We start from the raw sequence: 230,686 nt of genomic DNA on the forward strand, positions 1-230,686 counted from the left end.
GGAAAATAATCTAAAGGAAGTTTTAGAAAAGTTACCGGGTATTGATATTAATGATCAGGGAAAAGTTACTGCTTTTGGGAAAAAGGTAGGGAAGTTATTGATTGATGGGGAGGATGTTTTTAAAGAGCAACATCAGTTTGCTACAGAAAATATTACTGCAGATATGATTGCGGGTGTTACCTTCTTTCAAAAATATAAGGGGTTTGCCAATATCGATGGATTTGACAATGATCAAACTACTGCGGTAAACATAAGTATTAAAGATAAATTTAAGCAACGAATAACAGGAAATATAGAAGTTAAAGGAGGTATGTTAAATAAATACTTACTGCATACTAATCTTTTTCGTTTGGGAAAGAGGTTAAAGGTAACCTTACTTGGTGATATTAATAATATTGGTAAGGAATCCATATCATTTAATGACTATATTAATTTAAATACAACCGTAAAATCTACTGATTTTGGGAATAGTACTTATTATGATGATAATGATATTCCCACTTTTTTAAGCTCTACAAGAGATGTAGCCAATCGGGAAATTGGTTTTGGAGCTCTAAATTTTGTGTATAGTCCTAAGGAAAATTTAAAAATAAGTGGTTACAGCATTTTTAATACTACTTCTCAGAGCCAGTTTTTTTTAAATAGGCGTAGGTTTTTCGAAACACTTCCTGACCAAAGAGAAAGTAAAAATATTTTTGGGGATTTTATTTTTAACACTACCCAAATAAAAACTGCTTATAAGGCTGGTAAATCTACTTTCATACAATACACTATTACCAATAATCCAGAAACAGATGAAGAACAATTTGATTTAGCTAATGATTTTAATAATGATATTAATATCTTTAATCAAAGGATTAAAAATGTAAATAAAAATATAGGTCAAGAGGTAAAAATCACTACTAAAATATCTAACTCTAGTTTGTTAGAATTTAGTGGTTATTCTCAATATAAGGAATCAAATAATAGTACGAATATTGAAGGGAATAACACATTTTTAGGGTTTGCTACATTTGATGATTTATTTAACATCGATCAAGAAAATAGTTTTGTTAATAGAACTTATGGGTATAACCTTATTAATAAAAATAAGTCTAAAGTAGGAACTTATAATCTTGTAAATGGATTTATTCATAGAAATCAAGATTTTAATTCTCGACTTATTGGAATACCAGAGGAACCAACCAATAATTTGTCCTTAGGATTTACAGATGCTTACATTGGAGGTAAGTATATTTCTAAAAATTTTGGAGTGTTTTCTTATCAATTGGGACTAGAATATCATTATTTTTTTTATGATTTGAACAAAACTGAAACCAATAATAGATTCAGTTTTTTTCCATCTATGGGTATAAATTTTAGGTTTAGGAATAATCTCCTATTTTCATTGAATTATTCCTATCAAAACGAGTATCCTTCATTAACTACTCAAATATCAAATGATTTAGTATTTAACTATTTAAGCAAACAAATTGGTGGATTAGTAGATTTTAATGAAATATTACCTACCCAGCGAATTGGGTCAACAGTTAGTTGGACTGATTTTAAAAAAGGAGATAATATTTTATTCACGCTACAATATACTGACAAATCAAAATCGTTGACTCAAAATGTAAATTATCGATCGGATAATTTTACGGAAAATGAATATCGTTTTACAGATACTAATTCTAATCTCTTTGCTACATTAAGTTTTGATAAAAATTTTAGTAAATCTAAATTAAAGTTTAGTTCTGTTACATTATCCATTATAAATGAAATGGGTAGTTTTATTAACGAAGAAGAAAATATTTCGGATAGTTTTTTAGTTGAACAAAATTTTAAAGTTTCTTCGAACTTTAAGAAATCTATAAACTTCAAAACAGGGGTGAATTTTACATACTTAAAAGTTAATAATAGTTTTAATGATATTGAATTTACTTCTTCTTCTATTGACCCGTTTGTAGGAATACGAGCCTCTTTATTGGATAAAAAAATGAGTTTTAATTTAGATTTTATTAGTAAAAATTTAAAAGCAGGTGATGTCACCAGATCTTTCTTTATTTTAAATCCTTCTATCAAATATGCAAAACCTAAAAGTCATTGGGAATTTTCTTTAACAGGTAATAATATACTTAATTTAGAGAGCCCTGAGATAGTAGATAATGTAAACAATAATGTTTTCTTCGAAGAGCGGATTAGTCGTTCTTTAGAAGGATATTTGATCTTAGGTGCCAATTACAAGTTTTAATCAATCTTATTACTTTTATTACCTCAAGTCTTAAAGTTTAATAGATTGTATTACATCTCCATTAGAAACTGAGAATTTGGCATCCTCCCAACTTGGTGGACCAAAGCTTCCTTTCGCATTATTGCTAGTTCCGTAAGGTTCTTTTGGAATTTTAAAAAAGTTTGTATCCAGTTTTTTGTTATCATTTTCGTCATGAAATAATGAGATGGCATAGGTGCCCGCAGGAATATTTTCTAAAGTAACGGTAAGCGCTCCTTCTTTACTTTTTACTTTGGTAGATTTGAATATCTTTTTATAAAAGTTTTCTTCGCTATTATACAACCCAATTCTGATGGTGCCTTCAGAAGATTTGATATTTGAAATATCAATTTGGATGGTGTTTTGATCGTTTTGTGCATAAGTAGTAAAAGAGCTTACTAGACAAATAATAATAAAAGTGAAATAAGAAGTGGTTTTCATGACTTAGTTTTATTTATAAAATTAAACATATGTTTTTGCAAGTATTTGACTTGCAGTGTATTTTAGGATTACTTTTGGTTGTGTTTATGAAATTAAAGAAGTTGTTAAGTTTTTAGAGTCACACTGAGCTTGTCGAAGTGTTCTTGAAATTCGAAGTTTTTTGGTCTTCGACAAGCTCAGACTGACAAAAAGAATTTATTAGTTTAATGACATTTATTTTATAGATTATCTAGTTGATTATCGGTTTTATTATCGCTAATGGTCCAGAAGAAACCAATGATAAAAAAACGATCAGCAGTAGGTCTAATAGCTCGTCTGGCAAAGTTTCCACTCACATTAGGAGTGTTGGCATATTGGTAATTAAATACATTATCAAACCCTAATACATTGGATACAGAAACAAACAAGATCTTCTGTTGACTTATTAAATAAGCCCAACTCATATTTAAAGAATTAAATGTTTTGGTTTTTGAGCCTAGAAAATCAGGAGTGTTTGGGTCGGTATACGGCCGTCCCGAAGCAAAATTATAGGTGGTACTAATTAATGATTTCCAATCTTGTACCCAATATTTACCTACTAATGATAAATTATGCTTGGCTGCAAAATTTGGAGTGGCGCGTTCTGGATAATTCCTGTAATCTCTTTTGGTATCTAGATAAGAGTAACTTGCCCAATATTCAAAGTTTTTAAACGATTTATTATCTCTCCAGTATAGATCTAACCCAGCTGCATATCCATCTCCGTTATTAGAATAGTTACTCCCAAATTCAGGAAGTTCTGTATCGAATTTAACTAAACGATCATAGCCTTTATAATATGCTTCAGCTCTTAATGTTCTACCATCATTCTGATACAAATAGTTAAGGATAAAATGTGATGACTTTTCTGGATCTAAGGAACTATTGTATTTTAAAACGTCTTGTTGAGGTGCTTGATAAAAATCTCCATAAGCTAAAGAAACTTGTGATTTCTCTGCAATTTTATACGCTAGCGATGCTCTTGGCGATATTCTGGTAATATCCAATAAGGAATTATGCGTACCTCTTAGTCCAACTTGCATGGCTAGCTTTTTGTTGAAAAAGATATTTGCTTCACCAAAAGCCGCTGTACTATTGTTATTGAAACTACTTTGAAAATTTCCGAAGGTAGTAGCATTAACATCTTCTTTAAAATCTCCTATAAATTGCTCTATACCAAAGTTTAGTTTAAATCGATTACTAAACCTTTTTCTAAGTTTTACTTTTATGTGAGCACTGTTGTCATCTGAATCGATATTTGTATCTTCAATTTTAATGTCATTGTGATCGTTGGCAAAGCTAACACCTGTTGCTAAGGTCCAGTCATTACCTAATTCACCTTTATAGGAAGCATTGAGGTATAAGTTTCTATTGGTTAAACCAAAGTTAACCCCTTCAGGGATATTTATATCTTCTTGAATTAATTCGAAATCAGCATAATTCAATCCTCCATATAATTTAAACAAACCATTGTTAAATTGATGTCTATATACAGCTTCTCCAGATAGCGATTCAAAAGGTTTTATCCAATCTACTCGTTGAGAAATAACTTCTTGATAAGGTTTTAGGTTTAAGTAAAAAGCATTGATACTTAATGAATTTTTCTCCCATTTTTGAGTATTCCCTACACCAAGGCCTACTGAAATAAAGGAAAGATCTGTTTTTTCTTGTTCAGGTTGATCAATGGTGTTGAGAAGAAGTACACTTGATAACGCGTCTCCATATTCTGCAGAATATCCACCAGTTGAAAAATTAGTTCCTTTGAATAGGAAAGGAGAGAAACGACCACGCGTAGGAATGTTGTTTGCAGTTGCAGAAAAGGGTTGAAAAACTCGCAATCCATCTATATATACATTAGCTTCATTAGCATCTCCACCTCGAACAAACAGTCTACCATCTTCGGCAACGGTAGAAGTCCCTGGTAGTGTTTGAAAAGCACCAATGTAGTCTCCTGCAGCTCCAGCAGTAGTAACAATATCCAAAGGGGTTAACACAGATGCTTTGCTATTGTCTCCAGCAGAAAATGTACCTGCATTCAGAATTACGCTACCGAGAGAGTTAACATCTTCTTTCAGAGTAATTTTTAGGTCTTGCATTTGGTTTACAGTTCCATTTAAAGTAAAGGTTTCAAAAGAGAGAAATGATACTACTAGGATTTGCTGTCCTGTTTCTGAAGTCGTAAAAGAAAAGCTCCCTGTATCCGTGGAAGATGCACCATCATAGGTACCTTCTAGGTAGATGTTTGCGCCAGGAATTGGTACACCAGATGGGTCAGTTACAGTACCCGAAACAGTGGTTTGAGCGGTTAAAAATAGAGAGGTAAGGAGTGAAATGGTAAATAATAAATGTTTCATTTGTTATACTGTTGTTTTTTGATTGACAGTTCAAAAGTGTAGTAAAATGAAGATTCTAAAAATTGATTTTTACTGAATTGTAGAAAATGTAGGATGGATTGTTAATCAGGAAAAAAGTTTATGATAAAAAATAAACTAAAAAATTAGTTGAATCTTTCAACTAATTTTTTAGTTTTACATTTCTTAATCAATGGGCTATGAAAAAAGTATTCTTTTTATCAATTATTCTTATTACAATAGGAGGGAAATCTCAGGAGATGACAGTCTTTTATAAAGAACAGCGTAGAGCAGATTATTATCAATTAAGGTCTTTTGTTTTTGAAAGAGGAATGGATAAACAAGATCTCGATCTTATTAAAGACAAAGCAAAAGATCATCGAGAAGAACTTTCACATTATGGTTATACAAGTGTACTTAGAATTGATCATAAGAAGTCAATTTATTATCCTTTAGAGCGGCAATTTAATGATACAATTAATAGTATTGTTTCTTATGGAAAGGATGGGGAACAAACTTTTATTAGTAGAGAGACCTCTGAAAAGAAGTATAAAATTGTTTATATAAATGAAGATACCAAACAAAAATCAAGTGTAGAATATGCTTATGGTAAGGAATATCTCATCGATGAAGAGCTAGATGATCTGGAATGGAAGTTTACTAATCAAACAAAAATGATCTCTGGATATTTGTGTAAGAAAGCACTAGTTTTTAAAAGAGAAAAGAAGGAATATACAGGTTATGGCTATGGAAATTATCAGATAAAAGGTCGTAAACCTGTTGAGGTTTGGTACGCGGAAGAAATCGGATCCTCATTCGGACCTTTAGGATATTGGGGACTACCAGGTCTAGTAGTAAAGGTAGTTGAAGAAGATGCTACCATAATTTTAGATAAAATTCTTTATACTTTGGATGACTTTGAAGTAAAACCACCAACTCATGGTGAAAAAATTACTAGAGAAGGATTAGAAGAAATACCAGCCTTACTTTTTCATGAACATTAATTTTTTAATAAACCCATGATATGAGGTAACATTTTTAGACGAAATGACACATACCTATATAATCTAAATTTATTATGAACGGATCCAGTTCCTTAGACGAATCATCATTAACCAAAATCTTTACATGAAAATTAAATTATTGATCATATTTTTCTTTATTTCCTTTTTAGGGAAATGTCAGGAAATTACTGTGTTTTATAAAGAAAAGCGTAAGCCAGCTCAAGTATCTACAAAACAATCTTTTGATACTGATGAAATTTCAGATCATTACAGAAAACAGTTTTCTAAAATTAAGGAAGCTATCAAATCAGGAATGAGTAAGGATTCTATTTTATTGATGAGAGAAGAACTAGAGAAAGAAGGGGAACGTATTTCTGCACGAATTAACGAAAGAGAGAGAAATAAAAAACCACTCACTATACCTTATTATGATTATATCACTGTCTTAAAAATAAATAAGGAAAAAACTTTGTACTATCCCCAGAACGAAGTTAGCAATGATACGGTGTCACGTAGCCGTAGAAATAAAAAAGGGCGGGAATTGGTAGATGAGCGAATTAATTATAACGACTCCGAAATTATTTATCTAGATACCTCTAAAAAGAAAAGGGTAACTGCTCTAAAAGTACATAAATTCGATTTTAGAGGAAGGGAATTTCTGATAGATGAAACTTTAGAAGATCAAGAATGGCTTCTTACTAAAGAGACCAAGAAAATAGATCAATATCTTTGTTATAAAGCAATACTGAATAATTCTAAAAAAATTGTAGAGGCTTGGTATACTAATAAAATTAAAGCTCCATATGGACCAAAAGGATATTATGGGCTTCCTGGTCTCATATTAGAACTAAAAGAAGGTGAAAAGAAAGTAAGTTTTGATAAGGTTTACCTATATTCTTCAGAGCCAGTTGTTATAAACCCACCTACCGAAGGTGAAAAAATTACCAGAGAAGAATTAGAAGGTTTAGCCCAGAAACTATTTGATCAGTATTAATTATACCCTTTCAATTGCATTTTCTTCTTTGTTTTTAAATGGTCTTACGATTAATCTAGCAGCTTTGTCATAGTTGATATAATTGTAAGTCCAATTAAAAAAAGTAACAAAACGGTTTCTAAAACCTACTAAAAACCAAAGATGTATAAACATCCATATAAACCAGGCAAAGAATCCTCCAAAACGAAATTTACCTATATCAACAACGGCTTTGTTTCTTCCGATTGTTGCCATAGATCCTTTGTCGAAATATGAAAAAGGAATCATAGGTTTGCCTTGTAATTTACGCTTTAGATTTTTTACAAGATGACTGCCTTGTTGTATCGCTGGTTGTGCAACCATAGGATGCCCTTTAGGATATGCTTCTGTTTGCATTAATGCAATGTCGCCAATGGCAAAAACATCCTCGTAGCCTTCAATTTGATTAAATTCGTTGACCTTATAGCGATTTGCTCTAGGAATAAGAGCATCCGCTTTTAACCCTTCTACGGGAGCACCAGTAACACCTGCAGACCAAATGAAGGTAGCACTTTGTAATGATAACTCCGTATTGGTAGAAACTAAATTGTTCTCATAATTGGTTACTTGAGTATTCGTATGGATATGCACTCCCATTTTTTGTAAAAACTTAGAAGCTTTTTCGGAGGCATTCTGACTCATAGGTGGTAACACTCTATCTGCTCCTTCAATAAGATGGATCTCCATTTCACTGAAATCCATATCAGGATAATCTCTGGGAAGTACGTTTAATTGTAACTCTGCAATTCCACCAGCTAACTCAACACCTGTAGGACCAGCTCCGGCCAGCACAAAGCGAAGCAGTTCCTTTCGTTTTTTTGGATCAGTGGTAATTACCGCTTGTTCCAGATTTTCTAACATTAAACTTCGCAAATTTAAGGCTTGCGGAAGGTTTTTCATTCGCATCGAATTTTGTTCGATAGCCTGATTCCCAAAAAAATTGGTACGTGCTCCAGTGGCGATAACCAGATAGTCGTATGTAATGCTGCCAATAGAGGTATGAACTTCTTTATTTCCTGAATCTATAGAGGTAACCTCTGTCATTCTAAAATAGGTGTTCTTACCTCTTTTTACGATTTTTCGTAATGGATAGGCAATAGAATCTGGTTCTAATGATGAGGTTGAAACTTGATATAATAAAGGCTGAAATGTGTGATAATTGTGTCTGTCTAATAGCACGAGTTGTACATCTTCTTTTACCATTTTTCTGGCTAAAGCTACTCCTGCAAAACCACCTCCGATAATCACTAATCTTGGTAAATTAGTATAAGGAATGTTCATAAATAAAGTGTTGTTTTACAAAGATAAACTGATAATGTCATATAGACTACAGAATATTTATTTTTGTTTATTGCTTCGGTAAAACTGATTGAAAATCAGTTGCTAAAATATTTTTGTTCAAAAAATAGTATCATCAAAAAATAAATTTTAGTTCAGAATGTGTAACGTATTTGTTTTATTATCTACTTATAAGATGTAACTAACTAAAGTGAAGAAAGAATTAGAACATAGTTTTGTAACCAATCTTGAGCAAAATCAAAATATAGTGCACAAGGTCTGTAGGATATATACCAATGACCCAGAATCGCACAATGATTTGTTTCAGGAAATTACTATCCAGTTATGGAAAGCGTATCCAAAATTTAGAGGAGAATCTAAATTTAGTACCTGGATGTATAGAGTTTCATTAAATACAGCTATTACACTATATAGAAAGTCAAAACGAAGTATTAAAACTTCTGATTTTGATGCGATGGATTTTAAAATCACCGCAGAAGAATATGACGATGGAGTGGAGCAGCAATTAAAACTTATGTACGCAGCAGTAAAACAATTAAATGATATCGAGAAGGCGTTAGTTTTCTTGTATCTGGAAGACAAATCATATAAAGAAATTGCAGAGACTATGGGAATCTCTGAAGTAAATGCACGAGTAAAAATGAATCGAGTGAAGACGAAGTTGAAAAAAATATTAAACCCATAACGATGGATGAATTAGAATTATTAAAAAAAGACTGGAAAAACCGAGATTCGGAACTTCCAAAACTATCATATAATGAGATCTATAAGATGATTTTAAAGAAATCATCATCAATAGTGAAATGGATCTTTTTGATAAGCGTCATAGAGTTTGTTTTATGGTCTTCGATAGACATTATGGTGAGGCTATCTGGTGAGTATGATGATCTTGAGATTTTAGGATTAGAAAACTTTTCAGTGATATCTACGATTCTATCGTATGGAATATTAATCTACTTTATTGTCCGTTTTTATATCAATTATAAAAATATAAAAACTACAGATTCGGCATCAGTGTTGATGAAAAATATCCTGAATACAAGGAAAACTGTAAAACAATATGTTTGGGTAAATATTAGCTTTTTGTCTTTAACAACGTTGGTTGTTATTATGTACATGACTTTTTATACAGATACGTATGAAGCTCAATCCGCTGATCAGAATATTCCATTATATGTAGTAATCATTACCTCAGTATTAGTGTTAGCAGTTTTCATTGGATTATTAGCATTGCTGTATCGAGTGGTATATGGAATATTAACCAGAAGGCTTAAAAAGAATTATCAAGAACTTCAGAAACTTGAAGTATAAGCAAAAAATCCCTGTTCACTTCAGGGATTTTTTTATTTATTTTCATTAAACGCCGAAGGTAAAAGCTGAGGTATAAATTTTACCAACAATGGTAAAAGGAGACTTCCTCCAGGCAATATAAAAATAGCTAATGACGGAATGGTTTTACAAACGTCTAATAGCTGCTGTTTCATTTGTTGTTTTTCTTCCTTAGAAAGGTCTCTTACTGCAGACTGTCCTAATAATATCATTAAATCTTTACTTTCAGAGATTTCTTTAATAAGTCGCTTTTTATTTCTAAGAATAAGAATACTAACAGTTCTTGAAGTCTGTTTGTAAAAATGAAGTGCTGGATTCGAATAATTGAAAAAAGAAATTTCATCTTTATGATCATTTACAAACCTAAGTACAGAATCTAATGATTCCTGAACCCATCTGTTTGATAGGGCTAACTCTGCTCCCAAAGCACGCATAAAATCCTGTTCTCCAAGATCAATTTCTTTATCATTCCAAACGGCTAAACTTGTAAGATCAAGAATATATCTTTTCTCTAAGTCATCGGTATAAGTATCTAAATCTACTTGATCAAAACTGGCATCTTCCTCTGTACTAATCGTGGTATATCGCACCGAAGAAGCGAAAAGTTTTACTAACAATTCATAATAATCATCTTTCTGTATTTTAGAATTTAATGCCAGAAATACAATATTTGTTAAGGTTTCTTCCAGCGATGCTGCATATGCTATCGGGTTGATATCATGAATCAGAAAATGCTCAAAAGCGAGTACATCAATAAAGAGTAATGCATTTGTAAGCAAATGACTAAAGTTCTTTTTAAATATAGATTCATTCGTTTGGATACGAGTGTTTATAATCTTTTCAAGTTTTTCACTCTTGTTAGAAGTCAATGAATTGATAAAAGAAAAGAAAGACTTTTTCGTATCTAAATATTCATAAAACTCAACTAATGCATTGATACAATCTTTAGAACTTCCATTGTCGATAGTTTCATAATAGGTGACTACTAGTGCAGAGAAAAGGTTAATTTTTGTTTTCTCTTCTTCTGAGTAGGTTATTTCGGAGTCTAATGATATGGCTAATGAAATCGAAGTACCATAAAGAAAACCAGCTTCTCTAAGTTTTGGGTACAATTCATCTAGGGATGATACTGGAAGAGCGTCTAAGTCAAAGTCTCTTAAAAACTTATCTATCCAACCAGAAGTTGATGGGTTCATGAGTCTATTGGTTTATGGCAAAGTTAAATTTATTTTTCTTCTAAAGACAAACTCACAGGATTAGTATATGCAAATTTAATACTTAACTAATTTTTAACATTTTTAGAAAAACCGTCTTCTTCATCAGCTCGTAAGTAAAAGTGTAAACATTTAAAATTAAATAAAAATGAACAAGATTAGAAAAACAAATTTATGCATCCTTGGCGGGCTTTTAAGTTTAGGGATTGTTTTTATGGCTGCAGACCACATTGATGCGCCAGCTGTTGTAGGAAGCACAGCAGACATTACGGATCTTTATGCATTTGAAGGAGCCAACCCGGATAATACGGTATTCGTAGCGAATGTTCAAGGATTACTAGCTCCTGGAAGCTCGGCGAGTTTTGACGAAAATGTCTTAGTAGAGATCAATATCGATAATGATGGAGATCTTGTAGAGGATTTGGTAATACAAGCAATACCAAGAGATGGTATCATGTACTTTTTTGGACCTTATCAACCCGCTCAAACAGGCTTGAATAGCACTATCAATGAAGATACTCAGTATTTAGGACAAGTAGCTATTAGTACAGGATCCAATGCTACAACTTCTGAAGCAAATGGGATCTCCTATTTCGCTGGTTTAAGAGAAGACCCTTTCTTTTTTGACTCCAATCAATTTAATGCAATCATAGGAGGAATGGCACCAGGTGGATTTAATAATCCTGGGAATGATGATTTTGACGGAACTAATGTATTATCTATCGTAGTAGAAGTTCCTAATTCACTATTAGGAGGAACCTTCAGTCATCCTGCCGGAACTGGTGTTGAAGTATTTAATACTTGGGCAGAAGCTAAAAGAAAACAATAATCAAAAATTTAATAATACATAATTATGAAACTTAATAATTTTAAAAATATATCAGCAATATTTATATTAACTCTAGGATATATTAGTTGTAGTAGTGATGATGATACTATAATAATTGATCCACCAGTAGTGGTAGATTTTTCAGGAATATTTTCTCAGGAAGACCAGATGGGACGACCAGGAATCAATACGGTTTTTAGTGCAACACCAGATATCGAAAACGATTTTAATGTTACCATTCCTTCTCAACAGGGTGCAGCTTTTCAATCTTTATTCGAAACGCAATTGGCCAATCTTCATGGAGCATTTGGTGTTACCTATGAAAACAATATTTTAGGATTAGACATTACAACTTTAACAACAGTTCTTGCTTCTGATGTATTACAAGTTGCTCCAGATGCACCTACAACATATTTTGATGGAACTAATGTTTTAACCGGTAGAACGTTGACGGATGATGTGATTGACGTTTCTTTAATATTACTTTTCGGAGGTCAAAATGGAGATCGTTTTAATGGGCAAGATATTGATGGAGATGGAACTCCAGACTTGCCAATCCTGGTAACAGATGGTGTTAGTAATGCTGGAGAAACTCCCTCTAATACTTTTCCGTATTTAGAAGCACCACACGGTTCTTAATATTATAAACAACATAATTTACTGTCAAACTGAGTCTGCCTTTTAGCATAAAAAGTCTGCCCTCAAATGACTTTGTATACCCTATAATGAAGGGGAAAGTAGACTCAGTATGGGCAGTAATCTTTAACAAACAAAATCAAAAAACAATACTTATGAGAATTCTAATAAATATAATTGTCTTACTTATTAGTGTATTCGTACTGTCCTGTGGGAATAAAGAACAACTAATTACTAATTCAGAAGAGTACGCTCAATATCTTAGCATTACAGAAAATCAGGCATCTAATGAAGCCAAATTACAACTAGATTTTTGGAATAAAAGAATCAAAAAAGATAGTTTACAACTTACGGCTCTAGGGCCAGTGGCTTCTGCCTATACTCAACTTTTTGAATCTACTGGAGAGATTAAATATCTAAAATTAGCAGAAAAAGCATTAACCAAATCTTCAGCAATAGCTACGATTGGAAAATCAGATCATCTTTTAGCACTTGCTCATAACTATATCTCTCAGCATCGCTTTATAGAAGCTAAAGAAGCTGCAATGGGAGCATACTTATTAGGTACGAATACTAAAGCTACGGAAATGGTACTTTTTGATGTGTCTATGGAATTAGGAGAGTATGATAATGCTCATGGGTATTTAGAGAAATTTGCCAATCAAAATGATTATAACTTTTTAATTCGCTTGGCAAAATGGAATGATTATAAAGGAAATCTAGATGCTACTATACGAAATATGGAGAAAGCGTTGAAAATAGCACTAAGTAGTAAAAATGATGACTTATTACTTTGGTCATATACTAATTTAGCTGATTATTATGGTCATGCCGGACGAATTAAGGAATCATACGAATACTATATAAAAGCCTTAGAAATAGATCCTGCAAATGCTTATGCAAAAAAAGGAATCGCTTGGATCACATATTCTTATGAAGATAGACCAGAAGAAGCTTTGAAAATATTAGACGCAATAACGGATACCCATCAAAGTCCAGACTATTTTCTATTAAAAGCAGAAGTAGAAGAATACCTTACTAATGAAATAGCCAAAAAGATAAACTTAATCAAGTACAGCAACGCTATAAAAGATAAATCATATGGCGATATGTATAATGTACATACAGCATTATTGTTAGCCGAGGAGTATGAAGTATTTGATAAAGCACTGGAAATAGCTGATTTGGAAATAGAGAATCGGCCAACTCCACAATCGTATGATCTAAAAGCATATATATTACTTCTAAAAGGAGAGCATAAAAAAGCACTAAAAATAGCTGAAGAATTTGTTGTCAATAAAACTTTTGAACCTGTCGCTAATCTTCATATTGCCCAAATCTATAAGGCAAATAATCTATTAGGAAAAGCAGATCCAATTTTTGAGGATTTAAGGGAAAGCTCTTATGAATTAGGTCCAGTTACCTCTGGTAAAATAACTAACCTATAATTATTTAAAAGGTCTAAATAAAATACCATGCAAAATATTCTAGTAATACTTTCACTGATATTCGGTGTGTACGGCTACGCCCAAAACCAAACCGTAAAAGGAAAAGTTGTTGATACGTTTGATGTTCCACTTGGTGAAGTATATATCTATAGTAATGAAACTAAAAACCATACACATACCTTAGAAAATGGAACTTTTGTCCTAGAAGATATTAAGGTAGGAGATACATTAACCGCGCGATTGCTAGGTTTTGAAACGAAAAACATCGTTCTGAAAAAAATGGACATTGAAAACGGAATTACACTTGTATTAGAAAATAAAATCTTCCAGTTAGATGAGTTGATTCTAAAACAAGAAATTAACCCTTTGCAATTGATTAATAAGTTAGATATGAAAGTTAATCCTGTAAACTCTTCACAGGAGCTATTGCAAAAAGTACCAGGTTTGTTTATCGGTCAGCATGCTGGAGGAGGAAAAGCAGAGCAGATTTTTCTAAGAGGTTTTGATGTAGATCATGGAACTGATGTTTCAATTTCGGTAGATGGAATACCTGTGAATATGGTATCTCATGCACATGGACAAGGGTACGCAGATTTGCATTTTATCATTCCCGAAACAATAGAAAACATACGTTTTGGAAAAGGTGCATATACAGCTGATCAAGGAAACTTTAATACTGCAGGATATGTGGCTTTTAATACTAAAGACAGTTTTGAGAATAATCAAATTAAAGTAGAAGCAGGTCAATTTAATACATTAAGAACCGTAGGTTTATTCAATTTTTTAGGAGCTTCTAATCAAGGAAGAGGAACGGTAGCACTAGAATATTTAGAAAGTGATGGTCCATTTGATTCTCCTCAAAACTTTAATAGAATTAATTTTGTGGGAAAGTATACAACCCAATTACAGGATACGCAAAAGATAACTTTTTCTGCCTCACATTTTACCAGTAGATGGGATGCTTCTGGTCAAATACCGAATAGAGCTATAGTTCAGGGATTAATTTCACGATTTGGTGCTATAGATGATACCGAAGGTGGTAATACATCCAGAACTAATTTCAATTTTACCTATAACAAGTATTTAGGAGACTATAGCTCTTTTAGAACGAATGTGTTTTATTCACTTTATGATTTTGAACTATATTCTAATTTTACATTCTTTTTAAATGATCCTATAAACGGAGATCAGATTAGACAAAAGGAGCAGAGAAATTTATTCGGTTTTAATAGTGTTTTTAATACGAAAAAATATTGGGATCAGGTAGAAGCAGTTTTTAATACTGGAATAGGACTTAGAAATGACGCTGTTAAAGGCAACGAATTATCCAGAACTGTAAATAGAAATGAAACTTTAGAAAACGTAAGTTTAGGAACAGTAAATGAAACCAATGCCTATGCCTTTGCGGATGCAACTATAGACTTTGGGAAATTAAAAATAACACCAGCAGTTCGTCTGGACTATTTTAAATATACGTACGAAGATGCTTTATTAACTCCTTTTCAAATACAATCAGAATCCAAAGCTATCGTTGCTCCCAAATTACGGATTGAATATGATCCAATCGATAACTTACAACTTTTTGCCAAGTCCGGAATTGGATTTCATAGTAATGATACCAGAGTAGTAGTCACCCAAAGGGGAGAAGATGTTTTGCCAAAATCTTATGGAGTCGATGCAGGGATTAATTGGAAGCCATTTTCAAGAGTATTTTTAAATACGACATTTTGGTATTTAGGTTTAGAACAAGAGTTTGTCTATGTAGGTGATGAAGGTATTGTAGAACCAAGTGGGGAAACAAGAAGGTTTGGAATAGATTTTAGTGGACGATATCAGGTTAATGATTGGTTGTTTTTAGATACAGATCTTACTTATACTCATGCTAGAAGTGTAGATGCTTCGGATGGAGAGGATTTTATTCCGCTAGCACCAAAGGTTACAGCGGCAGGAGGAATTAGTATAGAAAGTTTTAATAATTTTTCTGGAAGTCTACGATACCGTTATTTAGGAGATCGTCCAGCAACCGAAACGAATAGTATTGTTGCAAAGGGATATACAGTTGTCGATATGTCTTTAAATTACCGATGGAAACACTTTGACTTCTCCCTTAGTCTCGAAAACTTATTGGATACAGAGTGGAATGAAACACAATTTGCTACCGAATCTAGGCTCGCAAACGAAACCGAAGCGGTAGAAGAAATTCATTTTACACCAGGAACTCCTTTTTTTGCAAAAGCTGGTATAACCTATAGATTTTAGAAATTAATTGTAATGAGAAAAGTGAATAAGTAAGTTAATTGGTTTTGTTTTTTGATGTTGTTAGAAGAAGCTTGTTTGTTGAGGTACAAACAGGCTTTTTCTTGATATATACAGAAATAATATTTCACCGAAAACTGGTATTCTAAAATAATTTCTGTTGTATATCTTTGGTTATCATTTGTAATATGCTAATCAATGATTAATTCAAAGTACTTTTTATTCGGTTTTATCTTTTTTTGTGTTATTTCTTTTTCTTGTAATTCTTCAAAAACTTCCAAAGAAGAAGATACGAGGCCATATTTTGAAGGGGAAATTAGATTATCCGAAGCCAGAGGGTTGTATGGTGCTTTAACCAAGGTACACACCACCTATTTTATTTCAGAAAATCGAATAAAGAGAGAGCAAAGATGGGGAGGAGTCTATAGTGTTCTCGATAATTATGCAGGTATTATTATCGATATGGAAAAGGATAGTGTAACGATGTATTATGCGGATAAGTTTAGTAAGGTAAAAAATAAGCATACACTAAGTATCAAAAAGTATAAAACGTATTTAGAAACCAAAACAATTCCTAATGGTATCCCATCTCCAGTAGATCATACGTTCGAGCTTCTACCAGAGTATAAGCTAATACATCATGTTAAAGATTCTGCGGTAATCCATGGTTTTACTTCAGATTTTTCGAGATATCATGATGATTCCGATTTTTTAAAACAGGATATTTTTGATTCTAAAGAAATAAAAGTGAAAAGGGATTTTTTAGAAATGATCTTTATAAATATTCCCAAAGAAATTAATTTTCCACTAACGTCAGAATCAAAGCTTACATTTTCTGAGATTAGTAATGATTCCATTATCAAAGGAAAACAAACTAGAGCTTTAGATCAATTTGCTAGGAAATTACTACGTAAAAAAGACTCAACGATTAACAAAGAAAGTGATTTGGAAAAACTAGTTAGCAATAAATGGTTGAATCTTGGCCTTAAAATATTAAAAAAAGGAGTAGATCTTAATATTCACGTAACTACCGAAGTTTCTGAATTTTCTGCTAGAGAACTTTTAGATATCGATATATCTTTGCCCTCAGGAGATTTTACAAATGTTTTAGAATTTGATGATTTTCTAGAAGATCTCCCAACTGGTGGTGGAGGAGATTTTGATGATTAAATAGACTTTTTTATTTAAGATGCTACCGTTCCCAAGGTGTACAGCTGCTCTAGTGTAGGAGACTCACTTCCACCTTCAGGTTCTAAAGTAATACCAAAAGCTTCAGATTCATTGGCATTTTTTAGAGAGAATATTTTGTTTTCATCTTCCGTAAACGTATCTAAAATTCCTAAACTTGTTGGAGTAAGCGGATTAAGTTGTAAAGACCATACTTGGTATACTTTTCCTGGAGGAGGTGTAGGCAATCCAGCTACATCGATATATGCGGTTTGTTTTTCCTTATCCCAATAAACTGTAGCATAGGCATTAGGATCCACTTTTTGAGCTTCTAAAGGAATTTGTAATATATCTTTATTTCGAAGGACACTTAACAATGATTTGGTATTGGATAAATCACTTTCTAATACATTCAATTTTCCTTCTAATACGTTTTGTTCTATCTGGGATTGAACCACTTGCTGTCGTAATTCTTTATTCTTCGTAAATTGAATAAATAATCCAACCAGCAATGCAATAGATGCTGCCCATCCTAGGTATGCAGTCCATTTGGTTCTCTTAGTATGTATAGGAATAGTCTTTACGTCTATATCTCGAGAACTTAATTTGTTTTTGATAGAATTAAAAACAGTTTCAGGATTATAAGGAGCAGTAGTCGCAGAAAGTTGTAGTAGTGATTTTTCAATCGCTCTTACTTCTTCTTCGATTTCAGGATATTCTTTTAAAGCCTTATATACTTCAGCGTTTTCTTTTTCAGAAAGTGCTCCATATACATAAAGCTCTAATATTCCAGATGATATGTATTTTTCAATATCCATTTTTATTCTGCTAAGACTTCTCTTAATTTATTAATACAAATTCTGTTCCGAGTTTTAATCGTTCCAATTGGAATGTCTAATTCTTCTGAAGCCTCCTTTTGTGTATATCCTTTAAAAAATAGTAAGTCAATGACTTTTTTACAAATTGGTTCAAGTATATCAATATACTTTTTAATACCAATTGCATCCATTTTATTAGAAAAATTACTTTTTTGTTCTAATATATCTACGAAATTATCAGTGGTTTGGTTTTGCTTAGTATTTTTAAAAGCAGTAGATCTTGTTTTATCAATGGCAGCATTTCTTGCAATATTTAGTATCCAAGTAAAAAATCGTCCTTTCTTCTCTGAATAGGAACTTGAATTATTCCATATTTTTACGAATACATCTTGCAACACTTCTTCTGCAAGAGTTTCATCTTTTAGAATGGTGTATATAATTCCAAAAACATTTTCAGAATACATTTCGTAAATACGTTCAAAAGCCTTTTCGTTCTTTTGTTGTAATTGCAAAATTAATTCAGAAAGCTGCATAAAGATGATATCATGTAGTACGAATGTACTGTTTTTCTATAAAAAACAAAAGAGTCTAGTAGAGAAGACTATTAGACCCTTTTGACATATTATTTTGTAGTTAATTTATTTGATAATTCCTCCACAACTCACTCTGCTTCCAGCAGCGCCAGAAGGTTGCGATTTAAAATCATCAATACCCTGATGTACAATAATTGCTTTTCCGACAATATCTTTTTTATCATCTCCACAACCGATACACCATTCGTTAGTAGCAAAAGTAATGGAACCATTTCCATCAGCAGTAGCATTGAAATTACCAATATCTCCTTTATGATATCCTTCGATTGCGCCCCATTTTCCATGAGGTTCCATGGTAGGGTTCCAGTGCCCTCCTGTAGACTTTCCGTCATCTGATGAACAATCCGCTTTTTCATGGATATGGATAGCATGCTCTCCTTCTGCTAGTCCATTTAAATAGGCTACCATGGTAACTACACCACTATCTTCGGTAAAAGTAATATTACCAGATACTTTACTATCACTTTTTGGAGATAACGAAATCGCTAATGTTTTTACATTTTGAATTTCTTCTTTTTCCTCGTTAGTTTCCTTCGAAATTTCTTCATTTACCTGTTTGTCATATGCTTTTCCTTCTTTCTTTTCACCATTGCAACTAACAAGAATGATGGATAAAAAGGCAATTATCGCAAAACTGAGCGTTTTCATATTTCATGGGGGTTCTTTCGTTAAGTGCTAACTAAGATAGGGTTGTTTTCGCTTATAGCAAAGGATTTAAGAGGTTTTTACAGTTTGTTATATAGAAATTGTACTTAATTGTGTGATACTAATTCCTGTATTATTGTCAGTAGCGAGTCTATATTGATACAAACCTGTCTCTCCGATAGCAATTAAAAGATCTCCAGAAATAATCACGTCAAAAGCTTGTCTATTTACAGAAGTAACCAAATTAGATTCTGTAGGATTCGAGATGTCGAACACTTTGATTTCGTCATCACAAACTATTAAGAAATCCCGATATAACCCCAACCCTCTTGGGAAAGTCAAATTTCTGGAGCTTACCAATATAGGTTCTGTTACCGTTGTAATGTCATATATTTCTAAAAGGTTTATATTGTTACCACAAAAGGTGTCTGAGTGTAAGGTAACGTAGGCATGCGTGTCATTTGCAATAACAGGATCACACGCTGTAAAATGTGCTACTTCAGATAATTTTTGAGGAAATTCTGGATTAGTCAATCCATAGATAAACATTCCGTTTCTAGAACCTATGTACAAGTAATTCTTGTAACTAAAAAGAGTTTCGATATCAAAACCAATAGGAATAGTATTTACCTGGACAGGATCTTTTATATCGGTAATATTAAAAACAGTGAGGTCGGTGTTATCCACGGTATATAGATAATCTCCTACTAGCGTAAAAGTAGCTAATGATCCTCCCTGACCGTCGGAAGAAATAGGAGCTGAAGTATCAGAAGAATCAGAATCGCAACTAAATATTATAAAGGAAGTGAGAATCATATAGATATATTTTTTCATAATGTTTTCTTTTAATTAATTAGAGTCCAACCTACAACGACGTTATCCGTGGGAATTTCAAATGGTAAAAATCCATCTGGTGAGCGTAATTCTGGAAATACATTTACTACTCGTTTTGTGAGTGTAATTCCATTTGCAGTATCATATTCTACTGCGATGAGGTCAGTAGCTTGATTGATATAAATCATATTATCTCTAATAGCCAAATCTGTAGATCCCGGGGCTTCTAAAAATTTAATGGGAGTAGGAGAAGATGGATCACTATTATCATAAACATGAAAACCTTTATGTACTTCATTGATAAAAAGTAGATCATCTTTTATATAGATCTTTCCAGAAGTAGTAATAGAGATTGGATCTTTTAATGAAACCGAATTTTCAAAATCATTTCGATTTAGTAAAACTGGTTCATATTGAGAATCAATAATGATAAAATCATCATCATTGTCTTCACAGTCTGTAAAAAAAGGACAGCAGCTTTGTAGTAAAATAAGGAAGGTTCCTAATAGAAGTAATTTCGTTTTTTTCATCTTTTGATTGTTTGCTTAAAAGATGAAATGATTCAAAAAAGGTTGCGTATAGGTTCTCTATTTTGGTGAATTTTCAAATGGTATTCCTTTGAAATCGCTACTTTTTTTAAAGTATTTTTTTTGATTACAACTTCTTGATTATTTGTTTTTTATCTCGAATTCCAAGTTTTATGTTTTCAGTGATAATAAGTGATTTATCTATTCTGGTTTGCGAGTTTTTGTATTGCAATACATAGTAAATAAGACTCCTTTTCATTCCATCAGTAAAAGATTCAAAAACTTCAGAAGCCTCAGGGTCACTTTGCAATACAGCTTCTAATTCTTCGGGCATTTCTACCCCATATTTTGAAGTGTCTTCTAATAATTGTACCTGAAAATAATCATTAGGAAAGACACTTACTACTTTTTGATTTTTTTTACTAAACATGAAATAATACTGATCCTTTCGCTTTAATAATGCAGCATGAAATTTAACTAAAAATTCCCCAAAAATTATTTTCACAATAACTCTTTTATGATTTTGAAGAATGAACGGTGCCACGATGTCTTTTGGGATCAATACAGTATGTGTAGATAGAAGCGTAGTCTCGAAAATGGTACTTTTCATTGATATCAGTTAGATGTTTAGTGAGTTATAGTGTCTTTCACTTTTTAACATGATAAAACTATAGCTAAAAGTACTCAAAAATATATAAATATTTGAGTGTAAAGATCTAATACCAGAATAAGTTGTTTAATGTTTTTTTGACTTTGTTAGTCAAATTGATAAAAAATAATTAGCAAAAGCGATTTTTTGTTCAAAAAGAGAAAAAAATATCTACAGGTATACCGTAATTAGAGAATGGTATAGTTATTATTCTGTTTCTTAGTGATTTTGATTTAACCTAATGTTAATATTTTCTAAACTCTAGTGTTTATATAGGTTAACTAACAAATGATAGTTTGATAAAAAGCACTCTTTTTTTTAATGAAGAAAAATCAATGAAAATGTAAAATTGTTAAACTTCTTTCAGAGTTGTGATATATATGCAGGAAACATTTGGGTTTTTGTTAACTTTATTTAACACAAATTCAAATTTATACATATGAGAAAAATGTACTCGTTTGTCTTACTAACATTACTAGTAGGGCAGGCAATGTTTGCACAAAGCATTATGGATGGTATTGTTAAAAACCATCTTAACGGAAAGACTGCAAAGTCGGCACTCACAGTGGACGATGTTTCTGAGTGGAGAGTAACGGATATAGTTCCTTCTTTAAACCCTGCGATTCAACACGTTTATGTCGAGCAGCTTCACAACAACATTCCTATTCAGTATGCAACGTATAAACTTACTGTAAAGAATGGACAAGAAGTAACTTGGGAAATAGACCAATTTGTAAAGGATGTTAAGACCAAAGTAAATTCTGCAAAAGCGTCTTTATCTCCGGAGGCAGCAATTATGAATGTGGCTAAAGCTCATAACCTTAGTACTCCTAGATTAACCAAATCTAATAGGAAAGTTAAAGGAGATTGGGTGTATGAAAATTCTGGAATTTCATTAGAGCCTATTAAAGCTAAGCAAGTTTACGTTAAAAAGGATGATCAATTGATACTTACTTGGAAAGTTAGTCTGTATGAAAAAGATGGTCAACATTGGTGGAATGAAAATGTAGATGCTACTACAGGTGAAGTTATACACAGAGAAGATTGGGTAATCTCTTGTAATTTTGGAGATTCAAATCATGCGGCTCATGATCATGACAGCCATAATCATGGAAAATCTGTACTTTTCGGGGCAGATATTCCAACTGCACCTACAGAAGCTGAAGCAAAGGCTATGGCTTCGTTTGCACCAGATTCCTATAACGTTTATCCGCTTCCTGTAGAATCTCCAATTCATGGAGGTCGTTCTATTATAACTGATCCTGCGGATGCAACGGCTTCTCCTTTTGGATGGCATGATACAAACGGTAGTGCGGGAGCGGAGTTTACGATTACTCGAGGTAACAACGTTTGGGCACAAGATGATAGTAACGGGAATAATGGAACTGGGTTTGCTCCAGATGCAGGAGCTAGTTTAGATTTTGATTACCCAGTAAATTTGAGTCAGCAACCAAGTACGTATAGAGAAGCTGCAATAACCAATCTGTTCTATTGGAACAATGTTATTCATGATATTTTCTATCAGTATGGTTTTGACGAAGCTAGTGGTAATTTCCAAGAGAATAACTACGGACGTGGAGGAGCAGGAGGAGATTCTGTAAATGCAGATGCTCAAGATGGTAGTGGAACAAACAATGCTAATTTCTCTACGCCTGGAGATGGAGGAAATCCACGTATGCAAATGTTCTTATGGAATCAAACGAATCCAGGAAGAGATGGAGATTTTGATAATGTAATAATAGTACACGAGTACGGACATGGAATTTCTATCAGATTAGTAGGAGGACCAAGTTCTAATGTACTTGGAGGTTCTGAACAAATGGGAGAAGGATGGTCTGATTACTTTGGATTAATGCTTACCATGAAAGCAGGAGACGTTGGTACAGATGGAAGAGGTGTAGGTTCTTATGTATTAGGTCAGGCACCAGATGGAGCTGGAATTCGACCAACAAGATATTCCATAGATAGATCGATAAATAATACAGATTATGCTGATATAGGTGGGCTAGCTAGACCGCATGGAGTAGGATATGCATTTGCTACGATTTTATGGGATATGACATGGTTACTAATAGACGCGGAAGGATTTGATCCAGATTTCTATAATGGAACTGGAGGAAATAACATAGCATTAGCTTTAGTAACGGAAGGATTAAAAAATACGGCTAATAACCCTGGTTTCGTTTCTGGTAGAGATGGAATTCTTCAGGCAGATCAAGATTTATACGGAGGTCAGTATGAGTGTTTAATTTGGAAAGCATTCGCAGAGCGTGGTGTTGGTCAAGGAGCTAATGAAAATAATAATGGAGGAACCAATGGTCAAACGGATCAAACAGTTTCTTTCGACAATCCTTGTGATGGTGGTGGACCTGGACCTGGTGGAGACGAGTGTTCTGGAGATATCGCTTCGTTCCCATATAGCGAAAGTTTCGAAGGATCAATAGGAGATTGGTCACAAGTAACAACAGATGACTTAGACTGGACTGTAGATTCTAATGGAACTCCTTCTAATGGAACTGGACCTAGTAGCGCTGCAGATGGAAATTCTTATATCTATGTAGAAGCTTCAGGTAACGGAACAGGATATCCTAATAAGAGAGCTATTCTAAATTCACCTTGTTTGAATTTCAGTGGATTAACTTCACCAACATTAAGCTTCCAGTACCACATGGTTGGTAGTGCAATCGGAACTTTTGCTGTTGAAGCTAGAACTGATAATACAGGAGAGTGGACTAGCGTATTTAGTAGAACAGGAGCTCAGGGAACTGACTGGAATACGGCAAATGTAGATTTATCTGCTTATGCAGGTGAAGCAAGTGTACAACTTCGTCTAAATACGGTAACTGGATCAAGCTGGCAAGGTGATGTTACGATTGATGATTTAAGCATAACGGATGGAACTACTCCTCCAGATCCAACTTGTGATTCAATAGACTTTAACGCTTTCACGATTACTTCATTCTCTAATCAGGATGCAGCAGGTAATTTCTCTATAGTAAGTGGAGGGGCTGGTTTATCATTAAGCGATAACACTTGGAAGTTTATCGCATTGAACTATACGGTTACTGCCAATACAGTAATAGAGTTTGACTTTAGTAGTACTTCGCAAGGAGAAATTCATGCAGTTGGTTTTGAAAATGATAACTCTTTAACTTCTACTAGATATTTCAAAGTACATGGTACACAGAACTATGGAGTAACAAACTTTGATAATTACTCTGGTGGAACAACTACGTATACCATTCCTGTAGGTAATTTCTATACAGGAAGTATGGATCGATTAGTATTCATTAATGATAATGATGCAGGATCTGGTAATACCTCAGTTTTCTCTAATGTGAAAATTTATGAAGGATCTTGTGGTAGTTCAGCAGTAGTAGCAGACTTCGGACCAACTACTCCGATTTTAGGAGATGAGGATGAAGAAAGTGTATCTATATTCACAATTGCTCCGAACCCATTAAAAAGAGGTGGAGTATTACAACTTTCTATGAATAATGCTAAGAGTACAAATACTACTTACTCAATCATGAATATGATAGGTCAAGTAGTTGGACAAGGAAAAGTAAGTGGTAGTCAAACTATCAATGTAGGAAACCTTGATGCAGGTATGTACTTATTAAAAGTTCAAGGAGAAACAAAGAGATTCGTAATCAAGTAGATTAGATTAATATCTTAAGTTAGTTAGAAGGCCGTTTTACTTATAAAACGGCCTTCTTCGTTTTAAACAAGGTATCGTAAGAGATTGTTTTACTATATAGAATAACTAATAAAGGCGTTAACCCATGAGGAATTCTGAATACTACTTCGTGTATATTTTGATGAATAGATTGTAATGGAAAATCCAAATAGAAATTTGCCGCAATTCGGGCTATTGCTGTTAGTAACCCCCAAATAACAGCATACCATAAAGCGTATAACTGAAGCTTAGGAATAAAAATAAGGATAGCAAGAATAAAATCAATAATACCTGCTATGTATAAAAATATAATCGCGTTTTCTTCGGAAAATCCAAGAATTTGAATAACCATATCTACAAATTTTCCTGGGATTGGATAAAAACCAAAAGCGTATAATCCATGACAGAAGAAGGTAAAAGCGATAAGAAGTTTAAGTACAAAGATGAACTTTTCTAAGTTAAATTTTTCTGAGAAACTATACAGTAGAACAAAAGGTAATCCAAATTGAATACTATGCTCAAAAAACTGTGCGGTATGATAAAATTTTTCTTTAGCCATTAATATTGTAAGTACTATTAAACTAAATCCTCCAATGAATACCGGAATTCGAAACCATTTTCTATTGGTATTTTTTATCAGAATAACAGAAATAGCAGCTATCAGATACAGTACTCCGTTGAGTTTAATAATAGCCTGTATTACACTATCGGTTTTAGCACTTGTTACGTATTCTTGCCAAGGAGTTTTAAATAGCCCTTCGATGATTGGTTTTAGGGTGGATTCATCCCAAAAAAAAGTACGATAGGGTGCATCCCAAAATAAATGTTGGTAGGCTCTACCAATAAAAATTAGAAATACACAGGTCTTAAGGAGTAGTTGAGTTTGATTACTTTTCATTTTGCAAAGTAACATAGCAGTATGTTAATAGATTGTGAAGTGATGGTTATATTTTTTCTAGGTTGAAGGTATAAAATTTAAGTATGAATTAAATATCAAGAATTATTGAGGATTTACAAATTGATACACTAAATTTGAGTAACTAACTTAATCATATTACCAAAATGAAACAACTTATTACGCTACTTTTAGTGGTTTGTGGGCTGCAACTCCATGCCTCGAATGATAAATATCGTCTAACTCTAAGAGGAAATCCGTCTACCTCAATTGTGATAGGATGGAATCAATATTCTGGCAATAATGTAAGAGTATATTATGGAACTACAGATTATGGAACTAATTATAATAGTTATCCATTTACTAAAACTCCAGATAGAACGGTTTCTTACAAAGGAATGAATAATACATTTGCCAGATTGACCGGATTACAGCCTGATACAGCATATTATTTTGTGATAAGAGATAGCCAGGGAACAAGCGAGCGTTTCTGGTTTAAAACAGCCCCAGCGGATAAAAGTAGATTGTCTTTTATTGCAGGAGGTGATTCCAGAAACAACAGAACACCAAGACAAAATGCTAATAGATTAGTGGCTAAACTAAAACCTCATGCAGTATTATTTGGAGGCGATATGACTGATGATGATACGAATAGTCAATGGAGAGATTGGTTTAACGATTGGCAGTTAACAATTGCATCTGATGGCAGAATGTTTCCTATTGTAGCGACCAGAGGAAATCATGAGGATAGTAATAATAGTGTTTATAATTTATTCGATACTCCATCATCAAGTGTGTATTATGCACTAACGTTTGGAGATAATCTCGTAAGAACGTATACGCTGAATACGGAGATTTCTATATCTGGTAATCAAACTACTTGGTTACGAAATGATCTGAATGCAAGTACGAATGTTACTTGGAAAATTGCACAATATCACAAACCAATGCGTCCTCATGTCTCTTACAAATCAGAAGGGTATAGCCAATATAATAACTGGGCGCAATTATTTTATGATAAAGGAGTAAGGTTAGTGGTAGAATGTGATGCACATACCGTAAAGACCACTTGGCCAGTAAGACCATCTACAGGATCAGGGAGTGATGAAGGTTTTATAAGAGATAACCAAAATGGAACAGTGTATGCCGGAGAAGGATGTTGGGGAGCTCCATTACGATCTAATAATGACAATAAAAATTGGACTAGAAATTCTGCTAGATTTAATCAATTTAAATGGATTTTTGTTGATGAAAATAAAATCGAAACGAGAACGATAAGAGTAGATAATGCTTCACAAGTTGGTTCTGTGTCTAATAATAATGTTTTTCAGATTCCTTCAAATTTAGATATATGGAACCCTTCTAATGGTAGTGTAGTTACTATCAATAAAGGAACTACTACAGATCCTGATACAGGTCGTATAGAAGTAGCGATAAGTAGCGGAAGTGACGATGTAGAAGAACGACAAAATGGAGATATGTATACCAACAGTAGTGATTTAGAACTGGTATATGATAGTCATAGTAATGCTGGGAATCAGGTGATTGGCCTTCGGTTTAGATCTTTAGCATTACCAAAAGATGTAACCATTACAAACGCCTATTTGCAATTTACAGCAGATGAGAGTAATAGTGCTAATGCAGAATTAGAAATTGCTCTACATGATAGCAGTAATTCTTCAGCATTCAGTACAAGTGATTATAATGTTTCGAATAGAGCTTTATTTTCAAGTAAAGTAGTTTGGAATCCAAGTTCTTGGTCTAGCAACCAGAGTGGTTCTGGACAGCGAACTCCGAACTTGAAAAATATGGTGCAGCAATTGGTTAATAAAAACAACTGGTCTTCGGGGAACAATGCTACTTTTATTATCAGGGGAATAGGAGTAAGTTTAACTAATACTTCTGCAAAAAGAGTTGCGGATTCTTACGAAGGAGGAGCCAGCAAAGCCGCAAGATTAGTTGTAGAATATAGTACGGATGGAGGAACAGATCCAGTAGATATTTGTTTAGGAATTGCTCCTTGGCAAAGTGGAATTAGCTATTCTGTTGGTGATAAAGTGACTTATCTAGGATATTTGTATGAAAGGACTGCATCGGGTTGGACAAACCTTGGTGCCTGTGGTACGACAAGAAGTGCTACTGAGACTTCTAAACTTATATTTCCTCCGCTAGAAGATGATATGACTTTTAATATACATCCTAATCCTTTCCAGGATGAGATTTATATTACGACGTCTAAAAAAATAGATCATAAATATCAAATTAAGGTATATGATTTGGGAGGAAAAGTCATGTATAATAAGGAATTAAATAGTAATTCCGGAGATACGATGATTATAAATAATATACAACAATCTGGAATCTATATACTATCCATAAGTGATGATCATGGAAAAATCATAAGAACACAACGATTGGTAAAAAAGTAGTGTTTATCAATACATCGAAGATGTTTACAAACCACTAACCTATATGGATTAGTGGTTTTTGTTTTTCCGTTGAGAAATCTTAGCCATATTATTACTAATTATATTATATAACATTTTGATAATCATTAGATAATCGATATTGAAACTTTAATAAAGAACTTTGTAGGAAACTCTTAAACCAAAACTACCATGAAACTACTAAAGTACATTACATTGATATTTATAGGTTGCTTTTTTGTGTCCTGTGAAACTGAGCAGGTAATAGATCAGACCATAGCAATTGAAGAAAAAAGTGATGTTCGTTTTGATGTGATTATAAAATTGGTAGATGAATGGTCTGGGCAAGAAATTCCTGCAAGTACCTTACCTGGTTATGGTGCTACCAATCTTGAAACAGGAGCAATTTATTTTGATTCCAGATATGAAGTTGGACTGTTCGAAAGTCTTCCTGTAGGAACCTATCGATTCGATGCACGTGATGGGTATTTTGATGGAGCCTCTTCAGCGATTGTAGAAGTAAGTGGAGAAAATGAAACTCCAGAAGGTTGGATCGAAGTAACACTACGATATTGGTCAGAATAAAGACCTAAAGATTTTTTATACTTTTCATAATGGAAAAAGGGAAGCGTGAGTCCTGTATAGCTTCCCTTTTTGTTTTTAAGTTTATGATAAATTAGGTGCTGGAATCTATAACAATCCTTTTTCAATAGCTTTTTTGATGATACCAACACTGTTTTTTGCTCCTAGTTTGCTCATGATATTCATGCGATGGGTTTCGATTGTCTTTACACTTACAAATAGTTTTTCAGAAATCTCTTGTGTAGTTAATTCTTCGGCAATCGCTTCCAATACTTCTTTTTCTCGTCTGGTCAGTTTTACTAAAAAGCCTTTGTTTGTCTGCATGCCCAAAGATTCATTGAGTAATTTTTTCTCTATATCTCTTTGAATGTATTTTCCGTTTTCCAAGACAACTTTAAATGCAGATAAAAGCTCTAATTTATCTGTGTTTTTTAATAAATACCCATCTGCGCCATTACTGAGCATTCGTTTTATAAAAGAAACTTCATCGTAATTAGAAATAGCAATGATCTTTAATTTGGTATGTAGTTGCTTTAATTTTTTGCAAAGTTGTATGCCATTAATGTCAGGTAAATTAATATCCAGTAATAAGATGTCTGGTTGGTCAGTTCCAATAGATTCTAGGGTCTGAGCGCCGTTATTGTAAAGTCCAACAATAGTAACTTCGTTTACACCTTCGAGCATTGTTTGAATACCTTGTAATACAATTTGATGATCATCTGTTATGGCGATTTTGGTGGTCATGCTAATTTTTTGGTATTAATATCAATTACATAAGATGTTCCTTGTTCATCAGAAGTGACATCCAGTTTTCCATTTAAATAGGTTATTCTAGAGTTAATGTTTTGAAGTCCTATTCCTTCTATATTGGTTTCGGAAGTGTCAAACCCTATTCCATTATCTTCAACCGTAAGTTGTATAGTGTTATTTTCCTGATAACTTAATTGTACGTGTATTTCTGATCCTTGAGAATGTTTCAAGCTATTATTTACTAATTCTTGTACAATCCTAAAGATATTAACTTCAGCTTTCTTTGGAATCTCTATTACAGAACCTACTGTCTGAAAAGAAACTTCTATATCCTGAATGCTATTAGTAGTACTGCAATAATCCTGTAAGGTTTCTACCAAACTAAAGTTTTGCAGGGCAGGAGGAACTAGATTATGGGAAATGGCTCTTACTTGTTCGCAGGATTTATCTATCATGGCCACAGCTTCATGAATGACTTTGTTATTTCTTTCCAGTAATGAAGTGAGTTTATATTTTATAGCAGATAAATCTACGTTTACTCCATCATGTAATTCTTTTGCCAATCGTAAGCGTTCTTTTTCTTCACCTTCTATCAATGATTCTAGAGTTTTTACCTGTTGTTCTCTTTTAAGGGTTAAAATCTCTTGATCTTTTCGTTTTTGGCGTTGTTGATATACAAACCAGATTAAAATTGAAGTCAATAGTAGAAAAATAGCTAATCCTGCCATTATTAAGTTTTGGGATTGTTGTTTTTGAATCTTAGCTTCCTGGGATTTTAATTCTAATTGTTGCTTTGTGATTTCTTTGTCCTTTTTTTCGGTTTCATATTTAACATCTAGGTCATTGAGTTTTTCTTTTAACTCAAGACTTTCTAAACTATCTTTTCTGGTATAATATTGATGTAATAATTCATTTGCTTTTTGATGGTTTCCACGCTTAGTTTCAATGGTACTTAGATAGAAATACATTAAATTCTCGTTAGAAACTGTTTTATTTTCTCTAAATATCTCAAGAGCTTCCTTTATATATCTTTCTGCTTTATCTAATTTGTTGGTTTCTATATAAACATTTCCTAAGTCGGATAATGAACCACCAATAGCAGATTTATTATTCATTTTCCTTCTTAAAACTAGTGCTTTTTTCAGGTATTCTTCTGCTTTTGTGAAATCTTTATTTTTAGAATAAATCATGCCAATGTTTCTATATTGGTATGATTTTACTCTGGTGTTATTTGTTTTTTCTGCAATACCCAAAGATTTTTTAAAATAGCCTAACGCTTTCGAAGTACTATCCTGTTTCATAGAAACCAAACCCAAACCGTTGTATACAATAGATAATAAGGTAGAATCTTTTTCTGCTATCGCAATATTTGCAGCACTTATATGATATTCTTTGGCTTTGTTATACTGACTCGTATTCTTATAAATAACTCCAATAGCGTTTAGTATTTTTGCTTTTTGGAGTTGCATGTCTTTCATATTCTCTATATACGATATAGCTTTGAGGTATGTAGATAAGGCTTGCTCTTTTTTATCCTGATACACTTGAACCGTTGCTAATTGATAAATAGATTTTACAAATTCAACACTGTCCTTTGTTTTATTGGTGTATGCCAAGTATTTTTCAATAAAGTTTTCAGCTTTACTATAATCTCCTTTCATTCTATTTAGAACCCCGTTATTATACACGGCGTTCATCTTCATTTTTTCATCATTTTCTTTATTACTTAAAGCGAATAAGGAATCATTATACTTCTCAGAGGTCACAATATCTATATTAACCAGAGCGCGTGATAATTGGTTATAGAATTTCATTTTAACTGTAGTGGTGGGATTCATCCTTAATTCATTCTGAATACTGTCTATGATTTTATTTTGAGAAAATCCAGAAGAAAGAAATAGGAATAATAGTATTCGTAGTGTGCCTTTCATAAATGATAAGATGTAATTCAATAAAGATAATTTATAAATCATTTATAAATGAGTTAATTACATTTTAAATTTAATCGATAATATCTTGTGTTATCTAAATAAGTACCACCATCTTCGCCATAAGTAACATGATAGTATCTGGACTCTCCATTATTGTAGTGCAAATACAAAAATACTTTTCCTGCTTCATCCTTAAATTCCCATTCGCCCTGATTATCTTGAGTGCCTCCGCTATATCCATGTGCATTTTCGCTTTCTACAGAAACATTAGAACCTCCATAATACATAAATGTACCAGATGCACATAAGTCTATAATTCTGGTAACGCTATAACTGCCGCTCAAACCACCAACACCACCAGGAGAGAATGTATTCTTTTCATGCTTCAGTCTTTTTCCACTTAACTCACGTTTACATATGGATGCATTGAAGCTTTCGTTTACTTTGGGTTTGGTAAGCTTTAAACTATTTTTTATTTTCAAAAGAGTGCTTTTATGCACATCCGAAAAATCATTTGTTCTTGTCATGATCATGGCTGTTACACCATAACCATTAGGATTAAGACAACCATACGCCAATACTTTTACAGCTTGTCCATCAGCAGTTCCGGTATAATAGCGTTTTACATAATTGGTTTTTACTTCGATGTTATTTTCTGGGGTAAGAGAAATTCCTTCTTCTACTATGTTTTTAGAAAATTCCTCTTTAAGCGAATTAATTGTTTTTAGTTCGTTTACAATAAGCATAACGAGTCCGGTTTCGGTTTGAGATTGCATGGCATATCCATCATTCATCTCTTTGCCAAACCATCCATTAGGAATCGTAAACTGTACTCCATATTCTGGATATTGAACAATTCCCGTTTGTAATTGCTGAGCGTTTAAAATATTGATCATTATTATTAAAAATAAAGAAGTTATGAATCTAGTTTTCATTAGTAGTTAGTTTTAGTTATTGGCAGACCACATAGGAGTCGAAGTTGATAACAGTTCCATTTTGTGTTTCTAAATCACAAACACTTTGAGGAATAGTTGTAATTTGATTATCGGTGATGTCCAGATTTTCAAGTTGTTGTAAATATTTCCATTGCGAAGGAATTGAAGTTAGCTTGTTACTGTTCAGTCTTAGTTCTTTTAAGGTTTTTCGCTTTCCTAAATATTGATTAGAACTTGTGCTGATAATCTGGTTTCTATCTAAAAACAGTTTTTTAAGTTGTTTTAAACCAGAAATGTTTACGGGAATAGTTGTGATTTGATTCCTAGCAAGATTTAACTCTTCAAGTTTTTCTAATTTGTAAATGTTATCAGGAATGGTATTGATCTCATTCCAAAAAAAGTTAAGTCCTACTAAATTTTCTATCTCTAATACTGCTTCTGGTATGTTTTGAAATTCATTAAATGAAAGTGATAACCATCTTAGATGCTCCAATTTGTTGAAGTTCGATGGTAAAGTAGATAATTGATTAAAGCTAACATCTAAGTGTTGTAAATTGGTAAGTTTCCCTATTGCATTGGGCAAAGTATCAATATTATTACTTCCAATAAATAATTGGGTTAAAGACGTTAAGTAATGTATTTGAGAAGGTAAAATGTCTAAATTCTTGTCTTGAAGATTTAGAATTATAATTTGACCTGCTGGATTTGTAATTACTCCAGAAAAATTATTGATATCCGTTGCGTAAAAATCAGTTTCGTTAAATACCCAACTCAAAGAATTAGTTGGATTTTGTTTATCTATTGTATATAATACTTTAAGCTGAATTTTAAGATAATCATCATTATCTGATTTTAAATCATTATTGTAAACACTGTTGGATGGTAAATCTTCTTGTTCGGAACAACTAATAAGTAGTAAAGACATTAGAAAAACGAATCTAAATATGGATGTTTTCATAATCATTATTATTTGTTGTGATTTTGTTTTTAAAGTTTGGTCAGATGTAGAATTTCTGGTGGGTTATTACTCACACGTTCTTCAAATTCTATAGTAGTTCCATTATCCTTAATAGCAGTAACGATCCATTCTTCTATAAGATCTGTAAGTAGATTGTTTACTATTGTTGATGAACTATCTTCTCTAAAAGAGATATCAACTATAGTATATGTTTGACCGTTAATTTCGTCACTAAATAAGTCGTATTCTCCATCGATATTTAAATCTTCTACTTCTGCTTCTACATCATCAATCGCGTTAAATAGAAAGCGGAATTCTTCATAATCCGAGGTTTTATCTATTTGGTTTTCGAAATAACTGATTACCCAGGTTCCGCTAAGTTGTTCTTTGGTTAGTGTTGGAGGAGGAGTATTAGAATTTATAATGTCATCATCATTACTGCAACTTAAAACCAAGATAATTACTAATGTAGCAGTGATTCTTTTAAAAATGTTTTTCATCTTTTTGTGTTTTATTTTTCTTCAATTGTAAGATGAAATTCGCCAATAATTATTTTGCCGGGTATCACCTTATTGTTATGGTCCATTTTATGATATAAAGTTTGTTTTTGGATTACTCATTGATATTGGTAATTCTTTCAAGATGTAATACTTCTAGATCAAATTGTGGATTGAGTGCTTTTTCAAATTCTATTTTTGAAGCATCTAAGAACACTTGTTTTACAGTCCAGTTGCCACGTATGTTTTCTAAAACTTCATGGGCATCATCAGTAATGTCTAATCCAATCTGTAGTTGCCAAACTCTCTCGGAATCTATTTCGAATGGATCTACTTCATAGCTACCAAGTGTAGTAGCCTCCTCATTGAATGCTCGTAGCGCCGCTGATTCTCCATCAAATTCTAATAAAATATCAATTCCGTCATAGCTTATATTCCGAACTTGATTTTGATATAAGCTGATACGCCATACACCTTGTAATTGTTCTGGTGAGAATGGAATAATTTCTTCGTCATCATCACTGCTACAGCTGCATAGCAATACAAATAGATAGATGCTTAAAATTTTCGTCAGTGTTTTCATTGTTTTCTAATTATAAAATTTGATTGTTTTGTAAAGATGTGGGTAGTTGATTGCTTATTCTTGGTAAACCCATTTAGGGAAAAGGGATATATCGTTTACCGAATATTTTGCAGAAATAGGATAACCAGATTCGTTGTATTCGTACGCTATATTGAATTCGATATTTAGGTCTCCATTTCTATAATCTTGTAAATTGATTATATTATGATTTCCTCTCACAAATTGAATTCCATATCCATCGATATTAAAAGTACCAACTCGAAAAGACCTATACTCTCTCGGGACAGAAAATAGGGTTGGGATGTTAAATTGAAACTGCTCTTTGATGATGGGTGTCCAGGGATTTTTTTTGTTGTCATAGGCATAAACCTGTCTACGTGATGTTTCATAGGTGATACCTTCGTTATCACTAGTTTGAAATGTGCGCTCCACTAAATTTCCAACATTATCATAGGATAATAACCATCTGTAAAAAGTCAATTGAACTCCATCTGTATTATCGGAGGTATGTCTCCTTTCAAAGTGTAGCACGGTAAGATTTCCTGAAGTGTCATAGGTGTAATTCATTTTGGATACACCGACATAATTATTATCTCCGGTTCTGAGGATGTTAAGTTCGCGTATACGATCTTGATCATCATAAAGAAATTTTAAATCTCCTTTGCCAGTTCCATCACTAACTTTGGTGAGTAGTCCATTAAAATTATATGTATATGTGGTATTACCTATTGATGATAAACGACCCTTATCGTCATAAACCATTGTATTAGTAACACTTTGAAAACTTTGTACTGATTGTACTAATACATTATTACTATCATATTCGTATAGAAAATTATTATCCGAACCATTATCAGATTCAAAAAATAATAGTTTCATATAATCGGTCTTGAAGGTAAATGGTACTTCTATTTCATTTCCGTTACCATCATTGGCAATGATGCTACCTTGATACTCTCGATCGTATAAAAGGTCATCTATGATAAAACTGGTTGTATTTTGTGAAATGATTGGAGTGTTTTCCAACAGTACAGTATATTCTATAGTATCATTTTCTGGATCTTCCGCATTTGTCCAGTTTAACTGGGCTGTGTTTTTATCAATTGCTATATTGATCGTAAATGCCGTTGGCGGTTGATTTTCGATAGAAACCCCTTCGGTTGAGTCATCATTACTGCAGCTTAGTATAAACAGTAGTAGAATAAATAAGTTGGAAATTTTAATGCTATTCCTCATCGTTACATAGTTTATTATTTACTTCTGCAAGCTATAATGATAGCATCTAAAAAAGGTAAGGGCATACCTTGATTTATAAAAATCAGGGTATACCCTTAGATGTATAAAGTACTAGAATATCGGATTATTCCATGTTACGATATCAGTTTAGTAATTACTCGTGTTTCTGTATGTAAGGTTTTGTGTACTGGACATTTATCAGCTATCTGAAGAATTCTAGCGATTTGTTTTTCATCTAAATCACCCTCCAATTTAATTTCTCGATCAAACGTATCAATTTTGGCCGTTGGATCCTCACAATTCTCACAATCGTCTATATGCCTTCTATCATAACTGGTGTGGACTTCTACATTTTTTAGGTCCCATCCTTTTCGCGAAACGTACATCTTAATGGTCATTGCCGTACAGGCGGATAATCCTGCAGAAACTAATTCATATGGAGAAGGTCCAAAATCATTACCACCGACACTTTCTGGTTCATCAGCTACCATATAGTGATTCCCTACTTTCATCTGAGTAGTATATCCTTTATCATTTCCGAGGCTGACTACTACCTGATGTGTACTCTTTAGTTTAGGTTCTTCAGGAATGTCAATGTATCTAGATGACCAACCTGCAATTACATTTCCTACATATATAGAATCTTCTTTACGCATTAGTAAATGATCGGCACCGTCTAGGGTAACGAAGCTTTTAGGATGTTTTGCAGCGTGATATATCTCTTCTGCATTTTTGATACCTACCGTAGTGTCTTGTGGAGAATGCAACACCAGTAAAGCTTTATTTAGGTTTTTTGCTACTGTGGCCAATGATTTTGTTTCTAAATCATCTAAGAACTGTTTTTTAATGGTGAAATCTCTTCCACTCAAATTGATGACAGCTTTTCCATTGGCTTCAATTTCGTCTAATCCACTGCGTAATAAATGCTGTACGTGTGTGGGATCTGATGGAGCACCAATGGTAGCCACCGCTTTGATAGCATTAAGTTTGGAAGCAGCGAATATTGCTGCAGCTCCTCCTAAAGAATGACCAATAAGTAAGGAAGGAGCTTGATAATTTTCTGTGAGAAAGTCTGCAGCAGCTACTAGATCTTCTACATTTCCAGAAAAATTAGTATCTGCAAAGTCACCTTCACTTTCTCCTAATCCAGTAAAGTCAAATCTAAGAACACCAAAACCTTGAGAGGTTAACGCCCTACTGATATTACGAACGGCACCTAAGTTTTTATTACAAGTAAAACAATGTGCAAAAAGTGCAAAATTATGTGGATGTTGATCTGCAGGAAGTTCTAAACGACCAGAAAGGACCTGCCCTTCAGTGTTAGTAAAAGAAATTTTAGAAAGACTCATTGAAATGTTGTTTTTCTAAATGTCGAAATTTTTGGTTGTTTCTAACTTTTTCGGCGGGTTAAAAATGTGTTAACGTTTATTTTTGGGTGATCAATACAAGTAAATTTTCAATTGACTATAAATATATAATTATTCTTGTTCATTCAGACTCCAATCATATTCCAGATAAGCTATTTTAGATGATTTTTGAATTTTCTCCTTAGCATATTGGTTTACATAATTTTTTATATCTCCGTTATTAAAGTCCTTGGCATACCATTCAAATACTTTTGATAGTTTAACATCATCATTAGCTACCAAATTCTTAGAAGGATCATTTATATATTCGATGGTTTTCTCTTCTAGTGCTTGAGTAATATTTCTACTCGTGTAGGCTCTATTCCATAGTTTTGGAGATGAGGTGGCAGCGCAATTAAGAAGAAAATGAATTCTTGGTTCATCCATTTTTCTTAGCACTTTATGTTCTATATCATCTAAACTATATTCTTTATTATTAATTGTTATGGATTTTTTCTTCCAAGGATTTTCTAGATCATTAATGGATTTAATAGGATAATGATCTATGACCATTTTCATAACTACAGCATTATATAGGTTTACCCAATAAGCAAGTTTTTCTGTAGTTTCTGCGCTTTCCGCTGGATAGTTAGTAGATAGAGATTTAAAGTATTTATCGAATAAAAACTTATCTCTAATAAAACCCTTGTAATCGACTTTGCCTTCGTTGGATACATTAAGCAACAAAAGCTGATCCCATACCATATGATCGATATGATTTTTTTGAGCCTGTACATCAGTAATAAAACTGAATAAAGTTAAGACAGCGAATATTAGAAATTTTTTCATAACAAAACTGTATTAGATTTAGGGGAATTTATAACTTAAATTGTTTTAATTACGGTTATACCGTAAAATTATAAAATTATATCGATAAAAAGCAAAATTTAACGATAAAAATACAAAAATTTATGATTTTAACATTTTAAACGATTGCCGCATATAGATGTTTGGTGGGAAATAGATGTATTTTTGATGTAGAAAAATCACCTTTTTTATCCAGAGTTTACGCATGAATAAATGAATCACTGTTTTATAACTCTTTTAAGTATCTGGTATATTATTTTTTCAGTTTAGTATTAATATTTAAATAAAAGATAAACTAGGAAAATATAAAATTAACTTAAAAAACTTAATCAAAAGTAGTTAGTAAATTCTCTGTCTTTAGTACCGTTGCAAATTCATCTTTTAGATTTGCAATTTCAATATCATGAACCATTTGAGCACTATACCTTTCTCCATTAAAACCTATTTTGTCAAAAGCAGCAACACCATCTTCAATAAGGAATACTTTAAAACCAAAGTTAGAAGCCATTCTTGTACTTGTAGACACGCAATGCTCTGTAGTAAGTCCAACAATTACTAATGTATCAATCTTGTTATTGGTTAATTGTGCTCTAAGGTCTGTTCTTATAAAGGCACTGTTTACATCTTTTTCTATGATTGGTTCATGAGCAAAAGGCTGGATAAAATCTTGAAAATCATTCCCGGATTTACCTTTTGCCAGAGGAGAGTCAGGGTTTGTAGAACAATGTTTTACGTGATATATCGGAAGTTCTTCAGATCTCCATTTATGTAATAATGCTTCAATATTTTTTTCTGCATTAGGATTATTTCTTTCTGTACCGTAATATCCAGGACTATTAATCCCTTTTTGAACATCTATTAATAATAGTGCTGGATTATCTTTTTTTGTAATTGTCATGATTTCTATTGCTTACTTCTAAAATCAGTATTATAGATAATACCTAGTTGTACTCTGTCAAAATTAATTCCTGTAAAGTGATTTTTTAAATATCCTACCTGAATGCTAAAGTTGGACTTTATGTTATATCCAATAGCTCCATAAAGTCTATTTTGACCAAAAATTGGCTCTTGTAAATTGATAAAAACTTCATCATAGACATTCAGAAACCATTTATCATTAAAAGGGTAGGTGAGTTGCAAACGATACCTAGCTCGATGTTCTGTAAAATCATCTGTTTGTGTACTGATAAAACGTTGTTCTAATCGGTATCTATGTTCGAATGCTACTTTTCCAACTTTATTTTTGAGAATAAATTGTTCAAAAATTCGATGTTCATTACTGTTTTCTTCACCAGGAATATCGGCAAAGGTTCCATCTGTATTAATGTATCCATATCCAATTGTAGCAATTGCATTGTCAGTAAGATGATAATTAAGTCCAGTTCGTAATAGCAATTGGTTAAAAGTGTTTGCTACTTCATAAAATCGAAACTGTGCCTCGGAATGAATACTAAGGTTATCAGTTATTCGATTTGTACCAAAATACATATACCAAGCGCCTAATTCATCTTCACCGGTATTTTGCGCATTAACTTGAGTGATACAGGCTAACAATGCAATTACTAAAATTGTTTTCTTCATAAAAATATGCTTATGCTTTTAAGAATCAGATTCTACTGTTTTTATTTCTTTTTTTCCATCATTAATGACATCTGATCCAGATCCTTTAAGGTAAGTGTTCAGAAATTTTAAAACTTTCCCGTATGCTTCAATTTGATTTTCTTTTTTTACAAAACCATGACCTTCGTCTTCAAATAAAACATACTCTACAGGTACTCCATTTTTTCTTACGCCTTCCACAATCTCATCTGATTCTACTTTCAATACTCGTGGATCTTTAGCACCTTGTAATACAATCAGTGGTTTAGTCACTTTTTCCGTATGAAACAAAGGAGAAATTTTACGTAGTCTTACAGAATCAGCCGTATTGGGATCTCCCATTTCTGTATATAAAGCATCTTTGAAAGATTCCCACCATGGCGGAATACTTTTTAAAGTTCTTAACCAATTGGTTACACCAAATATATTTACACCAACCTTAAATTCTTCGGGAGTATACGTTAACGCAGCCATTGTCATATAACCTCCATAAGAACCACCGATAATTCCAATTTTGTTAGGGTCAATGATATCTTGTTGTGCTAACCAATCTTTTCCGGCTACACAATCTTTTAGGTCTTTATCTCCATGATTTTGGTCATCCATCTTATAAAATGTCTTCCCATAACCACTACTTCCTCTATTGTTAACAGCCAAAATAGCATATCCATGATTTACCAAATACTGAATAATTGAGCTAAATCCTTGTCTTGATTGTCCTCCAGGTCCTCCATGAACCCATACCAAAGCAGGAACTTTATTGGTAGCTGATGCTTGCTTAGGTTTATAATATATTGCTGGAATTTCTAACCCATCAAAAGATTTAAAACGCACAACTTCAGATGCTACTAAATGATCTGCATTAATATCTTTATTTAATACATCCGTAAGCTGATGATATTCTTTTGTAGCTATATCATAAGAATATACATTTCTTGGTGTGCTAGAACCTGCAACATTTAGAAAAGCCATCGTTTCATCTCTAGAAAAACTAGCACTAGAGATTTCTTTATCTTTAAAGGTGGGGAAATCCATTGGTTTTCCAGTAGCCACATCTTCTACAGCCATAACTGTTTTAGCATCCTCATTGGTGAACATTACTTTGTATTTTCCGTTTCTGGTAAAGTAAAAAGAAGTGATGTCCCAATCTTTCTGAGCTACTTTTTCCTTAGTTCCGTCCTCGAGATTATACTTCATTAAATAACTAAATTCTGCACCATCATCACTGGTGTAATACAAAAATTTGTTATCTGGAGAAAAATCTTCCGGAGAGTTACCACTTAGGTTCTCATTAATCTTAGTTTTCTTACCGGTTTCAGTATTTAATACAAATAAGTCAGTGTCGTTTGTATTTACTGGTTTTAATAAAGCGATATATTTTCTATCATTAGACATACCAGCAAAATCAAATCCATCTTTATTTTCATAAATCACCTTAGACGAGAAGTCAGAAATATTCATTTCATAATGATCCATAAACTTCGGATTTCTTTCGTTACTTCCGTAAAAGAAACTTTTTCCATCTTTGGACCACCCTCTAAACAAGGCACGTACATTCTTTTCTGGAGTTAGTCTTTTAATTCCAGCGCTGTCTTTCATAAAGATTTTAAAAATTTCATCTCCATTACCATCCATTCTGAATAAAATCCTATCATCTTCTGGGAAATATGATATTCCGTATATAGACGAACTATCGGATTTAGTAACTGGGATCAATTCACCTCCTTTTACCGAGGTAGTATACATATTATAGATTCCAGAACGATTGCTGGTCATTAGCACTTTGGATTTGTCTTTTGAAAACCCATTGGCAAATGCATTTTCATTGTCCATAAACTGTTCTATAGAATACTCTTCTATTTTTAAAGATTGTGCAACATCTTGCGTTTCTTCTTTAGCTTCTTTTTTGCAGGAATAGAATAAGAGAAGTCCCATTCCCAGGGTAACGAGTTTTTTCATTGGTGAACGTTTTAATTGATTGTGAAAGTCTTTATTTCCTTAAAAGGAGAAGTGTCTAATTTTTCAATTGCCTGTTGGTATGGTAACCATTCATCTTTAAAGAAGGTGTTGGTTTTATTAACCGCATCAGTAAGAGCATCTTTTGCATGCTTCATCAGTGTTTTTTCGGTTGTTGTCAATCCATTTTGTCTACTGCCTGTGTACCATCCTGCGGTACCCATTCGCTGCATTACAGTTACTTCTGGATTTCGAGTAATTCCTTGTCTTTTATCTTCTTTACCTAAATAAATAGCAATCACAGAATCTATTTTCTTCGTGATTTCTTTGGAAGATTTTATTTGATCTTTAAACTTCTCTTTATCTAGTTTTTTAAGTTCTTTCTGATATTTTGTAGCAATTTCTTTACTTTCTACTAATTGCTTTACGGCATCTGCAGCTGTTTTTTGCATACTTTCTAGTTCTTTTGAAGCTGCATATATTTCATTAATATTCTTTTGAGAAACTTGTAATCTTGGATCAGATTTTACCGTGATATTGGTTTCAGATTTTTGATCACCATATTCCATAACCAATTTGTAAATTCCTGGTTTTACACCAACACCTCCTGGCTCTCTTTTTTGTTTTTGGATTTTTCTAGAAGGGCGTTGTACACCTTTTTCATCCATAAACCATCTCATTTTGTGAATACCGGTAGAGTCTGGAGTCTTTCTTTTAAGCGTTCGAATAAGCTTATCTCCGTTATAAATTTTTAAATGTACAGAATCCCATTTCACTTTATTCTCTTCTTTTTCGTCCTCTTCTTCTTTCTCATCCTCTTTCTCATCTTCTTTTTTATCCTTAGACGCTTTCTTTTGTTCTACGGTTACAAAAAATGAAATATGAGCTCCACCATCACGATTTTCACCATTAAATAATGCATCCCCACCGAAACGACTTCCTGTTGGTTGCTGATATGCCGCTTGGTATGCTGTTGGTGGTTCGAATAATTGTAATTTTTGGGTAAGGATGTTTTTGTTTTTAGCAATGGTTCTTAATGGCCTAATATCATCTAACACCCATGCAGCTCTACCAAAAGTTCCTATTACTAAATCATGTTCTCTAGGTTGAATTACTAAATCTTTTACCGATACAGTAGGGAATCCAGACGTCCATTTTGTCCATTTATTTCCAGCATCTACCGAAATATATAATCCGTCATCTGTTCCTAAGAAAAGTAAATTTTTCTCTACAGGATCTTCTACAATACATAGTGCATAACTTTTTACGTCATTACTATCAACAATTCGTTGCCATGTTTTACCATAATCAACCGTTCTATAGGCATACGGAGTATAATTAAATCTTCGGTAGTCATTAGCGACTAATAGCGCTTCTCCTTTTTTCTTGTTAGATGCTTTGATCTGTACGATCCAGCTTCCAGTAGGCAATCCTTTGATATTACTAGAAATATCTGTCCAATTTGTTCCTCCATTTCTAGTTATATGTACTCTACCATCATCGGTAGCAGCCCACAGCATATTTTGTTCTAGCGGAGAAGGTTCTATAACCAAAACGGTACAATGGTTCTCTGCTCCGGTAGCATCCATGGTTAGTCCACCGCTTTCTGCTTGTTTTAGTTTTTCAGGATTGTTGGTCGATAGATCAGGAGATATAACTTCCCAAGTAAGCCCTTTGTCAGTACTTTTGTGTACAAATTGACTCCCAAAATAGATAGTACTATTATCAAACGGATCAATATTGATAGCAGAATTCCAATTAAATCGTAACTTAACTTCTGGATCTGGGTGTGTAGGTTTCACAGTATAATTATTTCCTGTTATCCAATCATAGCGACTTACAAATCCTTGTTGACTCATGGACCATCCGTATCTAGAATCGTCTTTATCTGGTACTACATCAAATCCATCACCAAATGATATTTCTTGCCAATAAGAATTTCTTATTCCTTGTGCTTTCCATACATAAGCTGGTCCTCTCCAACTTCCATTGTCTTGCATTCCACCATAAACATTGTAAGGATATTCATTATCTACATTGATATGGTAAAATTGAGCAACAGGAAGATTGCCAATAAATCTCCAGTTTTTTCCACCATCTTTTGTAATATTTAAACCTCCATCATTTCCATCAATCATAAAATTACCATCTTCAGGATGAATCCACCAAGCATGATGATCTGGATGTACTCCATTATCAACACCATAAGCAGGCATTAATTGAGTGAAATTCTTTCCTCCATCTTCTGATACATTTACATACGTAAAAATAGAATACACTCTATTTTCGTTTTGTGGATCTACATATATTTCAGAATAATAAAATGGTCTATTACCTATATCGTTTTTATCATTTACCTTTTTCCAATTAAAACCTCCGTTTTCAGATTTGTACAGGGCATTTTTCTTTGCTTCGATTAATGCATAAATAATATTTGGTTTGTTTCTAGCAATTGCTATCCCCATTCTTCCTAAATCTCCTTTTGGCAAACCATCTTTGTCAGTTCGTTCTTTCCATGTTTTTCCACCATCATGGGTAATGTATAAACCAGAACCTTCTCCTCCAGATTTAAAAAACCAAGGGTCTCTTTTGTGTTCCCATAAAGCCGCGATAAGTTTATTTGGATTCGTTGGATCCATTACCAAATCTGCGGCACCAGTTTTATTATTTGCAAAAAGGATTTTTTTCCAGCTTAGTCCACCATCCATAGTTTTAAAAATGCCTCTTTCAGGATGTTCTCCCCAAGGAGAACCTATAGCTGCTACATAAACGGTATTAGGATCGGTAGGATCAACAATAACTCTATGAATATGTCGAGTTTTTTCTAATCCCATTAATTTCCAATTTTTTCCACCATCTAATGATTTATAGATTCCATACCCACCATTAAGACTGTTTCTAGGATTTCCTTCACCAGTTCCTACCCAAACTACAGATGGATTAGATTGCTGGATTGCAATAGCACCTATGGAGGCAGTAGCCTCGTTATCAAAAATTGGATCCCATTTAATTCCACCAGATGTAGATTTCCATAAACCACCAGAAGCGGTACCAGCATAAATAATATCAGGATCCGAAACAACTACATCTATAGAGGTAACCCGACCACTCATTCCACCAGGACCTATGTTTCTAGGATGAACTTTTTTAACATAATCCATCGAAAAATCTTGGGCATACATCCCGGAAACCAGAATTATAGATAGTAGAAATAGTAATTTTTTCATTTTAGTGTAGAGAGTTAATTAAATTGAAATTGTTTTAAAATTCTATGCGTTATGTTAATAGAAGAATATTTCCATTAGATCGGACAATCTTTCTATTAGAATGATTAGAGCTGTCGTATTTTGGGAGCGTTAAAAGAAAATATCTTTTTAACATTTTTGATTGATTATAAAATTGAAAAGCTAAAGTTAAGAAAATGACAATGCGAAATTCTTAAAGGGGTGTTAAGGTGAAAAAGCGATACCTTTGGAGTATAAAATGTATTTATGAAATTTATTGAACTTACTTTACATAATCATATCATTGTACACGGATTTGATGCAAGAAATCAAGAAATCACAGAAGAAGTAACAGTAGAGATTCCATCCCAAAAAATAGTTTCTGTAGATAGAATATTATCCGTTAGCGAAAAATATATCCTCATCAAGTATGCTTTTGATAGAATAATTTATTGGGAATATATAGAAGATTACAACAGTGTAAAGGAAATGCTTATGTAATTATTACGGTATCATAATTTTAGCTTTCTTGCTATTCCGAGCAGATATCAATTCAAAATCCCTGTTTACTTTAACAATGATAATGTTTCCTGTATGTAGATTTATCATTTTCCATCGAAATCCATAGGAGGTTTCAAAAATTGCTGATCTTGCCATCTTACGCAAATCAACCTCTTCAATTTTTTCGATAACTTCTGTAGCTAATACATCTAATCCACGCTGTTTTACTTCTTCATCAGAAAGTTTTCTGTCTTTCTGAACTTCTGTTAAAAAGGAACAATCCAATCTATTTAAAAAATCATTTGGATATATAAATGTGCAAGAAAATAAAAAGAAGAATAGTATATGTTTTTTCATATGTAATGAGTTTTAAGAATCATATACTATAATAATAGTATGTGATTACTGGATTATAAAATGTGTAACCATACTGTTGTTGTTATTTTGTACTTATGTGTTGACGTTCTTAACGTAAGGGTGATTATAAATTTAACTCTTTTATGTTCGATTAAATATATAATTTTGTTAAAAAATGATTGTAAAATCTTAAAAAATATCATTTATGACAAATAATTAATTCTTTTTTTGAATAATTGTCAAAAAAGATAAGGATGTTGTATTACTTTTTTCTTTCTAATTCTAGTGTATATATTTTTCTACCCAATTCTGCTAAGAATGGAATTCCAATTTCATCGTATTCGTATTGATCATCATTGAAAATTTCATTTTCATTCACATGAATGGTAGCAGATAATAAAAATTCTATATTGTTTTTTGAATCCTTAATGTAGGCGCAATCTGTTAGATATCCATACGCATATCCTACTTTATTATAGATCTCAATATGCTGCGGAATGTCATCTTTGGTATCTCCAAACATAAAAAACTTCACATAACCGTCATAATATTTGGTTTTATCATAACCAGATTCATAAGGTAATAGTTTCATCGTTTTTAGAAGGAAACGATGATCAGTTTCGGAAATATTAAATGATTTTTTTTTGTCATACACTTCGGGAAACTGAACTCTTTTCATTAGCTCGTGTAAAGACTTTATCGGAAGATAGTTCTTCTTAGAAAAATCTTTGGGTTGTTTTATAAGAGAGTCGTTTTCATAATAACCTTTTCCTTTGGAGATGTTTATTAAATCCAATTTTGAAGGTGTACTATTAAATATAATTTCTTGACTATAAATAGTCAGACTATCTGTGATACGTTTTTTGAAAATAATCGGTTGCGTCTTGGAAGCATCTGCGTTGCTCGTAGATAATCTGTGAGAAATTCTCCCGGATATTTCTTTTGAGACTAAGTTTTGATTAATGTAGTCTTGTCCTAAAAACTCAAATAAACGATTATAAGCAGCATTATCACTCACAGAAAAAATTTGAATAATATCATTTTCAATAGATGAATATAAGTTTCCTTGATTCGCACTATACTTTGTTTTTCTATCAATAGGAATCCCATTATCCTTTAACTTGTTTAGCTTTTCTAATGCCATTACGGCTATTGGAAATTTAACGGAACTTGCCGGATAAAAATAGGTGCTGTCCGAAACATTAAACTCATATTCGGTAAAGGAAACTTCGTTTTTTGAATTTCGATCAATCTGAGTATATAAAATTTGAACTTCATGTTTTTCGAGCTTATTGATCACACTTGATATCTTGGGAGATTCAGATTGTAAAATAGTGTCTAAAGGGTTTTCTGAAGCACAAGAACACATTAAAATACCAAGAAGAATAAGTAGTTTTAACTTCATAAACATGTTTTAAATAAGGTGAATGAATAAATAATTTGTGTTTTTTAAATTAAAATCTTAGATCTAAGAATTAGCCGTCATTCATCATACTAAGTTAAATATAAGAATTGTTTTGATAGCCTGTTCAAATAAAAAAAGGGTACCCAATAGAAACAATTCCAAAACATTTGTTAATTCTGTGTGATTCCATACTAGTTGGGGCGGTATCTTTTGTAAAATATACTAAATTTATATAATGAAAGAGAAAAAGGGAATTTTTAAAAAAGGTTTTGCTTTTAGACATTATGAAGCTCCAGAACAGTCTCCATTCGAAAAACTTTTCGACATTTTTCAGGAAATAATAACTCATACTTCGGGTGATCTTGATGAAGCGCTAGACTGGATGAAAGAATTAGATAAAGAGTATCAACTTACTAGTGAGGATTATACTTTAGATGATTTTGTAGAAGACCTTAAGAAAAAAGGTTATATCAGAGAAGAAATTAAGCCAGATGGAAAAGGAGGAATGTCCATTACGGCAAAAACGGAACGTGCAATTCGAAAAAGAGCATTAGATCAAATTTTTGGTAATTTAAAACGTAGTGGATCCGGAAATCATCGAACTAAATATACGGGAAGAGGTGATGAGCATGCTGGTGAGTATAGAAATTATCAATATGGAGATGCACTAGAAAGGATCTCTATTACTGAGAGTTTAAAAAATGCCCAAATTAATCATGGTATTGGTGATTTACATCTTACCGAAGATGATTTGGTAGTTGAAGAAACTCAGTTTAAAGCTCAGATGAGTACCGTATTGATGATTGATATTAGCCATAGTATGATTTTGTATGGAGAAGATAGAATTACTCCTGCTAAAAAAGTAGCAATGGCTTTAGCAGAACTAATAACAACGAGGTATCCTAAAGATACCTTAGATATTCTTGTTTTTGGAAATGATGCCTGGCCAATAGCGATTAAAGATTTGCCATATCTACAAGTTGGTCCTTATCACACCAATACCGTTGCAGGTCTTCAATTGGCAATGGATATGCTGAGACGAAAGCGAAACACCAATAAACAGATTTTTATGATCACCGACGGTAAACCTAGTTGTTTAAGGCTTCCGGATGGTCAGTATTACAAAAATAGTAATGGTTTAGACCGAAATATTGTCAATAAATGTTATGTGATGGCGCAGCAAGCAAGAAAATTACACATACCAATCACTACTTTTATGATTGCCCAAGATCCTTATTTAATGCAATTCGTAAGAGAGTTTACCTATGCAAACCAAGGAAAAGCTTTTTATACCGGTTTAAAGGGGTTAGGAGAGATGATTTTTGAGGACTACGAAACGAATAGAAAAAAAAGAATTAAAGGATAAAAAAATATAGAGTTTATAATACTTCCGAAAAAGAAAATATGGACATTAAAAGCGTAAAGACTTTAGAACAATTAGAAGCATCAGGATATAAAAGTAAAAGTATAAAAGACGAATTACGAGATAATCTTAGAGAAAAAATTAGTAACAATCAAACTACATTTACCGGAATTCATGGTTATGAAAATACCGTAATTCCAGAATTGGAAAGAGCTATATTATCTCGACATAATATCAATCTATTAGGATTGCGTGGACAGGCTAAAACACGTTTAGCTAGGCAAATGGTGAACTTATTAGATGAGTGGATTCCTATTGTAGAAGGATCAGAAATTAACGATGATCCTTTACATCCAATATCTAGATATGCGATTAACCTTATTAAAGAAAAAGCAGGGGATACTCCAATATCTTGGATTCATAGAGATGATCGTTTTGCTGAAAAATTAGCTACTCCAGATGTAACAGTAGCAGATATTATTGGAGATGTGGATCCTATAAAAGCGGCGAATTTAAAATTGAGCTATGCAGATGATAGGGTGATACATTTTGGGATGATTCCAAGGGCGAATCGCTGTATTTTTGTGATTAATGAATTACCAGATTTACAAGCTCGTATACAGGTAGCTTTATTTAATATTTTACAAGAAGGCGATATCCAAATAAGAGGTTTTAAGTTACGTCTTCCGCTAGATATGCAATTTGTATTTACCGCAAATCCAGAAGATTATACTAATAGAGGAAGTATCGTTACTCCGCTAAAAGATAGAATAGGTTCTCAAATTCTTACACATTATCCAGAGTCTGTAGCGATTGCAAAGACTATTACACAGCAAGAAGCTCAGTTAGATTCTAGACAAAGTAGTTTAGTTCATGTTCCTGAGCTAGCTAAAGATTTATTAGAACAGATTAGTTTTGAGGCGAGAGAAAGCGAGTTTATTGACGCCAAAAGTGGTGTTAGTGCCAGAATGAGTATTACTGCTTTTGAGAATTTATTGAGTACGGCAGAGTATAGAGCACTAAAATCTGGTGATGATCAAACATTATTACGATTAAGCGATTTTATGGGAGTAGTTCCCGCTATTACTGGTAAAGTAGAATTGGTATATGAAGGAGAACAAGAAGGTGCTGCTTCTGTAGCACTTACGCTAATTTCGGATGCAATTAAATCATTGTTCCCAGATTATTTTCCTAAAATAGAACGTCTTGAAAAAGAAAGTGAAACAAGTCCTTATCAGGAATTAATTGACTGGTTTTTTGAGGAAAGTGGCTTTGAACTGTTGGATGAAATACCAGAGGCAGAATATATCGAAAAGTTAGATGCTATAAAACCACTTAATGATCTTCTGAATAAGTATCAGGAAGATATCGATAAAAAAGACAGCTATTTTATGAAGGAGTTCCTATTATGGGGACTGGTAGAGCATAAAAAATTGAGTAAATATAGATTGTCCGAAGGTTTTAGATTCAGAGACTTGTACGGAAGTTATATAAATGATCTTTAGATCTTCTTTTACCACCAAACAATAAAACATTTGTCATAAGAATCTTCATTACTTTTTATCCAAAGTAATGGAGATTTTTTTTTCGAGAGTTGTACTTCTAAAGACTCGTGAATTGTATTGTAGGAATGCCAAATTCTATGATCTTTTGGGTTTGTAACCCAATCTTTTTTTGAAGGAATATAGTATAGATAATGGTGATATTTTTCTGAATTGAAATCATGCCAATGTATCCAGAAACCAGAAATACAATCATTATTAATTTCGGGTAAAATTTTGTTTTGAAAGGATAAAGGAATAAATAACTGACCAAAAAAAGAGACTCTTTGTTTTATTGTATCCGTAGAAATGTCTAGTTTTTGTAAGGCTTTAATCGTTTCAGACTGGTAGAGTAGAGGAAATTGTTTATGCTTTAATTTTGTGATTTTTTCTAATAGGCTGTCTTTTTGATTAGGACCAATCCATCGTTCTAATTCATTTTCGCTTCTTTGAGGATCATAGAGATAGAACTTATATACTAATTCTATATGCAAAAGACATTTTTTAGAAAAGTCTTCAATAACAAAGTCTAGTTCTCCAATGGTAATTTTATCCTTAAATATTTGTAGGTTTTTTACGAGTAGTTGATAGTCTTTAGATGAGTTTATATAGTATTCAAAGAAATGTTCGATTCTTTTTCCTAAAACTTCATTATCTCTAATTTTAATGTCTGTTGATTTTTTTATAACACATTCGAAATTTTTTAAATCTAATTGAGATAATCCAAAAAGAGAATCACCGTTCCATAGTGGTTTACTACTAATAAATCCATTGTATTGATGGTCGATAGAAGTCATTAAGAGTTCTATTTCTTAAAAATGGAAATGTATTTATCCAAAATAGGACGTAATATTTTTCGATCTACGGGTTTAGCTAAAAAATCATCACATCCTGCGGCTAATGCTCTCTCAATATCTTCTTCAGTGGAATAGGCAGTTTGTGCGATAACTGGTAATTCTGGTCTTAATTTTTTGATCTGTTTGGTAGCATCATATCCATCCATAATGGGCATTTTTATATCCATTAACACCAAATCAATTTTGTCGTTTTTTTCGCAGATCTCTACTGCTTCCTGACCATTTTTGGCTCTATAAATAACGAATTCAAAATCAATCATTTTGGTTAAAATAGTTCTCAAAAATAGGAAATTGATTTCTCCATCTTCTGCAATAAGTACTACATGTTTTTGCAATGTTCTTTCTTGTGAATTAGTAGTTGTCGGTTCTAAATTGTTCAGCATTGAATCTGGGGTAAATGGTATTTTTAATATAAAGGAACTACCTTCATTTTCTTTGCTAGAAAACGAAATTTTCCCTCCAATTAAATCTGTATATTCTTTTGCTATTGCCAGGCCTAAGCCTAAACCTCCAAAATTTTTAGAAATTTCCTTTTCGGATTGAGAGAAACTCTTAAAAATAATGTCTTGGTCTTTTTGTTTAATTCCGATGCCGGTATCTTTAATCGATATGGTAACAAAATTTTCTACAATATAAGAAAATATTGTTATGGATCCGGTACTGGTAAATTTAATGCTGTTATCTACTAGATTACTTATGATCTTATATAACTTTGGTTGGTCTGTAAGAATGATATTTTCCCCTGGATTTATTTCATTTTTGAAATAAATCTCTAGATTTTTTTCTTTAGCCTTATCTGTGTATTCAGCAATTATCCGTTCTAATAATTCTTTTAAATCTGTTTTCGAGAACTTTACTTTGCTTTGTTTTGTTTCTAAGACTGAAATTTCCAATATGTCATCCACTGAAGCAATTAGATCTTTTCCACTTTCTATAATAATATCGGTATACTCTCTTCTTTCTTCTTCGGTTAATGTATCTGATTTTAGTAATTCAGAGAATCCCATGATACCATTCATCGGTGTTCTAATTTCATGTGAGATGTTTTGAATAAAATTAGTTTTTATTCGATTACTCTCTTCTGCTTCCTCTTTTGCAATTCTAAGTTCTTTTGTCTTTTGTTTTATTTTAAATTGTAAATAAAAATATATTGAAACGACACCTAATAGCACTAATGTGAAAATTAGTGAAAAAATAATCCAAAATTTTGGCTTTTTGTAAAATGGTTTAACCATATCAAATAGCCAATTATCTAATATTGCCTGCTTTTCTTCGTTGGAAATAGCTTTTGAAGCTTTTGAGATGATGCTGTTGAGAATTTTTTCTTCTTTACGCACAGCAATACTAGGTATATAACTAAAATCTATTTTATTAACAACTTTTAGGTCATTAAGTCCTTCAGATTTAATAAGATAATTTACTACCGCTCTTCCTCCAATATATGCATCTGACATTCCTGTTTGAACACTACGTAGGCATTCAATATCATCAGAATAATTATTAATCATTAGATTTGGGTAGTTTTCCTTTAGATAATCGTCAATAGAATACCCTTTTGGGACAGCAACTTTTTTGTTGAGAAACTCTGAGAAATGTAGCCCGCTATCCACTTCTTTTCTAGTCACCAAAACAAAGGGAGTTTCAAAAAACTTAGTGTAAAAGTTTAAGTATTCTTCTCTTGTTTCAGTTTCTTGCATTTCGAGAATAACATCAATTTTTTTTGTTTTAACGTCGTTCAATAAAAGACTCCAATTGGAGTAATATTTTTTTTGAAATTTATAATTGATTTTATTTTCAATCAGATTAAAATAGTCGACTAAAATACCATCAATACTATCTTTTTTGTTTATAAATTGATAAGGCGGGTAGTATGGGTATACTGCCACATTTACAGAAGTTTGTTCGGCAAGCCATTCTTTTTCCGACGTACTAAGTATTTCCTGTTTAGAACAAGAAAAAGTGATACATACAAAGCATACTAAAATGGAAATATAAAATATTTTATTTGGCATAGTTTGTCGATTTAAGAAGCTTTGTTTCTTTTATTGAGTACAGAAAAATATTTATTTAGAATGGGCTTTAAAATTTTTCTGTCTACAGGTTTGGACACAAAATCATCGCATCCTGCATCCAGAGCTTTTTGAATATCTTCTTCTATAGAGTAAGCGGTCTGCGCAATTACGGGTAAATTGGGTCTCATTTTTTTTATATAAGCAGTAGCATCATATCCATCCATAACTGGCATTTTGATATCCATTAGTACTAAGTCAATATTTTTATTTTCCTGGCAAATTGAAACCGCTTCTTTTCCGTTTTTAGCACGATATATCGTAAAGTCGTAATCGTTCATTTTAGTAAGAATGGTTTTTAGAAATAGAAAATTGGTTTCTCCATCTTCAGCAATTAATATAATGTTCTTTTCTGGCTTGGCAGCAGGTTTGGATGTTTGTGTTGTCTTAGCACTTATTTTTTTTAATGGATTATAAGGCACTTTTAAGGTAAAGGAAGTACCCTTATTTTTTTCACTAGTTACCCGTAGTTGTCCTCCAATAAAATCTGTATTCTTTTTTGCAATGGTTAGTCCTAGTCCCATTCCACTATAATCACCAATTGTTTTATCTGTACTAGATGGTATTGATAAACTTTCTATTATTTTATTTTTAGTAGTTTCACTAATACCGATACCTGTATCCACAACTGAAATTGTTAAAAATTCTTCTTCTACATTGCAGGAAAGTTTAATAGATCCGCCCTCCGTATATCTAATAGCATTATCGATAAGAACATTTAAGATTTTGTTTAATTTCGGGCGATCCATCAATACTATGTTTTCTTGATCTTTTAACTTATTTTCTATAAGGAATTCAATGTTTTTTTCTTCTGCTTTTATTTTATAATTAGAAATTAGGTTTTGAAATACATTCTGAAGATTAACTTCGATGAGTCTTAGTGTAAATCTATTTGTTTGTAATTGAGAGATTTCTAAAATATTATCTATAATAGAGAGTAATTCTTTACTATTTCCGATAATCATTTGAGTATATTTTTTCCTGTCTTCAAGACTTAGATCTTCATTATTAAGAAACTCGGATAACCCTATGATTCCATTCATTGGAGTTCTAATTTCTTGAGGGATATTATAAATAAAGTTTGTTTTTAATCGATTACTTTCTTCAGCAATATCCTTGGCAATCATCAATTCATCAGTTCTTTGTTTGATTTTATACTTTAGATACGAATTAAATGACATACCAAATAATAACGACAATAACGCTACCAATGCGATAATGGTCCAAAATTTAGAAGTTCTGTAAAATGGAATGACATTGCTATAAAACCAGTTGTTTACGATGGCTTGTTTTTCTTCTTTGGTGATTTTGGAAATTGTTTTTGAAATAATACCGTCTAAAACAGTATTAGTTTGATTAATAGCAAAACCAGGTTCATAATATAAGTCAGTCCCAGACTTTATTTTTAGATTATCCATTTTTTTTGATCGGATATAGTAGTTAGCTACTGCTTTAGGACTAATAGTAGCATCATAATCACCTGCGTTCACTTTGGACAAGCAAGTAAGTTCATCATATAGTGTTATAATATTAAAATTAGGATATTTCTTTCTTAGATTTTCAGTGATAGCATAGCCTTGGGGTAAGACAATAGATTTTCCTGCAAGACTTTCTACATCATTTCCGAAATCTACATTGTCTCTAGTAACAATTACATTTTGAGATTCGAAAAGAGGTTCATAAAACTTTAAATAGTATTCTTTTTCATCAGATTGTTGTATTTCTAATATTAGGCTGGCATCATTATTTTTAACACCTTCTAATAGCTTGGGCCAATCATCATATCTTTTTCTTTTGAATTTATAGTTGATTTTTTGTTCAACGAGTTCTAGATATTCGATAAAAATACCATCGATTTGATTCTGTTCATTAATAAATTGATAAGGCGGATAGTATGGATATATAGCAACTGTTATACTATCATTTTGAGCTAACCATTTTTTTTCGTTTTCATCTAATAATGAAGGTTTTGAACAAGATTGGATTATAAAAAATATAGGGAGTAATGGAAGTAAACAAAGTATTTTTTTTGGCATAAGCTTTCATTATTTAAATACTTAACTTTTTTGATTCCATTAATAAAGATAGTACTTTAATCATAGTTTTAAAAGGAGAATCTTTTGAAAACTATGAATATAGTATGTGAAATGTTGTTATTTTAAAGCTTTAACTAGGTTTAATAATTTCTGTTCCATCAGGATATAGAGCAAAACGGCCTTTTGATTTTTCATGTACATGGTCATGACTTGGCCAAGGCCAACCACCAAATTCGGTTTGTTGATATTCTAAAATAGCATCCATTATTTCATTATGATTATTCATCACAAAAGGCCCTTGTTGAACAACAGGTTCATTTATAGGTTTTCCTTGTAGCAATAGAAAATGTGCTTCGGTATTTCCATTGGTAATGGTTAGTTCTTTATCGGCATGGACTCTAATTTCATGATTAACCGAGATTTTATATCCATCAACAATGATCTCATCTCCTTTGAAGAAATAGAGAGAACGATTAGCATCTTTAGAAGCGTTTGGAAAGGTGTAAGTAGCGTTAGGAGCCATTTTAATTGTCCAAATAGCAATTTCATTATTAGTATCAGCTGCCCAAGAATCTGGAGCAGGATCAATTGCATGAGTTGTATCAAGACTACCAGCAATTAATGTAATTTCTGTAGAAAGATTATTATCATCTACTTTGGTAAGCTTTGGGATTTCTTCATTCCATAACATTTTAAAATGCGGGGCTACCATTTTATTTGCCTTTGGAAGATTTAGCCAAATCTGAAATAGTAAGAATGGATTTTCCTGATCTGTATTAAGAAGCGGAAACATTTCAGAATGTTGCACTCCTTTTCCTGCCGTCATCCATTGCACGTCACCATTACTAAAACGCCCAGCAGCTCCCAAAGAATCTGAGTGATCCACCAGTCCTTTTTGTACAATCGTTACTGTTTCAAACCCACGATGCGGATGTGCAGGAAAGCCTGGTACGGTCTGACCATGATACATTCTCCATCCATCTTTTCCTTGGAAATCTTGCCCTATATTTCTTCCTTCTAAAGAAGCATCTGGCCCTAATAGGTGATTACCTTTTGGATATAGATCTTCATGATAAGCGCAGAATAAAAAAGGATCCTGAGTTTGCCAGGTAAACCCGAGAGGTTTTATAGAGATAATTGCAGCCATGTATATCGAGTGTTATAACTTTTGGTAATTGGTAGCATCTTCTGAAGTAAACTTACTTTTAAAAGAAAAAGCATAAGGCGTTTCGCCGTGTTCTTGTAGGTAATATAATCGCTCTTTCGCTTCTGATGGGCTAGGTTCATGGCCATTTTCTACGTACCAAAAAGCCATATGCATTCGAGGCATTTTATGAAACCATTCTTTCTTACGTTTTAGAATTTCTACGTGTGCAGATTGATATGTGAAATTAAATAGGTCTTGCATACTTTCCCAGACAGACATGTTGATGATTAAGAATAAATTGTCAAAAACTGTAAGAGCAGTTGCATTTCCTTCATCTCCTTTTAACCTCCATACGAAACCATCACTTTTTTCACCTAATTCATTAATACGATCTAGATTATTTACAAAATCAGCCATGATAGGATCATCTATAGGAGCTAGCATTTCTGCTATATTTACTTGTGCTAGTTGCATTTGTTTGGTTGTTTTAATTCTAAAATAAAGATAAAGAAATCAAAATGTCTTAAAGTGTTGTTAAGTAAGAATGTCAATATTTCTCTTTTTATTTATCTTCCTTGATCTCTAGCTTTGATATTAGCTTTACAAAGCCTGATGATTTCTTTTATTCTTTTATCTCTTGTTTCGGGTCGTTTTGCCTGATAAAGCCAATACAAATAATTTTTTCTATAGCTTTTAGAAAATCCTTGGTAGTTATTAAATGCTACTGGTGATTGGTCGAAAGCTGTTTGTAGGTCTTGTGGTATAATGCCATTTTCTACATTGTCAAGTGCAATCCAAGATCCATTTTCTTTAGCGATTTTAATGGATTTTAGTCCACTTTCATGCATTAAATTTTCTTTTATTAAATCTATGATGTAGGTTTTATTTACTTTACTCCAAACACTTTTAGGTTTTCTCGGGCAGAAATATTGCCTTCTTTTTTCGTGATCAATTTTTTTAACCGTAGAATCTATCCAACCATAACAAAGAGCTACTTTTACAGCTTCTTCCCAGCGCATACTAGGATGATCACTTTCTACTTTATAAAAAATTAAATAGATACCATCACTTGCTGCATGATTTTGATGTAACCAATTTCTCCATTCCTTATCATTTTTAAAATACAGTTCTGGTTTGGGTTTCATATAGGTTTCTTATTTTTTGTTTGTAAAGGCATGATAATAATTGATACTTAACCATAATCTATTTTTAGTAGGTGAATTAAGAAATTGACTAATTCTATAATCCGGACCTATTTCAATTTTACTTTTATCATTCATATTATAACCTAGAAAAGGAATTAATCGTAGTTCTAAATCTGAATTGGAAGCTTGATACGATCCAAGATATTCGTTATTAATTTTTAAGTAAAATTCTTTGGGATCAACTCTATATCCATTAAAAGGGATTTCTACAGTAAATCTATATCGTAGTCTGAATTCTGGAGATTCTTTTTCATTGAATGTTTGATCAGTTACAAAACGATGAGCTATTCGAATAGCTTCTAATTGTTGGGCTATGGAATACTGAAATATAGAACGATGCACAAGTTCATCTTTTTCAATGCGCAACAGATAGCCAACATTAAAAACATGATCAGATGATAGTTTGTAAGAGAGAATGTTGGTTATATCAGTTAAGAGGTATTTGTACGAAAACTCTTCTGAAGGACTATGTTCCCAAAGTTGTTGACGAGATTCGATACTATTAATTAATTTGAAACGATCCGAAATTTTATGAGAGATTACGATTTTAGGTAATAGTCCAGTAGTAAATGATGTTTGGGCATTCGTATAGCTATTTAAGCAACACATACAGAAAACGATAAGCAAATAAAGTCTTTTCTTCATCACTAATATAGCAGATTATCAGTGTTATCATTTACTACTCGTAACATCTTTAATAAAACTCCATCATTAGAATAAAGTAATTCATAATAATGAGAATGTTTCTCTTTTTTACCTTTTACAATTAGTTCATAGTTTGTTGCGTAAGCTGCTTTGACGTTTTTCTTATTTATCAATGAAATTAAGGTAGCGCGATCACTTACCCATTGTACTTGGGTTTTTTTGATTTTTGATTTTGCGAAAATACTATCTAAAGAAGATTGAATTGTTTTTTTTAAATCGATGGATAGTTCTGAGAAAGGAATTTTTATCTCTATATCTTCGGGCTCGCCTTCGCTCGTAAACTCGATACTATATTTTCTTTTTTGATAAAAAGTTTTGGCTTCGATACTTTTCCCATTTTGACTTTCTTCGATATACCATTTAATTTTTTTCTTGAAAGGACATTTTTTAATAAAATCCAATGCTTCTTTTGGTACCTGTGAAGGTTTAATACGATATTCTTTTTCTATTTTATTCTGAGCATTTACCGAAAGGGTAGAACCCATCATGAAACAGCAAATCCATATCCATAAATAACGTGCAAACATAAGCTTTGAATTCTTTTATGGAATGTACAAAAAATAGATAAATTTCATAAAAGAACCCATACTATAATTAGTATAGCATGGGTTGAATAATTTTGTGTAATACATTAATCTAGTAGAACCTCGTATATGCTCTAAAGTTTCCAGTATTATATGGTCTTGTACGTTTTACTTGTCGTTCTGTATTTGTAGATGTGTAGTAGTAGTAATACCAGTACCCATTTGGTAAATCTACCTGATATTTTAGCACCCATTTCCAGTCACTAAATGGCCAGGAAGCTGTATTTTCCCAAGCGTAAAATTGCAATCTTGTTAAACCACATACCACATTCGTTCTAGTATAGGTGTCGTCTAATTCTTTCCAATCACCACCGTAAAAAGAACTACGAGTTAGCGAATTCCATAGTCCATTATCGCAAAATCTAATATCAGTTGGTGTAGAAGTTACAGGAACACCACCACAGTAAGAATTCATAAATGTGGTTGCTCCTATATCATAACAAGACTTTTGATCAATATTCGTATAATTAGGGTCATTGATTTCTAATAATGCTGCATTGTTTTCTATTTGTCTGCCAGACGATTGCAATTCTGATGTCGAAGCTGTCTTAGCTATACGATCAGGAATAGATACGGATGTCTTTGTCAAAGAAATAAATAAATTAAAAGGCGATTGATCAATACTATGTAAGCTTTCTTCTTTATTATTAGCGGCTTCACCATAAAGCGTTTCTGCAACAATCATCTCATCATCGTCTCCTAGCGCAATAAAATGATATTCATGACCATCTTTTTGGATTTTGGCTACTTCAAAGGATGTTTGAGTTAATTCATTGATATATTTTGCATCTTTCGTTGGACTATCTTGTAGTTCTTGTACAGAATCATCGTATAATTCTTCTTCTTTGTTTTCACAAGATAAAAGTGAAATACTAAGTATTCCAACAAGGATAAACGGTTTAAAAATTGATTTTTTCATTTTTTTAAGTTTTAAAAGTATTTAACTAATTGATTAAGGTGTTCCGGAAATACCATGTTGTAGACAAAATTATTTATTAACTAGTTGTTAGTCAATGAGTAAATAACGGTTTTTGTATAGGTGTATCACCAGTTTTAGATGGGGCTTTTTCCCGAAAGCTTTAATGTTGTTAAGGTTTCCATAGATATGAAGTAATTCTATGACAATGATTTTCGTTGATCTCAACCTTTTTTATAGTTTTGCATTTTTAAAAATGAAAACATATGATTTCTGTAGATGGATTAGCGGTAGAGTTTAGTGGAACAACCTTGTTTAACAATGTTTCTTTTGTTATCAACGAAAACGACAAGATCGCTTTAATGGGTAAAAATGGGGCCGGAAAGTCCACTATGATGAAAATCATTGCAGGTGCTCAAAAAGCAACCAGAGGTAATGTTAGATGTCCTAAAGAAACTGTGATTGCTTACTTACCACAGCATTTACTTACAGATGATAATTGTTCAGTATTCGAAGAAGCTTCTAAAGCTTTTAGTGAGATTCATGAAATGCAGCAGGAAATAGATCGGTTAAATAAGGAATTAGAAACTCGAACAGATTATGATTCTGAGGAATATATGGGAATCATCCAAAAGGTAACTGATTTAGGAGAAAAGTTTTATGCAATTGAAGAGGTGAATTATGATGCTGAAGTAGAAAAAGCATTGCAAGGATTAGGTTTTAAAAGAGAGGATTTTACCAGACCAACCAGTGAGTTCAGTGGTGGATGGAGAATGAGGATTGAACTTGCTAAAATTCTATTACAAAAACCTGATTTAATTTTGTTAGATGAGCCAACCAATCATGTAGATATTGAATCTGTAATATGGTTGGAAGATTTTTTAAAAAATAAAGCTAAAGCTGTTATAGTAATTTCCCATGATAAAGCTTTTATAGATAATATTACGAATAGAACTATAGAAGTTACAATGGGTAGAATTTATGATTATAAGGCTAATTACTCTCATTATTTACAATTAAGAGAAGAGCGAAGATCTCATCAGATTAAAGCTTATCAAGAGCAACAAAAGTTTATAGCAGATACCAAACAGTTTATCGAAAGGTTTAAAGGAACTTATTCGAAAACAAATCAGGTGAATTCTAGGGAGCGAATGTTGGAAAAATTAGAGTTAATAGAAATTGATGAAGTGGACAACTCATCTTTAAAACTTCGATTTCCTCCTTCTGCCAGATCTGGGGATTATCCTGTGATTGCAAAAGAATTGTCTAAAAAGTATGGAGATCATGTTGTTTTTAAAGAGGCAAGTATGTCGATTGCTAGAGGAGAGAAAGTATCTTTTGTAGGTCGTAACGGAGAAGGGAAGTCAACAATGATAAAAGCTATTATGGGAGAAATTGATTTTGAAGGTGAATGTGCTTTAGGGCATAATGCCAAAGTAGGATATTTTGCTCAAAACCAAGCCTCATTGTTAGATCCAAATCTCACAGTTTTTCAGACAGTTGATGAAGTTGCTAAAGGAGATGTGAGGACTCAAATCAAGAATATTTTGGGACAATTTATGTTTAGTGGTGACAATATTGATAAAAAAGTGGGTGTTCTTTCTGGAGGAGAAAGAACTAGATTGGCGATGGTTAAATTACTTTTGGAACCCGTGAATGTACTGATCCTAGATGAGCCTACAAATCACCTAGATATTAGATCTAAAGATGTATTAAAAGAAGCTCTAATGGCTTTCGATGGAACATTAATTCTAGTATCGCACGATAGAGATTTTCTTTCAGGATTATCTAATAAAGTATTTGAGTTTAAAGAGAAAAGAGTAATTGAACATTTTGAGACAATTGATGCATTTTTAGAGCGTAACAGAATGGAAAACTTGCGAGAAATACAATTAAAAAATTAGATTAAATCTATTCTAACACGATTTTGTCGATTTCTAATCTAAAATTTTCTTGTTTTTTGTTGCCAATTAAAAATGCTATTTCTTCCATTTGTATAGAAGGGTAGTTTTGCATATCCAACGATACACCTCTAAAAGCTGGATACATTTCGGATAATGGTATTTCAATAGTTTGCCATTCTCCTGAAGTTTCGAAATGAGTTATGTATGAATGACGATCATAGGTATTCGTTTTAACTCTAAATTGATATCTCTTTTGATCACCTTTTAACGTAATCAAGGCTTTTGTATACCCTTTTACTTTTTTGGTTGAGAATCGATACCGCACCATCGAAAATCCACCATTGTTTTCTAAAGAAACGGTACCAGAGAAAATAGCATTTCCTTTATCATTCAGCGTTATTTTACCTTTAGATAAGCCTCCCATTACGCCGTCGTTAACAACAATCCAATCGGAAAGTTTATTAGTTTTTTTAAAATCAAAGATGGTGAGAGAAGGAGTCGTCAATCCAATAAAAATTAAAAATAGATATGTATTCACAGAATTAATGATTATTTATCTACTCAGGTAATTTTTCTATCTGTTCTAAGATCTCAGCGGCTTCGGCTTGTTTTTCGTCACTAGCCTTTCGATTGGTATGAGACAACTTATACGATTCTTCCATCAACGTTTTATACTTTTTTTGTAAACGCTCTTTCTCAGTTTTCTTCTTAAATATAGCAAACATAGTTTTTGTTTTATCTAAAGATAAAGGGTAAGCTTTTAAACAGATGAGAAAGTTATCTTAAATAACTTTTTTATAAGAGTCTTTATATTAATTCTAGATAATATGTACTTGTAAATATTAGTTTGTAAGGTAGGTCTTTAGCAACTCTAAAGCTTTGATATTTGATTTTTCTTTCGCTAAAGATAAAGCAGTATCTCCACTAAAGCCTTCTTTAGCATTAATATCAGCACCATGTTCTAAGAGATATTTAGCAATAGAAAGATTACCAAATCGTATACTTTCTATTAGCGGTGTGGTCATCGCCTCAGGATGTTGATAATTAATATCTATACCATTAGTAACGTAATATTTTACCAACTCTAGATCTCCAGTTTGTGATGCTAATAGCATATCTTTCCAATTACCTCCAGACATAAAAATTACAAATTAATAAAGACCTAAATTAGACTAAAAAGTTAATGATTTTTTTGATAGGAGTTAATTCGGAAATTTCTGTTGTAACAGATTCCAAGACACTACTTCCTACAATGGTGAAATGTTCTTCTAACGTCTGAATATAATTTTCAGCCTCAAGAATTTTTACACCTTCAGAAACTTGATAATATGTTTTGTCATAATCATTGGGTTCTAAACAATCAAAGTCGAAGTGAAGATAAAGATGTGTGATTTTTTTAGATTGTAAAGTACTTACAAGATCTAGAATGTTTACTTTTTCAGGGGCATAAATATTACCATCTTCAATTCTAGTTTGTTCTGTACTATCTATATCTCTAACTCCAATATAATGAATTTGAGAAGCGGTAATAGTAGAAAAAAGTAACGGGTTCATATGCTCTGAACCTTCACCTAGTAAGGTTCTAAGCGGCATGCCATGAAAATTACAGCTAGGAGAATCGCAAGGGCGGTTAATATCGGCATGTGCATCAAACCAGATAACTCCCATATTTGGATAGAGTGTATTTAGATACGAAACAGGAACAATCTCTAATCCACAATCTCCTCCAATGGTAGTAATAGTTTTAGGTTGTTCTGCATCAACTTTATTTTTAAGACGTGTTAGTTGTTCGAAAATCGCATCATAGTTATTAATGTCGTGCTTTTTCTCTCCATTTGGACCTGCTTCAATACTAGATAATGGAATTTTAATAAATCCTGGATCTTCTACATATTCTAAAATAGTTTGTGCACCATATTCGATGGTTTTACCAGTGCCAGATCCTTGCCATTGAGGGAAATATATTTTCACAGATTTAAAGTTTTAGAGATGAATGTGTATTTGATTATATAGATTTTCCTTTTACATAAAAATTAGGGTCTATATCTATTTTGCTAGCTTTTACCTGAAGAGTTTGCCAAGAAGCTTTTGGCTGTATCCATTTGTCTTTCCCATCTATTTTTAATCGCACGGGCATATCAAAACCTTTAACAATATCGATATATCGATATTTAAGCTCTTTAGTATCTCTACGATATTCCAAAGTAGGAATTCTAGTATCTCGTAAATATTGATTAAAAAATTCAGTGAGGTCAATTTTTGATTGCTCACTTATATAATCTTCAATTTCTTTTGTAGTTACTGTTTTATGATAAAACTTTTTGTTTAATCCACGTAATATAGATCTCCATTTCTCATCATCTTCTATAAGTTGGCGTAATGTATGTAGCATATTAGCACCTTTATAATACATATCTCCTGATCCTTCACTATTCACATCATAATGACCTATAATGGGCTTATCATTGCTAATTCTTTTACGAGTACCTATAACATATGCAGCTGAAGCTTCTTTACCATAATAATAGTCTAGAAATAAATTTTCTGAATATGCGGTGAAACTTTCATGTATCCACATATCAGCAATATCTTTATTGGTAATATTATTAGCAAACCATTCATGACCTGATTCATGAATAATGATAAAATCAAATTTTAATCCCCAACCAGTATCAGATAGATCCTTACCAAGGTATCCATTTTTATATTGATTGCCATAAGTCACAGAACTTTGATGCTCCATCCCTAAATAGGGAACTTCTACCAGTTTAAAGCTATCCTCATAAAAAGGGTAGGGGCCAAACCAATGTTCGAAAGCTTTCATCATTTTTGGCGCATCTTTAAATTGTTTCTTAGCAGCCTCTAGATTATCTCTTAACACATAATAATCCATATCAAGCAGACCTTTTTCTCCATCATATTTTTCTCCAAAATGTACGTAATCCCCAATATTAATGTTTACGCCATAATTGTTTATTGGATTATTAACAAACCAATTATATGTCTTTGTATTTGGGTTTCGCTCTTCAATCTTACGGAGTCTTCCATTAGATATATTCATTAAATCTTTTGGCACAGTAACACTCACCAACATACTATCTACTTCATCGTACATATGATCTTTATTGGGCCACCAAACACTTGCCCCTAATCCTTGACATGAGGATGCTACGAAGTGTTTACCATTTGTATCTTTTTTCCAGGAAATACCGCCATCCCAAGGAGCTCTTATGGCTTCTCTTGGTTTTCCACTGTAGTGAACAATTATCGAATTAATACTTCCTTTTTTCTGTTTCTTGATCAATTCTATAAAGTGAGCATTTTTTTCAGAACGAACTTTTAAAGGTTTTCCGTCTTGTTCTACTTTTTCTATGATTAATGGAGGCTGTAAATCTACTTGTAATGTGCTTTGATTTTCCAATACTTTGTATTGAATTGTATTTTTACCTTTAATCGTTTTTTCTTCGGGATCAACAGTGATGTCTAGATGATAATAGGTAAGATCCCACCATGATCTTTCTGGCGTAATAGAACCTCTTAAAGTGTCTTGTCTTGTAAACTTTTGATGCGAATCAAAAAGAGATGTCTGTCCAATAATTGAAAGACTTGAGCACATAAGACATACTACTAAAAAAAACTTATTCATCTTCAATTTAATTTATTGTAAAAGGAACTCTAATGGGATATGTACGCGTTCATTCCAACTTTTCTCATTATGACCATCTCCTTCAAATTTTTTGGTGATCCAGTTCTTGCCTTCTTCATACCCTTTATCTTTCATCATTTGATCCACTTGTTTCTGAAAAGGCTCATATTGAGCATCTAAACCTTCGGTTCCAAAATCAAAATATATTTTATGTGTTTTAGGATCGGGTAGAGTAGACGGTAGGGTTTTGATATAGGCTTCGCCCAAAATAGGAACTGGCCAATGAGTAGAAACACATCCAGCAGCTCCAAAAACTTCTGGATATTTGCATATTCCGTATAACGATATTAATCCACCCATTGAAGATCCCATAATTGAAGTATCTTCCATTTTAGTGGATACATTATAGGTTTTATCAATAAAGGGTTTTAATTCTTCAACCAGAAATTTCAAATATTCATCAGAATATAAAGAATCGAATCCTGTATTTTGTTTTAAAGCTGCTTTTGCTTCGGGATTGTTTGTAGCTTCTGCTGGAGCTTCTGGCATGTATTCTGAAAAGCGCTTTCTTTCTGTATTCCAAGGGGCAACAACAATAGTATTTTTGATGCTTCCTGTTTTTATTAAGCTATCTATTGTTTCATCTACTCCCCAATCGATACCTGTATAAGAAGTTTTAGGGTTAAAAACATTCTGTCCATCATGCATGTACAGTACTTTGTATTTCTTATTTGAAGTATCATAGCCACTAGGTAAGAACACTTCTACGTTTCTTGGGATTACATTTTTAGATTTGAAATTCTCATGAATAACAACTTTTCCCTTGGTTTCAATGGATAATTTTTCTGCTATATCAACATTTACGGATGATTTTTCTTTTACATTTTCTTGTTTACAAGAAAATGTACATAATAGCGAGATGATGAAGAAGATGTTTAAGAATTTCACACGTTTACATTTAAGTTGTTACACATTAATAATTTAATTTAGAACATACTCTATTTACTTTCTAAAAATAGCAGTTGGAAACACAACGGGACTTTCAAATCCATTTTTCCCTACGGTTGCTATGCCAAAAAAGTAATTATCAATAACAATACCTTCGAGTACAAAGTTATCTACATTACCAACAAATCTACTATAATCCCAGGTAGGTGATGTAGTGTCTCTCCAGTAAATTTTATACCCTTGGATATTAGGGTCATTAGATTTTTTCCATTTAAATTTCACAGAAGGTTCTACTATTCCACCAATTTTAACTTCTGTTGGAGTTGGTGGTGCCCATGCAATGGATGCAAGATTGATCGCATTAACCGCAGTTAGTTTAGCTGCATATTCAAAGTTTACATGTTCTACTACATCTCCATATGCAATCCCATCTTCTTTTCTAATATCTTGGTGTTGTTGCGTATAGTTTTCGTGAGCTTCCATAATTCTAATTCCTGCGAATCCAGCATCATTAAACGGCCGATGATGACCACCACGACCAAATCTATCTAGTCGATAGATCATCATAGGATTCATTTCTGGCATGTAGGTTTTAGTAGTTTTATAAATATATCTAGCCAACTGACGTGATATCCCATCGACTTCGCCTCCATAAAAACGTCTGTTCTTAACTGTTCTTTCATTGTCAGTTAGATTGGTTGGTTCAGAGAAAATTCTAAATGTTCTATTATCGATAACACCATCTACGCCTTCGATATTACCAATCATATCATTATTCATAACTCCAACAATATTCCAATTGTTCTTTTTAGCATAGTTGGCTAATCCTTTTCCTCCAAACAGTCCTTGTTCTTCTCCAGAAAGGCCTACATAAATAATACTACTTTCAAATTTGTATTTGGACAGTACTCTTGCCGCTTCAATCGCTCCAGCCATTCCTGTTGCATTATCATTAGCACCAGGAGCATCATCAGTAAAGTTATTTGGATCAGAAATGCGGGAATCGATATCTCCACTCATAATGATGAAGCGATTAGGGTACTTAGTTCCTCGTTGTATGGCTACTACATTTACAACCATTACATCTTTGGTAATACGTTGATTTGTTCCCTTTTTAACAAGGTCTTTTTGATAAAAAACTTCCAAACAATTATTACATGTTTTAGATATGCTTTCGAATTCAGATTTGATCCATCTTCTGGCGGCACCAATTCCTCTAGTACTGGAAACTGTATCACTTAGCGTATGTCTGGTACCAAAACCAGCCAATGTTTTAATATCTGCTTCTATTCTTTCGCTAGAAACGGCATTGATAATGTCATAGATTTTTGGATTCGTTTGTGCGCTAGTTATTATTGAAAATAAAAAAAGTGTAGAGGTAAAAAAAATCTTCATTTGTGTTAATTTGATCGCGTAATTTAAGTAAAAGGAATCATTGGAAATGATTCCTTAACAAATTTATAAGACCAATTTGTAGGAAACACATATGGAATTGATTTATGATAATTACTTTGTGAAACGTACATATCCGGATTTTGGAACTTGTATTTCTATGATGCCTTTTTCACATGCAACCTCTTGTTCATATATAAGAGTACCATAGCAATCTGATACTATCATTTTTCCATTGAATTGAGTTTCGGTTTTAAGAAAAATTTCATTTGTGGATTTGGCGTTAATGATATCCAATCGTTCAATATTATCATCTAATAAAACAGGAGTGTCTTCATATAAAGTGGTGATTTGAACTCCATTTTTTATAGAGGTAAGGTGGGGATAGTTAGATGCAGGATTAGAAGGGATAAAATTTCCATCAAGTAATACTTCTCGATTTTCATTCCAGTAGGAAAACCAATGTCTTATCATTGTAAGATGCTCTTCTGGAACTTCATTTAACTTTACAGATAATTGTGGAACACTATATAATATATTCAGAATTTGCAAAGCTGCTATTTCTGGAGTTTCTTCATTTCTCCAAATAAACATGTCACTATGCACTGCAGTGTTTTGGGATAGTATTCTAAGATTTGTTACTTCTAATCGATTAGCAATTGCATTGTTAGGAGCGTCAACTCCTCTAAACATATTCCCATATTTTCTCATGATGGGTCCAATATATGGTTGCCTAAACTCGATTAAAATGTTTGGTTTTAATGAGGACAATCTAGCCGTAATATCGGTCATGAGTTTTTCGGTGGCATTACTTACACTTGCAAAATCACGTCCATCTTCTTTGGTTAGTTTTGTATCTTCTTTAGCAACAAACCAACCTATAAAATCTAATTTAAAACCATCTATATTCCATTCTTTTAAGGCTTTCTCGTAAGTATTGATAATGTATTCTCTCGTTTCTGGATAACGAGGATCTAGTACATAGGTGCCTTGACTTTCCCAATAGCGTAGATATTTTCCTTTAAAACGAGAGAATGTTTTAGATTTCTCACCAACAAATGGAAGCGAATACCAAAGTATAAATTTCATGTCCTCATTATGAACAGCTTCTACAAATTCTTTCATTTCAGGAATTCTATCTGGAGTCCAATCTCCTGTATAAGCATATCCGCGATTATTATCATTAGTTTGCCATCCGTCATCAATAATGACAGCTTCGCATCCCAAGGATTTTGCAATTTTACACTCACTTATAATAGCGTTTGCAGAAATGTTTTGATGATAACTATACCAAGTAGAATACATTGGTTTTTTAGAATCTTCAGGTACAAACATTGGTTTGTAATCAGGGTTTTGTGCCCACCAACTTGCAACATCATCAATAGTTTTATGGTAAGGAAGCTTTCTAGTATCTATCCTTAAGGTTACGCTGTAAGATGTGGTTTTGGGCATCTTGTCTTCAAATAAACGTATTGTTGGATAGAAATGTACATCTTCCTCTTTTAAATAGGATTGAATAGTGGATTTATTTAAAGCATCGGAGAGCGCAATGGTGATTCGATTATCTAATTGATTATTATAAAAACATAGTATTGGTGCATTACTGGATATTCGTGAAGAGACTTTACTATTATAATAATTCACTTTATCGACAGCAGTGGTTGTATTCCAATATCCATTAATGTCGATTGATGGAAAGTTAAATTTGATATCCACGGGTTGTAAGGTGGATAGTTTATCAGAAGAAAAAGTAAAGGTTATGAGATTAACTCCTGTTATTTCGGAAGATATTTTTTTGCTAACCGAAAAAGCTCCTAGTTCCCCATCTATTTTAATACTATCTAAATTGATAGCTAACGGGACTTTTGGTTTTTCTTTTGGAATCTCATACACCAATGTTGTATCTTTTTTATTACACGATAAAAAATTAAAGACTAAGCAAAATATTGTGGTTCTTACAACAATGTGAATATTCATTTTTGATGATTTATTGAGATGTGAATAGGAATTAAATATAGTTATTTATAACGTTGATAAATAAATAATTATGTAAACGATTTGATGAGATCTTCGAATCTGTGATGAAGAGGGTTATTTTGTAAAGCTAAATATTATTGTTTTCTTTTTTTTAATTGAAAAAACAATGAAATAATAATGAATTTAAAGAAAAATAAAAAAATAGGGTAACATATGCTTTACAAGTGTCATAAACAAAAGAGAGTTCATTTTAGAGAGATTAAAAACGTAATTTTAAATATCATTTAATAATCAAATTGTATGGGGAAAAGTATAAAAAGCACGATCATTTTTTTATTCTTACCATTTGTTTTTTTTAGTCAGGTTAATAAAGAAAGCCTTTATTATGATTGGTTTGACAAAGCTATAGGTCAAAACCATACTTCGTTATATAATGGAAAACAATATTTTGATAAAGAGAAAAGTGTTCTGTTTGAGGGGAAACATGTCTATTTTAAAACAGATAAATTTCTAAAAGGCAATGTAGTTTACGATAATCAGAGTTACTATAATTTGGATTTACAGTATAATCTTGAATTTGATGATATTATTGTTAGTTTGAAATCTAAAGGTGTTGTTTCCTTATTTAAGTTAATAAAGGATAAAGTTTCAGAGTTTACTATAAATGAACATCGTTTTTTACGTTTGGAAGATTTTATTAAGTCTGAAACAGATGTGAAAGGTTTTGTTGAACTTTTGTATAACAACAAGAGCATTTTTTTAGTAAAAAAGTATAAGAAAGTAAGAAGGAATAAAGTAAAACAATTAGGACGGAAGCGACATTTGTATTATTACTTCGTGGGATCTCATAAGTATGGAGTATTAAAAGATGAGATCTATTATTCTGTAAACTCAAAGTCAGATGTTGTGAAATTGTTTCCAAATCTAAAGAAGCAGATTAGTAATTATTACTATGAAAATTGGAGATTAAGGAAAAATAAGCCTGACTCTTTTATGAAAGGATTATTCGAAAATGTAATTAATTCGTCAATTTCTAACTAGTTCTGATCCGATATGAAAAGAATTATACCTTTATTATTGTTTTTTGTTTATACATTAAGTTATTCACAAGAAAAGAAGATATCATTAAATTATCAAGATGAGGATGTTGCAAACGTACTTTCTCTAATCGAAAATCAAACAGATTTTAGATTTTTTTACATGGATTCTTGGCTGGCAGATCAGGATAAGATATCAGGGAATTATCAAGATGTAGAAATAAAAGATATCCTTATTGAAATTTTTAAGGATACAGTACTTAATTTTTACATTCTAGATAACAGAATTATTCTTACCAAAAATGAAAGTGTTTATGATTATCTTCCAGATCAGTTTTTTGGTTTGCAACGCGACACTGTCATCACAAAAACGATTCGAAAGACTAAAAAGAAAGTCGATTTGCCAGTTTTGTCAAGTAATAGAAATAATTCTTTAAGTCAGAAAATAGAAACAATCAGAATCGGTAAGAGAGTACAAAATGATAATAAATCAGAGTATGAAATCTCGGGAAAATTAACTAATAAAGTTAATAATCAACCGATAAAGGAGGCGTTGATTCTTATTAATGGTACCAATAAAAACATTAAATCTGATGGTAATGGTTTTTATCGATTAACGCTACCGCCAGGTAGTTATAATTTTGAGATCAATGCTTTGGGAATGGAACGTTACCAAAAAAAGATTATACTTTATGGAGATGGGACATTAAATGCAACAATAAGCGAAAAAATCGAACAATTGGATGCTATTTTTCTTGAAAAGAAAAAGGATAATAATGTAGAAGAGGTTATAACAAAAACAGAGATAAATGTTAAGGAATCTAAAAATATTCCTTTAGCTTTAGGTGAACGTGATGTACTACGAGTTGCTACTACTTTACCAGGTATAAGTACTACAGGAGAAGGAGGAATAGGGTATAATGTAAGAGGAGGTAAATCAGATCAAAATCTTATTTTACTGGATAATGCCGTTGTATATAGTCCACAACATTTTTTTGGTATTTTCTCTGCACTAAATCCTTTTGTATTAGATGAAGCGAATATTTTTAAGAATAATATACCCGCACAATATGGTGGTAGATTATCGTCCGTTTTTGATTTAAAAACTAAAGACGCCAGTGTGACAAAGTTTAAAGGAGAGGCTTCTATTGGACCGGTCACAGGGAATATTTTATTAGAAACTCCAATTGTAAAGGATAAGTCCGGTTTTTTAATTGGAGGAAGAGGAGCGTATGCAAACTATATATTAGAATCATTGGATGATGAAGCATTACAAAATAGTGAAGCGTCCTTTTATGATATAGTGGCTAAGTACAATCATAAAATTGGAGATAAATCTAAAATTGAAATCACTGGATATACAAGTAGAGATGATTTTAGTATTACCTCTGATTCTCTCTTTATTTATAATAATAGAGCATTTTCGTTACAATGGGATTATAAGTTTGATGCCAAAAACAGAGGAGAACTAATAGTTTCTAATAGTCAGTATAAGTTCAATATTGAGTTTGATGGACAATCAAATGATGATTTTGAATTGGGATATGACATAAATGAATCTCATCTTAAACTAAATTTTGATTATACATATTCGGATAAAATTAAGTTTAATTACGGTTTATCGAATAAACTATATAACGTTAATCCAGGTAATATAGAACCTTTAAATGGTGATTCGTCGGTTGCTCCTCTTCAGATCGAAAAAGAAAAAGCTCTAGAAACCGCTGGTTACATAGGTGCAAAAATAGACATTACTAAAGAGATAAAAGTTGATGCAGGTTTACGATATTCGCTTTATAATGCATTAGGAGCAGGAACACAAAATGTATATGCCCCCGGAGCACCGCGCACAGAAGCAAGTATTACCGAAGTTAGGAACTTTGAAAATAATGAGATTATGAAAACTTACAATGGCGCAGAATATCGAATCGCAGGAAGATATTTATTTACACCGGATTTTTCATTAAAAGCTTCTTATAATAAATCATTTCAGTTTATTCATTCATTATCTAATAATACAACAGCGTCTCCAATAGACACTTGGAAATTATCAGATCTGAACATAAAACCGCAAAATTCTCATCAATTTTCTTTAGGACTTTATAAAAATCTTAAGGATGATATGTATGAGATTAGTTTAGAAGGTTTTTATAAGCGATTAAATAATATTGTGGATTTTAAAACAGGAGCCGAGGTATTACTCAATGAAAATATAGAGACTGAAGTTTTACAAGGAAAAGGAAAGGCTTATGGCGTAGAGTTGTTGGTAAAAAAACAGAAAGGAAAACTATATGGTTGGCTGGGATATACCTATTCCAGATCTTTTAATAAATTTCAGAGTCCTTTTTCCGAAGAAGAAATTAACAATGGTAATTTCTTTCCTTCTAATTTTGATAAGCCTCATGATTTTAGTTTAGTCCTTAATTATAAATTCACAAAAAGATATAGCCTTTCTACTAATTTTGTTTATCAAACGGGAAGACCAATAACCTACCCCGTAGGACAGTTTAATTTTAATGGTGCCGAGTTTACCGTATTTAGTGATAGAAATGAATTTAGAATCCCAGACTTTTATAGATTGGATATTGGGTTTAATATAGAAGGAAACCACAAAAAGAAAAAGCTCTTTCATAGTTTTTGGACAGTTTCGGTATATAATGTTTTAGGAAGAAATAATCCTTATTCAGTGTTTTTTGTTACCGAAGATGGAGAGGTTAAAGGATTACAATCTTCAATATTTTCAATTCCAGTTCCATCCATTACATATAATTTCAGATTTTAACTCAAATGAAAAAGAGGTATAACATAGCTGAATTTTTTAAAGCCAATAGATTAGTTTATATACTGTTTGTTTTCTTGGGTTTATATGGATGTACTGAGCCATTTATTGCTGATGATTTATTCACTGAAGATTTACTAGTGGTAAATGCTACAATATCAGATCAAGTCAGAAAACAAGAAGTGATATTATCCAGGACAATAGGTTTTGAGGCAGATACACCAGTTTTTGAAACTGGAGCTACTATACTTATTAAAGAAGATTCTTTGACCGAATATACCTTCGAGGAGATAGAACCAGGAGTATATAAGTCAATACAGGATTTTGGAGTAAATGAAGGAAAAGAATATGAGCTTTCTATCACTACTCAAAATGGAATGATATATAAATCCGAAAAAGTTATTGCTCCAGGACCAACATCAATTGAAAATGTGTATGCTAAACGAACTATAAATGATGAAGGTGTAGAAGGCATAGGTATATTTTTGAATAGTTTTGATCCACTTGGTAATTCTATGTATTACAGATATGATTTTGAAGAGACATATCAAATAATAACACCTCTATGGATTGCTACTGACCTCATTGCGACAGTTCAGGGAAATGAGGTGATCTTCGATACTGCTTCAAGACCAGAAGAAGAGCAAGTTTGTTACAAAACACAAAGATCGAATAGGATAAGTCTTGTAAATACTTCTGGCTTAATTGAAGATCGAATAGAGGATCAAATGGTCAATTTTATTCCAGCAGATGATATAAGAGTAGAAAATAGATATTCTATTTTGGTTAAACAATATGTACAGACACTTTCAAGTCACTCATTTTATAATACGTTGAATGAATTTTCTAGTTCTGAAAATATTTTTTCACAGATACAACCAGGATTTATAACTGGTAATATTAAATCGGTAAATAATCCAGATGAAAAGGTAGTAGGCTTTTTTGATGTATCTTCTTTAGCCGAAGAGCGTATTTTTTTCAATAGAAAAGATTTTCTCGAAGGCTTACCGAAGTTTGAATATGATTGTGAGGAATTTATTCCAGAAAGAGGAAGACTAGAGTCAGTAAATGAATTTAGAATAAGAATAGCAACCTTAATAAGGAATAATCGGTTAAGGGTTTTAAGATTTACACCTATAATAAACCCAGATGGAGAGCCAAATATTGTATTTGTACCAAGACTTTGTGGCGATTGCACGATTTTAGGAAAGCCGGAACCGCCTGATTTTTGGATAGAATAAAATTTTAGTATGATAGAGAAAGGATTTTTTTTGTTTCAAAGTAATTTTGAAACATTTTCTAGAAGAGTTGTTTTAGGTTTTCTAGTTTTATTTGGTTTAAATGCATGTACGGAACCTTTTGATTTATCTAATGAGAACATAGAAGATTTTCTGGTAGTGAATGCACGAATAACAGATGAACTAACGAATCATAGAATAGTACTTTCTAGAACCATAGGTTTTGGTAATAATGTGAGACCTATTTATGAATCAGGAGCCACTATAGTAGTAACCGAAAATAACGCTACCAATTATTCTTTTAGCGAAATTGAATCAGGGATATATGAATCTGATCAAGAGTTTAGAGCAGTTAGCGGTCAGGAATATCAATTGAGTATTAGAACACAGAACGGATTAAGTTATCGATCTGATAAAGTTATAGCACCACAACAAGGATCACTCGATGAAGTATATGTAAAAAGAATGCGGAATGAAGACGGAGTTGATGGCGTCGGAATTTTTGTAAATAGTTTTGATCCATCAGGTAATTCAAAGTTTTATCGTTTTGGTTATGAAGAAACCTTTAGAGTGTCAGCTCCATTATGGATTTCCGTAGATGTTGAGCCAAAATTAACTCCAGATGGCATTGGTTTTAGACTAGTAGAAAGACCAGAGAGTCAAAAAGTTTGTTATCAAACTCAACTATCAAACAATATAAACCTTGTAAATACTAGTGGGTTTGCAGAGGATAGAATTCAGGATTTACCAATTAGATTTATTCCTGCAGATGATATCGTGGTAGCAGAACGATATAGTATCCTTGTAAATCAGTTTATACAAACTCAGGAAGCACAGTCTTTTTATAGAGTGTTAGATGATTTTTCGGGTTCGGATAATCTTTTTGCACAAATACAACCAGGATTTATAGGTGGTAACATATTTTTAGAGAATGATCCAGATACTAAAGCTTTAGGTTTTTTTGATGTTTCGTCTTTATCTCAGAAGAGAGTATTTTTTGACCATGATGATTTTTTAGGTGATTTACCTCCTTTCGAATTAGATTGTGAAGAAGTAGTTCCTCCGCAACCAGCTAATAGCAACATTTCAATTGAAGAGAGATTGGAAATTTTAAGAGGTTTTATTATTGCAAATAAGGCAAGACTCAAAGTTCCTCCTTATATACCGCCTCCTGGAGAGTTTCCAACTTTTGTTTTTATACCTCGTGAATGTGGAGATTGTACGGCTTTAGGTAAAGCGGAGGCTCCAGAATTTTGGATAGAATAATATTTATTAATACGATGATAGGAAAAAGATGTTTTATAGGGTTTCTATTTTTCTTTGGTTTAAATGCGTGCACTGAACCTTTTGATTTAGCTAATGAGAATATAGAAGATTTTTTGGTAGTGAATGCACGAATAACAGATCAATTAACAAAGCATAACATATTTCTTTCACGGACAATAGGTTTTGATGATGATACACCAATTTTTGAAACTGGTGCAACGGTAGTAGTAATTGAAAATGGGATAACTAATTATACTTTTAATGAAATTGAACCAGGAACCTACGAGGCTGATCAAGAGTTTAGAGCAGTTAGTGGCCAGGAATATCAATTGAGTATTAGAACACAGAACGGATTAAGTTATCGATCTGATAAAGTTATAGCACCACAAGAAGGAACACTAGATGAAGTATATGTAAAAAGAATGCTGAATGACGATGGAGTTGATGGTATTGGAATTTTTGTAAATAGTTTTGATCCATCAGGTAATTCAAAGTTTTATCGTTTTGCCTATGATGAGACATATAGAGTTACAGCTCCATTATGGATCTCGGTAGATGTTGAGTCTTTTGTAACTGCCGGTGGTATTGGTTTTAGACTAGTAGAAAGACCAGAGAGTCAAAAAGTTTGTTATAAAACCCAAAGATCCAATAATATAAATCTAGTAAATACTACTGGTCTTACCGAAGATCGAATTCAGGATTTACAGATCCGATTCATTCCTGCCGATGATATTGAGGTCGCAGAACGTTATAGTATAGTGGTAAATCAGTTTACACAAACACAGGAAGCACAATCATTTTATAGAGTATTAAGTGACTTCTCGGGATCAGATAATATTTTTGCACAGATACAACCAGGGTTTATTGGTGGAAATATTTTTGTAGAGACAGATCCGAGTAACAAGGCATTAGGCTTTTTTGATGTTTCGTCATTATCACAAAAAAGAATATTTTTTGATCATGATGATTTTTTAGGAGATTTACCTCCTTTCGAATTAGATTGTGAAGAAGTAACTCCTCCTCAACCAGCGAATCCTGATATTACACTTGAAGAAAGATTACAAATTTTAAGAGGTTTTATAACAAATAAAGTGAGACTCAAAGTTCGTCCTTTTATACCTCCGCCAGGAGAGTTTCCCACTTTTATTTTTATACCTCGTGAATGTGGAGATTGTACGGCTTTAGGTAATGCGGAGGCTCCAGAATTTTGGATAGAATAACTAATAAAAAACAATTACATGAAAAATATAACATTTCTCCTATTATTTATAGTATCAACTATAACTAGTCAGCAGAAAAAGAAGTTACAAAATGATGATGAGGTTTTAAAATATAAATTGATTCCTCAAGAGACTTTATTTTTGCATTATAACAACACGCTACTATTTTCAGGAGAGAATTTACATTACAAAATTTATTGTTTTAATTCAGAAGATAATGCTTATACAAATATTAGTAAAGTAGCTTATGTAGTGTTGTTAAATGAAGATGAACAATACATTTTTAAACATAGAATACAATTAAATGATGGAATAGGATATGGAGATTTTTTTATACCTGTATCTGTTCCTTCTGGAAATTATAAAATTGTAGCCTATACACAATGGATGCTTAACGCCAAGAATCATTTTTATCAAGGCGAGCTTAGTATAATTAACCCTTATCAGGTAAATGAAAATATTATTGCAAAAAATGGGATTTTACCTAATACAAATACTGGTGAGCAAGGAGATACTAAGGTTTATACATCAGACGATAAGATTCGATTGTCCTTTGATAAAACTGCATATGCATGTCGAGAAAAAGTAACACTGACGCTAGAAAATCAATTTGAAGATTATGAAGGCTCATACTCAATCTCTGTAATTAGGAAAGACACTTTTGTAAAATCAACTGATTTATCAGCAATTGATTTTGTAAAAAATAAAGATGAACAAATTGTTTTGAAAAAAGATGTAAATGTGAACTCGAGTGTTTTTTTACCAGAAATGAGAGGCGAATTGGTTTATGGAAAGATTAAAGCTAAGGAAGATAAAAAAGTTTCATTGAAAAAAGACTTAGGATTATCTCTTCCTAAAGAAAAAAATGAAGTTTATTTTGTTTCTACAGATGATGCTGGTGAATTTGTCTTGAATTTACCGAACAGAAATACTGATAACGATAAATTATTAGTTGAAGTATTAGGAGAAGATAGGAGTGATTATACGGTTAGTTTATACGATATTCCTAAGATAGATTTTAATAATCTTAACTTTTATCAGTTTAAAATTACTTCTGGATTAAAGGATAAGATCATTCAAAGAAGTGTTTATAATCAAATAGAAAACAACTATTACGGGGCAAAACCAGATACCTTAATTACAAAAGAGCAGAGTGCTCCTTTTTATGGCAAATATGATATATATACTTATAAATTAGATGAATATACTCGTTTCCCAACTATAAAAGAGACATTGGTAGAAGTTGTAGAAGGTATGTGGTCCACAAAAGACGAAAATGGGAAATATATTTTTGGTATTCGTGATTATTATCCTGATCAAGAAGAAATTGGTTATAAACCTTTATTGTTAATTGATGGTGTCGTTGAACAAGATCAGGATAAAATTATAAATTCAGCGGCTAAGGATTTTGTTAGTATTTCCTATATCAGAGATCGATATTATTTAGGATCGAAGATATTTGGAGGAATAGTATTGATGGAGACCAAGAATAATGATTACGCCGAAACTAGAGTTGCAGAATATATTGCTACTGCTGATTTGCCAGAAATTAAGGTTCAGAATAAGAAATATTTTAAACAAAAATATAATGGTGAAAAACTATATGATCGAATTCCAGATTATAGAAATCAACTATTATGGGAACCAGAGATAACTTTTGAAACTAAGAAGAAGATTATTCGATTCTTTACTTCTGATATTAAGGGAGAGTTTGAGGTTCGGTTAGAAGGGTTTAACTCTTTGGGTGTTCCAGTATCTGTAAAAAAGAGCTTTCTGGTTGATTAGAAAGCTCTCATACATGTTTATTTTAATATGAGTCTTTATTAAAAAAAGACATTTTATATTTTCTAAATCACATGGGTAAAAATCTTGTTTACGATTTTCCAGTCTTCATTGATTTTTGTGAGAGATAAATAATCATAATAATTATAACCTAACATGGGTACATGAAGTTTAATCATGGCTATATTTCCGAGAATATCAATACCTATGGTCTCCATTTTAAAATCCTCATTTAGCTCACTTGGACTTTGTCTGTTTTTAACTCCCTCTATATATTCTTTCCTGCTTTTTTTATAAGGAACCCCGTTTATATCGCCATAAATAATAGCATTGTTTGTAAAACATGATTCTAATTTATTTGCATCTCCGTAGAAAATGCCTTCAAAGTAATTTGTAATTACGTTTTGTATGTCTTTAATATTGTCGTTATACATAACTCTATAATTTTAAATAGTGTGTCCAACGGTATGACCTCCAGCAACATTTATGGTTTCACCCGTGATGAAATCAGAAGATGCCAAATAATAGGCCGCTTCAGCAATTTCATCAGCCTCTCCAATACGATTCAGTAAGTGTAATCCAGCTAAACTGTCCGCATTTGCGATCCCCATTTTTCCTTGTAAAGGACTCCTAATAATACCTGGAGCAATGGTATTTACTTTAATATTATCTTTTCCAAATTCTGCAGCGAGTTGTCTGGTTAGCGAATGTATTGCACCTTTACTAGTAATAGGAGCTGTAGCAGGAAAACCACCGATAGCATGTTCTACCAAAACAGTTCCTATATTTATAATGGAACCATTTTGTTGTGTCACCATTTCACTAATTGCAGCTTGCGTAGTAAAATAAGTTCCTTTGAGATTAATAGTCTAATACCTTTCTAAATCTTCTTCTATAACCTCTAAAAAAGGCTTTGGAGCAAAAACTCCTGCATTATTGATAAGCACATCTACGGAACCGAATGTTTCTTTTGCTAATCGAACAAGTTCTTTTCCTGTATTTTGATTGCTGATATCACCGACAAAATAGATTGCATTTACAGGAGAACCAAGTTCGTGATATGCATTTTTTAAATTATTCTCATTAGCGGAATTCATGACTACATTACTTTCTCTTTCGATAAAATAAGCGGCAACGGCTTTTCCTATACCGGTAGAAGCACCGGTAATAATTACTGTTTTGTTTTTCATGATTTGAATTTTTTTGAATTTGAATATTGTTTTGCGTCGTATCCCCAATTATCAATAGGGATTTCGTCTATAACCACGTGAGTGGTTTTAAGACTTTTGTCTAATACGTCTACAACCAATTGGGTAGCACCTTCGATTAGTTGACGCTTTTGCTCTTTGGTTACCTGTTCATCGGTAACTTTAATATTGATGTAAGGCATCTGTTATACTTTTAAGATTATGCTACAAAGTTCAGATGAAAGGGAAGAATTTATAAGGACCTAAGTCACTACTTTAAAGTGATGTATATCACTTTCTTTTCTATTAGTTTTTATAGGAAGTTAGTTTGGTACTAAGAGTCAAGCCTACTCAAAGTTTCTCTAGAAACACCAAGGTAAGAAGCTATGAGTTTTTTAGGAACTCTTTGAAATAGTTGAGGGTATTGTTCTAGGAGTAGATCATATCGTTCTTTGGTAGAATTTTTTAAAAGAGATAAGATTCTTTGCTGAAGGGCAATTCGACCAAACTTACTCTTTTTGGCCCAAAAACGTTCCATTTTATGCATTTGACTGGTAAGTTTATCTCTATTTTCGAAAGTTATATATAAGAGCTCACAATCTTCAAGACAATCAATATTGATTTTGGAAGGCGTTTGTTTTACAAAAGATTCATAATCCGTAATCCACCAATGTTCCATGGCAAAGCGAAGAATATGTTCTTTACCATTCTCATTTAGAAAATAACTTTTAACGCAACCTTTGGTGATCCAATATTCTTTTTTTACAATTTCTCCTTCCTGTACTAGATATTGATGTTTTCTTTTTTTAGTAGTTTCAAAATGGCTCAACACAAAATCAAACTCCTTATCCGTTAATGGAACTATTTCTTCAATATGTTGTCGTAGTGGATGGTTTGTTTTATTGTTATCTAGCATTTTGAATATTGTTATCTAAAATATCTAAAAAAAGGTAACCTTCGCTATTTTACCATTTTCCACTTCATAGATTGCTACAGCTTTTATCTTTTCACCATTCATGAGTACTAGTTCTTCGTCAATGACTTTGTTACCGTAAACAATTCTATTTTTGATTTCACAGTGTAGATCTGGTGTGTTCTCAAAAAAGGATGCGTACCCTTTTTTTAGATTATCTATTCCCTCATAACTTAATTTATTAGGATAGTAATACACTTTTACATTTTTTGAGTATGTAGCAGCAAAGGCATCAATGTTTCTAGCATTATAGGCATCTAATTGCTGCTGAACAATGCGCTCTGGTGATACGTCAGAAACTACAGACAATAAAGAGCTAATGGAATTCGTAGAGATTCTTGTGATATTTCCAAGTCCTAGGTCTATAGAAGTATAAAACAAGCTCCAATTTTTATCTGTTTTTGGATTAAATTTATAAATGATATTTCCTTTAGGCATTAAAATGGTTCCATTTAATAACCAACACATGTCTTCGGCTCCTGGAATAGTATTTATAATTTTTTTTGTCTCTCCAGAGATGGGATCTAATGATTTTATTTCCCATTGCTCATTTTCTTTGCTTATGTAACTGATGAACTTAGAATTTGGAATCTTGTGTAATGATCTTCCTATTTTCTTTTGGAGAGTTGTATTCGTCTTATTTTTTAAATCAGAAACCACCAGTGACAAACTCTGATCTTCTAATACAGAAGAAATAATAATATTTTTATCATACCAACAGTGATATCCAACTACAAGATTTTCTAATAATACCTTAGGTTTTCCAGTTTCAAAATCATACGAATATAATAGTTGCTTACCTGTGGTATCCAACCTGATAGCCGAAATAGCCTTTTGATTGGGGATTTTAGTAGGTGAATATTCACTTCCTTCCAAAGTATTAGAAATCCAATCAATTTTATTGTCTCTAATATTATACGCAGCTATATCAGTTTGTCCATTTCTGGTCGAAGAAAACAAAACAATATTATCATTATAAAAATAAGGCTGATTATCATAGCCTGGATTGTTTGAAATATTTCTTTGATTGGTAAGCTTTAGTTCATTATTCTCTGTTGAAATATCGAATAAATAAACTTCTGTATCTGTTTGAGCCGAACTTAAAAAAAAATGGGATAGTATTACAAAAAAAAGAATGTTTCTCATGGGTTTTGTTTTCTAAAATACAGGTAAATATCAAGTATTTTCTTAAGTATTTGTTAAGAGTTATTTCTGATAATTAAGAGTTGATAAATATCAACTTTAAAATCAAGTTTACTGTTTTCGAGAAGCATAAAGACCAATTAGTGGACCAATTCCTAAAAAAAGGAATATATACATCGAATCCATATGGTTGACTAGATAAGAAAGTAATTGAATGCTAATAATCGTAATTGCAAAACCGATACAATTTACAATGGTAAGTCCAGTTCCTCTAAGTTCTGGAGGTGCAGCACCAGCTACCATTGTCGAAAACTGAGGAGAATCTGATATCACCACCATACCCCAGAAACATAATAAGCCTAAGAATATTTCTACTGGTAATTGGAATAGGAGAGGAGAGATTAAGCAAAAAAGCCCAGAAATAATTAGTGAATACCGTGCTACTTTTCTACTTCCAGTTTTCAATGAGATATAACCACCCAAAACACAAGATAAGAAACCAATAGCAATGATGGTAAACGACCATAGAGATATTGGAATCCCTATTCTATGCTTTTCGACATAAGTTTTTAATAGCACTGGAACAAAGCCCCAAAACGCATAAAGTTCCCACATATGACCGAAGTATCCGAAAGCAGCTTTTCTAAAACTAATAATTCCAAAAAGTTCGGTGATTACTCCTAATTGTAATTTAGAAACCGGTTTTCTATAAGGACCATTAGGAATACAAAAATAAATTAATAACCCGCCAAGTAAGGCTAGTAAACTAGTAGATTGGATTACGATTTTGTAATTGCTATTCCACGACAGTTCTTTTAATAAATGAGGAAGCGCAGTACCCAAAACTAAAGCACCTACCAAATACCCTAATGCTTTCCCTAAACCATCTTTGTAGTAATCGGAGGCTATTTTCATTCCAACAGGATAAATTCCAGCTAGGAAAAAACCAGTTCCAAATCGTGCTGTTAGCACATTAAGAACAGTAATATTGGGTATTAATAGCACGATATTACAAAGCGCTCCCAAGATTGCTGAAATCATAAATACTTTTGATGGAGAAAATCGATCTACCAATGTAAAAAGGGCAAAAGTGAGCGTACCGATAATAAAACCAAATTGAACCGTTGATAAAAGATACCCTAGTATATTAAAGCCTACATTAAACTGAGCTGCAAAGTCATCTATAACAGCATTTCCTGCAAACCACAAAGACGTACAGAAAAACTGAGCAATAATAATAACAGGAAGTATATGGATCTTTGGTTTCAGAATATTTATATTATTGGTTATTTAAGTTCTTGTAATAATTGATGAACCTGATTTGTATCTTCTACGTAAAATTTGGCAATCGTTTTTTTCAATCCTACTTTAATAGTATATGAAGAAGATGGCAATTCTTTGAACATATATTCATCTGTCCAATCATCACCTATGGCAAAAATAAAATCATAGTCTTTTTCTACAAGCATTTTGCAAGCTGATTTTCCTTTGTTAATACCACTTACTTTTATTTCTAATACCTTATCACCTTCTAAAATTTCGAGATTATGGTTAGCGATGAGGTGTTGTATTGTGGTTTTTAATTCCATAGATCTTAGTTTACCAAGATCAGGATCTACATTTCTAAAATGCCAAGCCAACGAATAATTTTTTTCTTCGATAAGAGAACCTGGTGTTCTGTCGGTAAACGATTCTAGTACAGGAGCAATGGACTCAAACCAATCATTATTTACTCTTTCTAATAATTCCCAATCTTTATCAACGTCTTTTAACCAGGCTCCATGTTCGGTAATTAAAGTATAATCTTTATGACCGAACCATTTATTGAAAGTAAATTTATCTCTACCAGTTATCAATATGACTTTGTTTCTTTTATCTTTTTGTAGGCTGTCTAAAATATCAAATATTTTTTGAGTGGGTTTGGCATTTTCAGGAATTTTCTCAAAAGGAGCTAAAGTTCCATCATAATCAATAAATAGAATACGATTTTTTGCAGCTCCGAAATCTGATAATAAATCTTTCTTTAGTTCGGGAGTTAATTTCTTTAATGAGTACTTTTTAGCTGTGGTTTTAGTGTTTTCCAGAGATTCCATGAAATCTTTGGCCCATTTCTCTACATTATATCTTTTCAATCTCTTTTGTAGCGCAGTATTTCTTTTTATCTGTTCTTCTTCAGGCATCTCTAAAGCAAACTTTAGCGTGTCCGCTATTTCTTCAAAATTATTTGGATTGATAATGAGTGCTTCGCTCATTTCTTTTGAAGCACCTGTCATTTCACTTAAGATAAGAACCCCCTTTTTATCAACTCTAGAAGCTATGTATTCTTTGGCAACCAGATTCATTCCATCTCTTATCGGAGTCAACAAAGCGACTTCACTAGAAGTATATAAATCAATTAAATTCTCAAAAGGCATCGAACGATAAAAATACCAAATAGGAGTCCAGCTTACTTCCGAGAATTTGCCATTAATTCTACCTACCAGTTGATCAATTTCATTTTTTAGTAGTTGATATTGCGGAACGTTAGATCTAGAAGGTACCGCAAGCATTACTAATCTTGCTTTTCCTCTAAATTGAGGGTATTTATCTAAGAAATATTCAAAGGCTCTTAATCTGTTGGCAATCCCTTTTGTGTAATCAAGTCTATCTATGGATAAAATGAGTTTTGCACGATCTCCATCTGCAAGGTGCTCATCTATTTTTTGTTGTATTTCTGTCTGGTCCTGTTTTTCCTTTTCATTATGTAAGGTAGCGGCATCATGAAACTTTTGATAATCAATACCCATAGGGAAAGAATCTACTTTAACAATTCTGTTATCAAGCTGTACATTGTTAAAGTTAATTTCTAATCCTAAAATTCTCTGAGCAGAACTTAGAAAATGTCGTTCATAATCATACGTATGAAACCCAACTAAATCGGCTCCTAATAATCCTTTTAGTATTTCTTTTCTGCAAGGAATTGTTCTAAATACTTCATATGAAGGAAAAGGAATATGCAAAAAGAATCCTATAGTTACATTCGGTTTCTTTTTTCGGATCATTTCGGGTAACAATAGTAGTTGATAATCGTGTACCCAAATAGTATCATTTTCATCAAGATTTTCGATGACAATATCCGCAAATTTTTGATTTACAGATTGATATATATTCCAACTATCTTTCTCAAACTCGGTATATTCCATGAAATAATGAAATAATGGCCATAAAGTATTATTACTAAAACCATAATAAAATCCATCGATTTCTTCAGAAGTTAATGGAACTCCAACACATTGATGTTTTGTCAATGCATTTTTTACCAAAATTCTTTTATTATCGTCTAATTGTTCTTCAGTAAGACCACTCCAACCGATCCAAATACTATCACTTCCAGAATGAACAGATTTCATTCCTGTTGCTAATCCTCCAACACTTGGTATCGTATTAATGGAATTATTGTCAATTTCTAATTGTAAAGGCAGTCGATTTGAGATTATGATAGTTTTACTCATAAAGCTTGGTGAAAGTTGGTTGACTAATTTTGATTGATTAAATTTCGGTTCAGCGAATAAAGGTACGTTTATTTAAAAGAACTTGAAATTATATGAATAATTTGGACTACGGAATTATTGGAAATTGTAAGAGCGCAGCGTTAATTTCAAAAAAGGGAGCTATTGATTGGTGTTGTCTTCCTAATTTTGATTCGTCATCAGTTTTTGCAAAAATTCTGGATGAAGATAAAGGAGGAACTTTCGAAATTTTAGTGAGTGATGATTATAAGATTTCTCAGAAATATATCATTAAAACAAATATTCTGGTAACGGAATATAATAATGGAACGGATGTTTTTGAAAGTATCGATTTTATGCCGCGATATCAGAATGAAGATGGTTCTTATCATGCCCCTGCGGATATCATTAGGTATATTAAGTTAATTTCAGGAAAGCCAACTTTTAGAATAAAATATGACCCAAAGTTGGAATATGCAAAAGAGGATACCTATTCAAAAGTAACGGAAAATTATATTAAAAGTATCACAGATAAAGATAAGTATGACACCTTATATCTATACTCTGATCTTGATTTAGAAACCATTCTGAATTCTGAAGAAATTACATTGACTGATAACGCTTATTTTTTGATAAGCTATCACGAAAAGATTTTGAAACAATCATTAGAACTTTGTTATCTTAAACTACAAAGGACACGAGTTTATTGGATGGATTGGAGCGAAAAAACGACCTCTTATAATTTGTATAATCAGGAAATCTTAAGAAGTGCTTTAGTGCTTAAATTATTGAGTTATGAAAAGTCAGGAGCTGTATTAGCGGCTGCAACTACTTCGTTACCAGAAACTATAGGAGAGGTACGAAATTGGGATTATCGTTTCTGTTGGATTAGGGATGCCTCTATGGTGATAAAAGTGATTTCAGATCTTGGGCATAAACAAGTAGCACAACGCTTTCTAAGATTTATAATTGATATCATACCTGATAAGGACGAAAAGATTCAGATTATGTATGGAATTAATGGAGAGAAGGATCTTACGGAAAAAACACTTGATCATCTTAGCGGTTATAAAAATTCTAGTCCAGTTCGAATCGGAAATGCAGCTTTTCACCAAAAACAAAATGATATCTATGGTATCTTAATGAATGTAATTTATCAACAGTTTGTAAAGTTTGATGCTGCTGTAGATGATAGCGAAAGTTTATGGACTATTAGTAAAAGTATTGTACATATTGTAAATGTAAACTGGGAAAAGCCTGATAAAGGTATTTGGGAATTTAGAACAGAAGAACGACATTTTACATTTTCCAAACTACTTTGTTGGGTAGCTGTGGATAGAGCTATCAAAATAGGAGAATTAATAGGTAAAACTAACAATAATGAAAGGTGGAAAGAACTGAGAGATCGAATTTATAATGATATATATGAGAATGCTTGGAATGAAGAGGTGCAAGCGTATACACAATCTTATGGGTCGCCTGACCTAGATGCTTCTACTTTATTAATGGAGTCCTATGGATTTATAGAAGCAAAAGATCCGAGATTTGTGAATACAGTAAAAGCTACGGAACGAGAATTATGTAATGATGGATTACTATATAGATATAAGAATAAAGATGATTTTGGATTGCCTTCCTCTTCATTTACAATCTGTAGTTTTTGGTTTATAAATAGTTTAAACAAAATAGGAGAGAAGGAAAAGGCCCGTAAAATGTTTGACCAATTATTATCCTACAGTAACCATTTAGGGTTGTTTAGTGAGGATATAGATTTTAAATCTAAAAGATTACTTGGTAATTTTCCACAAGCATACTCTCATCTAGCATTAATAGAAACTGCAGTGAATTTTTCGGAAAGCTAAAAAATAGAATAGAAATACTACAAATACAAGATCTCAAATAGCATCTTGTATTTGTAGTTTATAAAAAATGTTATTCTACTAAAACAATAGTGCCAAAGATATCTGCATTGATCCAACCTTGGTTTTTATCTTCTCCTGGTACAAAAACAGAACCCATAAAGTTTTCTCTTTCTTTACTCGCATCGTTATCATTGTATGCAATGGCAAAACCTAGTTTTTGATCTTTAGATAATACAACAGGATCATTAGCTTTCCCTTCTTCATAGGTATCATCAAATACAATCATTTCGAATTCCCAAACAGTAACATCACCATCTGTCTTACGCTTCATTTTTACATGATTGTTGTATAAAAGAGGTTTTTTACTGGCATCTAAATCTACCACATTACCATCTAATGCTACATGATATGCAAATGCATTATTATTATATTGGTGTTCACCTCCAGAATTATCAGCATCTATAAAAATTTCTACACAATCATCATCCCACCAAAGTTTTAAAGGATCTTTATATTGATCATATAATACATCATCTTTTATTTCTACTAAAATATAGAGTGCTTCTGGTGTCCATGTCATTTTATAGCGTCCAAAGAAATCGTTGACATCTGGAAATTCTCCTATCCAATTTTGATCCATAGGATACCATTTGGTTTCGTTCCAAATAGGATCATTCATATCGCCGTCTATAGTAGGAGTAATTTCTGCCTTCTTTATATTTCTTAGCTGATGGTCTTTTTTTTCTTTTTTAGCAATTTCTGCAGGTTGTTCTGTACTATCAGCAATTGTTTTATCTGAATTATTGTTTTCCTTTTTTTTGCAAGAAATGATTAAGATTAATGAAAGTAAGAAGACTATTTTTTTCACAAGATTATTATTTATAGTTATTGAATTTAAACTTAACAGGATCGGAAAGATATTAAAAACATTCACTCGTTTTCGAGGAATCTATAAAAGTTAAGATTTTGTAAAGTCGATAATCAATATTTAAATGCTCTAAGATTTGAACCGAGGATAATTAACTTAAAGGAAAAGGGTGAATTCTAATCATAAAAAAGCGGTCGTTTACTTCAAACGACCGCTTTTTGACTGACATATCGATATATGATATGATGGTAAGTAATTAGGACAAAAAAAATTATTGTTTTACAATTTTAATTCTTTTCAGTTTCGTTCCATTAAGAGTTACCGTACAGAAATATATTCCAGATTCACGCATATCATTAGCGTTTATCTCAATAGTTTGATTTCCTTTTAAGGTACTTTGGCTATAAATTGTTTTCGTCTGACCTAAAATATTCGAAATGGATACACTTAAGACACCGTTTTCTTGAGTATTAACACTTAGGGTTCCTCTTTCTCTCACAGGATTTGGCCACAGCGTAACGTCTGTTTCTATTATCGAACTATTTCCTTTATCAGCTTCACCTGCTAATTCTAGTGCTCTTGTAGAAGGACAGTTATTCGGACAATTTGCAGACCAAGTCCCTGTTCTTTGTCCGCTACTACTTCCGGTAACGGTAAACCATCCATCTGTGCCTCTGGTTAGGTCTACAGTTTGTTGACCATTTCCATTATTGAATACAACTCCTATATCATTTGCGGATACTCCATTGGGTATCGTAAATGTTTTTCTTGCCCAAGAAGTTCCACTTAAATTTGTCATTGTATCTCCTGGCCATCCCGGCGTTCCGGCTAATGTTTGGTTTGTGGCTCTGTTGAACAGATATAAGTTAGCGTTAGTACCCCATCCACTACTAGGTTTTTGGAAGTTTAATGTAACATCATTAGATCCTCCTCCAGATGAGCTACAGTCAGATGGGCAAGTATCTGACCAAGTACCATTGGTATACCAACCGTCTGTACTTCTGGATAAATCTCCAGTTTGATTACTTCCATCGTTAAAGATTACTCTGATGTTACCAGCAGATACTCCAGCCGGTGGTGTTAATGTATAAGAATACCAAGGAGTACCAGAGATGTTGGTCATCTGTTGTCCTGGCCAACCAGCAGTTCCAGGAATTGTTGCATTAGCTGAAGCATCAAAGAAATAAGCATTGATGTTGTTTCCCCAATTAGACGGTTTTTTGAAATTAACAGTAAAAGGAGCTACAGTATCTCCACCACCTGTATTATCTCCACCACCTTGTGTCCAAACAGCATAATCGCTTCCAGAAGTTCTTAGAGTCCATCCACTTCCATTAGGAGACCAATTACCACTTCCTAATTTCATGGCGATAGTTCCATTTCGTCCATCGATATAAGCTGCATATAGGTCATTTCTTGCTTCCGCAATGTTAATAGAAGATCCCGCAAATACTCTTACATCTTTTCTAATAGCAATTAAATCTCTAATTGCATTTTGTACTCCAGCTCCAGCATCAAAGAAGTGTGTCCAGAATACCATTGGATTCCCTGGGTGTGTTAAAATGTAGGCATATCCTTTTCTTAAATTGGTTTCTCCTCCAGGAAATACAAAATTAGATCCACAACATTGTTGCGCTTCTCCAGTGTCATGATTATCTAAAAAAGTTACGGATTTTGTTGGGTTGATTCCGATCATTCCAGATGGATTACCAGAAAAGTCTCTTAGGTAAGATAAATTATTATCTCTTAGCGCATTTTGAAGACTTACCTTAGTGTTAAAGTCAAATGCGGATGAAGATCCTTGCGTCCAGTTTACAAAGTTATTGGTTTGTACTCTGCTACTTTCTAGTAATTCTCCCACAGCAAAATAAGGATTTGTAGCATCGTTATATTCTTTGTTGTATATTGGATTATATCCATGTACGAAATCATATCTCCAACCATCGAAACCTAAATCATTTCTTAGGAAATTCATCCAGGCGATGATTTCTTGTCGTACTTCTGGATTTTCATGATCTAAATCCCTTGCAGCTGCAAATCCACCACCAGATCCATCTGCTTTTAGAGCATTACCAGGTACGAAATCACCATTGATACTAAAATTAACAGGAAAGTTTACAAAATTTCTACCTTCATCATCGGCGGTAATAAAATACGTTGGCCAAGCAGGATTGGTAAAAGTAACAGCGTCATTGCTACCAACTCTATGATTAATTACAATATCACTAATTACTCTTACATCCTGAGAGTGATACTGGTTGATTAGATTTCTCAATTGTGCTTCTGTACCGTAGGCACTATTAAAATTATAAAGTTCTCTTGGAAGATATCCTTGTGGAGCTGCAGAGTTACTTGGTGGAGGCATCCATATCAAATCAATACCAGCATCGCTAATCGTGCTACTTACACTTGTTACTACATCATACCAAGTTTGACCAGCAGGTTGATTTTGAACATTCCAATCAAAAGCTTGGAACATTACGTCTTCATCTTGTGCTTGCATCTGCATAAGCGGGAAGCAACATAAGAAGCTTACTAAAATTTTAAAAAGGGTTTTTCTTTTCATTTCATAAGATTTTTTGTGTTCTTTAATGAGAACGGAGGTTTTAAATACGTAAGTAAATTTGTGTTTTTCTCAAATTTTCGCTGTCGGAAAAAAGAGCCTGAAGAGATTAATAATGTGCTAGTGATATCTATTTGAAATAGTAATAACTGTAACACTTTAAGCTACGCTGCTTTAAAGAAATTTCAAATTAATAGTCTTTTTGGTAATTATTCGACTGATGACATATTAGTTATAAAGACAAGTAGTAAGTAATTTTTTCTCGGCAATCTTAATTTTAGAAATTAATTCTTGTTTTCCTGACTGAATATTTAAAAGAAAAGTTTGTTTAATTAGAGTAGCTCAAACAATTTAGAAATTTTCGGAGGAGGTGAAATTGTTTTCATAATTCGTAAATTTTAGTTTGTAAAAGTGTTTCTTGTGTTAAATTTCCACTAAGTTATTACGAAATATTCAATTTTTGAGTTTCGAAAAGTTACTACAACGTTTTCGTGTTGATAAATTCTTACTATTTCACATAATATATTGAGAAACAAGCCATAATTAACAATTTTTTATAGTATTTCGGTAATTTTTAGGATTTTACCAGTACGTACTGCTTTTTGCTGCATCCTTCGTATCTTCTAGAAATCATAGGTTTAGAAGCTTTAGGTCTAAAATTAAAGATTGTCTATACGTTATAATAGATTAATGTTTTCATAATATTTTCTTTGTACTCAAAGGATTTTACTAGGGTATCTTTAAGGAACCAACTTAAATATATTTTATTATGAAAATTCATTTTAGATTTTACGGATTATGTTTTTCGTTTTTATTAGTACTATTTTCCTGTGATAAACAAGAAGATATACAAACAAAAGAAGTACTTGGTCTAGAAGTACACCAAGAAGATCATTTAGAAGGGAATAAAGAACTAAATGGCTTTCAGATTGGTTATAAGGTAACCAGTAAAGATTTAAATTATTATCAGGTTAAAGTTTCTATTAATGATGTAAGAATTACAGCTTCAATAGATTACAGTAATGAGTTTATTGAAATTGATGGAAAAAATGTAATGCTTTCTACCAAAGAAAAAGAGACGCTATTGATGTTAGGAGAAGAGTTATCAATGTATTTATTTAAAGATGGTTCTGTAGATAATTTTACAATGGCGGAGTTTACCTTATTACGATTATTAGAGTATTGGGCGAAATCCCCGAATAATTATCGTTACGAGAAAATCGTAATAAAAGGTTCTCAAACAAACTTGTCGAAAGGTAATGATGAAGGTATTACCTGTATTAGAAAGAACACCTATGTTACAGCCGAATATGATGATAACAATGGACAATCCTTTAGTGATCGAAAACTAGTTAATGGGGAACGTTGCTTGGGACGTTGTGGATCTGGATGCCCTGGAATTTTTACTATTGCCAGTGCTTGGACTAAAGATTGTTTAGATCATGATCAATGTGGAAGAGTGCTTGGAGGAAGTACGAATCCTTTTGATAGAAATTGTGGAGATGAGTATGGACAAGCTGCTGATGACTTCCTTTTTGGTGTGATCCGTGGTTGTAGAGGATAATTATATAATTATAACCAATAAAAAACCGCCTTTCCCCAACAGAAAGGCGGTCTATTAAATCAAAATTAAACAACTTTCCTAGTTTTAATCCTTAGGATAGGATATATTAAAGTTATTATTAGAAGCAGTATCCGTTTTCTGCGGCTACTTTATCTGCAATTTTAGTTCTTAATGCAACCACATTAGGTTGGTTTGCATATTTAGTAAAACGCTTAAGTCCCATAAGCATCATACGCTGCTCATCACCTTCAGCAAAAGAAACGATCGCTTCTTTTCCTTTCTTGATAATAATATCTACCGCATTGTATAAGTATAATTGAGACATAGCGATCTGGATTTCCTGAGAATCTTCTCCAAAACGCTTAGCATTTTTCTCTGTACGTAAGATGGTAGATTCAGCCATATATATTTCGATAAGAATATCTGAAGCAGCCATCAATAATTGTTGGTGCTCTTCTAATTGTGGACCGAATTTCTGAACAGCAGAACCAGCTACCATTAAGAATACTTTCTTAAGTTTAGCAATGATCTCTTTTTCTTCAGAAAATAATACAGAATAATCTGGAGTATCGAAAGAAGGAATTCCTGTTAGTTCATCAGCAACTTTCATTGCTGGCCCTAATAGATCCACATGTCCTTTCATTGCTTTCTTTACTAACATTCCAACAGCTAACATTCTGTTGATTTCGTTAGTACCTTCATAGATACGAGAAATACGAGCATCTCTCCAAGCAGATTCCATAGGAGTATCTGCAGAGAATCCCATTCCACCAAAAATCTGGATACCTTCATCAGTAGTATTCTGAACGTCTTCAGAAACTGCAACTTTTAAAATAGAACACTCAATCGCGTATTCTTCAACTCCTTTTAATTCAGCTTCTTGGTGTGTATTTCCTTCCGCTTGACGGATAGCAATTCTATCTTCGATATTTTTAGCAGCTCTATAAGAAGCAGATTCATCTGCATAGGTATTGGTAGCCATTTCAGCAATTTTAGCTTTGATCGCTCCAAAGTTCATAATTGGAGTCTTAAACTGAATACGCTCATTAGCATATTTTGTAGCTTCACCAATTACTCTACGTTGTGCATCTAAACAAGCTGCTGCTAATTTGATACGCCCAACATTTAATGCATTCATTGCAATTTTAAATCCGTTTCCTCTTTCGGATAACATATTTTCTACAGGAACTTTAGTGTCGCTAAAGAATACCTGACGAGTAGAAGAGGAGTGGATTCCTAATTTCTTCTCTTCATCACCTAATGAAATTCCATTAGAAGGATCATTTTCTACGATAAATCCGGTGATGTTTTTATCATCTCCGATACGAGCAAATACGATAAATACATTACAGAATCCTGCATTAGAGATCCACATTTTTTGACCAGAAATTAGGTAGTGTGATCCATCTTCTGATAATACAGCTTTTGTTTTACCAGAGTTTGCATCAGAACCAGCACCTGGCTCCGTAAGACAGTACGCTCCAAACCACTCACCAGAAGCTAATTTAGGAACATATTTTTGTTTTTGTTCTTCATTACCATATAATGTAATTGGCATAGTACCAATACCAGTATGTGCTCCAAATGCAGTACTAAACGATCCTGTAGCACCAGAAATGTAATCACATACTAACATCGTAGAAACAAATCCCATTCCCAGTCCACCATACGCTTCAGGAACTGCTACACCAAGAAGACCAAGCTCACCAGCTTTCTTCATACATTCCTCTGTAAAAGCATAATCTTTTGATTCAAATCTTTCCCAGTGTGCCCAAAGTTCGCGATCAACGAATTCTTTAGTACTATCACGCATCATCTTTTGCTCTTCAGAAAAATCTTCTGGAGTAAATACATCTTCAGCTTTCGTTTCTTTAACAAGGAATTGTCCTCCTCTAAGAATGTCTTTATTTAAAGTTTCTGTACTCATTTTATTAGTGTTATTTCTTTATTCTAGTTTTTTTAATTCAAAAATTCAAAAATACCTGCAGCACCTTGTCCAGTTCCAACACACATGGTTACCATTCCGTATTTTCCTTTCATATCACGTTTACGCATTTCATCAAATAGCTGAACAGAAAGTTTAGCTCCTGTACATCCAAGAGGATGTCCTAAAGCGATGGCTCCTCCGTTTACGTTTACTATATCCTGATTAATATTAAGTTCGCGCATAACCGCTAAGGATTGTGATGCAAATGCTTCGTTAAGTTCAATAAGTTCTATATCGTCTTGCTTAAGACCTGCTTGTTTTAATGCTTTAGGAATAGCTTTTACAGGACCAATACCCATAATTCTTGGTTCTACACCTGCAGCAGCATAGTTTACTAATCTAGCAATTGGTTCTAGATTAAGTTCTTTTACCATGTCTTCGCTCATTACCATTACAAAAGCAGCACCATCACTCATCTGTGAAGAGTTTCCAGCGGTAACACTACCACCAGCAGCAAATACAGGACGTAGTTTTCCTAATACTTCTTTGCTTGTTCCAGCACGTGGTCCTTCGTCTTTAGTTACGGTATATGATTTAGATGCTTTTTTACCATTTTCGTCAACGTAAATTTGCTCTACATTGATTGGAACGATTTGATCTTGGAAACGATTTTCTGCCTGTGCTTTTAAAGCTTTCATATGAGAATTGTAAGCGAACTCATCTTGATCCTCTCTAGAAACCTTAAACTGATTCGCAACAGCTTCGGCAGTATTTCCCATTCCCCAATAATAATCTTCATGACCAGATTTTGCTAAATCATAGTTTAATTCAGTCTTATATCCTGTCATGGGAACAGAACTCATACTTTCTGCACCTCCTGCAATAATACAGTCTGCCATTCCAGCTTGTATTTTTGCAGTAGCCATACCAATAGTTTCTATTCCTGAAGAACAAAATCTATTAACAGTTACTCCTGGTACATCTATCGATTCTAATCCCATTAATGAAATTAAACGTGCCATGTTTAATCCTTGTGATCCTTCTGGCATCGCATTTCCTACGATCACATCGTCGATACGACTCTTATCTAGTTGAGGAAGTTCTTTCATCATGTGCTGAATTGTCTCAGCAGCTAACTCATCAGTTCTTTTAAATCTGAACACTCCGCGAGGTGCTTTTCCTACGGCTGTTCTATATGCTTTTACTATATATGCGGTTTTCATTTCTTTATGGATTTTTAGATTATTTGATTTTTAGATTGATAGGATAGTTGATAACCTTGCAATCTTGTAATCTAATTACTTAATGCTAGTTTCTTAAAGGTTTACCTTTTTTAAGCATGTGTTCTATACGCTCTAACGTTTTGCGTTCTGTACATAATGATAAGAAAGCTTCGCGTTCTAGATCTAACAAATATTGTTCTGTCACGAAAGTTGGTTCGGATAAATCTCCACCAGCCATTACGTATCCTAGTTTATTTGCTATTTTATGATCATGTTCTGAGATGTATTTACTAGCTTCCATAGAATCTGTACCTACTAAGAACATTCCTAGTGCTTGTTTACCAAGGACTTTTACATCTTTTCTTTTCACTGGCTGTGTATATCCTTGCTCAGCCATTAATTTAGCATATGCTTTAGCAGTAGCAATCTGACGATCTTTATTAACTACTACGATATCTTTTCCTTTTTGAAGAAGATTCGTATCAAATGCTTCGTAAGCAGAAGTCGATACTTTTGCCATTCCGATAGTTAAGAAGTGCTCCTGAAGAACATTTAGCTCTACATCATCTTTTCTAAAAAGATCCGATGCTCTTAGTGCCATCTCCTTGGATCCACCACCACCAGGAATTACACCAACTCCGAATTCTACTAATCCCATATAGGTTTCTGCTGCAGCTACAACTTTATCGGCATGAAGTGAAATTTCACATCCACCACCTAATGCCATTCCGTGAGGAGCAACTACTGTTGGGATAGCTGAGTAACGCATACGCATCATAGAATCTTGGAAGTATTTTACTGCCATATTCAATTCGTCATATTCTTGCTCAACAGCCATCATAAAGATCATTCCAATGTTAGCTCCTACAGAGAAATTAGCTGCTTGATTACCAACTACTAATCCTTGGAAATCCTTTTCGGCAATATCGATAGCTTTATTTAATCCTGCAAGCACATCTCCACCGATAGTGTTCATCTTACTTTGGAATTCTACGTTTAGGATTCCATCTCCAAGATCTTCAACTACAACACCACTGTTTTTGAAAACTTCTGTGGATTTACGGATATTATCTAAGATGATAAATGCATCTTGTCCTGGAACTTTTACTTGTTCTTTTTTAGGAATATCATAGTAATAAGTAGCACCTTCTTTTACAGTATAGAAAGAAGTACTTCCTGAAGCGATCATATCATTTACCCAAGCAGCTGGCTCATATCCTTCTGCCTTCATCATTTCGATTCCTTTTTCAACGCCTACGGCATCCCAGATCTGGAAAGGTCCATGTTCCCAACCAAAACCAGCTTTCATAGCGTCATCAATCTTATAAAGGTCATCTGTGATTTCAGGAATACGATTAGATACGTAAGCAAAAAGAGCAGCTAAGTTTTTACGATAAAACTCTCCAGCTTTATCCTTTCCTGCTACTAATACTTTAAAACGATCTACTACTTTGTCAATAGTTTTTGTCATTTCTAAAGTAGCAAAGGAAGCTCTTTTCTTTTCTCTATATTCTAAAGTGTCAAGATCTAAAGAAAGGATATCCTTTTTTCCTTCTGGAGAAACGTGTTTTTTATAGAATCCTTGTTTTGTTTTGCTTCCTAACCATTTATTTTCCATCATGGTATTGATGAAATCAGGAAGTTTAAATAATTCATGGCGTTCATCATCCGGGCAGTTATCAGCAATACCATTTGCCACGTGAACTAAGGTGTCAAGACCAACCACATCTACAGTTCTGAACGTTGCAGATTTTGGGCGTCCTATTACTGGACCAGTTAATTTGTCTACTTCTTCTATAGTTAATCCCATCTCTTTTACCATATGGAATAAACTCATGATACTAAAGATACCAATACGGTTACCGATAAAAGCAGGTGTATCTTTTGCTACAACTGAAGTTTTACCCAAGTATTGCTCTCCATATCCATTTAAGAACTCAAGTACTTCAGATGAAGTGTTTGGTCCAGGAATGATTTCGAATAATTTTAGGTATCTAGCAGGGTTAAAGAAGTGCGTTCCACAAAAATGCTTTTGGAAATCTTCACTTCTTCCTTCATTCATAAATTTAATTGGAATACCAGAAGTATTAGAAGTAATTAAGGTTCCTGGTGTTCTATACTTTTCTAAATTTTCAAAAACTTGTTTCTTAATATCAAGTCTTTCTACGACAACCTCTATAATCCAGTCTACATCAGCAACTTTTGCGATATCATCTTCCAGGTTTCCGGTAGTGATACGAGCAGCAAATTTTTGACTGTATATTGGTGAAGGTTTGGATTTAAGAGCGGCAGTTAGTGAATCATTTACTAACCTGTTACGAACCACTTTACTTTCTAGTGTAAGGCCTTTTGCCTTTTCTTTGTCGTTTAATTCTCTTGGTACGATATCTAATAATAGTACTTCGACACCGATATTGGCGAAATGACACGCAATACCTGAGCCCATTATTCCTGAACCAACGACTGCAACTTTTTTAATGACTCTTTTCATTTTTTTAACTTCTGGTTGTTAAGATGTTATAGATTCTTTATTCGTGTAAATTTTCTTTGTAGCTATGAGATCATTAATCATTTGAAAAACCTCTAAGAAAGTATCAAGTTTCTCTTTAGGAACATGCTTTCGTACAGCATGATCGAAAGTAAATACTACGTCTTTAGAAAAGTTTCTCATTTCTAACCCAAAAGGAGTTAGATAGATTAATACTCCACGTCCATCTTGAGGATTTTTCTTTCTGAAGATCAATCCTTTTTCTTCCATGGTTTTCAAAGTTCTTGATAGACTAGTGGCTTCCATACCCATTTTTGGGCCTAAAGAAGTAGATGGTGTTCCATTTTCGGGATCAATGCTTATTAAAGCAAATCCGGTTGCCATAGTACTTCCTTTTTTACTTGCTTCCTCGTTGTACATCTTGGCTACAGCCATCCATGTAGCGCGGAGTGCATAATCAATTGTTTTTTCTCTCATTCAGAAAATTTGTTATGCTGTAAAGGTAAGAAAAATTTATTATGCACGCATAATAAATTGGGTAAAAAATTACAAAAAGAGCAAGTAATTTACATTTTTCTGATGAATTAATAAAAAAACTCCCCATAAAATGAGGAGTTTACTGATTTAAAGTTAAAGTTTTACACCATACATTTGTAATCAGTGAATTGAATTAGCCATAAATCTTAGCGTATAAATCTTGGTATTTTGCCTTGATTACACGTCTTTTTAATTTCATAGTAGGAGTAAGGTGTCCAGCATCGATACTCCACTCATCTGCAGTTAGTTCAAACTTTTTGATGCGTTCCCATTTTCCGAATTTTTCGTTATGTTCGTCTACTTCTTCTTGGAAACGGTCAATTACTGTTTGGTTGGAAACAATTTCTTCATGAGTAGCACCAATCGAAATTCCTTTTCTCGTGGCCCAATCCTTTACAAATTCAAAATTAGGTTGAACGAAAGCAGCCGGCATTTTTTCTCCATCTCCAATGACCATAATTTGCTCTATAAAACGAGATTGTTTCATAGCATTTTCGATTACTTGAGGAGCAACATATTTTCCTCCAGAAGTTTTGAACATCTCTTTTTTACGATCTGTAATTCGTAAGAAACCTTCACCATCTATTTCTCCAATATCTCCAGTATGGAAATATCCGTTTTGTAACACTTCTTTACTTTTTTCTTCATCCTTATAATATCCCATCATCACTTGAGGACCTTTTACAAGAATTTCTCCGTCTTCTGCAATTTTAACTTCAGTTTCGGGAATCATTTTTCCTACAGTACCTATTTTAAAACCTCTATCGCGTACATCGTTTACAGATACTACAGGAGATGTTTCGGTTAATCCATAGCCTTCCATCACACTGATTCCAGCAGCGTTAAATACTCTGGCAAGTCGAGATTGTAATGCAGCACTACCAGAAGCAATTACTTTTAGATTCCCTCCTAAAGCTTCTTGCCATTTACTGAATATAAGTTTTCTCGCTATTCCTAGTTTCTTTTCATACCACCAACCGTTGGCTTCGTATGGCTCATATTTAAGACCTAATTCAACAGCCCAGAAAAATAATTTCTTTTTGATTCCAGTAAGATCTGTTCCTTTAGCAATAATCTTATCATATACTTTTTCTAATAATCTAGGAACCGCAGTCATTACATCTGGTTTTACTTCTTTTAAATTATCACTAATTGTTTCTAGTGATTCTGCGAAGTAAATACCAACTCCTCTGTATTGATATAAATACATCAACATTCTTTCATATATATGACATACAGGTAAGAAACTTAATGCTTTTGTTTCTCCGTCTACAATTGGGAATCTTGTAGAACTATGCAATGCATTGCTTACTACGTTTTTATGGCTTAGCATTACACCTTTTGGTCTTCCGGTAGTTCCGGAAGTATAAATCAAAGTTGCTAGATCGTCTTCTTTTACAGACGCCATTATTTTTTCTACCTCTTCTTGATTGCTGTCGTCTTTTCCAAGTTCTAAAACTTTATTCCAACTATCACAACCGTCAAGGTCAGTAAAAGAATATACTCCTTTTAGCGAAGGAACATTTCCTTTGATGTTATTTACTTTTTGTAAAACCTCGTCATCAGACACGAAGCAATACATAGATTCAGAGTGATTTAATACATATTCGTAATCTTCTTGAGAGATAGTAGGGTAGATAGGTACATCCTGAGCTCCAATTTGTAATACACCGATATCTACAATATTCCATTCGGTTCTATTATTTGAAGAAATAATAGCAACCTTATCATTTGGTTTTACACCTAATCGTAAAAGACCACGACTGATCTGATTTGCTTTTTCTACATATTCTTTCGTTGAAGTAGCCACCCATTCGCCATTGTATTTGGTGATTAGGGCTTTGTCTAGGTTATATTTCTCTAATTGATAATGTGGAAAATCAAATAATCTAGTAATTGTATTCATACGTTTTTCAGATAGTTTTACTCTGTTTTAAAGAACTTCGATCACTTGGTACGTTCTTATAAACATAACTGTAACCGTTATTATAAAGTTGCACAAAATTTTTGGTTTATTACTTAAAATTCTCTTACTTTTTAAATACAATAGAATTTTAAAAACTACTATGCGTGCATAGTTTCGCAAATTATAAAAAATATAACAATACACAACCCTAATATATAAAAAAAGGAGCTATCTTTTGATAACTCCTTAATTTTTATGGGTTTTAATTGAATTTTTATTGTTTTATAATTTTAAAAGTTTTTACACTTTCTCCTAGTTCAATCGTTAAAAAGTATAATCCTGCGTTTAATTTTGAAAGATCAAATTCTTGATTTCCAGAAGCTTGTTTTTTTGTCATTACTTCTTTGCCTACTACATCTTTCAATTGAATATTAAAATTACTTGTAGCGTTAGGTGTAATAGTTAGTATGTCTTTTAGAGGATTAGGGAATACTGTAAATTCAGACAATACGTTTTCTTCAATATCTAATGTGTTTTGATTTAAGGTATTTATAACGAGATCATCAAAGTAAAAACCGTCTCGTTCTACTTGATCATCTGATACGAATTGAAACCTAACTTTTATAGTTTCTCCAAGATAATCGCTCAGACTAATTTCTTCCAATACCCACTCAGTTTGGGTGCCATCGTATAAAGGTTCTCCAGTAGGTTGTCCTGCATTACTACTTCCAGAATTAGTAAATTTACCACATTGTGGAATCCAAGAAGCTCCATTATCTATAGATACTTCAAACTGAGTATAATCCCAATTATTTTCAATATCCCATTTGGCATAAAATTGAATAGTTGCAGCAATAACGTTGGTAAGATCAATACTCTGATCAAGTTCGATTATTTTGTTTTGGTTAGAACCATAATTACCACTTGGCGATTCGGTAATAGAGGATGAAGCAGATACAAATGTGGTATTGGTAGTGTCCCATCCAGTTCCTGTGAAATCATTTAGAGTATCGGCATTATTGTCAACCAATGCCTGAAAAGAACCAAATTTTTGAGTTACCCTTGTTGTATGCTTGATGATGCCTCCATTCACTTCTATATCATAAACGATTTCATCTCCCGCATCAATAGTGTTGTTTAAATTGATGGTTATTTGATCATTGATAGGATTTCCTATGGTAAGATTAGTGTAGCTTTTAGAAGCTCCAACGCTTTGGATATTGCCACTTATAGGAACGATGCTTACAGTAAAATTACCGTTGCCATTAAGTCCTAAACGATTTATAGTATAATCTGCATTAAAAGTTGTGTTATCACCTATGAATTCTGTCTGATTACTCTGCGCTTTTGCAAAATTATGAGTCATTTTAGCTGCAGTAATATTTAGATACATCATCTCTTTACAAATACCATCGATTAGATTAGATGTAGGCCAAAATGAAGTTCCTATTTCTGGTGCAAATCCAAAAATTCTATTATGAGGTCTTACGGTACCGCCGTACATATAATCAACACTTCCACCAGCAGCAACAGTTAAATCAGTGATAAGAATGTTGCTATAATTATTCTGTGATACTAATTCTTCTGAAATTGTTTGGTAGATATCTCCTTCTGGTGTCGGGTTATTGGGTTCATAACCATATGGCATTAATAGTAATTCGCCAGAAGTATGATTATCCATAGATATTGTAAAATTATGCTGTTCTATAAACCATTTCATAGCTTGCGTTTCTACTTCCGAAAATGCACTAGCACCTGCATAAATATTAGATGAGGTATCATTAGACGTTCCAACAGTGTTCCAGGTGGATGTAGCTGCTGTTCCATCTGTGTAGTGATCATAATTTCGGTTATTATCTACACCATGGGTGTTAAACCTATTTTTTCTCCATAAGCCTCCACCATTTGGGTTTGTAAGCTCATTATACAGATATCCATCTGGGTTTACCACAGGTATAAAGTACAATTGCGTATTATCCACGATTGCTTTGATTTCTGAATCAGTTTCATAGTTTTCTAGTAAATACCACATAAAGTAAATCAACTGTGATAAACTTGCAGGTTCTCTAGCGTGATGTATTGAATTGTATAATATTTCTGGTTCAGAAGGCTCATCTGTATCGGGGTTGTCCGAAATTCGAACCCATTGCAAAGCATTTCCCCCAATTGATGGTGAGACGCTATTATTGGGAGTTCCATTAGTTAAAAAAGTACCTACATCAGCTCTAGCGGTTATCAGATTCGGGTATTTGGTTTGCATTTCGTCCAGATTATCTAACATTTCCTGATATGTCAGATATCCTCCCATAGACCCTAAACTAAAATTTGAAGGTGTAGGGTATGTGATGATAGGGTTGTTATCTGTTGGACAAGAAAGGTTTTTAGTTGCGTTTTGAATTTTAGCAACTTTATTTTTTTTAAGAAAATCTGATGTGACATCTTCAATTAAAATGTCAAAATCTATACCAAGACGTTTAACAATTTCTATTTCTCTTTCAGAATAATCTGAAATGATAAAAACTCCTTGTTTATGAATTCCATGATCCATAGGAATCCCTTCTTTTTCTAAAAGTCTGTAATTGTAAACGTTGTTATATTTAATTTTAACTTTTTTATAAACGGAAGATTCCTGAGCTATTGCAAAACAACAAACAAAGGACATCAATATGAAAAGTACTGTTTTCATTGATTTTAGAATTTTGTTTAATGAGATTAGGGTTTCTTTTGGTAATCAAAAGGATAAATGGATAATCTGAAGTTGATACCAAGTTTTATTATTGTTTGATAATTTTAACGGTTTTTGTGTTTCCAGAAACTTCAATATTTAAAAAATATAGTCCAGATCTAAGGTTCGAAATATTAAACTCTTGTGTTCCTGTCATTTGATTCCTACTCATCACTTCTTGCCCCAATATATTTCTTATATAAATATTGTAATCTCCTGCATTAGCAGGTGTAATGGTTAGCATGTCTTTTGCAGGATTTGGGAAGACTTTGAATGCTGACAATAAATTTTCTTCAACATCCAAAACATTTGGATTTAAAATATTGACTATTAGATCATCAAAATAGAATCCATCTTGTTCAATTTGGTCGTCTGATACGAATTGAAATCTAACTCTTATGGTTTCGCCCAAGTAATCACTAAGACTAATCTCTTCTAGTATCCAGTTATTTTGTACGCCGTCATACAAAGGCTCGTCTGTTGGTTGTCCCGCATTTGTACTTCCAGAATTGGTGAATTTACCACATTGGGGAATCCAAGAAGCCCCATCATCTATAGATACTTCAAACTGAGCGTAATCCCAATTATTTTCAATATTCCATTTCGCATAGAATTGAACATTTGCGGCAGTAGCATCTGTGAGATCAATCATTTGTGAAAGTTCTATAGATTTATTTTGATTAGATCCATAGTTTCCTGTAGGTGATTCTGTTATAGAACTGTTAGATGAAACAAATGTAGTTGTAGTTGTAGACCAGCCAGATTGGGTGTAGTCATTTATATCACTGGCATCATTATTAACTACTTGTTGTAATGCTCCAAATTTTTTGGTAACCCGAATGGATTCGGTTAATAAACCTCCATCTACATGAATTATATATTCTATGTCATCATTTGTATTAACAGAATTGTCTAGGACAATCTCTATGCTATCTGATATATCTGTACCTATCTGAGTGTTTGTGTAATTTTTTGGATTTCCTACACTAGCAATGTTTGATGATATGGGAGTAATTGTTACAGTGAAATTTCCATTTCCAGTAATTCCTAATCTTTTTAATGTAAAATCAGCGTTAACAATTAAATTGTCTCCTACAAAAATGCTCCCATTACTTTCTATCTGTGCGTAGTTGTTAGTCATTTTTGCAGCGGTAAGATTGAGATGCATCATTTCTTTACAAATTCCATCTATCTGATTAGATGCGGGCCAAAATGAAGTTCCAACCTCTGGTGTGAAAGAAAATATCTTATTATGAGGTTGTGTAGTTCCTCCGTACATAAAATCATCACTATCTCCAGAAAAAGGAGCGTCTCTTAGTGGACTATATCCATTTTGAGAAGTAAGTTCAGCACCAATTGCGATAAATATATCTTCATCGGGAGTAGGGGTATTATCAGCATAAGAATAAGGAAAGTATAATAGTTCGCCAAATGTATGGTTATTTAATGCAATCACAAACTCATGTTGCTCTGTAAACCATTTCATTGCTTGGTTTTCTACTTCAGAAAAGGCACTCGTCCCATGATATGTCTGAGCACTGGTACTACTAGAAGATCCGGGACCTCCCCATGTAGCATTAGCAGCATTTCCATTTGGATAATGGTCATAGTTTCTATTGTTGTCAACACCATGTGTATTAAACCTATTTTTTCTCCAAAGACCACCTCCATTAGGATTAGTTACTTGATTATAAAGATATCCATCAGGGTTTATGACTGGAACGAAATATAATTCGGTGTTATCAACAATTTGCTTCACTTCTGGATCAGAGTCATAATTTTCTAGAAGATACCACATATAATAAATCAATTGAGAGAGACTTGCAGGCTCTCTGGCATGATGAATAGCATCATATAAAATTTCTGATTCGTTTTCATCAACATCCGGATTATCAGATATGCGAACCCATTGGATGGTATTACCGCCTATCGAAGGAGTTACTGAATTATCTGGAGTTCCATTGGTAACGAATGTGCCGATATCTGCTCTTGCAGAAATTAGATTGGGATACTGGTTTCTCATCGCATCTAGATTATCTAGCATCTCTTGGTAAGTAAGGTATCCACCCATAGATCCTAATGCAAAATTTGAAGGAGTGGGATAATTATTTATTGTCTCATTTCCTGAAGGGCAAGTAGGATTTTGAACTGCTTTTTTATATTTAGCTCTTTCGTTTCTCTCAAGAAAATCTGCTTCGGCATCTTTGATTAGGATTTCTACTTTATATCCTAGATTTCGTGCGATATCAAGTTCTTCTTTAGAAAAATCTGAAATAATGAAGATTCCTTCTTTGTGCTGGCCATGATCCATAGGAATTCCTGCATCCATAAGGATTTTATAATTAGCCTTAGAATTATAGGTGATTTTAGCTCTGCTATAGGTTGGTTTTGTTTGAGTAATAGATAGGGCTGAAACCAAAAAAAATAAAGTATGTAGTAATTTTTTCACGGTTTACGTTTTTAGGTTTTAAAAATAGTTATTTATACTTTGGTAAAGTATATAACAATTAAGGAGCTCGTGTGAAGATCCAAAGAACTGTTATATGTTAATAACAGTTATATTAAAATAAACCCTAACTTTTTTAAACAATTAATTATAGCAAGCTAAACTATAGTTTTTATTGTTTTGCAATCCATTCTCTAGCATTTACAAACGCTTCTATCCAAGGCGATACTTCATCTGCTCTTCCATCTGGATAATTAGCCCAGTTCCATTGAAATGTGGAACGTTCTATATGTGGCATCATTACCAGGTGTCTCCCGGTTTTATCACACATCATAGCTGTATTATAGTCTGATCCATTTGGATTTGCAGGATAGGAATCATAACCATATTTAGCAACAATATTATACTGATCTTCAGAAAGAGGGAGGTGGAATTTACCTTCTCCATGAGAAATCCAAACACCTAGTGTACTTCCAGCTAATGATGATAACATAACCGAATTATTCTCTTGTATTTTTACAGAAGTAAAATTACTCTCATGCTTATGAGAATCATTATGATGCATTTTTCCATGCTCACTATGATCAGGGTTAATAACTTCTAGTTCCATAAATAACTGGCAACCATTGCATATACCTACAGATAGTGTATCTTTTCTTTCGAAGAATTTTTTTAATGTGTTGTTTGCTTTTTCATTATAAAGAAAAGCTCCCGCCCATCCTTTTGCTGATCCTAAGACATCACTATTAGAAAATCCTCCTACAGCTCCAATGAATTGTATATCCTCTAATGTTTCACGTCCAGAGATGAGATCGGTCATATGTACATCTTTTACATCAAAACCAGCTAAATACATGGCATTGGCCATTTCACGCTCCGAATTACTTCCTTTTTCTCTAATCACAGCTGCTTTCGGTCTTGGTTTATAAGCATCAATTACAGGTAGTTTTCCAGTAAAATGTTTTGGAAATTCGTATTGTAATGGCTGATTCGAGAAATTCGTGTAGCGATCTTCCGATAGATTATTTGCAGTTTGCTTTTGATCTAAAAGATAAGAGGTCTTATACCAGGTTTTTCGTAAACTTTCTATTTCAAGTGTATGTGTATCATCCCCATTTGTAATTCTTAAGGAAGCCTTATTTGTAACATTACCAATCTTGAAGAATTCGATATTATTTTGAGATAAAACGGTTTCTATATCCGCATTAGTAGTACTCTGGAAAACAATACCAGCATTTTCTGCAAAAAGTACCTTTATAGAATCTTGTTCTCCTAGTTTAGATAGGTCAATATTCGCTCCTAAGTTGATATCTGCAAAACATAGCTCTAATAATGTAGTAATCAATCCTCCAGAAGCTACATCATGACCGGCAACAATCTTTCCGTCTCGTATTAATCCTTGAATTGTATTAAATACATTCTTGAAATTCTCCGGGTTTTTTATACTAGGAGCTTCAGTACCTATTTTATTAACGATTTGAGAAAAAGAAGATCCTCCAAGTTTAAAAGTATCTTGAGATAGATTTATATAATAGATGTTCCCTTCATTTTTCTTAAAAACAGGTTCTACTACTTTGGAAATGTCATTACAGTTAGCAGCAGCCGATATAATTACTGTTCCAGGAGAGATTACTTCTTCATTAGGATATTTTTGTTTCATAGAAAGAGAATCCTTTCCGGTAGGTACATTAATTCCTAAATCGATAGCAAAGTCAGAAATAGCTTTTACGGCTTTATAAAGTCTGGCATCTTCTCCTTCGTTTTTACAAGGCCACATCCAGTTAGCAGATAGTGATACCGATTGTAATCCATCTTTAAGTGGTGCCCAAACAATATTTGTTAGTGCTTCAGCAATAGAGTTTTTACTACCAGCCTCTGGATCTATTAATCCTGAAATAGGGGAGTGACCTATAGAAGTGGCAATACCTTCTTTAGATGTATAGTCCAATGCCATGACTCCACAATTATTTAGCGGTAACTGAAGAGGACCTGTACACTGTTGCTTGGCTACTTTTCCGCCTACACAACGATCTACTTTATTTGTTAACCAATCTTTACAAGCAACTGCTTCCAGTTGTAATACCTGTTCGAGATAGTTTACTATATTTTCGTTTTGATATGTAATACTGCTGTAGTTACGATCAATAGTTTTATCAGTCATGATCGTTTTAGGAGAACTACCAAACATATCACTTAGTTCCAAATCCATAGGAGTATCTCCTTTGGTTTTTGACTGAAATGTAAAACGATCATCACCAGTAACGTCACCAACTTGATACATTGGAGAACGTTCTCTTTCTGCAATACGTTCTAAAGTTTCAATATCTTTTTGTCCGATAACAAGCCCCATTCTTTCCTGAGATTCATTACCAATGATTTCTTTTGCAGAGAGTGTTGGATCTCCAACGGGTAATTTATCTAAATCAATATGACCACCTGTTTCTTCTACTAATTCTGATAAACAATTAAGATGTCCACCAGCACCATGATCATGAATAGAAACGATGGTGTTAACATCACTTTCTACCATTCCTCTAATAGCATTGGCAGCACGTTTTTGCATTTCGGGATTAGAACGCTGAATAGCATTTAATTCGATACCGCTACTAAATTCACCTGTATCAGCAGAGGATACTGCCGCACCTCCCATACCAATTCGATAGTTCTCTCCACCCAGAATAACAATTTTATCTCCAGTAGCCGGTTGATCTTTTAATGCTTGTTCATTTTTTCCGTATCCTATACCACCGGCTTGCATGATTACTTTATCAAATCCTAATTTTCGTGCATCTTCTTCATGCTCAAAAGTAAGTACCGAACCCGTAATCAAAGGTTGTCCAAATTTGTTTCCAAAATCTGAAGCTCCATTGGAAGCTTTAATTAAAATATCTACAGGTGTTTGGTATAACCATTTTCTTTCGTCCATAGCCTGTTCCCAAGGGCGATTCTCTTCTAATCTAGAATAAGAAGTCATATAAACAGCAGTTCCTGCAAGTGGTAAAGATCCTTTTCCACCCGCTAGACGATCTCTGATTTCTCCTCCAGAACCTGTAGCAGCACCATTAAAAGGCTCAACAGTGGTTGGGAAATTATGGGTTTCTGCTTTTAATGAAATGACACTATCAAACTTTTTTTCTTCGTAAAAATCTGGCTTGTCAGCACTTTTTGGTGCAAACTGCGTTACGCTTGGTCCTTTAATAAAGGCAACATTATCCTTATAAGCAGAGATAATATCGTTAGGATTGGTCTCTGAAGTTTTCTTAATTAATTTAAATAGAGATGTAGGTTTTTCTTCTCCATCTATAACAAAAGTTCCATTGAATATTTTATGTCTGCAGTGTTCAGAATTCACTTGAGAAAAACCAAACACTTCAGAATCGGTAAGTTTTCTTCCAATTTTTTTAGCAACTTCTTCAAGGTATTCAACTTCATCTGGACTTAATGCTAACCCTTCGGCTTTGTTATAAGCATCAATATCCTCGATCTCTAAAATTTCTTCTGGCTTAATATCTATAGTATAAATATCTTGATCTAGACGATTATACTTTTGAGAAAGCATAGGATCAAAATCAGAAAAATTGGAATCAACCGCTTTGAACTCTTCTATTCTAATGATTCCTGAGATCCCCATATTTTGGGTAATCTCAACCGCATTTGTACTCCATGGAGTAATCATAGCGGCTCTAGGACCAACAAAAAAAGCGTCAATAGACGCCGTAGATATCTTAGGTTGGTTTCCAAATAACCAGCTTAACTTTTTATTATTTTCTGTTGAGATTTCATCAGTAGTTTGTACTGCAAATACTTTCTCATTTTGGTTTCCGAAGAAATGGATCATGCTCCCAGACTTTGAGTTGTTTTTAATAAGCTGCAAATTTACTACTTTTCTATAGAAAGTGTTATATAAAACTTCAGTTGAATTATGGAGTTATTCACTAAATTTTAAACAATCCTTAAAGAAATAAAAAAGCGGCTTTCTTTAGCCGCTTTTCTTATTATCGTATCAGTACTTTTTTAGTAATACTCCGTTTGGAAGAAATTATTTCTACCAATAACATTCCTTGTGGAAGATCGGATATTTGGGTGTTTCCTAATAAATTTTTCTTTGAAAATAACAACTTCCCGGTAATGTCATAAACATTTATTTCAGTACCAGTAATATTTGCTGTATTTATTGTTATACTTCTGTCCGAAGATGGATTTGGATATACTGTAACAAGTTTTTCCAAGTTAAGATCATCAGTACCCAGTGTAGGGTCATAACAACTCCAAGATAAATCATCAATAATTACTCTATCACTTGTTGTGGCTTTATCTGTAAAAGAAACTATAATATTTCCAGTAACATCAATGTTATTTATAGTGGTCGTTTCTTGGACATCGCCATAAGGTATTGTTCCTACTACTGTTCCGTTAACTCTAAGATTAAATGTTCCCGAGCCACCACTAAAAGCTCTTAGCGTAGTTACGGTTAAGGATCCGATTCCTCCAGAAATAGAAGAAGATGTTAGTTCACCATTTCTAATAGTAATTGCGTTTCCTGTTAATGTTTGATCTGTTCTGGCATCTGTAGCAGTCCATTCTCCACCGTCATCACCAGTCCACATACGTTCAGCATATGAACTAGAAGCAGCTCCGATATTACTAAATGTTTCTGTTGCACAATCAGTTCCGCCAGTTCCACCTACTAATGTAGTTCCATTTACAGAAGTACTTTGGGAAGATTCATTTCCTGCAGCATCTTTTGCCAAAACGGTAAAAGCATATGTGGTTTCTGAGTTTAAACCGCTAACTGTCGTGGTTGTAGAGGAGACAGATTTATTAAAAACACTATTTACATATACATCATACTCCGTTACCGCTATATTATCTGTAGATGCTGTCCAGGACAAATCAATACTATTAGACGTCTCATTAGAAACCATCACATTAGTCGGTACCGATGGTGCTTCTGAATCAATTGTAGAACTCCAGATCATTTCCACGTATTCAGGATGATCAATAAATGGATTTCTATTATTTTGTCTACCAAAAATCGCATTATTTCTGTCCATCTCTCTAGTAGATACAGGATCTTGATTGTGCCAAGTGATAAGGATGTTTAAAAATGTTTGATCAAAAACTTGATCACTAGTTCCATTAAACATACTATATGAATAACTAGCTACATCATCTTCATAACGAGTTGCAAAATAAAAATGCATTCTTGCAATATCGCCTTTAAATTCATCTATAGGTTCAAAAACAGTGGCTGTATATCCTGCGGAATAACCAGAGTTTAGATTATTACCTCTTTTAGAACCATTTGTTGTAGTTAAGTTAGCTGTTTCGACTCTTCCGAAAGGAAAACTACCACGAGCTCCATTAACAAATTTGTCTGATGGAACGACAAAATGGGCATCCGAGCGTTGCGGAGTAACCTGATTAAAAACAGATTGCGGAATGATATGCTCTCTATTATAAAATTCTCCTTCTGAAGTTCCTCCAGTTCCAGGGTCTTGATCTGTAAAGTGAGTATATTCGTAATCATCAGCACCTGTAGGGTTTTCTGAATACATGTCTAGTACACTTCCATTGTTTTCATAATACGAATCCGAATCTGATGCCACATAAGTAGTGTACAATCCACTATATCCAGGATCTGTTGATTGAAACTCAGGAGATAATCCATCATTATCACTATCAATAATATTTTTTAACTGCGTTTTTAATGTATATCCAGATCCTGTAGCTGAATTGTAATATCCAGTGGGAACCTGACTAAACCCTATACAAAATGTACAAAGCGCAATAAGAAGTAGTTTTGTTTTCATTGTTTGTTACGTAAGTTGAGTTATTTTCTTTCTAGCAATGCCATATAGAATCCATCAAAACCTGATTCAGATGAAAGTACTTTTTTGTCTTTTACAAAGGTAAATTCTTTTCCTATTTCTTTGGTTAAGAAAGTTTTAACTTGTTCTTGGTTCTCAGAAGGTAAGATAGAGCAAGTAGCGTACACTAGTTTTCCTCCTGGTTTTACCATTTTAGCATAACTCTCTAATATTTCAGATTGTGTTTGCTTTATTTTTTGTAGAAACTCTGGTTGCAATTTCCATTTGGCATCAGGATTTCGACTTAATACTCCTAATCCACTGCAAGGAGCATCAATGAGCACACGATCAGCTTTGTTATGAAGTTTTTTGATATCCTTAGAACTTTCTATTATTCTAGTCTCTATATTATGAGCACTTGCTCTTCTGGCTCTTCTTTTAAGTTCCTTTAGTTTATTACCATAGATATCCATGGCAATTACCTGACCTTTATTTTCCATTAGTGCAGCAAGGTGCAATGTCTTTCCGCCAGCTCCAGCACAAGTATCTACAATTCTCTGTCCTGGTTGTACATCTAAGAAATTAGCGACTAGCTGAGAAGAAGCATCCTGAACTTCAAACAATCCTTTTTTGAAAGCTTCTGTAGAAAATACATTGGCTCTTTCTGTAAGTTGTAATGCAAATGGGTAACCTTTGATAAACGTTGTGTCGATATTTTCATCTTCTAAAATGCCTCTAAGCTTATCTCTAGAAATTTTTAATGTATTTGTTCTTAGTACAACAGGGGCTTGTTCATTAAGTGCTGCTATTTCTTTTTCCCAAATAGATCCAAGTTCTTTTTCACCCAATGCATCCATCCAATCAGGAATGGATTCTCTAAACTTTCTAATTTTACTGAGTTCATCAAATCGTCCTTTGATACGTCTTGTTGGTGTTGGACCAATTTGTTTCCAATCAGGTAATGTGATTCCACGTAAGGTGGCCCAAACAGCAAATATTCGCCAAAGATTTTCTCTAGTAAAAGGTTCAGAAACATTTGCTATCTCAGCATATAAGCGTTTCCAACGTACAATGTCATAGGTAGTTTCAGCAACGAAACTCCTGTCTCGAGATCCCCATCTCTTATCACGCTTTAATAATTTTTGAACTACCTTATCAGCATAAGCATCCTCGTTAAAAATTTCATTGAGTCCATCAATTACAGCAAATACCAAATTCCTATGTAAACGCATCCTTTCTTTTTTTAAGGGATGCAAAGGTAACTCTTTGCTTTAGAATAGTATTATATTTGATCAAAAATATTGGGTATGAGATTTTTACTGTCGATATCAGTTATATTCTTTTTTATAAGCTGTAAACCTAAAGAATCTGAAGTGGTTGCTCACAATTTTTCTGAGATTGTAGTCACACCTTTTTATACAGATTCTGTTAGTATTCGGGCAGTAACAGTTTTAAATGATGAGGTTTTCTTTGCTGGTAGTAATAGTATGTATGGAATATTTCAAATAGAAGAAAACTTTGATATAAGAAAGAAAAAAGTGAGTACGTTAGAATTTGAAGGGGAAAAGATTCAATTCAGAGCAGTTGCAAGTACAAATACTCATTATTTTTTGCTCAGTATTGCTTCTCCAGCACTTTTGTACAAAATGAATAAAGTAACTGGCGAAACGAAACTAGTTTACAAAGAAGAACATGAAAAAGTTTTTTATGATGCTATTGCCTTTTGGAATGATAATGAAGGTATCGCGATGGGCGATCCTACAGAAAATTGCTTATCGATAATTATTACTAGAGATGGAGGAGAAAACTGGACTAAAATTTCATGTGATCAATTACCAAAAGCAGTAAAAGGGGAAGCGGCCTTTGCTGCAAGTAATGGAAATATTAAGATCTTAGCGAATAAGGCTTGGATTGTTTCTGGTGGAATGGCTTCTAGAGTGTTTTATTCTAGTGATAAAGGAAATACTTGGATTGTATACGATACTCCTATAATACAAGGAAAAGAAACAACAGGAGCGTATTCTATGGATTGTTATAATGAAACCACAGGAATTATTTATGGAGGCGATTACACAAAACCAGAAGACAACTCGCAAAATAAAGCTATTACAAATGATGGAGGTATAAGCTGGAAACTTATTGCAGATGGAGTAGGAGCAGGGTATAAAAGTTGTATAAGGTATATTCCTAATAGTGGTGGTAAAGAAATGGTAGCTGTTGGTTTTACCGGAATCTCAATTTCTAATGATGCTGGAAATACTTGGAAAGAAGTGAGTAAAGAAAGTTTTTATACCATTCGTTTTATAAATGATAGTATCGCTATCGCTGCAGGTAAAAATAGAATAGCAAAAGTATCTTTTAAATAAAAAAGGTAAATGAAATAAAGTTTCCATTTACCTATTCGTATATGTTATTGTAAAATCATTTACTGATTTGCTCTTCTTCTATCTCGTAATTGTTTTAAAAGTCGTTTGTTAAAATCCATTTCAGCTTTTACCAGTTTTAGAATCTTTTTATTTGGGATTACATTACTTAGATTTTTAATTAACTGCTTACGTGCTAAGAATTTTTTCTCTTCGGTGGATACATAATTAGTCAAAAAATCTTCAGCTTCTTGTTCACTGATATTTTCTAGACCATTAGCTTCTTTTATGGCGCGTATGGATTTACGTTCATTTCTCTTTAGATTTTCCATAGCTTCTTCGTGCTCATTATAGATGGGCCAAAATTGCTGAGCTTCTTTAGTACTTAAATCTAACTGTTCTGTAATGTATGCGATTTTTAATGCTTTTACTTTTCCTCTTGGTCCTCTTTGACCAAATGAGAAATTAACGGTAAAAATAACTAAGCATAATAGTAATATCTTTTTCATGTTTTAATATCTTGTTTTAGAGATTACATGGAAACGACGGTTCATTTCCTTTTCGTAAATCCAAATATTTTTTATTGTTTGTTTCATGCTTTCTCTTATTCTGTGTATATGATATCATCCGACAATTCTTCATCAGAAAGATAAGATTCTAATTCTTCTTCACTAATCTCTTCATCTACGAAGGTATCAGTTAAACTAATTTCTTCATCTAATAATTCCGCTATTTCCGAGTCACTAAACTCTGCGTTACCATCATCAAAATACTGTTGGATGTCTGCAATTGCTACACTCCCGAAAGCATCTTCAATTTTTTTATCTGAAGGAAGCACCACTGAAATTAAAATTGCAATCATAGCTGCTATACTTGTTACATATACTATATTCTTACGAGATACCAATGATATCACCTTTGGTTCTGCATTGGCTTTGGTAACAGTCTTTTCTAAAATATTTTTTTCTACTGTTTCAAAATAGTTACCAGGAGTAGTGAAACTATTTTTCGAAATTAGATCTAGAGAAGGAGAATCTTCCTTATGTATTGCTAGTGTATCTAATAACTGTTCTTCTAAGTTGTTTAGATAACCTTCTGGTGCTGTAAAGCCTGATTTTAAATCATCTGAAAGAATAGAAGATGCTTCTTTATCCTTAGCAATTTTATCAAAAAGCTTCCCTTCGAAAGTATCGAAATAGTCTTTCGGGATTTTAAATCCTTGTTTGTCGTTATGTAGATTATTCTTTTTCACTATATATAAGACGATGTAAAAGTAAAAAGGTTTAATTGGTTTTTAAGAATTCTTCTATTTTTTTAGAAGCCAAATGGTAAGAAGCTTTTAATGCTCCTTCGCTGGTTTCTAAAATATCAGACATTTCTTTGTATTTCAATTCCTGAAAATATTTCATATTAAACACCTGTTGCTGCTTTTGAGGTAATTGTGCAATTGCTTTTTGTAACTTAAGCTGTATAGCATTACCTTCAAAATAGACATCAGCTTCTAAGTTTTGAATTAGTTGCTGTTGTAACTCTTCATTACTGATATTATATTTCTTTGCTTTCTGGTTTAAAAACGTAATGGATTCGTTTGTAGCGATACGATACATCCATGAGTATAATTTACTTTCTCCCTTGAATTTACTAATGTTTTTATACACTTTAATGAATACATTCTGAAGGACGTCATCAGTATCATCATGACTTTTTACCATATTTCGGATATGCCAATATAGTCGTTCCTTATATAATGAAACGAGTTTTGCAAAAGCTTGATTGATATCCTTATCAGTTTGTAATGCTGTAAGTAGGTTTTCTTCTTCTATACTATTCAAAAGCAAATTATAGTTTTAAACGGTTAGTGGTAACATACGTTAATTTACTCTTAGACTAAATTACGTAAAAAAGGTTTAATGTGTATTTAAATTTATTTTTTGTAGGAAAATGTAGGAATATTGTTGTGTTAGATGGATAAAATACGTTAAAATTAGATAAAAAACGTTTTTTGTTTGGAAATTAAAAAATAACTCTTATCTTTGTCATGTAATTATGAGTTAAAGTTTTCATTTCCCCCAAAATGAAAAAGTTTTTTAAAAGTTGAGTTTTTATTTTATAAAATGCCCCCTAGATTAAAGATGATTTGTTTCGAAAAAGAGTGCTATTAGGCACTCTTTTTTGTTTTATTGATGTTTATTTAAATTTACGCATCAATCTAATGATTATAAAAAAGTAAGAAAAATACTACTTAATTATAATTTTTGGTTTTTAAACAAAGATAAAAAGCCTTTTTTTTAGATAAAATGCTTATAAAATTTGTTTAAATGAAAAATAGTAGTATCTTTACAGTGTAATTAAGAGTTAGTACTTTCATTAAACCCCAAGATGAAAGTTTTTAATAAAAGTGAGTTTTAATTTTAGATTAAGCCCCTAAATTAAGATGATTTGTGTGAAGAAAAAGAGCGTGGAGACGCTCTTTTTTATTTTGGTCTATTGAGATGCATACTTGTATTTATTTACTCATGTTGTAGGAAATAAATTACAAAATAAACTTTTTAGATATTTATAAATGTTAAAATGCATTTTTTTTAGATAAAATACACAAAAAAGTTTGTGTATTCGAATTTGAGTTGTATCTTTACAAAGTGAAAATGAGTTAGTGCTTTCATTTCCCCCAAAGTGAAAGTTTTTATAAAAGTGAGTTTTAATTTTAGATTAAGCCCCTAAATTAAGATGATTTGTGTGAAGAAAAAGAGCGTGGAGACGCTCTTTTTTGTTTTTATATACTTGATAATCAGTTTGTTTAACTGTCGAAAGATTGCATGGTTACCAATTTTTGGTAAGCACCGTTTTTGGCAATCAGCTCCGCATGAGTACCTTGTTCTACAATTTTTCCTTTTTGCATTACAACGATTAAATCCGAATTTTGTATTGTAGATAGTCTATGCGCAATTACAATACTTGTTCGATTCTTCATCATATTTTCTAATGCCGATTGTACTAATCGTTCACTTTCTGTATCCAGCGCAGAGGTAGCTTCATCTAAGATCATGATCGGAGGGTTTTTTAATACAGCTCTGGCTATTGATAGTCTTTGTTGTTGGCCACCACTTAGTTTATCACCACTATCTCCAACTATTGAATTAATTCCCTGAGGTTTGTTTTTAACAAACTCCCATGCATTTGCTACTTTTAGGGCTTCAATCATTTCCTCTTCAGTTGCGTCTGGTTTTCCTATTAAAAGGTTATTCTTTATTGTATCATGAAAAAGTATTGATTTTTGAGTAACCAAACCCATCAATCCTCGTAAAGAATTTTTACTAAGATCTCTGATGTCTATATCATCTATTTTTATAACACCTTTATTTACATCATAAAATCTGGTGACTAGATTAGCAATGGTAGATTTACCACTTCCTGATTGCCCAACAAGAGCGACAGACTTCCCTTTTGGAACTTTTAGTGTAAAATCATTCAGTACATATTCATCTTCATATTTGAAAGATATATTTTCTAAGACAATATCAGAGGTGAAATCATCTTTCTGTTTTGCAGTCGGCTTGTCCTCTAGTGGAGATGTGGTATTAAGGATTTCCAATACACGTTCTGCAGCTGCGTTTCCTCTTTTTACACCATAACTTGCTTTAGATATAGCCTTAGCAGGTGTGAGTATGTTATATGCAAGTCCCATATAAACTATAAAAAGACTTGGATCAAGGGTTTTTTCAACGAGTACCATTTGCCCTCCAAACCATAATAATATTGCTATGACCGCAATTCCTAAAAATTCACTAGTGGGAGAGGCTAGATTTTGCCTATTTAATAAAGTATTGGAATAATTGTAAAACCTTGATGTAGAATCTCCAAATTTCTTTCCAAAAATCTTCTCTGCATTAAACCCTTTAATTACTTTAAGACCGCCAAGTGTTTCTTCAACAATCGAAAGAAAAAAACCTTGTTCCTGTTGTACTTGATCAGAATGTTTTTTTAACTTCTTACCAATAAGAGATATTAGAAAACCTGAAATTGGAATAAAGACAAAAACAAAAATAGTAAGCTTAACACTTATTAATAACATAGCAAAAATTGTAAAAAGAATCATTAAGGGTTCTCTAACAATTAGTTCCAGTATGGAAAGAAAGGAATGTTGAATTTCTAAAACATCTGTAGAAATTCTTGCAATGGTATCACCTTTTCGTTTTTCGGAAAAGTAAGATAGTGGTAGGTCAACGGTTTTCTCATATAGTTCATTCCTAATATCTTTTAGAACACCGTTTCTTAAAAATGTTATGAAATACATGGCTAAGTAACTAAAGATGTTTTTGAGAAAGAACATACTTATTACCAATATTACCATAAAAATTAATACATCTTCATTTCCTTGTTCTGCTTTTTGAGTGACAAAATAGTTCAAATAGCTTTCAGAATATTCTCTAACCTTAAAAATTCCTAACCATTCTGGTTTTTCATGTACTCTTTTGGTTTTATCAAATAAAACACTTAGCATCGGGAATAATGAAACCATTGCTAAAGTTCCGAATAATGCGTAAAAAATATTAGAAATTATATTTAAAACAGCATAGATTCTATAAGGCTTCGCAAAGCGAAGAATTTGTTTAAAGTAATCCATTCAATGTTTAGAGACGGTAAAAACCGTCGTTAATTTATTTGTAAATCTTTTTTGATGGTTGCTATTTTAGTATTCAGTTTTTGTTCCACAGTATCAAAAGCTGACAAATCGTCAAGCGTTTCTTGTACACTCATATAAAACTTAATCTTCGGTTCGGTACCACTTGGTCTTGCTGCTATCTTACTTCCAGCTTCTGTATAAAAAATTAATACATTGGATTTTGGAATGTCGATTGCCTTTTCTGTTCTATCCAAAACATTCGTTGCAATACTTGTCTGGTAATCTTCAATAAGAACGATTTTCTCATTGTTTACATGAGTAGGAGGATTGTTTCTAAGATCAATCATGGTCTGCTTAATCTCTTCAGCTCCTTTAATTCCTTTTTTGACTAGTGAAACCAGATTTTCTTTATAAAAACCATGCTCCACATATAGATTTAACAGTTCTTCATAGAAAGAACTACCATTAGCTTTTGTGTATGCTACAATTTCACAAGCTAATAGAGTAGAGGTAACTGCGTCTTTATCACGCACAAAATCCCCAACCATATATCCAAAACTTTCTTCTCCACCACCAATAAAATGCTTTTCAGGAAAATCTTTGATCAATTTTGCGATCCATTTAAATCCTGTAAGTACTTCCATATATGATACATCGTAGGCCGTAGCTAGATTTTTCATCATAGGTGTAGATACAATAGTAGAGGCAATAAATTCATTGCCTTTTAGCAATCCTTTTTCTTTATAATGCTTTAATAAAAACCAAGTCATTACAATCATGGTTTGATTTCCATTGAGTAATTGCAATTCTCCAGCAGTATTTCTAACGGCAATCCCTAAACGATCACAATCAGGATCTGTACCGATAACAATGTCTGCGCCTACTTTATTCGCTAATTCCATAGCCATGGCTAATGCTTCTGGTTCTTCGGGATTCGGAGATTTTACTGTCGGAAAATTTCCATCAGGCACCTCTTGTTCTTTTACAATATGTACATTTTTATATCCAGCTTTTTTCAAAGTGTCTGGAACAGCAGTAATAGATGTGCCGTGCAAAGAAGTAAATACAATAGTGGTATTGTCTTTGGCCTTTTGATCAGCAGCAAAACTTCCGTTTTTTACACTGTTTTCTATAAAAGGAACATCAATTTCTGTATCGATCTTTTGAATAAGATCTGAATTTGTATCAAACTGAATGTTAGCATAATTCAGAGAATTAATCTCTGCAATGATTTCACCATCTTGTGGAGGTACCAATTGACCACCATCTTGCCAATATACTTTATATCCATTATACTCTGGTGGATTATGGCTAGCCGTTAATACAATACCACAATGACATCCTAATTCTTTTACGGCATACGAAAGTTCTGGAGTAGGTCGTAAGCTAGAGAATAGATATACTTTAATGCCATTGGCAGAAAATACATTGGCCACCACTTCTGCAAGAGTATCACTATTATTACGACAATCATAAGCAATTACTGTTTTAATTTCTTCGCCAGCAAATACTTTTTTTAGGTAATTACTTAATCCTTGTGTGCTTTTTCCTAACGTATATTTATTAATGCGATTGGTTCCCACACCCATCACACCACGCATACCACCGGTTCCAAATTCCAGATCTTTATAAAAGCTTTCTTTTAATCCTTCTGCATCTTGCTTTTGTAAGTTGGTGATTTCTTCTTGAGTTTGCTGGTCAAAAACTGGTGATAACCACTCTTCAATTCTGGTTTGTAGTGAGGTGTCTGATATTTGCATGTTTCTAGGTTTTAGTAACAAAAATACTATTTAATTTTCGTTTGTGGGGTACTTAGAAAAGGTCGTATTTGGTTAAACTTTGGTTATATATTAGTATATTAAAAAATCCTCAATTTGTCACCTTTAATTTTAATGATACCAGTATTTTTATACGGTTCTAAAGGTGAATTTTTTCGGAAATATGATATCGCTCTTTGGTTCTTTTACTGGTAAGCATAATTTCTCCCAGAAAACCAGCTAAGAAAAACTGAGTTCCCAAAATCATTGCTGTTAGGGCGATATAAAATTCTGGTCGTTGGGCAATGAGCCTTCCTTTTTTAGCAATAAATAATTTGTCGATTCCTAAGTATAATGAGAAACAGAAACCAATGATGAACAATATAGTTCCTATTAATCCAAAGAAATGCATCGGTCTTTTGCCAAAACGTGACATAAACCAGATCGTTATGAGATCTAAAAATCCATTGACAAAACGATTCATCCCGAATTTTGTTTTGCCATATTTTCTGGCTTGGTGTAAAACTACTTTTTCACCAATTTTATTAAAACCAGCATTCTTTGCTAATACAGGAATATAACGATGCATTTCACCATGAACATCAACATGTTTTACAACGTCTTTTTTGTAGGCTTTTAGTCCACAGTTAAAATCGTGTAGTTTTAATCCCGATGTTTTTCTGGCAGCAGCATTAAACAGTTTAGAAGGCAGATTTTTGGCAATGACAGAATCGTAACGTTTCTTTTTCCAACCAGAGATTAGATCATATCCGTCTTTTGTAATTAAATCATATAATTCTGGGATTTCTTCTGGATTATCTTGTAAATCTGCATCCATGGTAATGACTACTTCTCCATTGGCGGCTTCAAAACCAGCATGAAGGGCCTGAGACTTCCCATAGTTTCGTAAAAACTGTATTCCTTTTACATTAGAATCTTCTTTTGATAAGGTTTGTATAGTATTCCAAGAACCATCGGTACTACCATCATCAATAAATAAAATCTCGTAGGAATAGGAATGCGTACGCATTACTTTTACAATCCACTGATATAGTTCTGTAAGAGATTCTTGTTCGTTTAATAAAGGTATTACTACAGAAATATCCATTTATTTTGATGCTTCTTTTGTTTTGTAAACTGATCCAACAATTAAAGAGATCACCGTGCCTAAAAATACAAACCAGATGGTATACATAATTACTCCAAAATACGATTTACTACGATCCTGATTAGCAAGATTCTGTTTTGTTTGTTCTAACTGATCAGGACTAAATTGCTCGGTAAATCGTAATGTCATATTGGTCTGAAAATCTGGATCTATATACATATCATATATATATGCCATTGTACAATACAAAAGTCCAATCACTCCCATTATGATAATACCTGTTTTAAGTGCATCAACAATCGTTAATGGATTTTTAAGCTTTTTGTACTTTTTGATTACAAAAACAATAATATATATCTCTAATATAAATGCTAGAATAAAAGTAAGATAGTAAGCAATAGGAGAGAGTTCTAGTATTCTGAATAGATAATCTAAAGCAACTCTGGCAATTCCTGATATAAGAGCTACACCAAAAATATATGAGAGAAAATTTTTCTGAGAAATCTCCATAAATCGTATTAAAATGATTTGGTTGACAAATATAGGTATTCCATCTTAAGAACATTGCATAAAAAAAGACTATCTAAAAAGTTGCTTTTCGGTTTCAAACTGAGCTTGTTAAGGTTTTAGTATCTAGACTTTTGATTTGTCTTCGACAAGCTCAGACTGACAACACAAGCTTTTTACTACTTTTTAGACAGCCTTTATAAAGAATATTATTTTTTTAATAAAGAGGTTCTTTCTTTTTAACAGCAAGACATGCTAATAAACCTATGATGATATAAATCAGGATTCCATAGAACCAACCTTTTAATTGAGTAATCAAACCAAACTGGTTTTCCTCTTCCATTTTAGCTACTGCTTTTTCTATTTCAGATTCTGGTGTTCCGAATTTTTCCATAAATCCTACTGTAGATTCTATGATTTGTTCGTTGATTGCTGTAGCCGCATCTGGATCTATTACTACATATACTAGGATGTTTACTACCATACTGATTAGTGTACCGATTGCTACCGTAATAAGATAAGAAGTAAAAGCATCTTTAAAACTTATGTAGCCACCGAGTAATTTTCTGCTTTTTACGGCAGATACAATCCCAAATACAATGATTAAGATGGCAATACCAATTCCTGCCATCCAATTGGTATACATACCTTGGTAAACAGTATAAGCAATAACAGTAATAAGTGCTAAGACTACACCTAGTATTACACCAAGAGATAGTGCGTTAGATTTAACAGATTTTTCCATATGTATAAAATTTTTGGTTATTTAGATATAACACATAAGTACACAAATGTAATAATTTGTTACATTTTTGATTAAAAAAGATCTGAAAGGGTAGAAGAATACTAAGAAATGATAAGTTTAAAAAGAGAATGTATAAGAGTCTATTTAAAAGGATCTCTTTTTTTGCGGACAAGGAGACCGACAATAAGGGATAAGAAAAATCCAACGATGATATCTTCAATAAAAGCAGCAAGTATCATGATCCAGGGGGAAGTGAATTTTTGAGTGACTGCTAATTTTCGTTCTATATTTTCTTGGGTGAAATCCGATGAGTTTTCTGCTATTTTTTTTATTTGAATTTCTTCTAATTGTGTAATGATATCTGGATCAATTACTTTGAGTAAAATAATTTCCCATATGGTAACCATTAAGCCACCCAAAACCGTTACACCTATTCCAATTTTTAATGCTTCAAGAAGACTAATAAAACCATTGTTATTTTTTTTATAACTGAATAAACCGATTGTAATGCTTGATAGAGCTAGTATTAAAAGTGTAATCTTATGGAATATATTTTTTGTAGTGTAATTTCCAGTAATATATCTTATAATGAGGTACGTTATAATTGAAATTCCTAAAAGAAAACTGAATTGCAGTAAATGTTTTTTTATAGGAATACTCTTACTCTTCATTATGTTATTTTGGGTTTTTATGCTGTTTTCTCCCTCCAAATATAGTAAAATGTTAGTAACAAGACAGTTATTTTCTGTTTTTTAGATCAATAATTGATAAAAAAAGACTATATTTACGTTGTAGAATTACGGGTAAACCATCATTTTTATTGTTTTTTACAAGTCAAACATAATAAAAGGTAAGATGCACTTTAGCCGTTTTTTTGCGCTCTTTAACTCCCAAAATATGGTAATATGAAAACAAAATTACTTTATCTAGCAAGTGTTATGCTTGTCTTAATTACATCTTGTTCTGTAGAAGAAAATACTCAATTATCAGATCAAGAAAAAGATCAAAAAGTAAAAAGTCTGGTAAAGATTTTTGTCGAAGACATTAGACCGTCCTCCGATTACAAAAAAATTCTAGAAAATAGAAGATTATTATCCAAAACTTCATCGGGTATATCGCAAGAAGAGTTGGATAAATTGGAACAAGATTTTTTAAATAAACAAAGTCCAGAATTTGTTGAATTATATCATTATGTTTCTTCATTAAATTTAACCAAGGAAGAGCTAACCGATGTTGTTGTTGCTTATATTAATAATTCAAACAAAAGTAATGATGGCTCAAATGATGATAACACTGACAGCAATGGCGATGGTGATGACGGTGATACTAGCAGTGATAATGATTGCTCAAGTGCTGGCGATTCAATTAATAATAGTTTTTTCGATTTAATAATAATAGTACTTTGTGAGGTTCTTAGTTAAAAAGGGATCAATCTGGATGTGCGTAATTCTATAATTCCTATTAATTATTTTAATAACGTATTGCTATTATATAAAAAATACTTACATTTGCACCTCGAAAATGATAAGATATAACCATGAGAAAAGATATTCACCCAGAAAATTATAGACTAGTTGCCTTTAAGGACATGTCCAATGATGAGGTTTTTATTACTAAATCTACTGCGAATACTAAAGAAACACTTGAAGTAGATGGTGTTGAGTATCCGTTAGTGAAATTAGAAATTTCAAGAACTTCTCATCCTTTTTATACAGGTAAGTCTAAACTTATCGATACAGCAGGACGTATCGACAAGTTCAAAAACAAATATGCTAAATTCAAAAAATAATTTAGTAGATACAACAAACAGAAAGCCTTTCTTTATCGAAAGGCTTTTTTGTTTTTATACCTTGCCGTATTTTTGATTCCGAGTTATAAAAGTGGGTTGAGGAAGATATTTTGAAACATTAAATGTCGCACTGGGTCTGTTGAAACAAATTGTAGGTTATATTTCCTTCGATAAGCTCGGGATGACATGAAGTTATTAATAAAATATATCGGATTATGGACTCGTTAAAATGTTTTGTTGATCTTCGACACTTGTCCGCCTATGGAGGAAGCTCAGATTTACAAAACAAATATCAATAGAAAACCAAATAGAACAAACATATCATCTAAACAACTATGAACTATATTCTTTTTGATGGGGCTTCCAGAAATGCATTGTTGCCTTTTACCTATACACGTCCTGTGGCAGATATTAGAATCGGAATTTTAACCATTCGAGAAAAATGGGAAAAATATCTGGGATATACTACTTCTACGGTTACCGAGGATTACCTAAGTGAAAAGTATCCAATGGTAGAAGTGGAAGAAAACGTAATGATTAATGCTTCATTTCTACCAACAAAAAATTTGGTAGTAATGATTCAGAACTTACAGCCAGAACAAGCTATCTTTTATGAAGATGAGCCTATAGCTTTTTATACCAAAGAAGATCAGGAAGTAGATTTTGATACCTATGATGTCATACAATATAATTATGACGTATTAACGGTAAAAAATACCTGGGATATTTTTTCTAAAAATGAAGAAGCGATCAAAGAAGATTTTGTGTTGCTTATAGAGGATAGAACCAGTGAACCCATTCCAGAGAGTGTGCGGGTGATTGCACCAGAGAACATATTTATCGAAGAAGGAGCGAAGCTAGCGTTTGTAACCTTAAATGCTTCTAATGGTCCTATTTATATAGGGAAGGATGCAGAAATTATGGAAGGCAGTTTGATCAGAGGACCTTTTGCCTTATGTGATCATGGAACGATTAAAATGGGAGCTAAGATATATGGAGGTACTACAGTAGGGCCGTTTTCTAAAATAGGAGGAGAGGTAAGTAATTCTGTGATATTTGGATACTCTAATAAAGGACATGATGGATTTATAGGGAATACTGTACTTGGAGAATGGTGTAATTTAGGAGCAGATACGAATACATCTAATCTTAAAAATAATTATGCTCCTGTACGATTGTGGAGTTATGAAACCGAAGGATTTGCGAAAACTGGATTGCAATTTTGTGGATTAATGATGGGAGATCATTCTAAATGTGGAATCAATACCATGTTTAATACAGGAACCGTGGTTGGTGTAAATGCTAATATTTTTGGGAGTGGTTTTCCGCGTAATTTTGTACCTAGTTATAGTTGGGGAGGAAGTAATGGTTTCTCCACCTATTTAACCAAAAAGGCTTTTGAAGTAGCAAAAGTGGTGATGGCAAGACGTAAAATAGATTTTACGGAAGAAGATCAAAAAATCCTAGAGCACGTTTTTGAAGAAACAAAAACTTGGCGAAAGAGTTATGAATAAAATCTTGTTAAGTTATAAAGTGAAAAAGGGTAGTAAGTTTTCTTACTACCCTTTTTATATAAACTAAGATACACTTTTACAATAGTGCTAATTTTTTATTGTCTTGTAAAGAAAGATCTTATAGCTTCTTCTCCAGGATCATTTACGGTAAATGTAGTGCTAGTAACTTCTTCCAAAGTGATAGAATAAGCATCACCGTTTTCATATGTTGCAGGATCTCCATTTATTGTTTCGTTAAAAATAACAAGGGTTAAGCTAGATTCTTCTTCGTCATATGCCCAATATCCAGTCGCTGCATAAGCATACTCTTCTTCATCAAAATATGAAGCTTGGCAATTTTCTACAGTTTCAGAATAATTAAAGTCTTTGGTAGATTCATTATATGTTTCGGATAGTGTTCCATCTGCATTAAACGTGATCTTAGCTAAGTTGATAGTATAACAATACGCATCATCTATAGTTAAGCTAGTGTCATTATTACAAGTAACTGTGCTAGAATCACAAGTTTCTTCACCAACGATGTCTGTATCTGTTTCTCCTGCGTATGTAATTTCTTCTTTAGTAAGATTCCAAGTACCTACTAAATTAGGGTTTCCTCCCCAAGCTTCTACTTCTACGCATACTTCTACTGGTTGACTAATATTTCCTTCAGTATCATAGATACAGATTAGGTAACAAAAAGTACCTGGAGATACTGTATCTTCAAAATCTATATCAATTTCAACGTCTTGATTTTTGGATTGATTTTTAGATTTACCAAATAGTGTCTTTGCTTTATTATTAGATCTATTAGGACCGGTCACATTCCAGTATTCATCTGCCATAGTTCCATCGGCTGATTGTAATTGAATATAGGCTCCTGCGTAATTTGTTGGCGCTGTAAAGTTGATATCAAAACCATTCTTCTGAAAACCGGATTGTGTTGTTTCGCTAAGGCTAAAAGGTAGTGTTCCTGTTGGTGCTGGTGCGTCACCAGGTACTTGTGTACCATTACTGATAATAATTCCGTCAGAAACATCATCGGGATTTAAAGAAACTTCTTCGGTTGGATCTGGAGTTACGGTAACAACTTCTGGTCCGTTGTTAGAATCATCGTCACTACAAGAAACTGCAGCTAGAAGCAATGATGCCATTGCAAATACATACGTTTTTTTCATCTGTTTTTTTCTTTTTAGATTAAGTGTCAGATAAAATTTACCAAAGAATAAAGAGGTTTTTAAAGCCTTTATTTCGATGGTTGATTTTAAAAGATTTGGGTTAATTAAAATTAATCGATGCCGAATATAGGGAAAATTTACCGATAAAATACATTTTTTACCGATGAAAAGTTGGTTTTCTTAACTTGATGGTTTTTTAGTATCTATTTTTCTTTCCAAACTCGTTTTAAAACCAGGAAGTTTTGTGGATTATTGGTAAGTCCTTTTACATTTTTTTGAACAAATCGCGTAGCTTGATCATAATATAATGGAACAATAGGTGCGTGCGCAATCACAATAGAATCCATTTTGATATATAATTGTTCTCTTAGTGTTGGATCTGTTACAGAAAAGCTTTGTTCGTAGAGTTGATCAAAAGTGTCGTTTTTAAAATGGGTGTAATTAGGGCCGTTTGGTGTAAAGTTTTTGCTGTAGAAAGGAGATAAGAAGTTTTCAGCATCTGGGTAATCCGCAATCCAACTCGCTCTAAACGTATCCAGTTCACCACTCCATTTCTTTTTTCGAATGGTCGCAGGTGTCATGACATCCACAATAACAGTAAGTCCTACTTTCTCCATTTCGCGTTGGATAAATTCAAATAGGCTTTGGTAATTGTTATCGGTAGCAATCCTTATGGTAGGAGTTTTATTTCCACTTACTCGTATATACTCTTTAATCAGTTTCTCTGCCTTTTCTGGATGATATGTATATCCTTTTTGTTGATTATAGCCTTGTATCCCGTTTGGTATAAAACCACTATTAGCAGGTGTTCCCACTCCGTTTTTGAGATAGGTGATCATTTTTTGCCGGTCGAAACCGTAATTAATGGCCTTTCTGATGAGTTCCGATTTTACTTCGTCATTTTCACCATCTAGATAAAATCCTAGATATTCAGAATTTAGATAAGGGCTTTTGGTAAATGTAATTTTATCTTTAAACTTTTCTCTTAATTTACCACTAGGTGTTAGTAGCTCATCTTTATAAGACGCATCTAAACTGTTTAGGAAATCAATTTTACCTTTTGCAAATTGTAAAAACTCAGTTTGTTTATCAGGTAAAAAAGTCACAGCGACAGCTTCAAGATAAGGTAGTTGTTTTCCTGTAGCGTCTTTTTCAAAATATAATTCGTTTTTACGAAGAACGAGTTTGATATTTTCTTCCCATAATTTGAATTTAAACGGACCTGTACCAATGGGATTCGCTCTAAAATCACTTCCATAAAATTCTACAATTTCTTTGGGTACTACAGAACAATAGCGCATACTCATTAGTCCAAGAAATGCAGGAAACGGTTTTTTTAATTGAATCTGAAAGGTGGTATCGTTAATAGCTTTATATTTTTCCACGTTTTTTAAAACCCAATTCCCTGGAGAAGCTACTTTAGGATCTATAAGACGATTAAAGCTATATTCAAAATCTTGTGCAACAACAATTCTGGTACTGTCTGTTGTTTTGAACTCTGGATGTTTGTGGAATTTTATATCATTTCTTAAAAAGAAGGTGTATGTTAGGTTGTCATCACTAATATTCCAATGTTTGGCAATATCGGGTTGTACATGCAAAGAATCATCAAGTTGCACCAAGCTGTTGAATAGTTGATTTGTGGTCCAGATAATCGGAGGATTTCGGGCAAAAGCAGGATCTAAGGTTTGGATATTAGAATATTCGTTATAACGAAATATCAAATGTTCTTTGTTCTTATTGTTAGTCTCGTTACAAGAAATACAAAGAAGGCAAAAGTAAACTACTACAAAATAGTTAGTTAAAGAAGTTAATTGGTTGATTTTCAATTTTAGTAAACGAATTATTGTTGGTATCTTTGACGGCTTTTAATTAGGATACTAACAAAAGTTGGAATCATTGATTAAAAACCAGTGTAAATATAAATAGATTTCTTTCCTTGTGGAAATGACTTTATAAATATTGATGAGAAAAAAAGTTGCTTTTTATACCTTAGGTTGTAAACTGAATTTTTCGGAAACCTCTACCATTGCCCGAAGTTTTACGGATGAAGGCTTTGATCGTGTAGATTTTTCTGAGAATGCAGATATTTATGTAATCAATACATGTTCTGTTACTGAAAATGCTGATAAAAGATTTAAAACCATTGTAAAGCAAGCGCAAAAGTCTAATCCTGATGCTTTTGTGGCAGCTGTAGGTTGCTATGCGCAGCTAAAACCAGAGGAACTTGTAGCTGTTGATGGTGTTGATTTGGTATTGGGTGCCACAGAAAAATTTAAAATCACAGATTATATCAATGATCTATCAAAAAATGAGTTTGGAGAAATCCATTCTTGTGAGATAGAAGAAGCAGATTTTTATGTAGGAAGTTATTCGATAGGGGATCGTACACGTGCTTTTTTAAAAGTGCAAGATGGATGTGATTATAAATGTACCTATTGTACAATTCCGTTGGCTAGAGGAATCTCTAGAAGTGATACATTAGAAAACGTATTAAAGAATGCAAAGGAGATTTCAGAACAAGGAATTAAAGAGATTGTTCTTACCGGAGTAAATATTGGTGACTACGGAAAAGGAGAGTTTGGGAACAAAAAACATGAGCATACCTTTTTTGAACTGGTTCAAGCCTTGGATAAAGTTGATGGTATAGAGCGATTGCGCATTTCTTCAATAGAACCGAACTTGTTAAAAAATGAAACGATAGGTTTTGTTTCTCAGTCGAGAACTTTTGTTCCTCATTTTCATATTCCTTTACAATCAGGAAGTGATGAAGTGTTAAAAATGATGCGACGCAGATATTTGAGTGATTTATATGTAGATCGTGTAAAAAAGATCAAAGAGGTGATGCCACATGCTTGCATTGGAGTAGATGTTATTGTTGGTTTTCCGGGAGAAACAGATGATTATTTTTTAGATACCTATAACTTTTTATCAGAACTGGATATATCGTATCTACATGTTTTTACTTACTCTGAAAGAGAAAATACAGTAGCAGCTTCCTTGGATGGAGTAGTACCGCATAATGTACGAAAAAAGAGAAGTAAGATGTTACGAGGGCTTTCTGTAAAGAAGAGAAGAGCTTTCTATGAGAGTCAGATTGGAACCGAGCGAACAGTCTTATTCGAATCTGAGAATAAAGAAGGGTACATTCATGGTTTTACTGAGAATTATGTAAAAGTAAAAATGCCTTGGGATCCTTCTTATGTAAATACCTTGCAAAAGGTGAAATTGACGCATATTGATGATGATGGTATGGTGCGTTTTGATTTATTATAAAAGGAATCTTGTAATATGTAATAAAAATAAAAAGCCTGCTGATCAGCAGGCTTTTTATTTTTTCTAATTTACTTAGTGCGACTATATATTAATGCCAACAGGAAGTAAGTCTTTGTATTTTCTTCTATTCTTTCGCATAAACTTAGCGATAATAGGGCTCGTAGGAACAAGTCTAATATTACGCTCTTCGATAATATTAAAAACAGCTACTATAAAATCTTCTGAATATCCCTTTTCAATTTGCTCTTCGCTCATTACAAGCTTTGTTAGGAATATTTTTCTCTCTTGTTGAGCATACTCGATCTTTGATTTCTGACCTTCAATAGTAGTCTCGAATTGTCTTAGGAATTCATTGTCTACTATCTCTAATTCGACATCGCTCATGTTCTCCATATGTTTTAATTTACTATTTAAAAAATTAAAAGATTTTCGAAAGCCATAGCTGCTTTTTAGAAAATTAAAATAGCATAAAAACCATGTAAAAGTTGGATGGAATTTTGTTAATTTGTAACAAGCCTAACTAAGATTTGTTAGTTTATTTTTTTCCTTTTACAATAATTTAATACCCTGTTTACTTTTTTCTGATAAAGTATTGCTATAGTTTTGAGCTGCAAAGATAAGAAAATTAGAACTTTAAACTGATAAATCACTGTTAAAATACCTAGTATGAAGGAAGTTACCCATGTTTATTTCGTTCCAGGCATGGCTGCAGATGTATCCATTTTTGAATTTATAAAATTACCGGAGTCATCTTATCAGACCCATATGCTTCCTTGGAAGATTCCGAGTAAGAACGAATCTATTGAGGTGTATGCCAAACGAATGTGTGAGGACATCGAGCATGAAAATTGTGTGCTCATTGGTGTTTCTTTTGGAGGGATTATGGTTCAGGAAATGAGTAAGTATTTGAAATTAAGGAAGTTGATAATTATTTCAAGTGTAAAAAATAAATATGAATTACCTAAACGAATGCATATTGTTCGCAAGACCAAGGCTTATAAGCTAATGCCTACTTCTTTGGTTTCTAAAATTGATAACTGGGAAAAATTAGCTTTTGGAGACTTCGCCAAAAAAAGAGCAGCGATGTATCAAAAGTACTTATCTGTTAATGATAAAACGTATTTAGATTGGGCTATAGAAAAAATAGTTTGCTGGGATCAGGAGGAATCTATCGATGGGATAGTTCATATTCATGGAGATAAAGATATCGTTTTTCCGATTTCGTATGTAGATAGCTGTATTACAGTAGAAAAAGGCACTCATGTCATGATTATTAATCGTGCAAGGTGGTTTAATAAGCATTTACCCGAAATTATTGAGAATTAATTACCGATATTCCAATATTTTACATTATTTTGGAAACTTAGAAAGTATTTCCCCTATAAAACCTACTTAAACATGAAGATGATTAGAAAAATGCTGATTTTTTTAGGTGTGCTATTTACCTTTAGTATTTTGGTTAACGCCACCCAAGAAGAACCTCAAAAACCAATTGCACAAGAACTTTTAGAAGAAAAGTTGATTAATGACTACAATGTCTATGCTGTGCCTATGCCTGAAAATATCAATTTTGCAGGTGAGCTAGTTCCGGTAGAAAATCCCGATATTCGAGAGCGAATGGATAGAGAACTGTTAGTAAATACGTACTGGCAATCTAATGGATTATTACTCTTTAAAAGAGCCAATAAATATTTTCCGATTATAGAGCCAATTCTAAAAGAAGAAGGAGTTCCTGATGATTTCAAGTATCTTGCAGTGATCGAAAGTAGTTTAACTCAAGCTGTTTCTCCAGCGAGAGCTACGGGTTTTTGGCAAATTCTTAAAACTACTGGAAGAGAATATGGTCTAGAAGTAAATAATAATGTAGACGAGCGTTATCATATAGAAAAATCTACAAGAGTTGCTTGTAAGTATTTAAAAAATGCGAAAGAGCGTTTTGGTAGTTGGACATTGGCCGCAGCTGCATACAACGCGGGTCCGGCTGGAATAAACAAACAATTGCAACGACAAAAAGCAACTACCTATTATGACCTTCTGTTAGGACAAGAAACTGGAAGATATGTGTTTAGAATTGCTGCCGTAAAGGAAATCCTCAGTAATCCTAAAAAGTATGGGTTTAATTTTAGTCAAAAAGACTTATATGAATATATTCCCACTTTTAATGTATTAGTAGATGAGCCTATAGCAGATTTTAATGACTTTGCAGCAAAGTATAATATCAATTATAAAATCTTAAAATTACATAATCCTTGGTTACGCGAAGCGCATCTTAACAACGGTACTGGTAAGGAATATTTAATTAAAATTCCTAGAGAAGGATATTATAAAACTGGAATGGGACAATAAATTTCATTGTTTTTCTAAAATATTTACACCTTTTATCTATGCGTGATTACTACAATTATCGTAAAATTGTGGTATGGATACAATGACTATTATTTCGTTAGTGGTAATTGGACTACTAGCGGGTTTTCTTAGTGGAACTATGGGAATAGGAGGGAGTGTTGTTATGATTCCTCTTTTAATCTTATGGGTTGGTTTTACCCAGCATCAAGCACAAGGTACTAGTTTAGCTGTGCTTTCAGTTCCTGTAACACTATTAGCAGCATTTAATTATTATAAAGAAGGGCATGTAAATTGGAAGTTTGCAGCGATTATTGCGATAACCTTTATTGTAGGAGGTTATTTAGGCAGTAAATTGGCTATTTCTGTTAATCAGTCAACACTAAAAAAAATATTTGGTGGTGTACTTTTATTAGTAGCACTTAAAATGATTTTTGGAAAATAAACCCTTTATTCAAACTAATACAATTTTTTAATATCAATGACAAAGCCTCTTTTTAATTAAAAAGAGGCTTTGATATAAATAGAATAATTTCTTAGTCTATATATGCACCTATTAATTTTGCCATGTGGCTAAGGCATTAACTGCTTCATCTGTATAATCCGTAAAAAGACCATCCACGCCTGCATCAAAAAATAAATGATATTCTGTCTCAGGATTACCAGCACTCCATTGCGTATTTTCGTTACGGAATGTATATGGATGTACTAATAAATTGTTTTCATGTGCTAATGTTACAAAATCCGTTGGACGTAATAAAGTAAGCTCTCCAGAATCTTCTGTTTTGTACGAAATAATGAAAGGTTTCCAAGGGCCAATTCCATCTGCATAACTAGCAGTGAATTCCATTCCTTCTCTAGTAGTAAAAAATTCATAGGTTCTAGGATCTCCATTACTATAAAAGTCGAAAGGAGAGCCATAGGATATGAAGTCACCTTCTGGTACGTTGTAATCTAGAGATCCATCTTTGTTAATATTATAAGTAGAAATTAATTGTACAAGTTTTACAGAAGACTTGTTATTGATATATTGTAATGGTTCTACTTCAAAGCACTGAACAAATACTGGAGCACTTTTTCTGTTTATATGAAATTTAGAAAGCACTTGTAATAATTTATTCTCCATAAAATGTGTTCCAAAAATTTCATTATGAAATAGAGGATGTTTAATCTCGGGATAGATACCTACAGTTCGACCTCTTTTAATAGATTCTTTTTTTGCAAGTAAGATAATCTCCTCAAAAGTTGGGATATCAAATAGGTTATCAAAATCGGTTGGTCTACCATTAAATGGTTGTATCGCTTTCAGAGTTTTGATTTGAGCAAGAGTGAAATCTGAGGCAAACCAATCGGTAATCATTTTACCATCTAAGTTTTTAGTGGTTTTTAAATTAGCAAACTCAGGAAGTTCAGAAACATTTGTTGTGCTGGAAAGAAAAGGTTCATGACGAGCAATTAGATGACCGTCTTTGGTAAGTACTAAATCTGGTTCGATAAAATCTGCATCCAATTCAGCGGCTCTAGTATATCCCTCTAAAGTATGTTCTGGTAAAACTGATTGTGCACCTCTATGAGCAATTATTAAAGGTTTTTGATCATCACCAGATCCTGGATCTCCACTGGAATCATCTATGAAGTCGCAAGAGGTAATCGTCGTAATAATTAATGATAATAGTGTAATACGTTTAAGAGTTTTCATTTTTGTAATTTTAAATTTCACACAAGAAATGAAACTTAAATTAGCTTATTGTAAAACTAAGGTTACACTACGATCACCTGAATACTAACAAGGTTAAATTTTTGAGATACGTGATATGAATACTATATGTAAAAAGGTATAACAAGACTTTTTAATGATAATCTATCTTGATAAGATTGAAGATAATTGTAATCTTGGTAAGTAATAATTAATAATTAAAAGATAAAAGGATCTTCTTACTAATTATTTTTTCTTCGTTGATTTTCTAAAGAGTCTTTTTCTCTTCGATAGCGTTCGTACTCTTCATCGATATCACGTTCTTCTTGGGTACGAGTATCTCCTCTTTCTCTAGACTTTTTCTTTTCTTCCTCTTCAGCTTTAGGAACTAATTCACCTTTAGCATCAAGATCTGCTATTAATAAAGAAACACCTTTGGATAATGAGTTATAGTGTATTGTATAAGAATTACTTAGTGTTTCACTAGAGTGATGTGTAACAATTTTACGAATATCTAATAACTTCTTTTCGTTATCCATAAAATACATCATCGGAAAACCTAACGAATGTTTTAGGTTATTAATAATGTAGGAGTTTTGATTCGTAAGTTCATTAACATATAGAAGCTGTATGTTTTCACTATATTCACCTACTTTCTCCTTTAACCTTTCTTTTGTGTCCCAAAACAAGACAATAAAATCAATTTGATCATGAAATTTATCAGCAAGGTCATTTAGTGCTGGTATTTCTCCTATACCAGGAACACACCATGTCGCATAGGTTATAAGAAATATAGGTTTTTCTATTTCTTTAAATGAGATAGGCTCTCCTTTTAAAGGACTCATTTTAAAATCGTCCATATAAGTTCCAACCAGATGATTTTGAACTAAAGAATCAAATAAGAATTGCGCATATTCCAGATCTTGGTCTTTGTATGCCTCATTACTTTTGAGATTATATTTTTTGATATGAGCTGCAACAGCTATGGAAAAAGGAACTTTTCTTTCTGTTTGTCCAATTTGTCCAAAAGTATTTCCAATACACAAAAAGAGTATTCCTAGAATTAATATTTTCTTCATTACAACCTTGTTACGATAGCTAAAGTACTATAAAGTCTTTAAAAATAACAGTTTTCGTAGTGTAAAACGTTATTTTTTGGTCTCAGTACACTATTTATTTCACCCCTAAAACTAATAGATAACGTAATTGTAGGTACAATTAGTGTGCCTAAATTCTTTTCATTTGTTGTTTCATCATGGAGATTTGCTCTTTTAGCATACCATGCTTATCTAACTTTTTAGCTTCGGTAAGTAAATTTTGAGCTTCACGCTTTCTGCGTTTGGTCATTGCAATTCCTGCTAGGTTAAGTTTAGCAACTGCCAGATCCTGATTCATCGATAGACCAAGTTTGATTGCTTTCTTTAAATATTTTTCTGCTTGCGTAATATTTGTTTGAGACAACATGATCCCTAAAAGATAGTTATAGTATCCTTGTTGTTTTGTTGTTAAAGCACTTTCTGGATTTTTGATTTTATCTAACCATTTTTTTGCTCCAGGAAAATCTTGTTTACGTAATCTTAGAAAAGCTAATAGGATTAGTTCATTTTTAAAATATAAGAATACAAAAACTGAAGCTAGTAAAATTAGCATGATCCCATTACCAATATATCCTTCTATCATTTGCCAAATGGCAGTTCCAACAATTAATGCGGCTATTACTAATTTAATATTTTTGTTATACATGAAATCCGTTATTTTTTAATCGCGGCAAAGGTAATAAAAACAATTAAAAAATTTTGATAATTAGGTTTGCGAAAGTAAAAACTCTTCGTATATTTGCCCGCAGTTTTGGGATGAGATGCCCAATAGGTATTTAAAAAGAGATTTCAAGAAGATATATAAAGAGAGATAGCAATGAAAAGAACGTTTCAACCATCGAAGAGAAAGAGAAAAAACAAACACGGTTTTAGAGAGCGTATGGCTTCTGCTAATGGTAGAAAGGTCCTTGCTCGTAGAAGAGCTAAAGGTAGAAAAAAGCTATCTGTTTCTTCTGAATTAAGACACAAGCACTAATGATTGTAGTGCAGTAAAAATATTAAGGTGTTACTTTTAGGAGTAACGCCTTTTTTTATATCTAGTCAATACCTATAAAATATTTTTAATTTTTCAATACCAACACCAAAATGCCAAAAGATCAAAAACTAAAAAGTATACTAATCATTGGATCAGGTCCAATTATCATTGGACAAGCTTGTGAGTTTGACTACTCAGGATCGCAAGCACTACGTTCATTAAGAGAAGATGGAATAGAAACAATATTAATAAATTCTAATCCAGCGACTATAATGACGGACCCTTCAATGGCAGATCACGTATATCTAAAGCCATTGAATACTAAATCTATTATAGAGATTCTTAAGAAGCATCCTAATATAGACGCAGTATTACCAACTATGGGAGGACAAACTGCTTTGAATTTATGTATCGAAGCAGATGAAAAAGGAATTTGGGAAGATTTTGATGTAGAGATTATTGGTGTTGATATCGATGCAATCAATATTACTGAAGACCGTGAAAAGTTTAGAGAATTAATGCTTCAAATTGGTGTTGGAATGGCACCACAAGCAACTGCAGGGTCTTATTTAAAAGGAAAAGAAATTGCTCAGGAATTTGGATTTCCTTTAGTAATTAGAGCTTCTTATACCTTAGGAGGAGCAGGAGCATCTTTTGTATATAAAGAAGAAGATTTCGATGAATTACTAACTCGTGGATTAGAAACATCTCCAATCCATGAAGTAATGATTGATAAAGCACTAATTGGTTGGAAAGAATATGAATTAGAGTTATTAAGAGATGCCAATGATAACGTAGTTATTATTTGTGCTATCGAAAATATGGATCCAATGGGTATTCATACTGGAGATTCTATCACAGTAGCTCCAGCAATGACACTTAGTGATAAGACATATCAGAAAATGCGTGATATGGCGATCCATATGATGCGTAGTATTGGTGAATTTGCTGGTGGTTGTAACGTACAATTTGCTGTGAGTCCTGATGAAAATGAAGACATCATCGCAATTGAAATCAATCCTCGTGTATCTCGTTCTTCGGCATTGGCATCGAAAGCTACTGGATACCCAATTGCAAAAATCGCTGCTAAATTGGCTATTGGATATACGCTAGATGAATTAGATAATCAAATTACAAAATCTACTTCGGCATTATTTGAGCCTACATTAGATTACGTAATCGTAAAAATTCCTCGTTGGAACTTTGATAAGTTCGAAGGTTCTGATCGCACTCTTGGACTACAAATGAAAGCAGTAGGTGAGGTGATGGGAATTGGACGTTCTTTCCAGGAAGCATTACATAAAGCTACACAGTCATTAGAAATTAAAAGAAATGGTCTTGGTGCAGACGGAAAAGGATATAAAAACTACGATCAGATTATCGAGAAACTAACTTATGCTAGTTGGGATCGAGTTTTTGTAATCTACGATGCTATTCAGATGGGAATTCCGTTAAGTCGCATTCATGAGATTACTAAGATCGATATGTGGTTCTTAAAGCAATACGAAGAACTACATTTATTAGAAAAAGAAATTTCTACTTATACCATCCAATCATTAACTAAGGATTTGATACTGGAAGCGAAACAAAAAGGATTTGCTGATAGACAAATTGCGCATATGGTAGGTTGTTATGAAAGTGAAGTATATAATAAAAGAGATGAACTCGGAATTAATAGAGTTTATAAACTGGTAGATACTTGTGCAGCAGAGTTTAAAGCGCAGACACCTTATTTCTATTCTACATTCGAAGCAGAAACGCAAACTCCAGAAGGAGAAGTAATTGTTGCTAATGAAAGTGTAGTTACCGATAGAAAGAAAATCGTAGTATTAGGTTCTGGTCCTAACCGAATTGGACAGGGAATCGAGTTTGATTATTGTTGTGTGCACGGAGTTTTAGCATCTGCAGAATGTGGATATGAAACGATTATGATTAACTGTAACCCAGAAACTGTTTCTACGGATTTTGATACAGCGGATAAATTATATTTCGAACCAGTTTTCTGGGAGCACATCTATGATATCATCAGGCATGAAAAACCAGAAGGTGTTATCGTACAGCTAGGAGGTCAAACAGCATTAAAATTGGCTGAGAAACTAGATCGTTATGGTATTAATATCATCGGAACGAGTTATAAATCTCTTGACCTTGCTGAGGATCGTGGAAGTTTCTCTACACTATTAAAAGAGAATAATATTCCTTATCCAGAATTTGACACAGCGGAGACGGCAGATGAAGCATTGGCAGTGGCGGATCGTTTAGATTTCCCAATATTAGTACGCCCATCGTATGTATTAGGAGGTCAAGGAATGAAAATTGTGATCAATAAACAAGAGTTAGAAGAGCATGTGGTTGATTTACTTCGTAAAATTCCTAATAACAAACTATTATTAGATCACTATTTAGATGGTGCTATTGAAGCAGAAGCAGATGCAATCTGTGATGGTGAAAATGTATATATCATTGGAATTATGGAGCATATCGAGCCTTGTGGTATCCACTCTGGAGATTCGAATGCAACATTACCGCCTTTTAACCTTGGAGAATTCGTAATGCAGCAAATTAAGGATCATACACATAAAATTGCCTTAGCTTTAAATACTGTTGGTTTGATCAATATTCAGTTTGCTATAAAAGATGATACAGTATATATCATCGAGGCAAACCCAAGAGCATCCAGAACGGTTCCTTTTATTGCAAAAGCATACGGCGAACCATACGTTAATTATGCTACGAAGGTAATGCTAGGAGAAAAGAAAGTTACCGATTTTGATTTCAAACCACACTTAGAAGGGTATGCAATAAAACAACCGGTATTTTCTTTTAATAAATTCCCGAATGTAAATAAGAAACTAGGTCCAGAAATGAAGAGTACTGGAGAAAGTATTTTATTTATAGATGATCTTAAGGATGATCAGTTCTATGATCTATACGCTAGACGTAAGATGTATTTGAGTAAATAATTTTATACTGCATATAACTAAAATCCCGTTTTTTAACGGGATTTTTTTGTTAGGATATATTAGTTATGGATTATTAGCATACCTTTAGATAGATTAAACTTTAAATATTGATGATGACTAATAGCAAAATAGTAATACGAGTATGTTTTCTTTTTGGGTTTATACTATCCAGTTTCAGTACTTTGGCGCAAACTAGTAGCATTGAAATACAACAACATATAAATAAAACTGTTTGGGCTTCTTTTCAAAAAGCATATGAAGCTAGAGATGCTGATGCCTTAAATGCAATTTATGCAACCCATGTAATTAGAGTTACGCCTAATGGAATTGATACAAAGGATAAGTTTAAACGTAAGAATATAGAGAGTTTTAAAGCTTCTAAAGAAAGTAAGACTGAGATCAAACTCGATTTTTGGTTCGATTCTCGACATACCAATGAAGATACCTCCTACGAAGTTGGTTTTTATAAAATTGGGCTGACTACCAACGGAAAAAATCAATACATATATGGTCAATTTCATATTGTATTAAAAAAGATAGAAGGAGTTTGGAAGGTTACTCAGGATTGGGATACCACTACGATTAATGGTCATAAGATATCTGAAGAAGATTTTAGTAAAAAAGAACCTTTGAAGTTTTGAGATTTGACTTTTCAATTCGCTATATAAAACGAATTTAAGTTTATATTTAGCTAGTGGTGTACTATTACGACCAAATGACCATAAATCCAGAATATATTATTAATTAAATTGTTTATGAAGAAACTTTTTAAGAGAGTACTTCAAGGTATTATTATTATTCTAATGGTAGCCGTGCTTTTTGAAATGTCTTATAGGTTCTATATCATTGACTTTTATGATGTCGAGTTTAATAGTTTAAATAAAGATCAAAGTGGATCTTTAGAAAATGTAGATTATTTGATTATTGGAGATTCTTTTTCGACCTATCCCGATAATTATGTTGAATTACTTAGAAAGAAATATCCTAATAAAACAATTATTAACTTAAGTGTACCTGGCACAGGAATTAAGCAAGTAAATAGTTTTGCAAAGTCTAAGATTAAAAAGTATAACCCAAAAAATATAATCTATCAGGTGTATGCGGGTAATGACTTGGTCGATGTAAAACATTTGTCTAATTGGAAGGAGCTGTCCATGCCAAGGAGTATTTATTGGAAGGTTACAGATTACTTACAGTCAGGAATATTTTTAAATCAAAGATTAAAAAAATACAACCCTAATATTAAGACTTCCTATTCTGATACAACAGAGTTTTCACCGACTCGCTATAATTCTAGAGAAAAGTTACTTTTTAGAACAAATAAAGATTTTCTTTATAAAAGTATTGTCTTAGATAATGGTTTTGAAAATAGATATGATATCTGGAAAGATGGTATGACCAGTTTTTTAAATAAAATTAAAGTCGAAAGTAATGTGTATGTCTTTTTTATTCCACATTGTTCACAACTTAATGATTACTATTTTTCTAATATGCAGCAACTTAATGCACATTTTGAAAATAAAGCTTCTTTCCAAAAGGTAGATTATCATTTTTTTACCAAGGCAGAACAGGATTTTGAGGAATATAAAAATGTTACTTTTTTGAATCCAATTTTATATCTTAGACAAAAGGATCACGAATTGAATCGTTTATATTTTAAGAATGATCCACATTTAAATGCAAATGGACAGGTGGAGATTTTTAATTTTTTAGATAATTCAATTTTTAATTAAATGTATATACTGGGGATTTCTGCATTTTATCATGATTCTGCATGTTGTTTGCTAAAAAATGGTCATATTATTGCTGCTGCCCAAGAAGAACGTTTCTCAAGAAAAAAACATGATCCTTCATTTCCCCAAAAAGCTATTCAGTTTTGTCTTACTGAAGCAGGTATTGAAGTGTCATCTATTTCTTTAGTTGTTTTTTACGAAAAACCGTTTCTAAAATTTGATAGAATTATTAATTCTGTACAATCTAATACGCCTTTCGGTTTTTCTTTTTTTAGAAAGTCTATAAAAAGTTGGACAAAAACTAAGCTTTGGATTCCTGCAATAATTAAAAAAGAATTAGAGTATTCGGGTAAAATATTATTTGCGGAGCATCATGAATCTCATGCGGCAGCTACTTTTTTTACATCTCCGTTTTCAGAAAGTGCCGTAGTCACTATAGATGGAGTTGGAGAAAAAGCTTGCACTACCATTGGTGTGGGAAAGAATAATAAAGTCAAAATTCTTAAAGAACAACATTATCCGCATTCTTTTGGTTTATTGTATAGTGCGTTTACACAATATTGTGGTTTTAAAGTAAATTCCGGAGAGTACAAATTAATGGGATTAGCACCTTATGGGAACCCAATCTATAAAGAGTTAATTCTTCAACATTTTGTAACTATATCTAAAGAAGCTGAAGTAGTATTGAATCTAAAGTATTTTTCTTTTGATAAAGGAAAATCGACAATAAATGATGCTTTCTGCGATGTGCTTGGACAAAAAGCGAGAAAACCAGATGACGGAATGTCTTCTTTCTATAAAGATGTTGCAAGTTCTATTCAATCTATAACTGAAGATTTTTTATTCTTACTCATGAAGTATGTTAAAAAAATCACTAAAATGAGCAATGTATGTTTGTCAGGTGGTGTGGCTTTAAATTGCAAAGCAAATGGAGAGTTGTTATTAAAAGAGATCTTTGAAAATATTTGGGTGCAACCTGCATCAGGTGATGCAGGCGGAGCAGTTGGAGCTGCCTTTGTTGGCTACTATCATTATCAGGAAAACGAAAGACTATTTTTGAAAAATGATTTATTAAATCAAGCTTATTTGGGTATAAGCTACACTGAAAAGACAATTTTAGATGTTTTACAAAAATATGATGTTACATATGTTAGAGAAGATGATCTCGAATTATGCGATCGTATTGCAACAGCATTACAACATAAAAAAATAATTGGATGGTTTCAAGGAAAGATGGAATTTGGTCCTAGAGCTCTTGGAAATCGAAGTATTTTGGCGAGCCCTCTTTTTGAGGACATGAAGAGGCATGTGAATATGAGTATTAAAAAGAGAGAAGGATTTAGACCTTTTGCACCAATTGTTTTGGAAGATAAAGCTGAAGACTGGTTTTCTAAGATAGAGACGTCAAAATATATGTTGTTTACTTTTAAAAGTGATAAAAAGAGCAAGATACCTTCTTGTATTCATGAGGATGGTACTGCTAGAGTACAAACATTACAGGAAGAAGAGAATCCTCTTTTATATAAATTAATTTCAACTTTTGAAGAAAAGACATCTTGTCCTGTTTTAATTAATACTTCGTTTAATGTAAGAGGTGAGCCAATCGTAGCTTCTCCTTTAGATGCTCTAAAGTGTTTTTTTCAAACGGAAATGGATATATTGGTTTTAGGCAATTTTGTTATAGAAAAAGATCATAATATAAAGGTTAATTCTATTTTAACTAAACAATTACAATATGAGTTGGATTAAGGATAATATTAGTATTGTAAAGAAAAACAGTTTAAATAAAAAAAAACAAAGACAATTTGGGAGTTTGATTGTTGCTTTTTTATTATTAGTGTTTTTTGTTTCTGTTTATAAAGAAGGTCTTGTGTTTAATGATAAACAAAAGATTTCCTTCTTTGTTTCTTCATTATTAGTAATATTTACATGGGTGTTTCCCATAATCTTTTTTCCATTTCTTTTTATATGGTTATTTATTGGTAATATTTTGGGAGAGATAACTTCTTTTGTTATTTTAGGGATTGTTTATTATGTCTTGTTTACTCCTATATCCTTATTCTTAAAAAAGAAAGAAAATACAGGTTGGATAGAAAAAAACATAGACGCAGATGTAGACTATGAAAAACTATATTGATTATGAATAAATCCGGAATTTTTTTAGAATTCATAAAGTTTCTACTAAAGCAAAAAAAGTACTGGTTAATTCCTATTATTATTGTTTTAGTTTTACTTGGAGCATTGGTTCTTTTTACTGAAAACTCTGTATTGTCTCCATTTGTATATACATTATTCTAACTCCTCATTTTTTTTATTCAACACGGGTTTTAGATATTTCATCATTTTTTGAGCTACTACGTAATTACCATATTCTCCCGTATGACAAAAATCAACATATATTGTATTGCTTTCATTGTCAAAAGTATTACTTATATCCACAAAAGTACTGTCTTTACTCATTAAAGAATCTTTTCTAATAAAATCATACGAAAGATCATAAAGGTTTTCGTAATAATCTTGTTGTTTAGCTAAAATCTTTTCGGCTTCTGTTAATTGACTTTTCGAATATATTACTGGTTGTAAAAAATTAAATGTAATAAAATCATATGAGGAATCGAGAGCTTTAGATATTTTTACATAACTGGTGTAGGAGCTCGCTACATCTTTTGCTAGTTCATCGGATCTAGGGTCTAATTTAGGATAAAATTTACCTGTTGAAAGTTTGGCACGTAACGTTTTTGTAAGTCTAAAAACATTACTTGATTTTAGAAATAACCGAATTCTATTTTTATAGTCATAACCAAGATTAAATTCTTTTTTTCTGTTAAAAGCATTGGTAGGTAATCCAGCTTCGTTATTTTGATGTGCAGAAATAATTTCATTTACACCATCATAAAAAATAACGATATCAGGAATATTATTCTTAGCAATTTCTTTTAGGAATTGAACATTTTCCATAGCCCTGGTATACCCATGACATCCAAAATTTGTTATTTCTATATTTAGTTCTGGATACGACTTATAAATTAATTTTGAAAGCTCAGAAGGAATACTATAGTGATCCCTTGCGCCTCCTCCAAACATAGTAGAACCTCCAAAACAAAATATTTTTATTGCAGAAGTAGAGTCCTTTAAATTTAGGTTTAGTGTAGATCGAATCCCTTTGTTATTGATACTATGATGTTTCGCCTTCATTTCTTTAAGTCGATATCCAGTATATGCATCCCATTGCATATATTGGACTCTTAGTTCTCTATAGATCTCTTTAGGAATTTCAGGGTCTAAATCTCCATAGACGCCACTGTCGATAATTCTTTGGGTATTAGAATCAATACCGCTCTTGTCATAATAGGAGTAAAAAATACCAAGGAGAATCTCGAGTAATACTATTAAAATAATAACATTTCTTAATACTGTATATGTGGTTTTAGCCCATTTCTTCATTTAAATTTTTTTAGAGTTGAATTAAACAGAAAAAAATATTGGATTATAAAATTCTAAATTTTACAAACATGTCTGAAATACTTTTGTTTTTATAATAGATATTTGACTTTAGTGTTAATTTTTATCAAAATATAACTTAAAAGAAATGACAGAATGATGGTTGTCACTGTTAATGATATTGAATCTAAGTTATATAAACTAAAAATAAGAAATATTACCAATGGATGAATCAGATATATCCCTACAGAAAAGGAGGATAAGAGATTACTGTTTATTTTTGAATTCATCGTAAACGTAAAAGAAATAATCAAAAGAATTGGAGCTAGTAGTAAGAAAGAAAAGTGCATATTTAAAACAATTTCTGATGTTAAATAATAATAGTTTAGTAGACTATCGATCACTACAAATAGGTAGCTAAATACTAATAAAATGATTGCTTGAATTTTATTAAATTTAGTATGATATCCTTGTTTTCTGATGATGTATCCAATGCTTAAAAAAGGAAACCCATAAAATAAAAAGCTTCTATGAAATGGTGGAAAATTCAAGATTTTATCAATCAACGGAATGTTAGACATTACATGAAATTTACCTAAATACTGAATAGTGACACCTGTTATGAATAGAATAATTGAAAGTATAAGAAGTGATGAACTAGGAAGGTTTTTAAATTTATATAACATGAACCCTCCGAATAGTAATGCTGTCAAATACCATAAATGGTTGAATCCAAATAGAAAGCTTTGTATTATTTTAAAAAGATTAACGCTTTTAAAATCAATCCAAAATGGAGAATATATTAGCATCCAAACGAGATACAATATTCCTACTCTTATAAACCATCGATTGACATTTTTTTTTCTAAATATATCGAATAGAAAAAAACCGTTAATACAAAAGAATAGTGGAATTACAATTTTAAAAATACCATTAGAAGTAATTTGATACACTATTTTGTTATGGTCATACAAAAACCTACAATGTAATCCTATTACTAGTACCGCTGCAATAACTTTGATAACATCTAAGAGTATATTTCTATTCATAGATTGCAAAACTTAAAGTTTTGTATGGTTTAAACAACAAAATCTTTTCTCCTGTTAATCTCACTTTACTAAAATAAATACTTTATTTTTTTATTCAATTGTATTAATAGAAAGCTAGAAATTATGGATAGTAAAATTGTAACTAAAGTTAATGATATTGATTCTAATTTGACAAAGTAGGTAATAAGTACAATAATTAAAGGATGTATTAAATAAAGCGCAATAGAATAATTTGATAACAACTTGCTATTTACCTTAGAATCAATTTTAAATGAAAAAGCCGATAGCAATAGAACAGGACCTGCTAAAAAACAGGAAATACTTATAATACTAAATGTACGGTCAATATAATAGTAATAGTTTAGAATACTTTCTATAGTAAGTAATACAAAGCTAATAATTATAAGACTTAGTGTTTGTTGCTTCTTTAATTTTAAGTGAAAGTTCGAACGTCGGATGATATATCCAAGTGTTAAAAAAGGTAAATCAAAGAACAAGAAATTACGATGTGAAGGAGGGTAATTTACTAGTTTTACAAGGATTTCAGGTTTTGAAATGATATTTAAATCACCCAAACTTTGAATGGTATATCCAATTAGGTAAAGAATAAACATACTTATCAGCAATGTTTTGTTGGAATATTTTCGGATCATATACAATAAGATTCCACCTACTAAAAAAGAAGCTACATACCATAGATGGTTGAATCCAAAAATTATGTTTAGTAGAAGTTTTATTGGATTATTATAATTGGGTGCAATCCAGAAATATCCAAAAAACAGCATCCATATCATATATAAAATTGCTATACGTCTTCGCCATAATTTGAAAGTACCATTCTGAAAAACAGTATATAAAAAAAAACCATTGACACAGAAAAAAAATGGAATTACAAATCTTAAAATACCATTTAAAGTAATATAATTTATAAATGGATAATAATCATATAAAAACCCGCAGTGAAAAGCAATGACAAGAAGAGAGGATATTACCTTTAAAATATCGAGTAATATGTTACGGGAATGTGTTTGCAAGTTTAAGTTGGTTTTTGAATATTAAAAATATAATTTTTCTCTCCTACAACACTTTTTTCCAAAATTAATTCTAAGGAAAGCCCATTTTTAATGGCTAATTTTTTAATATGACTAATTTCACAATCTTCTGATAAAATCATCCATGTGTTTAATGCTAGATGACGAGGCAATTGTAAAAAAAGCTCTTTGAAATATTCAAAATTTTCACCGCAGAACCAAGCTTTTTCCTTTATGTTTTTAGGGTTTTTGGGATAATATGGAGGGTTGATAATGATATAGTCAAAAACTTGATCATCAATTTTATCAAAAAGATTTGAATGAAATATATCTAGGGTCAGGTTATTTTGGATAGAGGCGTCCTTTAATAATTCGATGGCGGTTGGATTAATATCAGTAGCAGTTACGCGAGCCCCCTTGGAAGCAGCCAATAGAGAAATGATTCCAGATCCACATCCCAATTCTAATAGAGATTTATTTTTTAATGATAATTGTAACAAGTAGTCCAAAAGAATTTTAGTACTTATGGTAAAATGAGGTGGAAAAACTTCTGGATGAATTACAACTTCTATATTTTCATATTTGAACTTTCGTTTTTTTAAATGATAAGTGTCAAATGCTAGTTTAGCAATTGGAAATATTTTTTTCTTAATTTTTTTTAGCATGTTAACTAATTATTCAGAGTAGAAACCTTCAATTTCTGGTTGGCGATATTTCCAAATTTTATGTAATACCTTTATTTCGTAAGGAAATTTATAAAATTGATATTTAAAACGATATCCAGAGACTAATTTAAGTAACCATTTTTTATATCCTTTTATTCTAAAATCAGAAGCAGTGGGATAATACCCATTTAAAACAGTTTCAAAATTTTGAATTTTATCAATCATATATGGTTTTAACCAAGGTGTTAATGGATTTTTTCGAAGATCAAACTTTTCCCAGCTAGGATCAATCCATTCTTCTAGATTTTGAGGAAAAGAAAAGCCAGCATCTACAATCTGTTGGTATAGTTCAGATCCCTCTGTTGGTACTGGACTGTATAAATAGATGATTATTTCTGCATCGGGATTTATTGTTTTAATGTCTCTTATGAAATTAATATCCCAAAGAATTTGCTCATATACTTTTTTTTCATTTTCTCCGGGAAGTCCTAACACAAAAGAAAGTTCAGGAATTATATCAACCTTTTTCATGCGTAATACAAAATCCTTGATCATTTGACCACTTTGCGTACCACCCTTGTTCATTTGTTTTAATACTTCGTCATTACCAGTTTCTGCACCCAAAAAGATCATCCTACAACCAGCTTTTCTCATATAATGAAGTTCTTCATCCGAATACTTGTTAATAGTATCAATTCTTCCTTCTCCCCACCATTGGATATTGTCATTTATTACCAATTTGGAAAATTCTATTACACGTTTTTTCGAGGTAAAAAAGTTATTGTCATGAAATTCTACAGCATCAATATTATATTTCTCCTTAAAATAGGAAACATCTTTGTATACAGTAGCTGCAGATTTAGCTTTCCATTTTGCATTATATATGGGAACTACAGCACAGAAAGAACATGTAAAGGGGCAACCCATACTAGAATGATAAGCAAAAGTTCTTCGTCCCATAAAAGTCTTAGCAAGATATCCTTCTAAAGGATAAAAGGTATTGAAATATTCATAAGGATAGGGAGGAAGTGTATCTTGATCTAATAAAGCTTCTTTTACAGTTTGTATGATTTTATCATTCTCATCTTTATAAATAAGATTTCTAATTAATTGTAATTTTTGATCACTTTTACCTTCTAAAACATCTAATAATTGCGGAAAAGTATTATCACCAGGGCCATTTATGATATAATCTACATACCCCGAATTTAGCGATACTTTATATTGATTAGAAGCGAAATAGCCACCCCAAATAGTGATAGCTCCAGAATAGCGCTCTTTTATTTTTTTTGTGTACGGGATAGCTTGTTTTAGTTGAGGACCAGGCATCACAGTCAAACAAAAATATTTAAATTCTCCTGTATCAAAATATCCTGAAATTGTTTTCCATGGGTCAGATTCCATGTTGCCATCAATTAATACATAATCATATTTTCCATGGATTGCTGCTCCTACTTGGATAATTGTATTGGGTAGCCGATGCTTGGCATTCGCACTTCTAGGATTGAATATGATAATTTTGTTATTCTTCATAGTCTAGAAGGAATTACAAAATTTTTAGGATACGAGAAATGCAGTATTGTTTTCGATAAATTAGATTGAAATTGTCTTAGAACAATGGATTGGTAAGTTTCTTGCACAAAATTCCAATCTGGGGTATAAATACTGTTTACCTTAATAAAAAAGTTGTTTAGAGTGAAAACATATTTTTTAGGAAAATAGTGTTTGTTAATATTTGTAATTAAAAAAGTATTCACTAAAAAAAATATCAATATAATTCGTAAATATTAAAGAAACTCCTGTTATCATTAACTACAGAATGAGTTAAATATACAGCAAATATTGTTTTTAAGAAATATTATTAAATTAGTTTTTTTAAAAGTATTATAATATATTTTAAAGTTAAATTCTTACTGGGATTTTCTCTATCTAACTGAAACTTTTCGTAGTATAATCATTATACTATTATAACTCTTTAGATAAAAAGAATAGATTCTCCTAGTTTAATAGGTTTTATCTACACTCTATAAGATTTACGTTATTTTTAGTAGTTACAATATCAATATTTGATATTTCAGTTATTAAATACAGAAACTACTTTATTTTTTGTATCAAAAAGTTTGGATTGCTATTAATGATGCGGTAATTAGTAAGAGTTTTGATGTATTTAATGAATTTAGAACTGCCATAATGTAAATGTCTTGCAGAATCGTCAATTAAGATATAGCCGCCTTTTAGCAATAGTTTGTCGGTATTATGGAAATCAGATTTGGTTTGTTCGTATGAATGATCACCATCTATATAACAGAATGCGATTTTATCATTGAGATGAAATTCTCTGCCAAAAACGTCTACTAAGAGGTCATCAGTGAACCACTTTTCAAAGAAGACATCAGATAGTAAATTACAAGTATGTGGTAATTGGTCTTTATTAAAAAAGATGGTAGTGTTAATAAATGAATTTTTTATGTAATCCATGTAGGTTTTTCTGCTAATATCTGTTCTTCCATCTATGTAATCATTTTTATCTACATTTTTGTGGTCATTAAATCCTTCATAAATCCAAGCGTCACAGCCTACCATTTTATGATGTTTGTTATTCTTTTGAAGTAAATATAAAATTAGGTTAGTTGATAATCCTCCGTATGAACCTATTTCTAGAACACATCCGTTATTGGGCATATTTTTAATGGCTTTATCTATTAAATAAATATTACCTTCATGCAGCATTCCTTCTCCAATTACAGAACAACGTAATCTTTTGATAAAATCATCGTCGATGGTTTTTATTTTTGCATTTTGAAGTTTTCTAATGACTTTTGTGATCATTCTAAGTGTATTCTATCATTATTAGTTTATTGAATTCTAATATTTAAATATAAAGCAAATATTATTTTTTTGAAATTATAGCAAAATTATTCTTTGCTTAGATTTTTCTTAAACGAACTATATGCTATTTTAGAGGAATATAAATAAACAATAAAGAGCATTAAGAATATGAAAAAGTCTTTGATTCGTGTTTTTATTAAATTCGGAACCATTTCATTTTTCACTATTATTCTCTGGGAAGTGGTCTTAGGTATATATGTTCATAAAACCGATATAAAAATAGAAGTTCCCATTTATTCTTTGCAAAATACTCAAGGGTTTTGGTTCGATCTTAATGAGGATTTTGGAACTATTCATCTTCCTGATCATTTTTACAGGCAAAAGAAAATATGTTTCGATGTGCTCTATGAAAGCAATAGTAGTGGTTTTAGGGATAAAGAACGTAAGGTTAAATCTCTAGATAAGAGAGTTGTTGTATTAGGAGATTCGTTTATGGAGGGTGTTGGAGTTCAGGTAAATGAGAGAGTTTCTGATTTACTGGAAATAGATACAAAAGTTCCTCATCTTAACTATGGAATGGCGGGTAATTTTGGACCGACTCAATATTATATGCTGTACAAAACTTTGGCTAGCACTTATAGTCATGAAGCTATACTAATTGGGATATTACCTTCAAATGATTTTATAGATGATGACTATGAAATAAGTCTTCGGGTTGGAGGAAATCGATATAGGCCATTTTTTGATGGAGAGTATCCGAATTATAAGCTAGTTTATCATGCTAATAGTATGAATAAATCAAGTGCCAAACCTAAAAAACATAATAAATTAAAGGTCTTTCTTAAAAATTTCACATACTCTTATAACATGTTAGCATATGTTAAAGCAAAAAGAAGAATTAAAGCAATACCAAAAGATAGTTTATTATCACCAGAAGAAGTACCATCATACTTTAGTTATTCTCCAAAGCAAATTAATCGTATGAAATATGCTTTAGAACAAATAAAATTAATAGCTGGAGACAAACCAGTTATGGTATTTACTATTCCTATTTTTCAGGAGATAAAGGCATATAGGAAGCATGGGGAAAATCCGTTAGGAAAGGAGTTAAGTGTATTTTGTCATGATCTGGGTATTGAGTATTTAGATTTATTACCAGAAACTGATAAATTGTCCATTGAACAATGTGAAGAACAATTTCTATCATGTGATGGACATTGGAGTGCTTTAGGAAATAGTTTTGCCAAAGAAAAGATTCAACAGTATTTTAAATATTACCAATAACTATGGCTTTATTGAAAATAAAACCTTTCAAAGATCAATTGTTTCTTTTGTTGTTATGGTTACTGCTTATTCTGATTATTAATCCTATTGGAGATTTTCCTTTAAATGATGATTGGTGTTATGCAAAATCTGTTAAAACTCTTTTCGATAAAGGGTACTTAAAGCTTTATAATTGGGGAGAAATGACGTTAGTTGGTCATGTCTTTTACGGTTATTTATTTACTAAAATGTTTGGATTTTCTTTTACCGTTTTGCGCTGGTCTACTTTGGTAATGGGATTCTTTACGATACTTGGAACATATGAGCTTTTTAGACTTACAAAAATTCCTAGATGGTTTAGATTGTTTAGTACACTTTTATGCATGATGAATCCAATTTTTCTGTCACTGTCTTTTTCTTTCATGACGGATGTTCCATTTTATTGTTTGACAATATGGGCGTTTTATTTTTTTACAAAAGCTTTGCAAACAGATTCTTGGAAGCCACTAATTATAGCTGTCTTTTTATGTTGTTGGGCATTTACAATTCGGCAGTTAGCATTGGTATTTCCATTAGTGTGGATAGTAACCGTAGCGTTAACAGAAAAAAGAAACTTCAAGAATATAGCAAAAGCTTTATTACCAGCGGTAATATTATTGGTTGCGCACTTTTTATTTTATCATATTATGGAATCAGAAGGGCTGCTACAAGAACGATACAATTCTAAGTTTAATCAACTTATAGAAAGGATAAAACATTTAGATATTCGTCTTTTTCTTGGGATTTTTAGTTACATATTGGTTTGTCTTTCTTATTTAGGTTTTCTTCTAAGTCCCATTCATATCTATTATATCCAACGAAATAGATTTAAAAGGGATACTTGGATAATATCTGTTTACGTGATTTTGATTCTTGGGTTGTTAATAAAGTTTGGTAAAGTTCTGCCGGGTTTACATAATATTTGGATTGATTTTGGAATAGGCCCCACTACTTTAACTGATATTGGAGCAAATTATACATATACTCCAACTCCCAATGCTCCTATGTTTTTTTGGTGGATTATTACTGGTATTGGTGTTTTTTCGAGTATAGCTTTGCTTTTTAGAGGAATCTCTTTAGGAAGAAAGGTTTTTGAAAAAAAAGTAATTCGATCAGAAGTTATATTTTCATGTGTTTTTTCTATTATTTATTTGGCTCCATTTCTTGTTGCTGGGGTGTATGATCGTTATTTGTTACCACTTTTTCCGATAGTTATAGTTTTTCTGGCTTCATATGAAATTAACCCTCTTCCGAATAAAATTTCTAAATACGCAGCTTTTGTATTTCTTGGATTGATCAGTTGGTTTTCTGTTTGTGGAACACATGACTATTTGTCTTGGAATCGAGTGCGCTGGGATGCAATTAACAGACTTTTAGATGCTGGTGTTCCTACAAATAAAATTCAAGGTGGTGCAGAATTTGTTACCTGGTATCATTTCTCTGAAGCAAAAAAAAGGTGGTGGGAGGATGTAACACCGGTGTATACATTAGTGTTTAGTGCTGATACCGGAAATCCTATTCATGAAAAACTATCATATAGTAGATGGCTTCCTGGCGAAGGCGTTATGTATGTTACCTATTGCGCAAGTCTTGAAGAGGAAATAGAATAAATATTATTCGTTTATGGTACATGAGATGATATTACTTCAAAAAGATGGTCACTGATTACACGATGTCCTTCAACATTAATATGTAAATCTTCATCCCAGTAGACTTTCTTTTTAGCCTGTTTTAGTGGTTGTTTAAGATCATAATATTCTATCTGTTGCTGATCTAACCAGTTGCTTAATAAGAGGGTAAGTTTTTTGTTACGATCAATAGTTTCATCATTAAGTTTGAAAAGTGATTGAATTTCATTTCTAAAAACTGAATTAGTTTCAAGTTTAGAAGGCAATAAAGTAATTATAAGTCGAATATTTTCTTCGGCACAAATAGATTTAATTTCTGAAATATATTTTTTGGCAGTTTCAAGAGAAGTTTCCATATCATCAGGGAAATGTTTAAAATATAATACTTGATCTAATCCTTGATTTGGAGGTATACTTTTTTGGGTATTAGAATAAAACTTTCTTTTAGTTCGTATGAAAATTGTTTTAAAAACATTTTTTGAACTGGTTCGATCATCTTCATACAGAAAAGTCTCTCTAAAATCATTACCTGTAAAAATGTTAATTAGATAAATATCAGGTTTTAAGTCTTTGTACTTTTTTAAGAAGCCCAAATAATTTCTAAAAGTATAATACGCAGTTCCTCCATTAATGCAGTTATAAAAGACAGTACTGTCTGTTCTATTTAACTTATTCTCCCACTTGTTAACAAATGATTGATAGTTATGTTTTAAAACACCATCAGTATGAGAATCTCCTGTTACCAAAATTCGAAACTCATTTGGCAGTTTTTTGTTTTCAGTATCTAGGTCCTCTCTAAACCCTAAATTATTAGTTCTACGTTCGGTGGTAAGTTTTTGCTCTGGAGTTCCCCAATTATCATAGATTTTTATATTTGGTTTGTGAACAAACATAGCTATAGAATCATACTTAAGATATGAAATCTGATTCTTTCCTTTTAATTTGAAAAAATTATTGATTTTGTAGGAACCAATGAAGTAGGCAATAATAGAAACTATAAGTGTTAACACTGCAAGTACAAGCAGATTTATAAGGAATAATCTTAAAAACTTCATAGATAAGGATTCGAAAATCAAAATAAAATTACATAAAGAAATTTTAACCAAATAAATATTGCTAAGTATTTTTATTACATTTATAACCATTGTAATCAAAGATGCTCTAATTCCTATGACTATAGATTATCAAAAAAGAAATACCTCCCTTCATGTTGATAATCATAAATACCAAACAGCTACACCTTATCCTCATATTATTTTTGATGATTTTTTGGAGAAAGCAGCAGCAGATAAGGCTTTAGCGGTTTTTCCGAAAATAAAAGATGAAGGTTGGATTCATTACGTCCATATCAATGAAAAAAAGCATGGGTTAAACAAACTTGATTTGATACCTTCATTTATAAGGGATCAAGTGATCAAAGAGTTAAATTCATCACATTTTGTAACATATTTGGAGAAGCTTACAGGGATAAAAAACTTAATAGCTGATACTACTATTGAAGGAGGAGGAATTCACCAAAGTGAGAATGGTGGTTATCTAAATGTTCATGCAGATTTTACAGTGCATCCTCATAAAAAAACTTGGAGAAGGAGAGTAAATGTCTTAGTCTATCTCAATAAAGATTGGAAAGAATCTTATGGTGGAAATTTGGAATTGTGGGAAAAAGATATGTCTAGATGTTCCGTAACTATTTCACCAATATTTAATCGTGTAGTTATTTTTAATACAAATGAAGATTCATTTCATGGCTTTCCGGATCCTATCAATTGTCCAATAGCAGTAACACGGAAGTCTATAGCATTGTATTATTTCACAGAAGAAGAAAAAGGTTCATTCAAAAAAAGATCAACAAATTATAGAGCTCGCCCCGATGATGGTTATAAGTCTGTTTTAATATGGGTAGATAAAAAAATTATCGCTTTATATAGTTGGTTAAAAGGAATTTTAGGTATAAATGACGATTTTGTGAGTAAGTTGCTTAATCTACTTAGTGGAAAAAAGAAATAAAAGATTTTGTAGAATGTTTCATAGAATTTAGTTTGTAAAGTACAAATACTATCCATTGAGAAATACATACTGAGAATAGAACTCCAAGTAGTTGGTGTTTTTTAATTAGTAATATAGCTAAAATTAAACTTGTTGAAAGAGCTACAATATTAATTGTTAAGATTCTTTTTTCTTGTCCATTTTTAATAAGTTCCATGATATTTATTGTGTAAAAAAAGGCAGGTAAAGCTACAAATCCTCCCAAAATATAATACTTGAGAGAAAAATTCAGGAAAATGAATTGTTCCATAATAATCCAAATTCCAATACTTCCCATGATTACTATAGGAAGTGCCGAAATATATAGCTTGTGTTTTATCTTATTTATCACTTCGGGTGTTAATCTATATATGTGTTTTGTGAAAGGCACCATTACAAAGCCTGCGACCGCTTGTAACATTACAAAGGCTGTAATTAATAATTGATATTCTGATAAGTTGGATTTGGGAAGATAATAATCCACAATGTAGAGATCAATTTTTGATGTTAACCAACCAGCAAAGCCTAAAATAAAAAAGGGGAACCCATTTTTAAATGCGCTTATAGATATCCTAAATATGATTTTTTCTTTCCAAAGTTTTAGTGTAATTAAAAGAGTTATTACCTTAAGAAGAAAACTAAAACTATATAGTTTTAAAAAAAAGATAAGATCAAAGTTGTTACTATAAAATATACCTCCAATAACTACACAAAATGCAATAGTATCTGCTATAAATTGCGCCTCAAATTTTTGATGATACACAATTAGGCTATCCAAAGAATTGAATGTGTGAATACATACAACTAATGTTACCCCCCAGATAGCAACGTTTAATGGAAAAAATAATAGTAATAATAGGCCCATAGGAAGCAAAATGCTTCTACTTAAAAAATTAGAATAGAATAGGTAGTTTATTTTTCCTGGTTGTTTAGCATATGCTCTAATCAGATATTCGCGATTTCCCCATCCAATACTAAAAACAATAAAGAAAACCCATAATAATATACTAATTACTGATGCCCAATCTTCCTTTCCAAACGATTTAATTCCAAAAATAGCTATCAAAAAATTATACGCCGGATTGGCAAATCCCCGTATGGTATTGATAAATATCATGAAGAATCTATTCATTATACAACTTTATATATGAGGTAATAGTATCTGTTTCAGAGTACAATAACTTTCTTTCTTTTTGTTTATGGGAATGGTTTAGAAAAACATCACAAGCCACAATAACTTCGTTATTGGTGTTGCAGATAGACCAAGAATTGTTAGTTTCTGCTATACCAACATTTCGAGAAACAATGAGCATACCCGAATATAAAGCTTCCAAAAATACAAGTCCAAAAGATTCATATTTGCTTACATGCAATAACACCTTTGCCTCAGCCATTTTATGAAGAACTTTTTTTCTTGAGAGGCTACCAAGCAAAGAAATATTATTTTTCAAACCTAGATCTTTTATTTGTGTTTCTATTGAAGTACGTTCAGCCCCTTCTCCGATAATTTCGACTTTAAGGTTAGGTCGCTTTTGTACTAACACTCTAATAATACTTATAAAAGATTGATAATTTTTTATTTTATTAAGAGATCCGACTCCCAAAATATCAATATTACTTTTTTGGAGATCAGGGAATGATGAAGTGTCAATAAACCAAGGTATTACATTTGATTGTAAATTGTGATTTTTGTATAACAGGTTTTGCTGATTTTTAGAAAGAGTTATAATATGGGAGTTGCTGTGGATTAGATTTTTAACATATCTATTACCGAGATAAGCATCTTGTCCCATAACAGTAGTGATATGTTTGATATTTCGTTTAGAAGAAAATTTCAACCCGATATAAGAACATTCGCCAATCCAAAAGCTATGTATGATTGTTATTGGATGATTATAATGAGTTTCTTTAAGAATATATAATGCCTTTTTCCAGATATATATTTTTTTCCACCTTTTGTTTTTTCCATTTAATGGTATTACTTCAATTCCATTCCAAATAAATGATTTTGAAGAAAAAGGAAACTGAAATGCTAATAAGGTTAATTTTGAATCGTGTAATTCTTTGCGTAAACTTTTTAAATAAATCTGTAATGCAGGGATAGTTGTAGAATCTTTTTCTGATGAAGCAAATCCAGGTGTTAGAAATACAATATGTCGTTTGCTTTTATTCAAGTTTGTTTGGATTGCATGATTTAAGATTTTTTATTTCCATTCTATATTTGTAAATACTAAATCTGTGTTTTTAATCATTGCTGGATTTTTATTTAAATGATTAAAAGGAACTAAAGTTCCGCTAGTATTATAAATATACTTGTAACTATTTAATTCGCTAAATAGATTATTAATTTCTTTAAGGATGCTATTTTTAAATACGTAAAATCCAAAAACCATTTCTAAGCGCATCATTAATTTGTTTAAAAAACTAAAAGGAACTTTTCTTGCGTAAATATGTTCATTTAAAAAATTATAATGAAAAGATACGTACAAAGTTGGATGGTTTAATTTTTCTATTGTCTTTCCAATTTTTGGTAAAATTTTGAATTCAGCGCCCTCAACATCCATTTTAATAAAATCAATTTCTTGAATTCCTGTTGATTCTATAAAATCTATTAATGATAAGGTTTCTAATTCTAAAGAATTTTCTGTATCCCGTTTACGATTTAAAATACTACTGGAAGAGGCTCCATAAGAGTCTCTTGCAGATAGTTTTAAGGTTTCCTTTACATCTGAAATAGCCTTGTTATAAGTCTTTATTTTTTTAGCTATGGAAGGGTTTAATTTAATATTAGTATTTAACTCTTTAAAACAAATAGGATCAGGGTCTATAGCATGTACTTTATTAGCAATTTTTGCGGCATACAATGTAAGGACTCCACTCCAAGCACCTATATCGAGTACATTGGATTCTTTATGTATGAAATAATCAAAAATAGTAAATGTATGTGGCTCCCAATCTGTGGCATTAATATATTCCCAATAGTGTTTGTTCTGTCCTGGATCTATTTTGAATGAATAATTTTTAAGTTTTATTTCCATATTAAAAAGTGTCTAAATCAGAATATGTAAATATGAAATCATTGAGATTTATATTTTTATCGAAATCCAAATAGCCAACTAGCCAAGATTCTTTTGGTTTCGTTATACTTTGTAATTGTTTAGATGCTATAGAATCAGGATCTACTTGAAAAAGAATTTCGTTGATACCCAGAAAAAATGCTTTTCGCTTAAGTCTTTTTAAAGCCTTTTGTAAAGCAATTTCAGATGGAGCAAAGAATTTTCCTATATGCATGATTGCTTGTATTTTAAACCAGAAGATACAACCTTCAATTTCAATATAATAATGACTTTTAAAACTATCCTTATATGTTATAAAATCTGAATTAAATTTTAAGCAAAACTTATCTTTATGTTCCAGAGTTAATTTATGAATTGCCTCTGAAGACAGTTTTTGATTTAAAAAAATATCATACACTCCAGACCAGCCTAATTTATTCACTATTTTCCCTATTGGTAAAGTGAATATTTTGATGTGGAATCTTTGCAAATGTTTGTGCTCTTTCCAATCTAATTTTTTGGTGCTATAATAAGTGTTTTCGCTATGAAAAGCATAAACAAACTTTATGTTGTTTTCTTTCATGATAGCATAGGCTAATTTTGCTAATTCATAATGTAACCCTTTTCGTTGATGATTTGCTAATGTATAGGAATCGCAGGCATGAGCAACATAAATTTCATCATTATGGCGTTTGAATTTTTGTGGAATCGCTCCGTAAAAAGCAACAGGAATCTTTTCGCAATATGCTATACTGCAAATGTAATTTACGTTAAGATAAGATGTGTTGTATTTGTTTTGAAGATAAGAGAGTGTAACTTTTTTCTTAAAGACTTTCCAAAAAAGTTCTTTAATAGCCGGAAAATCATTGTTGTCAACACGTTTTAGAATATATTTTTCTTTATATAACATAAGTTTCTAGAAATAAGAACCTTTTAGTAAGTATATTAATTGCTGTTTCAAAGTAATATAGGGATTCATTACAAAACGAGGTCTTAATAATTGATTATCGTTTGTTTCATCCTTATTATAATCAACTAATAGTATTTTGTTGTAACCAATTTCTTCGCAATAATCAACTAATTCCTTAGAATAATATCCAAAAGGAAAAGCGAACTCTTCAATGGGTTCATCACATATTTTTTCAAGTGTTTTTTTACTGTTGAATATTTCTTTTTTAGCATCGTTTATTGGTATATCGATCAAGTTTACGTGTGTTTCTCCATGTGCTCCAATAGAGAATAAGGAGTCGGAGCAAATCTCTTGGATTTGTCTGTAATTCATTAATTCCCAATAATCAGAAATAGAAGTTGTGGATATAGATTCCCAATCCTTTTGTAAAATATCATATAAAATTTTAATCTTTTCATAGGGTAGAGTTTTGGCTATGTTTTTCAATGAAATACCATTAGCTACAAACTCGTTTTTAGAGTTTTTTATATACGTCCTTTTTTCAAAAACTATTTCTTGTCTACTTGTGTGATAAGAAATTAAATCTACAAAATCGGCCCATAAATATGGACTCTTATCATGTACCGTAGTAATATAAAAGGAAGCAGGAACTTTATATTTTTTTAAAATAGGTACAGCATAAGCGTAATTATTATAATACCCATCATCAAAAGTTAATGTAATATTAAGAGTATTAGGTTTAAACTTTTTTGCATAGAAATCATCTAACGAAATAACATGATAGTGTTGCGTGATATACTTTATAAATTCTTCAAAAGTATCAACTCCTATAAAACGGCTATTATAACAAGTTTTACCTACTTTATCGATACCATGAAAAACCAAAATTCGCTCGCCGTACCTGTTTTTGAGTAATAATTTCTCAAAACCTAGATACAATAAAACAGATGTGTATAATAATCTTAAGCGATATTTAATTCGTTTCCAAAGCATCTTATCTAATTTGATATAGTTTCCACCCTTTGGGATGATTAGCCAAAATTTTTAGCTTATAATTTTTTTCTATAAACTCCCAGTTAAGCATAGGAGTTTTATTTTTCCATTGTACCTGATATCGAATAGGATCAAATAAAATCAGATCATTCTTTTGAAAATTGTAATAGCGTTGTAAATACAAATTTTTATAATCAAATACCAATCCACGTCCTTGCAAAGCTAAATCTACGTCGAAACTATAGAGTGTTTTTCCTTGATATGGTTGTATCATAGTAACTAACTCTTTTTCTATAATAGTACGCGAGAATAATGGCTTAAAAGTCATTGTAAAAAAAATTAATTGTAATGTGATACAACCTATTCCTATTGGGATCAAAAATCTTCGAATATTTTTAATTTTCATTAAACTGACAAATGCTGGAAACATGATTATTAAAATTAATGGAAATACTAATCCCAATATTCTAGGATTTTGGAATGGAATTCCTGCTAAAAAGAAAATATATAACCCACAACTTGTCAAAAGTATAATATGATGAAACTTATTTAGAGATGTATAATTTCTTAAAGTAATTAAACTTAAGATACTTCCAATAAAAATAAAACCTGGATGAAAAAATACATAGAATGTAAATATCAAATTAGGAAAAATGAAACTTGCTGTTCCGTCTTGTGTTGTATAGCTAGATTTGAAGTAGTTTGTAAAGGACCAAGCATTTAAAAAGTAATTGGAAGAAACTTCAAATAAAGCTCCCCATTGAAAAATAAAAAAGGGTATCGTAACTATAAGGCTTAATAGACTTGCGATTAGTAATTGCTGAAATTTACTATTAGTAAATATTAGGTATAATGCAAATAATATAATTGGAAAAGTTATAAATAAAGACGCGTAACGTGTCATGAGAGCTGCTGTGGCAAAAACGAATACAGGAACTAAACTTTTTTTATTGTAGTATGCTCGAAAGAAGAAATAGAATGATAAAATCACAAATACCATTGTTAAAGCATCTGACATAATAATGAGTCCCATTTTTAGCAAGAAAGGGCACAGAATTCCAAAAATTAGCACATAGAAAAAGTGAAAATGATCCTTTGGATATAATAGTTGAAGAGTCTTTAACGAGTAAATACCACAAATAGAAAAACTAAGACAACTTATGAATTGTAAAGCAAATGATGTATCACCGAATATAAACGTTAGCAAACTTCCTAAAGTTGGATATAAAACGGGCCAAAAATAGTTTCCAGGGTGTTTTCCAGATTGTAGATATTCTAGTATTGCGTTAGTATATCGTAAATATTCATAAGCATCTTGCCCATAAAGTCCGTCAAATCCCAATATTCTAAGAATGCCTATTATTAAGAAAGGAATCATTAGAAGTATAATGCTTTGGTAAGAAAAACTACAGGTCTTTAGAAACTTCAAAAGGTTGTTTTATTTTGCTTATATAAATATAGTTGTTAAATTGACGATGATAAAAAAATAATTCTTTTTTTTCCATAACAGGTTTCTTTATTAAACTATGATTAATAATAAAAAAATTATAGTAGTGCTTCCGGCTTATAACGCTTCAGAAACATTGCAAAAAACATATAATGAGATTCCCTTTGATATTGTTGATGAAGTTGTTTTAGTAGATGATAATAGTGTTGATGAAACTATTGAAGTAGCAAGAAAGCTTGGGATAAAACATATTCTTAAGCATGATGAGAATAAAGGATATGGTGCAAATCAAAAGAGCTGCTACTTAAAAGCTTTGGCTTTGGGTGCAGATATAGTGGTTATGTTACATCCAGATTATCAATATACACCAAAGTTGATACATTCTATGTGTTATTTAATTGCTAATAAAGTATATCCTGTTGTTTTGGGATCTAGAATTCTTGGTAAAGGAGCATTAATAGGAGGAATGCCTCTTTATAAATATATAGCGAATAGATTCTTAACTTTATTTCAAAATATTTTGATAGGACAAAAATTATCTGAATATCATACTGGTTTTAGAGCTTTTTCCAAAGAAGTTTTAAATTCATTAGCATTAGATCATAATTCAGATGATTTTATTTTCGATAACCAAATGCTGTGTCAAATTTTTAATAAAGGTTTTGAGATTGCTGAAATAACTTGTCCTACAACCTATTCTAGTGAGAGTTCGTCTATTAATTTTAATCGAAGTGTAACCTATGGGTTAGGTGTATGTATTACGTCGATTCAATATTTTTTTCATAAAAAAGGTATCAAGACATTTTCTATTTTTAAGTAGTATGTACTATATTTAATAAAAAAATATTTTGAAGAAACACAAAGTCCTGCTGTATAATCCTATTGCTGTTTTTTTTGATATGCCATTGGCATTACTTGCAATAGGATCTGTTCTAGATTCCCAAAAATATGAAGTAATAATTATAGATGGAAGAATTGATGAAAATCCAATGAAGACCATACAAACACATTTAGCAGATGCTATTTGTTTTGGTGTTACGGCACTAACAGGAAGACCTATAAAAGATGCATTAAAAGTTACACAGGAGGTAAAAAAAATAAGACAAGATATTCCGGTAATTTGGGGAGGTTGGCATACATCGTTGTTTCCTGAGCAGACTTTAAAGGATGAAATAAATATAGATATAACAGTTCAAGGACAGGGAGAAGATACATTTAAAGAATTAGTAGAGACAATTGTTAAGCACGAAGAACCTGCAACTGTAAAAGGAATTTGTTACAGAAATAAGGAAGGAAAAATAGTAAAAAACCCGCCAAGAGTTATTTCTAAAATGGATGCTTTTGCTGATATAAATTATGATTTAATTGATGTAGAAAAGTATTTTGAAAAAAAGGGAAGAAGACAGTTGGATTACATTTCTTCAACAGGATGTTTTTTTCGATGTAGTTTTTGTGCGGATCCTTTCGTTTATAAAAGAAAGTGGACCGCTATTTCTCCTGACGTAATGGTAAATAAATTAGAAGAACTTTACAATAAGTATAAATTTACGGATTTAAACCTTCAGGATGAAACCTATTTTACGTATCGAGATAGAGTTATTGAAATTGCTGAAAAAATGATCGAAAAGAAGCTAAACTTTACTTGGGCTGCTACCATGAGAGCTGATCAAGGATCAAGAATGAGTTTAGAAGATTTTAAAATTTGTGCGGATTCTGGTTTAAGAAGGTTACTTATTGGAGTAGAGTCAGGTTCTCAGGAAATGATGGATTGGTTAAAAAAGGATATAAAAATAGAACAGGTATATATGTGCGCAGAACGCTGCAGAGAACTAGGTATTGCTGTTCAATTTCCTTTTATTGTCGGCTTTCCAGAAGAAAGCGATCGGAGCGTCGAGGAAACCGTGCGCGTAGCATTGGAACTTAATAGTATGCATCCCGATTTTAGAACACCTATTTTTTATTTTAAACCATATCCAGGCACAACTATTACTGACAATGTTATAAAAAATGGTTATAAGTTACCCGAAACAGTTCATGAATGGTCGGATTTTGATTTCGTAGGTTCTATTGGACCTTGGGTTAGTGAAAAAAAATATGATTTCTTTGAGAAATTTAAGTTCTATCTAAAATTTGCGTATTCAAATCAAAGAAATATTTATAAACCTTTACAATTATTGGCTAGGATAAGATGTAAATACAAGTTTTTTCATATCCCTGTTGAAAAGAAAATCGTAGATGCCTTCTTCAAAAAACAACAGTTAGCATAATTTTTTAAGGCACGATATTAGTTTCGACTACTTTTCGAAAGTAAGAACTTTGATATTTGATCAGACATCAATTCCGCACCAGATTCATTAAAATGAAAATCGTCGTAGAATGTCTCTGTAGTTTTTGGAAGATTTAGGTCTATGTATTTCACTTCATTTTTATCACAAACCATTTTTAGTCTTTCATTAAAAGCTGACATTCCTTCGCTCAAAGCTGCAGTACTATAAAACTGCTCGTTGTTCATGAAACCACTAGTTAGTAATAACTTTTCATATTGTGGTTCTAAGTTTTCTTTCCACATGGTAGGTTGTGTCATAAAAACAACCTCTAAATCTCTTTCTTTAGCCATATCAATAATGTCTTGAATGTTATTTTCATAATGATTTAATCCTTCTGTCAATGCAGGAAGTTTTTCAACTAAATTGGATGTTTGTCTTTTAAGTTTGATGGAATTCGCAGTTTGAGTTAAAGATTCTTTGTGATACAGATAGAAAATAATTTTTTGCTTAGCTTTTCTTAATAATTGATATAAAGCAAATCGTTGTCGAAATGCATATTCTTTCTTAGGTAAATGCTGAAAAGCTATTTTTTTTAATTGATCATCGGATGAATTTAAGTAGAAGTTAGAAGAAACTAGATAGCCAACAAAATCATTTCCACCTTGTAAAATTAAAACTGTTTTGACATCTTTTAATTCTGGTTTTTTAAGAATATGTTTGAATTGTAGCAGATGATGATTACTACTATTTCCTGGTAATCCAAAGTTTCCAACCCAATAAGATTCTCCAAGCTTTTTTTCTAATAAAGCAGTCCACGTTAATTGTTGTGTTAATGCAAAACAAGCAGTGGTACTTCCTCCGAAAGCTACAATTTTATGTTGTTTTTCTTCAAAGTTAGATGTAGATCTAGCTCCTAGTCGATCGAACTTAACTTCAGAACTTCCTTGAATCCCAATAATTTCATCGGTGTTTATTTCCCAGATAAACCCAGAATCTGGAGTTCCAGTGTAAAATCCATCTGGAAAAGGATTAAGTACGGAAAGTATTATTTCTGTGATTATTAATAAAACTAAGAGTAGTATCCCAGAGAATAAAATCTTTTTAAATAATCGTGTTTTCATATATAGTGTTTAAGCTTATTTCTGGTTTCTGTACGGTTTTTAGACTATTTATATAGAAATTTATTATTCATCAGTAGTTACATGATTATTTAGTCTTAAAAAATTATAGACTTTTTCAGCTACTACTTCTGCACCAGATTCATTAAAGTGCATATCATCATAAAAAATGGTCTGATCTTTAGGTAATTGTAAATCAATTATGGGAATATTATTCTTATTACACACGGTCATAAGGCGTTCATTAAAAGTAGTCATGATTTTGTTTAAAGCTTCTCCCGTATACAAAGGGGTTTTATTGTAATGTGATCTGGCAGCAAGTAATGTTTTATGTTTATCTGACAAGTCTTTTTGCCAGATCGTTGGTTGTGTCATGAAAATTATTGAGATATCACGTTTTTGTGCTTCCTTTATAATCTTATTTAAATTACGTTCATAATGATTTAAACCATCGGTTAAATCTGGAAGCTCAGTAATGGGTTCTATTTTACTCTCATATTTTTCTAAATAATCAAGTGGTTTTCTAGGGAGCAAATAATACAAAATTCTTTGTCTTGCTTTTTTTGCAAGTTTATATAAGTTAAGGCTCCTTAAAAAAGGTAATTCAGAATTCGGGATATGATTAAAAGCAGTTGTTTTTACTTTGGTGTCTGACATGTTTATATATTTATCAGGAGAGATCAAATATGCCCTACAATCATTTACACCTACTAACATTAATACTATTTTAGTATCTTTTAATTCGGGTTTATCAAGAATATGTTGAAATTGGAATACATGGTGATTACTGCTGTTTCCACTCCTTGCAAAATTGCCAACCCAATAAGAGTCGCCTAATTTTTTATCAAGTAAAGCAGTCCAAGTTTTTTCTTGAGTTAATACAGAGCAAATTGTTGTACTTCCGCCAATTGCAATAATCTTATGAGTTGCTTTTGAATAATCTGAAATGGATCTCGAACCTAGCGCATCATATCCTATTTCATATGCTCCAGAAATGCCCTCTATTTTACTTGGATTTTCACTATAGCTTTGTTTTGTATTTGGCGTATTAGTGTAATAATCATTCGGAAAAATGTTTGATAATGATAAAATTACTTCAGCTAAAACAAGTATAATGAATGTAAAAACACTATAATATAATATATCTTTTAGAAGTTTTTTTCTAACCATTTAAATTCATTTTTTTATGTAGCAATACCAAGAAAAAGGAGATTCTTTTCTCCCAAGAACCTTGTGAATAATGTTGCGCTTATATGAATATAATGTATTGAAATTCCTGAGTTGATTTTCTTCGTGATGATAATAATGTTTAGCCATTTCTGGTACTCCAAGGTTTAAATAATACATATCAGTACGTTTTTTAGCTTCAGGGATCTGTTCTTTTGTATAAAAAGGACTGTCTATAATATGAATTTCTCCATAAGGTTTTAAAAATGTACATATCCTATTTAACAGTTTATCTACCTGCGCGAAATATTGTATACATCCGTTTAGAGTGATACAATCAAACTTTTTATCAAAAATTGATTCTATAGTAAAAATATCACCGTATACAAATTGCAAATTCTCTTTGTTAAAGATACGATACGCTTGCGCTAGTTCTATACTATTTATATCAATTCCTATTACATAATTTTCTTCTAATACATTGGCAATTTTATTCGTAAACCATCCATTACCACATCCTATGTCGAGTACATTTAATGGTCGTTTCTTATTTTTAATATACTTTAAAAATCGTTCAGTAGATCTTTTCCTATATTGCCACTCGTGTTTTTGGAGATCAGGTAATTTTTTTACCTCTTCATCATTTAGAATGCGATTTTCTTTTTCACGAACAGCCAAATACTTATTCGAAAATTTGGAATCCTCTTTGGTAATATAAACGATACCCTGTTTATGATTAAATTTGTTTAGATCTATCATCCTTTATACAATTTCATAGCAGTAAGTGCTGCGATTGACTTTGTCTTTAGTTTTAAAGAACGTATTAGGTTTTTGTTTTCACCCTTTAATAATTCTTTATGATAGTTTACCTCATTTACAATTCTTCTAACGGCAAAATCATAGAATTTACGATGATAAGTGCGTTTAAAATCAATATCTCTATCTGTTGAGGTATTCCAATCGGGTTGTATTGTAATATCACCTTCTATTTCATTATATAAAGATGTTCCTTTTATAGGATAAGCTACGGTAATTGTAAAATGAGTAGGGTTTGCGACTTTGAGATGATGAATAGTCTCTGCAATATCTTTTTCATCTTCTCCAGGATATCCCACCATAATAAATGTACCCGTTTCAATACCCAATTTATTCGTTTTTTGAATAGCCTCTCTTACAGTTTCTACTTTCACTCGTCTGTCCATGGCGTCTACAATTTTTTGAGAACCACTTTCAGCACCGATCCAGATTCTATAGCATCCAGCTTCTTTAAGTTGCTGTAACACTTGGTCATTCAGTCTTTCGGCTCGTGTGATACACTCAAAAGGGATGATAGCATCTTGTTTTATTACTTCTTTATGAAATTCTGCTAACCATTTATGACTTACCGTAAATACATCGTCCACAAACCAAACGGTATCCGGGTTATACTCGTGTTTGAGCATATGAAGTTCTTGGGCTACCAATTTTGCGGGTCTTCTTCTGTAACTTTGACCATAGACTGCTGTACTACACCATTTACATGTATATGGACACCCTCTTTGTGTACTAACTGTCATAGAGCTTTTTCCATGGTTATTCTTCCAGGTATCTAAATATTGTTGCATATCAATAGCCTTTCTATTTGGAAAAGGAAGCATGGATAGATCTTTCATTTTAACTCGAGCTGGAGTTTTAATCACTTTGTTATTATCAAGATATGCAATTCCACTTACATCGTTGATGTTTGACTTGTTTTTTATCGCAAGATATAACTGATGTAAAGTTTCTTCTCCTTCTCCAATTACGATATATTGTGCTCCAGATCTTAAATAATTTTCAGTGTTATAAGTTACATCGGGACCACCTAAAACTATTTTTGGAAAACCATAGGAGGCTTCGGCAACAAGAATTTTTATGAGTCCGATAACGTCTACTTTAGTCATAAGGTTAGCATAAATAGCAACCACATCAGGCTTTTTAGATTGTATGAATTGTAGTTGCTCCTCTTTCGAACTAAAGGTGGTGTCAAAAACATAATTTTCTACCTTGTGCTCCTTTAAATAAGAAGAAATATACAGCTGTCCTAAAGGAGGATATGGTTTCATAATCCTATGTTCTTTAGGATCTGTACTTAGATAATATGCATGGGTTAGTACGATGCTCATTTCTTGGATAACGTGATTACATAATGATCACTATAACTGGATATAGTAGAATTATGCTGAAAAAAAGAGTCTAAATGATTTAAAAATTTTAATAATCCTAATTTGTTCTTAAAAAAACTTTCGAGATAGGAGGGAGGAATTAAAAATCCAATTGGTTTTGTTTTGTTAATATAAAAGTAACTATTAGATTTTTTCCTTATATCCTTAGGGTTATAGTACCAGGTTTTGACCGAAGTATTTTCTAAGTTTACATCAATTGCGTTTTTTGTATTCCTGCGGAAGGCCTTCTTAAAACTACCTTTTATAATGAAATAAAGGTTTTCCATTAAACAGTGTTTTGGCATAATTACTCCAATGATTTTTCCATTTGGTTTCAGTTTTGTTGCAGCCACTTTAAAAAAGTTTTCTAGTTCCGAAGGCGAAAGACAGTTTAGACCTCCAAAGTCCGAAAAGATAAGATCAAAAGAATTATTAAAATTAGTTTCTTCTAATTTGTTTATATCCAGTTGTCTGAAATCTGGTTGATTATTACTTGTTGAGAGTTTAGAATTGGCTACTGCTATCATTTTTGAAGATATATCTGTTGCTATGATACGATGCCCTAAATCAGAAAGCCAAATTGCATCATGACCTGTTCCACAATTAATTTCTAATATCTCTAAGCTTTCATTTTTTGGAAATACTGACGTTAAAAAATCATGCACTCGTTTTCTTTGAAGTTTTCCAATATGACTGTTTGTAAAAATCTCATCATAAGAAGCTGCGGATATGTCAAAACTCTCATTCATTTAAATGCTCCATTCTTTTTAAAATTTGTGAATCCATAAAAGCACTCGGGAAATAATATAAAAGATAAATAATCCTTTTCATAGCCGTTGACGAGACGTCTGCAGGGTTTTTAATAGCTTTTTTTAAAAATTGTAACCCTTGACTTTTTCTATATTCTTTATGCGCATAACGGTGTAATTTTTTATAATATTTAGAGTTGTAAGTTCCTTTAAACATCATTGCTAAATCATCAGAATCTGTCCAGTTTGCTTTAAACCTTAAATCATCTTTAACCTTGTCATAAAATTTAGTTCCAGGTAGTGGATAAGAAACAGAAATACCAAGATCATCGGGAATAAGTTCCTTAATCATTTTTATAGTCTTGGATATATCATTTTTAGTTTCTCCTAAATATCCGAATTGTATAAAAAATGCGACTCGAATATTTTTTTCTTTTAACAGGGTAGTGGCTTTATATATTTCTTCAACTTTGGTTCCTTTATCCATTGCGTCAAGTATGGATTGAGATCCACTTTCCGCACCTACCCAAACTTCTTTTAAACCTGATTCTGCTAAGGCTTCAATAGTATTCTCTTTCAACAATAAATCAACTCTACTCTGAATGTAATAACTAAGCTTTGTATTTGTTCTTTTCAGTTCTTGATTAAAATTTTGAACCCACCCAGGAGTAAGACCAAAAATATCATCACACATCCAGAAACGATATACTTGGTAATTTTTTTGTAAATATTGTATATGCCTAACTACATATTCTGGAGAATGATTATTATATCGGTTACCATAAATTGGTTTAGCACACCAATTACATTTAAATGGACATCCTCTCGTGGTGGCAAGATTAAGAGTGAATTCTTTTCCACTATGTATCCAGATATTTTTGTAAGATTCAATATTGACTAGATCCCAAGCAGGTAAAGGAAGATCATCTAAATTTTTGAGAACCTCTCTTTTTGGATTAGTTATTGTTTTTTCCTCTTTTGTATAAACAAGACCTTTAATTTTTTCTACAGATAGCCCTTTTTTTAATGTGTTAATGAGCTCTAATAAAGTGATTTCTCCTTCTCCTTGGATAATGTAATCAGCTCCATTGTATAGATATTTTGGATAATGATCAGTAGCGTCAGAACTGTTTACAATGATGGTGCAATTATGTGTTTTTCCAATTCGCATCATTTCAAATGCAGCTTCTCTCATGGTGGTGAGGCACATTTTGGTTAAATAATTAAAACCATCATCATATAACACCAGAAATTTAGGTTTTTTATGAACAATTTCAGCTTCGATGTCGTAGGGATTATCTCTTAGATTGGTATCAAAAAGATCAACACTAAAACCATTTTCTCTCATTAAAGATGCAGCATATATTGTTCCTAATGGAGGATAAGGTGTTTGGTTATTCCATTGTTTATGGTCCAGTGGATAATAATAAGAATGTGAAAATAAAATATCAAGCATGCTCTTTTTCTAATTCTATATCATATTTTGATTGAAATTCCTGATACTTTTGATTCAGTTTATCAATTACTTGTTTTTGAAAATTTTGTGGATGATGTTTAGAAACTCCTTGTGTGGATTTCATCGCTATTTTAAAGTCCTCTTTGCTTAAATCTTGAAATTTACTAGTCCATTTTTTTAGAGTTAATTTTAAACATACTGATTCTAACACACTCCCTGGTTTGTTATTTAAAGTCCTTTCTATAAATCCTGATAGTAGAGGTTTTTTTGTTAATGACGTAATAGAAGTTTTTCCAATTTCGAGATTAGGAAGAAAGTTTGATACCCATTGGTTTTGATTGTAAAAATCTTTAAAATCGCCAGATATAGGAATCAGCGTTAAAAGTTCTGTAGCTGTAAATATATTTTTCTCAGATATTTCTAAAGAGTCTTCTGTGACAAAGTAATTGATACAGAAAAACTTTCTTGAGTTAAATAGAAATATTTTTTTATAAAGCATCAATAATGTCCTGGCGATCCATAGACGTTCTGATTTGGTGATAACAAAATAATCAACATCGCCATTTTTATCGTGATAATTTTTTGAAAGCGCTCCTGAAATTCCTACGGATTTTACATAGGGAAATTTAGAAATTAAAACACCTTTACGAATAGCCTTATCCATTACTAAGTTTGCCATTCTATTGCCTTCAATTCTGCGATCTACCGAAGAAACATTGTTGTCAAGGAAATAAAAATCTTTATTTGTAGAAACAACTCCCTTTTGTTTTAGATAGTCTAATTCAATGTTCACTTCCCTTTCATTTTCTGCTGCTGAAAACAGATAAATTTCCTTAGCTGAAAGAGGATACTTAAAAATAGAAAAGTATAACAGCGTTTTGAGTGATTTCATTCAGATTATTTGAATTAAGCCTTTTTAAATGTAAAGATTTTGTCTTAAAATAAAAAGATAAAAAATAGATAAGAAATGCTATGGGGATATTAATGTAGTGAATTAACTATTTTTTTATCAAATTAAAATTTAAGGATACCGAGATATCATCTGCAATTTTTTTGCTAACGATACTAGGTATTTTAATATTGAAATCTTCTGGTTGTGTTATAAATGTTGATGAAATGGAAATATTATTGTCATTTTTTGTTAGTGTACCTTTTGTCTCGATTTCTTTCGATTTTCCGTGCAACGATAATGTTCCCTTAATGATGTATTCTTTTTGGATATTGTTTTTATCGAAATCAACCAATTTCCCTTTGAAGGTAGCTTTAGGATAATCATCGGATTCGATATAATTTTCATTAAAATGTTCTTCCATAAGGGCGTTTTTAAATCTAAAGCCTTTTATTAGAGCTAATGCCGCAATTTCACCATTATCGGTATTTAATATAGCTGTGACCGTAGAATTTGTTGCCTTAACTTCTTCGAAAGAGGGAACAGAAGCTTCAAAATTGATGACACCTTTTTTGGTTATGAATTTTCCCTGAGAAAAGGTGGATCCGGAAATTATTATAAGTAAAAAAAGTAAAATATTTTTCATGGGTATGTGTTTTTATAGTTTCTATTCTTCCAATAAACCGTCTGAATTCCACTGTAAAATGATATCAATAGTTGCTTGGGGCAGTCTTGGTCCACCTGCAGGCATCAAAAAACTAATATCTTCAGAAGATACTCTATCCAATAAGTTTCGATTATCTACTGCTTCTTTTACTTGTGTGAAATTTAACAAAGGCATTGGAGCAAAATTAATAGGAGGATCATTATGACACGCAATACAATTTGTGTCAATAATAGATTTCACGTTAGATTCATAAGTAACTAGAGTAACAGGTGGTGTTACATCCACTAAATCATCTTCGCTATCATTCTCGCAACTTATATGTAGAATTAATGTACAAAAGATAAAGAATTTAAGAAAATATACTTTCATAAGCGAGTTTTATATAAAGTTTTAGACGGTAGAAATTAGATCAAATTTCATTCATATGCAAAAATATGTTTCATTCGGAGGATAATTTTCATACTTTTAAAACAACTTAAGCATTATAATTCATTATGAAAAAGCTGATAATAGTTTTAGTCATTTTGGCTATAGGAGGGTTTTTAGGATACAAATATCTTTATCAATCTCATAGAAATATCGAAGAAGAAAAAGCTTCGTTTGAATTAGAGGCAATTAGTTTGGTAAAAGAGTTTTCTGATGATATGGAACAAGCGTCAAAGAAATATTTGAACAAAACAATTATTGTAAAAGGAGAGCTAACCGAAATAGAATCAAATTCTTTAATGCTTGCAAATGCTACCTATTGTACTTTTGATACGAATCATAATATCTCTAATGCTAATCTAAATTCAGTATATTCTGTAAAAGGAAGGTGTATTGGGTATGATGAACTATTAGAAGTCGTAAAACTTGATCAGGCATCCATTGTAAAATAGTAAAAACACTTATTCTTATTATAATATCGTCTTAATGAAAAAACTCATTTTAATTTTATTACTATTCCCTTATACTCTATTAGCCCAGGATGATTTGTTGAATGAATTGGAGTCTGATATACAAGAGGATAATTATGTTTCTTCTACTTTTAAAGGGTTAAAAATTGTCAATTTTGAATCTACAAAATTAGTTAATAAGAGAAATTTATTTTTTATTGTTGCGCATCGATTCGGTAGTGTAGAAAACGGAATTGATGATTTCTTTGGACTAGATCAAGCGGTTACTCAATTAAAGTTTATTTATGGTATCTCTGATGCTGTGAATATTGGAATTGCTCGAAGTTCATTTCAGAAAACATACGGAGGTCATATAAAGTATAGATTATTTAGACAAAAGAAAAATGGATTTCCATTGACAATCGTGGGATATAATTTGTTAACTATAAATACTGGTTTAGAAAAAGATCAGTTACCAAAATTAGAATTTAATAACAGATTGTCTTATGTTTCTCAAGTTTTGATCGCTAGGAAATTTGGAAAAAGGTTATCTCTAGAACTTGCGCCTTCTTATCTTCATGAAAATTTTGTAAGATTTGATGATCAGGATAATTCTCAATTTATTATGGGTGTTGGTGGTCGTTATAAACTTACAAAACGATTTAGCTTAAATGTAGATTATGGATATCATTTAAACAGAAGTAGTAGCTCTGCTTTTAAAAATCCACTGTCTATTGGTGTAGATATAGAAACTGGTGGTCACGTATTTCAATTACATTTTACAAATGCACAACCAATGTTTGAAAATGGGTTCTTAGGTCAGGCTTCTGGTGATTGGGGTGATGGAGACTTTTTCTTTGGTTTTAACCTAAGTAGAGTTTTTGATCTGTAATGTATAAGATTAGTCGAGCTATTTATTTTTGTGTAAAGTTTTATGAAGGTAATGCTCTGTTTTTTAGAATTATAATTCTGTGATTACAAAGTCAGCGAATAATATTTCTTCATCTCTAAGATCTTGTGAATTTTTTAGACTCCTATAGATCCCCCATTTAGGTCTGATGAAGTCGGCTTCTGTTTTCCACATTTTTAGATCATTGTTTTTATACGCTAATATGGTTTTACCTGTTTTTAGATTCTTAATGATTATAGAAAATTTAGCTTTTCCTTTTTCGTTATAAGTTACTGTTTCGATTACATCTACCCAATTACCTTTCAGCTCATCTAAATTTACCTTGGTTAGGGTGTTTTGAACCAAACCAGAGGAATATCGTAATTCTAAACGATCAACACTTCCTTTTCTGGCAGTTAATGTAATAAGAGGCATATCTTTATCCAATCCTCCTACAGCTTTTAGTTGATGTAAGTGAGTAAATCTCTTAGAAGGTTGAAAACCTTTATCCAGTTTAAATTTCCATCTGTATTCCACTGTTTCTCCCTGTATTCCTTTTAGATGATCAGGAGAAGATTTATAACTCTTAATTTCGTTACGTTGTCGATCGAACTTTTTGCAGCGATCATTATCTTCTGCTACATGTATTACAAATTTAAATACATGTTTCTGTAATTCTTTACTAAAAACCTCACTTATATGAGTGTCATTAAAACTAGAATGGTTATCACAATCACCCTTTTTTATTCCAGGTGCTTCAATAGGGTTGTAACCAGGAGCTAATTTAGCAGTAATAAGTTGATAGGTGTCTCCAGGTCCATCAGCACTAAGTGAAACTTGAGCATATGAGGTAGCATACAGGAAAAAGATGGATAGAATAACAATTGATCGCATGTTGAATTTGAGATTAGTTCATTTTTACAATTTTCTCCACAGAAAAGGTATTGGTTTTATAATCTATTAGTTTAATAAAGTAGAGTCCATTTGAAAGAGCAGTGATATCAAGTGTATCAGTTTTTAATATTCCACTTTTACGAACTAATTGTCCAGCTTGGTTAGTGATTACTATTTCATAATTACCAATGTTTTCTAAAAAATTAATATTTAAAGTGGAGTCTGCTGGATTTGGGAATACATCAAATAATTTTTTTTCAGAGACAGTTGGTATTGATAAAGTCGGATTTTCGGTAATGGAAAAGTTAGCGTATAACACTTCTTCATCTCTTAGATCCGAAGCAGAATTTAAACTTCTATAAATACCCCATTTAGGTCGTATAAAATCTGCATTTGTTTTCCACATTCTTAAATTAGAAGAAGAGTAGTTTAGAATTTCTGCACCGCTATCAATATTGGTAATAATAATGTTATAGGTGGAGTTCCCTGTTTCTCCATAAGTAACCGTTTCAATTACTTCTACCCAATTTCCTTTTAGTAATGAAAGATTTACTGTTGTTAGTGTAGATTGCGATGTTGTAGGTGCGTATCTTAGCTCTAATCGATCTTCACTTGCTTTCCTTGCAGTTAGAGTGATTAGTGGTTGACTTTCTTCTGCAGCATCAGCACCAACTGATTTTAATTGATGAAAATGGGTAAAACTACTAGAGGGCTGAAAATTAGCATCGATTTTAAACTTCCATTTGTATTGTACTGTTTCTCCTAATGTACCTTTTAGATTATCAGGTGATGGGGCGTATGTTTTGATTTCATTACGTTGTCTATCGGTAGTATTACATTTGTCACGATCAATATCTTCATCTACATGAAGAATAAACCTAAAAACATTAATTCCTAAATCAGAATCAAATAGCTCATCAATATGACGATTTCCATCCGTACCGACATAGGTAGAATGGTTATCGCAAGTACTTCCTGTAATTCCTGGAGCTTCAATCACGTTTCCGCTAGTAGGTGCAAGAACACTATTAATGAGTTCATATGTATTTCCAGGGCCGTTAGCATCTAACGTTACCTGGGCGGTTGTACTATAACTTACAATTAAACCAAAAATAAAAATAAAATGTTTCATTGATTACGGGGCGTTAAGTTATTGATTTTAATAATGATATCCCCACAAAAATGCGGGGATATCAAAAGATAGTAGTAAACTCAAATTTAAAATCAAACCATTATTTTGATTTTATGTGTTCTTATTTTTTTACGATTGCTTTGGTGATTTTTGCACCATCACCGTATATGTTTAGATAGTACAAACCAGCAGCAAAAGGTGTTAGATCAACAACATCTAAGTTTTCTTTTTTGTCCAATAAAATTTGTCCTGTAACATCCACAACTTCTAAAGATTGTATAATATCGTTTTTAGAATTTATGTTAATTACATTTGAAGTAGGATTAGGATAGAAAGAAATATCATCAGTCAATTCTTGTTCTGTTACAGATAACGTATTAAGTGATATATTGGGTTCACCATAAGTACTTAATGGAACAGTTGTTCCTGTTAATTCTATGGGAATGTTTCTTGCTTCGGTTGTACTAATTTGCCATTCTGGAAATGAGTTAGAGTTTAGACGTCCTGCCATCCAGTCCGTACCTCCGACATAACCTGTTGTTCCGTTAAATCTAGCTATATACATTGGATATTGTTCAAGAGTAACCACAGTTGATAAATTGTTATCATAGTTTAATAAAGCATCGTTTTCTGTAAGTAATTCAACAAAAATGATTTGACCATAGGCAAATTCTCCAACTTCTGGAGAAGTAATATCGTCATCATCAAGAATACTAACTGAATCATAAATTGTCCATGATAAATGATCAGCGCCAGGTGCAGCTGTTGAATCATCAATTATTCCATTTTCATCTGTGTCGATAATTAAATCCTTAGGGGATCCAGTAGTTGATTTAATTAACATATACGTACTACTCTGATCGTTTATAGTTCCATCATATCCAATGGAGTTAGTTACCGCTGTTACGCTTGTGAAATTATTTAAGGTATCTAAACTTCCATCCATAGGATCTAATTCATCATTCCAGACTGGTGTGCCTTCTAGTTCTACCGTTATAACATTAGCTCCAGATGCAGCCAAAGCATCCGCATATGGATTGATCATTTTTGTACCTTCTATATTAACTCCATTTTGATCAACAGAACCTGTTTCAAACGTCATATTTGCAACAATAGCTAGTATTCCGTTGCTTCCAAAAGATAGGCCACTTAAGTTTATAGCATCTCTTACTTTTCCAATATTATTTCCCACATCGCTATCATCTCCATCACCATCTACAACTATAAAATAAACACCATCATCAATAACAGCATTTGGTGTTCCTCTGAATTCAAAATATTCAAAGGTGTCATCAGCATCAAACTTGTGATCAGCTATATTGCTATTATCTGTATGGTTTACTAGAGTAGAAGAGGAGTTCGGCGGACTAGCAACTATTTCATTAATAAAATAAGTGCTGTTATCATATGTTTGAGCTTGCGCTACGCAAAAACTTCCTAAACATGTTAATAATAGTATTGCTTTTTTCATAATTATTTCGTTTGAAAATTAGTGAGACTTTATTTGGTCAACCAAATTGGTTAACCAAATATATAGATTATTTTTATTTAAGACAATTTTTGTGAAAAATTATTTAATTTAATTGTTTTTGTATTAATTTGATATTTTGAAAGAGGGTTTAGTTATAATGTCAAAATTGAGGTTGCTAGATGTGATTTCGTAGGTCTTTTACAATGTTTATTGAGTTTTTAGTAAGCTCTGTGATCTTGTCATAATCTAGGTTTCCATTCTTATCTTTTGCGATTAGTTTAGATCCCATACCAACACAATGTACTCCAGCATTAAACCAATCGGTTAAATTTTCTTTTTCTGGAGTTACACCACCACTTGGCATAATACTAGTCCATGGACATGGAGCTTTTATACTTTTTACAAAATCGGCTCCTCCGATTTGAGCAGCGGGAAATATTTTTACGATTTCTGCTCCCAGTTCTTCAGCATAGTTAATTTCTGTAAGAGTGGCACATCCAGGTAGCCATGCAACTTTTCTGCGATTACAGACTTTGGCTATTTCTTTATTTAAGATTGGAGAAACAATAAAGTTAGCTCCTTTTTGAATGAATAAAGAAGTGGTGCCAGGATCTACAATAGATCCAACACCTAAAACCATACCAGGTAGTTCTTTTTGTATCCATTTGGCAACTTCGCCGAAGATATCTTGAGCATGATCACCTCTATTTGTAAATTCAAAAACACGTGCACCTCCATCATAACAAGCTTTGATAACTTGTTTTACAATATTAATATCTTCATGATAGAATAAAGGTACTATACCTGTATCCTTTGTTATTTGCGCTACTTCGATTCGTGTATAATCTGCCATATTATCTTTTTATACGTCCTGATAAGTTTCCTTCAATTATATGTAATACTTCGGCTTCTGAAACCAGATTTGCATCTCCTTCTATAGTGTGCTTTAAAGCACAAGCAGCGTTGGCAAATTGTAAAGCTTTTTGATTATCATAATGCATTAGACCATGAATTAATCCTGCAGCATAAGCATCACCTGTTCCGATTCTATCAACAACATGAGTTATTTCTAGTTCATTAGTTTCATAAAAATCGACACCATTCCATAGGCGCGCTTTAATTTTATGCCAACTAGCATTTAGGGATACTCTTGTTTTATCAAAAACACCTTTTATATTCGGATACTTTTGGATAAGAAGCTTGCTTGCTTGGATAAAATCTTCATTTTCGTAGGAAAAACTGGTATCTAGTAATTCATTAATTTCATTAGGTCCGCCAATGAATACGTTTGATAATTCTACTAATTGATTAAGAATATCTTTTGCCTTGTGCCCATAATTCCAAAGTCCACTGCGATAAGCTGGATCTGCGGAAATGGTAATTCCTTTTTGGTTAGCAATCTCTAATCCTTTTTGCAAAGCTTTGTATGCATTTAAGGAAAGGGCAGGAGTAATACCTGTCCAATGAAACCAATCACAATCTTCAAGAGCTTTTTCCCAATTAATAGCATCTGGATCAATATGACAGAAAGCAGAATTAGAACGATTATATGCAATCGTACTTGATCTCATGACCGCACCAACCTCCAGGAAATAAAGTCCCAGAGGATGATACGAGTCAATAATCAAACCAGTATCTACTCCCAGTTTCTGCAAGTAGCTCTTTACTGCGTCACCAACAAAATCATTGGATACTGCAGTGATATGTTTAGTATTATTTCCGAACTGTGCCAGGGAAATGGCGACATTGGCTTCGGTTCCACCAAAGTAGTATTCTAATTGGTTAGATTGTTTTAATTTTCTGTTTCCCAAAGGAGCAATACGCATTAAAACTTCTCCAAAGGTTACTACTTTTTTCATTTTATATTTTTCAGGATGTTATTAAATACCTAGTGCTTGTCCACCTCCGATTTGGATAGTCTCGGCAGTTATAAACGCTGCACTATCACTTGCTAAGAACGAAACAACAGAAGCTACATCTTCTGGTTGTCCTAGTCTTCCTAGCATTATATTGTTTGCCCAAGACTTAAAAACTTCAGGTTTAGTAGATTTAATTTGTTTATGGAAATCAGTGTCAATTGTACCAGGGGATACTGCATTAACTCTAATTCCATACTCGGCTAAATCCTTTGCTAATCCTCTTGTAATTGCATGAACTGCAGCTTTAGAAGTTCCATAAATTCCTGCTCCTGGTCCTCCAGCAGTCCATCCAGCATTGGATGTATAGTTGATAATAGAAGATCCTTCTGCTTTTTTGAGAAATGGGATGGCAGCTCTTGATGCAAAAAATGTAGAATCAAGATTTAATGCCATTACGAATCTGTAAAACTCTGTGGTCATTTCTTCAAATCTAGATCTACCACCTAGTCCACCAGCGTTATTTACTAATACGTCTATTTTACCATATTTCTCACCGATCGCAGTAATATTTGATGTAACAGCTTCTTCATTAGTGACATCAAATCCATAATATTCTGCAGTGATTCCTTGTGCTGTAAGTTCTTTAACTCTTTCAGCTCCTTTTTCATCTTCGATACCATTTAAAATCACGGTATATCCATCTTTTCCTAATCTTTCTGCAACTGCAAAACCTATTCCACCAGTTGCACCTGTTACTACAGCAACTTTTTCTTTTAAACTCATTTTTTAAATTTTATTTATGTTGATTAATTTTAATTCTTATTAATTAGCCCTTTACCTTTACTGGTTCAACTTTTGGTATAAGCACCCATACAGAAAAAACTACGATGGCTACGAGTGCAGCTCCGATCAGAAATACAAAGGAGTATTTGTCTATTGGTAATTTATTTCCGATGTACCATGTTAAAACTGCTGCTGCGAATTTTGCAGACATTCCTGCTAAGCCAGATAAAGTTCCTACCGATTTTCCGTTGTATAAATCACTTGGTAGTGTCTGGATATTACCAATTGCAGTTTGAAAACCAAATAGAATAACTGCCATAATGAGTACAGCAATTAGTGGGCTACCAGGATTACTTAGAGAGAGTAAAGCTGGAAGCATAATAGCACATCCAATAGCTATAGTTGTTTTTCTAACTTTGTTGGTACTCCAGCCTTTAGCAAAAAATGATTTAGCTATTAATCCACCAAACCAAGCTCCTATCATGGCTCCAAGGAAAGGAACCCAACCTAATTTGGTGATTCCTGCGATATCCATTTCAAAAACATTAACCAAATAATTAGGTATCCAGATTACAAAAATCCACCAAATTGGGTCAATAGCTGCTGAGGCTATAATAACTCCCCAGCTCTGTTTGTTTTTTAAAAGCTTGCCGTAACTTAAACTCTTCTCTTCTGTACCTTCACTAGAATTTGATTCATTCTTTTGTCCATCGATAATTAATTTTTTTTCTTTATTAGTTATCCAAGGGTGTTTTTTTGGCGAGGTTTTTACATAAACAAACCAAGGAATTAGCCAAACAAATCCTAGAATAGCAATAATTAAAAAGACAAATTGCCAATGTAATTGTTGTGCTAAAAGTCCTATAAGAGGGATGGAGATTAACGCTCCAAAAGACGCTCCAAAGTTAAAGATTCCTTGAGCAACTGCTCTTTCATTTGTGGGGAACCATTCAGCATTTCCTTTTGCTGCTCCAGGCCAATTACCAGCTTCTGACAATCCTAATAACATTCTTACTAAAGTGAAGCCTAAAAAACCTCTCACTATAGCATGTAAACCAGTGGCTAATGACCAAAAACCGATAGAAATGGCAAAACCTAATCGGGTACCAACTTTATCAAAAATTCTTCCAAATAGCGCTTGTCCTAATGCATAGGCGATAATGAAATAAAAACCAATATCACCATATACTTTTTTGCGTCCTTCTTGGTCCAAATCAGGATAAAGCTCATCGGCAATACCACCTTCAGTTTCCCATAAAACAGAGAAAGCTTGTCTGTCTATGTAGTTGATAACTGCTGCTAAGGCAATCAAACCTATAACCCACCAGCGTAATCCTTGTACCTTTTTCATCAATTATTTCTTTTTGAAGTCAATTTCTAAAAAGTCTTCTCTTATTGGGCTGAAAACATCAATTAATACTCCAGCTTCTAAACAAACTGCTCCATGAGAAACATTAGGAGGGATGAAAAAACCATCTCCTGCATTTAATATTTTCTTCTCATCTCCAATTGTCACTTCAAAACTTCCTGATTCCACGTAGGTAGTTTGTGAATGAAAATGGTCGTGGATGTATCCTATAGCTCCTTTTTCGAATGCTACTTTTACCATCATGATGTTTACATCATACCCAATCATCTGACGTGTAATTCCTTCTGCTGCTTGCTCCCAAGGTTTGTCTTTTGTTACAAAAAATACTTCGCTTTTTATTTTAGAATAGCTCATTGTTTAGTTGGTTTTTAAATTATAATTTCCTGTCCATTGAAATTCTTGATCTTCAACGGTTACTGTATGTTTTTTGTGTGGATCGTGATTGTTATTCACTATTGCTAGCGTATAGTTTTCATTATTATTGAATATTGCTTTTACTATGGTATAGTTTTCATCTGAAAATAATAATTGAATGTGTTTAACACGAGAATGCGGATTCTGAACAGATTCTAACTTGGGGTCAAAATTTCCGTGCGGCTCAATAATATTTACGAAAACATGGTCTTTTTTATCATTTTCGCGCAACATATAGGAAGCATCATTTCTGAGATTAAATTCGGGATCGTTAGCTCCTAATATGGAAAAAACCATTTTACTATCCTCAGAAACAAGACTCGAGATAGAGTAGAAGCGGTTCTTATTAAGCCAGGTAAATGTGGCTAGGTTATGATCACTTTTACCTTCAGCAAGTTTCCATAAATGTTGATATCCGTTTTTTGTGCCAAGTGGTGATAATGTATTTGCTTTGAGATACTCAAAATTAGTTTCCATTAAATGTCCTTGATACATAAAATTAAGATCATATTGATGCTTGTTAGCAGAAGAGATTCGATACACATCGATTACAAAAGGAGGTTGTTCTGAATTCTTACCTTCTACTAAAGCAATTGTTCTTTGCATAGCTATGTCATCATATGCGTTTTCTTCTTTAGCACTAACAATTTGAAGATCTTTATTTCTTACATTAGAAAATAATAGTTTAGGACTTACCTCGCTGGAAGCTTTAACATTTGCTCCAAATTGCGATGTTTCATCTACAGTAACCGTATTATGAGCGATTGTTTGTTTTGCCCAAGTTTTGTTTTCTGGTAAATAGCGACCTCCTTGCTTAGATTCTACATTTAAGAATCTTGCAGCACCATAATCTTGAATGATTTCTTGTTTGCCATCATAAAGGAATAATGAAAGTCGATCAAAATGTCCATGTCCCATACCTTGCGATGCAAACTTAAAGACCGTAGTAAGCTTTTCATTACGTTGTAAGTTTGGCATACGCAACAATGCTAATCCACCATCATTTCCATCTTTACCGTCCGTAATAAGTAGTGATTTTTTTTCATATTCTCTAGCATTGAAATTCTGAAGTGCTTTTGCAACAGAAAGCCCTGCCCCAGATATACTTACTTTATTATGCTCATGGGTAATAGGCAGTAGCGAACTATCATTATAGTAGGCATAAGCAATATTGCTGGCGAATATCAATTCACTGGTTAAATAGTTTTTTTCTTTTAATGCATCATTAAAAGGGAAAAAAGCGCCATTTTCATCAGTAAGTTGCAATACTGTGGTTACAGCTTTGCCTAATAATTGATCTCGGTATTCGAAGATTTTAAGATCAGGTTGGTTGCGTTGGATAGCTTGCCCGAAAAGCATAAAGGGCATCATAGCGTATCTCTGATAATAAGGTCCTTCAGAATAATATCCTTCTGGAGAAAAAAGCATGTCTATTTGTTTAAGAAAACCGGTTTTCTTGTCCTTATTACTTCCGTACAGAGCACGGTCTACCATATCCTGGTCTTTGAGAACATATCCCGTCATACCTACGCCCGCTACTGCCCAGGTTCCATGATTATGAATTTTATTAAAGGTTTTTTTGGAATCTACACTTATAAATTCAGCTACTTTTCTGAAGACATTGTTTTCTATTGTTTTTTTATCTTCTGGAGAAATAGCATCACTTACCAAATTGTAAGCTTGAATAGTATTAACTAACCATACACTTTCGTTTAGTCCTTGCCAAAATAACTTTCCGGCAGGATGATTTTCTTTTCTTTTTGGATGCAATGGTAACTGAGGATACATATCTGCATAAGCAAGCAACATATTGGTAACAAACTCAGAATACTTGCTGTCTCGAGTAATCATATATGCAATTCCTGCGGCATACATTTCTCCATAATTGCGCTTGTGTTTTTCATGAGAATAACCACCGCCTGGATCTTTTGGTACGGGAACTTCTATTCCATTTACGATTGCTTTATCAGCCTTTGTTTTTTGTTCTTCAAATGAATTATTTAAAATCTCATTTGAGTTTAATAATTCTTTTATTTCATTGGCTTCCGAATTAGATAAAGAAAGTACGGGTTTTTGATTTTTAGTTTCTGTTTTTACTTCAGCTTTAGCATCTGTTTTTAGTTCTGATTTACAGCTAAAATTGAGGATGCATAGGGTTAGGGCTAGACAAAGAATGTCTAACCTTAACCGTATAATATGTGAAGGTGATAGGATCATTATTAATATTATATAAAAAGTTTATTGTCTATTGGGCATTCCAGAAGTTTGTAGTAGAATTTGTATCAGTCCAGTTTACCGCTCCAAATTCTGTAAGCACTTTATCAGTAATAATAAACCAGTCATATTCTCCACTCTTTATTTCTGGAACAGAAGATGATGAGGTAGGGGTTAATCTAAACTGGATATCAGCGGGATTTCCACCAATAATAAACCTGTTGTCTATAGGATTATTTAATTCTACAGCGATTAATAACCATTCTCCATTTGTATTTCTGAAATTACTCGTAATTTCTCTTCTATCACTATTACCCATATGAAAACGCATTGAAGCCTTTTCATTAGTTCTCATAAAAAAGTGTAATACAGGGGTACCATTAAAATTATTGCCATCATACATGTTTGCAAGTTTGTCAAGTTCTTCTGGATTTACAACTTCATCTACACTACCTTCTGATAGCCCACTACTGCTTCGCTGGATGTAATTAACACGATAATAGCTGTTACCGAAAGGAAATGTTTCAGTTCCTCCATTTATTCTAAAAATAGGTTGTTCTAATGGATCAGTTACTTCTTCGTGTGTTACAGTATCATCCCTATCTGTTCTTAAATTCCAAAAATCAATAGGAGTACTATCCATATCAAACATTTCTACATATTCACCATTGATATAAGGGATATTAAATATTGTTTGACGATCTTCAGTATCTGTAATAACTACTTCAGCAATACCTGTTGGTATCTCCGGAGGAACCATAAAGTTTAATTCGCTTTCTTCTTTCTTTGTAATTTCTACTTCAATACTATTCACCGTAACCGAATTAGTAAATTCCATATTACTACCTTTTATAATTACTGTATTGTCTCTAGTCATTATTCTCGGAGTAGCACTTGCCTCTGGAGTAGGGATGTTTACCAAAAATGCAGGACTTAATGATTCTGTAATAATCCCGTTACTACTATTATATGAGAAAGTAACTTCAACAGAATCTAGTGTTCCTGGGTTTGGCACTATTATAGCAATGGCATCTTCACTTTGGAAAGCGATAGTTGCTTCGACATCACCAAAAGTAATCGCAGTTATTAAATTTACAGCGTTTCCTTCAATGACAAGTACATCGTTTGCAGTAGCTTCTGTGGCTAAAGTCGTTGTGATAGATGGTGTTGGAAAATTTACGCTTACTACATCGGTAGAGGTCGCAGTGAATTCTAAATTATCTTGTCCTTGTCTTGCTAGATCATTGATAAGCATTATATTTCCTGTTGAAGGTGCATCTAGGGAAACTCTTAATAGAATTTGAGTATCACTAACTCTACTAGCAATTTCCGTTTCTACGTCTCCTATAAAAGCTCTATCTACGAATTGAAGAAATTCTCCTTCTACAAGAATAGTTTCGGTAACATTAACACTTGTCGGAGAAAAACCTGTAATTATTGGAGTTGCAGACTCAATTTCTTCCACAGTTTGATCTACTTCTACATCCGCATCACAAGATGAGGATATAACGAATATCAACATTAAACAGAAAACTAGCAGACCTGCCAATATTCTCTTAAAAGATGCTTCATAATTTTTCATAATTCTTTGGTGTTAATTTTATTTTTTAATTTCCCATTTCAGTCCGATAGTCTGTGCCTTAATTAAAGGAGACTTCTCACTTGGAATGAAGTTTTCTTTGTCTTCCCATTTCGGGTTTTTATAGAATACATCTTTTGCAGATGCTCCTTTTGTTGCTTTTACCGTTCCGCAATCAAAAATGACACAGTTAGTAATCACATTTTTATTTCCTTTTAAGCTTACGGGGTTTATTACTTTATAGCTTTTTTCGAATACTGAATTTTTAATAGCTACGGTAACAATCCCTTTAGTTCTTAAGACCGTTCCTTTTTCAATATTTCCTACATTACTAAATACAGAATTATCAATAAGAAGTTTACCTCCTAGAGTAGATTCATCGTTACCACCTCGGAAATAATTTAGGGCCCATTGATCGATATCTTTAAAAATTGTGTTTTTTATGATAACTACTTGAGCACTATATCTGCCTAAATTATCTTTTTCTTCACCTAGGTTGATACCTCTGTAGGCATTTTCAATTCTTGAATTAACGATACTTATAGAATCGGCAAAAGTTCCTTTGTATCCTTTAAAAATACTACCACCATTTTTGTTTTTGAAACCTTTAATGTGACAGTTATTAATAAATACCGAGTAAGGATCGGAAATTCCTTTGTCAGGAGAAACTACTGCATATTTTATTGGCATATTCGATGTAGCGTTTATCTCAATGTTATCTATTCTTAAAGATTTTCCACCTTCTACTCTAAAGAAATAGGTAGGTTTTTTTTCTAAACCTTCTTGTATCTTTAAAATTGGTTTTGGTTCTTTTGCGCTTCCTTGTATGGTAACACTATTTGATATTTTTATACCTTTTTCTAGAGTGTATGTTCCTGATTTTAGTTTCAGAATACTTCCATCTGGTGCTTTTTTTAATGCTTTACGCAATGTCCCAATACCCGGTTCTGCTTGGATAACTTCTGCAATGACTTCTGTTTTTTGAGGAGTTACTTTAGAGTCCCATGAAGTTCCACTTTTTAATAGCAGTGCTTTTGGGTATTTTTTATTCCCCAAGTTAAATGCACCAGCAACAAATGTTGTTCTTTTAGTTCCAGTAATATCCAATCTAGTTGGTTTACCTTCAACTTTAGAATTCTTTATAAGTGCTTCGTTTTCCACTTTAGGTATATAAAGAATGTTATCTAAAGTATCCCAATTTACCTTTGCTTTAGTAAAGCCCTTTTTATCGAAATTGTCTTTAGTATCCAAAATATTTCCATAAAACTTGAATCCGTCTAAAGCATCATAAACAGAAGCTACTTTTCCGTTGTTGGTATTGAAAATTAAATTGTTCGCAAAAACCGTGTTTTCTGGCGCTAATGATCTTTCGTCATCTTTACCAGCGCAGAATTGAATAGGAGAACAATTAATAATCGTATTATTTACAATACTTACATCCTTAACTTGATGATAACGATTAGCAGGACTGTTTGGGACTCCATTCATTACTACAATGGGACCTCTAAAACCATCGCCAGTTAAATTCATCATTAGATTATTTCTAATCATATGTCCTGCATTAATCACTCGAATTCCTCCGGTATGTGGTTTTTGATTCCCGATAAAGACATTACTTTCGATTAAACATCTATTACCGTGTCTTAGTGTTAAAACTCCTTCACTTTCTAGGAACAGATTATTTCTGTATACATTATGACAGGATTTGTTAGATATAATTTCTACTTCTCCATTACATTTTTCAAATACATTGTCTTCTACAATTGTTCTGGATGATAACAAAGAATTTTTGCTAGTTCCGATTCTGATAGTTTCACCACCATTAAATCCTAAGGGAGGTCTTTCTCCAAAATAGTTATGATCAATTCTATGATTGTTGTCAATGTGTTTTTCACCTTTTAACCAAACAACTAGGGTAGTACCAGAATGAGTTTTACCGGTAAAATAATTGTGATCTACACGATTGTTTTTACCCCAAACACTAATCCATTTATAATCAATAGATTTCGATCTAGGGTTAAAATATGTAATAGCACAATCTGTTAATCTAGAGTGATTAGCAAATTCCTTTGAATTTACTCTAAAGGAGATAACTGACTTACCCGAGGAGTATCCATTTTTAAACCAAAGTCCTTTGATTATTAGATGCTCTCCAGCCATTTTTAGGCTAGAATCACCAGTAATAAGAACTTTGCCCGATTCTTCAGCTTCAATAGTTATTGGGTTTTCAGAGGTTCCTATTCCTTTTACCACTAGTTTTACATCTTTCCATTCTCCATTTTTGAGTATGATACGATCACCTGCATTTACAGATTTAATGGCTTCATTAAACTCATCTATAGTAGCAACTTTAATCTCGTTAGCAAGACTAGATAACCCTACAAAAAGCAGTAGCAGAGAAATTATAGTAGTAATTGTATGTTTTTTAGTTATCATCATTAATAACCTATGTTTTGAGCTAAATTAGGGTTCAAATCAATCTCTCTTTGCGGTATAGGTAGTAATAATTGAAAACTTGAGATGGGTCCAGCACCACGATCTGGATTATCTGGATCATTATATGCAAATTCTGTACTAAAATGCGTATTTAATACTGTCATTGCTCTTCCAGTTCTTAATAAGTCAAATAGTCTATGATTTTCGAATGCGAATTCTACACGACGTTCTTGTTCTAATGCTAGTCTAAAAGCAAATGTAGAAGGAGTGTCTGATTCCGTTAAAGGAGCTAATCCAGCACGTACACGAACTTTATTTAACTCTGTTAGTGCTTCCATAATTCCTCTAGCATCTACATAAGCTTCTGATAACATTAAGAGTACATCGGCATATCTTGTTACAGGAAAGTCCACGGGTCCATCTTCTACCGCGGATGCAGATGCAGGATTATACTTTAGTACATATTTATCCAATCTAAATTCATCATCCTCTGGGCCATCACCATTTTCTATAGTAAATCCATCTGCCATAGAACTTGCTTTTCTAACATCATCAGTTTCATAGGCGTCAGACATATCTTGTGAAGGAATATTACGACCATCTCCGTCTCCAAATACTCCTAATATAGATCCGGTACTACGAACAGGTGCGAATAGATTAGGGAATATAGAACCTAAACCAACCAAACCTGTTTCATAACGAACGGAAAATATAACTTCTTCGTTTACTTCATTATTCTCATCAAATAATAGGTCGTAACTACTAACCAAATCTCGATCACTTTGATCCCTTACGTACTCTAATTGTGTAATAGCTGCTTCTACGTCTTTTTCTGGGGCAGTTAGATAAACTTTACCTAATATAGTTCTTGCAGCAATACTAGTAGCTCTTCCAAAATCTGATGCATCATAAGACTCTGGTAAAAGAGATACAGCGTCTAATAAATCTTGGATGATAAAGTCATATACCTCTGTTTGTGCCTGTCTAGCTAATTGTTGTCCTTCTTCTCCAATAACAATTTGATCAGAAATAATAATACTACCATATAATCGGGTAAGGTTGAAATGTAATAAAGCTCTTATAAATTTAGCTTCTCCCTCATATTGGTTTCGCAAATTTTCATCTGCTGCAACATCTAAGTTTGCAATAATTCTATTGGCTAAAGCGATTGCCTTATAACAAGCGGCGTAATATTCTTGGTTTAATGTGTTATTTGTTTCTACTTGAAATCTATCAAGAGTGAAGTTTTGAAAATTAGATTCAGGAGAAGCATCAGGATCAGTAAAGGTATTGTCACTTCGTTGTTCGGTGACGCTCCATTCTACTGCAAGAACCTCATAAAGCCCTGAATAAGTTGCGATTACACCTCTATTTAGTTCTTCCTGATTAGCGTAGAAATTAGAGTCTGTTCTAAAAGAAATCACTTCTTCCTCTAAATCACAAGATAACATAAAGAATGTGATAGCAAACAGTAAGTAAATCTTAGGACTTACGTTTTTATTTCGGAATTTTAAAATATGTTTCATTGTATATCTATTATTTTAAAAATCAATTATTAAATAATTTTATACTTGTAAATTGATTTAAAAATTACTTTATTAAAAGTTTATATCCACACCCATTGCAAATTGTCTTTGTATTGGTGTTACACCTCTCTGATATCCTCTTATTAGCACATTATTTCGGTCAGTATTACCTTCTGGGTTATTTCCTAAATAATTATTCGCAGAACTATACCATAAATTTTGTCCAGAGAAATAGATTCTCATTTTTTCTAAACCTATTTTTTGTATAGCTGAATTAGGAATAGAATATCCCAATACAACTTCTCTTAAAGAAATGTAAGAAGCATCTTGAACAGCGAAATCTGTTGATAAATATTCAATTCCAGTTCTTATTCCAGGATTAGTAGCATCAATATTTTCATTAAAGAATTGGCCTTCAGCATAAACTCTACTATATCGCTGTATTTCATTATAGAAAGCTTCTCCCCATACAACTTCACCTCCTTGAGATCCTTGGAAAGAAAAGTTTAGATCGAGATTACCGTAAGTAATGTTATTTGTAAATCCATATATGAAATCTGGGAAAGGATCACCAATAACTGTTCTGTCATCTGCATCAATTACTCCATCACCATTAACATCGACTCTCTTAAGACCACCTACCACATCGGCATTACCAGTAGGGCTATTATCTAGTTCTTCTTGGGTATTAAAAATTCCATCAGTCTTAAATCCAAAAAATTGAATATAAGGATCTCCCACTCGAGTAAGATATTGGTCTGTACGTTCTCCATTAGTAATAACTTGTTCAGATCCACCGAATGAAATTAATTTGTTTTCATTTACGGAAATGTTTGCGCTAGATGTCCATTTTAGTTTTCCTCTTCCAATATTAGTAGAAATATCAAGTTCCCAACCTTTGTTTTCTATTTTACCGATATTGTTCCATTGCTCGTCAAAACCAGTAGCATTAGATATCTGTTGTCTTAATAGTAATTTTTCTGATAACTTATAATAGTAATCTGCAGTAATATTAAGAGATCCACTAAATAATCCAATATCAATACCATTATTAAATTCTGTATTGGTCTCCCATGTAATATCTGGGTTTCCTTGTAATATACCAATTTCTCCTTGCCCGGTAGTAACTCCACCGCCATTACCTAAACTGTAATTTCCAAAGTCTACTAAGGTTTGCGCTAAGAAATCGAATAGAGGAGGAGCTGCACCACTAATACCCCAACTGGATCTTAGTTTTAAGTTATTTACAGTATTTCCTATGCTGTTTCTCCAGAAGTTTTCATTGGCTACATTCCAACCCACAGAAACGGAAGGGAAAAAACCATATTTGTTATTTTTACCAAACTTATTAAAACCATCAGCTCTACCTGCTAAAGAAAGCAAGTAACGATCTTTATAGGCATAATTTATTCTAGCTAAATATGAAGATAAAATAGTTTCATCTTTCAATGTTTGGGTTTGACTTAGATCTATTATAGATCCTCCATTAAGTGTAGTAATGTTTTCATCATCAAAATTAAATACCGTTATATCTGTAAGACGTTCAGCAGTATTTTCATAGGTGATACCTGCTAATAAACCAATATCATGGCCATTAAAATCTCTATTATAGGTTATAGTATTTTCATTAATGTATTTTACGGTCAATTGATCTGCTAATATACCTTCTGTTTCACCGTCTCGATCACCTACAGACGAAAAGAATTCTTCAGCTGTTCTATATCTCACATATCCTCCAATTGAAGATTGAAATGTAAGTCCTCTAGCAATTTTCCATTTAACAGAACCATTAGCTAGCATCCTGTATTCGAAGCGGTTTCTTCTCGCTGATTCTTGTCTAGAAATAGGGTTAAAGTTTCCTGAAGACCAAAGATTCTCTAAGTTCCCAGTATTTTGAGTTTGTCCAGTATTACGATCAATAAAATCAAAATTTAAGTTGGTGAAGTGAATAGCATGTGCAAAACTCCCTACAGGTTCACCTGTTAAATCAGACGTATATTGATTGTGTCTTACAGGAATCCAAGACTCATATCGACCAACATCCGTAAAGTTAATAGCAGATCTTCTAGTTAATGTGTACGAGGGATTTATTTTTAAATCAATACTCAGCTTATCTGTTAATTTAGATTTTATTCTAGCAGAAACATTTAATCGTTCTAGATCGTTGTCTCTTCTCAATCCTTCATCTAGGATGTAATTACCAGAAATTAAATAATTCGTATTTGTACCACCGCCATAAACATTCAATGAATAATTACTTATTCGTGCAGCACTTCTTAAGGCTTCATCAGCCCAATTAGTAGGACCACCAATATTTTCAGCAATTGTTCTTTTACCTACTTCAGTACCTACATAGTTAATTAAAACAGGATCTCTACCATCTCGAGCTGCAATAAAATTTTCTACTTGTTGATCTCTATCTCTATCTAAATCCGAATATTCTATCGCGTCTAATAAATCAATTTCTAAGGCAGCTTGTTTGAAACCGGTAAGTGTTTTAAATTCATATGAAGTTTTTTGTGCTTTTCCTTGCTTAGTGGTTACCAAGATAACACCATTAGCTCCTCTAGATCCATAAATTGCAGTAGAACTCGCATCTTTAAGAACTTCAATTGATTCAATAGTACTAGGATTAATAAATTGTAATCCGTCATCAAATGCAAAACCATCAACCACTACTAATGGAGCAGAACTAAGACTGATAGATCCAATACCTCTAATAATGATTTCCTCTTCTTCTCCAACATTTCCTGAGGTATTTCTGATCTGAACTCCAGCAATTTTACCTTTTATACTATTTGATACATCCGAATAAGGAAGTTCATCTAAGTTCGTATTTTCTAATTTCGCTACGGAGGCAGTTAAACTAGATTTTTTCTGGACTCCATAACCGATTACTACTACTTGTTCCAGTTCTGAAGCTTCTTCTTCGAGCGAAACATCAAGTCTCGTTTGGTTTTCAACAACTATGGTAACTGTTTTTTTTCCTGTAAAGGAAAAGGAAAGAATGTCCCCTTTATTAACTTTTATCTGGTAATTCCCATCAAAATCAGTAGTAGTTCCTGTATTTGATTCAATTATTAATACGTTAACTCCAGGAATTGGAATTCCATCTTCTAGTGAAGTGACCGTTCCCTCAAGGGTAATGCTCTCTTGAGCAAGCATTGTACTATGATATAGAACAATCAGGATGATTGTTATGATCTTTTTGAAATACATAAGTAATTAGTTTTGTTTTTTTAATGCTTTCTTTTAAATCAATAATTGGTCATCAATGAGTAAAAGGAAACCCCAATTTTGTAATTACTTATCACCGAACAAAGCATTAAAAATGATATACTAATTAGCATTTATCTATTTTTAGTATCTTTGTTTTAATCTATCTATAAGTAATTATAGTTATAATTTTACTTCTTAGACCAAGTAAAGTTTGAAAATTAAGGGATTAGTGTGGTAGCTGTCCCTTTTTTTAGTTTTATATCACATAATTTGACTGGTGTTAAAATTGTTTTTTTAGTATTGTTAAGTATTAATCATAGCAATATTTATATAGATCTTTAAAGTGTTCCTCTAGTTTAGCAACAGCTCGATCTGGGTCTTTATCTACGATGGCATCTATGATAGCTTGATGTTCTCTAATGAGTAGATAATTTTCATCTTTATTACAGACTTTGTTGGCAACAAAATGTGTTATTATTTCCGGTGTAATAACAAGCATTAAAGAATTGATTACGCTATTACCACTAGCTTCAGATAGTTTTAGATGAAACATTAAATCTTCTTCTACTGCGCTTAACCCATTTACAGCTTTTTCACTATAAGCTTCATGGGCAGCAAGGATTTGCTTTAAATGTTCATCGGATCTTCTGGTAGCAGCTAATCGAACAGCATGAGTCTCTAGTATCAATCTAGTTTCTACCAGAGATTTAAAGTCGGGTTCTTGTAATTGCAAAATATCCGTCATCATTCCGTTTAATGCAGTTACTCCTATATTAGATACTCTAGTTCCACTCTGAGGGTACTTTTTAACAAGTCCATAGAATTCTAATCTTTGAATAGCTTGTCGTAGTTGATTTCTGCTTACACCAAGTTGCTCAGCCAGCACTCGTTCTGCAGGAAGCTTATCTCCTGGTTCGAGTTGCTTAGAAACAATTAGTTCTCTTATTTTAGAGATAATTATCTCTTCAGAACCTTTCTTAGAATTGGATGAAACGTCCGATTCTTTTTCTGTTTTAATACTCATATACTGGTTTTGATTTTAACTGGTTGACCAATCTGGTTAACCAAAAGTATAGTTTTTTTTTATTATCACAAAATTTATATGTTAAAAATATTATGAAACTGTAAAAAAAGCATTGTTTTTTCGTCGAATATTCATTCTAAATGCTTTTCGTATTATATAATCGATACTTGTAACCCCAAGTGATTATTAGAAAAGACTACTATTTTCCTTATAAATTCGCCTTACAATAATATTTATGCAATAATATGGAGTTAATATATTAAAAAGTAAGTTGTGTTGTGAATAAAGTGTTTAAAATGAGTAAAATGTAATTTTTTGATCTTTTTTTTAACACAAGTTATTTATTGAGAATCAAATTTTGCAGATGTCGTAATTTTTAGCGATTTTGATTTTTATTTTTCTTCATCAAAACTATTTTACGTAATATTGTATAATCTAGTTAACGAAAGGGGCTTAGGCCGACGATTTAGAGTTACTATTATGAAAACGGCAAAAAATATTTCGAAAAAAGTGAAAGTTCAATCTCAGAACATATCTGTTACTACTGCATGTAGAGTGCGCCGCTTTCGTCGCCCCTTGGGGGTTTAAATTCATTTAGAAGTAGGTGCGTCCTGCTTCCTTCCAGATTCCATTTTAGTAAATAATAGTATCGAAGATGAATTTGTACTAACTCCAGTACGGTTATACCTATATTTAGTTTTCATTGGAATTATCAAGAAATTTTAAGAATCATACACTGGTCTATGTTTCATTTTACTGTGGATTCATAGCTCCCGTACACTAATAATTTATGATTAATTATATCTATATCTGAGGTAGAAGACAGATAGTAGAAATAACAATATGAAACAGATAGAAATTATCATAGCAACAGACAAACATTTACATTTTGCGCAAGAAATTTGTGATGTTATATCAGACTCGGCAAAAGTCAGAGGAACTGGTATCGCAAAGCGAACGCCTGACTATATACAAACAAAAATGATAAATGGGAATGCTATTATCGCTTTATGCGATGATAAATTTGCAGGGTTCTGCTATATAGAGGTTTGGGGACACGAAAAATATGTTGCGCATTCAGGTCTTATAGTTCATCCTAATTACAGAAATCAAGGATTGGCAAAAAGAATTAAAGAATTCACATTTAACTATTCTTTGAAGAAGTATCCTCATTCCAAAGTATTTGGAATTACAACGGGATTAGCAGTTATGAAGATTAATTCTGATTTAGGATATAAACCGGTAACTTTTTCGGAGTTAACTGATGATCCAAAGTTTTGGACAGGATGTATGACATGTACAAATTATGAGATTCTTAAATCAAAGGAACATAAAATGTGTCTGTGTACGGGTATGTTATACGATCCTGCGAATAAAGTAAAGAAAAAAGAGAAATGGTACGATAAAAAAGTACTTAAAAGATTAAAAAAAATAAAACAAACAATGCTAACAAGCAATAAACAATTATTGTTATGGAAAAAGTAGTAGTAGCGTACAGCGGAGGTTTAGATACTTCATATTGCGTAAAGTATCTAATTCATGAAAAGAATTTAGAAGTGCATACGATTTTGGTAAATACTGGAGGTTTCTCTGAAGAAGAATTAACTCAAACAGAGCAGAGAGCGTATGAACTAGGAAGTACATCACATGTAAATAAGACTATTCTAAATGAGTTTTATCAGAAAGCCATTAAGTATCTAATTTTTGGGAATGTCTTAAAAAATAATACGTATCCTTTGTCAGTCAGTGCCGAAAGAATTTTTCAAGCTATCGAAGTAATCAATTATGCGAAAAAAGTAGGAGCTAAATATATTGCTCATGGAAGTACTGGAGCTGGAAACGATCAGATAAGATTTGATGTTATTTTTCAAACACTTGCCCCAGAAATTGAAATCATAACACCCATCAGAGATTTAAAATTATCCAGACAAGAGGAAGTGGAATTTCTTAAAAAGCATAATGTACACTATAGTTGGGAAAAAGCACAGTATTCCATTAACAAAGGTATTTGGGGAACGAGTGTAGGAGGTAAAGAAACGTTAACATCTCATGATCCACTTCCAGAAGCTGCATATCCTAGTCAGCTAACAAAGGATAAAGAAGAAACAATCACTTTAAATTTTGAAAAAGGAGAACTTGTAGGTCTCGATGGTATTAAAGATACACCAGTAAAAAATATTCAAAAATTAGAGGAATTAGCGAGTGCTTTTGCGATTGGTAGGGATATTCATGTGGGTGATACGATTATTGGAATCAAAGGAAGAGTTGGATTTGAAGCTGCTGCGCCACTGGTGATCATAAAAGCGCATCATTTACTAGAAAAGCATGTACTTACTAAATGGCAACAATATTGGAAAGAACAGTTAGCTAATTGGTATGGAATGCTATTACATGAAGGTAACTATCTAGATCCCGTGATGAGAAATATTGAAGTTTTCTTAGAAGATTCTCAAAAATCAGTCACAGGAAATGTAACTGTAAAACTGAAACCTTATCACTTTTTATTAGAAGGAATTGCATCTCCTTTTGATATGATGAAATCAGATTTTGGTCAATATGGAGAAATGAATAATTCATGGACTTCAGATGATGCTAAAGGTTTTATCAAGATTTATGGAAATGCAAATAAAATATATCATAATGTAAATCCTACAGAATCATGATAAAAGTTGGAATCATAGGAGGATCTGGATACACAGCAGGAGAATTAATTAGGTTATTAATTCATCATCCAAATGTAGTGCTAGATTTTGTGTATAGTACAACCAATGCTGGAGTGTCTATTAGTGATCAACATGTGGATGTTTTAGGAGATATTGATCTAGCATTTACGGATACTGTAAATCCTAATATAGATGTTTTGTTTTTATGTTTGGGACACGGACGATCAAGAGCTTTTTTAGAAGAACACACCTTTTCTAATCATACTAAAATTATTGATTTAGGAAATGATTTTAGATTAGAAAAAGATCATGTATTTGATAGAAGAGAGTTCGTTTATGGATTACCAGAGCTACAAAAGAATAAGATTAAGTCGGCTCAGAATATTGCAAATCCAGGGTGTTTTGCTACAGCAATTCAATTGGCATTATTACCATTAGCATCTTCTAATAGAATACAAGATGCCGTACATATTAATGCAACTACGGGAAGTACAGGAGCAGGAGTAATGCCTGGTGGGACTACGCATTTTAGTTGGAGAGATAATAACTTTTCGAGTTATAAAGTGTTTACGCATCAGCATCTCGATGAGATCAATCAGAGTATTCAACAATTGCAAAACAATTTTAATACTCCCATTTTCTTTATTCCGAATAGAGGAAATTTTAGTAAAGGCATTTATGCAACTTTATATACACAGTATGATGGTTCCGAAGAAGAGGCAGTAGAGTTATATAAAACCTATTACAAAGATTCCAAATTTACAGTGGTTTCCGAGAAGGAAATTTATTTAAAACAAGTAGTGAATACCAATAAGTGTATTCTTCATCTTAGTAAAAAAGATGGAATGCTACTGATCACTTCTGTAATTGATAATTTGATTAAAGGAGCTTCTGGTCAGGCAATTCACAATATGAACTTGATGCTGGGAATAGAAGAAAAAACAGGACTAGAATTAAAAGCAAGCGCGTTTTAAAATGAACAAAATAACAATCATAGGAGGAGGTAACTTAGGTAAATCGATTATATCGGGTTTAGCCAGTAGTGATTTATTCGAAGCAAAGAATATTACCGTTGTTGATAAATCGAAGTATAATTTAAAAGAGGTAGAAACAAATTTGGGTGTATCTACATCACAAGATATTTTAACTTCTATAAGAGACGTAAAGTGGGTTATCTTATGTGTGCAGCCCAGACAATTAGATGCAGTTCTTCAGGAGATTAAAGATGAAGTAACAACAGATCAGATATTAATATCTACCGTAACAGGTACATCTATAGAAGAGATAAATGAGGTAGTCCCTAATAACAAGGTTGTGAGAGTAATGCCGAATACAGGAGCGGCAAAAAAACTATCAATGACCTGTATAGCGGCTAATGAAGATGTGAAAGAAGAATTATCAATGGTCGAAAAGATGTTTGATACGATAGGAGAAACCTTGGTGATCGAAGAACGGTTAATGCAAGCAGCAACGGTATTAGGAGCCAGTGGTATTGCATTCTTCTTAAGATTCTTGAGAGCCATGATACAAGGAGGTATCCAAATGGGATTTCACCCTCATGAAGCTCAGATTATTGCTGTGCAGACCGCTATTGGAGCAGCCACCTTAGTAGCAGAAAATGGAACACATCCTGAACGGGAAATAGATAAGGTGACAACCCCACAAGGATGCACTATAGAAGGATTGAATGAAATGGAACACCAAGGGCTTAGTTCCTCGGTAATTAAAGGAGTAATGGCATCCTATGAAAAAATTAATACGATAAAATAAAAAGTAATAAAACTAAACAGATGAAACTATTTGATGTATATCCTCTTTATGATGTAGAGCCAGTAGAAGCTCATGATAGTATCGTAGTGGATAAAAATGGAGTGGAGTACTTGGATTTATATGGAGGTCATGCAGTAATATCAGTCGGACATGGACATCCTCATTATATAAAAAGGATGAAAGAACAGTTGGACAAGATTGGTTTCTATTCTAATGCTGTTCATAATAGTTTGCAAACTGATTTGGCTAATAAATTAGGTCAATTATCGGGATACGATAACTATCAGTTGTTTTTATGTAATTCTGGTGCAGAAGCTAATGAAAATGCTCTAAAGTTGGCTTCATTTTATACACAGAAGTCTAGAATAATTTCATTTCATAACGGATTTCATGGTAGAACATCAGCAGCGGTAGCAGCAACTGATAATGCAAAGATCAATGCGCCTTTAAACAAACAACAAGATGTTACTTTTCTACCTTTAAATGATTTGGATTTACTAAAAACCGAATTATCCAAAGGTGATGTTTGTGCTGTTATTATAGAACCTATTCAAGGTGTAGGAGGTTTAGATGAAGGAACCACATTCTTTTTTAAAGAATTAGAAAAATTATGCAAAGAAAATAAAGTCATATTAATTCTGGATGAGGTGCAATCAGGATTTGGAAGAACCGGAAAATTCTTTGCGCATCAATATCATGGAATTACACCTGATATTATCTCGATTGCCAAAGGTATGGGAAATGGATTCCCGATTGGAGGCATTATGATCGCTCCACATATCGAACCAAGTTATGGGATGCTCGGAACTACTTTTGGAGGCAATCATCTTGCTTGTACAGCAGCTTTAGCAGTCTTGGAAGTGTTAGAAGCTGAAGAGTTGATTGATAATGCAAGATTAACAGGAGACTATTTTGTTACCAAAGCTTTAGAAATTACAGGAGTTCAACAAGTAAAAGGAAAAGGTTTGATGTTAGGAGTGGAGTTTGATTTTGAAGTAGCTGAACTAAGAAAAAAGTTAATCTATGATGAGCATATTTTTACTGGAGGTGCTATGAATAAAAAGTTACTAAGAATTCTTCCACCATTAACAATCGGTAAAACAGAAATAGATCAATTTATAAAAGCATTACAAACGGTTTTAGTACCAGAAAAGATATAAGAATGAATACTGTACTTGATATATCAGAAAGAAATGCTGTGCTGAAAAAAATGGCTGCGTTAATTGCAGAGCACAAGGATACTATTATTGAAGCTAATAAAAGTGATCTTAATTCATATTCTGGAGATGATTTAGCAATGAGAGACCGATTAAAAGTGGATGGCTCCAAGATAGATACAATGATTGTTTCTCTAGAACAATTGGCTAGTCAAGAAGATCCTGTTGGGGTAGAACGTTTTCGATTTACCCATGATAATGGAATGCAAGTATATAATAAAACGGCTTCATTTGGAACGGTTTTGATTATCTATGAATCTAGACCAGATGTTACAGTGGAGGCGGCAGGAATAGCTTTTAAATCTGGGAATAAAATTTTACTAAAAGGAGGAAAAGAATCCTTGCAGTCTAATCTTGCGATAGTTAAGCTATGGCATCAGGCTTTAAAAGATAACAATATATCAAGTGATTGGATAGAGTATCTAAATTACAATAGAAACGAGACTCAGTCTTTTTTAGAAAAGCCAACCCAAAATGTGGATTTAATTATTCCAAGAGGAGGAGAAAAGCTAATCGCCTTCGTAAAGAAGCATGCCACTTGTCCGGTAATAGTAAGTGGAAGAGGAAACAATTTTGTGTATGTCCATAAAGAAGCAGATCGTGCACTGGCGTTAGATAATATTATTAATGGTAAAACAGACAAAATCTCCGCTTGTAATGCTGTAGACAAGGTTCTTATCGATAAGAACCTGCCTAATAAAGAAGATTTTGTAAAAAACCTGATCATCACCTTAAAGAATTTTAATGTTGAAATACTAGGAGATGCTTCGCTCTCTAAATATGATGAAGTAGCTCAAATTTCAAATCCTAATATATGGGAAGAAGAATTTTTAGATTATAAAATAGTAATCGGGGAAATAGAAAACGCTCCCGAAGCAGTTTCTAAGATTAATAAATTTAGTGGAGGACACTCTGCCGCAATAATTACTAGAAATCAGAAGGAAGCAGAATCCTTTATGGCATCTGTAGATTGTGCTGCCGTATACCACAATGCTTCTACGCGATTTACAGATGGATTTCAATTAGGTTTAGGTGGAGAATTGGCAATTAGTACAGATAAACTACATCAAAGAGGTCCTATTGGACTGCAACATTTGGTAACCAATAAATGGTATATACATGGAGACGGGCAAATCAGATAAAAAGAGAATTGTCCTAAAAATAGGTTCCAATGTTCTTACCAAAGAAACGGATCATATTTCTAGAGGCAAAATTGAGGATATAGGTAATCAGATAGTTGCGTTACAAGATCGTTATGAGTTTGTAATCGTAAGTTCTGGAGCAATTGCTGTAGCAAAGCAATTTGTAAATCTAGAGAGTAATGGCAAGGAGATTACAGTAAAACAAGCTTTAGCATCTATTGGACAGCCTCATTTGATGAGAATTTTTCAAGAAAGCTTTAGAGATTTAGGGTTACTTACTTCTCAATGTTTATTGTCGTATTCTGATTTTGAAAGAGAACAGTCTAAAAAAAACATTGTAAATACGATTAATGTCTTGATAGCGAATAACTACATCCCAATTATCAATGAAAATGATACGGTTGCAACAGACGAAATTAAATTTGGAGATAACGATAAACTAGCAGCATTAACTGCTTGTTTATTAGAAGCAGACTTATTACTTATTGCTACCAATACCAATGGTATATGTACCAAGGAGTCAGTAGAAAATAAAACCTTTAAAACAATAGATGAAGTAGATGACTTAGAGCTTTTGAATAATGAAATTGTTTCTTCAACATCTAAACATGGAACTGGCGGAATGAAATCAAAAGTACAAGCCGCTAGCATCACTCAGGACTGTGACATAGAAACATGGATAGCCAACGGTCTCGAAGACAATTTTATGGTAAATGCGATTAATAATACTGTTCCTTTTACCAAAATAATTAAACCTGTATACAATGAATAATTATTTTTCAGTACACGATATAGATGCTCTTACTTCTTGGGTTGAAGAAGCGATTGATTTAAAGAAAAATCCTTTATCTCACAAAGAATTAGGAAAAGATAAGACAATCGGTTTATTGTTTTTTAATCCTAGTTTAAGAACTAGGTTAAGTACGCAGAAAGCCGCTTTAAATCTTGGGATGAATGTGATGGTAATGAATTTTGGTGGAGAAGGATGGTCCTTAGAATATGGAGATGGAACTATCATGGATCAAGGTAATTCGGAGCATATTAAAGAAGCAGCACAAGTAGTATCTCAATATTGTGATATTGTAGCAATACGTGCTTTTGCCAAGTTAGAAAATAGGGAAGAGGACTATGAAGAAATAGTTTTAAAAAGCTTTATGGAATATGCCAGCGTTCCTATTATTAATATGGAAAGTGCTACAGGTCATCCACTACAAGCGTTAACAGATGCAATTACAATAACAGAATATAAGCCAATACATAAACCAAAGATTGTACTTTCATGGGCACCGCATCCGAAAGCCTTACCGCAGGCTGTCGCCAATTCTTTTGCAGAAATGGTACAAAAAATGGACGCAGAGTTTGTAATTACCCATCCAATGGGGTTTGAGTTAGCCAGTCAGATTACCAATGAGGTGCCCATAGAGTACGATCAAGGAAAAGCATTCGAAAACGCTGATTTTGTTTATGTGAAAAACTGGAGTTCCTATAAAGATTACGGAAGTTCTTCGCAAGATGAAAATTGGAGAATAACAAAAGATAAAATGGACCTTACCAATAATGCGAAGTTTATGCATTGTTTACCAGTTAGAAGAAATGTAGTTGTTGATGATGCAGTCATTGATAGTGAGAACTCTGTGGTTATTGAACAAGCAAATAATCGAACCTATGCTGCACAGTTGGTGATGAAAAAGATTTTAGAAAAGAGTTAAGCTATGAAAGTAAAAGATAAATTATTAGTTGCTAAATAAGTAGAGTATAAGCGGTATTGAGTAAGAAGAAAATAAACTATATGTCACACTGAGCTTGTCGAAGTGTATTTTACAACTGTAGTTAATATGGTCTTCGACAAGCTCAGACTGACTACGCAGCCTTTTAAATTAGTGATTTTAGATGGCGCGTAGGCTATAAATGATAATTATGAAAACAAAAGATAAATTATTAGTTGCAAAGATTGGTGAGGGCAGAGTGTAATGAAAATGTCCAGTGGACATTTTTAGCGAATGAGCCAGGTGGCGTGTAGGCTATAAACGATAATTATGAAAATAAAAGATAAATTATTAGTTGCTAAGATTGGTGGTAACATCATCGAAAATAATGAAGCGTTGGATTCTTTTCTGCAAGATTTTTCCAAAGTAAAAGGACCAAAAATTTTGATTCATGGAGGAGGAAAATCTGCTACAAAATTAGCATCCAAATTAGGTATAAAGACTGAAATGATCGATGGAAGAAGAATCACATCAGCAGAGAATTTGGATATCGTGGTAATGACGTATGCAGGTCTTTTAAATAAAACTATTGTTTCAGGTCTTCAAAAATATAATTGCAATGCTTTGGGGCTTACGGGTGCTGATGCAAATGTGATCGTAGCGAATAAAAGACCAGTGCAGTTTATAGATTATGGATATGTGGGTGATGTTACAACGGTAAATAAGGATACGTTAAAGGGATTTATAGATTTAGGAATAACACCTGTGTTTTGTGCGGTAACACATGATACCAATGGTCAGTTGTTTAATACCAATGCAGATACTATTGCATCCGAAATTGCTTCAGCGATGAGTACAGATTACGAAGTAGCGTTGTTTTATTGTTTTGAACTAAAAGGAGTTCTCGAAAATATAGAGGATAAAGATTCTGTAATAGAGCATATTGATTTAGAAAAATATTCTGAATTAAGAGATCAAGATGTTATTGCAGATGGTATGTTGCCCAAATTAAAAAACTGTTTCGATGCATTGCATAAAAACGTAAATAAAGTGCATATAGCTAATGCAGATTTTATAAAAGATAACTCAATAAAGCATACGACTTTGAGCTTATAAAATAAGACGATAAATTTTTAAAATCTGTACTAATAAATAGAGATAAATTATCATGGAGAAAGAAGATAATACCATAAATACAACTGTGATAGACAACCATACTACTATGAATAATTCGGCTTTAAGTATTCCTGAATTAACTGAAAAAGCAATAGATCTGTTGCATCAGTTAATAGAAACTCAATCTTTTTCTTCAGAAGAAGAAGGAACAGCTTTATTGATAGAAAATTGGTTCCATGAATATGAAATACCTTTTGAAAGAGAGAACAATAACATTTGGGCATATAATAAGAATTTTGATGAAGCAAAACCTACAATTCTTTTGAATTCTCATCATGATACGGTAAAACCTAACGGTAATTATACCAATGATCCATTTATGGCTTTTGTAGAAGATGGAAAGTTATATGGCTTAGGAAGTAACGATGCTGGTGGATGCTTGGTATCTCTCATAGCAACCTTTACGTATTTTTATAACAAACAAGATCTGAATTACAATTTTGTAATAGCAGCCACGGCAGAAGAGGAAAGTAGTGGTCCGTTAGGATTAAAAAGTATTCTGAAATATCTAAAAAATGTAGAGTTTGCTATTGTGGGAGAGCCTACATTGATGCAACTAGCAATTGCCGAAAAAGGGTTGTTAGTATTAGATGTTTCGGTAAAAGGGAGTGCCAGTCATGCTGCACATCCTAATGATGATAATGCAATATATAATACACTTAAGGTAATTGAATGGTTTAAGGATTATAAATTCGAAAACAGTTCAGAAACATTGGGAGATGTAAAAATGACTGTGACTCAGATTAACGCGGGTAATCAACATAATGTGGTGCCATCTCATTGTAATTTGGTTGTAGATATCAGAGTAAATGATAAGTATAAAAATGAAGAAGTCTTAGAATTAGTTAAAAACTCTTTGCCGCAGCATGTTGAGGTAAAACCAAGATCACTGCATTTAGGGTCGTCATCTATACCAAAAAACCATCCAATTGTTACATCTGGAATCTCATTGGGAAGAACCACTTATGGATCTCCAACGCTTTCAGATCAATCGGTATTGAGTTGTCCATCCTTAAAGTTAGGACCAGGTGATTCTACCAGATCACATTCTGCAGATGAGTTTATCTATGTAAAAGAAATCAAAGAAGGAGTCGCCTTATATATCAAGATATTAGAAGGCATAATCTAAAAAGGTAAAATATAAAAGTAGAAAGGCTAATAACTAACTACTCAGAACTATAACTAAAACGAAATGAAACTTTGGGATAAAGGATTACCAACTGATCAAAAGATAGACATGTTTACTGTTGGAAACGATAGGCAATTGGATTTGGTAATTGCTAAATATGATGTGAAAGCAACGTTAGCACACGCTAAAATGTTACATAAAATTCAGTTGCTCTCAAATGAAGATATCGATGCCATCGAAAAAGAACTCGATGTATTAGCGGGACAAATTGAGAAGGGGACGTTTGTAATTGAAGATCAGTTTGAAGATGTACATTCTAAAATAGAGTTCGAGCTTACTCAAAAAATTGGAGATGCTGGTAAACGAATCCATACTGCCAGATCTAGAAATGATCAGGTGTTAGTGGCAATGCATTTATATCTAAAAGATGAATTACAACAGATAAAAGATCAGGTAAAAGAATTATCTGAAAATTTATTAAAGTCTGCAAAGCAGTATGAAGAGGTGTTGCTACCTGGATATACGCATCTTCAGATTGCCATGCCATCCTCATTTGGATTATGGTTTTCTGCTTACGCAGAGAGCTTTGTGGACGACCTTTATTTTGTAAATGCGGCTTTAAAAGTAGTAGATCAAAATCCATTAGGAAGTGCTGCTGGATATGGAAGTTCATTTCCGATAGACAGAGAATTCACTACAAAAGAGTTGGATTTTGAGACATTGAAATACAATGTAGTTGCTGCTCAGATGAGTAGAGGGAAATCCGAAAAATCTACTGCTTTTGCCATGAGTAGCGTGGCAGGTACCTTATCTAAATTAGCAATGGATGTTTGCTTGTACATGAGCCAGAATTTTGATTTTATGAGTATTCCTTCGGAATTTACAACAGGCTCTAGTATTATGCCACATAAAAAGAATCCGGATGTATTTGAACTCATTAGAGGGAAATGTAATAAGATTCAGGCCTTACCATATGAGTTGAGTCTGCTTATGAATAATCTACCAAGTGGATATCATAGAGATTTACAATTATTGAAAGAAGGAATCGTACCTGCAATTCAGGATTTAAAAGCATCTCTAGAAATGGCAATTTACGCGCTAAAGAATGTGAAAGTAAATGAAAGCATTTTAGAAGATACTAAATATGATTATTTGTTTAGTGTAGATACATTGAATGCGTTGGTAATGGAAGGAATGTCTTTTAGAGATGCCTATGTAAAAATCGGGCAGGATATCGAAAAAGGAAATTATAAGCCTGAAAAGAACACAAAACACACACATATAGGAAGCATTAATAATCCGTGTATTGATAAGATTAAAGAGAAATTAAATTCAGTATGAATACAATAGTATTTTGTCATTCCAGCACAATCTGGAATCCAATTTAGATAAAGAAATATGAGATATATAAGAGAAGCTGAAGCTGTTAATTGAGTGTAAGTTGAGTTAGTTTAATTTTTTCGCTTCAGCCTAGACCCTCAGAGGAGTAGTTAACCACTGAGGGTTGTTTTTGTATAAAATAGAATCACACAAAGCTGAAAATAATCGGTGAGATTACGTTTTTCCGTAAGGCTTTTATTTCTCAAGAATTTACTTTTGCCGAGTTAACAAATTAGTAAGAAAACTTATGGAATTTACGCTAAAAAAAATGAAAAATTATATAAAGCAGTTTGTCTTTATTCTCACAGCAATCTTAATTGCTATTAATGTAACATCATGTCAAAAAGATGATGAATTTATCAAAGAGACAACTTATGAAGATGAAACACAGGAAGAAATTGAATATAAAGGAGCGAAGCTACGACGTGTAAATATTGAACAAATTGCTGTACTTGATAATTTCGTGTCCAAAAAAGTAACAGGTACAAAGTCAAAAAATTCTTCTTCAAAATCGGTTTTAGAAACTGTATTCGGAACTGTAGAATTGGAAAACATTATGGAGATTACAGACTCTAATAATTATGTCAACTATACTTTAAGAATAAAGCCAGAAAAAGCACCGTTAAATACCTTTTTCAACTTGGTAATTCACCAAAAGCCAACAGATAATGAACCAAGTGAAGCGTTTGTTTATGAATATCAGATGTCTACAGAATTTGCTTTGGACTATAGTAATGGTAGGAAAGAACTAAAAGATTTCGAAGGAGTCATAAAAAAATATCTTTTAGCTGATTTTGAATTTAATAATTCAAGCAAGGTAATAAATAACTGTAGTGATCAGCTTACCCCATGCGAAATAAAAGATGTGGATCCAGATGTTGGAAACGGTGACTCTAATGATGGTGATATATCTGACCCATTGGATGGAGAAAATGGCGATAATGGATCTGGTGGTGGAACAGGAGATGGTTCTAATGGAAGTGGTCCTGGAAACACGGGCGATGGAGATACCGGGAATGGTGATCAAGGAGATGGTGATCAAGGAGATGGTGCTCCCGATATTACATGTGTAAATAGTTATCACGTTTTTTGTTGTGATAACAATAGATGTGATGAACATGCTCCAAGAAGAAAAGGTTGGGGATCAAACGGACAACCCATTTTTTGTAGTGGTAGTGTTACTATTTCTATAACCGAATGTACACAAGACAAATCATTGAATTCAAAAGCTTCTACTTGTGGTGGTGGTGGAGTAATTGGTATTGATGATGATCAATTTTTGGGAGGAGGTTTTCCTAATGGACGAATGCTAGAGAATATTTTAGGTATTGCAAGAATTGATTATTTACAGGGTGATTGTTCAAGTCAAGATGCAGTTCGTACCTATTGGAATAATGGTGATCAAACACAAGAAAGAGCTTATCTGATTGCAGATTTAATAGATTTTTGGAATAATACTGGAGGACCAAGTGCTGAATATACAAGTGTTTTAGCTGTCAGGATAATGAATAGAGAGAGCCAACAAAAGATTTCAACATCTGATGCTAGGAGATTATTTTCTCTAAAAGATCGAGATAATTATTCTGATGAATCAATAAATTTCTCCAATGAATATCTAAACATCATTAGTATGGGTAATCAAACAGAAAAAAATCTTGCAAATGATATACTTCAAGCTATGAACAATAACACCGTTATGAATGTTCAAAATTATCTTAATTTGAATACTTCTCCTTCTCAAATTGGTTTTACAGTAGCATGTTGTCCTGATCATTGGGATAGTAATGATGGTAATGTAGATGAGATTTTTTCTTATGGAATTACCATAATTAAAGATGCTTCAGATGCTACATTCAGTCTTTTACAGGCTGGAACAGAACTTGTTTGGCCAGATGAATTAGAAGGTGCATGGATAAAGGCTATTTTAGAAAAAGAAGGAATTGAAGTGCCTAATGATGTTAGTTATGAAACTCTGGGAGAGTTATTTAAAATGAGAGTGAAAAATGGTGATATTGTTGTATTACATGAAACTGGCATAGCAGGAGACTTATTAGAACTGGGCATTTATATGGCAGATTTGGTAGCAATTATATCACCTAGTAAAGGTGGTGGAGCATTTCTGGCTATTAATGGCGGAGAGAAAGTAACATTAGCTTCTCTAAGACCATTTCTAAATCGATTAAAAGACTCCTTTTTTAGACCTGTAGGAGATATGGTTGGTAAGCGTATTGGACATACTTTTAGCAAGCACGGACTGCATAATACACCTGTTTTAAAAGCCGCTGCTAAAAATAGTAAAACACCACAAGGTCAATGGCTCAATGAGATTGAAGCTGAAAAGTTTATTGCGCGTCATTTAGACCAATTATCAAATGGTGCCATAGATATCCCAATCCCTTCGAGTATTCAAAATATTGGTAGAGTATTTCGTAATGGAGATGGAGCAATTTTAAATCCGACTCATATAAGATTGGTGCCTAGTGGATCAGGTGTAAGATCTGCATATCCAATAAATTCATCTATACAGGCTTTAGAAACTCTAGGAACATATGTACCTTAGAACAAAAAATAATATGAGAATATGAATAAAACAGATATATCAAAAATTAGTAAAGAATTAAGTTTTAAGCACACTACAGGAGATGATTGGGGTATAATAAATGATGACGCTAATCGTGTAAAAGAATTTATTCAATATTATAATGATAATAAAGCAAATTTCGATCTAGGGATTGATATTAATTTTATCGAGCTGGTAATTTCATCAATGAATGAAGCTATTCTAGAAAAAAAAGATGATAATGAAATGCATTTTTTATTTAAAGAATTTATCTATCCGTTTTTATCAAAAGAGCATTTTCTTTATTACGACTCCATCTATTATTGGGTGGCCATAGTTAATAAAGAAGAATTCCCTGTTGGATATCTCGTAAAACAGATTATTGAACCAAATGTATAATTAGTATATAAAATATAAACCAGGTAATAATCATGATTATTGCCTGGTTTTCACTTAGAAAAAATGAAATTATTTAGCACACTATTTCTTACCTTTTTATTGCGAATATTCTATCTGCTCAAAAAATAATTCCCCGTAGTGGGACTTTTATTCTTAAAGCAGAAAAAGTAATCCATGATGATCAAAAAGTAGAAACTTCATTAAAAGAAAAAATACCGAAGTTGACTACTGTTATGAAAGAATGGATGATTGATATGAAAAAAGAATCTGGAGAGACTGTCGATTCTTTGGAAATTAATAATATGATGATACAACGTATAGTACCCTCAATTAATGCTAATTTCGATCCCCGTCTTAGTAAAGGGGTACAGTTTACATATAAATTTACGTTTCGAGATACTACCATAGAATCTGAATCTTATAATTCGTTATCATTAAATAACAATAGGGTTATGGTAATAAATAGAAATACAGGAAAGTCAGAAGCCTTTTTAAAAAAGGACTTTACATTAGTAAAAGACCCTTCTGTTTTATTATCAGTACCTATAGAAGATAAAGAAGATATTATTGAGATAAAAGAGTTTCCTAAATATAGAAAAAACATATTTGGCTATGATTGCTATAAAGTCATCATTACTAAAAAATCTGATTTTTTGAAAAATCCTATGTCGAAACTTTTTTTTACAAATAAAAAAATATTGGACAAATATGTAAAATTGTTTAATGATACTATTATACAAGAGCTTTATGTCACCGAGAAAATTTCATGTAAATATCACCCTGTTATTAAATCACCAGAAATCTTAGAAAAATACTATCCTTTAGAAATTACAGTTAAAGACAACTTTGTTCAGGGCGCTAGTACTACATATATTACCGAAGAATTATTAATTGAATAGCACGAGAAACAATTATTTTCACATAAAATTAGAAAATATGAAGACTAAACTTTTATTAATTTTTTCAACTTTCTATTTAGTTACATATGCTCAGAATTATAATTTTGATAATAAAATTCTATTTATCAGTGTTGATTCAGAGGAAGATTTACTTAAATATGTTCCTCACCCTAATGGCTGTTTAGGTACTTATATAATAAAACCAATTTCTAAAGAAAATAAATATGAACATGGTTTTAGAGTCATAAATTATGATAAATATTCTGTAGAATCAGTAAATTCTATGGAAATTATCCCTTTCTCAGTGTTTTATAAACATTTTGGAGCTTTGAGTGAAAAAACTGGTCGTTTCTTATTAAAAGGAAGGCATGACCAAGAACTAATATTTGTAAAAAAAGAAGGAGATAAATTCGTTTTTTACCCGGCAGATTCTTATTTCTGGACAATATAAAAGGGTTATTATGGTCTTTATAAATAAAAAATGTAGAAGAAAAAACTGAATTTTATGATACTAGAATTGATTTATTAGAGAATTTTTATACACTATAAAACCAAAAACCTTGATACTATTATTTCAAGGTTTTTTTATGTTTTCACCCAAAACTTCAAGCACTGGTATTTCTTTTTATAAAGACAAAAGAATATATTTAGTACTTAAATTATTTTTATGCAAATAAGCTGTTTCGGAGAAGTACTTTGGGATATATTTCCTTCTCATAAAAAAATAGGAGGCGCACCATTGAATGTGGCATTACGCTTAAAAACTATGGGAATTGATACCACTATTATTACCAGAGTCGGTGATGACGAATTAGGAGATCATATTACTTCTTATATTTTAGAAAAAGGACTTTCAACCAATACGGTTCAGAAGGATCAAGTACATAAAACAGGAGAAGTTTTAGTACACTTAGATCAAGAAGGTACTGCTTCTTACGAGATTAGCAGACCGGTGGCATGGGACTTTATTGAGAATTCTGAAGCTCTCAAAAAGGAAGTAGCCACTTCTGATGCATTTATTTATGGGAGTTTGGCGGCTAGAAACGATGTTTCTAGAAAAACTTTGTTGGAGCTGTTAGCCCTTGCCAAGTTTAAAATATTGGATGTTAATCTTCGCCCGCCACATTATGATGCAGCTTTACTTTTAGAACTGATGCAAAAGGCTGATTTTATAAAACTCAATGATGAAGAATTGGATGAAATCTGTACCTATTTCAACATACAGGGAAATACGATTGAAAATCAAGTAAAAGCTGTAGCAAAACATACAGAAACTTCCCAAATTTGTATTACCAAAGGGGGAAAAGGCGCTACCTTATTTTATAATAATAGTTTTTACAATAATTCTGGATACAAAGTAAAAGTAATAGATACGGTAGGAGCGGGGGATTCCTTTTTAGGCACCTTAATTTCGAAGCTAATCCAACAAGCCGATCCACAAACAGCCATAGATTATGCATGCGCTATTGGTGCTATGGTAGCAGGTAGCGAAGGAGCGAATCCTGTTTTTACAGATGAAGAGATTCAAGCATTTATAAATACTCAGTAGCAATTTTATATAAATTCAGGATAAAGCATCTTTTACAGTGTTTTTAATTTAATACATCTCCCTAAATCCCTCTTCGAAAGAGGGATTTTTAGCTCCTCTCCTTCAAAAGGAGAGGATGTTTTTCAAAACAAAAACTGTAAATATTTAAAAATTAGTGTTTTATACTTTTGTTACGTAGGATTCACACCAATATCATTAAGTTAAGCTTGTAATTCTGCTGTTTGTCACACTGAGCTTGTCGAAGTGTAATTGAAAATCACAGCTTTATTGATCTTCGACAGGCTCAGATTGACATCGAAATTCCTTAACTTAATGATATTGGGACTCACACTACTTTAATTCTCTTATCCATATATTGCGATAATGTACTGGATTGCTATGATCTTGTAATTTTATAGGACCTTTTCCATGGGGAATATTCTTTGGTGGGCCGATATATTCTGTAGTTCCTAAAATCTCTACATGATCTTGTACCAATACACCATTATGAATTACGGTAAAAGATCCTGATGTTTTCTTTTTACCATTTTCAAATTCAGGTTGGTGGAATATGATATCATAAGTCTGCCACTGATCATTTGGTTTCGTAGCATTTGCTAGAGGAATGTGCTGTTTATATATAGCAGTAGCTTGTCCATTAGCATACGTACGATTTTGATAACTATCTAAAATCTGTACTTCATATCTATTCTGAAAAAATACACCGCTATTTCCTCTTCCTTGTCCATCACCTACCAAGACATCTGGCGCTTTCCATTCTAAGTGTAATTGAACGCTACCAAAATTTCTTTTAGTTTGTATATCTCCTGTACCTGGTTTTACCGTCATGGTTTTGTCAGGATTGATGGTCCAACCTGCCTGTGTTGAATCTTTAGTAGCAATCCATTGTTCTAAATCTGTTCCATTAAAAAGTACAATAGCATCAGATGGAACATTCATGGAGTCGAAGGAAATGGCTTTTGGTTCTGGATCCCAAACTTCAGTTTCTTTAGGGTCTGTAATTTCTTTTGTGGGAGTAGGAGTTTCTTCAATCTCTTCTTTCTCAACCTCGCTTTCCTCAGCAATAGTGGTGGTCTCTTTTTGTTTCGTATCACAAGCATATAACATACCGCTGATGATAAGAAAATAAATAAGGTTCTTCATTTTAAGTTTTTTATATTATAATCCTAATATTTTTTTAAGTTGTTCTTTGTCAATATCAGCACCAGCAAAATCATCAAATGCCTTTTGTGTGGCTTCAATAATATGACTTTGGATAAACGGAGCACCTTCTCGGGCACCTTGTTCTGGAGATTTAATACAACATTCCCATTCCATTACCGCCCAAACATCACATCCGTATTGGGTAAGCTTAGAGAAAATGGTTTTAAAATCTATTTGTCCATCTCCTGGAGAACGATATCTTCCTGCACGATCTATCCAATCACTATACCCACCAAACGCACCTTTTTTTCCAGTGGGATTAAATTCAGAATCCTTCACATGAAAAGCTTTGATAAATTCATGATAATGATCAATATATTCGATATAATCGAGTTGTTGTAACACAAAATGACTCGGGTCATACAGTATGTTTACTCGTTTGTGGTTACCCGTAGCTTCTAGGAAACGTTCAAAAGTAACACCATCATGTAAATCTTCTCCTGGATGAATTTCATAACAAACATCTACGCCTTGCTCGTCAAAATGATTCAAAATGGGTAGCCATCTTTTTGCTAATTCTTCGAACCCCATTTCTACCAATCCGGCAGGACGTTGTGGCCAAGGATGCATCGTATGCCATAAAAGAGAACCAGAGAAGGTGCCATGCGCACGAATTCCTAAGCGGTTACTTGCGGTTGCGGCATTTTTTACTTGAGTTATTGCCCATTCTGTTCGTTTTTTAGGATTGTTTTTGCAATCATCAGGAGCAAAATTATCAAACATCAAATCATAGGCAGGATGCACTGCTACCAATTGTCCCTGCAGATGCGTGGATAATTCAGTGATTTCTAATCCATAATCTGCAATTTTGCCTTTAAGTTCATCGCAATATGTTTGACTTTCTGCTGCAGTATCCAGATCAATTAATCTGGTTTCCCAAGTAGGGATTTGAATACCTTTATATCCTAAATCAGAGGCCCATTTGCATAATCCATCAAGTGAGTTAAAAGGAGCTTTGTCATCCATAAATTGTGCAAGAAATACTGCAGGCCCTTTTATTGTCTTCATTGTCATAAGTTTTTAGTGGTGGTATATGTGTGTGATTGGTTAATTAAAAGTTTTACTAGGATCATAATGTTACCCAAGCGGCATTATTACTACTACTTTCTACGGCAGCATAAATGAATTTCATTCCACGCACCCCATCTGCTACGGTTGGAAAATCTAATTGATCTGAAATAGAGTTTCCATTTTTAAACGCGAGGACTTCTTTGGCAAAACTTCTATAAATAGTAGCAAACCCTTCTAAATATCCTTCGGGATGTCCTGCGGGGATTCTTACATAGTCAGAAGATTCAGGATACGTTCCGTTTCCACCAGGAGTATAGATCTGTTTGGGTTGGTCTAACCATTTAACAATTAACTGATTTGGATTCTCTTGATACCATTCTACACTTCCTTTGGTACCATAAATTTTAACACCCAGATTATTTTCTTCTCCCGTTGCTATTTGAGAAAAAGAGATGATTCCTTTGGCTCCATTCTCGAAACGAACTAATATATTGCCATCATCATCTAGACTACGACCTTCGCCAAAAGCGGTTAAATCTGCCGCAAGTGCTTCAATTTTTATATCTGTGATATATTCAATCAGGTTTTCAGCATGCGTACCGATATCACCTAAGGCACCTCCAATTCCTGATCTCTTTGGATCTACGCGCCATGCAGCTTGTTTCTGACCAGTTTTCTCCACAGAAGTAGAAAGCCAGCCTTGCAGATAGTGAGCGTTTATTTTTCGAATGGTTCCTAAATCTCCTTTGGCGATCATGGCTTTTGCCTGTTTTACCATAGGATATCCTGTATAATTATGAGTTAGTGCAAATATTTTTCCAGTAGAAGCGACTACTTTTTCTAATTCGACAGCTTCTTCTAAAGTTAAGGAAAGTGGCTTATCACAAATCACATGAAATCCCTGTTCTAGAGCCATTTTAGCAGGAGGAAAATGCATATGATTAGGAGTTACGATAGATACAAAATCCATTCGTTCCTCTTCGGAAAGTTTTGCTTCTTCTAGGATCATTTCTTCAAAACTGCCATACACCCGTTCATTAGGGATGCCTAGTTCTTTCCCAGAAGCAAGACTTTTTTCTTTACCAGAAGAAAATGCACCACAAACTAAATCAACCATTCCATCAATACTGGCGGCTTTCCGGTGCACATCTCCAATAAAGGATCCTGTTCCGCCACCGACCATTCCCATTTTAAGTTTAGTCATAGTTAACTTTCTTTATATTCTATTTTTTCATTTTTGAAGAAGATAGCAAATAGTAGCATTACTGCAGCTGCAAAAATTGCTGGGAATATCCAAATGCTATTCCAGTTATGTTCTCCATCTGCGATTACATTGGCATCCGTAATTTTTCCAGCCACATAAAACCCTATAAGCATTCCTAATCCATAAGTCGCTAGTGTAATTAAACCTTGTGCAGCACTTTTAAACTTTTCTCCTGCTTTAGAGTCTGTATAGATTTGTCCAGATACAAAAAAGAAATCATAGCAAATACCATGTAGTGCAATTCCAACAATGAGCATAAATGCAAGTTCGCCCGAATTTCCGTAGGCAAATAATAGATATCGTACTCCCCAAGCTAACATTCCAACAATTAATGTTTTCTTGAAACCAAAACGTTTAAAGAAAAATGGTAAAAGTAACATGAACAGTACTTCGGATATTTGACCAATAGTCATTTTACCTGCAGGATTGCTAACACCAATTTCACCTAAGAATTGTCCAGCATGTTGATAATAGAATGCAAGAGGGATACAGATTAATATAGAGGCTAAGAAAAACATGAGAAAGTTTCTGTCTTTTAGCAGTTTGATTGCTTCCAGCCCTAAAATGTCAGAAATAGTTACTTTCTGATCTTTTCCAACCTTTGGAGGTGTTTTGGGTAATGTAAAACTAAAAACTCCTAGAATTGCGGATGCAATTGCTGTCATTAAAAAGGTGTTTTTCAGCATTCCATTAGCTACACCTTCTGGAGAATCCCAATGAAAAACATAACTAATGACTAAACCAGCAACAATCCATCCAACGGTTCCAAATACTCTTACAAAAGAGAATTGTTTCGCTGGATCTGTCATTTGGTTAAACGATACAGAATTTACCAATGCCAATGTTGGCATGTATACAATCATATATCCCAAAACATAGGGAAAGAATACCGAAAAATCAGTAGCATTAGACATTTGATACATTAGCAATGCTCCGATGAGATGTAGTACGCCTAAAATACGTTCTGCGTTAAAAAAACGATCAGCAATAAGCCCGATGATGAAAGGAGCAATGATAGCGCCCCACGATTGTGTAGAATAGGCCATCGCAATTTCACCACCACTAGTATCGAGAGAGTTAGGTAAATAGATTCCCATAGTAACAAACCAACCCCCCCAGATAAAGAACTCTAAAAACATCATTAGAGATAACTGAAATTGAATAAATTTCTTCATAATTAAGAACGATTACCTGGTTACTTAGATAGCTTTATTAATAGATCTCTGGTGGCAATGATGCCATCAATTTCGCTTAGTCGTTCTCCTTCATATTCAACACCAATATATCCTTGATATCCTGCAGTTTTGATGATATCCATCATTTTTTTAAAGTCGATAGTAGTTTCATTTCCATCGGCGTCAAAATCATAGGATTTAGCACTCACTCCTTTGGCAAAAGGCATCATTTCTTCGATACCTTTATATTTTGGATATTCCTTTACACATTTGGCACCCCATCGTGCACCACCTTCACGTTCTAAACAAAAGTTCCCAAAATCCGGAAGTGTTCCGCAGTTTTTCATGTTTACATTTTGCATCACTTTTACTAATAAAGAAGCATCAGATGATAAATAGCCATGATTTTCTACAATTACGTTGATACCCTTAGTAGCTGCGTACTCCGATAATTTCTTTAATCCATCAGTTGCTACTTCTACCCATTTTTCAGGATCATTGGTGCCAAATAGATTTACTCGTATTGAATGACATCCTAAAAACTGAGCAGCATCTACCCATTTCTTGTGGTTTTCTACGGTTTGGTTTCTTTCTTTTTCACCAAGAACGGCTAAATCACCTTCTCCATCTACCATGATGAGTAGATTTTGCACATTGTACTGATCACTTTTATTTTTTAGCGCATTTAGAATCTCATGTAATTCCTTCTCTGGGTCGCCTGCATCTTTATATAAATGAGTATATAACTGACTTACATACTCAATACCGGTAAAGCCAAGTTCTTTTGCTTTTTTTGCAAAATCCATAGGATCTAATTTTCCGGATTGAATTTCTTTATGAAGCGACCACTGTGCTAAGGATAACTCAAAGATAGGCTCTGGTTCCTTCGGCGGTTCTTGTATGGTTTCTTCTTCTTGGGTTTCGGTTATGGTAGTTTCTTTAGAGGTATTCTTGCAGGAACTAATAATAAGCATACATATAAGCCCCTTAAAGATTGTTTTGTACATAATTTTAAATTTAGTTAGGTAATAATTATAAAGCCCAGTCCTTTCCACCGGTAAGATTTTGAACAGAATCACAACCGATATATTCTCCAGGAACAGGGAGGTAGTTTAATACGTTTTCGCCAATTTCTTTTGAGGTTTTAAATCCTAAAATAGAAATATCTCTTACTGAAGATAAGAAAATAAATGATATGGTCTCTCGAGATACATTTTCTAAATCCTCAGGAGTTTTTACTTTAGAAATTTCTTCCCAGTGTGCTTTTCGGGTTTCTTTAGGAAGTTTTAAGTATTTAGCCAATAAGGCATCATATTCTTCTGTGGTAACATCATCGATATTTTTTTCTTCGCTAACCCCTAATTCTTTCATGATCACACCAGCACCGTATTTAAACATTTGTATTTCTTCAGCTTCTTCGATACCTCTATTGATAAATTTATCAATAAACATTGGGATGTGTAATGCCTTTGCACCAGGAATATCTGTGGCTGGTAAGATAAGATCCACAATGTGATCTAATGCCTTTCCTTCATCAACTGATAGTAGTTCTGGCGTCCAATCCAATACGTACTCTTTTTTACAACTTTGCAATAGACTAAAAAGGGTGGGAGTAGCAGCGATATATCCTGCTGATAGTCCAATATTTCGTAATGCTTGTCTTCTGTTCATAATACTTGGATTAAGCGTTTTTTTGAATTTGTTCTGCGGCATGATTTGCTGCACGAGCCGTAAAAGCCATGTACGTAAGTGATGGATTTACACAACTAGCTGAGGTCATAAAAGCACCATCAGTAACATATACATTAGGAACTGCATGAATTTGATTATTTCCATTGAGGACAGACGTTTTAGGATCTCTTCCCATACGAGCAGTTCCCATTTCGTGAATTCCTAAACCAGGTGCTCCAATATCGTCCCAAGGTTGTATATCTGTAAATCCAGCTTTAGAGAGCATATCCATTGCCTGTTGTATCATATCCTTACGCATCTCTAGCTCATTTTCTTTAAACTCCGCATCAAATGTTACGGTAGGTAATCCCCATTCGTCTAGATTATTATAATCGAGCGTCATTTTATTTTCGTGATAGGGTAGACACTCACCAAATCCCAATAGTCCGAATCGCCATCCTCCTGGTTCTAATATTTTTTCTTTTAATTCGGCTCCATAACCAAGCTCGGCAATGGTTTCCTCCCAATTAGATCTGCTAGCTCCTCCCTGATATCCATAACCTCTTTTAAAATTTTCCTGATCTGTTTCACCGCCAATGTTTCTAAAACGTGGGATGTAAATACCATTAGGTCTTCTTCCTTTATAAAACTTGTCTTTATAGCCATCATATTTTCCAACAGCTCCAGCTTTAAAATGATGATCCATAATATTATGCCCTAATTCTCCAGAATCATTTCCCATTCCATTTGGAAAACGTTCTGATTTTGATTGCATTAATATACTTGCCGAAGCAATGGCTGAAGCACATAAGAAAACTACTTTGGATGTAAATTGCATTTTCTCCTTAGTAAGTGTATCAATTACTTCTACTCCAGTAGCTTTCCCAGTTTTATCATCATAGAGTACTTGATGTACGATTGAATTGGGTCGCAAAGTCATATTACCTGTTCTTTCTGCGGCTGGTAAAGTGGATGAATTACTGCTAAAATAAGCTCCAAATGGGCATCCACGCATACATCGATTACGATATTGGCAGTTCATTCTGCCCTCAAAAGTCTTGGTTCCGGTAATATGAGCGGTTCTACCAATAGTAAGTAAGCGATCTTCATAATTCTCTGCAATATTCTTTTTTAGATGCTCTTCTACGCAGTTTAATTCCATGGGTGGCAAAAATTGTCCGTCGGGTAATTGTTCTAAGCCTAATTTTTCTCCACTAACACCAATAAACTCTTCTACTTTATCATACCAAGGTGCAATATCTTTATAGCGTACCGGCCAATCTACAGCAATTCCTTCTTTCTTATTTGCTTCAAAATCAAAATCACACAGTCTATAACTTTGTCTTCCCCACATAAGTGATCTTCCACCTACATGATATCCTCTAATCCAGTCAAAACGTTTAGTTTCATTGTAGGGGTGTTTAAGATCATTTACAAAAAAGTGACGGTGTGCTTTATCAGTAACATACCCTGTTCTATGTTGTTTAGGTTGTTCGGCAATTTCTTCTCGAGAAGGTTCTCCTTTAAATTCGTAATCCCACGGATCATCATTAGCAGTGGTGTAATCGTCGATATGCGTTACCATACGACCTCTTTCTAATACGAGTGTTTTTAAACCTTTTTCACAAAGTTCTTTAGCAGCCCAGCCACCACTAATTCCTGTTCCAACGACAATAGCGTCAAATTGAGGTTCTTGTTCCATACTTTTTTGATGTTTACAGACAGTCTATACGTTACATTAAAAGATGAGAGATTGCGATCAATCTTCTCATTTTATGTTAAAATAAATTAATCCCGAATCAAGCTGATCATTGCCTGATTGAGTACGCTCTGATAGTAGTTTTTTGTTTGTCTGTTTTCTTCTTGTTCTCGAAGAAAGGTATTTTGAAAAATGAAAACTTATAGATTCATCTTTCAATTGTTATTGTTTGCACAATTTTGCTTCTAATATAAGAAGTTTGTTTCTGTATTAACAATAAAATTAACAAATCATTAATTAAATTAGCTGTGTTTTATGAACTATTCAATTTTGGGGTTATGGTTAAGCTAAATAGAAGAAAAGCAATTCAGAATATATCTTTGGGTTTTGGAGCATTGAGTATCAGTGGTTCAGCGTTCGGGAAAACGATATCACAAGATTTTTCGAGAACTTTTTCGGATAGATTAAAAGGAAATGTAAATCATGCAGTTTGCAGATGGTGTTATCAGAGCATACCATTAGAAGAATTCGCTGAAAAGTGTAAAAGCATAGGGATCAAGGCTATTGATCTTTTAAAACCGGAAGAATGGGAAGTAGTGCAAAAAAAAGGGCTTTCTTGTTCTGTAGCTACGGATACATTTGCTAGTATTACAGAGGGTTTTAATGATGAGAAGAATCATGAAAAACTACAAAAGCAATATATAGAGCTTATTTCTAAAGCTTCTCATGCAGGAGTACAACAGGTGATTGTGTTTTCTGGAAATAGGAATGGGATTTCTGATGAAGAAGGTTGGGAGCAATGTGCAAAAGGATTAGCACCTTTGGTGAAGCATGCAGAGAAGAATAATATTACGTTAATCATGGAACTGCTAAATAGTAAGGTTGATCATGCAGATTACCAATGTGATCATACGCCTTGGGGTGTTCAATTGGTGGATAAGATAGGTTCTGATAGTTTTAAATTGTTATATGATATTTATCATATGCAAATTATGGAAGGAGATATTATTGCTACCATTAGAAAGTATAAAGAATATATATCACACTATCATACAGGAGGTGTGCCGGGAAGACATGAAATAAATGACTCACAAGAATTAAATTATCCTGCAATTTTGAAAGCAATTGTGGATACTGGATTCAAGGGATATGTAGCCCAAGAATTTATCCCTACTTATGAGGATAATCTGTCAGCCCTTAAAGAGGGGATTCTAATATGTGATGTATAATTTTTTGATCGTACTAGAATAGATCAATCCTTAATATTTTTTTAACAAAAACAGACTCAAATGGCTAAATACCCACTTATCTATGTGGGGAGAGGGTACATATGTAGGTAGGGGTTTCATGTAAGATATAATACAAAGGGGTACTTATATAGGTGGGTCATTGTTTGTGAAAGGATTATGAGGGGTACTTCCAATAGTGGATTGGGGTACCTCAGAGCTTGGTGCAACCTATTAAAAAGCAAAGTGACACTAAGCTTAGAGGAAAGTGAGACTTCCCTTTTAGCTTCGACCATCTTAGTAATGAGGTAGGGAGAGGGGACTTCAGAAGTAGAGGGAGGGGACTTAACAAGCACCCCTAGTTGATGAAAAAAACTTAATATTTTAACTTTTTGAATGCAGTTTAAACCACTTCGGTTACACCTTTGTTCCTAAATGATGGTTTTTAGATCCTGCACCACATTTATATTATGGCGTAAATATGCGAAAAGGATAAATAAAATAATCATAGCTACCGTAAACCCTAATAAGTTTCCATTTTTACTACTGGATACCTTTTTGGAAGTTTTTAAATAAGCTTTGGATAATTTTTTAGTGTATTTAGAAACTAAAGCAAAAGCAGGTGCAAAAATCAATACTACGATTAGCATATCGATGAGCACCAAAAGATAGCCTTGTTCATGAATTTGTTTTTTTACAAGTTTAATAACAAATTCGTTAATCAAAGCTGCGCAAAGCACAGCAATAGCATAGATCGCAAATTTAGTGAGTTGTCTATTATTCATGGGGCATTTTCCTATAATTACTTCATCGTAAAAATAGGAAAATGTTTGTGACTTCTCCCCAAGAAATTTATTTATAAAGGAATATTACCGTGTTTTCTTTTTGGCTGATGGATCTCCTTATTTTCTAGCATGCTAAATCCTTTGATGAGCTTTCTTCTGGTATCTTCTGGTAAGATCACTTCATCCACAAATCCGCGCTGTGCGGCTCTGTAAGGATTCGCAAAGGTATCTGCATATTCAGCTTCTTTTTCTGCTAATTTTGCCGTTGGATCATCCGCAGCTTTGATTTCTTTTCTAAAGATAATTTCACTAGCTCCTTTGGCACCCATAACTGCTATTTCAGCAGTTGGCCAAGCAAAATTAAGATCTGCACCAATGTGTTTAGAATTCATTACGTCATAAGCTCCTCCGTAGGCTTTTCTCGTAATTACTGTTACCTTAGGAACAGAAGCTTCGCTTAAGGCGTATAGTAATTTGGCTCCATGCACAATAATTCCATTCCATTCCTGATCAGTTCCTGGTAAAAATCCTGGAACATCAACCAATACCAATAAAGGAATATTGAAACAATCACAGAAACGTGTAAACCGAGCAGCTTTTTTAGAACTATTTACATCTAAAACACCTGCTAAAAACATCGGTTGATTCGCCACAATACCAACACTTTTACCTCCAATTCTGACAAAACCTACAATAATATTTTCGGCATAGTTCTTATGAATCTCAAAGAAAGAATCTTCATCAATAATTCCACCAATCACCTCATGCATATCATAAGGCTTGTTAGGATTGTCCGGAATGATATCAGCTAGAACAGCTCTTTTCTCGTCACCTAAGGTATACGGTAATGCTTTTGTTGTTTCTTTATTGTTTTGTGGTAAATAACTTAGTAATGTTTTAAGATCTTCTAAACACTGAATGTCATTAGAAGAAGTGATATGCGCTACACCAGATTTTGTAGAATGTGTGCTTGCACCTCCTAATTCTTCAGAAGTTACTTCTTCATTAGTCACTGTTTTTACTACATTAGGTCCTGTTACAAACATGTAACTAGTATCTTCTACCATTAGTGTGAAATCAGTAATTGCAGGAGAATATACGGCACCACCAGCACAAGGTCCCATAATGGCAGAGATCTGAGGAATAACACCAGAAGCTTGTACGTTTCTATGGAAAATATCTGCATATCCACCCAAAGATCGTACTCCTTCCTGAATTCTAGCTCCTCCAGAATCATTCAGTCCAATAATTGGTGCTCCCACATTAACTGCTAAGTCCATAACCTTACAGATTTTTTCGGCATGTGTTTCGGATAGTGCTCCTCCAAATACGGTGAAATCTTGTGCAAAAACATAGACCAATCTTCCGTTTACGGTTCCATATCCGGTAACAACACCGTCTCCGTAGTATATTTCATCTTGCATACCAAAATCAGTAGTCCTATGGGTAACTAGGATGCCAATCTCTTCAAAAGATCCTTCATCCAAGAAGTATGCAATACGTTCTCTGGCGGTTAATTTCTTTTTTTGGTGTTGTTTTTCGATACGTTGTTTACCACCACCAAGATGTGCCTGATCAATCTTTTCTTGTAAAACTTTTATTTTCGAGTTCATATCTAGTGTGTTGGTAATCTTAATTGTTTTTGATCTTCTTGATATTGTCGTAATGCCATCAATGCAGCAATTCTGGCTTCTTCTTGCATTTCTGTTTTCAAAGCATCAGCGGTATAATATTTCTTTACAAAATGAGTATTGAAATTTCCTGATCTAAAGGCTTCGTGTTGGCATACAAATTTTCCAAAGGATAAGGTAGTCTGCACACCTTTTACTTGATAGTGATCAATAGCTTTGATCATTAATTCGATTGCTTCTTCTCGTGTTTCTCCGTAAGTGATTAATTTGGATAGCATTGGATCATAGTAAATAGGAATATCCATTCCTTCTGCGTACCCATTATCTACACGAATACCATCACCAACAGGTATTTGGTAGGTTTCCAGATTTCCAACACTTGGTAAGAAATCATTCATAGGGTCTTCTGCATAGACTCTTAATTCTAATGCATGTCCTTTGATGGTTAAATCTTCCTGTTTGATGTTTAACTTTTCACCTCTGGCAACTTTGATCTGCAGTTCTACAAGATCTACCTCAGTTATTAATTCAGTTACTGGGTGTTCTACTTGTAAACGTGTATTCATCTCTAAGAAGTAGAAGTTGTGCTGCTCATCCAATAAAAACTCTACTGTTCCAGCACCAACATAATCACAGGCTTTAGCTACTCTAACAGCTGCTTCTCCCATTTTAGTTCTCAATTCCGGACTTAGTACAGCAGAAGGAGCTTCTTCGACTACTTTTTGGTGTCTTCTTTGTACACTACATTCTCTTTCAAAAAAGTGTAATACATTTCCATGCGTATCCGCCATTACCTGAATCTCGATATGCCTTGGAGAACCTACATATTTCTCGATAAAAACAGAACCATCACCAAAGGCAGAAATAGCCTCACTAATGGCACGTTGCATTTGAGATTCTAAGTTTTCTTCCTTTTCTACTACACGCATTCCTTTTCCTCCACCACCAGCAGAAGCTTTGATCAAAATAGGAAACCCTATTTCTCTAGCAATTTCCTTAGCTTTTTCAGGATCTGTGATTGCTTCTTCGATACCTGGTACCATAGGGATGTCATATGCTTTAACCGCTTCTTTAGCAGCTAGCTTGCTTCCCATTACTTCAATCGCTTTGGACTTAGGTCCAATAAAAATGATATCATTCTTTTCTACCTCTGAAGCAAAATCAGCATTTTCACTTAAGAATCCATATCCAGGATGTATGGCATCTACATTTAATTCTTTAGCGATTTCAATAATTTTATTTCCTAATAAATAAGATTCATTAGAAGGAGCTTCACCTACACAAACGGCTTCATCGGCAAATACCACATGTGGTGAGTTTCTATCTATAGTAGAATAGATAGCTACCGTTTTAATCCCCATTTTGCTAGCGGTTTTCATTACCCGTATAGCAATCTCGCCTCTATTAGCGACCAATATTTTTTTCATAATCGTTTAGAACTTATGATAGGTTTATAATTAGTGTGACAAGAACTATTATTCGAACTCAATTAATAATTTTCCTTTATCCACAGCATCGCCTTTTGCGACTTCGATAGATTTAATAGTTCCTGCTCTTGGCGAAGTAATGATATTTTCCATTTTCATAGCTTCCAAAACTAATAGATAGTCTTCCTCTTCAACCGTTTGTCCAACCGCTACCTGAATATCAATAATTAATCCTGGCATTGGAGATTTGATAGAGTTTACTTGTTTAGAAGCACCCACAGAAAATCCCATTTCTGCAATCATCATATCTAATGAATCAGCAATGTCCACTTCATACGTATTGGAGTTTACCTTTATGCTGTATTTCTTGTTGTTGAAATCTGATTGGATGATCTCGCTATGATACGATTTGTTCTTATCGAGAAGATGAAATTTTGAATCAGAAGTCTGGATAATATCTGTTTTGGAGACTTCTTCCTGGTCTATAGTATATTCAAAATCCTTATTTACTTTTACCTTATATGTTGCATTCATAAATAATCATTCATTTGGTGGATAAATATAGGTATTTATATTCAGCATAGGGATTTCTTGTGAAATTTTTAAAAAATGTTTGATAAAGGGTGTCTTTTCTAAGAAAATGGAAAAAAGAAAGTACAGCGTATTTCAGAGAATGGGGTAGCAAAAAGGTGTCAAAAGGGTTTCATTGTGGTAGCAAATAAATTATCTTGTATTTTTGAAATCATATAAACCTTTTGTCATACACTATTAAAACCTAATACTCCCTTTGAAACGATTATACCCTATTATTTTTTTCTTTCTTTGTATGATGCAGAGCTATGCTCAATCTCATGATAGTATAGCAAATCAATTAAAGGATAAGATCGAAAATGCGACTACTGATTCTACTCGAATTCGCTTTCAAATAGATTTAGCAAAACAATTACTAAAATCGAATGTAGATACTACAAGGCTTATTATCAGTGATGTGATAAACACTATTGAAGATAAAGAAGGGAGTTATTATCAAAGTCGAAAAGCGGAATCTCTTAATTATCTTGGGATATTAGATAATAAGCAGGGTTATACAGAAAATGCACTTAGCAACTACTTAGAAGCACTCGATATAACTCAAGAAGTAAAGGATTCTGTGGGTATTGGATTAACATATCACAATATGGGTATGTTTTACAGACGTCAAAAGGAGTTTAGTAAAGCAAAACAGTATTTAAAGAAAGCAATAGTCGTTAAGGAAAAATTGAAGGATGTTGAAGATTTAGCATTATCTCTTCATATGTTAGCACTTACTAACTATAATAATGAACAGATGGATTCTGCTAGATATCATATAGCTGTTCTTAAAGAGATGCCATGTTCAAATGTTCGTAAATCAAAAGCTAACGGCACTTTAGCAGCAATATATTTTAAAGAGAAAAAATATGATCAATCTATTTATATATTTAAAGAAAATATTGAAATTTCTAAAGATGTTAATGATCAAAATGAATTGAGTATTAGTTACCTAAATGTGGCTGTTTTATATAATGCTTTGCAACAATATGATAGTGCAGTTCCATATCTAGATAGTGCCATTGCTGTTGCAAAAAAACTAAAACATAAAGAATTGTTATTGAAGCAGTATTACAGCAGAAGTAATCTAAACGAAACTCGAAAAGAATACGAGCAGGCACTACAAGATTACAAGATCTATAAAATGTATAATGATTCGATTAATGATACGGAAAAAGTAAAGAGGATCACTGAATTAGAGCTTAATTATAAATTTGATAAAGAAAAGCAAGCAAGTGAATTAAGATTGGAAAATGAAACATCTAAGAAGCAATTGTACTTATTACTTTTTGTAATTGCTACTATTATGGGAGGTATTATTTTCTGGTTGACACGTAAAAACGCGAAGCAACGAATAGCCTTATCGAATGAAGAGTTAGCAACTGAGCAATTGGAAAAGGTAAAAGCAGAATTGGCATTAGTTACCAAAGAAAAAGAATTGAAAAATGCGGTTATAGAAAATTCTTTACGACAAGAAGTATTGAGTAAAACCTTGGGCGATATTAAGGAGATTATCAAACTAGAAAACGAAAAAGAACGTAAAACTGCCTTACAATCATTATCAGCATCCTTACTGTCGGAAAAAGCAACAAAAACCAATATCACGGATTTAAAATCTTATATGGATACGGTAAGTATGGATTTTAAAGTGATTTTGGATAATAAATTTCCCGATTTAAAAGAAAAAGAAAAAGAGCTACTATGTTTAATGACCTTAGGACTCAATGCCACAGAAATTAGCAAACTACAGAACAATACCGTTTCTGCTATTAAATCTGCACGCTCTCGTATTCGTAAAAAAATAGGAGTAGATTCTAAACAAGATATTATCGAGTTTATTAAGAATATTGGGGTTTGACGTTCCAAAGTATGGTTTTGATATCTTTTTTCACCAGTATAAGATTTGTTTTACGTGAAAAAATCTTGGAGCCTTGGAAAGATTTTAGCAAAACAAATCTGGTTTTTAGCTTAGCTAAAAAATACCTTACGACATAGTGTAAGCTATGTGCGAGGTAAAGCGATGGAGCGCCTTTTCTTTTGTTTCGTTTTCTGCCTGCATCCGACGAGCGTAGCGAGAGGAATGCACCCCAAAGAAAATGAAGAAGGTTTATGTACGAGACGAATTTTAAATTGATATATCTAGGACGTATATTAAAGCTAGCATTTACTTATAGGAATCTTTCATATCACAGAAATTGGAAAAATAAACCTGCAATCCCAAAAACACCCTGTTGCAACCCTTTTGCAACCCCTTAATTCTTTGCAACCCTTAAAATCCTGTTAATTTTGCACTCGATTTTAAAAAATGTATATCAACTCTTTTTCTAAAAGACCCCTTAATATGAAACACATTTACAATGCACTTTTTTTGATTGTTAGCTCTTTTACTGTAGGATTTGCTCAGGATGAGTTTATTTTTACTTGGCAAGCCACTGATGATCAAAAAGAACTTTCTATACCCACCTCTGGATCGGGCTATAATTATACTGTAGATTGGGGAGATGGAGTTATAGAATCCAATCAAACAGGAATTAGTTTTCATACATACGCAAGTAATGGTATTTATACTGTGAAAATACAGGGAGTATTTCCTTCGATAACCTTTGGTAACAATCCTGATTTTAGAGTTCCAGCGCAATTAGTATCCGTAGAACAATGGGGATCAAATGTCTGGACGGATATGACTAGAGCGTTCTCAGGTTGTACAAACCTAATGATTAATGCTACAGATATACCAGATTTAAGTAATACTACTTCTTTGGAAAAAATGTTTGATGGGACTACCAACTTTGTGGATAATGGAGGACAACTTGGAAATTGGAATGTGTCAACTATTGAAAACATGATCGATATGTTCAGAAATTCTGGAATGAATGTTAATATAGGGTTATGGAATGTGGGAAACGTAATAGATTTCACAGGAATGTTTACTGGAAACACCGCATTTAATCAGAATATAAGTGGTTGGAATATAGGGGAGTTTGTGACTGGTACTATAAATATGAGGGCTATGTTTGACTCTGCTAGCAGTTTTAATAGTCCTTTAAATACATGGGATATGAGTAAAGTCATAAACATGTCAAGTATGTTTGGGTTTGCTACAGCCTTTAATCAGCCTCTTGATAATTGGGATACGAGTAGCGTAGAGAATATGGGAGGAATGTTCTTTGGCGCATCAGACTTTGATCAAAATGTTGGTGATTGGAATCTTTCTAGCGTAACCGCTATGGGGGCTATGTTCCAGTTAGCTGGACTTTCCACAGCAAATTATGATGCTACACTAATCGGTTGGGCTACACAAGATGCAGGAGAAACGATACCATCAAATATTAGCATCAGTTTTGAAGGAAGTCAATATTGTTTTGGAGTGGATGCAAGGAATATATTAACCGATAATACCGGATTTAATTGGAACATTACGGATGATGGTGCAGCGTGTGCTTCTACAGATTTCTTTATCACTACCTGGGAGACTATTTCTAATAACGAAAGTATTACTATACCAACTACAGGAGCTGGATATGATTACGATATTGATTGGGGTGATGGAACTATAGAAACTGGATTTACAGGGAATGCATCGCACAGCTATATTTCTCCAGGAATATATAAGATAAAAATTATAGGAGATTTTCCTCAGTTTGCTTCCTTAGTAGGAGGGATAGGTAATGCTGAAAAGTTACAAACTATTGAACAGTGGGGCGATATGGAATGGAGAACAATGTTTCAAGCATTTTCGAGATGCGCTAATATGAATGTTACTGCTACAGATACTCCTGATTTATCACAGGTAACAGAAATGGGACAAATGTTTTTTGGATGTACTAGTTTGGGTTCTCCTGATTTTTCAGCTTGGGATACTTCTAATGTTACCGGTATGGGCTGGATGTTTTTGAACGCTAGAAATTTCAATGGCAACATTACTACTTGGAATGTTGGTAATGTTACTGATTTTGTATTGATGCTTGGAGGAGCAAGAAGCTTTAATCAGAATATTAGCAGTTGGAATATAGGAGAAAACGTGACGGGTACAATAAGTATGGAGAGTATGTTAGAGAGTACTGAAAATTTTGATCAGGATTTAGGAAGTTGGGATTTACAGAAAGTAACAGATATCAATGATATCTTGAATAATTCTGGACTTTCTATAGGTAATTACGACGCTACTTTAGTAGGTTGGGCATCCCATGCCAATACTCCTAATGGCTTAGTGTTAGGGGCAGATGGACTTAAGTATTGTGTAGGGGAAGTATCGAGAAACCTCCTTACAAGTGCACCTTATAATTGGACCATAGATGATGGAGGATTGGATTGTAGTGATGCGTTTATTACTACTTGGGAAACGACTGTACCTTTTGGAACAGTTACCCTTCCCACCACGGGAAGCGGTTATAATTATAATGTGGATTGGGGAGATGGAATAGTGATATCTAATGTAACAGGGAGTATTATTCGTAAATATGATACACCTGCAACGTATATTATAAAGATTACGGGAGATTTTCCAAGAATATATTTCAATAATACAGGAGATCGAGATAAAATCTTGACAATAGAACAGTGGGGAAAACAACAATGGGATAGTATGAATCGTGCTTTTGCTGGTTGTAGTAACCTAGTGTTAAATGCTGATGACGTACCAGATTTATCAACCACAACAGACATCTCATTTATGTTCGCTGGGGCGACTTCTTTTGAGGATCATAAAGATATTATGAATAGTTGGGATGTTTCGAACATTAGCAATATGTGGGGTGTTTTTGATACTGCTACGGTTTTTAATGAAAATATAACTTCATGGAATGTTGGAAATGTGACCAATTTTAGTAGAATGTTTTATCAAAGTGGGTTTTCTCAAAATATAGGTGGTTGGAATATTGGGGAACAGGTTACAGGTACTATAAATATGACCGAAATGTTTGCTAGAGCAACATCCTTTAACCAGGATCTTAGCAATTGGGATATGAGCAAGGTAAGTAGCTTAAGAGAAATGTTTCGACAAAACTTTGGTTACGATCAATCTCTAGGGGATTGGGATATATCGAGTGTGACAGATATGAGAAATATGTTGTTTAGTTCAGGATTATCGACAGAAAATTATGATCAGACCTTAATCGGTTGGGCAACATTAGATGCAGATGAGACTCAAATCCCATTGGGAATTACATTTAATGCAGGAAATAGTACCTATTGCTTAGGAGAATCGGCACGAAATACTTTACTATCTGCTCCGTATAATTGGATAATCAACGATATGGGGCAAGCTTGTATCGATCCGGTCATTACTTTATTGGGAGATAATCCACAAGTGATAGAAAAAGGAGATACGTATACTGAATTAGGGGCTGAGGTTACCTATGGAGCTACGTTAACTATCAATTCGGCGTCTGTAAATACAAATCAAGAGGGTAGTTATACGGTTACTTATGATGCTGTAAATACAGTTTCCGGTGCTACTGCAACACAAGTAACTAGAACAGTAGATGTGGTAGATACTACCGCACCAGTAATTACCTTAAACGGAGCAAATCCACAAACCATAGAATTAGGAGCTGGATATACTGAATTAGGAGCTACTACCGATGATGGTTCTGCTATAAGTATTAATACTTCAGAATTTATGGACGCAATAGGTAGTTATACGATCTATTATGATGCTATGGATGCTGCTGGTAATATTGCAGTTCAATTAACAAGAACTGTTGATGTGGTAGATACGACTAATCCAACCGTAGTATGTCAAAATATAACTGTACAACTAGATGACACAGGAAATGCTAGTATTACGGCTGCGATGATCGATAATGGTTCTTCAGATCTTTCAGGGATTGCATCTCTTGCCATTGATGTGACTGATTTTGAT

General features: G+C 32.7%; 187 protein-coding genes and 2 pseudogenes (2 of these 189 cut by a window edge). 65 read left to right on the plus strand and 124 right to left on the minus strand.

The genetic code is table 11. The annotated features are described in order from the left end of the window. Positions 1-2,230 carry the 3' portion of a carboxypeptidase regulatory-like domain-containing protein gene (locus ABD077_RS19550; protein ID WP_343913925.1) on the plus strand. Its footprint begins 347 nt before the window's first position, so the window shows 2,230 of its 2,577 coding nt (coding positions 348-2,577); its start codon lies beyond the left edge, outside the window; its stop codon occupies positions 2,228-2,230. A 30-nt stretch (positions 2,231-2,260) separates the two neighbouring features. Here ABD077_RS19550 and ABD077_RS19555 read toward each other — a convergent pair whose 3' ends face one another. Further along, positions 2,261-2,689 (minus strand): DUF2141 domain-containing protein, encoded by a 429-nt coding sequence (locus ABD077_RS19555; RefSeq protein ID WP_343913926.1) that lies wholly within the window; start codon positions 2,687-2,689, stop codon positions 2,261-2,263. 218 nt (positions 2,690-2,907) lie between these two features. Then, the gene (locus tag ABD077_RS19560; protein ID WP_343913927.1) at positions 2,908-5,061 is read right to left on the minus strand and encodes a TonB-dependent receptor; all 2,154 of its coding nucleotides are present in this window, start codon (positions 5,059-5,061) and stop codon (positions 2,908-2,910) included. A 197-nt stretch (positions 5,062-5,258) separates the two neighbouring features. Here ABD077_RS19560 and ABD077_RS19565 point away from each other — a divergent pair, with 197 nt between their 5' ends. Continuing rightward, positions 5,259-6,062, plus strand: a complete 804-nt coding sequence (locus ABD077_RS19565; RefSeq protein ID WP_343913928.1) for a GLPGLI family protein — start codon at positions 5,259-5,261, stop codon at positions 6,060-6,062. A gap of 124 nt (positions 6,063-6,186) precedes the next feature. Then, positions 6,187-7,056: a GLPGLI family protein gene (locus ABD077_RS19570; protein ID WP_343913929.1), complete on the plus strand. Its 870-nt coding sequence runs from the start codon at positions 6,187-6,189 to the stop codon at positions 7,054-7,056. On the opposite strand, the gene ABD077_RS19575 is transcribed toward ABD077_RS19570, so the two are convergent. Beyond that, a complete protein-coding gene (locus tag ABD077_RS19575; RefSeq protein WP_343913930.1) occupies positions 7,057-8,355 on the minus strand; it encodes an NAD(P)/FAD-dependent oxidoreductase in 1,299 nt (432 codons plus the stop codon). Positions 8,356-8,563: 208 nt separating this feature from the next. On the opposite strand from ABD077_RS19575, the gene ABD077_RS19580 reads away from it, so the two are divergent. Both ABD077_RS19580 and ABD077_RS19585 read left to right on the plus strand, forming a co-directional pair. Further along, positions 8,564-9,058 (plus strand): RNA polymerase sigma factor, encoded by a 495-nt coding sequence (locus ABD077_RS19580; RefSeq protein WP_219008303.1) that lies wholly within the window; start codon positions 8,564-8,566, stop codon positions 9,056-9,058. Between the two features lie 2 nt (positions 9,059-9,060). Continuing rightward, on the plus strand, positions 9,061-9,684 hold the full coding sequence (locus ABD077_RS19585; protein ID WP_343913931.1) for a hypothetical protein: 624 nt from the start codon (positions 9,061-9,063) through the stop codon (positions 9,682-9,684). Positions 9,685-9,716: 32 nt separating this feature from the next. On the opposite strand, the gene ABD077_RS19590 is transcribed toward ABD077_RS19585, so the two are convergent. Continuing rightward, positions 9,717-10,898, minus strand: a complete 1,182-nt coding sequence (locus ABD077_RS19590) for an LETM1-related biofilm-associated protein (RefSeq protein ID WP_343913932.1) — start codon at positions 10,896-10,898, stop codon at positions 9,717-9,719. A 166-nt stretch (positions 10,899-11,064) separates the two neighbouring features. Between ABD077_RS19590 and ABD077_RS25250 the strand changes: the two are divergent. The 4 genes and pseudogenes from ABD077_RS25250 (at position 11,065) to ABD077_RS19615 (ending at position 17,255) form a co-directional block, all read left to right on the plus strand. Beyond that, positions 11,065-12,384 (plus strand): annotated as a pseudogene (locus ABD077_RS25250) (DUF4331 family protein). A 152-nt stretch (positions 12,385-12,536) separates the two neighbouring features. Then, positions 12,537-13,829 carry a tetratricopeptide repeat protein gene (locus ABD077_RS19605; protein WP_343913934.1) on the plus strand — a complete coding sequence of 431 codons (1,293 nt, stop codon included), beginning with the start codon at positions 12,537-12,539 and terminating at the stop codon, positions 13,827-13,829. Between the two features lie 27 nt (positions 13,830-13,856). Next, positions 13,857-16,088, plus strand: coding sequence for a TonB-dependent receptor (locus ABD077_RS19610; RefSeq protein WP_343913935.1), 2,232 nt, complete (start codon positions 13,857-13,859; stop codon positions 16,086-16,088). 195 nt (positions 16,089-16,283) lie between these two features. After that, positions 16,284-17,255: a hypothetical protein gene (locus ABD077_RS19615; protein ID WP_343913936.1), complete on the plus strand. Its 972-nt coding sequence runs from the start codon at positions 16,284-16,286 to the stop codon at positions 17,253-17,255. Between the two features lie 14 nt (positions 17,256-17,269). Here the strand turns inward: ABD077_RS19615 and ABD077_RS19620 are convergent, their stop codons facing one another. The 6 genes from ABD077_RS19620 to ABD077_RS19645 all read right to left on the minus strand — a co-directional run bounded on the left by ABD077_RS19620 (position 17,270) and on the right by ABD077_RS19645 (position 21,279). Beyond that, entirely contained in the window at positions 17,270-18,070 is an 801-nt protein-coding gene (locus ABD077_RS19620; RefSeq protein ID WP_343913937.1) for an anti-sigma factor, read from the minus strand. 2 nt (positions 18,071-18,072) lie between these two features. After that, a complete protein-coding gene (locus tag ABD077_RS19625; protein WP_343913938.1) occupies positions 18,073-18,603 on the minus strand; it encodes an RNA polymerase sigma factor in 531 nt (176 codons plus the stop codon). A gap of 105 nt (positions 18,604-18,708) precedes the next feature. After that, a complete protein-coding gene (locus ABD077_RS19630) occupies positions 18,709-19,311 on the minus strand; it encodes a superoxide dismutase family protein (RefSeq protein ID WP_343913939.1) in 603 nt (200 codons plus the stop codon). Between the two features lie 87 nt (positions 19,312-19,398). Next, positions 19,399-20,142: an LVIVD repeat-containing protein gene (locus ABD077_RS19635; RefSeq protein ID WP_343913940.1), complete on the minus strand. Its 744-nt coding sequence runs from the start codon at positions 20,140-20,142 to the stop codon at positions 19,399-19,401. 11 nt (positions 20,143-20,153) lie between these two features. Further along, the gene (locus ABD077_RS19640; RefSeq protein ID WP_343913941.1) at positions 20,154-20,672 is read right to left on the minus strand and encodes a hypothetical protein; all 519 of its coding nucleotides are present in this window, start codon (positions 20,670-20,672) and stop codon (positions 20,154-20,156) included. A gap of 124 nt (positions 20,673-20,796) precedes the next feature. Then, entirely contained in the window at positions 20,797-21,279 is a 483-nt protein-coding gene (locus ABD077_RS19645) for a YdeI/OmpD-associated family protein (protein ID WP_343913942.1), read from the minus strand. A gap of 478 nt (positions 21,280-21,757) precedes the next feature. Here ABD077_RS19645 and ABD077_RS19650 point away from each other — a divergent pair, with 478 nt between their 5' ends. Next, positions 21,758-24,979, plus strand: coding sequence for a M36 family metallopeptidase (locus tag ABD077_RS19650; protein WP_343913943.1), 3,222 nt, complete (start codon positions 21,758-21,760; stop codon positions 24,977-24,979). A 40-nt stretch (positions 24,980-25,019) separates the two neighbouring features. On the opposite strand, the gene ABD077_RS19655 is transcribed toward ABD077_RS19650, so the two are convergent. Further along, complete coding sequence (locus ABD077_RS19655) at positions 25,020-25,895, minus strand: hypothetical protein (RefSeq protein WP_343913944.1); 876 nt, start codon at positions 25,893-25,895, stop codon at positions 25,020-25,022. Between the two features lie 164 nt (positions 25,896-26,059). Here ABD077_RS19655 and ABD077_RS19660 point away from each other — a divergent pair, with 164 nt between their 5' ends. Together ABD077_RS19660 and ABD077_RS19665 are read left to right on the plus strand one after the other, a co-directional pair. Further along, positions 26,060-28,321: a fibronectin type III domain-containing protein gene (locus ABD077_RS19660; protein WP_343913945.1), complete on the plus strand. Its 2,262-nt coding sequence runs from the start codon at positions 26,060-26,062 to the stop codon at positions 28,319-28,321. A 189-nt stretch (positions 28,322-28,510) separates the two neighbouring features. Further along, positions 28,511-28,903 (plus strand): hypothetical protein, encoded by a 393-nt coding sequence (locus tag ABD077_RS19665; protein WP_343913946.1) that lies wholly within the window; start codon positions 28,511-28,513, stop codon positions 28,901-28,903. Between the two features lie 105 nt (positions 28,904-29,008). On the opposite strand, the gene ABD077_RS19670 is transcribed toward ABD077_RS19665, so the two are convergent. From ABD077_RS19670 to ABD077_RS19730, 13 genes are all read right to left on the minus strand, one after another. Next, on the minus strand, positions 29,009-29,644 hold the full coding sequence (locus ABD077_RS19670) for a response regulator (protein WP_343913947.1): 636 nt from the start codon (positions 29,642-29,644) through the stop codon (positions 29,009-29,011). After that, positions 29,641-31,581 carry a tetratricopeptide repeat-containing sensor histidine kinase gene (locus tag ABD077_RS19675; protein WP_343913948.1) on the minus strand — a complete coding sequence of 647 codons (1,941 nt, stop codon included), beginning with the start codon at positions 31,579-31,581 and terminating at the stop codon, positions 29,641-29,643. Before ABD077_RS19675 ends, ABD077_RS19670 begins: the two co-directional genes overlap by 4 nt. Before the next feature lie 53 nt (positions 31,582-31,634). Then, positions 31,635-32,516, minus strand: a complete 882-nt coding sequence (locus ABD077_RS19680) for a hypothetical protein (RefSeq protein ID WP_343913949.1) — start codon at positions 32,514-32,516, stop codon at positions 31,635-31,637. A gap of 16 nt (positions 32,517-32,532) precedes the next feature. Further along, the gene (locus ABD077_RS19685) at positions 32,533-33,474 is read right to left on the minus strand and encodes a leucine-rich repeat domain-containing protein (RefSeq protein WP_343913950.1); all 942 of its coding nucleotides are present in this window, start codon (positions 33,472-33,474) and stop codon (positions 32,533-32,535) included. Positions 33,475-33,503: 29 nt separating this feature from the next. Continuing rightward, on the minus strand, positions 33,504-33,974 hold the full coding sequence (locus ABD077_RS19690) for a hypothetical protein (RefSeq protein ID WP_343913951.1): 471 nt from the start codon (positions 33,972-33,974) through the stop codon (positions 33,504-33,506). 112 nt (positions 33,975-34,086) lie between these two features. Beyond that, positions 34,087-34,554: a hypothetical protein gene (locus ABD077_RS19695; protein ID WP_343913952.1), complete on the minus strand. Its 468-nt coding sequence runs from the start codon at positions 34,552-34,554 to the stop codon at positions 34,087-34,089. A 54-nt stretch (positions 34,555-34,608) separates the two neighbouring features. Then, positions 34,609-35,790 (minus strand): fibronectin type III domain-containing protein, encoded by a 1,182-nt coding sequence (locus ABD077_RS19700; RefSeq protein WP_343913953.1) that lies wholly within the window; start codon positions 35,788-35,790, stop codon positions 34,609-34,611. Positions 35,791-35,924: 134 nt separating this feature from the next. Further along, positions 35,925-37,139 (minus strand): bifunctional alpha/beta hydrolase/OsmC family protein, encoded by a 1,215-nt coding sequence (locus ABD077_RS19705; protein WP_343913954.1) that lies wholly within the window; start codon positions 37,137-37,139, stop codon positions 35,925-35,927. A 129-nt stretch (positions 37,140-37,268) separates the two neighbouring features. Further along, positions 37,269-37,985 carry a DUF547 domain-containing protein gene (locus ABD077_RS19710; RefSeq protein WP_343913955.1) on the minus strand — a complete coding sequence of 239 codons (717 nt, stop codon included), beginning with the start codon at positions 37,983-37,985 and terminating at the stop codon, positions 37,269-37,271. A 343-nt stretch (positions 37,986-38,328) separates the two neighbouring features. Further along, positions 38,329-38,901, minus strand: a complete 573-nt coding sequence (locus ABD077_RS19715) for a cysteine hydrolase family protein (protein ID WP_343913956.1) — start codon at positions 38,899-38,901, stop codon at positions 38,329-38,331. Between the two features lie 5 nt (positions 38,902-38,906). After that, positions 38,907-39,584, minus strand: coding sequence for a DUF2490 domain-containing protein (locus ABD077_RS19720; protein WP_343913957.1), 678 nt, complete (start codon positions 39,582-39,584; stop codon positions 38,907-38,909). Between the two features lie 18 nt (positions 39,585-39,602). Further along, positions 39,603-41,561, minus strand: a complete 1,959-nt coding sequence (locus ABD077_RS19725) for a S9 family peptidase (protein WP_343913958.1) — start codon at positions 41,559-41,561, stop codon at positions 39,603-39,605. 11 nt (positions 41,562-41,572) lie between these two features. After that, positions 41,573-44,785, minus strand: coding sequence for a WD40/YVTN/BNR-like repeat-containing protein (locus ABD077_RS19730; RefSeq protein WP_343913959.1), 3,213 nt, complete (start codon positions 44,783-44,785; stop codon positions 41,573-41,575). Between the two features lie 264 nt (positions 44,786-45,049). Here ABD077_RS19730 and ABD077_RS19735 point away from each other — a divergent pair, with 264 nt between their 5' ends. Next, the gene (locus tag ABD077_RS19735; protein ID WP_343913960.1) at positions 45,050-45,283 is read left to right on the plus strand and encodes a hypothetical protein; all 234 of its coding nucleotides are present in this window, start codon (positions 45,050-45,052) and stop codon (positions 45,281-45,283) included. A 3-nt stretch (positions 45,284-45,286) separates the two neighbouring features. On the opposite strand, the gene ABD077_RS19740 is transcribed toward ABD077_RS19735, so the two are convergent. Continuing rightward, positions 45,287-45,640: a hypothetical protein gene (locus ABD077_RS19740; RefSeq protein ID WP_343913961.1), complete on the minus strand. Its 354-nt coding sequence runs from the start codon at positions 45,638-45,640 to the stop codon at positions 45,287-45,289. Between the two features lie 262 nt (positions 45,641-45,902). Further along, a complete protein-coding gene (locus tag ABD077_RS19745) occupies positions 45,903-47,045 on the minus strand; it encodes a serine hydrolase (protein WP_343913962.1) in 1,143 nt (380 codons plus the stop codon). 235 nt (positions 47,046-47,280) lie between these two features. On the opposite strand from ABD077_RS19745, the gene ABD077_RS19750 reads away from it, so the two are divergent. Beyond that, a complete protein-coding gene (locus tag ABD077_RS19750; RefSeq protein ID WP_299607695.1) occupies positions 47,281-48,411 on the plus strand; it encodes a vWA domain-containing protein in 1,131 nt (376 codons plus the stop codon). Positions 48,412-48,449: 38 nt separating this feature from the next. Further along, on the plus strand, positions 48,450-49,913 hold the full coding sequence (locus tag ABD077_RS19755) for a magnesium chelatase (protein WP_343913963.1): 1,464 nt from the start codon (positions 48,450-48,452) through the stop codon (positions 49,911-49,913). 8 nt (positions 49,914-49,921) lie between these two features. On the opposite strand, the gene ABD077_RS19760 is transcribed toward ABD077_RS19755, so the two are convergent. The 9 genes from ABD077_RS19760 to ABD077_RS19800 form a co-directional block, all read right to left on the minus strand. Then, complete coding sequence (locus tag ABD077_RS19760; RefSeq protein ID WP_343913964.1) at positions 49,922-50,746, minus strand: DUF1853 family protein; 825 nt, start codon at positions 50,744-50,746, stop codon at positions 49,922-49,924. A gap of 8 nt (positions 50,747-50,754) precedes the next feature. Continuing rightward, a complete protein-coding gene (locus tag ABD077_RS19765) occupies positions 50,755-52,818 on the minus strand; it encodes a response regulator (protein ID WP_343913965.1) in 2,064 nt (687 codons plus the stop codon). A gap of 11 nt (positions 52,819-52,829) precedes the next feature. Next, the gene (locus ABD077_RS19770; RefSeq protein WP_343913966.1) at positions 52,830-54,911 is read right to left on the minus strand and encodes a hybrid sensor histidine kinase/response regulator; all 2,082 of its coding nucleotides are present in this window, start codon (positions 54,909-54,911) and stop codon (positions 52,830-52,832) included. A 130-nt stretch (positions 54,912-55,041) separates the two neighbouring features. Continuing rightward, positions 55,042-56,058: a pirin family protein gene (locus tag ABD077_RS19775; RefSeq protein ID WP_343913967.1), complete on the minus strand. Its 1,017-nt coding sequence runs from the start codon at positions 56,056-56,058 to the stop codon at positions 55,042-55,044. Between the two features lie 12 nt (positions 56,059-56,070). Next, positions 56,071-56,532: a DUF3291 domain-containing protein gene (locus ABD077_RS19780; protein WP_343913968.1), complete on the minus strand. Its 462-nt coding sequence runs from the start codon at positions 56,530-56,532 to the stop codon at positions 56,071-56,073. Positions 56,533-56,624: 92 nt separating this feature from the next. Next, positions 56,625-57,203 carry a YdeI/OmpD-associated family protein gene (locus tag ABD077_RS19785; protein ID WP_343913969.1) on the minus strand — a complete coding sequence of 193 codons (579 nt, stop codon included), beginning with the start codon at positions 57,201-57,203 and terminating at the stop codon, positions 56,625-56,627. A 9-nt stretch (positions 57,204-57,212) separates the two neighbouring features. Further along, complete coding sequence (locus ABD077_RS19790; protein ID WP_343913970.1) at positions 57,213-57,908, minus strand: DUF2490 domain-containing protein; 696 nt, start codon at positions 57,906-57,908, stop codon at positions 57,213-57,215. Between the two features lie 2 nt (positions 57,909-57,910). Beyond that, entirely contained in the window at positions 57,911-58,495 is a 585-nt protein-coding gene (locus ABD077_RS19795; protein WP_343913971.1) for a hypothetical protein, read from the minus strand. A 109-nt stretch (positions 58,496-58,604) separates the two neighbouring features. Beyond that, the gene (locus ABD077_RS19800) at positions 58,605-59,471 is read right to left on the minus strand and encodes a hypothetical protein (RefSeq protein WP_343913972.1); all 867 of its coding nucleotides are present in this window, start codon (positions 59,469-59,471) and stop codon (positions 58,605-58,607) included. A gap of 263 nt (positions 59,472-59,734) precedes the next feature. Here ABD077_RS19800 and ABD077_RS19805 point away from each other — a divergent pair, with 263 nt between their 5' ends. Beyond that, positions 59,735-61,372 carry an ABC-F family ATP-binding cassette domain-containing protein gene (locus tag ABD077_RS19805; protein WP_299607672.1) on the plus strand — a complete coding sequence of 546 codons (1,638 nt, stop codon included), beginning with the start codon at positions 59,735-59,737 and terminating at the stop codon, positions 61,370-61,372. Between the two features lie 7 nt (positions 61,373-61,379). Here the strand turns inward: ABD077_RS19805 and ABD077_RS19810 are convergent, their stop codons facing one another. The 8 genes from ABD077_RS19810 to ABD077_RS19845 all read right to left on the minus strand — a co-directional run bounded on the left by ABD077_RS19810 (position 61,380) and on the right by ABD077_RS19845 (position 69,335). Continuing rightward, entirely contained in the window at positions 61,380-61,910 is a 531-nt protein-coding gene (locus ABD077_RS19810) for a CIA30 family protein (protein WP_343913973.1), read from the minus strand. A gap of 19 nt (positions 61,911-61,929) precedes the next feature. After that, the gene (locus tag ABD077_RS19815) at positions 61,930-62,097 is read right to left on the minus strand and encodes a Lacal_2735 family protein (RefSeq protein WP_343913974.1); all 168 of its coding nucleotides are present in this window, start codon (positions 62,095-62,097) and stop codon (positions 61,930-61,932) included. 117 nt (positions 62,098-62,214) lie between these two features. Further along, positions 62,215-62,511, minus strand: a complete 297-nt coding sequence (locus ABD077_RS19820; RefSeq protein WP_343913975.1) for an ankyrin repeat domain-containing protein — start codon at positions 62,509-62,511, stop codon at positions 62,215-62,217. 28 nt (positions 62,512-62,539) lie between these two features. After that, complete coding sequence (locus ABD077_RS19825) at positions 62,540-63,343, minus strand: arginase family protein (RefSeq protein ID WP_343913976.1); 804 nt, start codon at positions 63,341-63,343, stop codon at positions 62,540-62,542. A 34-nt stretch (positions 63,344-63,377) separates the two neighbouring features. Next, entirely contained in the window at positions 63,378-65,018 is a 1,641-nt protein-coding gene (locus tag ABD077_RS19830) for a M1 family metallopeptidase (RefSeq protein ID WP_425545899.1), read from the minus strand. 12 nt (positions 65,019-65,030) lie between these two features. Continuing rightward, a complete protein-coding gene (locus ABD077_RS19835; protein WP_343913977.1) occupies positions 65,031-65,966 on the minus strand; it encodes an alpha/beta hydrolase in 936 nt (311 codons plus the stop codon). Between the two features lie 54 nt (positions 65,967-66,020). Continuing rightward, positions 66,021-67,361, minus strand: a complete 1,341-nt coding sequence (locus tag ABD077_RS19840; RefSeq protein WP_343913978.1) for a M28 family peptidase — start codon at positions 67,359-67,361, stop codon at positions 66,021-66,023. A 111-nt stretch (positions 67,362-67,472) separates the two neighbouring features. Continuing rightward, positions 67,473-69,335 carry a glycoside hydrolase family 36 protein gene (locus ABD077_RS19845; protein ID WP_343913979.1) on the minus strand — a complete coding sequence of 621 codons (1,863 nt, stop codon included), beginning with the start codon at positions 69,333-69,335 and terminating at the stop codon, positions 67,473-67,475. Between the two features lie 300 nt (positions 69,336-69,635). Here ABD077_RS19845 and ABD077_RS19850 point away from each other — a divergent pair, with 300 nt between their 5' ends. The 6 genes from ABD077_RS19850 to ABD077_RS19875 are packed head-to-tail and all read left to right on the plus strand — an operon-like array spanning position 69,636 to position 78,660. Beyond that, positions 69,636-70,376: a hypothetical protein gene (locus ABD077_RS19850; RefSeq protein ID WP_343913980.1), complete on the plus strand. Its 741-nt coding sequence runs from the start codon at positions 69,636-69,638 to the stop codon at positions 70,374-70,376. A 12-nt stretch (positions 70,377-70,388) separates the two neighbouring features. Then, positions 70,389-73,154, plus strand: a complete 2,766-nt coding sequence (locus ABD077_RS19855; protein WP_343913981.1) for a TonB-dependent receptor — start codon at positions 70,389-70,391, stop codon at positions 73,152-73,154. Between the two features lie 5 nt (positions 73,155-73,159). Next, positions 73,160-74,392 carry a DUF4249 domain-containing protein gene (locus tag ABD077_RS19860; RefSeq protein ID WP_343913982.1) on the plus strand — a complete coding sequence of 411 codons (1,233 nt, stop codon included), beginning with the start codon at positions 73,160-73,162 and terminating at the stop codon, positions 74,390-74,392. A 9-nt stretch (positions 74,393-74,401) separates the two neighbouring features. Beyond that, positions 74,402-75,655, plus strand: a complete 1,254-nt coding sequence (locus ABD077_RS19865; RefSeq protein WP_343913983.1) for a DUF4249 domain-containing protein — start codon at positions 74,402-74,404, stop codon at positions 75,653-75,655. 14 nt (positions 75,656-75,669) lie between these two features. Further along, complete coding sequence (locus ABD077_RS19870) at positions 75,670-76,875, plus strand: DUF4249 domain-containing protein (protein ID WP_343913984.1); 1,206 nt, start codon at positions 75,670-75,672, stop codon at positions 76,873-76,875. Positions 76,876-76,893: 18 nt separating this feature from the next. Further along, positions 76,894-78,660 (plus strand): hypothetical protein, encoded by a 1,767-nt coding sequence (locus tag ABD077_RS19875; RefSeq protein ID WP_343913985.1) that lies wholly within the window; start codon positions 76,894-76,896, stop codon positions 78,658-78,660. Positions 78,661-78,722: 62 nt separating this feature from the next. Here the strand turns inward: ABD077_RS19875 and ABD077_RS19880 are convergent, their stop codons facing one another. From ABD077_RS19880 to ABD077_RS19910, 7 genes and pseudogenes are all read right to left on the minus strand, one after another. After that, a complete protein-coding gene (locus tag ABD077_RS19880; RefSeq protein WP_343913986.1) occupies positions 78,723-79,091 on the minus strand; it encodes a nuclear transport factor 2 family protein in 369 nt (122 codons plus the stop codon). Positions 79,092-79,103: 12 nt separating this feature from the next. After that, positions 79,104-79,847 (minus strand): annotated as a pseudogene (locus tag ABD077_RS19885) (SDR family NAD(P)-dependent oxidoreductase). Beyond that, positions 79,844-80,047, minus strand: a complete 204-nt coding sequence (locus ABD077_RS19890) for a tautomerase family protein (RefSeq protein WP_343913987.1) — start codon at positions 80,045-80,047, stop codon at positions 79,844-79,846. Before ABD077_RS19890 ends, ABD077_RS19885 begins: the two are co-directional and overlap by 4 nt. 131 nt (positions 80,048-80,178) lie before the next feature. Then, positions 80,179-80,760 carry a Crp/Fnr family transcriptional regulator gene (locus ABD077_RS19895; protein WP_343913988.1) on the minus strand — a complete coding sequence of 194 codons (582 nt, stop codon included), beginning with the start codon at positions 80,758-80,760 and terminating at the stop codon, positions 80,179-80,181. A 24-nt stretch (positions 80,761-80,784) separates the two neighbouring features. After that, positions 80,785-81,963: a nuclear transport factor 2 family protein gene (locus ABD077_RS19900; protein WP_343913989.1), complete on the minus strand. Its 1,179-nt coding sequence runs from the start codon at positions 81,961-81,963 to the stop codon at positions 80,785-80,787. A 108-nt stretch (positions 81,964-82,071) separates the two neighbouring features. Then, a complete protein-coding gene (locus tag ABD077_RS19905) occupies positions 82,072-83,250 on the minus strand; it encodes an MFS transporter (protein ID WP_343914179.1) in 1,179 nt (392 codons plus the stop codon). Next, positions 83,247-85,451, minus strand: coding sequence for a bifunctional alpha,alpha-trehalose-phosphate synthase (UDP-forming)/trehalose-phosphatase (locus ABD077_RS19910; protein ID WP_343913990.1), 2,205 nt, complete (start codon positions 85,449-85,451; stop codon positions 83,247-83,249). The genes ABD077_RS19905 and ABD077_RS19910 overlap by 4 nt, the downstream gene beginning before the upstream one ends. A gap of 92 nt (positions 85,452-85,543) precedes the next feature. Between ABD077_RS19910 and ABD077_RS19915 the strand changes: the two genes are divergently transcribed. Beyond that, on the plus strand, positions 85,544-87,310 hold the full coding sequence (locus ABD077_RS19915; RefSeq protein WP_343913991.1) for a glycoside hydrolase family 15 protein: 1,767 nt from the start codon (positions 85,544-85,546) through the stop codon (positions 87,308-87,310). Between the two features lie 70 nt (positions 87,311-87,380). Here ABD077_RS19915 and ABD077_RS19920 read toward each other — a convergent pair whose 3' ends face one another. Both ABD077_RS19920 and ABD077_RS19925 read right to left on the minus strand, forming a co-directional pair. Beyond that, complete coding sequence (locus tag ABD077_RS19920) at positions 87,381-88,178, minus strand: sugar-binding protein (RefSeq protein ID WP_343913992.1); 798 nt, start codon at positions 88,176-88,178, stop codon at positions 87,381-87,383. A gap of 271 nt (positions 88,179-88,449) precedes the next feature. Beyond that, positions 88,450-90,744, minus strand: a complete 2,295-nt coding sequence (locus ABD077_RS19925; RefSeq protein WP_343913993.1) for a starch-binding protein — start codon at positions 90,742-90,744, stop codon at positions 88,450-88,452. Between the two features lie 766 nt (positions 90,745-91,510). Between ABD077_RS19925 and ABD077_RS19930 the strand changes: the two genes are divergently transcribed. Beyond that, on the plus strand, positions 91,511-92,305 hold the full coding sequence (locus ABD077_RS19930; RefSeq protein ID WP_343913994.1) for a DUF8213 domain-containing protein: 795 nt from the start codon (positions 91,511-91,513) through the stop codon (positions 92,303-92,305). Between the two features lie 118 nt (positions 92,306-92,423). Here the strand turns inward: ABD077_RS19930 and ABD077_RS19935 are convergent, their stop codons facing one another. The 10 genes from ABD077_RS19935 to ABD077_RS19980 all read right to left on the minus strand — a co-directional run bounded on the left by ABD077_RS19935 (position 92,424) and on the right by ABD077_RS19980 (position 112,599). After that, positions 92,424-94,232 (minus strand): acyl-CoA dehydrogenase family protein, encoded by a 1,809-nt coding sequence (locus tag ABD077_RS19935; RefSeq protein WP_343913995.1) that lies wholly within the window; start codon positions 94,230-94,232, stop codon positions 92,424-92,426. A 32-nt stretch (positions 94,233-94,264) separates the two neighbouring features. Next, positions 94,265-95,455, minus strand: coding sequence for an acetyl-CoA C-acyltransferase (locus ABD077_RS19940; protein WP_299899521.1), 1,191 nt, complete (start codon positions 95,453-95,455; stop codon positions 94,265-94,267). 85 nt (positions 95,456-95,540) lie between these two features. Then, positions 95,541-97,946, minus strand: a complete 2,406-nt coding sequence (locus tag ABD077_RS19945; protein WP_343913996.1) for a 3-hydroxyacyl-CoA dehydrogenase/enoyl-CoA hydratase family protein — start codon at positions 97,944-97,946, stop codon at positions 95,541-95,543. Between the two features lie 18 nt (positions 97,947-97,964). Next, on the minus strand, positions 97,965-98,420 hold the full coding sequence (locus ABD077_RS19950) for a MarR family winged helix-turn-helix transcriptional regulator (protein WP_299607627.1): 456 nt from the start codon (positions 98,418-98,420) through the stop codon (positions 97,965-97,967). A 193-nt stretch (positions 98,421-98,613) separates the two neighbouring features. Then, positions 98,614-100,386: an AMP-dependent synthetase/ligase gene (locus tag ABD077_RS19955; protein WP_299607625.1), complete on the minus strand. Its 1,773-nt coding sequence runs from the start codon at positions 100,384-100,386 to the stop codon at positions 98,614-98,616. Between the two features lie 274 nt (positions 100,387-100,660). Further along, the gene (locus ABD077_RS19960) at positions 100,661-103,072 is read right to left on the minus strand and encodes a M14 family metallopeptidase (RefSeq protein ID WP_343913997.1); all 2,412 of its coding nucleotides are present in this window, start codon (positions 103,070-103,072) and stop codon (positions 100,661-100,663) included. Positions 103,073-103,160: 88 nt separating this feature from the next. Next, complete coding sequence (locus ABD077_RS19965; protein WP_343913998.1) at positions 103,161-105,560, minus strand: M14 family metallopeptidase; 2,400 nt, start codon at positions 105,558-105,560, stop codon at positions 103,161-103,163. A 169-nt stretch (positions 105,561-105,729) separates the two neighbouring features. Continuing rightward, positions 105,730-109,395, minus strand: coding sequence for a phosphoribosylformylglycinamidine synthase (gene purL / locus ABD077_RS19970; RefSeq protein ID WP_343913999.1), 3,666 nt, complete (start codon positions 109,393-109,395; stop codon positions 105,730-105,732). Between the two features lie 157 nt (positions 109,396-109,552). Then, positions 109,553-111,370 carry an endonuclease gene (locus tag ABD077_RS19975; RefSeq protein ID WP_343914000.1) on the minus strand — a complete coding sequence of 606 codons (1,818 nt, stop codon included), beginning with the start codon at positions 111,368-111,370 and terminating at the stop codon, positions 109,553-109,555. A gap of 20 nt (positions 111,371-111,390) precedes the next feature. Then, positions 111,391-112,599, minus strand: coding sequence for an RsmB/NOP family class I SAM-dependent RNA methyltransferase (locus ABD077_RS19980; RefSeq protein ID WP_343914001.1), 1,209 nt, complete (start codon positions 112,597-112,599; stop codon positions 111,391-111,393). A gap of 75 nt (positions 112,600-112,674) precedes the next feature. Between ABD077_RS19980 and ABD077_RS19985 the strand changes: the two genes are divergently transcribed. After that, positions 112,675-113,733: a WD40/YVTN/BNR-like repeat-containing protein gene (locus ABD077_RS19985; RefSeq protein WP_343914002.1), complete on the plus strand. Its 1,059-nt coding sequence runs from the start codon at positions 112,675-112,677 to the stop codon at positions 113,731-113,733. Between the two features lie 59 nt (positions 113,734-113,792). Here the strand turns inward: ABD077_RS19985 and ABD077_RS19990 are convergent, their stop codons facing one another. The 9 genes from ABD077_RS19990 to ABD077_RS20030 all read right to left on the minus strand — a co-directional run bounded on the left by ABD077_RS19990 (position 113,793) and on the right by ABD077_RS20030 (position 123,142). Next, positions 113,793-114,239 (minus strand): sensor of ECF-type sigma factor, encoded by a 447-nt coding sequence (locus ABD077_RS19990; protein ID WP_343914003.1) that lies wholly within the window; start codon positions 114,237-114,239, stop codon positions 113,793-113,795. Between the two features lie 95 nt (positions 114,240-114,334). After that, positions 114,335-114,982, minus strand: coding sequence for a hypothetical protein (locus tag ABD077_RS19995; RefSeq protein WP_343914004.1), 648 nt, complete (start codon positions 114,980-114,982; stop codon positions 114,335-114,337). A 31-nt stretch (positions 114,983-115,013) separates the two neighbouring features. Beyond that, a complete protein-coding gene (locus tag ABD077_RS20000; RefSeq protein WP_299608097.1) occupies positions 115,014-115,553 on the minus strand; it encodes an RNA polymerase sigma factor in 540 nt (179 codons plus the stop codon). A gap of 974 nt (positions 115,554-116,527) precedes the next feature. Then, a complete protein-coding gene (locus ABD077_RS20005) occupies positions 116,528-118,354 on the minus strand; it encodes an ABC transporter ATP-binding protein (RefSeq protein ID WP_343914005.1) in 1,827 nt (608 codons plus the stop codon). Between the two features lie 29 nt (positions 118,355-118,383). Then, a complete protein-coding gene (locus ABD077_RS20010; RefSeq protein ID WP_343914006.1) occupies positions 118,384-120,114 on the minus strand; it encodes a phospho-sugar mutase in 1,731 nt (576 codons plus the stop codon). Between the two features lie 157 nt (positions 120,115-120,271). Further along, on the minus strand, positions 120,272-121,219 hold the full coding sequence (locus ABD077_RS20015; RefSeq protein ID WP_343914007.1) for a glycosyltransferase family 2 protein: 948 nt from the start codon (positions 121,217-121,219) through the stop codon (positions 120,272-120,274). After that, a complete protein-coding gene (locus ABD077_RS20020) occupies positions 121,220-121,729 on the minus strand; it encodes a DUF4199 domain-containing protein (RefSeq protein WP_343914008.1) in 510 nt (169 codons plus the stop codon). A 214-nt stretch (positions 121,730-121,943) separates the two neighbouring features. Beyond that, complete coding sequence (locus tag ABD077_RS20025) at positions 121,944-122,471, minus strand: DUF4199 domain-containing protein (protein WP_343914009.1); 528 nt, start codon at positions 122,469-122,471, stop codon at positions 121,944-121,946. 140 nt (positions 122,472-122,611) lie between these two features. Beyond that, positions 122,612-123,142, minus strand: coding sequence for a DUF4199 domain-containing protein (locus tag ABD077_RS20030; protein ID WP_343914010.1), 531 nt, complete (start codon positions 123,140-123,142; stop codon positions 122,612-122,614). A 234-nt stretch (positions 123,143-123,376) separates the two neighbouring features. On the opposite strand from ABD077_RS20030, the gene ABD077_RS20035 reads away from it, so the two are divergent. The 3 genes from ABD077_RS20035 to ABD077_RS20045 all read left to right on the plus strand — a co-directional run bounded on the left by ABD077_RS20035 (position 123,377) and on the right by ABD077_RS20045 (position 125,774). Beyond that, on the plus strand, positions 123,377-123,892 hold the full coding sequence (locus ABD077_RS20035) for a hypothetical protein (protein WP_343914011.1): 516 nt from the start codon (positions 123,377-123,379) through the stop codon (positions 123,890-123,892). Between the two features lie 116 nt (positions 123,893-124,008). Continuing rightward, the gene (locus ABD077_RS20040; protein WP_219008121.1) at positions 124,009-124,260 is read left to right on the plus strand and encodes a type B 50S ribosomal protein L31; all 252 of its coding nucleotides are present in this window, start codon (positions 124,009-124,011) and stop codon (positions 124,258-124,260) included. A gap of 335 nt (positions 124,261-124,595) precedes the next feature. Beyond that, positions 124,596-125,774, plus strand: coding sequence for a GlmU family protein (locus ABD077_RS20045; RefSeq protein WP_343914012.1), 1,179 nt, complete (start codon positions 124,596-124,598; stop codon positions 125,772-125,774). Between the two features lie 95 nt (positions 125,775-125,869). Here the strand turns inward: ABD077_RS20045 and ABD077_RS20050 are convergent, their stop codons facing one another. Further along, a complete protein-coding gene (locus ABD077_RS20050) occupies positions 125,870-126,931 on the minus strand; it encodes a hypothetical protein (RefSeq protein WP_343914013.1) in 1,062 nt (353 codons plus the stop codon). Between the two features lie 203 nt (positions 126,932-127,134). Continuing rightward, positions 127,135-128,655 (minus strand): ABC transporter substrate-binding protein, encoded by a 1,521-nt coding sequence (locus ABD077_RS20055; RefSeq protein WP_343914014.1) that lies wholly within the window; start codon positions 128,653-128,655, stop codon positions 127,135-127,137. A gap of 241 nt (positions 128,656-128,896) precedes the next feature. On the opposite strand from ABD077_RS20055, the gene mtaB reads away from it, so the two are divergent. Continuing rightward, complete coding sequence (gene mtaB / locus ABD077_RS20060; RefSeq protein WP_343914015.1) at positions 128,897-130,207, plus strand: tRNA (N(6)-L-threonylcarbamoyladenosine(37)-C(2))-methylthiotransferase MtaB; 1,311 nt, start codon at positions 128,897-128,899, stop codon at positions 130,205-130,207. An 81-nt stretch (positions 130,208-130,288) separates the two neighbouring features. On the opposite strand, the gene ABD077_RS20065 is transcribed toward mtaB, so the two are convergent. Then, positions 130,289-130,591, minus strand: coding sequence for an N-acetyltransferase (locus ABD077_RS20065; protein ID WP_299608094.1), 303 nt, complete (start codon positions 130,589-130,591; stop codon positions 130,289-130,291). A gap of 282 nt (positions 130,592-130,873) precedes the next feature. On the opposite strand from ABD077_RS20065, the gene ABD077_RS20070 reads away from it, so the two are divergent. From ABD077_RS20070 to ABD077_RS20080, 3 genes are all read left to right on the plus strand, one after another. Further along, the gene (locus ABD077_RS20070; protein WP_343914016.1) at positions 130,874-131,533 is read left to right on the plus strand and encodes an alpha/beta hydrolase; all 660 of its coding nucleotides are present in this window, start codon (positions 130,874-130,876) and stop codon (positions 131,531-131,533) included. Between the two features lie 72 nt (positions 131,534-131,605). Then, a complete protein-coding gene (locus tag ABD077_RS20075; protein WP_343914017.1) occupies positions 131,606-132,553 on the plus strand; it encodes a lytic transglycosylase domain-containing protein in 948 nt (315 codons plus the stop codon). Positions 132,554-132,626: 73 nt separating this feature from the next. Next, positions 132,627-132,995, plus strand: coding sequence for a sulfite exporter TauE/SafE family protein (locus tag ABD077_RS20080; protein WP_299899479.1), 369 nt, complete (start codon positions 132,627-132,629; stop codon positions 132,993-132,995). 111 nt (positions 132,996-133,106) lie between these two features. Here ABD077_RS20080 and ABD077_RS20085 read toward each other — a convergent pair whose 3' ends face one another. The 3 genes from ABD077_RS20085 to ABD077_RS20095 all read right to left on the minus strand — a co-directional run bounded on the left by ABD077_RS20085 (position 133,107) and on the right by ABD077_RS20095 (position 135,989). Beyond that, positions 133,107-134,249, minus strand: a complete 1,143-nt coding sequence (locus ABD077_RS20085) for a glycerophosphodiester phosphodiesterase (protein ID WP_343914018.1) — start codon at positions 134,247-134,249, stop codon at positions 133,107-133,109. 239 nt (positions 134,250-134,488) lie between these two features. Next, entirely contained in the window at positions 134,489-135,325 is an 837-nt protein-coding gene (locus ABD077_RS20090) for a TlpA family protein disulfide reductase (protein ID WP_343914019.1), read from the minus strand. A 148-nt stretch (positions 135,326-135,473) separates the two neighbouring features. After that, entirely contained in the window at positions 135,474-135,989 is a 516-nt protein-coding gene (locus ABD077_RS20095) for a tetratricopeptide repeat protein (protein WP_299607571.1), read from the minus strand. Positions 135,990-136,160: 171 nt separating this feature from the next. Here ABD077_RS20095 and rpmH point away from each other — a divergent pair, with 171 nt between their 5' ends. The 7 genes from rpmH to ABD077_RS20130 all read left to right on the plus strand — a co-directional run bounded on the left by rpmH (position 136,161) and on the right by ABD077_RS20130 (position 143,313). Further along, complete coding sequence (gene rpmH / locus ABD077_RS20100) at positions 136,161-136,319, plus strand: 50S ribosomal protein L34 (RefSeq protein ID WP_081414554.1); 159 nt, start codon at positions 136,161-136,163, stop codon at positions 136,317-136,319. Between the two features lie 110 nt (positions 136,320-136,429). Further along, a complete protein-coding gene (gene carB, locus ABD077_RS20105) occupies positions 136,430-139,282 on the plus strand; it encodes a carbamoyl-phosphate synthase large subunit (protein WP_343914020.1) in 2,853 nt (950 codons plus the stop codon). A 113-nt stretch (positions 139,283-139,395) separates the two neighbouring features. After that, positions 139,396-139,923: a YybH family protein gene (locus tag ABD077_RS20110; RefSeq protein WP_343914021.1), complete on the plus strand. Its 528-nt coding sequence runs from the start codon at positions 139,396-139,398 to the stop codon at positions 139,921-139,923. A 114-nt stretch (positions 139,924-140,037) separates the two neighbouring features. Further along, positions 140,038-141,015 carry a hypothetical protein gene (locus ABD077_RS20115; RefSeq protein ID WP_343914022.1) on the plus strand — a complete coding sequence of 326 codons (978 nt, stop codon included), beginning with the start codon at positions 140,038-140,040 and terminating at the stop codon, positions 141,013-141,015. Then, positions 141,016-142,764: a carbamoyltransferase family protein gene (locus ABD077_RS20120; protein WP_343914023.1), complete on the plus strand. Its 1,749-nt coding sequence runs from the start codon at positions 141,016-141,018 to the stop codon at positions 142,762-142,764. Next, entirely contained in the window at positions 142,751-143,152 is a 402-nt protein-coding gene (locus tag ABD077_RS20125; protein ID WP_343914024.1) for a hypothetical protein, read from the plus strand. The genes ABD077_RS20120 and ABD077_RS20125 overlap by 14 nt, the downstream gene beginning before the upstream one ends. Positions 143,153-143,154: 2 nt before the next feature. Then, positions 143,155-143,313, plus strand: a complete 159-nt coding sequence (locus ABD077_RS20130; RefSeq protein ID WP_343914025.1) for a DUF5989 family protein — start codon at positions 143,155-143,157, stop codon at positions 143,311-143,313. Here ABD077_RS20130 and ABD077_RS20135 read toward each other — a convergent pair. From ABD077_RS20135 to ABD077_RS20155, 6 genes are all read right to left on the minus strand, one after another. Continuing rightward, a complete protein-coding gene (locus tag ABD077_RS20135) occupies positions 143,305-144,459 on the minus strand; it encodes an SGNH/GDSL hydrolase family protein (protein WP_343914026.1) in 1,155 nt (384 codons plus the stop codon). The two genes, ABD077_RS20130 and ABD077_RS20135, sit on opposite strands and share 9 nt — an antisense overlap. A gap of 89 nt (positions 144,460-144,548) precedes the next feature. Then, a complete protein-coding gene (locus ABD077_RS20140) occupies positions 144,549-145,505 on the minus strand; it encodes an acyltransferase family protein (protein ID WP_343914027.1) in 957 nt (318 codons plus the stop codon). Between the two features lie 68 nt (positions 145,506-145,573). Continuing rightward, positions 145,574-146,539 (minus strand): acyltransferase family protein, encoded by a 966-nt coding sequence (locus ABD077_RS25255; protein WP_425545900.1) that lies wholly within the window; start codon positions 146,537-146,539, stop codon positions 145,574-145,576. 2 nt (positions 146,540-146,541) lie between these two features. Continuing rightward, positions 146,542-147,201 (minus strand): methyltransferase, encoded by a 660-nt coding sequence (locus ABD077_RS20145; RefSeq protein ID WP_343914028.1) that lies wholly within the window; start codon positions 147,199-147,201, stop codon positions 146,542-146,544. Positions 147,202-147,210: 9 nt separating this feature from the next. Beyond that, positions 147,211-148,734, minus strand: coding sequence for a B12-binding domain-containing radical SAM protein (locus ABD077_RS20150; protein WP_343914029.1), 1,524 nt, complete (start codon positions 148,732-148,734; stop codon positions 147,211-147,213). Between the two features lie 561 nt (positions 148,735-149,295). Beyond that, the gene (locus ABD077_RS20155; RefSeq protein WP_343914030.1) at positions 149,296-150,030 is read right to left on the minus strand and encodes a class I SAM-dependent methyltransferase; all 735 of its coding nucleotides are present in this window, start codon (positions 150,028-150,030) and stop codon (positions 149,296-149,298) included. A 168-nt stretch (positions 150,031-150,198) separates the two neighbouring features. Between ABD077_RS20155 and ABD077_RS20160 the strand changes: the two genes are divergently transcribed. Together ABD077_RS20160 and ABD077_RS20165 are read left to right on the plus strand one after the other, a co-directional pair. Continuing rightward, positions 150,199-151,314 (plus strand): hypothetical protein, encoded by a 1,116-nt coding sequence (locus tag ABD077_RS20160; protein WP_343914031.1) that lies wholly within the window; start codon positions 150,199-150,201, stop codon positions 151,312-151,314. A 2-nt stretch (positions 151,315-151,316) separates the two neighbouring features. After that, complete coding sequence (locus ABD077_RS20165) at positions 151,317-152,942, plus strand: ArnT family glycosyltransferase (RefSeq protein ID WP_343914032.1); 1,626 nt, start codon at positions 151,317-151,319, stop codon at positions 152,940-152,942. Between the two features lie 11 nt (positions 152,943-152,953). Here ABD077_RS20165 and ABD077_RS20170 read toward each other — a convergent pair whose 3' ends face one another. Continuing rightward, positions 152,954-154,015 (minus strand): SGNH/GDSL hydrolase family protein, encoded by a 1,062-nt coding sequence (locus ABD077_RS20170; protein ID WP_343914033.1) that lies wholly within the window; start codon positions 154,013-154,015, stop codon positions 152,954-152,956. 58 nt (positions 154,016-154,073) lie between these two features. Here ABD077_RS20170 and ABD077_RS20175 point away from each other — a divergent pair, with 58 nt between their 5' ends. Then, a complete protein-coding gene (locus ABD077_RS20175; protein WP_343914034.1) occupies positions 154,074-154,967 on the plus strand; it encodes a 2OG-Fe(II) oxygenase in 894 nt (297 codons plus the stop codon). Here the strand turns inward: ABD077_RS20175 and ABD077_RS20180 are convergent. Genes ABD077_RS20180 through ABD077_RS20205 form a run of 6 tightly spaced genes read right to left on the minus strand, consistent with a single transcriptional unit; the run spans position 154,948 to position 161,322 of the window. Continuing rightward, entirely contained in the window at positions 154,948-156,117 is a 1,170-nt protein-coding gene (locus tag ABD077_RS20180; protein WP_343914035.1) for a lipopolysaccharide biosynthesis protein, read from the minus strand. The two genes, ABD077_RS20175 and ABD077_RS20180, sit on opposite strands and share 20 nt — an antisense overlap. Next, positions 156,110-157,159 carry a glycosyltransferase family 4 protein gene (locus ABD077_RS20185; protein WP_343914036.1) on the minus strand — a complete coding sequence of 350 codons (1,050 nt, stop codon included), beginning with the start codon at positions 157,157-157,159 and terminating at the stop codon, positions 156,110-156,112. Before ABD077_RS20185 ends, ABD077_RS20180 begins: the two co-directional genes overlap by 8 nt. A gap of 30 nt (positions 157,160-157,189) precedes the next feature. Continuing rightward, positions 157,190-158,023 (minus strand): FkbM family methyltransferase, encoded by an 834-nt coding sequence (locus ABD077_RS20190; RefSeq protein ID WP_343914037.1) that lies wholly within the window; start codon positions 158,021-158,023, stop codon positions 157,190-157,192. Position 158,024: 1 nt separating this feature from the next. Further along, a complete protein-coding gene (locus tag ABD077_RS20195; RefSeq protein WP_343914038.1) occupies positions 158,025-158,951 on the minus strand; it encodes a GNAT family N-acetyltransferase in 927 nt (308 codons plus the stop codon). Positions 158,952-158,957: 6 nt separating this feature from the next. Then, on the minus strand, positions 158,958-159,944 hold the full coding sequence (locus tag ABD077_RS20200) for a polysaccharide deacetylase family protein (RefSeq protein WP_343914039.1): 987 nt from the start codon (positions 159,942-159,944) through the stop codon (positions 158,958-158,960). Between the two features lies 1 nt (position 159,945). Then, on the minus strand, positions 159,946-161,322 hold the full coding sequence (locus tag ABD077_RS20205; RefSeq protein WP_343914040.1) for an ArnT family glycosyltransferase: 1,377 nt from the start codon (positions 161,320-161,322) through the stop codon (positions 159,946-159,948). Between the two features lie 148 nt (positions 161,323-161,470). On the opposite strand from ABD077_RS20205, the gene ABD077_RS20210 reads away from it, so the two are divergent. Further along, positions 161,471-162,211 (plus strand): glycosyltransferase family 2 protein, encoded by a 741-nt coding sequence (locus ABD077_RS20210; RefSeq protein WP_343914041.1) that lies wholly within the window; start codon positions 161,471-161,473, stop codon positions 162,209-162,211. A 28-nt stretch (positions 162,212-162,239) separates the two neighbouring features. Then, a complete protein-coding gene (locus tag ABD077_RS20215; protein ID WP_343914042.1) occupies positions 162,240-163,658 on the plus strand; it encodes a B12-binding domain-containing radical SAM protein in 1,419 nt (472 codons plus the stop codon). A gap of 17 nt (positions 163,659-163,675) precedes the next feature. Here the strand turns inward: ABD077_RS20215 and ABD077_RS20220 are convergent, their stop codons facing one another. The 9 genes from ABD077_RS20220 to ABD077_RS20260 form a co-directional block, all read right to left on the minus strand. Next, entirely contained in the window at positions 163,676-164,779 is a 1,104-nt protein-coding gene (locus tag ABD077_RS20220; RefSeq protein ID WP_343914043.1) for an SGNH/GDSL hydrolase family protein, read from the minus strand. Between the two features lie 63 nt (positions 164,780-164,842). Beyond that, positions 164,843-165,946 (minus strand): SGNH/GDSL hydrolase family protein, encoded by a 1,104-nt coding sequence (locus ABD077_RS20225; RefSeq protein ID WP_343914044.1) that lies wholly within the window; start codon positions 165,944-165,946, stop codon positions 164,843-164,845. A 6-nt stretch (positions 165,947-165,952) separates the two neighbouring features. Then, on the minus strand, positions 165,953-166,702 hold the full coding sequence (locus ABD077_RS20230; protein WP_343914045.1) for a class I SAM-dependent methyltransferase: 750 nt from the start codon (positions 166,700-166,702) through the stop codon (positions 165,953-165,955). After that, positions 166,699-168,087, minus strand: coding sequence for a B12-binding domain-containing radical SAM protein (locus tag ABD077_RS20235; protein ID WP_343914046.1), 1,389 nt, complete (start codon positions 168,085-168,087; stop codon positions 166,699-166,701). The genes ABD077_RS20230 and ABD077_RS20235 overlap by 4 nt, the downstream gene beginning before the upstream one ends. Next, on the minus strand, positions 168,084-168,875 hold the full coding sequence (locus ABD077_RS20240) for a class I SAM-dependent methyltransferase (protein WP_343914047.1): 792 nt from the start codon (positions 168,873-168,875) through the stop codon (positions 168,084-168,086). Before ABD077_RS20240 ends, ABD077_RS20235 begins: the two co-directional genes overlap by 4 nt. Next, entirely contained in the window at positions 168,868-170,331 is a 1,464-nt protein-coding gene (locus tag ABD077_RS20245) for a B12-binding domain-containing radical SAM protein (RefSeq protein WP_343914048.1), read from the minus strand. Before ABD077_RS20245 ends, ABD077_RS20240 begins: the two co-directional genes overlap by 8 nt. Further along, positions 170,324-171,223: a nucleotidyltransferase domain-containing protein gene (locus ABD077_RS20250; protein WP_343914049.1), complete on the minus strand. Its 900-nt coding sequence runs from the start codon at positions 171,221-171,223 to the stop codon at positions 170,324-170,326. Before ABD077_RS20250 ends, ABD077_RS20245 begins: the two co-directional genes overlap by 8 nt. A 106-nt stretch (positions 171,224-171,329) precedes the next feature. Next, a complete protein-coding gene (locus ABD077_RS20255; protein ID WP_343914050.1) occupies positions 171,330-171,866 on the minus strand; it encodes a YceI family protein in 537 nt (178 codons plus the stop codon). Between the two features lie 21 nt (positions 171,867-171,887). Beyond that, on the minus strand, positions 171,888-172,256 hold the full coding sequence (locus tag ABD077_RS20260; RefSeq protein ID WP_343914051.1) for a hypothetical protein: 369 nt from the start codon (positions 172,254-172,256) through the stop codon (positions 171,888-171,890). Between the two features lie 125 nt (positions 172,257-172,381). Between ABD077_RS20260 and ABD077_RS20265 the strand changes: the two genes are divergently transcribed. Further along, the gene (locus ABD077_RS20265) at positions 172,382-172,765 is read left to right on the plus strand and encodes an OB-fold protein (protein ID WP_343914052.1); all 384 of its coding nucleotides are present in this window, start codon (positions 172,382-172,384) and stop codon (positions 172,763-172,765) included. A gap of 34 nt (positions 172,766-172,799) precedes the next feature. Then, entirely contained in the window at positions 172,800-173,654 is an 855-nt protein-coding gene (locus tag ABD077_RS20270) for a DUF5777 family beta-barrel protein (protein WP_343914053.1), read from the plus strand. Positions 173,655-173,723: 69 nt separating this feature from the next. On the opposite strand, the gene ABD077_RS20275 is transcribed toward ABD077_RS20270, so the two are convergent. The 14 genes from ABD077_RS20275 to ABD077_RS20340 all read right to left on the minus strand — a co-directional run bounded on the left by ABD077_RS20275 (position 173,724) and on the right by ABD077_RS20340 (position 193,571). Beyond that, positions 173,724-174,545, minus strand: a complete 822-nt coding sequence (locus tag ABD077_RS20275; RefSeq protein WP_343914054.1) for a heparin lyase I family protein — start codon at positions 174,543-174,545, stop codon at positions 173,724-173,726. Between the two features lie 13 nt (positions 174,546-174,558). Continuing rightward, positions 174,559-175,677 (minus strand): T9SS type A sorting domain-containing protein, encoded by a 1,119-nt coding sequence (locus tag ABD077_RS20280; protein ID WP_343914055.1) that lies wholly within the window; start codon positions 175,675-175,677, stop codon positions 174,559-174,561. 121 nt (positions 175,678-175,798) lie between these two features. Then, positions 175,799-177,148 (minus strand): T9SS type A sorting domain-containing protein, encoded by a 1,350-nt coding sequence (locus ABD077_RS20285; RefSeq protein ID WP_343914056.1) that lies wholly within the window; start codon positions 177,146-177,148, stop codon positions 175,799-175,801. Positions 177,149-177,323: 175 nt separating this feature from the next. Further along, positions 177,324-178,001: a bifunctional 4-hydroxy-2-oxoglutarate aldolase/2-dehydro-3-deoxy-phosphogluconate aldolase gene (locus ABD077_RS20290; protein WP_343914057.1), complete on the minus strand. Its 678-nt coding sequence runs from the start codon at positions 177,999-178,001 to the stop codon at positions 177,324-177,326. A 1-nt stretch (position 178,002) separates the two neighbouring features. Next, the gene (locus ABD077_RS20295) at positions 178,003-179,007 is read right to left on the minus strand and encodes a sugar kinase (RefSeq protein WP_343914058.1); all 1,005 of its coding nucleotides are present in this window, start codon (positions 179,005-179,007) and stop codon (positions 178,003-178,005) included. Positions 179,008-179,028: 21 nt separating this feature from the next. Further along, entirely contained in the window at positions 179,029-179,790 is a 762-nt protein-coding gene (locus ABD077_RS20300) for an SDR family NAD(P)-dependent oxidoreductase (protein ID WP_299607521.1), read from the minus strand. A gap of 43 nt (positions 179,791-179,833) precedes the next feature. Further along, on the minus strand, positions 179,834-181,141 hold the full coding sequence (locus ABD077_RS20305) for an MFS transporter (protein WP_343914059.1): 1,308 nt from the start codon (positions 181,139-181,141) through the stop codon (positions 179,834-179,836). 3 nt (positions 181,142-181,144) lie between these two features. Beyond that, positions 181,145-181,513, minus strand: coding sequence for a cupin domain-containing protein (locus ABD077_RS20310; protein ID WP_219008159.1), 369 nt, complete (start codon positions 181,511-181,513; stop codon positions 181,145-181,147). A 3-nt stretch (positions 181,514-181,516) separates the two neighbouring features. Next, positions 181,517-183,790, minus strand: coding sequence for a heparinase II/III domain-containing protein (locus tag ABD077_RS20315; protein WP_343914060.1), 2,274 nt, complete (start codon positions 183,788-183,790; stop codon positions 181,517-181,519). A gap of 28 nt (positions 183,791-183,818) precedes the next feature. Next, positions 183,819-185,369 (minus strand): hypothetical protein, encoded by a 1,551-nt coding sequence (locus ABD077_RS20320; RefSeq protein ID WP_343914061.1) that lies wholly within the window; start codon positions 185,367-185,369, stop codon positions 183,819-183,821. Between the two features lie 18 nt (positions 185,370-185,387). Next, positions 185,388-187,805 (minus strand): chondroitinase-B domain-containing protein, encoded by a 2,418-nt coding sequence (locus ABD077_RS20325; protein WP_343914062.1) that lies wholly within the window; start codon positions 187,803-187,805, stop codon positions 185,388-185,390. Beyond that, on the minus strand, positions 187,805-189,328 hold the full coding sequence (locus tag ABD077_RS20330; protein ID WP_343914063.1) for a RagB/SusD family nutrient uptake outer membrane protein: 1,524 nt from the start codon (positions 189,326-189,328) through the stop codon (positions 187,805-187,807). Before ABD077_RS20330 ends, ABD077_RS20325 begins: the two co-directional genes overlap by 1 nt. Before the next feature lie 72 nt (positions 189,329-189,400). Further along, on the minus strand, positions 189,401-192,547 hold the full coding sequence (locus ABD077_RS20335; RefSeq protein ID WP_343914064.1) for a SusC/RagA family TonB-linked outer membrane protein: 3,147 nt from the start codon (positions 192,545-192,547) through the stop codon (positions 189,401-189,403). Positions 192,548-192,857: 310 nt separating this feature from the next. Then, on the minus strand, positions 192,858-193,571 hold the full coding sequence (locus ABD077_RS20340) for a FadR/GntR family transcriptional regulator (protein ID WP_299899430.1): 714 nt from the start codon (positions 193,569-193,571) through the stop codon (positions 192,858-192,860). Positions 193,572-194,414: 843 nt separating this feature from the next. Between ABD077_RS20340 and ABD077_RS20345 the strand changes: the two genes are divergently transcribed. From ABD077_RS20345 to ABD077_RS20420, 16 genes are all read left to right on the plus strand, one after another. Further along, positions 194,415-195,056, plus strand: coding sequence for a GNAT family N-acetyltransferase (locus ABD077_RS20345; RefSeq protein WP_343914065.1), 642 nt, complete (start codon positions 194,415-194,417; stop codon positions 195,054-195,056). Then, on the plus strand, positions 195,044-196,234 hold the full coding sequence (locus tag ABD077_RS20350; RefSeq protein ID WP_343914066.1) for an argininosuccinate synthase: 1,191 nt from the start codon (positions 195,044-195,046) through the stop codon (positions 196,232-196,234). The genes ABD077_RS20345 and ABD077_RS20350 overlap by 13 nt, the downstream gene beginning before the upstream one ends. Next, positions 196,231-197,208 carry an N-acetyl-gamma-glutamyl-phosphate reductase gene (gene argC / locus ABD077_RS20355; RefSeq protein ID WP_343914067.1) on the plus strand — a complete coding sequence of 326 codons (978 nt, stop codon included), beginning with the start codon at positions 196,231-196,233 and terminating at the stop codon, positions 197,206-197,208. The genes ABD077_RS20350 and argC overlap by 4 nt, the downstream gene beginning before the upstream one ends. 1 nt (position 197,209) lies before the next feature. Next, entirely contained in the window at positions 197,210-198,004 is a 795-nt protein-coding gene (proC, locus tag ABD077_RS20360; RefSeq protein WP_343914068.1) for a pyrroline-5-carboxylate reductase, read from the plus strand. Positions 198,005-198,024: 20 nt separating this feature from the next. Continuing rightward, positions 198,025-199,164 (plus strand): aspartate aminotransferase family protein, encoded by a 1,140-nt coding sequence (locus ABD077_RS20365; RefSeq protein ID WP_343914069.1) that lies wholly within the window; start codon positions 198,025-198,027, stop codon positions 199,162-199,164. Between the two features lie 2 nt (positions 199,165-199,166). After that, positions 199,167-200,363, plus strand: a complete 1,197-nt coding sequence (locus ABD077_RS20370) for a glutamate-5-semialdehyde dehydrogenase (RefSeq protein WP_343914070.1) — start codon at positions 199,167-199,169, stop codon at positions 200,361-200,363. After that, positions 200,341-201,135, plus strand: a complete 795-nt coding sequence (gene proB, locus ABD077_RS20375; protein ID WP_343914071.1) for a glutamate 5-kinase — start codon at positions 200,341-200,343, stop codon at positions 201,133-201,135. The genes ABD077_RS20370 and proB overlap by 23 nt, the downstream gene beginning before the upstream one ends. Beyond that, entirely contained in the window at positions 201,128-202,072 is a 945-nt protein-coding gene (locus ABD077_RS20380; RefSeq protein ID WP_343914072.1) for an N-acetylornithine carbamoyltransferase, read from the plus strand. Before proB ends, ABD077_RS20380 begins: the two co-directional genes overlap by 8 nt. 327 nt (positions 202,073-202,399) lie before the next feature. Continuing rightward, positions 202,400-203,185: an acetylglutamate kinase gene (argB, locus tag ABD077_RS20385; RefSeq protein WP_343914073.1), complete on the plus strand. Its 786-nt coding sequence runs from the start codon at positions 202,400-202,402 to the stop codon at positions 203,183-203,185. 106 nt (positions 203,186-203,291) lie between these two features. Beyond that, positions 203,292-204,374, plus strand: a complete 1,083-nt coding sequence (locus tag ABD077_RS20390; protein ID WP_343914180.1) for a M20 family metallo-hydrolase — start codon at positions 203,292-203,294, stop codon at positions 204,372-204,374. A 63-nt stretch (positions 204,375-204,437) separates the two neighbouring features. Further along, positions 204,438-205,715: an argininosuccinate lyase gene (gene argH, locus ABD077_RS20395; protein ID WP_343914074.1), complete on the plus strand. Its 1,278-nt coding sequence runs from the start codon at positions 204,438-204,440 to the stop codon at positions 205,713-205,715. Positions 205,716-206,022: 307 nt separating this feature from the next. Next, positions 206,023-208,314, plus strand: coding sequence for a hypothetical protein (locus ABD077_RS20400; protein ID WP_343914075.1), 2,292 nt, complete (start codon positions 206,023-206,025; stop codon positions 208,312-208,314). 21 nt (positions 208,315-208,335) lie between these two features. Then, entirely contained in the window at positions 208,336-208,713 is a 378-nt protein-coding gene (locus ABD077_RS20405; RefSeq protein ID WP_343914076.1) for a hypothetical protein, read from the plus strand. A gap of 221 nt (positions 208,714-208,934) precedes the next feature. Next, positions 208,935-209,612 (plus strand): hypothetical protein, encoded by a 678-nt coding sequence (locus tag ABD077_RS20410; protein ID WP_343914077.1) that lies wholly within the window; start codon positions 208,935-208,937, stop codon positions 209,610-209,612. A gap of 37 nt (positions 209,613-209,649) precedes the next feature. Continuing rightward, entirely contained in the window at positions 209,650-210,063 is a 414-nt protein-coding gene (locus ABD077_RS20415; protein ID WP_343914078.1) for a hypothetical protein, read from the plus strand. 216 nt (positions 210,064-210,279) lie between these two features. After that, positions 210,280-211,161 (plus strand): carbohydrate kinase family protein, encoded by an 882-nt coding sequence (locus tag ABD077_RS20420; protein WP_343914079.1) that lies wholly within the window; start codon positions 210,280-210,282, stop codon positions 211,159-211,161. Positions 211,162-211,491: 330 nt separating this feature from the next. On the opposite strand, the gene ABD077_RS20425 is transcribed toward ABD077_RS20420, so the two are convergent. The 7 genes from ABD077_RS20425 to ABD077_RS20455 form a co-directional block, all read right to left on the minus strand. Next, positions 211,492-212,304 (minus strand): 3-keto-disaccharide hydrolase, encoded by an 813-nt coding sequence (locus ABD077_RS20425; RefSeq protein ID WP_343914080.1) that lies wholly within the window; start codon positions 212,302-212,304, stop codon positions 211,492-211,494. Between the two features lie 15 nt (positions 212,305-212,319). Continuing rightward, on the minus strand, positions 212,320-213,372 hold the full coding sequence (locus ABD077_RS20430) for a sugar phosphate isomerase/epimerase family protein (RefSeq protein ID WP_343914081.1): 1,053 nt from the start codon (positions 213,370-213,372) through the stop codon (positions 212,320-212,322). Between the two features lie 61 nt (positions 213,373-213,433). After that, positions 213,434-214,579 (minus strand): Gfo/Idh/MocA family protein, encoded by a 1,146-nt coding sequence (locus ABD077_RS20435; protein ID WP_343914082.1) that lies wholly within the window; start codon positions 214,577-214,579, stop codon positions 213,434-213,436. A gap of 2 nt (positions 214,580-214,581) precedes the next feature. Beyond that, complete coding sequence (locus ABD077_RS20440; protein WP_299607463.1) at positions 214,582-215,814, minus strand: nucleoside permease; 1,233 nt, start codon at positions 215,812-215,814, stop codon at positions 214,582-214,584. 20 nt (positions 215,815-215,834) lie between these two features. Continuing rightward, positions 215,835-216,821: a sugar phosphate isomerase/epimerase family protein gene (locus ABD077_RS20445; protein WP_343914083.1), complete on the minus strand. Its 987-nt coding sequence runs from the start codon at positions 216,819-216,821 to the stop codon at positions 215,835-215,837. 25 nt (positions 216,822-216,846) lie between these two features. Continuing rightward, on the minus strand, positions 216,847-217,485 hold the full coding sequence (locus tag ABD077_RS20450) for a gluconate 2-dehydrogenase subunit 3 family protein (RefSeq protein WP_343914084.1): 639 nt from the start codon (positions 217,483-217,485) through the stop codon (positions 216,847-216,849). A 10-nt stretch (positions 217,486-217,495) separates the two neighbouring features. After that, complete coding sequence (locus ABD077_RS20455; RefSeq protein ID WP_343914085.1) at positions 217,496-219,187, minus strand: GMC oxidoreductase; 1,692 nt, start codon at positions 219,185-219,187, stop codon at positions 217,496-217,498. A 335-nt stretch (positions 219,188-219,522) separates the two neighbouring features. Here ABD077_RS20455 and ABD077_RS20460 point away from each other — a divergent pair, with 335 nt between their 5' ends. After that, complete coding sequence (locus ABD077_RS20460; protein WP_343914086.1) at positions 219,523-220,413, plus strand: hydroxypyruvate isomerase family protein; 891 nt, start codon at positions 219,523-219,525, stop codon at positions 220,411-220,413. Between the two features lie 428 nt (positions 220,414-220,841). Here the strand turns inward: ABD077_RS20460 and ABD077_RS20465 are convergent, their stop codons facing one another. From ABD077_RS20465 to ABD077_RS20480, 4 genes are all read right to left on the minus strand, one after another. Further along, entirely contained in the window at positions 220,842-221,195 is a 354-nt protein-coding gene (locus ABD077_RS20465) for a hypothetical protein (RefSeq protein WP_343914087.1), read from the minus strand. Between the two features lie 71 nt (positions 221,196-221,266). Further along, positions 221,267-222,808 (minus strand): acyl-CoA carboxylase subunit beta, encoded by a 1,542-nt coding sequence (locus ABD077_RS20470; RefSeq protein ID WP_343914088.1) that lies wholly within the window; start codon positions 222,806-222,808, stop codon positions 221,267-221,269. Positions 222,809-222,810: 2 nt separating this feature from the next. Further along, positions 222,811-224,253: an acetyl-CoA carboxylase biotin carboxylase subunit gene (locus tag ABD077_RS20475; protein WP_343914089.1), complete on the minus strand. Its 1,443-nt coding sequence runs from the start codon at positions 224,251-224,253 to the stop codon at positions 222,811-222,813. A gap of 48 nt (positions 224,254-224,301) precedes the next feature. Then, positions 224,302-224,787: an acyl-CoA carboxylase biotin carboxyl carrier protein subunit gene (locus ABD077_RS20480; RefSeq protein ID WP_343914090.1), complete on the minus strand. Its 486-nt coding sequence runs from the start codon at positions 224,785-224,787 to the stop codon at positions 224,302-224,304. A gap of 253 nt (positions 224,788-225,040) precedes the next feature. Here ABD077_RS20480 and ABD077_RS20485 point away from each other — a divergent pair, with 253 nt between their 5' ends. After that, complete coding sequence (locus ABD077_RS20485; protein WP_343914091.1) at positions 225,041-226,681, plus strand: tetratricopeptide repeat protein; 1,641 nt, start codon at positions 225,041-225,043, stop codon at positions 226,679-226,681. Between the two features lie 483 nt (positions 226,682-227,164). After that, on the plus strand, positions 227,165-230,686 hold the 5' portion of the coding sequence (locus tag ABD077_RS20490; protein WP_343914092.1) for a BspA family leucine-rich repeat surface protein. The gene runs 615 nt beyond the window's last position; the window shows 3,522 of its 4,137 coding nt (coding positions 1-3,522); its start codon is at positions 227,165-227,167; the stop codon falls past the right edge of the window.

This window comes from Aquimarina litoralis (assembly GCF_039523995.1).
Lineage (GTDB): Bacteria > Bacteroidota > Bacteroidia > Flavobacteriales > Flavobacteriaceae > Aquimarina > Aquimarina litoralis.

What these genes read in the sequence shown, in the direction of transcription:
- ABD077_RS19900 (WP_343913989.1), bottom strand. Translation starts at nt 81,963, where the DNA reads ATGAGAAACATTCTTTTTTTTGTAATACTATCCCATTTTTTTTTAAGT.
- ABD077_RS19785 (WP_343913969.1), bottom strand. Translation starts at nt 57,203, where the DNA reads ATGAAACCCAAACCAGAACTGTATTTTAAAAATGATAAGGAATGGAGA.
- proB (WP_343914071.1), top strand. Translation starts at nt 200,341, where the DNA reads ATGGAGACGGGCAAATCAGATAAAAAGAGAATTGTCCTAAAAATAGGT.
- ABD077_RS20155 (WP_343914030.1), bottom strand. Translation starts at nt 150,030, where the DNA reads ATGATCACAAAAGTCATTAGAAAACTTCAAAATGCAAAAATAAAAACC.
- ABD077_RS19750 (WP_299607695.1), top strand. Translation starts at nt 47,281, where the DNA reads ATGAAAGAGAAAAAGGGAATTTTTAAAAAAGGTTTTGCTTTTAGACAT.
- ABD077_RS19755 (WP_343913963.1), top strand. Translation starts at nt 48,450, where the DNA reads ATGGACATTAAAAGCGTAAAGACTTTAGAACAATTAGAAGCATCAGGA.
- ABD077_RS19555 (WP_343913926.1), bottom strand. Translation starts at nt 2,689, where the DNA reads ATGAAAACCACTTCTTATTTCACTTTTATTATTATTTGTCTAGTAAGC.
- ABD077_RS20310 (WP_219008159.1), bottom strand. Translation starts at nt 181,513, where the DNA reads ATGAGCTATTCTAAAATAAAAAGCGAAGTATTTTTTGTAACAAAAGAC.
- ABD077_RS20040 (WP_219008121.1), top strand. Translation starts at nt 124,009, where the DNA reads ATGAGAAAAGATATTCACCCAGAAAATTATAGACTAGTTGCCTTTAAG.
- ABD077_RS20435 (WP_343914082.1), bottom strand. Translation starts at nt 214,579, where the DNA reads ATGACTAAACTTAAAATGGGAATGGTCGGTGGCGGAACAGGATCCTTT.
- ABD077_RS20205 (WP_343914040.1), bottom strand. Translation starts at nt 161,322, where the DNA reads ATGATTCCTTTCTTAATAATAGGCATTCTTAGAATATTGGGATTTGAC.
- ABD077_RS20050 (WP_343914013.1), bottom strand. Translation starts at nt 126,931, where the DNA reads ATGAAAAAAACGTATGTATTTGCAATGGCATCATTGCTTCTAGCTGCA.
- ABD077_RS19845 (WP_343913979.1), bottom strand. Translation starts at nt 69,335, where the DNA reads ATGAATATTCACATTGTTGTAAGAACCACAATATTTTGCTTAGTCTTT.
- mtaB (WP_343914015.1), top strand. Translation starts at nt 128,897, where the DNA reads ATGAGAAAAAAAGTTGCTTTTTATACCTTAGGTTGTAAACTGAATTTT.
- ABD077_RS20460 (WP_343914086.1), top strand. Translation starts at nt 219,523, where the DNA reads ATGGTTAAGCTAAATAGAAGAAAAGCAATTCAGAATATATCTTTGGGT.
- ABD077_RS19565 (WP_343913928.1), top strand. Translation starts at nt 5,259, where the DNA reads ATGAAAAAAGTATTCTTTTTATCAATTATTCTTATTACAATAGGAGGG.
- ABD077_RS20085 (WP_343914018.1), bottom strand. Translation starts at nt 134,249, where the DNA reads ATGAAAACTCTTAAACGTATTACACTATTATCATTAATTATTACGACG.
- ABD077_RS20125 (WP_343914024.1), top strand. Translation starts at nt 142,751, where the DNA reads ATGAGTTGGATTAAGGATAATATTAGTATTGTAAAGAAAAACAGTTTA.
- ABD077_RS20070 (WP_343914016.1), top strand. Translation starts at nt 130,874, where the DNA reads ATGAAGGAAGTTACCCATGTTTATTTCGTTCCAGGCATGGCTGCAGAT.
- ABD077_RS20210 (WP_343914041.1), top strand. Translation starts at nt 161,471, where the DNA reads ATGATTAATAATAAAAAAATTATAGTAGTGCTTCCGGCTTATAACGCT.
- ABD077_RS19865 (WP_343913983.1), top strand. Translation starts at nt 74,402, where the DNA reads ATGATAGAGAAAGGATTTTTTTTGTTTCAAAGTAATTTTGAAACATTT.
- ABD077_RS20160 (WP_343914031.1), top strand. Translation starts at nt 150,199, where the DNA reads ATGAAAAAGTCTTTGATTCGTGTTTTTATTAAATTCGGAACCATTTCA.
- ABD077_RS20045 (WP_343914012.1), top strand. Translation starts at nt 124,596, where the DNA reads ATGAACTATATTCTTTTTGATGGGGCTTCCAGAAATGCATTGTTGCCT.
- ABD077_RS19570 (WP_343913929.1), top strand. Translation starts at nt 6,187, where the DNA reads ATGAAAATTAAATTATTGATCATATTTTTCTTTATTTCCTTTTTAGGG.
- argC (WP_343914067.1), top strand. Translation starts at nt 196,231, where the DNA reads ATGATAAAAGTTGGAATCATAGGAGGATCTGGATACACAGCAGGAGAA.
- ABD077_RS20405 (WP_343914076.1), top strand. Translation starts at nt 208,336, where the DNA reads ATGAATAAAACAGATATATCAAAAATTAGTAAAGAATTAAGTTTTAAG.
- ABD077_RS19590 (WP_343913932.1), bottom strand. Translation starts at nt 10,898, where the DNA reads ATGAACCCATCAACTTCTGGTTGGATAGATAAGTTTTTAAGAGACTTT.
- ABD077_RS20430 (WP_343914081.1), bottom strand. Translation starts at nt 213,372, where the DNA reads ATGAAGACAATAAAAGGGCCTGCAGTATTTCTTGCACAATTTATGGAT.
- ABD077_RS20220 (WP_343914043.1), bottom strand. Translation starts at nt 164,779, where the DNA reads ATGAAAACACGATTATTTAAAAAGATTTTATTCTCTGGGATACTACTC.
- ABD077_RS19630 (WP_343913939.1), bottom strand. Translation starts at nt 19,311, where the DNA reads ATGAAAACGCTCAGTTTTGCGATAATTGCCTTTTTATCCATCATTCTT.
- ABD077_RS20440 (WP_299607463.1), bottom strand. Translation starts at nt 215,814, where the DNA reads ATGAAGAAATTTATTCAATTTCAGTTATCTCTAATGATGTTTTTAGAG.
- ABD077_RS19745 (WP_343913962.1), bottom strand. Translation starts at nt 47,045, where the DNA reads ATGAAGTTAAAACTACTTATTCTTCTTGGTATTTTAATGTGTTCTTGT.
- ABD077_RS20090 (WP_343914019.1), bottom strand. Translation starts at nt 135,325, where the DNA reads ATGAAGAAAATATTAATTCTAGGAATACTCTTTTTGTGTATTGGAAAT.
- ABD077_RS19815 (WP_343913974.1), bottom strand. Translation starts at nt 62,097, where the DNA reads ATGTTTGCTATATTTAAGAAGAAAACTGAGAAAGAGCGTTTACAAAAA.
- ABD077_RS19790 (WP_343913970.1), bottom strand. Translation starts at nt 57,908, where the DNA reads ATGAAGAAAAGACTTTATTTGCTTATCGTTTTCTGTATGTGTTGCTTA.
- ABD077_RS20370 (WP_343914070.1), top strand. Translation starts at nt 199,167, where the DNA reads ATGAATACTGTACTTGATATATCAGAAAGAAATGCTGTGCTGAAAAAA.
- ABD077_RS20340 (WP_299899430.1), bottom strand. Translation starts at nt 193,571, where the DNA reads ATGAGTATTAAAACAGAAAAAGAATCGGACGTTTCATCCAATTCTAAG.
- ABD077_RS19645 (WP_343913942.1), bottom strand. Translation starts at nt 21,279, where the DNA reads ATGAAAAGTACCATTTTCGAGACTACGCTTCTATCTACACATACTGTA.
- ABD077_RS19875 (WP_343913985.1), top strand. Translation starts at nt 76,894, where the DNA reads ATGAAAAATATAACATTTCTCCTATTATTTATAGTATCAACTATAACT.
- ABD077_RS19780 (WP_343913968.1), bottom strand. Translation starts at nt 56,532, where the DNA reads ATGCAACTAGCACAAGTAAATATAGCAGAAATGCTAGCTCCTATAGAT.
- ABD077_RS20255 (WP_343914050.1), bottom strand. Translation starts at nt 171,866, where the DNA reads ATGAAAAATATTTTACTTTTTTTACTTATAATAATTTCCGGATCCACC.
- ABD077_RS20110 (WP_343914021.1), top strand. Translation starts at nt 139,396, where the DNA reads ATGACTAATAGCAAAATAGTAATACGAGTATGTTTTCTTTTTGGGTTT.
- ABD077_RS20025 (WP_343914009.1), bottom strand. Translation starts at nt 122,471, where the DNA reads ATGGAAAAATCTGTTAAATCTAACGCACTATCTCTTGGTGTAATACTA.
- ABD077_RS19710 (WP_343913955.1), bottom strand. Translation starts at nt 37,985, where the DNA reads ATGAAAAAATTTCTAATATTCGCTGTCTTAACTTTATTCAGTTTTATT.
- argB (WP_343914073.1), top strand. Translation starts at nt 202,400, where the DNA reads ATGAAAATAAAAGATAAATTATTAGTTGCTAAGATTGGTGGTAACATC.
- ABD077_RS20265 (WP_343914052.1), top strand. Translation starts at nt 172,382, where the DNA reads ATGAAAAAGCTGATAATAGTTTTAGTCATTTTGGCTATAGGAGGGTTT.
- ABD077_RS19800 (WP_343913972.1), bottom strand. Translation starts at nt 59,471, where the DNA reads ATGAAAAAATCAATTTTTAAACCGTTTATCCTTGTTGGAATACTTAGT.
- ABD077_RS20285 (WP_343914056.1), bottom strand. Translation starts at nt 177,148, where the DNA reads ATGAAAAAAGCAATACTATTATTAACATGTTTAGGAAGTTTTTGCGTA.
- ABD077_RS20035 (WP_343914011.1), top strand. Translation starts at nt 123,377, where the DNA reads ATGAAAACAAAATTACTTTATCTAGCAAGTGTTATGCTTGTCTTAATT.
- ABD077_RS19770 (WP_343913966.1), bottom strand. Translation starts at nt 54,911, where the DNA reads ATGCCAAAAAAAATACTTTGTTTACTTCCATTACTCCCTATATTTTTT.
- ABD077_RS19795 (WP_343913971.1), bottom strand. Translation starts at nt 58,495, where the DNA reads ATGTTTGCACGTTATTTATGGATATGGATTTGCTGTTTCATGATGGGT.
- ABD077_RS19665 (WP_343913946.1), top strand. Translation starts at nt 28,511, where the DNA reads ATGAAACTACTAAAGTACATTACATTGATATTTATAGGTTGCTTTTTT.
- ABD077_RS19585 (WP_343913931.1), top strand. Translation starts at nt 9,061, where the DNA reads ATGGATGAATTAGAATTATTAAAAAAAGACTGGAAAAACCGAGATTCG.
- ABD077_RS19870 (WP_343913984.1), top strand. Translation starts at nt 75,670, where the DNA reads ATGATAGGAAAAAGATGTTTTATAGGGTTTCTATTTTTCTTTGGTTTA.
- ABD077_RS19910 (WP_343913990.1), bottom strand. Translation starts at nt 85,451, where the DNA reads ATGAGTAAAACTATCATAATCTCAAATCGACTGCCTTTACAATTAGAA.
- ABD077_RS19620 (WP_343913937.1), bottom strand. Translation starts at nt 18,070, where the DNA reads ATGGATATTGAAAAATACATATCATCTGGAATATTAGAGCTTTATGTA.
- ABD077_RS19765 (WP_343913965.1), bottom strand. Translation starts at nt 52,818, where the DNA reads ATGCCAAATAAAATATTTTATATTTCCATTTTAGTATGCTTTGTATGT.
- ABD077_RS19670 (WP_343913947.1), bottom strand. Translation starts at nt 29,644, where the DNA reads ATGACCACCAAAATCGCCATAACAGATGATCATCAAATTGTATTACAA.
- ABD077_RS19740 (WP_343913961.1), bottom strand. Translation starts at nt 45,640, where the DNA reads ATGAAAAAACATATACTATTCTTCTTTTTATTTTCTTGCACATTTATA.
- ABD077_RS20480 (WP_343914090.1), bottom strand. Translation starts at nt 224,787, where the DNA reads ATGAATGCAACATATAAGGTAAAAGTAAATAAGGATTTTGAATATACT.
- ABD077_RS20335 (WP_343914064.1), bottom strand. Translation starts at nt 192,547, where the DNA reads ATGTATTTCAAAAAGATCATAACAATCATCCTGATTGTTCTATATCAT.
- ABD077_RS20400 (WP_343914075.1), top strand. Translation starts at nt 206,023, where the DNA reads ATGAAAAATTATATAAAGCAGTTTGTCTTTATTCTCACAGCAATCTTA.
- ABD077_RS20195 (WP_343914038.1), bottom strand. Translation starts at nt 158,951, where the DNA reads ATGTTATATAAAGAAAAATATATTCTAAAACGTGTTGACAACAATGAT.
- argH (WP_343914074.1), top strand. Translation starts at nt 204,438, where the DNA reads ATGAAACTTTGGGATAAAGGATTACCAACTGATCAAAAGATAGACATG.
- ABD077_RS19955 (WP_299607625.1), bottom strand. Translation starts at nt 100,386, where the DNA reads ATGAATACAATTACTAGATTATTTGATTTTCCACATTATCAATTAGAG.
- ABD077_RS19945 (WP_343913996.1), bottom strand. Translation starts at nt 97,946, where the DNA reads ATGAAAAGAGTCATTAAAAAAGTTGCAGTCGTTGGTTCAGGAATAATG.
- ABD077_RS20350 (WP_343914066.1), top strand. Translation starts at nt 195,044, where the DNA reads ATGGAAAAAGTAGTAGTAGCGTACAGCGGAGGTTTAGATACTTCATAT.
- rpmH (WP_081414554.1), top strand. Translation starts at nt 136,161, where the DNA reads ATGAAAAGAACGTTTCAACCATCGAAGAGAAAGAGAAAAAACAAACAC.
- purL (WP_343913999.1), bottom strand. Translation starts at nt 109,395, where the DNA reads ATGATCCATTTCTTCGGAAACCAAAATGAGAAAGTATTTGCAGTACAA.
- ABD077_RS19975 (WP_343914000.1), bottom strand. Translation starts at nt 111,370, where the DNA reads ATGAAAACAAAACTACTTCTTATTGCGCTTTGTACATTTTGTATAGGG.
- ABD077_RS19715 (WP_343913956.1), bottom strand. Translation starts at nt 38,901, where the DNA reads ATGACAATTACAAAAAAAGATAATCCAGCACTATTATTAATAGATGTT.
- ABD077_RS20240 (WP_343914047.1), bottom strand. Translation starts at nt 168,875, where the DNA reads ATGAATGAGAGTTTTGACATATCCGCAGCTTCTTATGATGAGATTTTT.
- ABD077_RS19660 (WP_343913945.1), top strand. Translation starts at nt 26,060, where the DNA reads ATGAAACAACTTATTACGCTACTTTTAGTGGTTTGTGGGCTGCAACTC.
- ABD077_RS20450 (WP_343914084.1), bottom strand. Translation starts at nt 217,485, where the DNA reads ATGAACAGAAGACAAGCATTACGAAATATTGGACTATCAGCAGGATAT.
- ABD077_RS20420 (WP_343914079.1), top strand. Translation starts at nt 210,280, where the DNA reads ATGCAAATAAGCTGTTTCGGAGAAGTACTTTGGGATATATTTCCTTCT.
- ABD077_RS19760 (WP_343913964.1), bottom strand. Translation starts at nt 50,746, where the DNA reads ATGACTTCTATCGACCATCAATACAATGGATTTATTAGTAGTAAACCA.
- ABD077_RS20445 (WP_343914083.1), bottom strand. Translation starts at nt 216,821, where the DNA reads ATGTACAAAACAATCTTTAAGGGGCTTATATGTATGCTTATTATTAGT.
- ABD077_RS20030 (WP_343914010.1), bottom strand. Translation starts at nt 123,142, where the DNA reads ATGAAGAGTAAGAGTATTCCTATAAAAAAACATTTACTGCAATTCAGT.
- ABD077_RS20305 (WP_343914059.1), bottom strand. Translation starts at nt 181,141, where the DNA reads ATGAAAAAGGTACAAGGATTACGCTGGTGGGTTATAGGTTTGATTGCC.
- ABD077_RS20245 (WP_343914048.1), bottom strand. Translation starts at nt 170,331, where the DNA reads ATGCTTGATATTTTATTTTCACATTCTTATTATTATCCACTGGACCAT.
- ABD077_RS20270 (WP_343914053.1), top strand. Translation starts at nt 172,800, where the DNA reads ATGAAAAAACTCATTTTAATTTTATTACTATTCCCTTATACTCTATTA.
- ABD077_RS19575 (WP_343913930.1), bottom strand. Translation starts at nt 8,355, where the DNA reads ATGAACATTCCTTATACTAATTTACCAAGATTAGTGATTATCGGAGGT.
- ABD077_RS19735 (WP_343913960.1), top strand. Translation starts at nt 45,050, where the DNA reads ATGAAATTTATTGAACTTACTTTACATAATCATATCATTGTACACGGA.
- ABD077_RS20005 (WP_343914005.1), bottom strand. Translation starts at nt 118,354, where the DNA reads ATGGATTACTTTAAACAAATTCTTCGCTTTGCGAAGCCTTATAGAATC.
- ABD077_RS20260 (WP_343914051.1), bottom strand. Translation starts at nt 172,256, where the DNA reads ATGAAAGTATATTTTCTTAAATTCTTTATCTTTTGTACATTAATTCTA.
- proC (WP_343914068.1), top strand. Translation starts at nt 197,210, where the DNA reads ATGAACAAAATAACAATCATAGGAGGAGGTAACTTAGGTAAATCGATT.
- ABD077_RS20425 (WP_343914080.1), bottom strand. Translation starts at nt 212,304, where the DNA reads ATGAAGAACCTTATTTATTTTCTTATCATCAGCGGTATGTTATATGCT.
- ABD077_RS20200 (WP_343914039.1), bottom strand. Translation starts at nt 159,944, where the DNA reads ATGCTTTGGAAACGAATTAAATATCGCTTAAGATTATTATACACATCT.
- ABD077_RS20190 (WP_343914037.1), bottom strand. Translation starts at nt 158,023, where the DNA reads ATGGAAATAAAACTTAAAAATTATTCATTCAAAATAGATCCAGGACAG.
- ABD077_RS19730 (WP_343913959.1), bottom strand. Translation starts at nt 44,785, where the DNA reads ATGAAAAAATTACTATTTCTACTATCTATAATTCTGGTTTCCGGGATG.
- ABD077_RS19640 (WP_343913941.1), bottom strand. Translation starts at nt 20,672, where the DNA reads ATGAAAAAAACGAAATTACTTCTATTAGGAACCTTCCTTATTTTACTA.
- ABD077_RS20135 (WP_343914026.1), bottom strand. Translation starts at nt 144,459, where the DNA reads ATGAAGAAATGGGCTAAAACCACATATACAGTATTAAGAAATGTTATT.
- ABD077_RS19680 (WP_343913949.1), bottom strand. Translation starts at nt 32,516, where the DNA reads ATGAAAACTAGATTCATAACTTCTTTATTTTTAATAATAATGATCAAT.
- ABD077_RS20095 (WP_299607571.1), bottom strand. Translation starts at nt 135,989, where the DNA reads ATGTATAACAAAAATATTAAATTAGTAATAGCCGCATTAATTGTTGGA.
- ABD077_RS19925 (WP_343913993.1), bottom strand. Translation starts at nt 90,744, where the DNA reads ATGAAAAGAAAAACCCTTTTTAAAATTTTAGTAAGCTTCTTATGTTGC.
- ABD077_RS20275 (WP_343914054.1), bottom strand. Translation starts at nt 174,545, where the DNA reads ATGCGATCAATTGTTATTCTATCCATCTTTTTCCTGTATGCTACCTCA.
- carB (WP_343914020.1), top strand. Translation starts at nt 136,430, where the DNA reads ATGCCAAAAGATCAAAAACTAAAAAGTATACTAATCATTGGATCAGGT.
- ABD077_RS20180 (WP_343914035.1), bottom strand. Translation starts at nt 156,117, where the DNA reads ATGAATAGATTCTTCATGATATTTATCAATACCATACGGGGATTTGCC.
- ABD077_RS19960 (WP_343913997.1), bottom strand. Translation starts at nt 103,072, where the DNA reads ATGAAAACAGTACTTTTCATATTGATGTCCTTTGTTTGTTGTTTTGCA.
- ABD077_RS20080 (WP_299899479.1), top strand. Translation starts at nt 132,627, where the DNA reads ATGGATACAATGACTATTATTTCGTTAGTGGTAATTGGACTACTAGCG.
- ABD077_RS20235 (WP_343914046.1), bottom strand. Translation starts at nt 168,087, where the DNA reads ATGAGCATCGTACTAACCCATGCATATTATCTAAGTACAGATCCTAAA.
- ABD077_RS20075 (WP_343914017.1), top strand. Translation starts at nt 131,606, where the DNA reads ATGAAGATGATTAGAAAAATGCTGATTTTTTTAGGTGTGCTATTTACC.
- ABD077_RS20010 (WP_343914006.1), bottom strand. Translation starts at nt 120,114, where the DNA reads ATGCAAATATCAGACACCTCACTACAAACCAGAATTGAAGAGTGGTTA.
- ABD077_RS19805 (WP_299607672.1), top strand. Translation starts at nt 59,735, where the DNA reads ATGATTTCTGTAGATGGATTAGCGGTAGAGTTTAGTGGAACAACCTTG.
- ABD077_RS19820 (WP_343913975.1), bottom strand. Translation starts at nt 62,511, where the DNA reads ATGTCTGGAGGTAATTGGAAAGATATGCTATTAGCATCACAAACTGGA.
- ABD077_RS19720 (WP_343913957.1), bottom strand. Translation starts at nt 39,584, where the DNA reads ATGAAGAAAACAATTTTAGTAATTGCATTGTTAGCCTGTATCACTCAA.
- ABD077_RS20250 (WP_343914049.1), bottom strand. Translation starts at nt 171,223, where the DNA reads ATGAAATCACTCAAAACGCTGTTATACTTTTCTATTTTTAAGTATCCT.
- ABD077_RS19890 (WP_343913987.1), bottom strand. Translation starts at nt 80,047, where the DNA reads ATGCCTTACATCAATATTAAAGTTACCGATGAACAGGTAACCAAAGAG.
- ABD077_RS19625 (WP_343913938.1), bottom strand. Translation starts at nt 18,603, where the DNA reads ATGCAGCTTTCTGAATTAATTTTGCAATTACAACAAAAGAACGAAAAG.
- ABD077_RS20065 (WP_299608094.1), bottom strand. Translation starts at nt 130,591, where the DNA reads ATGAGCGATGTCGAATTAGAGATAGTAGACAATGAATTCCTAAGACAA.
- ABD077_RS19695 (WP_343913952.1), bottom strand. Translation starts at nt 34,554, where the DNA reads ATGAAAACACTGACGAAAATTTTAAGCATCTATCTATTTGTATTGCTA.
- ABD077_RS20225 (WP_343914044.1), bottom strand. Translation starts at nt 165,946, where the DNA reads ATGGTTAGAAAAAAACTTCTAAAAGATATATTATATTATAGTGTTTTT.
- ABD077_RS19915 (WP_343913991.1), top strand. Translation starts at nt 85,544, where the DNA reads ATGAATAATTTGGACTACGGAATTATTGGAAATTGTAAGAGCGCAGCG.
- ABD077_RS20150 (WP_343914029.1), bottom strand. Translation starts at nt 148,734, where the DNA reads ATGAAGAATAACAAAATTATCATATTCAATCCTAGAAGTGCGAATGCC.
- ABD077_RS20295 (WP_343914058.1), bottom strand. Translation starts at nt 179,007, where the DNA reads ATGAAAAAAGTAGTAACCTTTGGAGAAGTTTTAATGCGTATTGCTCCT.
- ABD077_RS19725 (WP_343913958.1), bottom strand. Translation starts at nt 41,561, where the DNA reads ATGAAAAAACTCGTTACCCTGGGAATGGGACTTCTCTTATTCTATTCC.
- ABD077_RS19675 (WP_343913948.1), bottom strand. Translation starts at nt 31,581, where the DNA reads ATGAAAGGCACACTACGAATACTATTATTCCTATTTCTTTCTTCTGGA.
- ABD077_RS20465 (WP_343914087.1), bottom strand. Translation starts at nt 221,195, where the DNA reads ATGAATAATAGACAACTCACTAAATTTGCGATCTATGCTATTGCTGTG.
- ABD077_RS20390 (WP_343914180.1), top strand. Translation starts at nt 203,292, where the DNA reads ATGAATAATTCGGCTTTAAGTATTCCTGAATTAACTGAAAAAGCAATA.
- ABD077_RS20475 (WP_343914089.1), bottom strand. Translation starts at nt 224,253, where the DNA reads ATGAAAAAAATATTGGTCGCTAATAGAGGCGAGATTGCTATACGGGTA.
- ABD077_RS19685 (WP_343913950.1), bottom strand. Translation starts at nt 33,474, where the DNA reads ATGAAAACATCCATATTTAGATTCGTTTTTCTAATGTCTTTACTACTT.
- ABD077_RS19860 (WP_343913982.1), top strand. Translation starts at nt 73,160, where the DNA reads ATGAAAAAGAGGTATAACATAGCTGAATTTTTTAAAGCCAATAGATTA.
- ABD077_RS19935 (WP_343913995.1), bottom strand. Translation starts at nt 94,232, where the DNA reads ATGAGTACAGAAACTTTAAATAAAGACATTCTTAGAGGAGGACAATTC.
- ABD077_RS20120 (WP_343914023.1), top strand. Translation starts at nt 141,016, where the DNA reads ATGTATATACTGGGGATTTCTGCATTTTATCATGATTCTGCATGTTGT.
- ABD077_RS20170 (WP_343914033.1), bottom strand. Translation starts at nt 154,015, where the DNA reads ATGAAGTTTTTAAGATTATTCCTTATAAATCTGCTTGTACTTGCAGTG.
- ABD077_RS20140 (WP_343914027.1), bottom strand. Translation starts at nt 145,505, where the DNA reads ATGAATAGAAATATACTCTTAGATGTTATCAAAGTTATTGCAGCGGTA.
- ABD077_RS20470 (WP_343914088.1), bottom strand. Translation starts at nt 222,808, where the DNA reads ATGAACTCGAAAATAAAAGTTTTACAAGAAAAGATTGATCAGGCACAT.
- ABD077_RS19895 (WP_343913988.1), bottom strand. Translation starts at nt 80,760, where the DNA reads ATGCTAGATAACAATAAAACAAACCATCCACTACGACAACATATTGAA.
- ABD077_RS20325 (WP_343914062.1), bottom strand. Translation starts at nt 187,805, where the DNA reads ATGATGATAACTAAAAAACATACAATTACTACTATAATTTCTCTGCTA.
- ABD077_RS19850 (WP_343913980.1), top strand. Translation starts at nt 69,636, where the DNA reads ATGGGGAAAAGTATAAAAAGCACGATCATTTTTTTATTCTTACCATTT.
- ABD077_RS20365 (WP_343914069.1), top strand. Translation starts at nt 198,025, where the DNA reads ATGAAACTATTTGATGTATATCCTCTTTATGATGTAGAGCCAGTAGAA.
- ABD077_RS19635 (WP_343913940.1), bottom strand. Translation starts at nt 20,142, where the DNA reads ATGAAAAAATATATCTATATGATTCTCACTTCCTTTATAATATTTAGT.
- ABD077_RS20290 (WP_343914057.1), bottom strand. Translation starts at nt 178,001, where the DNA reads ATGGCAGATTATACACGAATCGAAGTAGCGCAAATAACAAAGGATACA.
- ABD077_RS20130 (WP_343914025.1), top strand. Translation starts at nt 143,155, where the DNA reads ATGAATAAATCCGGAATTTTTTTAGAATTCATAAAGTTTCTACTAAAG.
- ABD077_RS19855 (WP_343913981.1), top strand. Translation starts at nt 70,389, where the DNA reads ATGAAAAGAATTATACCTTTATTATTGTTTTTTGTTTATACATTAAGT.
- ABD077_RS20380 (WP_343914072.1), top strand. Translation starts at nt 201,128, where the DNA reads ATGAATAATTATTTTTCAGTACACGATATAGATGCTCTTACTTCTTGG.
- ABD077_RS20455 (WP_343914085.1), bottom strand. Translation starts at nt 219,187, where the DNA reads ATGGAACAAGAACCTCAATTTGACGCTATTGTCGTTGGAACAGGAATT.
- ABD077_RS19605 (WP_343913934.1), top strand. Translation starts at nt 12,537, where the DNA reads ATGAGAATTCTAATAAATATAATTGTCTTACTTATTAGTGTATTCGTA.
- ABD077_RS20145 (WP_343914028.1), bottom strand. Translation starts at nt 147,201, where the DNA reads ATGCTAAAAAAAATTAAGAAAAAAATATTTCCAATTGCTAAACTAGCA.
- ABD077_RS20345 (WP_343914065.1), top strand. Translation starts at nt 194,415, where the DNA reads ATGAAACAGATAGAAATTATCATAGCAACAGACAAACATTTACATTTT.
- ABD077_RS19950 (WP_299607627.1), bottom strand. Translation starts at nt 98,420, where the DNA reads ATGAGAGAAAAAACAATTGATTATGCACTCCGCGCTACATGGATGGCT.
- ABD077_RS19700 (WP_343913953.1), bottom strand. Translation starts at nt 35,790, where the DNA reads ATGAGGAATAGCATTAAAATTTCCAACTTATTTATTCTACTACTGTTT.
- ABD077_RS19775 (WP_343913967.1), bottom strand. Translation starts at nt 56,058, where the DNA reads ATGGCTGCAATTATCTCTATAAAACCTCTCGGGTTTACCTGGCAAACT.
- ABD077_RS19940 (WP_299899521.1), bottom strand. Translation starts at nt 95,455, where the DNA reads ATGAAAACCGCATATATAGTAAAAGCATATAGAACAGCCGTAGGAAAA.
- ABD077_RS19985 (WP_343914002.1), top strand. Translation starts at nt 112,675, where the DNA reads ATGAGATTTTTACTGTCGATATCAGTTATATTCTTTTTTATAAGCTGT.
- ABD077_RS20165 (WP_343914032.1), top strand. Translation starts at nt 151,317, where the DNA reads ATGGCTTTATTGAAAATAAAACCTTTCAAAGATCAATTGTTTCTTTTG.
- ABD077_RS20415 (WP_343914078.1), top strand. Translation starts at nt 209,650, where the DNA reads ATGAAGACTAAACTTTTATTAATTTTTTCAACTTTCTATTTAGTTACA.
- ABD077_RS19880 (WP_343913986.1), bottom strand. Translation starts at nt 79,091, where the DNA reads ATGTATAACGACAATATTAAAGACATACAAAACGTAATTACAAATTAC.
- ABD077_RS19705 (WP_343913954.1), bottom strand. Translation starts at nt 37,139, where the DNA reads ATGAGTCTTTCTAAAATTTCTTTTACTAACACTGAAGGGCAGGTCCTT.
- ABD077_RS20280 (WP_343914055.1), bottom strand. Translation starts at nt 175,677, where the DNA reads ATGAAACATTTTATTTTTATTTTTGGTTTAATTGTAAGTTATAGTACA.
- ABD077_RS20320 (WP_343914061.1), bottom strand. Translation starts at nt 185,369, where the DNA reads ATGAAAAATTATGAAGCATCTTTTAAGAGAATATTGGCAGGTCTGCTA.
- ABD077_RS19650 (WP_343913943.1), top strand. Translation starts at nt 21,758, where the DNA reads ATGAGAAAAATGTACTCGTTTGTCTTACTAACATTACTAGTAGGGCAG.
- ABD077_RS20015 (WP_343914007.1), bottom strand. Translation starts at nt 121,219, where the DNA reads ATGGATATTTCTGTAGTAATACCTTTATTAAACGAACAAGAATCTCTT.
- ABD077_RS19615 (WP_343913936.1), top strand. Translation starts at nt 16,284, where the DNA reads ATGATTAATTCAAAGTACTTTTTATTCGGTTTTATCTTTTTTTGTGTT.
- ABD077_RS19930 (WP_343913994.1), top strand. Translation starts at nt 91,511, where the DNA reads ATGAAAATTCATTTTAGATTTTACGGATTATGTTTTTCGTTTTTATTA.
- ABD077_RS19990 (WP_343914003.1), bottom strand. Translation starts at nt 114,239, where the DNA reads ATGAAAAAGATATTACTATTATGCTTAGTTATTTTTACCGTTAATTTC.
- ABD077_RS20115 (WP_343914022.1), top strand. Translation starts at nt 140,038, where the DNA reads ATGAAGAAACTTTTTAAGAGAGTACTTCAAGGTATTATTATTATTCTA.
- ABD077_RS19840 (WP_343913978.1), bottom strand. Translation starts at nt 67,361, where the DNA reads ATGAAGATTTTTTTTACCTCTACACTTTTTTTATTTTCAATAATAACT.
- ABD077_RS19610 (WP_343913935.1), top strand. Translation starts at nt 13,857, where the DNA reads ATGCAAAATATTCTAGTAATACTTTCACTGATATTCGGTGTGTACGGC.
- ABD077_RS19830 (WP_425545899.1), bottom strand. Translation starts at nt 65,018, where the DNA reads ATGAATAAGTTTTTTTTAGTAGTATGTCTTATGTGCTCAAGTCTTTCA.
- ABD077_RS20315 (WP_343914060.1), bottom strand. Translation starts at nt 183,790, where the DNA reads ATGATCCTATCACCTTCACATATTATACGGTTAAGGTTAGACATTCTT.
- ABD077_RS20230 (WP_343914045.1), bottom strand. Translation starts at nt 166,702, where the DNA reads ATGATAGATCTAAACAAATTTAATCATAAACAGGGTATCGTTTATATT.
- ABD077_RS19980 (WP_343914001.1), bottom strand. Translation starts at nt 112,599, where the DNA reads ATGCGTTTACATAGGAATTTGGTATTTGCTGTAATTGATGGACTCAAT.
- ABD077_RS20300 (WP_299607521.1), bottom strand. Translation starts at nt 179,790, where the DNA reads ATGAGTTTAAAAGAAAAAGTTGCTGTAGTAACAGGTGCAACTGGTGGA.
- ABD077_RS19560 (WP_343913927.1), bottom strand. Translation starts at nt 5,061, where the DNA reads ATGAAACATTTATTATTTACCATTTCACTCCTTACCTCTCTATTTTTA.
- ABD077_RS20020 (WP_343914008.1), bottom strand. Translation starts at nt 121,729, where the DNA reads ATGGAGATTTCTCAGAAAAATTTTCTCTCATATATTTTTGGTGTAGCT.
- ABD077_RS19690 (WP_343913951.1), bottom strand. Translation starts at nt 33,974, where the DNA reads ATGAAAAACATTTTTAAAAGAATCACTGCTACATTAGTAATTATCTTG.
- ABD077_RS20330 (WP_343914063.1), bottom strand. Translation starts at nt 189,328, where the DNA reads ATGAAACATATTTTAAAATTCCGAAATAAAAACGTAAGTCCTAAGATT.
- ABD077_RS19655 (WP_343913944.1), bottom strand. Translation starts at nt 25,895, where the DNA reads ATGAAAAGTAATCAAACTCAACTACTCCTTAAGACCTGTGTATTTCTA.